This is a genomic window from Bradyrhizobium sp. HKCCYLRH1034 (genome assembly GCF_051168375.1).
In the GTDB taxonomy this organism is placed as follows: Bacteria; Pseudomonadota; Alphaproteobacteria; order Rhizobiales; family Xanthobacteraceae; genus Bradyrhizobium.
The window spans coordinates 113592-343565 of record NZ_JBNPUW010000006.1 but is presented as its reverse complement, the minus strand read 5'-3'; the positions used below and the strand labels follow the sequence as shown (position 1 = coordinate 343565).

Here is a 229974-nt window from a genome sequence, read left to right as displayed (position 1 = left end):
GACAAGGCTGCCGATACCGATCTGCCGCAGGACGAGGCCGACAACGACACGCCTGCGGTCGCGGCACCGGAGAAGGCCGCCCGCTCGCCGGGCGGCCTCTACGAGTTCCGGGACGAGCGCTGGGTCGAGCTGTATACGAAGAAGATCGAGGAGATGATCGCGATCGCCAAGAGCAAGGGCGTGCCCGTGCTCTGGGTCGGCCTGCCCGCGGTTCGCGGTCCCAAGGGGACGGCGGACACGCTGTTCCTCGACTCGCTGTATCGCGATGCCGCCGGCAAGGCCGGCATCACCTATGTCGATGTCTGGGACGGCTTCGTCGACGAGGCCGGCCGCTTCCTGCAGAAAGGCCCGGACTTCGAGGGCCAGATCCGCCAGCTGCGCTCCTATGACGGCGTCTATTTCACCAAGCCGGGCGCGCGCAAGCTCGCCCATTATGCCGAGCGTGAGATCAACCGGCTGCTCGCGGCCCGTTCCGCGCCGCTCGAGCTGCCGAACGAGCCGGCCACGCCGGACGCCAATGCCGTACCGGGCCAGCCGGCGCCGCGGCCGGTCGCCGGCCCGATCCTGCCGCTGGTGGCGTCATCCGTCGGCACCGATCAGTTGCTGGGCGGCCCCGGCTCCCGACCTGCGGCGGTCGACGCGCTGGCGGCCCGAACCCTGGTCAAGGGCGAGGCGCTGAGCCCGCCGGCCGGCCGCGCCGACGATTTCGTCTGGCCTCGCCGCGAGGTCGGCCGTGAGCAGGCCAAGGAGCCGCCGAAGGAGCCGACCCGGCCCGAAGCGCCGATGGCAGCGACTTCGCCGGCGGAAGCGACGCCGGCAGCACCTGGGCCGGTGTCGCCGCAGCCGCGGCAAAGGCGGCTGACCACGCCGGGGGCGCCCACCCAGCAGCCGCCAGCTCAAACGCCGCAGCCGAATCAGGGCGTTCGTGAGTTTTTTGGCTTCGGCGCGCCTCAGCAGCAACAGCAGCCGGCGCGGCCGCCCGCCGCGCGCAATCCGAACGCGCCGCCGCGGCCGCCAGGATTGGTCGGCCGCTCGGCAGCATCGCTGGAGACCCAGGGCCGCTGATCGTGACCACATTTCGGCGCTGAGGGCGATCGACGCGGATCATTCCGGACCAAGGTGCCAATGACAAATCGGCCCGCATTCGAGAGCGAATGCGGGCCGATTGTCATCTGATCGTCAGCGGGTCTTTGCGGGCTCAGTAGCGCCAGCGCTGCGGCGGCTGCGGCCGGCTCGGCGAGCGCATCAGCATCGCCAGTAGGAAGCCGATGCCGCCGGCGACCAGCAGCGCGCCCATCGGATTGTCCTGAACCCGCTTGGTCAGCGCCTGCGTGCCGTCACGCAGCGTCTCGGAGCTGTTGCCGAACGTATCCTTGGCGAAATCCATCGCCGCATCGCCAGCCTCGCGCGCCGCGTCCTTGGCCTGGCCATACATGTTCTGCACGACGCCGGAGGCCTCGCGTGCACGCCCCGACGCCTGCGTGCTCTTGTCGCCCAACATCTCGCCGACGCCGCCTTCGATCTTGCCTGCGACATCCTTGGCCGTACCGGTCAGCCGATCCTGATCCATTGCCGCTCTCCTTCTCTGCATTGTGCGGGATTGCTGGCCTGCTAACCGGCCAGCACGGCGCAGGTTCCGGACGACTACAAAATCAGGCCGCCGTCGACGACGAGGGTCTGGCCGATGATGTAGGACGACAGCGGCGAGGCCAGGAACAGCGCCGCACCGGCCATGTCCTGCGGCGTCCCCAGCCGCCGCAGCGGAATGCGCTGCAGCGCGCCCTCGAGGCGCTTCGGATTGGCGGTCGTCACCTTGGTCATCTTGGTGTCGACGAGCCCGGGCGCGATCCCGTTGACGCGGATGCCGTCTTCCGCCCACGCCTCGGCCAGGGTTCGCGTCAATCCCATCGCGCCGGTTTTCGAGGCGTTGTAGGCCGGATTGCCCATGGTCGAATGATAGGCCGCGGTCGACGAGACGATGATGAGCGCGCCCCTGGCATCGCGCAGCAGGCCGTGAAATTTCGTCGCACAGGCCATCAGGCTGATGAGGTTGACCTCGACCACCTTGCGAAAGCCCTCCATGGCGAATTCGCCGCGCCGGTACAATACCGCGCCCTGCGCCAGCACCAGCACATCGAGCCGATCGAGCCGCGGCGCGAAGCTCTCGATCGCGCCGGGATCGCTCACATCGAGCTGATGGTAGTTCACCCCTGCGAGATCGGAGCCCTCACCTTCGGCATAATCGGCGGCGCTCGCCCGCGTGCCGCTGACGTCGACGCGCGCGCCCTGCGCGCGAAACGCCTGCGCGATGCCGTTGCCGATGCCGCTCGATCCGCCGATCACCAGCACCGAGCGTCCCGTGAAATCGAGCGCGTTCATCTCCCCACTCCTTCTCTTGTTGTTTGTCGGATGGTGTGGGGATCGGCGCAGGCCCTGTCAACGGCATCGCGGGCTGTGGCGACCCCGGCATCGGCGCCTTCGCATCAATGCTGCTGCGCAGCTACTTCATCGGTGTCAGCCGCAGCAGGCGGCCGGGCGAGTCGTCCTCGATGACCCAGACGGCGCCGTCCGGCGCCACGGCGACGTCGCGGATGCGCTCGCCCATGTCCCAGCGCTCGGCCTCGTCAGGCTGACCATCGGTCCGGAAGGCAACGCGGACCAGCGCGTGCACCCGCAAGCCTCCGATCAGCGCCGATCCCTTCCATTGCGGAAACATCGGACCATCATAGAAGACCAGGCCGGCCGGCGCGATCACAGGATCCCAATAGAGCGGCGGCGGCGCGAGGTCGGGCCGCGTCGCATGCCGCGGGATCGGCGTGCCGTTGTAATTGTCGCCGTTCGACACCAGCGGCCAGCCGTAGTTCTTGCCCGGCTCGATCAGGTTCAGTTCGTCGCCGCCGCGTGGTCCCATCTCGTGCAGCCAGAGCTTGCCATCTGATGCGAAGGCGAGCCCGTAGGGATTGCGGTGGCCGGTGGTCCACGTCTGGGCCGGCACGCCCTTGTCCTCGGCCATGGGATTGTCCGACGGAGTCGCGCCGTCGAGATCGAGCCTGAGCACCTTGCCGCGCGCCTGACGTGGATCCTGGGCGCTGTTCGGCTGCATGCGGTCGCCGACCGTCAGGAACAGATGCGTTCCCGACGGATCGAACGCGATGATGCCGCCGGGCTGCCCGCCGCCGCCGGCGGGCGTCTGGCGCCAGATGACGGTGGGGTCGGTCAGCGTGGCGTTGTCATTCGAAACCGACAACACGGCACGGGTCAGGACGAGCCGGCTGCCTTCGCTGCTCGGCTCGGTGTAGGTGAGATAGATCTGCGACGTCGTCGCGAAGCTCGGCGACACCGCAATGTCCAGGAGGCCGTTCTGTCCGCGCGCCGCGACGGCAGGCACGTTGCCGATCTGGATCTTCTGCCCACCTTGCGTGACGAGAAAGATCCGGCCTGGTTTCTCCGTGACCAGCATCCGCCCATCCGGCAGGAAGGCGATGGCCCAGGGCGTATCGAACTCGGCAACGCTCCGCGCTTCGAACGGGCGCACGGCGCTTGCCTTGCGATCGCCGGCATTGATGCTCTCGGCTCGCGCGGCCGTGGTCGCAACGAGTCCCATCACCAATGCCAGGCGCAGGAAGGTCGTGGAGAGCACCATGATCACTCCGGTTTGTTGATCCGTGTCGTCGGCAACGAGAATTCGGCCATGCCGGATCGGTGCCTACCGAATGCGTCCGATCAGTGATAATCCCGACGGCGAGCATGCGATGCGCATTTTTCCGTGAGCCGCAAATATGCACCAGCACAGGCAACTCAGCCGCTCGGTCAAGGGATTGACCGTCCTGATCACCGGCGCCGCGTCGGGGATGGGGCGCGCGACCGCGCGCGTGTTCGCCGATGAAGGCGCCAGGGTCGCAGTCACCGATGTCGATGAGGACGCGGCCCGCGCGGTGGCGGCAGACATCGAGGCCAGCGGCGGAACGGCGCGCGCCTGGCGGCTCGACCTCGTCGACCGCAACGCCATCGCGGCCGTCGTCGGCGATGCTGCGACGCATTTCGGCGGGCTCGACGTCATCGTCAACAATGCCGGCATCTCGGTGCATGTCGCTATCGACGACGAAGCCTACGACGAGGCCTGGGCAAGAGGGCTTGCCATCATGCTGACGGCGCAGCAGCGCGTCATCCGTGCCGCGCTGCCGCATCTGCGCCGCTCGAACAGCCCGCGCATCGTCAACATCGCTTCGACCGAGGCGCTCGGCGCAACCGCGCGGCACAGCGCCTATTCGGCTGCAAAGGCCGGGGTGACCGGATTGACGCGCTCGCTCGCGGTCGAGCTCGGCCGCGATCGCATCACCGTCAACTGCATCTGTCCGGGCCCGATCACCACGGCGATGACCGCGCGCATTCCAGATGAGCAGAAGGCGGTCTATGCACGGCGCCGCACCGCGCTTGGCCGCTACGGCGATCCCGAAGAAGTCGCGCACATGACCTTGAGCCTGTGCCTGCCGGCGGCCTCGTTCCTCACCGGAGCGGTGATCCCCGTGGACGGCGGGCTGATGGCCCGCAATGCATGACGTCTGACGCGCCGGCATGACAGCCGTGCGGTCGGCGATCCGCGCCTTGCGTTGACTTCGCGCATCGCCGGCGTAGCCTCTTCCATCAGAAGAAGCGGACAGGAGTCCGCCCTGATGAGGACGCGAGGAGGAGACCATGGCGATCGCCATCCGGCAGTTGCATCGGCATTTCGTCGGCGAAGTATCCGGTGTCGATCTGCGAAAGCCTCTCGCTCGGGACGAGGTCGCGCAGTTGCAGGCCGCGATCGATCACTACGCCGTTCTCGTATTTCACGATCAGGACGTCACCGACGAGCAGCAGCTCGCCTTCGCGCTCAGCTTCGGCGACCGCGAGCAGGCGCGCGGCGGCACCGTCACCAAGAAGGAGGATTACCGCCTCACCACCGGCCTCAACGACGTCTCCAATCTCGGCAAGGATGGCAAGCCGCTGCCATCAGACCATCGCACGCATCTGTTCAATCTCGGCAACTGCCTGTGGCACTCCGACAGCTCGTTCCGGCCGATCCCGGCGAAATACTCGATCCTCTCGGCGCGGATCGTGAACCCGAAGGGCGGCAACACCGAATTCGCCGACATGCGCGCCGCCTACGACGCGCTCGACCAGGAGATCAAGGCCGAGATCGAGGATCTCGTCTGCGAACATTCGCTGATGTATTCGCGCGGCGCGCTCGGCTTCCTCGACTACACGGACGAGGAGAAGGAGATGTTCAAGCCGGTCAGGCAGCGGCTGGTCCGCACTCATCCTGCCCATGGCCGCAAGTCGCTGTATCTGTCGTCGCATGCCGGCGCCATCATCGGCATGAGCATGCCGGAAGGCCGGCTGCTGCTGCGCGACCTCACCGAGCATGCCACGCAGCCCGAGTTCGTCTACGTCCACAAATGGACGCTGCACGACCTGATCATGTGGGACAACAGGCAGACCATGCATCGCGTGCGCCGCTACGATCAGTCGCAACCGCGCGACATGCGCCGCGCCACGGTGGCCGGCACCGAACCGACGGTCGCGCAGCAGGCGGCGGAGTAGTTCTGCCTTCAGCAGAGATGCGCGCCCTCATCCCTCTCCATGTCGTCATTGCGAGGAGCGAAGCGCAGAGGCAATCCAGACAGCATCCGCGGTGGACATTCGGGATTGCTTCCGCCTACGCTCTCCAAGCTTCGGCGGACAAGTCGCTGCGCTCGCAATGACGGCGGAGAGGCAGAGCGCCCCATTGAGCCTTCTCTGATCCCAGCGAGCACGGGAGCTCCAACCGGACGATAAGGCCTATGCGTGCCCGGCGGCGTTGGACAGCATGCCGGGATCAATGCCGATCTTGCGCAGCGCGAGATCGTATTTGGCGTCGACATTGTCGCCGAAGATCAGCTCCGGATCGGCGTCGCAATGCAGCCAGCCATTGTCCTGGATCTCTTCCTCCAACTGGCCGGCGCGCCAGCCGGCATAGCCGAGCGCGAGGATCGCGTGCTTCGGACCGTCGCCCTTGGCGATCGCCTTGAGGATGTCGATGGTCGTCGTCAGGCAGACGCCGTCGTTGATCTTCAAGGTCGCGTTGGCGATGAAGTAGTCGCTCGAATGCAGCACGAAGCCGCGCCCGGTATCGACCGGGCCGCCGCTCAGCACCTTCATCGTCTCGGCGCTGTCGGGCAGGCTGATCTGATCGCTCTTCTCGATGATATTCAGTTGCATCAGGAGCTGAGGGAAGTCGATGCTGCCCGCCGGCCGGTTCACCATGATACCCATGGCGCCCTCGGCCGAATGCGCGCAGAGATAGATCACCGAGCGCTCGAAACGGGAATCGCCCATCACGGGCATCGCAACCAGCAGCTGACCGTCGAGGTAACCACCGTGAGAGGTGTGATCCCCGATCCCTGTCACTTTGCGGCGAATGTCGCCCAGCCTTTTTGCCTCAGGATTCATCCGCAAGGACTCTCATGATCATCGATATCCTGATATTGGGATGCGCATCTGTCAATCAAGGTTCAGGTCCTCGCGAGGAAATCTGCTCACAAGCATTTCAATGGTTTGCGCCCGAACCGCACTCTAAAGACGTCTCATGTCCGCCTTGGTTCCTCACCACTCTGCCACACTGCTCGTCGCGACCGTCGTATCATCCTGCCTTGCGTTCGGCGCGCAGGCGCAGGATTCCTCGCCCTGGCAGCGCGACAGCCACTCCGCGGTGCGCCTGCTCGCGGGCTCGCGCAGCGGTCCGGTCATGCTGGGCGGCATCGCCTTCGCGCTGCAGCCGGGATGGAAGACCTATTGGCGAACGCCCGGCGATTCCGGCGTGCCGCCGCGGTTCGACTTTTCCAAGTCGGAGAACGTCGAAGCGGTGACGGTTCTGTGGCCTGCGCCGACAAAGTTCGACGACGGCGCCGGCGGGCACTCGCTCGGCTATCATGATCAGGTCGTGCTGCCGCTGCGCATCGTCGCCAAGAACCCCGACAAGCCGATGACCCTGCGCGCCGACGTCAGCTACGCGGTCTGCGAGAAGATCTGCATTCCCGTCGAGGCAAAGGCCGAGCTCGCCTTCACCAGCGTCGCCAGCACCGAGGATACGGCGCTCTCGGCGGCCCTCGACACCGTGCCGAAGCCGGCCACTGTCGGCGACGCCATTCCCTTGACGATCCGCGACGTCAAGCGCGACGGCCCGAAGGACGTCGTCGTCGACGTCGCCGTCGCCGATCCGCGCGGCGTCCAGCTCTATGTCGAGGGGCCGACGCCTGACTGGGCACTGCCGATCCCGACCGTGCGCGACAGCGGCATGCCGGGCATCAAGCGCTTCGCCTTCGAGCTCGACGGCGTTCCGCCGGGCGTGAAGCCGGACGGCGCTGCCCTGAAATTCACGCTGGTCGGCCCCGACAAGTCTTACGAGTTCAACTTCACTCTGCCGTGACGGCTGTAGCGCCGCGCGACCGGCGCGGCGCCGGCCCAACTCAATCTTAACGTTGCGTTGATAGGGAAGCACCATCGCCGCCATCCGCGCGGCCGTGGAGCCGGACCCCGCCGTGGCTGTGATGGATGCCCGCAACGCCCCCGCATCGAGCGGCCTCGCGGCCCGCCTGAAGGCGCGCCTGGCTGTGCTCGGCGGCAGCGGCGAGGCATCGCTGACGCGCCGCCTGGCCGGCACCATCTTCCTGATCCGCGTGCTCAGCGCGGGCCTCGCCTATCTCAGCCAGATCCTGCTCGCGCGCTGGATGGGTGGCTCGGACTACGGCACCTATGTCTATGTCTGGACCTGGGTGCTGCTGCTCGGCAGCATGCTGGATGTCGGCATCGCCTCCTCGGCGCAGAAGATCATTCCGGACTACCGCACCGCGGGCCAGCAGGCGCTGCTGCGCGGCTTCCTCTCCGGCGGACGCTGGCTGACGCTGGCGACGTCCACCGCTGCGGCGCTGCTGCTCGCCGGCCTGATCGCGCTGCTGTCGCCCTGGATCGACGCCGGCGAGCGCATGCCGCTCTACATCGGCTGCCTCACCTTGCCAGCCTTCGTCGTCGCCAACACCCAGGACGGCATCGCCCGCTCGCACGACTGGATGACGCTCGGCCTGATGCCGCAATTCATCATCCGCCAGACGCTGATCATCGGCTTCACGGCGGGCGCCTTCGTGCTCGGTCTCGATCTCGGCGCCACCGCTGCGATGGCCGCGAGCGCGGCCGCGGTGTGGCTTGCGATGCTCGGCCAAATGCTGGTGCTGAACAACCGGCTCCGCGGCCACGTCGAGCCAGGTCCCAAACAATATGATCTCCGCGGCTGGCTCGCGATCTCGCTGCCGATCCTCTTGGTCGAGAGCTTCTATCTGCTGCTGTCCTACACCGACGTGCTGGTGCTGCAGCAATTCCGCTCTTCCGAGGAGGTCGGCATCTATTTCGCGGTGGTGAAGACGCTCGCGCTGGTGTCGTTCATCCACTACGCGATGTCGGCGACGACGGCGCATCGCTTCGCCGAATACCACGCGCTCGGCGACAAGGCGCGGCTGTCGGCCTATGTCGCGCATGCGATCAAGTGGACGTTCTGGCCGTCGCTCGCGGCGACGCTGGTGCTGCTCGCGCTCGGCAAGCCGCTGCTGTTTCTGTTCGGCGCACAGTTCACCGCCGGCTACGACATCATGTTCATCGCCGCAATCGGGCTCGTCGTACGCGCCGCGATCGGACCGGTGGAGCGGCTGCTCAACATGCTGGGCCAGCAGCGCGCCTGCGCCATGGCCTATGCGGCGGCCTTCGTCATGAACCTCGTGCTCTGCATCCTGCTGGTGCCGCAGTTCGGCGGCCACGGCGCCGCGGCGGCGACCTCGCTGTCGCTGGCCTTCGAGACCGTGCTGCTGTTCCGGATCGTCAAGCAGCGGCTCGGGCTGCATGTCCTCGCCTTCGGCAAGGCATCTTGAGGAAACCATATTGACGCATCTGTTGCGTCATCTTGGCCTCGCCTTGGCGGAACTGCGAGCGTCGCGCCGCCACACCTCGTCTCGCCCGGCGATCACGCAAGTGTTGGGTGCAACGCCTTGATATTGGCGCGATCCTCCGGGCACATGATTTGAATGCGCGCTGGGGGAGAATGAGATGTCGAGACTGGGGGTCGCACTATCGCTGGCCGGAACCGTGATGCTGGCCGGCTGCATGGAAGCGACGCTGTCGCCGACGTCAGACGCGGCGTTGACGCCCCGCGACCGTCAGTTGCTGGCGCACGCGCCCTATGCCGAGGCGCAGATCCCGCAACAGTTCCAGCGCCACATGGTCGACTACACCCGGCAGGAACAGCCGGGCACGATCGTCGTCGATACCGATGCGCGCTTCCTGTACTACGTGCTGCCCGACCGCAAGGCGATCCGCTACGGCGTCGCCGTCGGCGAAGAGGCGATGGCCTTCTCCGGCGTCGCCACCGTCGGCAAGCTCGCGGAATGGCCGGACTGGGTTCCCACCGCCGACATCCAGGCGCGCCTCGGGCCGTATCCGAAGCGCGTCGCCGGCGGCCCGGCGAATCCGCTCGGCGCCCGCGCCATCTATCTGTACGAGGGCAACAAGGACACCCTGTACCGCATCCACGGCACCAACCAGCCCGAATATATCGGCCAGGCGATCTCGTCAGGCTGCATCCGCATGACCAATACCGACGTCGCCGACCTCTACAACCACGTCCAGCTCGGATCGACCGTGGTCGTGCTGCCGCCGGGCCAGAGCGTCGCGTCCACCACCGCGAACGTGTTCGCCCGCCGCAGCTGATCGGCTGAGGTTTCCTAGCCGTAGCGCAGCTTCAGGCCGAGGATCGCGGCCACCAGGCCGAGCGTGATCGCGTTGGCGACGACCAGCGGCAGGTCGCTGATCAACGCGCCGTAGAGCAGCCACATCGAGTTGCCGGTGGTCTGCAGAACGAACATGCCCATCGAGATGTCATGGGTCGAGCGCGACCGCCAGGCCTTGACGACCTGCGGCAGGAACGAGCTCGTGGTGCAGATGGCGGCGCCGAGGCCGATGATCGTGGTCAGCAAGGTGGGGGTCCGTGCGCTGGTCGTGGAAACGCACGCTTGTAGAATGGACCGCGCCGAAGCGAAACCCGCCTCGGCGCGAAACTGGTGCCTTGTTCAGCGCTCCTGCGATCGTTACGCCGCCGTCCAACCGCCGTCGATCGAGAGGTTGGTGCCGGTGATCTGCGCCGCATCGTCGCCGCACAGGAACAGCGCCAGCGCCGCGACCTGCTCGGAGGTCACGAACTCCTTGGTCGGCTGCGCCGCGAGCAGCACGTCGTTGATGACCTGTTCCTTGGTGAGGTTGCGCGCCTTCATGGTGTCCGGAATCTGCTTCTCCACCAGCGGCGTCCACACATAGCCCGGCGAGATGCAGTTGCAGGTGATCTTGAAGGTCGCGAGCTCGAGCGCCACGGTCTTGGTGAGGCCGGCGATGCCGTGCTTGGCCGAGACATAGGCCGACTTGAACGGCGAGGCGACCAGCGAATGCGCGGACGCCGTGTTGATGATGCGGCCCCAGCCGCGCTTCTTCATGCCGGGCACCGCGGCGCGGATGCCGTAGAACGCGGACGACAGGTTGATCGCGATGATCTGCTCCCACTTCTCCGGCGGGAAGTCTTCGACCGGCGAGACGAACTGGATGCCGGCATTGTTGACGAGGATGTCGACCGAGCCGAACGTGGTCTCGCCGAGCGCGATCATGCCGGCGATCTCGGCCGGCTTGCTCATGTCGGCCGGCGAGTGCACGGCCTTGACCTTGAAGTCGCTCTCGATCGCCGCACGCTCCTTCTCGATGTCGGCTGGCGCGCCGAAACCGTTGAGCACGATGTTCGCGCCGGCGGACGCGAAGGCGCGCGCATAGGCCAGCCCGATGCCGCTGGTCGAGCCGGTCACGACCGCGGTCTTGCCCTTCAGATTCGTCGTCATTGCTTCACTCCTTCTTGGCGGCAGCGAGACTGCCGTCCTGCGTGAGATCGTAGGTGACCATGGTCTCGCCGGACTGCGGCCGCTCCAGCCAGTCCTTGTGGCGCATCGACTGGTGGACATCGCGCACGCCCGCTTCCCAATGCTCGACCATCGCGACATGGGAAAAATCGTAGTCCTTGGAGGACGTCTCGTAGTTCTTGCTGCGATAGATCAGGTGCACCACCGTGACGGTGTTTTCCTGCGCCGCCTTGCACAGGATCTCGAGCGAGGGATCGTTGCGCAGCTCGTCGGGCAGCTTGGCATAGAGCTCGCGCAGCGCCTTGCGCGTGTTGTGGATCATGCGGTTCTTGTCGGTGTTCATCCGCGTCCGGCTGGAATAGCGGATGTCCTTCTCGCGCTCGGCGGCCTCCAGCAGCGTCCGCGGCAGATCGCCGCGCGCGGAGAACAGATCGACCTGGAAGATCAGGAGATCACGATCGGTCTCGGTATCGAGCACGTAGTCCAGCGGCGTGTTGGAGGCGATGCCGCCGTCCCAATAGTGCTCGCCGTCGATCTCGACCGGCGGGAAGCCGGGCGGCAGCGCGCCCGACGCCATGATGTGCTCGGGCCCGATCCGCTTGCCCTGCTTCCTGAATTCGACATTGTCGAAATAGGTGAAGTTGCCGGTGGTGACGCCGACGGCTCCGACGGAGAGCCGCGTCTTCAGATCGTTGATGCGGTCGAAATCGACCAGCCGTTCCAGGGTCCGCTTGAGCGGCGCGGTGTCGTAATAGCTGACCGATTGCAGCGTGCCTGACGGCCACAGCGGCGCCGGTGGGAAGCGCGGCGTGAAGAAGCCGGGCACGCCGAACGCCGCGATCAGCCCGGCGCTGACTTCGTTGAAGGCCGAGCGGTGATGATCGCCATTGAGCAGCGGCTTCCACGGCACCGGCGACGACACCATCTCCCAAAATTCCTTGAGACGGCCAATGCGTTTCTCCCGGTCGTTGCCGGCGATGATCGCGGCATTGATGGCGCCGATCGAGATACCGGCGACCCATTCCGGTTCGAAATCGAAATGGCACAGTGCCTGATAGGCGCCGGCCTGATAGGAGCCGAGCGCGCCGCCGCCCTGCAGGACGAGCACGCGTTGCGATTCGGCGGGGGTTGCAGGCAGCGGGGGAAATGGATGTTGCGTCATTACCGCGGTCATTAGCAAAGCAAGGCGCCACCGTGGCGTCACTTCGCGGTGACGTCAATCCACCCCAAGGGCTAGGCCGGCCTGACTCGCGCGCGAGCCATGCGCACGCGGCCTGCGCAGGGCGGCGGCAGCCCAGCCTGTCAGGAGGGCTTCTTGCCGTCCGGCGCGGCCAGGATCATGGTCCAGAACACTTTGTACTTGGTGTTCGGAGCATAGCTCGCTGCGATGCCTATTTTTGTGACACCGCTCTTGAGCATGTTGGCGCGATGCGGCGGCGAGTCACGCCAGCCGGAAAACGCTTCCGCCAGCGTGTGATAGCCGGCCGACACGTTCTCGACCGCGACGACAGCGTCATAGCCGGCACCCGTCAGGCGCTTCGCCAGCGGGGCGCGCACGTCATGATCGAGCTTGTTCTTGTCGGCCATCGCCTGCGACTGCGATTCCGCCAGCCGCATCAGCTCGGGGTCGACCTCGACCGTGCCGAGCCCGTTGTTCTGGCGGTATTGCGAGATCATCGTCGCCGCAGCCACCGCATCGAGCTTGGCGCCCGCGACCGCCATATCGGCATACATGGTCGGCGCCTGCACGACCGGCGTCTCGGCCGCACAGCCGGCGAGCAGGAATGCAATGGAGAGAGCGAGAGCCAGACGCTTCAATGAACCAATCCCTATGCCGATGCGAGAGGCGGGTTGTTGCACATCAACCGTGGCTGAAAGGTGAATCGGCGGTAAGTTCCGTCGCGACAATTGCGGCCATTCCTGCCGGCAACCGTTCGTCAACCATAGGAGCAGTTCGGTCAAGCCAGGAACGGAACGACGCCCTCGGTGTCGTCCCGGCCTTGAGCCGGGATCCATACTCCGCAGCGGTCGTGGTGAGACCCGATGCCGCTCCGGCGTGCCTCAAGCAAGCTTCACGGCGCATGGGTCCCGAATCAGCGCCCGCCAACGCTTTCGCGTTGCCGGGCTTGTCCGGGACGACACCGCATGTTTGGCAGAGAGCCGGGACGAGCCCGAGCAGCCCCTACCCGGCCGCGAAAATCCGATAATGCCGCGGCTTCAGGCCGATGCGGTCGCCGATCCGGAGCTCGCGGTCACGGGGGGCGTCGATCTCGATGGTCGAGCCTTCAGTCAGCGCGATCTCGGCGCGCTGCACCGGGCCGAAGCTGCGGACGTGGGTGACGGCGCCGTGCAGCGTGCCGCTGTCCGCGGGGCCGATCAGCATGTCGTGCCGGCGCACGAACAAGGTCGAGGCGCCCGCGGCCACGCCCTCCGCAGCCAGGTCCAGCGGCCGCCCGTTGAGATGTACCGCGCCGCTGGCGATCTCGACCGGCAGCATGATCGACTCGCCGATGAAGCCGTGCACGAACGCGGTCGCCGGGCTGTCATAGACGTCGCTCGGCGAGCCGACCTGCTCGATGCGGCCCTTGTCCATCACCACGACGCGGTGCGCGACCTCGAGTGCCTCCTCCTGATCATGCGTCACGAAGATCGAGGTGACGTTGATCGAGTGATGCAGGGTGCGCAGCCATTGCCGCAGCTCCTTGCGCACCTTGGCGTCGAGCGCGCCGAACGGCTCGTCGAGCAGGAGGATGCGCGGCTGGATGGCGAGCGCGCGCGCCAGCGCGATGCGCTGGCGCTGGCCGCCGGAGAGCTGGCTCGGATAGCGATCGGCGAGCCAGTCGAGCTGGACGAGGTCGAGCAGCTCCTTCACGCGCGCGCGGATCTCAGCCTCGCTCTTGCGGATGCGGCGCGGCTGCACGCGCAGGCCAAAGGCGACGTTCTCGAACACGTTCATGTGCCGGAACAGCGCGTAGTGCTGAAACACGAAGCCGACGTGACGCTCGCGCGCGCCGCGATCGAGCGCGCTCTCGCCGTCGAACAGGATCTCGCCGGAATCGGGCCACTCCAGCCCGGCGATGATCCGCAGCAAGGTCGTCTTGCCCGACCCGGACGGGCCCAGCAGCGCCAGCAATTCGCCGTCGGCGACCTTGAGATCGACGCCGTCGAGGGCCTTGAACGTGCCGAACGTCTTGACGACACCCCTGACTTCAATGGTCACGCGGACCTCCCTCATCGAGTTGCCGTTCGAGGACGGTTTTGACGACCAGCGTGATCAGCGCGAGCATCGCCAAGAGCGAGGCGATCGCGAACGAGGCGACCATCTGGTATTCGTTGTAGAGGATCTCGACCAGCAGCGGCATCGTATTGGTCTCGCCGCGGATATGGCCGGACACGACCGAGACGGCGCCGAACTCGCCCATCGCGCGCGCGTTGCAGAGCAGCACGCCATACAGCACGCCCCATTTGATGTTCGGCAGCGTGACGCGGAAGAACGTCTGCAGGCCGGACGCGCCGAGCGAGATCGCCGCCTCCTCCTCCTGCGTGCCCTGCTCCTGCATCAGCGGGATCAGCGCGCGCGCCACGAACGGGAAGGTCACGAACACGGTCGCCAACGCGATGCCGGGAAAGGCGAACAGGATCTGCAGGCCATGGCTCTGCATCCACGGGCCGAAGAACCCCTGCGCGCCGAACAGCAGCACGAACACGAGGCCCGATATCACCGGGCTCACCGAGAACGGCAGATCGATCAGGGTGATCAGGAACGTCTTGCCCGGAAAGTCGAACTTGGCGATCGCCCAGGCGGCGCACAGGCCGAACACGAGATTGGTTCCGACCGAGACCAGCGCCACCAGCAGCGTCAGGCGGATCGCGGCCCACGCCTCGGCGTCGGCAAGCGCGGTGAAATAGGCCGCGATGCCCTTGCCGAACGCTTCCACGAACACGACGATCAGCGGCAGCACCACGAACACCGACAGGAACGCCAACGCCAGCGTCGTGATGACGATGCGGACCAGGCGCGGCTCGGTGCGCGGATCGGGGCGGCCGGCCTGCGCGACGTGCGGGCTGGCCGCGGACGATGCCACGGATGGCGCCTGCAGGGTCATCTCCACGCTCATGTCGGGTCCTAGTTCAAGGGCGCCCGGCTCTGCGCCCAGCGCTGCAACCGGTTCACGGCAAAGATGATCAGGAACGCCACGACCAGCATCACCACCGCGATCGCGGTGGCATCGGCGTAGCGGAATTCGGACAGCCGGATCACGATCAGCAGCGGCGCGATCTCGGAGACGTTCGGCAGATTGCCCGCGATGAAGATCACCGATCCGTACTCGCCGACCGCGCGCGCAAAAGCGAGTGCGAAGCCGGTGAGCAGCGCCGGCGTCAGGCTCGGCAGGATCACGCGGGCCACGATCTGCCAGCGGCCGGCGCCGAGGCTCGCTGCCGCCTCCTCGATCTCCGGATCGAGATCGATCAGCACCGGCTGCACGGTGCGGACGACAAAGGGGATGCCGATGAAGATCATCGCAACGAAGATGCCGAGCGGCGTGAACGCCACCTTGATGCCCATTGCGGCGAGCGGCGCGCCGAGCCAGCCCTTCTGTGCGAACAGCGCCGTCAACGCCACGCCCGCCACCGCCGTCGGCAGCGCGAACGGCACGTCGACGATGGCGTCGAACAGGCGGCGCCCGGGAAAGCGGTAGCGCACCAGCGCCCAGACGACGATGGTGCCCATCACCAGATTGACGCAGGCGGCGGCGAAGGCGAGCCCGAACGAGATCTTCAGCGCGCTCAAGGTGCGACGGCTGGTGACGATGCCCCAGAACTGCTCCAGGCTGAGATCGGTCGAGCGAACGAACAGTCCCGCCAGTGGAATCAGGACGATCAGCGACAGCCAGGTCAGCGTCAGCCCCATGGTGAGACCAAAGCCTGGCAAGGTGCTGCGACGTGGTGCAAGTACGTTCAAAAAAAGGCCTGGTCCGTTGATGATCGGTGTCGATGGGCTTGAATCGATTGTGGTGTACGCCCGCCGCCCCCAGCCTCGTCTCGGCAATCGAGACCGGGGACCGCGTCTCATGCGCGATATCGCAGATCGCCGCAACGCCAGCTTCTTGCCTTGTTGTCTCGAAGCCGTATCAGATCGGCGGTCACCAACTTGTTCCTTCTGATTCGATCAATTCTTGTAGATTTGATCGAAGATTCCGCCTTCCGCAAAATGGTCCTTCTGGGCCTTGGTCCAGCCGCCGAACACCTCGTCGATGGTGAACAGCTCGACCTTGGCGAAGGCAGCCTCGTACTTCTTGGCCACCTCGGGATCACGCGGACGGTAGGAGTTGCGTGCGGCAATTTCCTGACCTTCCTTTGTATACCAGTATTTCAGGTAGGATTCAGCCACACTTCGCGTGCCCTTTTTGTCGGCCACCGAGTCGACCACCGCAACTGGCGGTTCGGCCAGGATTGACAGCTGCGGCGCGACGATCTCGAACTTGTCCTTGCCGAACTCACGCAGGGCCAGATGCGCCTCGTTCTCCCAGGCGAGCAGGACGTCGCCGACACCGCGCTCCACGAAGGTCACGGTGGCGCCGCGGGCGCCGGTGTCGAGCACAGGGACGTGCTGATAGAGGTCGCCGACGAACTGCTTGGCCTTGTCGGCCGAGCCGAACTTCTTCAGCGCATAGCCCCAGGCGGCCAGATAGTTCCAGCGCGCGCCGCCGGATGTCTTCGGATTGGGCGTGATGACGTCGACGCCCTTCTTGAGCAGGTCGTCCCAGTCCTTGATGCCCTTGGGATTGCCTTTGCGCACCAGGAAAACGATGGTCGAGGTGTAGGGCGAGGCATTCTGCGGCAGTCGCTTTTGCCAATCCTTGTCGAGCAGACCCTTGCCCGCGATCGCGTCGATGTCATAGGCGAGCGCCAGGGTCACGACGTCGGCCTGCAGCCCGTCGATGACGCTGCGGGCCTGCGCGCCGGAGCCGCCATGCGACTGCTTGACCTCGACGCTCTTGCCGGTCTCCTTCTGATACGCGGCTGAAAACGCCTTGTTGAACTCGACGTAGAGCTCGCGGGTCGGGTCATAGGAGACGTTGAGCAGACTGATGTCCGCGGCATGGGCCGATCCTGCCCATGCCAGGCCTGCGACCGCTGCCAGAAGACGTCGCATCTTCATCCAAGCTCTCCGTTCCATTCACCGCCCGCAATGTTGCAGGCGCGCACTGCAGATCGCCAAATGTTCACGTCGGAGTCAACGGAACCGGATTTTCTTGTTTCCGGCCGGACATAGGCATTTTGCTACGAAGCGCTCGGCGTTGGGATAGCTGTTCTTGCCGCGGCACAATGTCGTCATGGGCTGCCAGGTCAGCCGGCCGGTGAGTTTCGAACTACACCGTCGAGGTCGCGACCGTGTGGATGCCGCATTCGGTCTTGTCGCGACCGCGCCAACGGCCGGCCCGCTCGTCCTCGCCGGAGTCGGCGCGGCTTGTGCAGGGCATGCATCCGATCGAACGGAAGCCGGCGGCGACCAGCGGATGCTGCGGCAGATTGGCAGAGCGGTAGATCGCCGCGATCTCCTCGCGGGTCACATTGGCGAACGGATTGAATTTCACCCGCACGCCGTCCTGCTCGACGACCGGGATCGCCGCCCGCAAGCCGCCCTGGAAACGCTTGCGGCCATTGATCCAGGCGGCGAACGGCGCCAGCGCGCGTGCCAGCGGTTCGACTTTGCGGATGCGGCAGCAGGCGTCGGGATCGGAGAACCATAGATCGTTGCCGGCGTCCTCGCGCTCGAGCGTGGCGGCGTCCGGCTTCATCGAGCGCACGTCTTGCAGGCCGAGGATCTCGATGAGCCGGTCGCGATAGGCCAGCGTCTCCGCGAACATGTGCCCGGTGTCGAGGAAGATCACCGGGATCGCCGGATCGACATCGGACGTCACCTTCAGGAGCGCGGCCGACTCCGTTCCAAACGACGACACCACCGCCAGCCGCTCGCGACCGATCGCCGCGAGAGCAGCGGCAATGACCTCATGCGGCGCGGCGGTGCGCAGCGCGGCGTCGAGCGCCGCGACCGGGATCTCCGCAACGGAAGGCGATGCAGCCAGCGTGCTCACAGCCCGGCACTCTCCGAATGGCGCAGTTGCAGGCGCTGATGCAGCGCCGAGATCCGGCCGTCGCCGGTCGGCTGGTAGAACACCGAATAGCGCTTCACGGTCTCGGTGAAGGCCTCGGCATCCGCCTGCTTCTTGACCTCGAAGGCGTCGAAGCCGGCGCGCAGCATGAACACGAACTGGTCACGCAGCACCTGCCCGGTCGCGCGCAGCTCGCCGCGGAAGCCATGGCGCTCGCGCAGCAGGCGCGCCTGGGTGTAGGCGCGGCCGTCGCGAAAACTCGGAAACACCAGCGCGACCAGCGCGAGCCGATCGAGATACGGCACGAGATCGTCGACGTCGCGATTGTTCGGCCAGATCACGCCGAGCTTGCCGGTGGCGTGGCCGACCAGCGCGTCGGGGCCGGCGAGGAAGCGCGTCTCCGAGACGAGGATCGCGCCCTGCGCCGGCGGCTCGACATCGTCGGTGAGGCGGACGAACGTGTCCGCGATGATGTGTCCGCCCTTAACGAGTGGCATAGACCCGCTCCCTGAATGGTTCGACCCCGAGCCGCTTCACCGTGTCGACGAACAGCTCCTCGGGGCTCGCGCGCAGCGCAAGATAGGCTTCGACGATGTCCTCGACGACATCGGCCACTTCGGCATAGGGCACCGCGGGTCCGATCAGGGTGCCGAGCACGGCGCCCTCGTCGGCGCGGCCGCCGATCGTGATCTGATAGAATTCCTCGTTGTTCTTCTCGACGCCGAGGATGCCGATGTGGCCGACATGGTGGTGGCCGCAGGCATTGATGCAGCCGGAGATGTTGATGTGCAGCCGGCCGATCAGGTTCGCCGTGTCGTGATTGGCGAAGCGGCGCGTGATCTCCTGCGCGATCGGGATCGAGCGCGCGTTCGCCAGCGAGCAGTAGTCCAGGCCCGGACAGGCGATGATGTCGGACACGAGGTTGACGTTGGGGATCGCGAGGCCAATGGCCTCGAGCGCCTTCCACACCGCCGGCAGGTCGCGCTTGCGGACGTGCGGCAGCGCCAGGTTCTGCTCATGCCCGACGCGGATCTCGCCGAACGAGTATTTGTCGGCGATGTCGGCCAGCGCATCCATCTGGTCGGCGGTCGCATCGCCAGGCGGCTTGCCTATGGGCTTCAGCGACACGGTCACGATGGCATAGCCCTGCACCTTGTGCGGGAAGACCGAGTTCTTGCGCCATGCCTCGAACTTCGGATCGTGCGCCGCCTGCTTCAGCTCGTCCGGCATGTGCGGCAGCGTCTCGTAGGCCGGATAGAAGAAGCGCGAGCGGATGTCCTCGATGATCCCCTGATCGAGCTTGAGCACGCCGTCGCGGATCTGCTGCCACTCCTCCTCGACCTCGGCGGCGAACTTCTCGATGCCGAGCTCATGCACCAGGATCTTGATGCGCGCCTTGTAGATGTTGTCGCGGCGGCCGTACTGGTTGTAGACGCGCAGGATCGCCTCGACATAGCTGAGGATGTCGTGGCCGTGAACGAACGGCTTGATGGTCTTGGCGATGAACGGCGTGCGGCCGAGGCCGCCGCCGACCAGCACCTCGAAGCCGGTTTCGCCCTGCTCGTTCTTCTTGAGACGCAGGCCGATGTCATGGATCTTGATCGCGGCGCGGTCGTGGTCGGACGCCGTGATCGCGATCTTGAACTTGCGCGGCAGGAACGAGAATTCCGGGTGAAGCGTGGTGAACTGGCGCAGCAGCTCCGCCCAGATCCTGGGATCCTCGACCTCGCCCGGCGCGACGCCCGCCCACTGATCCGAGGTGACGTTGCGCATGTTGTTGCCGGAGGTCTGCATCGACTGGATGCCGACCTCGGCGAGGTCGGCCATCGCATCCGGCAGCTCGGCGAGCTTGATCCAGTTGAACTGGATGTTCTGCCGCGTCGTGAAGTGACCGTAGCCGCGGTCGTAGCGGCGCGCGACATGGGCCAGCCGGCGGAGCTGGTTCGACGCTAGCGTGCCGTAGGGGATGGCGATGCGATACATGTAGGCGTGGAGCTGCAGATAGACGCCGTTCTGCAGCCGCAGCATCTTGAACTCGTCCTCGGACAATTCGCCCGACAGGCGCCGCTTCACCTGGTCGCGGAATTCGGCGACGCGCTCGTTGACCAAGGTACGGTCGATTTCGTCATAAGCGTACATGACAGGCCTTCAGACTTGAGCCGGGAGCGCGATGGAGGCGCCCGTGAGCCGGATGTGTTCGCGCATATTGCCGGGCTTGACCGCACCGTCGGCGCCCACCTCGACCGGCGCGATGTAGGGACCGATCGCACCGAGATCGTCGGCCACCGCTTCCGACAGCAGGGCGCGCGCCTCGTCGGCGGTGCGGACGATCGCCGCATCGGAGAGCTCATCCGACCAGCTCTTGGTGCCGGTGCGGTAGATCACCGCGCCATCCCAGGTCCGGTTCGCGGTGATGATCGAGGGACCGGTGATCTTGATCTTCTGTTGCAGCGGGGAGGTCATTCAGACGGGTTCCAGGAGTTGTGCGATCACGCCACTGATAGTCTGCTGACGCCACGGCGCGGAGTGCGCCACGACGTCACCGATGATGAGGATGGCCGGACCGCCATCGATTTGGCCGACGAGATCCGGCAACTGATCGAGCGTGCCGACCGCCGCCTGCGCATCGGGGCGCGTCACCTTCGCGAACACACCGACCGGCGTCTGCGGCGAGCGGCCCGCCGCGAGGAGCCCTGCGCGCACCGCCGGCGCCGCGGTCATGCCCATGTAGACGACGACGGTCATCTTGGTGTCAGTCAGCACCGACCAGTCGACCGCCTCGGCATCGCGCTCCTTGTGCGCGGTGAGGAAGGTGATGCGCAGCGCCTTGCTGCGGAAGGTCAGCGGCACCTCGAACTGCGCGGCGGCGCCGAGGCCGGCGGTGATGCCGGGCACGATCGTGTAGGACACGCCCGCCTTGCGCAGCGCATCGACCTCCTCGCCGCCACGGCCGAACACGTAGGAGTCGCCGCCTTTCAGCCTGACCGCGCGCTTGCCCTCGCGTGCCGCTTCGATCAGCAGCCTGTTCACAGCGTCCTGGCCAATGCCGGGCTTGCCGACGCGGCGGCCGACCGGCACGCGCGAGGCATCGCGGCGGATGCGGTCGAGAATCTCAGGCGTGACCAGCTCGTCGTAGAACACGACATCCGCGTCCTGCAGCGCGCGCAGCGCCTTGATCGTCAGCAGGTCGGGATCGCCGGGACCGGCGCCGACCAAGGTCACATGGCCGTTGCTGCGGCCGGCATGATCGGCGCCCGCAAACGCCGTGGGATCGGCAATGCCATGCAGCGCCGCCTCCGCTTCCTGCTTGCGGCCCGCCAGCACCAGTGCACCGATCGGGCCGTCGACGATGCGCTCCCAGAAGCGGCGGCGCAGCGTCATCTCGGCGATCTGCGGGTTGATGGTCTTGCGGAAGTCGCCGATGAAGCTCGCGAGCTCGCCGATCCGCGCCGGCAGCAGCGCCTCGATGCGCTCGCGCACGCGGCGTGCCACGACGGGCGAGGAGCCGCCGGTGCCGATCGCCACCACCACGTCGCCGCGATCGACGATCGCCGGAAAGATGAAGCTGGAATGCGCGAGGTCGTCCATCACGTTGACGGGCAGACCAACGCTGCGCGCTCGCGCCGACATCGCAACGCCGATGTCGCCAGCGCCCGCGCACAGCACGGCGATGACGCCAGTGAGATCGGCGCTCAGCGGGTCGCCTTCGGCGCGCTCGATCTGGCCGTGCTGATCGCGCAGACCCGCGAGATCGAAGTCGCCGTCGGTGGCGAACCAGCGGATCCGTGCGCCCGCGGACAGCAACACGCGAAGCTTGGCGCGCACGAGCTCGCCCGCGCCGATCAGCAGCACGGGGCCGGTCTTCAGATCGAGAAACACCGGCAGATATTGCATTGCGTTCTTCAGCTTCGGCACTTGGGGGTTGACTGGAATTATTTTCTATATAAGTGTCCCGCCTACGACGTAAAGAGAAAATTATTCCTTGGCTCCGCCATAGAATTTTCTCCCAGGCAGGCGATGGCTGATAGCATGCACATTCTCACAAACGACGTTTCCAGAGATCGGTTGCCCTCCTCCGAGATCGAGCAAGCATCTTCCATGCCGCGCGTCCTCAACGCCGCACCGACGATGGACCATCTCGACGAGCTGGAGGCGCAGAGCATCTACATCCTTCGCGAGGCCTTTGCACGGCTGAAGAAGCTGGCGCTGCTGTGGTCGCTGGGAAAAGATTCCAACGTGATGATCTGGCTGGCGCGCAAGGCGTTCTTCGGCCGGGTGCCGTTCCCCGCCATGCATGTCGATACGGCCAAGAAGTTTCCCGAGATGTACGCCTTCCGCGACACCTACGCGAAGGAATGGGGCCTCGATCTCAAGGTCGAGCCGTGCCCGCCGATCGATGCCGTCGATCCCACCCTGCCGCCCGCCGCACGCTCGGCTGCGCGCAAGACCGAAGGCTTGAAGATGGCGCTCGCCAAGCATGGCTTCGACGGCCTGATCGCGGGCATCCGCCGCGACGAGGAGGCGACGCGCGCCAAGGAGCGCGTGTTCTCGCCGCGCGGGGCCGAGGGCCATTGGGATGTGCGCGACCAGCCGCCGGAATTCTGGGATCACTTCAACGCCTCGCCGCCGCAGGGCGCTCACTTGCGCATCCATCCGATCCTGCATTGGACCGAGGCCGACATCTGGGCCTACACGGCGCGCGAGAACATTCCGATCATCCCGCTGTATCTGTCCAAGAACGGCAAGCGCTATCGCTCGCTCGGCGATCAGGACATCACCTTCCCGGTCGCGTCGAACGCCTCGAACATCCCCGAGATTCTCGCCGAACTCGAAAGCACCAAGGTGCCCGAGCGTGCCGGCCGCGCGCTCGACCACGAGACCGAAGACGCCTTCGAGCGGCTTCGCGTCGCCGGCTATCTGTGAGGGGGAACGAGGCGATGAACATGCGAGTCCCGTCAGCCGTCCCCGCCACGCCGAACGGCACCACCCGTCCGCAGGTCCGCATCGTGATCGTCGGCCATGTCGACCACGGCAAGTCGACCTTGGTCGGCCGTCTGCTGCATGAGACCGGCAGCCTGCCCGAGGGCAAGCTGGAGATGCTGCAGGCCGTCTCCGCCCGCCGCGGCATGCCGTTCGAATGGTCGTTCCTGCTCGACGCGCTGCAGACCGAGCGCGACCAGGGCATCACCATCGACACCACGCAGATCCGCTTCCGCACCAATGCGCGCGAGGTCGTGCTGATCGACGCGCCCGGCCACGCCGAATTCCTGCGCAACATGATCACCGGCGCCTCGCAGGCCGATGGCGCGGTGCTGATCATCGACGCGCTCGAAGGCGTGCGCGACCAGACCCGCCGCCACGGCTATCTCCTGCATCTGCTCGGCGTGAAGCAGGTCGCGGTCGTCGTCAACAAGATGGACCGCGTCGATTTCGGCGAAGACCGCTTCGACGCGATCAAGGCCGAGATCTCGGCGCATCTCGAAGGCCTCGGCGTCAAGCCGGTCGCCGTCATCCCGATCTCCGCGCGCGACGGCGACGGCGTCGCCGAGCTGACCTCGCGGATCGGCTGGTACGACGGTCCGACCGTGGTCGAGGCGCTCGACGGGCTGGAGCCGGCCAAGCCGCTGTCGAGCCTGCCGCTGCGCCTGCCGGTGCAGGCGATCTACAAGTTCGACGACCGCCGCATCGTCGCCGGCCGCGTCGAGGCCGGCGAGTTGCGCGCCGGCGACGAGATCGTGATCATGCCCGCCGGCAAGATCGCCAAGATCAGGACCGTCGAGGGCTGGCCGCAGACCCCGGTGACCACGGCGCAGGGCGCGGGCCGCTCGGTCGGCATCACGCTCGATCGCGAGCTGTTCATCGAGCGCGGCGACGTCATCGCCCATGTCGGCCGCGAGCCGCAGGCGGCGCGCCGGCTGCATGCGCGCATCTTCTGGCTGCACGACCAGCCGCTGTCGAAAGGCGACAGCATCCTGGTCCGGCTCGGCACCCGCGAGGCGCGCGGCAGCGTCGTCGCGATCGCGAAGGCGGTCGACCCGGGCTCGCTGTCCAACGAAGAGAACGCTTCGATCGCGCGCAACCATGTCGGCGAGATCGAGATCGCACTGACCCAGCCGGTCGCCGTCGATCCCTACACCGAGAATGCGCGCACCGGCCGTCTCGTCATCGAGGTGCAGGGCCGCATCGCCGGCGGCGGGCTGGTGCTGTCGATCGCCGCTGGCAAGCGCGCCGCACCGGTCGACATCATGCCGGTGGAATCGGCGCTGCAGCCGCAGGAGCGCGCCGATCGCTATCGCCACAAGGGCGCCGTCGTGTGGATGACCGGCCTGCCCGGCGCCGGCAAGTCGACCCTGGCGCGCGCGCTGGAGCGGCGGCTGTTCAGCCGCGGCGGCGCCCCGGTGCTGCTCGACGGCGACACCGTCCGCGCCGGCCTCAACAAGGATCTCGGCTTCACGCCGGAGGACCGCGCCGAGAACATCCGTCGCCTCGCTGAGGTCGCGACCCATCTCGCCCGCAACGGCCACATCGCGATCGTCGCCGCGGTATCGCCCGCGCGCGAGGACCGCGCGGCTGCGCGCCGCGTCGCCGGCGACCTGTTCCGTGAGGTCTACGTCGCGACGGCCGCCGAGATCTGCGAGAGCCGCGACCCCAAGGGCCACTACGCCAAGGCCCGCGCCGGCAATCTGCAGAACTTCACCGGCATCGGCACCGACTACGAGCCGCCGCTCGATGCGGAGCTGGTGATCGACACCGCGACGCGCGGGATTGCGGACGCCACCGACGAGCTCGAGGCGCTGCTGTCGCGGACATCCGTGCTGTTCGACGACATCGCCGATCTCGGCGCGAATATCTGACGTCTGCTTCCAGACTTGTCATGCACTCCGTCATTCCGGGGCAAGGCCGCAGGCCTTGAACCCGGAATCTCGACATTGTCTTGCGCTCAATCCCCAATCACTTCGAGATTCCGGGTTCGATCGTCGACGCACAGCCGCTTCACGGCTGCGCATTGCCGATCGCCCCGGCATGACGGTGAAGCGCGACCCAGCTCAGCCGGACGCTACAGCGCGCCGACATAGGCGGTGAGATCGTCGAGCTCGGCCTCGGTCGGCAGTCGCGTCTCCATCTTCTTGGCATAGAACTCCCACATCAGCTTGACGGCGTCGCGCAGCGACGCCGTGCGGCCGTCGTGGAAATACGGCGCGGTCGACGCGGCCGCATGCAGGGTCGGCACCTTGAACTTGCCGCCGGTGCCGATGTCGTCTTTGCTCTTCTTGTCGAAGCTCGGCAATTGATGGCAGGTGCCGCAACCGCCGTCGCCGATATAGAGCTCATAGCCGCGCCTGACGGCCGCGCTGGCATCCTCCCTCGGCGTGCCGTCCCCCTTGACCTGCCAGTTCGCCGGATAGTTCAGCGTGCGCACATAGGCGACCAGCGCCGCCAGGGTCTCCGGCGACGGCTCCGGCCCCTTCATGCGGTTGACGATGATGCCGCGGATGCTGTCCTCCAGGGTCGGCGCCTGGCCGGCCCAGCCGAACACCGCGCGCTCGCCGACGCCCCACAGCGTCGGCGTATTCCGGCCATTGGGATCGCCGTCGGCGACCACGTCGAGGCCGACATAGGTCTTGTTGTTGGTATGCCCGGTCGAGAAGTGGCAGGTCGCGCAGGACGCCTTGCCGCCGCCGGAGAGGCTCGCGTCGTTGAACAGCTCCAGCCCCTTGGCGGCGAGCTCGGCTTCGGAGAGCTGGGCCGGTGGCGCCACGGCGGCGCCGACCGTGGTGGGCTCGGCCACCGGCGCCTCGGTCACGGCAGGTGCTGACGGCGCCTTCGGCTGCTTCCTCACCGCCGCGGTGGCGTGGCGGATTCTCGGCCTGTGCTCGGACGACGCCGCGTGCGCCGATTTCGGCTTCAACGCTGAAGCCAGCATTTGCAGCAAGGTCGGCTTCTGCGGAGCTGCCGCGAGATAGGGCGCTACAGATTTGTCCGCCGCAAGCGCGGGCAGGGCGAGCAGGCCAAGACACAAGACGACCGACCGCAGCCCCGTGAACGACATCGCCCGTCTCCCCCGACATCCCCTTGATGCAAATCGTTATCGATAGCTTTTACGTCCGAAGTGGGACTGTGCGGGGGCAATGAATCGGCGCAGGCGGGATTGAGCGGCGTCAGTGCACGGCCTGACCGCCATCGGCGGACGCGATGCCGGCGTGCGTCGAGAACAGCCGGCGCGGCGAATGTGAGAACCTGTCGCCTCCATCGACGACGGCGCGCCGGCGCGTCAGGCGATGCGCGCATCCTGGCCGGAGAACTACGGAGGAGTGCGCCGGCTCGTGCCTGGACAGCAGTTTGCCCACGGCGCGGCCGCCGCATCGGCAAGCAGAAATTAGCACTTGATCCGCACAGTTCACGCCACCCGCAGCAACGCGGTCGAGGCGCATGATGGAGCATCTGGCGGCCTATTGGTCGACGGCCGAACTGGAGACGAACGGGATTCTGCTGCTGCACCTGATGGGTGCGGCGGCCGTCGGCCTGCTGCTGGGCTACGAGCGCACCTATCACGGACGCGCGGCCGGCATGCGGACCTACGCCCTGGTTTGCGTCGCATCGACCTTGCTGACGGCGATCAACGGCTTTCCCGGCAGTTGGTATGGCGGAATGGCGGTGTCGCCGACCGTCTCCGATCCGACGCGCGTGATCCAGGGCCTGATGACCGGCATCGGCTTCCTCGGCGCCGGCGTCATCATCAAGGACGGCTTCACCATCCGCGGCGTGTCGACGGCCGCCTCGATCTGGATGACGTCGGCGATCGGCATCATCATCGGCATCGGCTTCTACGGCACCGCGCTTTGCGCCACGGCATTGTCGCTGGCCGCGATGACCCTGCTCGGCCAAGTCGAGAAATGGCTGCCGCATCAGACCACGCTGTCGCTGTCGGTCGTCTACCGCCATGGCCTGCAGCCGAGCGAGGCCGAATTGCGCGAATGCATGCGGGCCTATGGCTTCGACGTGCTGGACTGGTGCTACGAATACAGCGAGACGAAGCGGCAATTCCATTTCGAGCTGGTGCTGCAGGCCGCCGGCCGGTTTGAAACCGCCCAGATGGCGCGCGACCTGTCCGGCGCAGAGGACGTCGTCGAATTCCGCCTGGCGCCGTCGCGGACGTGAGGGTAGCGCGTAGCCGCATGAGCCAGGCGACATCCGGGACTGGTCTTGCCGTATCGCGGCACGCTCAAGCAACACGCCTGCGTCACATTCGGCAATGCGGTCCCTCAATGCCGCTTTATGGTCCCATCGGGCCGCCACCTTTTCGGCTTCAATGTTCAGTGCTATGTTCCCATCATGACAACCGCCGAAGAGATCGAAAAGGCCGTCCAACAGCTCAATCCAGACGAACTCGCGCGCTTTCGCGCATGGTTCGAACGGTTCGATGCTGCGTCATTCGATGCTGCGATCGAGCGTGATGCTCATACCGGGAAACTCGACGCCTTGGCGGACGAAGCTCTTGCGGCGCATCGAGCTGGCCGCTCCCGGCCATTGTGACCCATTTCGCATCTCCGAAATTTTGGGCGGCCTACGAGTTGCTGCCTGAAGCCATCAAAAGGCTCGCCGATCAGAATTTCGAGCTTCTGAAACGCGATCCACGTCACCCTTCACTCCAGTTCAAGAAGGTCGGACGGTTCTGGTCCGCTCGGGTCGGACTACGCTACCGAGCCCTCGCGACCGAGGTCGACGACGGCTATTTGTGGTTCTGGATCGGCTCACACGCCGACTACGACAAGCTCGTTGGATAGCCTAGGCGCGGACAAAGGAAAGCGCCATGCGGATTGATGGTTTGCTATTCATTCAGCGACGCGCCTGCGATCTTTTGCGACCATCGGGTGGGCAAAGCGGCGCGGGCAGGCGGCGCGTGCCCCCCATCTCAAACCGGTGAAGCATGGTGAGCACGGCGCTCCGCGCCTTTGCCCGGCCCACGAGCGACCTGCGCTTGCCTGCAGCAGAAGGTGTCGGATAGTTGGATGATGTCACAGACTTCAGACCAACTCCTTCAGAAAATTCTGGACTTCGTCAGGGCCGAGACCGGGATCCGCGAGCAAATCTCTGACGAGTCCGACATCGCCGGAGACCTCGGCGTCGACGGCGATGATGCGCGCGAATTCATGCTTGCATTCCAGCGGGCGTTCGACGTCGACCTGTCCGGCTTCGAATTCGACCGCCATTTCGGACCGGAGGGCCTGTCGCTGACCCGGCTTGTCCTGACCGTTCTTCGCCTGCGCCGCCCCCAGTTGCCGCTGACGATCGCCACACTCGTCGATGCCGCGAGACAAAAGCGCTGGCCCAATGAAGCGACATCGATCGCCGTCTCGCCGGAAGGCCGCACGGCACCGCCGGAGATGTGAGCCTGACCGCCGCGTTCCAAATCCAAGTCTGCCCCTATTGCGGAACGAGGCTATCGACCCTGGTCAAACCGTCGACCCTCAGGGCGTTCCGCGCATTAGCGCAGGATCATGGGCGGACGATTTTTGATAGGATTGAATCACGTCGTGCCAGGCATTGCGCTACATCATCATGGAAGACTGAGGAGTCTTGCGACATCGCTGGACTGACAAAGCGACACCAAAGGCGGCGCGTGACCACAGTGCCAGAGCAAGCAAGCCCTGACGTCCAACAGGGGAGGCCAAATGAGCCAATCATCGCACGTGGCTGCTGATGCCGTGTCATCGCAGGCGAAGACCTTGATGACATTGCTCGCGAGCATCAACCGCGACATGGCGAAGCTGGCACACGATCTTCGCCAGCGTCCATCAGTCGCTGAGGTCAGGCACGGCTGCGATCTCCGCGAGTACAAGGATGCGTTTCGTTATGAGGATCAACCCTTTTGCGCGTTCGAAGTCTATGTTGAAGCCGATCTTGTGGACGGCACTGCACGCTGGTGGCTCCTCGATGTCAACTGCACCCCAACGGGATGGGAACTCAGTCGCTCCATCACCCATGATAGCGCCGCGGGACAAGACACCGAAATGCTGAAGATGCTTTCCTCACCTCACTTCACCGAATTTGCTGCGCGAGCGCCCGTTGCGCTGTTCGAGCTGCTAGAACTCGCGCGGTCGGGTATCCCCGGCTCTGAGCAGGCATAGCACGGACGGCCCGGATCGACGCAGCGACCCGTCTGACGGTCACGAATGGCTTTTTGCATCCGCAAAACCCAACCGTTTCACGAATGCTGGCATTTGGGAGCACGGAGGGGAGTCGCTACCAAGTCAATTCCGGACGCCGCCATCGACCTGAGGAGCGGCCAAGCCCGCTTCCGGACCACGCCTACAGAGCACCCGCGCTCACGAGCGCGGTGCGGAGGTCGATCCGAGCAGCTTCCTCGCCTGTTCAGCGGCGCGATCCAATCTGATCCGGTCCTTGCCCTGGCCGATCTCATGGCGAAATTCCTTTAAGCTCTGAATTCTGACTTCTGTCAGAATCATCGGATCACGCCCGCGCGCCACATCGAAGCTCACGACAGAATGATCATCGACAAGGATGGTATAGACGTCTTCAGCCTGCTCGGGGATATGCCTCAGCACATGATGGATTGATCCTCCCGGACAGAGGCGATCAATCAGTGTCAGGAGCTCCGCACGACGTGCATCTTCCGGCAGCAGCGCATTGAGTTCGTATCGATCTTTCAGGCGAGCCATCGACATGGGCTCCGTTGTGCGAACACTCTGCCGGCGCGGACGTCATATTCGAAGGTTCTCACAAAGCCAACAGGCAAGACCAGATGGAAGCTCGGTCGGCACTAGCTCGCCAGCTTGCCCTGCCCCGAAGTCCGCAAAATCTGCCTGCGCAGAAAAGCCGAATTGCTCAGCCCCATCAACCCGATTTGCCCTGTCCAGTCCCCGCGCCAAAAATATTCTTCTTTCTTTTTTTCAGAAATCATGCTTATCTCTCCGCATCCCGTCCCACACGAGGGACAGTTCGCGACCGTCACGGACGTCGGGTGCGGGATGCGGTGGGCGCTTTGGGCTGCGGCGTGAGCAATCATGTCGACGGACAGTCCCGAGGCGCACGGCCAAGCCGTGGGGTCCTGGCATCCCGACGCTGATGCCACGCAAGCTGCGACGCCGACGCGTCGCGCGGGCAACGGTGACCAGAAAGCCCGGCGCACCGGGGAGACCACGGAGCAACCGTAGAGCCATCGCGCAGGGAAGGCCGGATGTCCGGCTGAACCTGTGGTGACTGCCGCCTGCATTTTTTTCTGCAGGCGGGCCATGGGTGCAGCCTGCACCCGGCCTTCCCTGCGCCTCTCGTGACCGAGAGGCGGCAAGTGTGCAAAGCTCGGACGCGAACAGGCGCCGCGAGGACGAAGTTGCATGAGCCATCACCACCACGAGCGATCACCTTCGTTGAGTTGTCCGCAGCCGTTTGGTGTACGTCGAAACGCCATTTGCGGCACGCTGTGCGTTGTCACCCTACCCTGGAGGGGGAGGGTGGCAGCGTGCCCGATCCGAGGGCTCTGCACGGCTGTGGGCTCGCGGCCGAACTCTGAGGCGGTCCTGCGAAATTACTTGTCATCACTCCGCCCGGAACCAGCCCGCCTGTCCGCTGCCCTCCCCCGACCAACTGCGATACCCCTCCCCCCTTTCGTGGCCCCCGCTTTGGCGCTAAATGCACTGCACACGCCGCCTTCGAGGCGGCCATTTCAGCACGCCCAAGACACGCGCAACGTCGCCCTATTCGAGAGAAACGTCTCATCATGACCCGTATCGACGCCCATGGACTGAAGATCGCCCCCGTTTTGTTCGACTTCATCGCCAAGGAGGCCGCGCCGAAGACCGGGATCGATCCGGACGCGTTCTGGGCCGGCCTTGCCGCGATCCTGCGCGATCTCGGCCCTAAGAACCGCGAGCTGCTCGCCTTCCGCGACGCCCTGCAGGACAAGATCGACGCTTGGCACCTCGCCAACAAGGGCAAGGCCTTCGACCTCGGCGCCTACACCGCATTCCTGAAGGAGATCGGCTACCTGCTGCCCGAGCCGGCCACGCACAAGGTCGAGACCGCCAATATCGACGAAGAGATCGGCAAGATCTGCGGGCCGCAGCTCGTGGTGCCGCTCACCAACGCCCGCTACGCGCTGAACGCGGCGAATGCGCGCTGGGGCTCGCTCTACGACGCGTTCTACGGCACCGACGCCATCCCGCACGATCCGAGCGAAGCGGGCAAGGGCTACAACAAGGCCCGCGGCGACAAGGTGATCGCCAAGGCCAAGGCCTTCCTTGACGCCGCCGTGCCGCTCGCCACCGGCAGCCACACCGACGTCACCGCCTACAGCGTCATTGCCGGCCAGCTCTCGGCCAAGCTGAAGAGCGGCAACGCCACTGCGCTCAAGAACGCCGACCAGTTCGCCGGCTATCAAGGCTCGGCCGACGCGCCCTCCGTGATCCTGCTTGCCAACAACGGGCTGCATGTCGAGGTCGTGATCGACCGCAGCCATGTCATCGGCAAGGACGATCCGGCCGGCGTCTCCGACATGATCCTGGAAGCCGCGGTCTCGACCATCCTCGACATGGAGGACTCGGTCGCCGCCGTCGACGCCGAGGACAAGGTGCTAGTCTACCGCAACACGCTCGGCCTGATGAACGGCACGCTGTCGGCCGACTTCGAGAAGGGCGGCAAGACACTCACCCGCGCGCTGAACAGCGACCGCAGCTACACCACGCCGTCCGGGGGCAGCCTCACGCTGCACGGCCGCAGCCTGCTGCTGATCCGCAATTGCGGGCATCACATGTTCACCGACGCCGTGCTCGACTCCCAGGGCAAGGAGGTGCCGGAGGGCATTCTCGACGCCGCCGTCACCGGCCTGCTCGCGATGCACGACCTCAAGGGTCTCTCCAAGGTCAAGAACAGCCGCACCGGCTCGATCTACATCGTCAAGCCGAAGATGCACGGCCCGGACGAGGTGGCGCTGACGGTCGAGCTGTTCGCGCGCGTCGAGAAGATGCTCGGCCTGCCCGAGAACAGCATGAAGGTCGGCATCATGGACGAGGAGCGCCGCACCACGGTGAACCTCAAGGCGTGCATCCAGGCCGCGTCCAAGCGCATCGTCTTCATCAACACCGGCTTCCTCGACCGCACCGGCGACGAGATCCACACCTCGATGGAAGCCGGTCCGATGATCCGCAAGAACGAGATGAAGGCGCAGCCCTGGATCAAGGCCTACGAGGATTGGAACGTCGACAACGGCCTGACCTGCGGCCTGCCTGGCCATGCCCAGATCGGCAAGGGCATGTGGGCCGCGCCGGACAAGATGGCCGACATGCTGGCGCAGAAGATCGGCCACCCGCAGGCCGGCGCCACCACCGCCTGGGTGCCGTCGCCGACCGCGGCGACGCTGCACGCTTTGCACTATCACCAGGTCAACGTTCACGCCCGCCAGGCGGAACTCGCGAAGGGCGGCCCGCGCGCCAAGCTCGGCGACATCCTCACCATTCCGGTGTCGCAGTCGAACTGGGCGCCCGACGACGTGCGCCAGGAGATCGACAACAACTGCCAGGGCATTCTCGGCTACGTCGTGCGCTGGATCGACCAGGGCGTCGGCTGCTCCAAGGTGCCCGACATCCACGATGTCGGCCTGATGGAGGACCGCGCCACCTTGCGCATCTCGAGCCAGCATCTCGCCAACTGGCTGCACCATGGCGTGGTCAGCAAGGAGCAGGTGATGGATTCGCTGAAGCGCATGGCCGTCGTGGTCGACAAGCAGAATGCCGGCGATGCGCTCTATCAGCCGATGGCGCCGTCGTTCGACGGCGTGGCGTTCAAGGCGGCCTGCGACCTCGTGTTCGAAGGCCGCACCCAGCCAAACGGCTACACCGAATACATCCTCACGGCGCGCCGCCGCGAGGCGAAGGCAAGCGCCTGATGCGAAAAGCCCCGGCCATCCGCCGGGGCTTTTTTTGATCTGCCGGAGGTAACATGATGCCAGATCATATCACCGCGATGAATCGAAGCAGCGAGATCACGCCGAGCACGATGACGATCACGCGGCAGATCTGCTTGGCCCGGCCGTCGATCGGCAGCAGGTTGATCAAATAGAGGATGAGGATGACGACGAGAAAGGTGACGAGAGCACTGACGAGCATGAATGAGCCCCTGAACGAGAGGAGGATGCGCTGGCGGTGATCAGCTAACACGCTCGGCGGCTGGTAGTTCCACTCCCGGAACCTGAGTGCTCAACGACTGTCTCCGTAGTTCAACGGAGCCAGCCCTCATCCAGATTTTTACGGGTCTGCGGTCAAATGCGGTGAATCGGAGATCAACATGCTGAACCGCCTGACCATTTCCACGACGTTGAAGGCCATCATCCTGGTGACGGCATGCCTGTTTGTCGGCCTGTTCGCCTCGCGGGCCTACAATTCGTGGCAGCAGCTCGAGCTCACCGCGCGCATCAGCTCGATCGTCGATGCCTCCGAAAGCATGTTCAAGGCGATGGACAAGCTGCGGGCCGACCGCTCGACCTCGAACCGCATGGTGACCGTGGACGAGAAGGTCGAGCCAGAGACCGAGCGATACGTCCGCGGCCTGCGCGACGTCGCCATGCCCGCCATGGGCCGCGCGCTGGGCACCCTTCCGGGCATCGAGTTTGCTGACAAGGCGGCGCTGCTCTCGCAATTCCAACAACTGCTGACAACGCTGAGCGATCAGCAGAGGGAATTCTGGCAGGAGGTCGCCAAGCCGAAGGCGTCGCGCCGATTGGCGCTCGGCAAGGAATACATGCAGACCGAGGACAGGCTGCTGGAGACGCTGGAGAAGATCCAGGCCATTCTCGCCGCCGAGGTCAACCATGCGGATCCGACCATCGATCAGCTGTTGCAGATCAAGCAGATCGCATGGCTGCTGCGCAACACCGCCGGCGATGCCTCCTTCCTGGTTTCGAACGGCCTCGCCGCAGGCAAGATCACGCCCGAGGCGCGGCTGAACTATACCAAAGCGGTCGGCGGCGCCGAGGCCGCATGGAAGGCGCTCGAACTCGCGACCAGCGGCGCAAAATGGCCGGCCGCGATGACGGCCGCGCTGGAGGCCACGCGCAAGGCCTATTTCGAGACCGAGTACACGGCGCTGCGCGATCGCCTCGTCAACGCGCTCGCGAGCGGCGAGACGCCAGAGATGGTCGCCAACAAATGGAGCCCGTTCACGGTCGGGCGCCTCAATGCGGCGGTTGCGGTCGCCGAGACCGCGCTCGAGACCGCAAGGACCTATATCGAGGAGCAGCATGCGGCGGCCATGCGGACCCTTGGGGTCGAACTCTGCCTCCTGATCGCGGCGACCGTGATCGGCGGCACCGCGCTGATGCTGGTGAGCCGCCGGGTGATCCAGCCCCTCAACAGAATGCGCGATGCCATGCTGGCGGTTGCGGGCGGCGACCTCAGCGTCGAGACGGGCTACATGCAGCGGCAGGACGAGATCGGTGCGCTGGCGGGCGCGCTCGAAACGTTCAAGCAGCAGGCCAAGGACAAGCTCGCGATCGAGGCCCAGGAGCGCCAACGCAACGAAACGACGGTCGCGCGCCAGCGGGCGATCGAAAGCTATGTGAGCGAGTTCGAGGGGCTGGTCCGCGACTCGCTCGAGCAGCTCGGCCGCGCCTCCACCGACATGCAGGCGACGTCCGCCGGACTGACCAACGTCTCGCGGCAGACCAATGCCCGCGCCGAGGAGGCCTCGAAGGCCTCCAGCGATGCGTCGACGAGCGTGCAGACGGTCGCCTCGGCCGCGGAGGAACTGAACGCCTCGATCGCCGACATCAGCAAGCAGGCGTCGCATGCGGCCGGAATCGCCAGCCGCGCAGTGGAGCAGGCCCGCATGACCGACGGCACGGTGCAGGGGCTGGCACAATCGGCCAATCGGATCGGCGAGGTGGTCGGGCTGATCAACAGCATCGCCTCGCAGACCAACCTGCTCGCGCTGAACGCGACCATCGAGGCAGCGCGCGCCGGCGAGGCCGGCAAGGGTTTTGCGGTCGTCGCCTCCGAGGTGAAGACGCTGGCGAGCCAGACCGCGAAGGCGACCGACGAGATTTCCGAGCAGATCGCCGACATCCAGCGCGTCGCCAATGACGCGATCGACGCGATCAAGCGCATCGGCGGCATCATTGGCGAGGTCAACGAGGTGGCGACTGCGATCGCCGCGGCGGTGCAGGAGCAAGGGGCGGCGACGCAGGAGATCTCACGCAGCACCCAGTTCGCCGCCGACGGCACCAAGAACGTTTCCGACAACATCACCGGCGTCAAGTCGGACGCCGATGCCGCTGCGGCGGCGGCCGACAACGTGCGCTCCGCCTCAGAGACGCTGGAGAGCCAGAGCAGGAATCTCGGTCATCAGGTCAGGGACTTCCTCGGCAAGATCCGCGCCGCCTGACGACCTCGCAGGATCAGTCGGACGCCGTCACCGGCGCGCGCTCGTATTTCGCGCGCAACGCCGCGGGCGCCGGCGAGAAGTTCAGCTCGGCGCGCTTGCCGCTGCCGGTCCGGTTGGCGACCTTGAGGCCGTCGTCGCTGGCGACGACGTCGCCCTTGCGCAGGGTCGGATCGTTGTCGATCGACACCTTGGCAAGGCCGAAATGGTCCTTGCCGTTGCAGGTGCAGCCGTCGACGATCTCGGTGCGATACTTGAAGGCGTTGGGCAGCGCCGAATACGGCTTGCCGCCATCGGTCTCGGCACCGTCGATCGAGCTGCCATAGACAATCTCGGTCTTGGCCGCCGGGCAGAAGCTGTTGCAGGCGGCTTCCTTGCTCTGGTCGCCGGTCGCGCCGAGCGGGAAGTAGCGGCCATCACAGGTGCGGACACACCAGGCGACGCTGCTGCTGCCGCCGCGATAGGTGACGTCGCCCCGCGGGGCCGGCCGTGGCGCCGGTGGCACCTCGTCGGCGAACGGCATCCGGATATAGGGCGCCTGACGCTGCGGTGCGTTGAAGCCGCCGAACAGCGCCGAGAAAAAATCCTGCGCGCCCGCTGTGGTCGGCGCTGCCAACGCACCCGCGGTTGCCATGGTTGCCACTGCAATGGCGGCGAGTGCACGTCGACCGTTCATCATTCCGCTCCCATATCAATTGACGGCCGAGACGGGCAGCGACATCGCCTGCCGCCCCGACGGCAGCGACGTCACGCGCGGCGTACGGCCGGCATTGGTGCGCGCCTGCAGCGAGCCGGCCTTCGGCAGCACCACGACCTTCGTCCCCACCTGCACGCGGCTGAACAGGTCGGAAACATCCTCATTGGTCAGGCGGATGCAGCCCGACGACACGAACTTGCCGATCGTCGTGGGGTCGTTGGTGCCATGGATGCGATACTCGCTGGACCCGAGATACATGGCCCGGGCGCCGAGCGGATTGCCCGGGCCGCCGGCCATGAAACGCGGCAGATAGGGCTGGCGCGCGATCATCTGCGCCGGCGGATGCCAGTCCGGCCATTCCGCCTTGCGCGTCACCGTCTGGACACCCGACCAGGTGAAGCCCTGGCGCCCCACGCCGACGCCGTAACGCAGCGCGCGGCCGCCGCCGAGCACGTAGTACAGATAGGTATTGCCGGTATCGATGATGATCGTCCCCGGCGCCTCCCGCGTATCGAGATTGACGATCGTGCGCCGCAACCTGTCGGGCAGCCGGCTGTCCTCGTCCTGCTCCACGGCGGGTGCAGTCGCCTCGTCCGGCGGGAAGGCCTGCTGCTGTTCGACCGACGCATATCCGAGGCTCTGTGCGTGAGACGCGGTGGGACCAGCAACAAGAAGAACCGCGACGCCGGCGATCAGCGAAGCGGTCCGCGCAAAGCTGCGGTGATCGGAAACGAGCTGTGTCATGGAGCGCCCCTGTCAGACGAGCATCGCGGTACGATGCGTGATTGCTTTCCAAACGCCGAACGTCTCGCCGTAGTTCCGGCCCGGTGTGGTCGCCCTGCGCCAGTCAAGCGTATGAGTTCTCACGTTTGCGCGACGGAACCGGATGGCCCCTCGGCTGTTGGATGACGAGAACGTCACCACGCGAGCTGTGCGCGAACGACTCGATCGGGAGATTCATGGTGCGTGTACTTCCCACCGAGCGGCTGCTCGCCAGCGGGAACGACGATTCAGCCCTGAATGAAAGTCGCCAAGAAGTACCGCCCGTGATCAGGCGGGCTGACGTCGTCGCCATCGCTCTCGTCATCCTCACGGCCGTCTGCGTGACGGGTGTCCTCTATGTCGCCCGGGGGTTTTTCCTGCCGATCGTCATGGCCTTCGTGGTCGGCACCATGCTGTCGCCGGCCGCCAACTTCCTCGAACGCCATCACGTGCCGCGCGGCGTCGGCGCCGTGTTGATCGTGATCGCCGTTGCCACCGGGCTCGCCTTCATCATTGGCCTGATTTCGGCGCCTGTACTCGACTGGACCAATCGCCTTCCCGAGCTTGCCACGACGCTCAAGGCCAAGCTGCACGTCTTCGATCGACCGCTCGCGCTGTGGCACGAAATGCAGGCGGCCGTCGGCGGCGGAAGCGCACAAGCCTCGGCCAGTCTGGAGCTCCCCAAATTCGATTGGGTTCAGCCAACGATCGAATTCCTGTCGCCGACCTTCACCGAATTCCTACTGTTCTTCGCCACGCTCGTGCTGTTCATCGCAAGCTGGCGCGATCTACGGCGAGCGCTGATCATGACCTTTGGTGATCACGAGGCACGGCTGCGGACGCTGCGCATCCTCAATGAGCTCGAGCTGCACCTCGGCAACTACCTCCTGACAGTGACGCTCATCAACACCGGTGTCGGTATTGCAGCCGGCCTCGCCTGCGCCCTCGCCGGCATGCCCAATCCCGCCGGCCTCGGGGCGCTTGCGGCAACGCTGAACTTCATCCCCATCATCGGGCCGATCGCGATGTTCGCGGTGCTCGTCCTGGTCGGCGCAATCGCATTCCCGACCTTGAGCGCCGGCATGGTCGCGCCCGCCATCTTCGCCGTGATCACCTTCATGGAAGGCCACTTCGTCACGCCGACCATCATCGGCAGGCGGCTGGCTCTCAACGCACTCGCGGTGTTCATCGCGCTGGCATTCTGGACCTGGCTGTGGGGCCCGATGGGAGCCTTCCTTGCCTCGCCGCTCCTGATCGTCGCCCTCATCGTCAAGGAGCATCTGCTGCCGGACGATTCGCCGCAACTGCCGGCAGACTAATTCGGTTTCCACCGCCGGAACTTCGGCTGAGACCCCGCGTTTGTCGAGCAGACGCAATCACCTTGCTCCGGGAGCTTGCCATGCCACCGACTGACGGTGAGACCGCCCTGAAAGATCTCGTCGACAAAGCGAACTACGAACGCCTGCAGAAGGATGTCCACGCCGTGAAAAACGATATCGCAGCTCTCACCGAACAGATCACCGACGCGCTCAATGCTTTCGCTGGGCAGGCCAGCAAGCAGGCCCGCAGCGGCTATCGTCAGGCACGCGAGAACGTGGACCAGACGTTCGACGACATGTCCGAGCGCGGCACTGCGATGTTTGGTGCAGCCCAGGATGCCGCAAACTCGCTGGAGGAGCGCCTCGAGGACGTGATCTCCCATCGCCCACTCGCCACCGTGGGTCTTGCGCTCGGACTCGGATTTCTCATCGGCGCCGCCTGGAGACGCTGAGGGTTGGCCCCTGAAATCCAGAGGTCGTCTTGTTTCGGCGCCGCGTTTTCGGCGCCGATTTGAGTTTGTTGCGCAGATGAACGAGACGAGGAGGAGAATGACATGCTGCAGCGCCTGATTGCGGACTTCCAGGAATCGACCGGGCATGCCGTTCGGCTCACATCGCTCGCAATCGCTGCAGCGGTCGGACTGTTCGTAACCACGAGCTTTCTGTGCGCCGCAGCTTTTGTCGCCGTCCTGGATCGTTACGGGCTCGTGGCCGCGTGCCTCACAGGTGCCGCCATCTTCTTCGTGGTGACGTTGATGGCCGCAATCAGCTACATGGCGCGCAAGCGCGCAATCGAGAGTCGTGCCGCGCGGACCGCGGAAACGGCGCGGTCGGCAGTCCAATCTGCTTTCGCAGACCCGATGTTGTTGGCTAGCGGCCTGCAGATCGTCCGCATGATTGGCATCAAGCGGCTGATTCCCATTCTGGCTGTGGGCGGTCTGGCGCTCGGATTCATGGTCAGCCGCCCAGCGGCGGAGGAGCAAACTCCCGCAGAGTGAGGACTGCCCCTGACCGTCATTGGACGGCTTCTATCATTGCCAGGCGTTGATCCGCCGCTTAGGCCGCGGGCCCGCTGCAACTAAGTCACACACCGTCCCGGTTGCAGGCGCTTGGCGATCTCCGTCAGCACGGACACCGACGGCTCGCACGCCACCGGATGCTTGACGGCCTGCCGCTCGTTGCCGGTGGTGATGAGCTGCGATCCCTGCGGCGATGGTAACGGGCCCGCGCTTACACCCGTGGGGTTGAACGGAAGCCGCACCAAGAAGGAGGTCTCCGCGAAGGCTGCCAGCTTGATCGACACAGTCTGCGACGGCGCCGCAGTACCGTTTTGTTTGGCGCGGTCAGCCTTGGCGGCCCGGTTCACGTCATTCGCGGTTGCGACGATCGGCTGGGGAGAGGGGCTCTGAACCGGCAGGTTGGCGCCAAGATCATGGCCTGAAGCCAGTTGCATTGCGCCCACGAGCATCGCGGAAGCCGCAAGCGAACCCAAAACGATAACCTTCCTGGTCTGCGACATGTCTCTGCTCCCCTCGCCGTAAGGCGATCGGCATACCAACGTAAGTCGCAGGAACTGGGTTCTCGGTTGGGCAAATCACTTAACCGTGTGTAAACTGCGGCGGTATTCTTCAATTTCATGGCGCCAAAAAATTCGATCTCACGCGGAACGACTTTTCAGGTCGCGCGTCATCTCTGCAGCCGGTTATTCCCCCTGCCCCATTGACCGGCGACGCGGGGCACCGCCGTGGTGATGCCGGCGGTGCCCCGCATTCTTTTCTGATCAGCCCTTCCGGTCAGATCGCGGCCCCGACATTCGCGGCGCTTTATCCCCTTTTCGTCCCGGTTATATGTTGAAGCAGCGCGGCTGCGTTCATGGTCCGCGCGCGTGGGGGCAGGGAGGCTGAGCTCGCTGGATCGCGTCGGCGTATGGAGAGGGTTTGGACTGGCGCTGGTTCTCGTGTGCCTGTTTCCCGGGATTGCAGCGGCCGACGGCGCCAGGGAAACTTGGATCAAGAACCTCGTCGCACAATTGAAGGTTCAGCGTCGCTATCCGCTGCAGGCCTCGGATCAGGGCGGGACGGCCAAGGTCCTGTTTCACATCGACCGCGAAGGCCACCTGATCTCGGCGGTGCTGGCCGAAACGACCGGTGACCCCGCGCTCGACCGGGAAGCGCTCGCGATGGTGGAGCGAGCCCAACCATTTGCGCCACCGCCGCCGGAACTGGCGGACGGCGATCTCACTTTTCTCGTGCCGATCGTGTTCGCGCCTCGACGGACGTCCGCAATCATCCGGCTTGAGGAGACAACGTTGAAGCTCCAAGAGACCAAGCCGAATGACGCGACGCTGAAGGCACGGCTCAACGGCGTGTGCCGCGGCTGCTGATCTCGTCTTCGATGCTGCAACGAAATCCGGCGCGCTCCGTGAGGAACGCGCCGGGGCGACGTTGTGCGCGCGGCTTGATCAGGCCGCCGGCTTGGGCATCCTGTTGCGCGAGTTGCGCTGGAAGAACAGAGCCTGGCTGGCGACTGCCGACACCATGGCCGGCTGGAACGGCTTTGAGATCAGGAACGCCGGTTCGGGCCGCTCACCCGTGAGGAAGCGCTCCGGATAGGCGGTAATGAAGACCACCGGCACTTCGAAGGTGCGCAGCAGCTCGTTGACGGCATCCAGGCCGGACGAACCATCTGCGAGCTGAATATCAGCCAGGATCAGACCGGGCTTCTTGTTCTTGGCCAGAGCCACCGCGTCGGCATGGGTGCGGGCCACGCCGATCACGTTGTGACCGAGATTCTTGACGAGGCTCTCAAGGTCCATCGCGATGAAGGTCTCATCCTCGATGATCAGGACATCGGTGGCGATCTCGGCGGCGAGCTCACGTCCGGCTGCATCCGCCAGCCGGCGGGTTTCCGCGACGTCGATGTCGAGGATGAAGGCCACTTCCTCCTCGGGAAAACCCTCGAGCGAGAGCAGCAGGAAGGCCTGGCGGGGCAAGGGGGTGATGTTGGAGAGGCGCCGCTCCGGCGGCATCGGCAGAGTCGCCACTTCGGCGTCATCGTTGAGCGCCACCGAGTTCCAGATCTGCGTGAACAGCCGGAACAGCGCAGCCCGCGGGCCATAGCGCTCGTCCAGCAGAGCGGGATCCTGAATCAGCGCCTCGAGCATCGCTCCGACATAGGCGTCTCCGGAACCCTGGCTGCCGGTGAGGGCCCTCGCATACCGGCGCAACAGCGGCAAATGTTCAGCAACAAGCTGTGATCGGCTCATCCCCACTCCATTCGGTCATCTGGGCTTCCCGCCCGGGTTCCATGATGGGCTGATTACGCCCGAACCGACGAAAAGTTCCCCAAACGCGTGGAACTTTTATCGCCCCGTCGCATTAGTTCCCGACAGACCCTCTCGGTGGCGAGAATAATTCTTGAAGCTTCAGGGACTTAACTCTCGGGGAAACGTGGAAAAGGTCATGAAAGATGTAAAGTCTCAAGCCAGCAAGAATGCGGCACCGCGCAAGCCCGGCGGACTGAACGCGGAAATTCAATCCAGAATCGGTCATCAACTCCGCGCGATGTACGACGACGTCGTCCGTCAGGGAGTGCCGGACCGCTTCGCGGATCTGGTGCGGAAGCTTGATGCGCCGGCAGCACAGTCCCACGTGGAGAACGGCGGGGGATCCAACGACCAAACCGACGGGAGGGAGTGAATGCCTCTCACTGATTCCTTGCGGGACGATATCCTCGCGGCCGTCCCCAGCCTTCGCGCATTTGCGATTTCCTTGAGTGGTAACAGCGATCGTGCCGACGACCTCGTGCAGGAAACCCTGCTCCGGGCGTTGGCCAACATCGACTCGTTTCAACCAGGATCGAATCTGCCTGCCTGGCTGTTCACGATCCTGCGCAACCTTTTCCGATCCGACTACCGCAAACGCCGGCGCGAAGTGGAGGATGCCGAAGGGAACTACGCCAAGACGCTCAAGACGCATCCCTCGCAGGGCGCGCATCTCGAGTTCGAGGAGTTCCGCGCGGCGCTCGAGAAGCTGCCTCAGGACCAGCGCGAGGCGCTGATCCTGGTCGGTGCATCGGGCTTCTCCTACGAGGATGCGGCAGCGATCTGCGGCTGCGCGGTGGGCACCATCAAGAGCCGCGTGAACCGCGCGCGCTCGAAGCTGGCAGCGCTGCTCTATGTCGAAGGCGCCGAGGATTTCGGCCCGGACGAGACCGTGCGGGCGGTGATCGGCGGCAGCGGCGGCTGATCAGCCAAGCCGTCGCAAACGAACCAGCAAAGAGGCGGCTCGCGAAAGAGCCGTCTCTTCTTGTTGTTGTTGATCACTTGCACTCGGGCATCGTGCGCCCTGGCATCCTGTTTGCCGACGAGCGCTGCGGCTATCGCGCCGGATGCACCGGCGCGGAGAATTGCTCGGTGCGATCGCGCTCGGTCATGTCGATCACCGTCTCCATCGGAGCGGTCAGCTCATACACATAGCTCGCCTCGGTGAAGAAGCGCTTTGACGTGCCGCCGAGCGCCTCCGGTGCCACGCGATCGAGCAGGATCAGTCCGAAATCGCTGTCCGGCCGCCGCGTTGCTTCACTGGTGTTCAATTCCTCCCAACGGAAGTGGAAGACGGCATTCGGCTCCTCGCCGGTCACCTCCCATTTGGCGGTGATGTGCGGGTGCTTTCCCACGAGCGAGAGGCCTTCGTCCGAGTGCGAGGCGAGTTCGAAAAACAGCAGCGACAGGCTCTGCGCGGCACGCGCGCTCACGGTGATGTCGGGTCCATTGACCGCAATCCTGTCCGCATGCGGGATGGCACGAGCTTCGAACAGTCCGCGCAATTGCACGCCTTGCCATTGGCTCTCGCTGAGCAGCGTGACGACGTTCGACATCGCATGGATCCGTCCGATCAGCAGCTCGCGCGCGACGTCCATGTCGCTGCCATGACGCAGCGTGCGCGTCACGATGGATTGGATCACCGCCAGGATGTTCTTGACCCGGTGGTTCAGCTCGTCGATGACCGCCGTCAGTCGGCGCTCAAAGCCGATCCGCACCTGGATTTCGCGGCTCAGGCGCAGATTGTTGTAGGCGACGTAGCCGAACAGGCCGCAGATGATACCGGTCAGCGCCATCCCGATGACGCCGACGATCGCCGCGGTCTGTTGCGCGCGCCGGACCGCATTGCCCTTGGCGTAATAGACCAGCGACCAGTCGTGATTGCCGAAGGCCACGGTGCGGGTCGACGACGGAGCAGGATCGTCCGGCCTGCGGGTCCGGCTCGTCACCGCCCCCTGATCGTTGGCAACCAGCTCATCCGAGGCGTTGCGCGGATCCTTCAACGCCACCGAGAACAACGACAGATCGTCATTGGTGAGCAGCAGTGGCCCGATCTCGTAGGAAAACGTCACGAAGCCCGCCGGCGCAGTGGCACCTTGCGGGACGACCGGGGCTGCCAGCACGATCCCGATCGGACCATCGCTTCGCAGCAGCGGAGTGGGATCGGACGCGACCGGCTTGCCCTCGGCCATGGCACGCGCGAGCATCGGTCCGACGATCGGCTGCCGGTCGAGTGCGATACCAGGAAGCTTCGAGGTCTCAGCATTGCGTGGCTCGAGATCCATCAGAACGTCCAACGGACGATCGACGTTCGACCCGAGCGGCATGTCGTCGAAATTGCGAATGGTTGGATTCGGGAAGCCAGCCTGACGCAGCTCGGCTTGCGCGATGGGGAGCTCATCCGGCCGCAGCCGCGCGATCCACGATGCCACCACGAAGTCGGTCTTGAACGCGTAGATCGACGATCGCAGCGGCTCCAGCATATTGGCCTTGATCACGGAGGGAGCGCGGAACAGCCCGGAGGCCACCCGGGCCAGCAGCTCACGTTCGGTCAGCCGGTCCTGGACGAGGCTGGCATGGACGTCGATGGCACGGGCCAGCGCAATGCGATCGAGCGCCAGCTCCTGGTCGTGTACGCGATAGGCGGCCAAGCCGGACAGCGCCGTCCCGACCAGCGCGATCAAACCGATGATGACACCCAGCCGGAGCACTCGTTCACTCTGAAGTAAAGGGTTGGCGAAGGAGGAGACGAGTCATCCAATAACCGGGCCTGCAACTCAAGGACGCACCTCGGGGCGATCGGAAGTGATCGGAGCGATCAGCGGATAGCGATCCCAGGATACCGGTGCATCGGCGCCGAGACGCCTTGGGCAAGGCGCACCCCGGGTCGAGGCAACACCCGAGGGCTCAAGTTGTTCCGGCCGGATGAGGCTTTTTTGCGTCGGTCATTCCAGCAGACGCATCGAGCAACAAAGAGCCGTGCGACGCAGATCCGTCCCCGCGCTCAGGCCGACGGCTTCAGACCGCCCTTGGCTTCGATGAAGCCGATGATCCGGTCAAGCCCCTGGCTCTTCTTCAGGTTGGTCATGACGAAGGGCCGTGAGCCGCGCATGCGCTTGGCATCCGTCTCCATCTTCTCCAGAGAAGCGCCCACATGGGGTGCCAAGTCAATCTTGTTGATCACCAGAAGGTCGGAGCGGGTGATACCCGGTCCGCCCTTCGACGGGATCTTGTCGCCCGCCGCGACGTCGATGACGTAGATCGTGATATCGGCGAGTTCCGGCGAGAACGTTGCGGCGAGGTTGTCGCCGCCCGACTCGATCAACACCAGGTCGAGTCCGGGAAACTTGGCTCGCATGTCGGCCACGGCGGCGAGGTTCATGGACGCGTCCTCGCGGATCGCAGTATGCGGGCAGCCGCCGGTCTCCACGCCGGCGATACGATCCGGAGTCAGCGATCCCGAGCGAACGAGAAACTCCGCGTCCCACTTGGTGTAGATGTCGTTGGTGATCGCAGCGATGTCGTAGTGCTCCCGCATCGACTTGCAGAGCAGATCCATCAACGCAGTCTTGCCGGACCCGACCGGGCCACCGACGCCAACGCGGAGCGGACCGTGAGACGATGCCATGTCATTTATCCTTCTGTCGTGCGCGCGACCGCGCGGGGCCGTGATCGAGCAGCCGTTGCCCCGCTTCATCACGACCGAAACAGCCTTGTATATTGCGTCTCGTGATGAAGGCTTGCGAGATCGGAGCGGAACGTTGCGCCGCCGATGTGATCGAGCGAGGCGAGCAGAGCGCGGTCCGCCGTCGCGGCGACGACAGGTTCCAACGCGGCGAGCGCGCGCTGGCTGTCGGTCTGCCCCAACGGTACGAGACGACTGCCGGCGGAAATCCAGTTCGACGTCAGGGCGTGCAGAAAGCCGTGCAGCAGGGGTCCCAGAGGAACGCCGTGAAGCGCGCCGACCAGCCCCACGGCGACCGGATAGACGATGGTCTCACAGCGCGCCACCGCCTCGTCGAGGCCTGCGCAGTTCCAGGCGGACCGCGCGATCTCGATGAAGGCCCGGCCCTGCGCGGTGGTTTCGAGCTGACGCTCGCGCGACGGTACGAACGCGGCCGCAAGCTCGGCCACCTCGCGGAGGCTGGCCATATCGTCGAGCTCGACCGCGCGATACGCGTGCGCGAGGAAAGCCGCGTCGCAGAAGCCGGAGCCGTTGGTCAGCATCGTCGCGAGCCAGCCGCGCAGCTCCGCCGCATCGCCGATGTCGCCTGCCTCCACGGCCCATTCGATGCCGCTCGAATAGGAGAAGCCGCCGATCGGAAACGCCGGCGACAGCCATGTCAGCAGCCGATACAGCGCAGCCGAATCCGCGGCCCTGATTGCAGCCGGCCGAGCCCCCTCCTCATTTGTGCTCATGAGCATGGGAATGACCGTGATCGTGATGGTCATGGCCGCAGTGCTCGTCATGCACGTGATGATCATGTGCATGGCCGTCGTCGTGGCCGTGATGCGCGTGATCGTGCCCGGCATGATCGTGATGATGATCGTGACCGTGGTGATCATGATCATCGTGGCCGTGCGCATGGCTGGGCTCGGCGTAGGCGCCACCTTCCGGATCGAACGGTGCCTCGATCTCGATGACGCGGGCGCCAAGACCCTTGACCATGGCCTCGATCACGTGGTCGCGGCGGACGCGCAGGCTCTTGGCCATGATCTGCGTCGGCAGGTGCCGGTTGCCGAGGTGCCAGGCCAGCCGCACCAGATGATGCGGATCGGAAGCCCGGATCTCGAGCAGCGGCTCGGCCGCCGCCACGACCTCGATCAGCCGGCCGTCCTCCAGCACCAGGGCATCGCCACCGCGCAATGCGGTAGCGTGCTCGAGGTCCAGCAGAAACTCCAGCCCACGCGTTCCGGTCATCACCAGCCGCCGCCGGTGCCGGTCATCGAAATCGAGCAGGACGGAATCGGCGGCAGCCTCCTTCCAACGATGCTGCCCGAGCACGCGTGTCGCGCGGATCATGCTGAAACTCTCATTCTCTTATTGCGCTCACTCTTATTCCGCTCAGCGGACATCGACCTTCTCAGGCGTGATGATCTCGATCTTCGGCGGGGCCGACATGCATTTGACCGCGACGCGCCCGAACGTCTTCATGTGCTCGGTCGCGCGGTGCGGCACCAAGGCCTCGGCATTCTCCCACTGCTCGACGAAGACCATCTTGCTCGGGTCGGTGACGCTCTCATGCAAATCATAGGCGATATTGCCGGGTTCTTTGCGGGTCCCCGCAATGCAGGCAGCCGCAGCGGCGATGAATTCCGCACGGGTTTCGGGCTTGATGGTCAAGGTGGCAACGACATAGATCACGAACACGTCCTCCCGGTACTTTTCTGGTTCTGGTACCGGGCAGAAGCTTAGTACATGAAGTAGCGCTGCGCCATGGGCAGCACCTCGGCCGGCTCGCAGGTCAGGAGCTCGCCGTCGGCCCGCACCTCGTATGTCTCCGGATCGACCTCGATATTGGGCGTCGCATCATTGTGGATCATGCTCTTCTTCGAGATCCTGCCGCGGGTGTTCTGCACCGCGTAGAGCTTCTTCGAAAGGCCGAGCTTGCGGGCGAGCCCGCCGGTGATGGCCGCCTTCGAGGTGAAGATCACGGACGAAGCCGTCAACGACTTGCCGAACGCGCCGAACATCGGCTGGTAATGCACCGGCTGCGGGGTCGGGATCGAGGCGTTCGGATCGCCCATGGGCGCGGCGACGATGGTGCCGCCCTTGATGACGCAGTCCGGCTTGACGCCGAAGAAGGCGGGCGACCACAGCACGAGGTCGGCGAGCTTGCCCTTCTCGACCGAGCCGATCAGCTTCGACACGCCATGCGCAATCGCCGGGTTGATCGTGTATTTGGCGATGTAGCGCTTGACGCGGAAATTGTCGTTGTCCTTGCCCTTGTCCTGCGGCAGCGCGCCGCGCTGCTTCTTCATCTTGTCGGCGGTCTGCCAGGTCCGGATGATGACCTCGCCGAGCCGGCCCATCGCCTGCGAATCCGATGACATCATCGAGAGCGCGCCGAGATCGTGCAGGATGTCCTCCGCCGCGATCGTCTCCTTGCGGATGCGGCTCTCGGCGAAGGCGAGATCCTCTGCGATCGACGGGTCGAGATGGTGACACACCATCAGCATGTCCAGATGCTCGTCGATGGTGTTGCGCGTGAACGGCCGCGTCGGGTTGGTCGAGGACGGCAGCACGTTCTTCAGGCCGGCGACCTTGATGATATCAGGCGCATGACCGCCGCCCGCGCCCTCGGTGTGGAAGGCATGAATGGTGCGGCCCTTGAAGGCCTTGATGGTGTCCTCGACGAAGCCGGATTCGTTGAGCGTATCCGAGTGCAGCATCACCTGGATGTCGTGATCGTCCGCGACCGAGAGACAATTGTCGATCGCCGCCGGCGTCGTGCCCCAATCCTCGTGCAGCTTCAGCGCACAGGCGCCGGCCTTGACCATCTCAACCAGCGCGGCCGGGCGCGAGGCGTTGCCCTTGCCGGAGATGCCGAGGTTCACAGGGAAGGCGTCGAACGACTGCATCATCCGCCCGATGTGCCACGGGCCGGGCGTGCAGGTGGTCGCGAAGGTGCCGTGCGACGGGCCGGTGCCGCCGCCGAGCAGGGAGGTGACGCCCGACATCAGCGCGTGCTCGATCTGCTGTGGGCAGATGAAATGGATATGGCTGTCGAAACCGCCGGCGGTGAGGATCTTGCCCTCGCCCGCGATCACGTCGGTCCCGGGGCCGATCACGATGGTGACGCCGGGCTGGATGTCCGGATTGCCGGCCTTGCCGATCGCGCTGATCATGCCCTCTTTGATCGCGACGTCGGCCTTCACGACACCCCAGTGATCCACGATCAACGCATTGGTGATGACCGTGTCCGCGGCGCCCTGCTTGTTGGTCGCCTGCGACTGTCCCATGCCGTCACGGATGACCTTGCCGCCGCCGAACTTCACCTCCTCGCCATAGACAGTGAAGTCCTTCTCGACCTCGATGATCAGGTCGGTGTCGGCGAGCCGGACCTTGTCGCCGGTCGTGGGACCGAACATGTCGGCGTAGACGGAACGCTTGATCTTGACGGACATCGGTGGCCCCCAATTAGCTCTACTTGTCGTGATGTCGAGACGCCGGCGATCCGCTCACAGCGTTCCCCGTGCATTCGCAACCGTCTCATCGAACAGCACATCGAGCCGCGCGTTGACACCGCGGCAGCCGGCGACGACTTGCTCGGCCCAGCCGAGATACTCCATCAGCTCGAGCTGCTGCTCCAGGTCCGGCTCGAAGAAGATGCGGGCGCGGATGTTGCTGATCTTGTCGGCGATCTTGATCTGCTTGGCACCAGCGGACTTGCCGGGCGCGGCGATGACCTGGACCTGGCGCCGCTCGCTCTTCGGCAGGGTCATGTCATCAGTGACTTCCACGACGAGGTCGGCGACACGACGCCCAAAGCGCTCCGCCAGCTCGTCAGCGGCCGTATCGGTGTCCTCGATGGTGTCGTGCAGCCAGCCTGCCGCGACGAGCTCGGCGTCCTCGCCGTCGCAGGTTGCCGACAGGATGTTTGCGACCTCGGCGAGATGATTGATGTAAGGCTCCTCGTCGCGGCCCTTGCGCTGCTGGCCAGCGTGACGGCGCGCCGCCAGCTCGGCGGCTTCGGAGACGAGGCGTAATCCGGTCAGCATCGGCTTACAACTTGCCCATGACGTCGCCGCGGAAGCCGTAGACCATGCGCTTGCCGGCAAGCGCCACCAGTTGCACGTCGCGGGTCTGGCCAGGCTCGAAGCGCACCGCCGTGCCGGCGGCGATGTCGAGCCGCATGCCGCGCGCGCGTCTGCGATCGAACTTCAGCGCCGGATTGGTCTCGAAGAAATGGTAGTGCGAGCCGACCTGGATCGGCCGGTCGCCGGTATTTGCGACCGACAGGGTCACGGTCTTGCGGCCGGCATTGAGCTCGATCTCGCCGTCCTGGATGAAGAGTTCGCCGGGGATCATGAGTTACCTCGCAGGTTTCCACTGCGTCATGGCCGGGCTTGACCCGGCCATCCACGTTTTTCCATTCAGATCGAACAGCGTGGATGCCCGGGTCAAGCCCGGGCATGACGACCGAAAGAGTTGGGCTCGCTTCACCGGATCGGCTCGTGCACCGTGACCAGCTTGGTGCCGTCCGGAAACGTCGCCTCGACCTGGATGTCGTGGATCATCTCGGGGATGCCGGGCATCACCTGGTCACGGGTCAGGACCTGCGCGCCGGCCTGCATCAACTCGGCCACGGTGCGGCCGTCACGCGCGCCTTCCAGGATGAAGTCGGAGATGATCGCGACCGCTTCGGGGTGGTTCAGCTTGACGCCGCGATCGAGCCTGCGGCGGGCCACAATGGCGGCCATCGAGATCAGGAGCTTGTCCTTTTCGCGGGGAGACAGGTTCATGCGGACTCTCTGGTGATGGTCTTCTGGTAGTCATCAGTTGGTAAACGTCTAGTTGAGCCACAGCCGCGGCAGCGGCCCGGTCGAAGCACAGCCGAGCACCGCCATCATGTCGGCGCGCAGGCTGGCGGCATCTTGGGCACAGAAGCGGGCCATTGCAAATCCATTCCAGGCCGACAGCGCGACCTCTCCCCGGAAGGCCGGCAGGCTGTCCCTGATGCGGTCGACCAGCGCGGCGTCGCCCGGCACGATCAGCGCGGTCCCGATCGCCGCGCCGCCCTTGGCGATGGCCGGCCGCGCCAGCTTGTCGCCGATGTCGCCGTCGAGGCGGACCGTCTCGGCGAACACGAGCTTGCCGCCGCGCCGCAGCCGCCAGCGATCGACGAATTCGCCCTCGCGCATGCGCTCGCCCATGGCCGTGCGGCCGAACACGACGATCTCGCACAACAACAGCGAGGCGGTATCGGCAAGGTCGATGTCGATCCGGCGATGGATGCGAGCGCGGTCGAACAGGATGGTCTCCTGCGGCAGCCAGGAGATGTGGGCAGCCGCATGGGCGGTCAGCGCGATATCGAGCTCTGCGGGCTTGCCAGCGGCGCGATAGACCTTTTCGGCCGCGGCGCTCGACAGCGTCATGCGGCTACCTTCGCCGGCCGCGACCTCGATCGCAAAGCGGTCGCCGCCGGCGATGCCGCCGGCCGTGTTGACGAACATCGCCGACAGGCCATCGTCCTCGGGCGAGGGAAAGCGCACCCGCAGCGAGCCGGATTCATGCAGATGATGGCGCCGCGTCACGCCGTCCTGCAGCCGCACGTCGAAGCGCACCGCGCCTCGGGCGCGGTTGGCCTCGAAGATGTCGGCAGCGGCGCTGGCGGGATCTGCCCGCATCGATCCCCTCCCCTGGGACCAGACGCGGGCGAGACCGCGTCGAGAAGTTACGTGATGATCACAGCGCCATCTGGCGGCTGATCTCGGCCTGATCGAGATCGGCGCGGGTGCAGGTGAACTTCACCGCGCCGCGATCCATGACGGCGAAGTTGTCGCCGAGTTCGCAGGCAAAGTCGAGATACTGCTCGACCAGGACGATCGCGATGTTGCCGAGATTGCGCAGATACGAGATCGCCCGGCCGATGTCCTTGATGATCGAGGGCTGGATGCCCTCGGTCGGCTCGTCGAGAAGCAGGAGCTTTGGCCGCATCACCATGGCACGGCCGATCGCAAGCTGCTGCTGCTGGCCGCCGGAAAGATCGCCGCCGCGGCGGCCGAGCATCGATTCCAGCACCGGAAACAGCGAGAACACGTCGTCCGGGATGCTGCGATCGCTGCGCTTCAGCGGTCCGAAGCCGGTCTTGAGGTTCTCCTCCACCGTGAGCAGCGGGAAGATCTCGCGCCCCTGCGGCACGAAGCCGATGCCCTTGCGCGCCCGTTCATAGGGCTTGAGATGGGTGATGTCGGCGCCATCGAAGGTGATGCTGCCGGAGGCCAGCGGATATTGTCCGACCAGCGCCCGCAGCAGCGAGGTCTTGCCGACGCCGTTGCGGCCGAGCACGCAGGTGACCTTGCCGGGCTCCGCCGCGATCGAGACGCCGCGCAGCGCCTGGGCGGCGCCGTAATAGAGGTTGATGTCCTTGACGTCCAACATCGCCTAGCGCCCCAGATACACTTCGATCACCCGATCGTTCGACGACACCTGATCGATGGTGCCCTCGGCCAGCACCGTGCCTTCGTGGAGGCAGGTGACCTTGACGCCGAGCTCGCGCACGAAGGTCATGTCGTGCTCGACGACCATGACGGTATGATCCTTGTTGATTTCCTTGAGCAGCTCAGCCGTCTGATGCGTCTCGACGTCGGTCATGCCGGCGACCGGTTCGTCGACCAGCAGCAGCTTCGGGTCCTGTGCCAGGAGCATGCCGATCTCCAGCCACTGCTTCTGGCCGTGCGACAGGCTGCCGGCGAGCTTGCGTCTGGCATCCTTGAGCCGCACGGTCTCGAGCACCCGGTCGATCTGCTCGGACTCGCTCCTCGAGCCGCGCCAGAACAGCGTGCCCTTGACGCTGTAATCGACATTGAGCGCGAGCAGCAGGTTGTCCTCGACCGACTGGCTCTCGAACACGGTCGGCTTCTGAAACTTGCGGCCGATCCCGAGCTCGGCGATGCGGGTCTCGTCGAGGCGGGTGAGATCCGTCTTGCCGTCGAACAGCACCGTGCCCTCGTCGGGCTTGGTCTTGCCGGTGATGATGTCCATCATCGTGGTCTTGCCGGCCCCGTTCGGGCCGATGATGGCGCGCATCTCGCCGGGCTCGAGCGTCAGCGAGAGATTGTTGATGGCGTGGAAGCCGTCGAACGAGACGTGCACGCCGTCGAGATAGAGCAGCGACGACGTCGCGCGGGTGTCCATCACGTTCATGCGCTCACTCCGCCATCTTGGGTTCGGTGACGCCGTCCTCGCGGGCGGCGCTCTCGGCGCTCAGCCTCCTGCTGCCGAGCTGATCCCACCAGGAATTGAAGGTGCCGATGATGCCTTTGGGCAGCAGCAGAGTGACGAGCACGAACAATGCGCCGAGCATGAACAGCCAGTAGGGCGCCAGCACGCCCGAGGTGAAGAACGTCTTCGCGTAGTTCACGACGACGGCGCCGAGCGCAGCACCTACCAGCGTGCCTCGGCCGCCGACCGCGACCCAGATCACGGCCTCGATCGAATTGCCGGGCGCGAACTCGGATGGGTTGATGATGCCGACCTGAGGAACGTAGAGCGCGCCTGCGACGCCGGCCATGCACGCCGACAGCGTGAACACGAACAGCTTGTAGGACTCGACGCGATAACCGAGGAAACGCGTCCGCGACTCGGCGTCGCGGATCGCGATCAGCACCTTGCCGAGCTTCGACGACACGACGGCCCGGCAGATCAGGAACGCCAGAATGAGCGCGAGACAGCTCAGTGCGAACAGCGCGGCGCGGGTGCCTTCCGCCTGGACGTTGAAGCCGAGGATGTCCTTGAAGTCGGTCAGGCCGTTGTTGCCGCCGAAGCCGAAATCATTGCGGAAGAAGGCAAGCAGCAGCGCGTAGGTCATCGCCTGGGTGATGATCGACAGATACACGCCGGTGACGCGCGAGCGGAAGGCGAGCCAGCCGAAGCAGAAGGCGAGCAGGCCGGGCACCACGAGCACCATCAAAGCTGCGAACCAGAACATGTCGAAGCCGTGCCAGTACCAGGGCAGCTTGGAATAATTCAGGAACACCATGAAGTCCGGCAGAATCGGATTGCCATAGACGCCCCGGGTGCCGATCTGGCGCATCAGATACATGCCCATCGCATAGCCGCCGAGCGCGAAGAACGCGCCGTGACCGAGCGAGAGGATGCCGCAATAACCCCAGATCAGGTCGATGGAGAGCGCCAGGATCGCGTAGCAGACATATTTGCCCCACAGCGCGACCAGATAGGTCGGCACCTGCAGCGCCGCGCCGGCCGGCAGCAGCAGGTTGGACAGCGGGATCAGCACGCCGCAGGCGGCGACCACGAGCACGAAGATGGTCGCAGCGCGGTCCAGCGACCGGGTGAGGACGTGCGGCATCATGCTTCCACCGCCCGGCCCTTGAGCGCGAACAGGCCGCGCGGGCGCTTCTGAATGAACAGGATGATCAGCACCAGAATCGCGATCTTGCCGAGCACGGCGCCGGCGACCGGCTCCAGGAACTTGTTGGCAATGCCGAGCGTGAAGGCGCCGACCAAGGTGCCCCAGAGATTGCCGACGCCGCCGAACACCACGACCATGAAGGAGTCGATGATGTAGCTCTGGCCGAGATTCGGGCTGACATTGTCGATCTGCGACAGCGCCACCCCGGCGATGCCGGCAATACCGGAGCCGAGCCCGAAGGTGAGCGCATCGACCCGCGAGGTCGCGATGCCCATCGACGCCGCCATGCGCCGGTTCTGTGTCACCGCGCGCATCTCCAGGCCGAGCGCGGTGTAGCGCAGCATCGCCAGCAGGATGGCGAACACGGCCATGGTGAAGCAGAGGATCCAGAGCCGGTTGTAGGTGACGGTGATCTGGCCGAGCTCGAACGCACCGCTCATCCAGGAGGGATTGCCGACCTCGCGGTTGGTCGGACCGAAGGCCGAGCGCACCGCCTGCTGCAGGATCAGGGACAGGCCCCAGGTGGCCAGCAGTGTTTCGAGCGGACGCCCGTAGAGGAAGCGGATGATGGTACGCTCGATCAGCACGCCGATCGCGCCGGCCACCAGGAAAGCAAGCGGGACTGCGATCAGCAGCGAGTAGTCGAACAGCGCCGGGTAGCGGGTACGGATCACCTCCTGCACCACGAAGGTGGTGTAGGCCCCCAGCATCACCATCTCGCCATGGGCCATGTTGATGACGCCCATGACGCCGAAGGTGATGGCAAGCCCGATCGCGGCGAGCAGCAACACGGACCCGAGCGACAATCCGTACCAGGCGTTCTGGACGCCGGACCAGACGGCCAGCGAACCCTGGATCGAGGAGATCGCACTCGCCGCAGCCTTGGTCACGGTTGCCGGCTGATCGCCGCCGCTGATTTCCGTCAGCAGCGCCAGCGCCTCCTGGTCGCCGCGTGACCGGATCGTGGCCACGGCGTCGAGCTTGTCGACCTCACTGGCGTCCGACTTGAACAGCAGGATGGCGGCACGCGCCTCGGTGAGCGCCTGCTTCACGGCGCGATTGGTTTCCTTGGCGAGCGCCGACTCCACCGTCGGCAACGTCGCCTCGTCATGCGACTTGAACACCGATCTTGCGGCGGTCAGGCGCGTGTTGGTATCCGGCGACAGCAGCGTCAAACCACCGAGGGCGGCATCGACGCTGCGGCGCAGCCGGTTGTTGAGGCTGACGGCGGCGGCATTGTCGGGCAGTTTGTCGACGGCGGCGCCGGTGGCAGCATCGATGATCTTGCCGTCGGCCTGCTTGATGAAGACCTTCTTGGTGTCGGCATCGAACATCAGCCGCTCGTCCTGGAGCGCGCTGATGATCGGGAAAGCCAGCGGGTTGCCCGACACGGCGATCTCGCCGACGGCCTCGTCCGTGTCCGAGAAATCATCGTTCGCGAACTTCGCGACGGACTCTTCGAAACTGGCTGCGAAGGCGGGAACGGAAACGGCGATCAGGGCGAGCAAAACAAGCAGACGGCGAATGATCGCCAGAAAAAAAGCAGGCACTGGACAACCCCGGCAGGAGTTCAGGAGGTCAGGAGAAGGCGGCAACATCACCGCCTTCTCCTGTCGTCGTGGTCGCGTCAGGTCGAGATCAGGAGCCCGAGCCCAGGCACTTGTTGGTCTTGACGTTGAAATTGCCGCACTTCTTGCCGACCCAGTCGCCGATCAGGTCCTTCGAGCCCTCGAGCTCCTTCGACCAGGCGTCGCCCGGGACGAGGTCCTTGGTCTTGTAGACGACGCTGAACTGGCCATCGCCCTTGATCTCGCCGATGAACACCGGCTTGGTGATGTGGTGGTTCGGCAGCATCTTCGACACGCCGCCGGTCAGGTTCGGGGCCTCGGTGCCAGGGAGGGCGTCGATGACCTTGTCCGCATCGGTCGACTTCACCTTCTCGACCGCCTTCACCCACATGTTGAAGCCGATCACATGCGCTTCCATCGGGTCGTTGGTCACGCGCTTCGGGTTCTTGGTGTAGGCCTGCCAGTCCTTGATGAACTTCTCGTTCGCCGGGGTCTTGATCGACTCGAAGTAGTTCCAGGCGGCGAGATGGCCGACCAGCGGCTTCGTGTCGATGCCGGCGAGCTCTTCCTCACCCACCGAGAATGCGACGACCGGAATATCCTTGGCCTTGATGCCCTGGTTGCCGAGCTCCTTGTAGAACGGAACGTTGGCGTCGCCGTTGATGGTCGAGACCACGGCGGTCTTCTTGCCGGCCGAGCCGAACTTCTTGATGTCGGCGACGATGGTCTGCCAGTCGGAATGACCGAACGGCGTGTAGTTGATCATGATGTCGTCCTGAGCCACGCCCTTGGACTTCAGGTAGGCTTCGAGGATCTTGTTGGTGGTGCGCGGATAGACGTAGTCGGTGCCGGCCAGCACCCAGCGCTTCACCTTCTCTTCCTTCATCAGGTAGTCGACCGCCGGGATCGCCTGCTGGTTCGGCGCCGCACCGGTGTAGAACACGTTGCGCTCGCTCTCCTCGCCTTCGTACTGGACCGGGTAGAACAGGATGCTGTTCAGCTCCTTGAACACCGGCAGCACCGACTTGCGCGACACCGAGGTCCAGCAGCCGAACACGACCGCGACCTTGTCCTTGGTGATCAGCTCACGCGCCTTCTCGGCGAACAGCGGCCAGTTCGAAGCGGGGTCGACCACGACGGCCTCGAGCTTCTTGCCGAGCACGCCGCCCTTCTTGTTCTGTTCGTCGATCAGGAACAGGATCGTATCCTTCAGCGTGGTCTCGCTGATGGCCATGGTGCCGGACAGAGAATGCAGAACGCCAATCTTGATGGTGTCGTCGGCGGCCTTGGCCGGGCCAAAGCCGGCTGCGCCGAGCGCCAGGCCGGCAGCAGCAGCCAGCCAGCGACGGCGGCTGAACGGCGCCGTTAATTCCTGAGTGAGTCGAGTAAGCATGAGGTAATATCTCCCTGACGCAGACGTGCTTCGCAGCCAAGGCGGCCGGCGGTCTGCGCAGGCAGAATCGCAAGAAGTGTGCCATGCCGTGCACATCTGCTAAGGCATTGACACAAAAGTGGAACTGGGCGTTCTCGTAGAGAGGCGCCGCGGCCTTCTGCTTCCGGATTGAGCAAGCTCGATGATTAATCAGATGGCATACAGCGCAGAATTTATGCACTTTGTTTCGAATGGCTAAATTTAAAGCAGCCGAGTACCACCCGGAAAGCCAATCCGTTGCGCACCGGCCTTGAAAGTGCCGTCCATCTGTTCCATATAGCTGGTAGATCAAGGCGAATCGGCCGGATCTTTGCAAGCCGCGTGTTCTTTAGCTCGACCAGAGCTTCTGGCTTCGCATTCTCACCCATCCAATCTAGGCGCTCCAAACACGCGGGTGTCTCTCAACCACCCACCCGCGTCCGGCTGCCTGCCGACACGGGCCTTATCCTCTTATGGAAAGCCCCATCTTTTGACATCCTTCCAGGATTTTAACCTCGCCGACGCGCTGACGCGCGCGCTGAAGGAAGAGAACTACACCACCCCTACCCCGATCCAGGCCCAGACCATCCCGCTCGCGCTCGAAGGCCGCGACGTGATCGGCATCGCCCAGACGGGAACCGGCAAAACGGCCTCGTTTGCGCTGCCGATCCTGCACCGCTTGCTGCTGAACCGGATCAAGCCGCAGCCGAAGACGGCACGCGTGCTGGTGCTGAGCCCGACCCGCGAATTGTCGGGTCAGATCCTCGACAGCTTCAACACCTATGGCCGGCACATCCGGCTGAGCTCGGCGCTCGCGATCGGCGGCGTGCCGATGGGGCGCCAGGTCCGCGCTATCATGCCCGGCCTCGAAGTGCTGGTTGCCACCCCTGGCCGGTTGCTCGATCTGGTTCAGAGCAACGCTTTGAAGCTGACCCATGTCGAGTTCCTGGTGCTCGATGAAGCCGACCGCATGCTCGACATGGGCTTCATCAACGACATCCGGAAGATCGTGGCCAAGCTGCCGATCAAGCGGCAGACGCTGTTCTTCTCGGCCACCATGCCTAAGGACATCGCCGAGCTCGCGGACGCCATGCTGCGCGACCCCGCGCGAGTCGCGGTGACCCCCGTCTCCTCGACGGTCGAGCGCATTGCCCAGCGCGTCATCCACGTTGACCACTCGGCCAAGCCGAACCTTCTGGCTCAGTTGCTCAAGCAGGAGCCGGTCAACCGCGCGCTGGTGTTCACCCGCACCAAGCACGGCGCCGACAAGGTCGTGAAGAGCCTCGAAAGAGCCGGCATCCCCGCCCAGGCGATTCACGGCAACAAGTCGCAGAACCACCGCGAGCGCACCCTGGCGGCGTTCCGCACCGGCGAGATCCGAACCCTGGTCGCAACCGACATCGCGGCCCGCGGCATCGACGTCGACGGCGTCAGCCATGTCGTCAATTTCGACCTGCCGAACGTGCCCGAGACCTACGTCCACCGGATCGGCCGCACGGCGCGCGCCGGCGCCGAGGGCGTTGCGATTTCGCTCGTGGCCGGATCGGACGAGCTGTCCTACCTTCGCGACATCGAACGGCTGATCAAGATCTCGCTGCCGCGCGACGATCGCCGCACGCCCGGCCTCCGCGAGGCCGCTGCACCGGCCAAGCCGCCTCAGCGCGGTGGCCGTCCTGGCATGCAGAATGCGCGGACCAACGACGGTGGCACCGCCGCAAAAGGCCCTCGCCGTCACCGTCGTTCCAATGCTAAGATGGCGTCTCTGCCAGGCAATCGTCAGGAGCCCCAGCGGCCGTCGCAAGGCGGCGGCAAGGCCGGGTCGATTCAAGGCGTTGCTTTCCTGCATCGCGAGGGCAGACCCAAAAACCACGCTCAAAACCGCAACCAACGGCCAAACTAGACGTCTATCGATCTGGAGAAAGACATGGCTAAGGAAGAGCTGATCCAGTTCGAAGGGCTGGTCACCGAAATCCTTCCCGACGCACGCTATCGGGTACAACTCGACGCGGGGCACGAGATCGTCGCCTACACCGCGGGCAAGATGAAAAAGAATCGCATCAAGACGCTCGCGGGAGACCGCGTGACGGTCGAGATGTCGCCCTACGACCTCGAAAAGGGCCGGCTGATCTTCCGCCACAAGGACGAGCGTCCCAGCTCGCCCGGCGGTCCTCCGCGTGGCGCAGCGCAGCGCGGCGGCCAGTTCCGTCGGCGCTAGGGGCATTGGGCGGAGCAATGTTCCGCCCGGCCCGGCGGATTGATCAAGCCTTGCGCAATCAGCGACAATTCAGCGCGTCGGCGTCGAGCCGGCGCGTCAAAAAATCATGCACTCTCGCGCAGCTCAGGATTGTTTTGCGCGGGCATTTCCAATAATATATCCCGCAATCGATTTTCGGCCGGACGAGATTAGCTATTACCGGTACAGCCGGTTCAGACGCTGACGACCCTTCCAAAAATTCGATCTAACCAGCCCAGGAGACTGGGCTACGCATTTGGTATCTGAGAAGGGAACTACCCCGTGAGCATGGGAACCGTGAAGTGGTTTAACGCAACCAAGGGCTATGGCTTCATTCAGCCGGACGACGGCGGCAACGACGTGTTCGTGCACATCAGCGCCGTCGAGCGCGCTGGTCTCGGCACGCTGCGGGAAGGCCAGAAGATCTCCTACGAGATCGTGGCGGACCGCCGTTCGGGCAAGTCGTCGGCCGACAATCTCCGCGCCGCCAATTGAGCGACGCCGGGCGATCGCGCATGCGATTGCCCATCTGGACAACGAAAGGCCGCCTTGCGCGGCCTTTTTTATTGCCTTGATTGTTTGCCGCCGAGTTCTGCTCGTCCAAATGACCGTAGTGTCGATCGCTCCGGTTCGCAGGCGCGTATGCGACTGCGGCCCCGGGGCCGGGCGGGCTCCGTTGCGGCAGCCCTCACCTCAGCAGGAAGTCGCCGGGCTATACATCACACAGGTCGACTGCCGCGGGCGGGTATAGGCGACGTCGCTGAGATTGACGCCCGTCTTGCCCATGACGTAGCCGATCGTCGGAACGTACTGGTAGTTCACCTCGCTGAAGATCAGATAGGTGCCGGACACCAGCAATTCAGCCGGCACGCCGACCGTCATGCCGACGGTTCGCGGCGTCGATCCCTTGCTCCACTTCACCGTCGCCTGCTTGGTGGTGGGATCGACATAGAGCTCGGTGATCGTCGCATTCACCGGCGTCGTGGAATACGGGTACATGATGCCGGTCGAGGCGGCGAAGAAGTTCGACATGTCGCTGTCGCCAACCGAGGTCGATTGCGAGGTCAGATCCGACAGGGTGCGCGCCATCAGGGTGACCTTGCGGTCGACGGCGATGGCCGAGCAGAATTCGACCGTGCCGAAGAACATCACCAGCATCAGCGGCACGATGAATGCGAACTCGGTGGCCGCGACACCGCGACAATCGGCAGCGAAGGCGTCGATGCGACGCCACAGGCGCAGGCTCGAAGACATACCCGGCATTCTTCCCAACGGCATGATGAATTCCTGGTGTCACTCAGAAGAAGCTCGCGAGGTCAGCGTTATGAATACGGCTCGTTCTTGAATGCGGCCGTACCCACCAGCAGGCGCTTACTGCCGCTCAGATTGGCGATGTTGTAGCCGAGCCCCGTTACGAAGATCGGCCATTGATAGAACAGCCTGACGACGACGATGTCTCCGGCCGCGCCCGGGCTGTAGGTCATGTTGTTGACGAAGTTGCCACTGTTGTCGATCTGGTTGCTGATGGAGACGCTCCCGAACGAGGAGTAGCTCTTCACGTCGATATAGATCTTGTTGCAATCGAACAGCGCGGGAACCTGGGTGCAGACGTAGCTCGCGAACTGCGACTGCGTATAGGCGCCCTGTTGCGCCTGTCCGGTCAGGATCATGCGCGCCGAGTCCTGCGTGATCGTCTCGAGCACCTGGCCGGCAAAGAACATCAGCGCCGTTTCGATGATCGCGAACAGCAGCGCAAAGAAGACCGGCGCGACCAGCGCGAATTCGAGCGCGGCCGATGCCCGCCGGTTGCGCCGGAAGCGGCGCAACAGCCGGCGCATCGAAGCGGTCAAGGAGACGGGGGCTTGCATGGGGTCATCCGGACTGGGAAGGCACATCAACCTGGGTGAAACGAATAGCGGAAACTCCTTGGGAAAGAGTTTCCTACAATACGGACAGTATGGCCCGCCGCATCAACGTCCCGCTAACCATGCTTGGGGGGGTCGCTCGCAGCCAGCCCTTCGAGGCAGCGCGCCACCTGCCCGCCCCGATCATCGAAACCAAACGAATCGGGCGATCCAGCCGCAGCACCGGCGGCGAGGCTCACCGCATCGTCGGTGCGGAGGCGCGTGGAGATCCGGTCAGGCGCTGCCATCGACCCGGCCAAGCATGGCCAGGCCAGCGCTCAGTTGGTCTTCGAGGCCGCTGCCGCGTTGCCGCTCGCCGTGCTGGACATCGTTCCAGCCTGGTCGAGCACCGATTTGAAGTAGTTGTCGCCGTCGCCCAAGGTCACCCGGCGCTGGCAGATCGGCATGCAGCTATAGGTCTCGCGATCGACGCCCCGATACACCGTCACGAGCTGGTCGGTGGGTCCGGCGACCTGGATCTGGCGATCGATCAGCACCTGCCCGCCGCGATCCATCGCAATGAAGTTGGTGGCACCGTAGCTCTTGCCGGTGACGACGATGATGCCGCCGCTCTGCAAGGTCACATCGGCGATCATCGGATTGCCGACGACGAGCGTCGCGACCCGGTCGGGCAACTTGACCAGCTTGGCCTGGTCGACATTCACGGCGATGGCGGGATCAGGCTCCGCCAAGGCGGCAGCCGGCCACAGCAACACCGCGGCGACAGCCGCCCGCAATGCGAGGGAAACACTAGGACGACGCGACACACAGAACGACATACTCAACCCCGGGACATTGACGAGCCGTCTCAAGCGATACGCAGCGGTGACGGCGCCCGACGCGGCAAATCTGCGCTCAATTGGTGAATGATCTGCAAACGTCGCGATAAAGCCTCGGGCGGTTGCAGAACACGTCATCTTCGGAACGGAAAGGCGAGCTGACCGCCGAACTCACCGGGCATCGTCGCCTCGTCCTTGCCATAGGCCATGGGCAACTGCCCCTCCGGCATCCGGAACGTGCCGAACAGGATGTCCCAGATCGGGAACGTGCCGGCGAAATTGGTGTTGCCGCCCTGCTCCATCGACGTGTGGTGCCAGCGATGGAAGACGGGTGTGGCGAGGACATATTTCAGCGGGCCCAGCGTCCAGTTGAGATTGGCGTGGACGAAGGCCGAATGGAACGTCGTGAACGGTCCGACCCAGATCATGACATTGGGCGAGATGCCGGCCATCAAGAGGATGACGTCGACCGCGATCGTGCCGAGGATCAGGTTGATCGGATGGAAGCGGGCCGCCGAAATCCACTCGAGATCCTCCGACGAATGGTGAACCGCGTGGTATTTCCAGAACTCGCCGCCATGGAACAGACGATGCGTCCAGTACAGCATGAAGTCGGAGAGCACGAGGAAGAGCACCCCCTGCAGCCATTCGGGAAGCTGCGCCAGCGGGCCGTGCCCGTTTTCATAGAAGGCGATCAACTCGTCGGCGTCGCGGATCTTGAAGACAACGCTGGCGCCGAGCACGAGAAAGCCGATGCGGAGCACCCGCGCGAACACCGGTACGAAGAACCAGTAGACCACGTCGGTGACGAGCTCGCGCTTCTGCCACCACGGCTTTCCGGGATTGCAGGCCCAGAAGTGACTGAGCACCGAGAACACCACTGCCAGCATCAAGGTGATCGGCAACACCTTCTCGATGGTCTGGCCGAGCATCAGCGCGACTTCCCATGGCAGACCGGACATCACATTCCTCATCTCATGAACTGTTCCGAGGGGTACTCCCAGGCGCTTAAGGAGCCGTGAACCTGCGCGCCCGCAGAACCGCCCTGCCGATCGGCCCAGCGCGATCGACATCGAGCCACATGCTCCACCAGCCAGGTCGACACGGCCCCATGCATATAGTGTGGAATGCGGAGCAGGCCCGGCGATGGATGGGGCCGGGCATGACGGCCCAAACCCTGCGCTCGTCTTTTCAGCGAGACCGACTGCGGCGTGGCCATGCGTTATTTCGAATGGTCGTGCCGCGCTTCATCCAATGTTTACTCTGCACAATAACAGCCATTTGTCGCCGTGTTTCGGCGACCGAATTAACTACGCCGAAATTCCTGCCCCCTACGGTGGCCGCATGGTCACGGTGCTGAGAACGCCGCAACGACCAGAGTTTGTTCGACCAGCCACGTGTACATGGAGTTACCTATGAAGAATCTTCTTGCTCGCTTCGTGAAGGATGAATCCGGCGCGACCGCGATCGAATACGGTCTGATCGCCGCCGGCATCTCGCTCGCGATCATTGCCGCGGTGAACGGTCTCGGCTCCAGCCTGAGCTCCAAGTTCGGCGCGATCAACACCTCGCTGAAGTAAGCGGTCGTCACGGCCGAGCAAAAAGGCCCCGGACATCCGGGGCCTTTATCATTTCCACATTCAGCTTCGCGGCGTTCAGTGATGCGTAACCACGTTTTGTCCGCAGCCGCGTCCCGGCCTCCGTCCAGCGGGGCCGACGTCGCCTTGCGTTGGATCTGCGGCGGCCTCGGCCTGTCCATCCTCGCTCTGGCGGCCCGCATCGTCAGCGTCTGGTGAGAACGACAACCAGCCGGCCATTCCGGCTGTTTCCCGATCGTTTATTTCTTGCAGTTAGGCTCTGGCGCAGCGGCGCACCCATGCCCCGCGTCGATGCCATTGAGAGCCCATGACCCTCGATCTCGCGCGCCTTCTGCTGTTTCCGGCCCTGATGGCCTTTGCCGCGGCGAGCGACCTGTTCACGATGACCATTTCGAACCGGGTCTCCCTGGCGCTCGTCGCCGGCTTCCTGGTTCTGGCGCCGCTGAGCGGGATGAGCATGGCTGACATGCTGATGCATCTGGGCGCGGGCGCGACCCTGCTGGTGATTGCTTTCACCTGCTTTGCATTCGGCTGGATCGGCGGCGGTGACGCCAAGGTCGCATCCGCCGCCGCCCTGTGGTTCGGCTTCGCCCACCTGATGAACTACCTGTTGTACGCCTCGATCTTCGGCGGCGTGCTCACCCTCGCCCTCATGCAGTTCCGGCAATGGCCGTTGCCCTACATGCTGGCAGGGCAACCCTGGCTTGCACGCCTGCACGCCAAGGAGAGCGGCGTGCCCTATGGCATTGCGCTCGCCCTGGGCGCTCTGATGGTCTATCCGGAGACCGATTGGGTGAAGGCGATCGACGCTGCGCGCCTTGCATTGCTCTGAACACACCGTGTCAACGCGGTGTTAAGGCGATTTAGATACGCCTCATTAACCATGCTTTGACGAATAACTGCTCAACTCCCATCACGGCGGCGGAAACGTCGCGGCGTCATGTGGAAAGTGAAGCGTATGAATACCGCACGCATTGTGGTTCTGACCATCGCTGTAGGCGCTGGCGGCGTGGCCGCATATCTCGCGAGCGGGTCCGACGACCGGCCGGCTCAAGTCGCCGCGCCCGCGCCGCAGATGCCGACCGTCGACGTTCTCGTCGCCAAGGGCGACATTGCCCTCGGCCAATCCCTCAAGCCCGAAGATCTGCAGTGGCAGAGCTGGCCGGCGGCCACGGCCAGTGCCAGCTTCATCCGCCGCAACGAGCGGCCTGAAGGACAGACGCAGATAACCGGCACGATCGCGCGGGCGCCGTTCATTGCCGGCGAGCCCATCCGCGAACAAAAGCTCGTCAAGGCCGACGGCTCGGGCTTCATGGCCGCGATCCTGCCGGCCGGCATGCGCGCCGTTTCCACCGAGATTTCTCCGGAGACCGGCGCCGGCGGCTTCATCCTGCCGAACGACCGCGTCGACGTGATCCTGTCCAAGCGCGAACGCAATCCGGATCAGCCCAACGCGGGCGACGTCGTCAGCTCCGATATCATCCTGTCGAACATCCGTGTGCTGGCGATCGATCAGGCCCCCAAGGAAAAGGACGGCCAGACCACGGTGGTCGGCAAGACCGTCACGCTGGAGCTGAAGCCGGAGCAGGCCGAGACGCTCGCGCGTGCCCGTCAAACCGGAACGCTGTCCCTGGCGCTCCGCAGCATCGCCGACGTCAACGTGGCCGAGCGCCGCACGGACGAGACCAGCCGCAAGCGCAGCGACAGCGTTGCCGTCGTCCGCTTCGGCATTCCCAGCACGATGACGACGCAGAAGTGAGCAAGAGGACCACCCAGATGACCTGCAGCGAAAATCAGCGGAAGATGCGGACCCTGCTGGTCCGCGCGCTGTCGTTTTCGGCCGCCGCTGCGCTGACCCTCAATCCGGCGATCGCGCCGGTGATCGCGGCAGACTATCGCCCGGCGACTGCAGCCGCCGCCGCGGACGGCCAGATTAATGCGCGTTTCCTTGCGCTCGGCATCGGCAAGTCCGTCGTCATCGATCTGCCGCGCGACATCAAGGACGTTCTTGTCGCCGATCCGAAGATCGCGAATGCCGTCGTGCGCTCCTCTCAGCGCGCCTACATCATTGGTGCGGCGATCGGTCAGACGAATATCGTCTTCTTCGACGCGCAGGGCCAGCAGATCGCGGCCTACGACATCGCGGTCAAGCGCGACCTGAACGGCGCGCGGGCGGCGCTGAAGCAGTTGCTGCCGAATGCCGATATCCAGATCGAGGGCCTCGCCGACAGCATCGTGCTGACCGGCTCGGCGTCGAGCCAGATCGAAGCCCAGCAGGCCGGCGAACTGGCCGCCCGGCTCGCCGGCGGCGCCGACAAGGTCGTCAACTCGATCACCGTGCGCGGCCGGGACCAGGTGATGCTGAAGGTGACGGTCGCCGAGGTGCAGCGCTCGGTCGTCAAGCAGCTCGGCATCGATCTCTCCGGCCAGCTCAACTACGGAACTGCTGTCGTCAAATTCGCGAACTCCAATCCATTCACCGCCTACGGTAGCAATCTCGTCTCCAACAACGCCGTGACCGCAGCGTTGGGCGGGGCGACCCCGACGGTGCAGGCGACACTGCGCGCGATGGAGAACGCGGGCGTGATCCGTACGCTCGCCGAACCCAATCTGACCGCCATCTCGGGCGAGTCCGCGACCTTCATCGCCGGCGGCGAGTTTCCGGTTCCCGCCGGTTACTCCTGCGATCCGACGACCCATGTCTGTACGACGCAGATCAGCTTCAAGAAGTTCGGCATCTCGCTCAACTTCACGCCCGTCGTGCTCAGCGAGGGCCGGATCTCGATGCGGGTGATGACCGAGGTCTCGGAGCTCTCAAACGAGAACTCGATCACGCTGTCGCAAGCCGTCAGCTCGACGACGGTCAACTCGTTGACGGTTCCATCGATCAAGACCCGGCGCGCCGAGACCACGCTCGAAATTCCCTCCGGCGGCGCCATGGCGATGGCCGGCCTGATCCAGCAGCAGACCAAGCAGGCGATCAGCGGCATGCCGGGCCTGATGCAGCTGCCGGTCCTCGGCGCGCTGTTCCGCAGCCGCGACTACGTCAACAACCAGACCGAACTGATGGTTCTGGTGACGCCGTTCGTCGTCCGCGCCGTGGCACAGAAGGATCTCTCCCGCCCAGACGACGGCTTTGCGGCCGCGTCCGACCCCCAGGCCGATCTCCTGGGTAGCATCAACCGCATCTACGGCGTACCCGGCCGGGTCGAACCCGGACGTAACTATCGCGGCACCTATGGCTTCATCACGGACTGAGCCGGGACAAGGACCTGCAACGATGACCACCACATCCAGCCCCGCCCGATACCGACGCCTGCCCCTTGCCGCAGCGCTCGCCGCAGCCGCAGCCCTGCTCGGCGCCTGCAACTACACCAGAGACGCCGCCACCACGGCGAGCATCCCCGACGACTACCGGCTGCGCCACCCGATCGCGATCCAGGAGGCCCCGGACTCCCTGGTGGTCTTCATCGGCCAGGGTCGTGGCGGCCTGACGGCCGAGCAGCGCGCCGACGTGATGGGACTGGCCCAGAGCTGGATTCGCCAAGGCACGGGCGCGATCAGCGCCGACGTACCGAGCGGCACCCCCAACGCACGGGCGGCCGCCGACTCGATGCGGGAGATCCACTCCCTGCTGGCCGCCGCCGGCGTCCCGCCGCACGGCATCACCGTACGCAACTATCAGCCGAAGGACCCGCGCCAGATGGCCGCGATCCGGCTGAGCTATCCAAAAATGTCGGCCACGGTGGGGCCCTGCGGGATCTGGCCGGATGACCTCGGGCCGTCGATCAAGAACAAGAACTGGTTCGACAACAAGCCTGACTGGAACTACGGCTGCGCCTACCAGCGCAACATGGCGGCAATGGTCGCCAACCCGTCGGATCTCGTGCAGCCGCGATCCGAAACGCCGTCCTATACCACCCGGCGCACGGCATTGTTCGACAAATATCGCAAGGGACAATCAACCGCGATCACGTATCCAGAGGCCGACAAGGCCAAACTCAGCGACACAGGCAAATGATCAGCTACGCCCGACAGACCCAAGAGGAGCAGCCTGACGTCGTGCCGCCGCCGGCCGACGATCACATCGCGCCCGCGCCGCGCGTGTCCGTGCAGGCGTTCTGTGAGACGGTGGAAACCGCCGCGACGGTTCAGGCCGCCGGTGAGGACCGGCGCCTCGGCAAGGCCCATCTGAAGGTTCAGATGGGTGGCATGGCGGCGGCGATCGAGGCCTACCGGTCTGCCCCGACCCCGAACGTCATCATCCTGGAGACGGATGCACGCACCGACATCCTGGCCGGCCTGGATCAGCTTGCGACGGTTTGCGACCCGGGCACGCGCGTCGTCGTGATCGGCCGCGTCAACGACGTCACGCTGTATCGCGAGCTGGTTCGGCGCGGCGTCAGCGACTATGTGCTGTCGCCAGTGACGCCGATCGACGTCGTCCGCTCGATCTGCAACCTGTTCTCCGCGCCGGAAGCCAAGGCCGTCGGGCGCATCGTTGCGGTCGTCGGCGCCAAGGGCGGCGTCGGAGCTTCGACCCTCGCCCATAACATCGCCTGGGCGATTGCGCGCGACCTGTCGATGGACTCCGTGGTGGCAGATCTCGATTTGGCGTTCGGCACCGCCGGCCTCGACTACAACCAGGATCCCGCGCAGGGCATCGCGGACGCCGTCTTCTCACCAGACCGGATCGACATCGCCTTCATGGACCGGCTGTTGTCGAAATGCACCGATCATCTGAGCCTGCTGGCCGCGCCTGCGACGCTCGACCGGGTCTACGATTTCGGCGCCGAGGCATTCGATGCGGTCTTCGACACGCTGCGAGCCTCGATGCCATGCATCGTGCTCGATGTTCCGCATCAATGGGCAGGCTGGACCAAGCGGGCGCTGATCTCCGCGGATGACATCCTGATCGTCGCGGCGCCGGATCTCGCCTCGCTGCGCAACACCAAGAACATGTTCGATCTCCTCAAGGCCGCCCGGCCGAACGATCGCATGCCGCTCTACTGCTTGAACCAGGTCGGCGTTCCCAAGCGGCCCGAGATCAATGCGAGCGAGTTCGCCAAGGCGATCGAAAGCCCGCCGATCGCAACGATCCCGTTCGAGCCGCAGATCTTCGGCGCAGCCGCCAACAACGGCCAGATGATTGCGGAGATGTCTCCCAGCCATCGGACGACGGAGATGTTTCTCCAGATCGCGCAGCGGCTCACCGGCCGCAGCGAGACAAAGAAGCCGAAAGGCTCCTTCCTGTCGCCTCTGCTGGACAAGCTGAGGGCGAAGTAAGCACGCGTGGAGTTCTAAGTCGTGTTTGGTAAGCGTAGCGGATTGGACAACGATACCAGGGCCCTCAGGCCGGCCGCGCCGGCGCCCGAGCCGGCGCCGGCTGCACCACGCGCGGCGTCTCCGGCCGTGCCGTCGCCACCTCTAGCTCCGACCCGGCAGGCTCCGCCGCCGCCACCACCGGTTGTCGAGGCCCGGCGTTCGGACAGTTACTATCAGGTCAAGGCGACGATCTTCGGGGCGCTGATCGAGGCGATCGATCTCGCTCAGCTGGCCAAGCTCGACGGCGAATCCGCGCGCGAGGAAATCCGCGACATCGTCAACGAGATCATCGCGATCAAGAATATCGTGATGTCGATCGCCGAGCAGGAAGAGCTGCTCGACGATATCTGCAACGACGTGCTCGGCTATGGCCCGCTGGAGCCGCTGCTGTCGCGTGACGACATCGCTGACATCATGGTCAACGGCGCCGGTACGGTCTTTATCGAAGTCAACGGCAAGATCCAGCGCACGGGCATCCGGTTCCGCGACAACCAGCAGCTCCTGAACATCTGCCAGCGCATCGTCAGCCAGGTCGGCCGCCGCGTCGACGAATCGTCACCGATCTGCGACGCGCGTCTCGCCGATGGCTCGCGCGTCAACGCCATCGTTCCGCCGCTGGCGATCGACGGCCCCGCGCTCACCATTCGTAAGTTCAAGAAGGACAAGCTGACGCTCGATCAGCTCGTCAAGTTCGGCGCGATCTCGCCGGAGGGCGCGGAGATCCTGCAGATCATCGGCCGCGTCCGCTGCAACGTGCTGATCTCCGGCGGTACCGGTTCGGGCAAGACCACGCTGCTGAACTGTCTGACCAATTATATCGATCACGACGAGCGCGTCATCACCTGCGAGGACGCCGCCGAGCTCCAGCTGCAGCAGCCACATGTGGTGCGCCTCGAAACCCGGCCGCCCAACATCGAGGGCGAAGGCCAGGTGACGATGCGCGAGCTGGTGAGAAACTGCCTGCGTATGCGGCCCGAGCGCATCATCGTCGGCGAGGTCCGCGGACCCGAGGCCTTCGACCTGCTGCAGGCCATGAACACCGGTCACGACGGATCGATGGGCACGCTGCACGCCAACAACCCGCGCGAAGCGTTGTCCCGCTGCGAATCCATGATCACGATGGGCGGCTTCTCGCTGCCGTCGCGGACCATCCGTGAGATGATCTGCGCCTCGATCGACGTCATCGTCCAGGCGGCGCGACTGCGCGACGGCTCCCGCCGCATCACGCACATCACCGAGGTGATGGGCATGGAAGGCGACACCATCATCACCCAGGACATCTTCCTCTACGACATGATCGGCGAGGACGCGAACGGCAAGATCATCGGGCGCCACCGCTCGACCGGAATCGGCCGGCCGCGGTTCTGGGAACGTGCGCGCTACTACGGCGAAGAGAAGCGGCTTGCGGCTGCACTCGATGCCGCCGAAGTTGCGAGCAAGGACTGAGGAGAGACCCCATGAAGCTTCAGGCTCTCGCCCTTGCCTTCCTCGCCGCCACCGCGATCGGCGGCATCGCCTGGGTGTTCCTTTATCCCCTGCTGTCGGGTGAGCGGAAGGCCGAGCAGCGGCGCAGCACCGTCGCCAAGTCCGAGCCGGTGGTCCGACAGGCCGAACGCAGCCAACGCTCGCGCCGCGAGCAGGTCGAGTCGTCGCTGAAGGATCTCGAGGCGAAGGCCCAGAAGCAGAGTAAAGTCCCGCTGAACATGCGGATTTCGCAGGCCGGACTCGACTGGACCGTGCAGAAATTCTGGATCGTTTCCGGTGTCCTCGGCTTCGTCGTCTGCGCCGTTGCCTTCTTCGCCGGTGGCGGCCCGCTCGGCGCGCTCGGGCTCGGCTTCGCCGCCGGTCTCGGTCTGCCGCGTTGGATCCTCGGCTACCTCAAGAAGCGGCGCGAGAAGAAATTCCTGGCGGCATTGCCGGACGCCGTCGACGTGATCGTGCGCGGCATCAAGGCAGGCCTGCCGCTGTTCGAATCCATCAAGGTCGTCGCCGCCGACGCGCCGGAGCCTTTGCGCAGCGAGTTCCTCGGGATCATCGAGACCCAGGCGATCGGCATGCCGCTCGGCGAGGCTTGTGCGCGGCTCTATGAACGGATGCCGCTTCCCGAAGCCAACTTCTTCGGCATCGTCATCGCGATCCAGCAGAAGTCGGGCGGCAATCTCTCCGAGGCGCTCGGCAACCTCTCGAAGGTGCTGCGCGACCGCAAGAAGATGAGCGAGAAGATCCAGGCGATGTCGATGGAGGCCAAGGCGTCCGCGGGCATCATCGGATCGCTGCCACCGATCGTGATGCTGCTGGTCTATCTGAGCACGCCCGACTACATCTCGTTGCTCTGGACCCATCCGACCGGCCAGTTGATGCTGGTCGGCTGCGTGATCTGGATGTCGATGGGCATCCTGGTCATGAAGAAGATGATCAATTTCGATTTCTGAGGTGGACCATGGTCGACATTCTGGTCTCCAAGCTGCACGACCCGCACTTCATGACGATGTTCTTCGCCGCCATCGCGGCGACGGCCACCGTCTATACGCTGATCATGCCGCTGTTCGCAGGCGAGAACCTGAACAAGCGCATGAAGGCGGTCGCCAGCGAACGCGAGCGGATCAAGCAGCGCGAGCGCGAGCGGTTGAACGCCGGCGAGAAGGTCTCGCTGCGGCAGACGCCGAAGCAGCTCATCTCTCGTGTGGTGGAGGATTTCAACCTCACCAAATGGCTCGCTCAGGAGGCGGCCCGCGAGAAGCTCATCATGGCGGGCTACCGCGGCCAGGCGCCCTACATCACCTTCCTGTTCGCGCGCCTAGTGACGCCGCTGGTTCTGTTCGTCGGTTCCGTGCTGTACGTCTTCGTGATCGCGCATCTGCAGAAATCGATGCCGGTCAAGATCGGCATCTGCGTCGGCATGGCCTATCTCGGCCTGCAGGCTCCGATGCTGTTCCTCAGCAACGCGATTTCCAAGCGGCAGCTGTCGATCAAGCGCGCGTTTCCCGACGCGCTCGACCTGCTGCTGATCTGCATCGAATCCGGCATGTCGATCGAGGCCGCCTTCCGCCGCGTGGCGATCGAGATCTCGAGCCAGTCGATCGCGCTGTCGGAGGAGTTCACGCTGACCACCGCGGAGCTCTCCTACCTGCAGGACCGCAAGGTGGCCTACGAGAACCTCGCCCGGCGCACCGGCCTCGAAGGCGTGAAGTCGGTCTGCCTCGCGCTCCAGCAATCGGAGCGCTACGGCACCCCGCTCGGGCAATCGCTGCGCGTGATGGCGCAGGAAAATCGCGACATGCGCATGAACGAGGCCGAGAAGAAGGCGGCCGCGCTGCCGCCGAAGCTGACGGTGCCGATGATCCTGTTCTTCCTGCCGGTGCTGTTCGTGGTCATTCTGGGACCGACCGGCATCAAGGTCGCGGCCATGCAGTAGAGGTAGACCGCTCGCGAGAAATTTCGCTTGCGGTCGTGGCTCTACGCTGGAAGCTAGGCGGAGCATGATCGAGGTCTCCGCCTGATGTCCGACAAGCTCCGCCGCGCCGATGGCGCCCGCGTCCTCGCCGATCTGAACGCACTGCGCGCCTTCGGCACCTACAAGACCGGCGTGCACCGGCCGACCTTCTCCGACGCCCATCGTCAATCGCTCGCTTGGCTCGCCGAGCGCCTGCCCGACGCGCAGCTGACGCCTGATATCGACGGCATCGGCAACGTGCTAGGCACCAGCGCCAAGCCAGGCCCCAAGCTGCTGGCCGGATCGCATCTGGAGAGCCAGAACCAGGCCGGCTGGCTCGATGGCCCGCTCGGTGTCGTCTACGCGCTGGAGGCGGCGCGCGTGCTCAATCCCGATCCGTCCATTGTCGGTGCGGTGGAGGTCGCCTCCTGGTGCGACGAGGAGGGCCATTTCGGCAGCATGCTCGGCAGCCGGTCCTATGTCGGCGACGTCAGCGAGGCCGAAATCGATGCTGCCCGCGACCGCAGCAGCCCGCGTACGATGCGGGAGGCGCTTGCCGAGGTGGGCCTCGCCGGACGGCCGCGCCTGCAGGCCGAGCGCGGCCGGCATATCGGCTATCTCGAAGCTCATATCGAGCAGGGCGACACGCTCGAGGCGAGCGGGCTCAAGATCGGTGTCGTCACCTCGATCGTCGGCATCTGGCAATACCGCATCACCTTCACCGGCGAGCAGAACCATGCCGGCACGACGCGGATGGCGGTGCGCAAGGATGCCGGGCTCGCGCTCGCCAAGTTCTGTGTGGCGATCGATGCGCGCTTTCCGGCCGCCTGCGGCCCGCGCACGGTGTGGACCACGGGACGCATCACGCTCGATCCGGGCGCACCGAGCATCATCCCCGGCCAGGCCGAAATGCTGTTCCAGATCCGCGACGACAATGCCGCCGTGGTCGACCGGCTCGAAGAGCTGCTGCGTGAAATGGCTGCGCAGGCGTCAGACGCAGGTCCCTGCCATGTCGCCGTCGAGCGCATCCGGACCGGCGCGCCGGCCATGATGGACGGCACGTTCCAGGATGCGGTCGAGGCCGCCAGCCGCGATCTCGCGGCCGGCAAGTCGCTGCGGATGCCGAGCGGCGCCGGACACGACGCGCAGGTGCTGGCCACCATCATGCCGGCCGGCATGCTGTTCGTGCCGTCGATCGGCGGCATCAGCCATCACTGGACCGAGAACACCTCCGATGCCGACATCGTCACCGGCGCCGACGTGTTCGTCGACACCTGCCGCCGCCTGCTGACAGGCGCGACACGATAGGCAGGTCATCAGCGAGGCACGTCGTCAGTCCGGCTGGTTGAGCGCGGCCATCGGCGGATTGCGCGCCTTGCCCTTGCCCTGGCTCTGCCCCTGAATCATCTGCTTGAGATAGGCGACGTTGGCGGCGGCCTCGTCCGGCGGCAGATCGGCCCGTGCGATCTGCTCGGCCTCCGCGAAGCGCCCCTGCAGGCCAACGACGAGCGCGAGGTTCTGGCGCACCCGCGCGTCCGCCCCCTGCGAGCCGTAGGCCTGCCGCAGCACCTCCTCGGCCTTCGGCAGCTCCCGCGTCAGCATGTAGGACAGGCCGAGATTGGACAGCACCGAGGGCTCGCCGGGCACGATCTTCAGCGCGCTATCGTAATAGCGCCGCGCCTCCTCGTGGCGGCCCATCTGGTCAAGCACCGTGCCCTGCACCGACAGCAGCTTCCAATCGGGATTGTCCGGCGAGTGCGCGCGCGACAGCACGTCGAATGCGAGCTTGAAATTGCCGTTGTCGGCCAGCGCTCGGCCATAGGCCGCGAGCACGGTCTTGTTGCCGGCGTTGGCGAGCGTCGCCTGCTCCAGCACCGCAACCGCCTGCTCGCGCTGGCCGTTGTTGCGCAGCGCCTGGCCATAGGCGACCGCGATGGCCGCATCCTTGGGGTTGGCGCGGTAGCGCTCGCCATACACCTCGACCGCGCGCTGCGGGGTCGCGGGCGGCGGCGGCTCGGCCCGACCGCGCAGCGAGCCCGTGACGTCGGACATGGTCTGGCAGCCGCCGAGGCCCGCAGCGACGAGCGCGGTGAGGACAACGGACGTAAGCAGCCGAGGAATGGAAGGCGATTGACGCATGTCACGTGGACTCGAACGAGCGAATTGAACGCGCCAGCAATAAACTGTTAACGCTAACAGCCGGTTAATGGCGCGGCCACGGCGCCATCGTCACATCCGCGTCGGTTTGCGGGCTAGGCGGCCGGCGTGATTGCAGCGGCCTTCAAACTCTGCGAAGTCTGGCTGCCGCGCGCCAGTTAGGGAACCATTAGGCATGCCGTCGATGTTCGAGACCGCCTCCACAACGTCCGCCATCCCGATCACCTTCGTAACGAAGGCGAGCTGGCCGGGGATCAAGGAGAGCCTGTCGGCTGAAGCACGCAACTTCGCCGAGGCCAACGTCTACGCCGCCAAGCCCGGCAGCTATCTGGCGCTGCCCGCCGCCGACGGCCACATCGCGCAGGTGCTGTTCGGCCTCGAGGACGACGACGCCAAGCACCGTGACCTGTTCCGGCCGGGCGCCCTGCCCGGCCTGCTGCCCGCCGGCACCTACCGCTTCGCCAATGCGCCGCATGATGCACGGCTCGCCGCGCTCGCCTTTGCGCTCGGCAGCTACCGTTTCGGCCGCTACCGCAAGACCGAGACACCGGAGGTCCGCCTCGTTCCGCCCGATGGCGTCGACGCCGCCGAGCTGAATCGCCTGGCGGACGCGGCGACATTGGCGCGCGACCTCGTCAACACGCCGTCCAACGACATGGGACCCGAGGAGCTCGAGGCCGCGGCGAAGCAGGTCGCCGACCGCTTCGGCGCGCGCTTCACCAGCATCGTCGGCGACGATCTGCTGCGCCAGAACCATCCGCTGATCCATGCCGTCGGTCGCGCCTCGACCCGCGCGCCGCGCCTGATCGAGCTCGTCTGGGGCGATCCATCGCATCCCAAGGTGACCCTGGTCGGCAAGGGCGTCTGCTTCGATACCGGCGGGCTCGACCTGAAGCCGTCGAGCAGCATGCTCCTGATGAAGAAGGACATGGGCGGCGCCGCCAACGTGCTGGCGCTGGCGCAGATGGTAATGGATGCCAAGCTCAAGCTACATCTGCGCGTGCTGATTCCAGCGGTCGAGAACGCGGTCGCTGGCAACGCCTTCCGTCCGCTCGACGTGTTTCCCTCGCGAAAGGGCATCACGGTCGAGATCGGCAATACCGATGCCGAGGGCCGGCTGGTCCTGGCTGACGCGCTGGCGCTGGCCGACGAGGACAAGCCGGACCTGCTGATCGACATGGGCACGCTGACCGGCGCCGCGCGCGTCGCACTCGGTCCCGATTTGCCGCCGTTCTACACCCAGGACGAGGCGCTCGCCGCGGACGTCGCGCGCTGCGCTGCCGCCGAGAACGATCCGCTGTGGCGGATGCCGCTATGGGCGCCGTACGACTCGTGGCTCGACTCCAAGGTCGCGACCATCAACAACGCGCCCTCGGGCGGCTTCGCCGGCTCGATCACCTGCGCGCTGTTCCTGCAGCGCTTCGTCGAGCACGCCAAGAGCTGGCTGCATCTCGACATCTTCGCCTGGACGCCATCCGCCAAGCCGGGCCGGCCCGAGGGTGGCGAGTGCCAGGCGGCGCGTGCGCTCTACAAGCTCCTGAGCGAGCGCTATGGCTGATCCGCGCCTCACGCCTGCGCGCGGCGACGTCGCGGCGAAACATCTCCAGGGACAGGTGACGGCTGCGCGCTTCGTCGAGGGCGAGGCGCTGGTGGTCGTCGATTCCATCGCGCCGCTACGCCAGCAGCCGTTCTCCGGCGCCGAGCTGGCGACGCAAGCGCTGAGGGGCGAGCGCGTCATAGTCTACGATCGCAATGGCGAGGGCTGGGCCTGGGGCCAGCTTGCAGCCGATCAGTATGTCGGCTGGCTGCCGGAGGCGGCGCTGGCAACGCCGGCTGCGGCGCCAACGCACAAGATCAGCGCACTGCGCAGCTTCGCGTTCCCGGGTCCGTCGATCAAGCTGCCGCCGGTCGCGACGCTGCCGATGGGGTCCGCTGTCGCGGTGGTCCGCGAGGACGCGAGCTTCGCCGTGACGGCCGAGGGCTGGTTCGTGCCGAAGCCGCACGTGGCGCTGCTCGGTGCCATCGAGCCCGATTATGTCGCGGTCGCCGAGCGCTTCGTCGGCACGCCGTATCTGTGGGGCGGCAAGAGCAGCCTCGGCATCGACTGCTCGGGCCTGGTGCAGGTGTCGTTGAATGCTGCGGGTGTGCCGTGCCCGCGCGACAGCGACATGCAGCTCGCCGCGCTGGGGCGCTTGCTCGACGGGGGAGAGCCGCTTCGCCGCGGCGATCTGATGTTCTGGAAGGGCCACGTCGCCATCGTGCGCGATGCTGACACAATCGTCCACGCCAACGCGTTTCATATGGCCACGCAGATCGAGCCGATCGGCGAAGCGATTGCCCGTATCAAGGCGAGCGGGAGCGATGTGCTCGCGATCAAGCGGCTGGATTGACTCGCCTCATCGCGCTGGCGCGTCCTCCCGATGAGGTTTTGAGACGCAGGCTCCCTCCTCCGTCATTGCGAGCCTAAGCGAAGCAATCCAGAGTCCCGCCCACGACTCTGGATTGCTTCGCTGCGCTCGCAATGACGCGGAGAGAGCGGCGCAAGAGTCCGATATACCTATCAAACAGCAACAGGCCGCGCCAAACAGCAGGGCAAGCATCCGCATTCTCGCGGCCGCATCGGTCCGAGTCCTGCTGCAATCATCCGCCCTCGGCAACATGAGAGGGCGCAGGGAAGGCCGGGTGCCGACCGCACCCGTGGTTGCGTGCAACACAAGCACGCGGTAGTCACCACAGGTACGGGCCGAACATCCGGCCTTCCCTGCGCGATGTTTTGCGACTTACTTCGTGATCTCCCCAGGGACCGGCTTTCTTGCCCCTGTCGGCCGCAGGCCTCATCGGCTCCCGCGACCTTGACGCCAGCATCGGGGCGCCAGGACCACACGACTTCGCCGTCCGCATGACGCCGTTCGTCGGTGCGCACATGCACACTGCAACATCATCGCGGCCATCGCATCCCGCACCCGACGTCCGTGACGACGCGTACGTCCCTCTCGTGGGGCAGGACGGGGCGGAGTATGCACGATTTCCGAAAAAAAGAAAGATGAATATTTTTCGCGAGAGGACTGGACAGGCGTTCGCGGACCGCGCCCGTCGGCCAAATCACCCGCAATCGCGTGGGTTCTCGCCGCAGCCCAAGAGAGCTGAGATTCTGACTGTCGGCGCTTTTGGTAATTCGCCCGATCTCGAGAGTATAGCGACAGATTCGTGGCCCGGCAGACGATTGCCGCTTCTGTGAAGGGTTTCGGATGCCGGCCGCACGATTGACGGCGCGGCATGTTCGGGCGGCCGGCGTCCGAAAGCTTCCAAGGGAGGAAGCCGCGCATGGTGGGCAGAACTGGTGCGGAGGCGCATTCCACCGTGGCCGGTCGATGAGCGGCGGGCACGACGAACAGCTTTGCAGAACGGCGGTTGTGCGGTGATGAGGTGTCGATCCTGATGGCGCTGGTTGGCGCAGTCGGTCGATGGCGCGGCTGCCGTCGCCTCTGTTGATCTAGCGCAAGGCTGGAATTGAGAAGAACGCCCACGTTGATGCGACAGAGGGGCGGACCATGGTGCGCGCAGGACGCTGGCGGGTTCAAGGAGCGGCCGTCGTCGCCGCGATGATTCTGCTGGCATCGCCGGCGCGGGCGGGCTGCAGTCCAGAAGACATCGCGGATGCCTTTATCGGGACGCTGTCCGCCGCATATGTGTGCAAGTCGGTCTATGAGAATGACGCAAGCCGCTACGCAGCGATTGCACTGACCGCAGCACTCAGCGGCGTCGCCTTGTCAGGGTCGGACACGGGGAAAGGGCAAGCCCTGGTCAATCAATTCTGCGCAGAGGCGCAGGGCAACGCCGACCAAGTCGTCAGCAAGCTGAACACGATCTTTGGCAACGCGATCGCAGAAAATGTTCTCGGCGATCTTTCCAAGGAGCTCGCAGCCATTGGCGCGGCCGCAGACGTCGTGAAATGCGCCTGCAAGAGCGAGCAGAGCACCGTTGGATTGGGTTCCGAAATCGGCTCATGTCTTCAGGAGGTGCTGTGCTGGGGGCAGGAAGAGCTTGGCATGCAGTCCTGCGGCGATTGCGAGGTCCTTCCGCCTGTTCAAGCCACATGCGCCGCGATCAACGCGACGTGCGAAAAAGTACCTTACATGGAGTGGTGGAGGTACCCGGAATGTCAAGGCATCGGCGGTCCCGGCTCGATCTTCAGCCCTTCCAGCAAAGGCGTCTATCAGGATCAATACGATCGATATGGCGTGGGCATGGTGGAAACCGGCGACGGGACGCTGGTGGTCACGGATCCCGGCGCCTATGCCTGCCACACAGGGAGCAGCTACTGCACCTGTCCGAAACCGATGGTGCCGCACTGGCAACAGGTCCCCAACCCCGGATCCGGCGATAGCAAGTACGTGTTCTCGTGCGATTGCCCGAAGGACACCCATCCCGGCGCGTTGAAGTCGGACGGGCTCTCCGAGTGCCTGTGCGACGACACCAACCAGGTGGCGGTCTTCGGCTTTGCGCCCTACGGCATGTGTCCGCCCGCGGCCTGCCCGGCCGGACAGACAAGACTCGGCGGCGACAAGAACAGCCCCTGTGTCACGCCCTGCTCCGACAAGAGCCAGGGAATGGCCTTTGACGGGAGCTGCTGCAATCCCGCGCAGATGACCAATTGTGGAGAATGTTGCCCGCCCGACACCGTGCCCAACGTCAAGACCGGCTCCTGCGAGCCGCGGCCCAAGCAGCCGAAATGAGGCGGACCGACATGATTGAGCTTGGCCGACAGACGTCCTTGACAGCCGCCGTCCGTGCGATGCGGCACCTCGCCTGGCTGCTGATCCTGCCTCTCGCACTCGGGGGGCCCGCGTCGGCGCAAACGCCGCCCGGCGTTTACACCCCCGGCGATGCTGCAGTCACCGGATTCTCCGGGGCTATTCGCCCGTTCGAGATCGAGCCCGGTCAGGATCCCGACGTTCGGACCATCATCAATCCTGGAGGGCCGTCGCTGCGCATCGTCGATCTAAGACGCATGGGCGGTCCGCCCCAGGCGCAATTGGTCGGTGCGCCGAAACCGTTCACCGTCAGCGCGAAGTCGATCGGGCAGGTGTTTGGCGTCGCTCTGGACGACAGTTCCCCCGCCAACATTTACGTCGCGGCGACATCCGCCTATGGTCTCTCGATCGTCGCGCCGGGACCTGAAGGTCGACCGCAACATGTCAGGCTCGGGACTAGCGGCGCGACCTTCATGCCGGCACAATGGGGTCCGGGCGGCGGTCCGGGATCGATCTGGAAGATCAATGGCGCCACCGGCGCGGTGACGCTGTTCGCGAATGTCACCACGGGCGACAAGGCCAATTCGGGCGCGGCGCTCGGGGGATTAGCCTATGATCCGGCGACCAAGTCTCTGTTCGTCGCCGACCGTGAGACCGGGCTGATCCATCGCTTCGGCCCGAACGGCGTCGACCTCGGTGTCTATGATCACGGCGTCGCCGGCAGCGCAGCCGCGGAACTTCCAACGGCGCCGGCGCCAGCCGGGCCAGGCGTCGATATTACGAGTCCTCAATTCGACAGCGCGCAGCCCGAGACCTGGGGCTACGCGGCACCGGATCGGCGAGTGTTCGGCCTCGCCATTCGCGACGGCCGGCTCTACTACGCGGTCGCCGAGGGCTTGCGGGTGTGGTCGGTCGGGCTCAACGCGAACGGCTCGTTCGGTGCGGACGCCAGAATCGAAGTCGTCGTACCGTCCGCCGCCGGTCCCACCGAGATCTCCAGGATCACTTTCGACGATGAGGGACGGATGTTTTTGGCCGAGCGGCCGGCGCCGACCGGGGCGCAGGATTTCGAGGCCTTGTCCGCGCCGTCGATCGGCCGCGTGCTGCGCTATACGCTGATCGGTGTCACTGAGATCAAGCAGCCGATCTGGCAGCCCTTGCCGGACGAATATGCGGTGGGATTCCCCGAACGTTTCCGCAATGGCAATGGCGGCGTCGCGATCGGCTACAGCTACGACATGGGCGGGACCATGAATCCGGCCTCCTGCGGCGGCTTCGTCTGGACCACCGGCGAACAATTGCGCAACGCCACCGATCCCAAGCTCGTGGCTCAACTCGGCCAGAACGACGCGCTTGCGATCGACGGACTGCAGGGGAATCCGATCTGGCGCATCCGCCGCGGCGATGAGCCACCGCTGCTCAGTTACTTCATCGACTATGCCGACGCGCCGCCCGATCTATCAGCTCGCGGGCACATGGGAGATATCGCCATCTTGCGCGCGTGTACAAGGGAAGCCGCACGGATACGGCTGGCGCCGCGTCCAGCCGGCGCGCCGCCTCCCGCCGGCATGCCGAGGCCGCCGGGTCTGCAGACCTGCAAGACCCATGTCTGCGGTTCGGACGGATCGGTTTGTCCGCCCAATCAGATCTGGATCATCAAGACCAAGAGCTGCGCGTCGAGCTGCGCCCCGCCCAATGTTCTGGTCAATGGCCAATGCTGCTCGCCCAAAGACCTGCAGCCGGGGGGCATCTGTTCGAACAACAATCCGTCGACTGATATCGCCAAGCCGATGTGCGGCGTCAACCAGACGGCGATCGGCCCGAACAATGAATGCTGCGAGAACAGCCAGATCTATTCCGGCCCGATTGGCCAACAACTTTGCTGCGGGACGACCGTGGTGAACGGCGTGTGCGATCCGTTGAAGCCGAAAATTCCAGACTGGAAATGCCCCAGCTGCTGTGCGCCCGGCTATATGAAGATCGCCGGTAAGTGCTGTCTCAAGAGCCAGGCGACGTCGAAGGGACAGTGCTGCCCGGCCGGCCAGATTGCGAGCCCCGACGGCACGCTATGCATACCGCTGCACTGGCTGCCGAGACTTTCACAGTGTTGCGCCTCGGGCTTCGTGCCGACTGCGAATAGCAAATGCTGCGCGTCCGCGAATCTGACGACGAGCGGCGAGTGCTGCGCGGCCCCGGTCGACCCAAAGGATCGAAGCCAGTGCTCCAAGACGATCGAGAAGAAGTCCACCACGGTCGTCCCCGTGATTCCGAAGCTGCCGACGACGTGCCAACCTGGTGAGCGGCGCAATGCCGACGGCGTGTGCGTGGCCCGCAAGCCGGGGGTGACACGGGACCGGCGGGCGCCGGATGTCGGTCGCCCGATCGTCTGCCCCCCCGGTTGGATTCCGGGGCCGCTTGGCGCGCGCTGCCGGCCGACCGGCCGATTTGCGCCGCGCATGCCGGGGATCAGACCGGTCCCCCCGCCCGGCATGATGATGCCGCGACGATGAAGGAAGCAGCGATGCACGAGGACACGAATTCGCAAATCATTGCTGCACGCCAACTGCGGAAGTCGGCAGCAATATGGAGGATGACCGATGACCAATTTGATCCGTAGCGTTGCCACGGCGGCTGCCGTCTTCACGCTGTCTTTGCTTTGCGTGCAGCCCGGCCGAGCGGAGAGTTCGCGCAGCGACATCGAGGCGATCGTCAAGGACTACATAGCGACCCATCCCGAAGAAATCGAGCAGGTCGTGAAGGACTACCTCGCCAAGCACCCCGAAGCCGTGCAACAGGCCATCTCCGACCTGATCAAGAAGCGGCAAGCCGCGATGCCGGCGGCAGCGCCCGGCTCCGACAAGACTGAACTGGTCAAGCAAAATGCGCCGGCCTTGTTCGCGTCCGCGCACCAGGTCACGCTCGGCAACCCGCTGGGTGATGTCACCCTGGTCGAGTTCTTCGATTACAGCTGCGGCTACTGCAAGCGCGCGCTCGGCGAGATACTCGAATTGTTGAAGAGCGACCCCAAGCTCAAGATCGTGCTCAAGGAATTTCCGATCCTCGGCCCCGGCTCGCTGGAGGCGGCGCGCGTCGCGGTAGCGGTACGCATGCAAGACCCGACGGGCGCGAAATACCTCGACTTTCATCAGCGGCTTCTCCAAAGCAGCGGACCCGCCGACAAGGCGCGCGCGTGGGCCATCGCGCAGACGATCGGTCTCGACGTTGCTCAGCTTGAAAAGGACATGGACAGCCTGGAGGTGCGCCAAAGCCTCGATGAGAGCGGCAATCTTGCGCAGAAATTGGGATTGAGCGGGACGCCGAGCTATGTCATCGGCGGCAATGTCATCGTCGGCGCGGTCGGACTTGCCACGCTGAAGGCCAGAATTCAGCAGGCTCGCCAGTAGTACGCTCCGATCGCGAAGATATGCATCGACGCCCGAGGTCTCGATTTGTGCAGCGCGCGAGTCCGCTGCTGTGAAGGGCTTCGGATGCCGGCAGCATGATTGACGGCGCGGCACATTCGGGCGGCCGGCGTCCGAAAGCCTCCAAGGGAGGACACCACGCATGGTGGGCAGGACTGGTGCGGCGGGCTCTATGGGGATTTGAGCGCCGCAGGCGATCTGGCTGATTGAGCTCGAAATGATGCAGCGAGCTTCGCGACGATGGCGCGGCGGGTGAATGAGCGGTGGATGGCATGGCAAGCGGTCAATTGTCGGCGGATTGACGACGACAGATGGACGTTTGGGCGCATTCCACCGGGCCGGTCGATGAGCGACGGGCACGACGAGCAGCTTTGCAGGATGGCGGTTGTGCGGTCATGAGGTGTCGATCCTGATGGCGCTGGTTGGCGCAGTCGGTTGATGGCGCGGCGTTGCGCCTTGCTCAAAGACCTCGATGACGATCATGCGGCCGCCGCAGCATGGACACGGCGGCTTGCCACTGCACCCGTGCTGCCGGCTGTCGTGCCTTACCGCGCGAGCGGTTTAGTCCTTTGACCCATTGCGGACTTTGCGAAGAACCGGCTGCGCGATGAATGAGGTTTTACATCCTGCATCATACAACCTGTGGTTAAAATGTTACACTGGTTGATATTGACACACACGGCAACTGAACATTGTTGACCCTGGACCCGCGCCCCGAATAGCGTGGTTCAGGTCTCGTGCTGGGAGTGTGACGATGCGTAACGCATCCATGGCAATTATTTCTGCTATCTCAATCCTTCCATTTGCGCAGGCCGCGTCGGCGGCCGATCTGCCGCTGAAGGCCCCGCCCCCTGCGCCGCTTGCCGTGTTTAGTTGGACGGGATGCTACGTCGGCGCAAACCTCGGCGGGGGACAGGTGAAACACAACCTGACGACCGACGCGCCTCCGTTCCCGCCCAATCTCATCAATGGCGCTGCAAGAACGGCAATCAACAATGCCGGTCTGGCGAACCTTAGTCACACCGGCATTACCGGTGGCGGACAGGCTGGATGCAACTGGCAGCCAACAACGGCAGGCTGGTCTCACCTGGTCTTAGGTATCGAGGGCGATTTCAACGGCATTGACGGCAAGGTGTCGCGAAACACCGGCAATGTTGTCGAGCCGGTATCGGGGAGAACGGTTGCATCAGTCGACGACATTGGCATGAATTGGTTCGCCACGGTCCGAGGGCGCATTGGCTGGGCCTTTGACCGGATCATGATCTATGGCACGGGCGGCGCGGCGATCGCCAATGTCGACGCATCAAAGAGATTTGCGTGGGATTTTGCCGACGGCTGCCCGATCGTGAACGGCTTGAATCAATGTCATGTCGGCGGTCGCAGCAGCACCCGTGTCGGCTGGACAGCCGGCGGTGGCGCCGAATGGGCATTCCGAGACCATTGGTCCGCGAAGGTTGAGTATCTCTACGCCGACCTCGGCAACTTCTCCTATTCGACTTTCAACAACGGACCCGGATTTGGCCCCCCTGGACAAGTGGCAAACCATACGGTGAGCACGAAACTCCAGATCGTTCGCGTGGGCGTCAACTATCGCTTCTAGCGAACTACGTTGAATGCGTACTGAACTCGCAGAGCAACAATTGCGCTCCTTGGCGGAGCCGTTTGCCAATTGATTGCACTGTCACTGCCCCCCGCGGGTGGTCCATCAACAGCGCTTACGATCTAGCGACAAGTGGTTGGTCCGAATCTGGCCCAATTCCGGACCTGCCCATCGGGTCGCCGTAAGTCCGGTTACGCGGCCTGACCGGACGTGACCGCCGGGGGGCCCGAGGGATTCCGCTTCATCGGCGATTTCTGCGGCCATTCCGCAACGAACGTCGGACGAGGAGCGCCCGGTCCCTAGCTCGCCGCCGCGCCGTTCCCCGCGGTCTCGTTCCGGAACGCCGCCGCAAACAGCGCGCGGGTGTAGTCGGTCTTCGGCGCCTTGAACAGCTCCACCGCCGGCCCCTCCTCCACCACCTTGCCGTGGCGCATCACGATCAGGTGGCTGGCGAGTGAGGCGACCACGCGCAGATCATGCGAGATGAACATGTAGGTGAGATCGAGCTTGCGCTGCAGGTCGCGCAGCAGCGCGACCATCTGCGCCTGAAACAGCATGTCGAGCGCCGAGGTCGGCTCGTCCAGCACGACGAAGCTCGGCTCGAGCACGACGGCGCGCGCGACCGAGATGCGCTGGCGCTGGCCGCCGGAGAATTCGTGCGGATAGCGGAAGCGCGTCGCCGGATCGAGCCCGACCTCGTTCAGCGCCTTGATGACCTTGGCCTCCCGCTCCTCTTCGCTGAGCCTGGGCTGATGCACGCTGATGCCCTCGGCGATGATGTCGCCGACCGACATGCGCGGGCTGAGCGAGCCGAACGGATCCTGAAACACGATCTGCATGTCGCGGCGGAACGGCCGGACATCCTTGAAGGACAGGCCCTGGATCTCCTTGCCCAGGAACACGATCGGACCGTCGGAGGAGATCAGCCGCAGCAGCGCCAGGCCCAACGTGGTCTTGCCGGAGCCGGACTCGCCGACGACGCCGAGCGTCTCGCCCTTGCGCACGGCGATGCTGACGCCGTCCACGGCCTTGATGTGGCCGACCGTGGAGCGGAACAGGCCGCGCTTGATCGGAAACCAGACCTTGAGGTCCCTGGCCTGCATCACGACCGGCTGATCGGGCCGCGGCGGCGCCGGGTCCGGCTTCGGCTCGGCCGCGAGCAGCGCCTTGGTGTAGGGATGGGAGGGCGCGGTGAACACCTGCTCCACCGGCCCCTGCTCGACGATCTTGCCACCGTTCATGACGCAGACGCGATCGGCGATGCGCCGGACGATGCCGAGATCGTGGGTGATGAAGAGCAGGCTCATGCCGAGCCGCGCGCGGATGTCGGCGAGCAGCGCCAGGATCTGTGCCTGCACGGTGACGTCGAGCGCGGTGGTCGGCTCGTCGGCGATCAGCAGATCCGGCTCGTTGGCGAGCGCCATCGCGATCATCACGCGCTGGCGCTGGCCGCCGGAGAGCTGATGCGGATAGCTGCCGAGCCGGGTTTCCGGCTCGGGGATGCCGACCTGCGTGAGCAGCTCGAGCACGCGCGCCCGCGCCGCGCCGTTCGAGATCGGTCGATGCAGATGCAGGATCTCGCCGATCTGCCGCTCGATCGTGTGCAGCGGATTGAGCGAGGTCATCGGCTCCTGGAAGATGATGGAGATGTCGCTGCCGCGGATGCCGCGCATCTCGCCCTCCGACAGCGGCAGCAGATCGCGGCCGTTGAAGCGGATGCTGCCCGACGGGTGCGAGGCGACCGGATAGGGCAGCAGCTTCAGCACCGACAGCGCGCTGACCGATTTGCCCGAGCCGGATTCGCCGACGAGGGCAACGCACTCGCCGCGCCTGATGTCGAACGAGACGTGGTCGACGGCGGTCGACACGCGGCCCTGCTGGTGGAAGGTCACCGAGAGATCGCTGACCGAGAGCAGCGGCTGGCTGATCGCATCCATGTCGGTCACCTGAACGTCTTGCGCGGATCGAACGCGTCGCGCACGGCCTCGCCGATGAAGATGAGCAGCGACAGCATGATCGCGACCGAGAAGAAGCCGGTCAGGCCGAGCCACGGCGCCTGCACATTGGCTTTGGCCTGCGACAGCATCTCGCCCAGCGACGGCGAGCCGGGCGGCAGGCCGAAGCCGAGGAAGTCGAGCGCGGTCAACGTCATCACCGAGCTCGACACGATGAAGGGCAGGAAGGTCATGGTCGCGACCATCGCGTTCGGCAGGAGATGCCGCCACATGATGACGGCATTGGAGACGCCGAGCGCGCGCGCGGCCTGGATGTATTCGAAATTGCGGCCGCGCAGGAATTCGGCGCGGACCAGGCCGACCAGCGACACCCAGGAGAACAGCAGCATGATCCCGAGCAGCGTGAAGAAGCCGGGCACCAGCACCGCCGACAGGATCAGGAGCAGATAGAGATAGGGGATCGCGTTCCAGATCTCGATGAAGCGCTGGAACAGGAGATCGACCCAGCCGCCGAAATAGCCCTGCACGCCGCCGGCCGCGATGCCGATGATCGAGGAGAAGAACGTCAGGGACAGGCCGAACAGGACGGAGATGCGGAAACCGTAGATCAGCCGCGCGACGACATCGCGACCCTGGTCATCGGTGCCGAGCCAGTTGTATTCGAGATCCCGGCAGCTCTTCAGCCCCTTTCTCTCGACCACCGCCTTGCACTGCGATTCCTTCAGCATCCAGGTCGGCGGCGACGGCGCGGGCGTCGGCAGGTCGAGATTATGCGTGGCGTAGGAATAGCGGATCAAAGGCCAGATCACCGTACCGCCCTTGTCGGCGATCAGCTTCTGCAAATAGGGATCGCGGTAGTCGGCCGCGGTCTCGAAGTCGCCGCCGAATGCCGTTTCCGGATAGGAGACGAACGCCGGGAAGTAAAGGTGGCCGTCGAACTTGATCAGGAACGGCCGATCGTTGGCGATCAGCTCGGCGAACAGCGAGACGACGAACAGAAACAGGAATAGCCACAGCGACCAGTAGCCGCGGCGGTTGGCCTTGAAGTTCTGCCAGCGGCGCTGGTTGAGTGGCGACGGCCGGAAACGATGCCGCGTCGGCGGCACGGCCTCGCCGAGCGGGGCCTGCGCCGTGGTCTCGACCGGAGGGGGGGCTGTGATCGTCATCAGACCTCCCGTGCCTCGAAGTCGATCCGCGGATCGATCCACATGTAGGTCAGATCCGAGACCAGGTTGATGGCGAGGCCGAGCAGCGAAAAGATGAAGAGATTGCCGAACACAACGGGATAATCACGATTCAGAATGCTCTCGAACGAGAGCAGGCCGAGCCCATCCAGCGAGAAGATGGTCTCGATCAGCAGCGAGCCGGAAAAGAACGCGTGGATGAAGGTGCCCGGAAAGCCGGCGATCACGATCAGCATGGCGTTACGGAAGACGTGGCCGTACAGCACCTGGTTCTCGCTGCAGCCCTTGGCGCGCGCGGTCATGACATATTGCTTGCGGATCTCGTCGAGAAACGAGTTCTTGGTCAGCAAGGTCATGGTCGCGAAGGCGCCGAGCGCCATCGACACCAGCGGCAAAGTGAGATGCCAGAAATAGTCGATGATCTTCCAGTACCACGGGAAGTCCGACCAGCCATCCGAGGTCAGCCCGCGCAGCGGGAAGATGTTGAGGAACGAGCCGCCAGCGAGCAGGATGATCAGCAGGATCGCGAACAGGAAGCCCGGAATGGCGTAGCCGACGATGATCACGGCCGAGGTCCAGACGTCGAAGCGCGAGCCATCCTGCACCGCCTTGCGGATCCCCAGCGGAATCGAGATCAAATAGGTCAGCAAGGTCATCCAGATGCCGAGCGACATCGACACCGGCAGCTTCTCCTTGATGAGCTGCAGCACTGACGTGTCGCGGAAATAGCTCTTGCCGAAATCGAAGCGCGCGAAGTTCCAGACCATCAGCGCGAACCGCTCCGGCGCCGGCTTGTCGAAGCCGAACTGCTTTTCGAGCTGCTTGATGAAGGCGGGATCGAGCCCCTGCGCGCCGCGGTATTTCGAGTTCAGCTCGCTGCCGGATCCCACCTGTCCCGGCGGCCGCGCGCCGAAATCCGAACCGCTGCCGCCTGAAATCCGCGAGGTCCCGCCGGTGTCGGCGCCGGTCAATTGCGCGATGACGCGCTCCACCGGACCGCCCGGCGCGAACTGCACCACGACGAAGGAGATGAAGAGAATCCCGAGCAGGGTCGGGAGCATCAGCAAGATGCGACGGGCAATATAGGCAGCCATGAACTACTTCGCCTGCTCCAGCTTTGCGGCCTTGGCGGCATCGTACCACCAGATGTCGGGGGCGCCGACGCCCGAGGCGTATTTCGGCGGCTTCGGCGGATGGTCGAACTGATCCCAATAGGCGATCGGGTGGGTCTGGCGATACCATTGCGGTATCCAGTAGTGGCCGGCGCGGAACACGCGGTCGAGCGCCCGGCAGGCCAAGGTCAGCTCGCTGCGCGTCTCCGCGGCGATGGCCTTGGCGACCAGCGCGTCGAGCGCGGGATTGCTGATCCCGGCGAGATTGTAGGAGCCCTTGGTCTTTGCCGTGTCCGAGGTGAAGTAAGCCCGGAGGCCGTCGCCGGGGGTCGGCGACATCGACATCCGCTGAATGGCGATGTCGAAGTCGAAGTCCTCGACCCGCGCGCGATATTGCACGGCGTCGACGATCCGCAGATCGGCGTCGATGCCGAGCGTCTGCAGGTTCTTGATCAGCGTGCCGTGGTGCGGCTTGAACGAGACCTCGTCGATCAGGAACTCGATCGCGAACACCTCGCCGGACGGCAGCAGCCGCTTGCCGTCCTTGACCGGCAGGCCGGCCTGCTGCAGCAGTTGCGTCGCCTTGCGCAGCAGCGCGCGATCCTGGCCGGAGCCGTCCGAGACCGGCGGCACGAACGGCTCGCCGAACACATCGTCGGGCACCTGGCCGCGGAACGGCTCGAGCAGCTTCAGCTCCTCGGGCGAGGGCGGCCCGACCGCGACCATGTCCGAGTTCTGGAACGGCGACACCGTGCGCGCATAGGCGCCGTACATGATGGTCTTGTTGGTCCACTCGAAGTCGAACGCGTAGGTCAACGCCTGGCGGACGCGGGGATCCTTGAACTTGTCGCGGCGGGTGTTGATGAACCAGCCCTGCCCGCCGGACGGCGTCTCGTCCGGCAAGAGCTCGCGCTTGACGCGGCCGTCCTTGATCGCCGGGAAGTCGTAGCGCGTCGCCCAGATGCGCGCGGTGAACTCCTCGCGGAACAGATAGCTCTTGGCCGTGAAGCCCTCGAAGGCGACGTCGCGGTCACGATAGAACTCGTAGCGCACGATGTCGAAATTATACATGCCGCGGCTGACCGGCAGATCGGCCGCCCACCAGTCCTTGACACGCTCGAACTCGACGTAGCGGTTGATCTCGTATTTGCCGACCTTGTACGGCCCCGAGCCGAGCGGCACGTCGAGCGGACCCTCGTCGAACGCGCGGTTGGCGTACCAGGCCTTGGAGAAGATCGGCAGGGTCACGACATAGAGCGGCACGTCGCGCGCGCGCTTCTCGACGAAGCTCACCACGACGGTCGCATCGTCGATCGCCTCGGCCTTCACGAAGTCGCGCAGCTGAACAACGATCAGTGGATGGCCCTTCTCCTTCAGCGTGTTCAGCGAGAAGGCGACGTCTTGCGCGGTGATCCTGCTGCCGTCATGGAAGCGCGCCTCGGGCCGCAAGGTGAAGCGGTAGGCCAGCTTGTCCGCGGAGATCGCCACGGATTTCGCGACCAGCCCGTACACCGCGTCCGGCTCGTCGCTCGCGCGCACCATCAGGGTCGCGAACGTCATGTCCATGCCCTGCGCGCCCTCACCTTTCAGGACGTAGGCATTGAACGAGTTGAAGGTCTGATAGGACTGGTTATAGGCGCGCACCGAGGGGATCAGCGAGAACATCCCGCCCTTCGGAGCGTCGATATTGACGTAATCGAAATGATGGAAGTCGGCTGGATATTTCAGGTCGCCGAAGGCCGACGTGCCGTGCGACTCGGGGCCGAACTCCGCGGCCACGGCCGGCGTCAGCAGCGGATAGCTGAGCGCGCCGAACCCAAGCCCGAGCACGCCGCGGCGCGACAGATGCGGGAGCCGGCTCAAGAGCGCTTCACCTTGGCGGCCTTGTCGGCATCGTACCACCACAGATTCGGCCAGCCGGACCGCGCATATTTCGGGAACGGCGTGAAATGGCTGAAGCGGTCCCAGCGCGCGCTGCGCGCAAACGGGTAGGTGAACTGGGGGACGACGTAGAAATTCCACAGCAGAACCCGGTCGAGCGCATGCGTCGCCGCTTCGAGGGAGGCACGATCCTTGGCGTAGATGATCTTCTCGATCAGCGCGTCCACAGCGGGGTTCTTGATGCCGATCGTGTTCTTCGAGCCGGACTCGTCGGCGGCCTTGGAACCCCAGAAATCGCGCTGCTCGTTGCCGGGCGACAGCGACTGCCCCCAGACATCGATGATCATGTCGTAGTCGAAGGTGCGCACCCGGTTCTCATACTGGACGTTGTCGACCTGGCGTACCGTGACAGCGACGCCGAGGCGCTCCAGCGACGGCTTGTAGAACAGCACGATACGCTCGGAGGACGGGTCCTGGACCAAGAGTTCGACCGTGACCGGCTTGCCGGCGGGATCGACGAGCTTGCGGTCCTTGATCTCGAAGCCTGCGTCCTTCAGCAGCCTGGTGGCCTCGCGCAGATTGGCGCGAACGTTCTCGGGATTGCCGCCCACCGGGGCCTGGTAGACCGTGGTGAACACGTCCGGCGGCACCTTGTCGCGCAGCTCCTCGAGGATCTGCAGCTCCTGGCCCTGCGGCAGCCCGGAACAGGCCAGATCCGTGCCTTCGAAATAGCTGTTGATCCGCTTATACTGGCCGTAGAACAGCTGCTTGTTCATCTCCTCGAAATCGAAGGCGTAGTTGAAGGCACGCCGCAGCCGCGCGTCCTGGAATTGCGGACGCCGCAGGTTGAAGGCGAAGCCCTGCATGCGGCCGGAATCGCTGATCGGGAATTCGTCCTTGACCACACGCTTGTCGTTGATGGCCGGGAAGTCGTAGGCCGTCGCCCATTGCTTGGCGGAATTCTCGTTGATCCAGTCGGCCTGATCGGCCTTGAAGGCCTCGAGGGCGACGATGTTGTCGCGGAAATATTCGAACTGCAGCTCGTCGAAATTGTTCTGGCCGATCTGGACCGGCAGGTTGGCGCCCCAGTAGTCCTTGACGCGCTCCATCTTGATCGAGCGGCCGGGCACGAACTCCTTGATGCGATACGGGCTCGACCCGAGCGGCGGCTCCAAAGTCGTCGCAGTGACGTCGCGCTTGCGGCCCTGCGCGTCGGTGCCTTCCCACCAGTGCTTGGGCAGAACCAGCAGCTCACCGACGATGTGCGGCAGCTCGCGATTGCCCGGACCATCGAAGGTGAACTTGACCTCGAGGTCGCCGGTCTTCTCGGCCTTCACGACATGGCGGTAGTAGGAGGAGTAGTGCGGGCTGTTCTTCTTGAGCACGTCAAGCGAGAAGATGACGTCCTCGGGCGTCACCGGCTTGCCGTCGTTCCAGCGCGCTTCCTTGCGCAGCCGGTAGATGACCCAGGAGTAGTCGTCCGAATAGGCCGCCGACTCGGCGAGGAGGCCGTATTCGGTCGACACCTCGTCCTGCGAGCGCGTCATCAGGGTCTCGTAGACCAGCCCCGCCGCGGACGCGATGTTGCCCTTCACATACATCACGACGATGTTGAAATTGTCGAAGGTGCCGAGCGAGATCATCCGCGCTGTGCCGCCCTTGGGCGCGTCGGGATGGACGTAGTCGAAGCGCTTGAAGTCCGCCGGGTACTTGATCTCGCCGAACAGCGACAGGCCGTGGCGCCAGACCAGTTGCTCACCTGCCTGCGCCTGCGCGGCGTCGAGCGGGGCAAGGCTGGCGGCGGTGCCGAGCGCCGGGGTCATCGCAGCGAAGACGCTGCTCTGCAGGAGCTGTCGTCGGGTAATCGTCAAATGAGACTTCCTCTGAATAAGACCGCTTGAAGCAGGTGGTCGGCCGTGGCCGCTGCTGCTCCCAGATCCAACGTTCGATCGTAACCCAATTCGCAAGGGCAGGTTTCGCCGGCCTCAGCCAGGGTACTCCGGCCCCGCGAACCCGTTCCATTCAGGGGACCAATATACGGCAAGGTTTCGACCAATAACCTTGCTTTTTCCTCATGATACCGGGTTGTGAACGAGGTGGATGCGACCAAAGGTCCCAAATGCGGCGAATTTCGTCCCGCAAAGCAAAACGGCCGGGCTTGAGGCCCGGCCGTCGGAAATTGGGGGGTTTAGCAGCCGATCACTTGGCTGCGGTCGGCAGCGGCGCCGGATTGTCCGACAGCGAGTTCAGGTAGGCCAGCACGTCGGCGCGCTCCGAGTCCTTCTGGATGCCGGCAAAGCCCATCGCGGTGCCCGGGATGTAGCCCTTCGGATTGGCGATGAAGTGGTTGAGATCCTCGATCGTCCAGGTGCCGCCCTTGGCCTTCATCGCGGCCGAGAAGTTGAAGCCGCGGCCTTCGCCGATCTTGTCGCCGACGATGCCGTAGAGGTTGGGGCCGACGGCATTCTTGCCGCCCTTGTCGAAGGTGTGGCAGGCCGCGCATTTCTTGGCGGCGGCAGCGCCCTTCTCGACCGAGGCGGTCTGCAGCAGCTTCTCGATCGGCTCGGCCGCGGCCGGCGCAGCGGCTTCCTTGCCTGCGCCCTGGGCCTCCTTCACGGCGATCTCGAACCCCGGTTTCTCCGGCATTTTCGGCGCGAAGATCGCGCCAGCGGAGAAGCTCGTGACCAGCACGACCAGACAGGCGGCCAGAACGGCGCCGAGGATTTTGTTCAGTTCGAAGGAGTCCATTTTGGAATCAGGCTCCGAGGGCGGATTTCATTGCTTGGGAGGCCGCGGGGCCGCGACCGTGAATCGCCCCAGGATTCGTCAAGGCATCGAGCGGAATCGAGCCGTCGCGCCTCCCCCTGCGGCAGAAGTGAGATATCGGTTTGCCCGTGCTCTGGCAACCCGTATAAGCGGGCCGCCCCTGCTGTCCCCATCCAGTCCGGCCCGCGCTGTTGCGACCGGCTCCGACCTGCCGTTTCCCGGATGACCAAGTCCAAAATCCTCGTGCTGATCCCTGCCCGCATGGCCTCGACCCGCCTGCCCGGCAAGCCGCTGCTCGATATCGCCGGCCAGCCGATGATCGTGCAGGTGCTCCGGCGCGCGCAGGAGGCCGCGATCGGCCGCGTGGCCGTGGCAACCGACACGCTGGAGATCGCGAACGCCGTGACGGCGGCGGGTGGCGAGGTGGTGATGACCAAGCCCGATCATCCCTCCGGGTCGGACCGCATCTACGAAGCCATGTGCAAGCTCGACCCTGCCCGCGAGGCCGAGATCGTGGTCAATCTGCAGGGCGATTTCCCGACCATCGACCCGCAGAACATCAGCGACGTGCTGCCGCCGCTGGACGATCCCGCCGTCGACATCGCGACCCTTGCCGCGCAGATCCATACCGAGGAGGAGAGCCTCAATCCGAACGTCGTCAAGGCGGTCGGCTCGCCTCTCGGCGGCCGGCGCATGCGCGCGTTGTATTTCACCCGGGCCACGGCGCCGTATGGCGACGGACCGAGGTACCATCACATCGGGCTTTACGCCTACCGCCGGGCGGCGCTGGAGCGCTTCGTCAGCCTGCCGCCGTCGCCGCTGGAGCAACAGGAAAAGCTGGAACAGCTGCGGGCGCTGGAAGCCGGCATGCGCATCGACGTGATAGTCGTCGACGCCGTGCCCCGCGGCGTCGACACCCCCGCCGACCTCGAAACCGCACGCCGGCTGCTGTCCAAGTCTTAAGCTGCTGCTACAAGGCCCCTCATGAGCAAGATCTTGAAAATCGCATTCCAGGGCGAGCCGGGAGCCAATTCCCACATCGCCATTTCCGAGGCCTATCCGACCGCCGAGGCCATGCCGTGCGCGACCTTCGAGGACGCGCTGAGCGCGATCTCCTCCGGCGAGGCTGACCTGGGCATGATCCCGATCGAGAATTCGGTCGCCGGCCGCGTCGCCGACATCCATCACCTGCTGCCGGCCTCCGGCCTCTACATCATTGGCGAGTGGTTCCTGCCGGTCCGCCACCAGCTGATGGCGCTGAAGGGCACCAGGCTCGCCGACATCAAGACGGTCGAGAGCCACGTCCATGCGCTCGGCCAGTGCCGCCGCATCATCCGCCAGCTCGGCGTCCGGCCGATCGTCGCCGGTGACACCGCGGGCAGCGCCCGGGACGTCTCCCAGCGCGGCGACAGGAGCGTCGCGGCGATCGCCTCGCGCCTCGCCGCCGAGATCTACGGCCTCGACATCCTCGCCGAGGACATCGAGGACGAGGCCCACAACACCACCCGCTTCGTCGTGCTGGCGCGCCAGGAGCAATGGGCCGAGCAGAACTCCGGGCCGCTGGTCACGAGCTTCGTGTTCCGCGTCCGCAACCTGCCGGCTGCGCTGTACAAGGCGCTCGGCGGATTCGCGACCAACGGCGTCAACATGACCAAGCTCGAGAGCTACATGGTCGACGGCAATTTCTTCGCCACGCAATTCTACGCCGACGTCGATGGCCATCCCGACGACAAGGGGCTGGCCTTCGCCCTGGAGGAATTGAAGTTCTTCTCGCGCGAACTGCGCATCGTCGGCGTCTATCCGGCGCATCCGTTCCGCGCGACCTTCAGCGAGCGGATGGAATGATCGGACCGTCATCCCGCGGCTCCACATAGGCCGCCAGCTCGGCCGGCGTTCCCACCGGGAATGCCTGCTTCAGATGGTCGAGAAAGGCGGAGACGCGCGCGCTCAACAGCCGCCGCGACGGATACAGCGCCCACAGCGCAACCGCTGGCGCGTCCAAATCGCCCCAATGCGCCAGCCGGCCAGCCGCCAGATCGTGGCTGACGAGCGAGAGCGGCAGGCATGCGGCACCGACGCCGGCACGGACCGCATCGCGCACCATGATCAGCGATGACAACCGCAGGATCGGATCGATCGCGATGCGCGACGATCCCGTTGCAGCCAAGACGTCCCACGCTGCGATCTGCTCGGTGCTACGAACAACCGCAGGAACGAGCGCGCCGTCCGCCGGCCGCGTCAGGCTTGGGCTGGCCACGACCACCAGTCGATCGCGCAGGAAGATGCGGCCGACAAGGCTCTCATCGGGATCGGGATTGACCCGGATCACCAGGTCATAGCCCTCCTCGACCATGTCGACGGCGCGGTCGTCGGTCGTCACCTCGAGCCGGACCTCCGGATATCTGAGCGCGAACGTAGCGGCGAGCTTGCCCATCGCGGTCTGCGAGAACAGCAGCGGCGCGCTGATCCGCAACCGGCCGCGCGGCTGGTCGCCGCCTGAGGCTATCGCACCGACGGTCTCGTCGAGCTCGGTCAGCAGCGCGCCCGTGCGCTCGAACAGCGCCCGCCCTTCCTCGGTCAGCTTCAGTGTGCGCCCGCCGCGCTCGATCAGCCTGATGTCCAGGCTCGCTTCGAGCTCTGCGACGCGGCGGGACAGCGTTGCCTTGGGACGACCGCTGGCGCGGGCGGCCCGGCCGAAGCCGCCATGGCGGGCGACGAGCGTGAAATCGGAGAGCGCAAGCAGATCCATCTGTTCTGCCAATGAGACGACATGTCCAAATATAGCGCCTATTGGCTCGCATGTGGATCGATATCTTCCGGGTGTCTCAACACCAACCCGGAGTGATCCCATGACCATCCTCGTGACCGGTGCCACTGGAACCGTCGGCCGTCGCGTCGTCGAACAACTCGTCAGGCGCGGGGCCGATGTCCGCGCCCTCGTCCGCGATCCTGGCAAGGCCAACCTTCCGGCGGGCGTTCAGATCGCCCAAGGCGACCTGCTCGACGTCGATTCGCTGCGCGGCGCGTTCTCGGGCGTCTCGACCCTGTTCCTGCTCAACGCCGTCACGCCTGATGAATTCACTCAGGCGCTGATCGCGCTCAATCTGGTCCGCGAGGCCGGCATCGAGCGCATCGTCTATCTCTCGGTGATCCACAGCGACGTCTACGTCAACGTGCCGCACTTCGCCGGCAAGTTCGCCGTCGAGCGGATGATCGAGCAGTTGAGCCTGAACGCCACCATCCTGCGCCCCGCCTACTTCATGAACAACGATCTCGCGATCAAGGACGTCGTGCTCGACTACGGCGTCTACCCGATGCCGATCGGAGCCAAGGGCCTCGCGATGATCGACGTCAGCGACATCGGCGAGATCGCAGCGATCGAGCTGATCCGCCGCGAGCAGTCAGCCGTGCCGCTGCCGCTCGATCGCATCAACCTGGTCGGTCCGGACACGCTGACCGGCGCTGATGCCGCTGCGATCTGGTCTGACGTGCTGGGCCGCACGATCGCCTATGGCGGCGACAACACCGCGCAGTTCGAGACCAACCTCCGGCAGGTCATGCCGAGCTGGATGGCGTTCGACATGCGACTGATGGCCGAGCGCTTCCTGACCGACGGCATGGTGCCGGACGAGGGCGACGTCGCGCGCCTCACCACGCTGCTGGGCCGGCCGCTGCGCTCGTACCGCGACTTTGTCGCCGAGATCTCGGCCACGGCCTGAAGCCGAGCCGCTCATCATCCCCCGAAACCGAATTGCGCGGCGCGCTTCCGCGAATGCGCCCCCTCCATGGAGATCATCATGACCAGTCAAGATAGCAATGTCACCACACCCAAGTCTAACATCCTCGTGCTTGGCGCCACCGGCGGCACCGGACGGCTGATCGTGCGCGACGCGCTGGCGCGCGGCCATCACGTCACCGCGCTGGTGCGCTCGCCCGACAAGGCCGGGGACCTGCAAGGCGCGCAACTGATCGTCGGCGATGCGCGCGACGAAGCCACGCTTCGCAAGGCGCTCAAGGGACAGGATGTCGTCATCAGTTCCTTGGGCACCTCGCTCAGCCCGTTTCGCGAGGTCACCACGCTCTCGACATCGACGCGGGCGCTCGTCAAGGCGATGGAGGCCGAGAATGTTGCGCGCCTTGTCGCCATCACCGGGATCGGCGCAGGCGACAGCCGGGGACATGGCGGCTTCGTCTACGACCGGCTGATCCTGCCGCTGCTGCTGCGCAACGTCTATGCCGACAAGAACCGGCAGGAGGCGATCATCCGCGATAGCGGGCTCGACTGGGTCATCGTCCGTCCCGCCATGCTCAACGACAAGCCGGGCGGCCAGACGGTCCGCGCGCTGACGGACCTCACAGGTTTTCACGGCGGCACGATCGCGCGGGCCGATGTCGCGCGCTTCGCGGTGGACCAGGTGAGCGACGACAGCTTCCTGCGCCGCTCTCCGCTGATCACATGGTGAGACCGGCACGGCGCGCTTCGAAGTCCCGATCGCGCCATTGTTCGCCTCAACTCTCTGCACGAACTCCGTTCGTCCAAGTGGGGGCTAGTTCGAGCACACATCTTCGCGGCGACGGGATTTTACCTCGCCCCGCTTGCGGGGAGAGGTCGGATTGCATCGAAAGATGCAATCCGGGTGAGGGGGGCTCTCCGCGAATGCGGTGCTCGAGGAGAGCCCCCCTCACCCCAACCCTCTCCCCGCAAGCGGGGCGAGGGAGCCCACCGTCCGTGCCTTGAAGTGACTGGATCCGACTTCGAGATGCGTGCTCACGCTAGCCCCGTCGGGGAGAGCTGAATCTTGATGCTGCACGATCCAGAACTCATCGGCTGCTGGGTTCGTGCGGGACTACGCCGCCGCCTTCCGCTCCAGGCCGAAGGCGTCGGCAAGCAGGCTGTAGGAGCGCTTGCGGGCGTCGTGGTCGAAGGTCGCCGTGATCACCATCAGCTCGTCGGCCTGGCTTGCCGCGATCATCGGATCGAGCTTGGCCCGCACCGTCGCCGGGCTGCCCACGAACAGCCGCGAGCGGTTGCGTGCGATCGAGGCGCGGTCGGCGTCTGTATACATGTACGCCGCGGCCTCCTCGGGGCTCGGCAGCGGCAGGAACTGGCCGCGGTCGCGCCTGAGGCGGTTGAGGTCCATCGACGACGCCAGCCGCTCCGCCTCGGCGTCGGTCTCGGCCGTCACCACCGCGACCGCCAGGATCGCATGCGGCTGTGTCCGCCAGCGCGACGGCGTGAAATGGGCGCGGTAGGTTCGCATCGCGTCGACGGCGTCGTGGCTGGCGAAATGATGTGCGAAGCCGAACCCCATGCCGAGCTGCGCCGACAGCTCGCTGGAATAGTCGCTGGAGCCGAGCAGCCAGATCGGCGGCAATGGCGCGTCGTCGGGCATGGCGATGACGTTGTTGTAAGGATGATCGGCAGGGAACTCGCGGGTCTCCCACAGCATCAGCTCATGCAGCCGCTCCAGGAAGTCGTCGCCCTCGCGGCGGTCGAGCCGGCTGCGCAGCGCATAGGCCGTGGTGCCGTCGGTGCCCGGCGCGCGGCCCAGGCCGAGATCGATCCGGCCGGGAAACAGTGCCTCCAGCATCTTGAAGCGCTCCGCGACCACCAGCGGCGCATGGTTGGGCAGCATGACGCCGCCGGAGCCGACGCGGATGTGCTGCGTCGCTGCCGCGATCTGCCCAATCATGATGTCGGGCGACGGGCTCGCCACCGACGGCAGGCTGTGGTGCTCAGCCAGCCAATAGCGGACGTAGCCGAGCTGATCGACATGGCGGGCCAGATCGATGCTGTTGCGCAGTGCCGCCGAGGCAGGCGTGGCGGTGGTCGTGACGGAGAGGTCGAGCACTGAAAGCGGGATCATGGCTTCAACCTAATGACTGCGCGGCGTGCCACAATGGGCCAACCGCGGCGGAGCCCTGCTGGAAATGCAGGGATCGACATCATCCCGAGTTGGGACACGGACATTGTATACAACATCGCCATCGAGACGTCCCACACTCGATCTCGATCAAATCCGTTCACCCACAGCCAGCACACATTGAAACATCAACATTTTATCTGCCCATCACACAATCGATGACAGCGGACAAAAGTCATCAAAATACATACAAGTGGGCGAAATCCCATTTAGGGTGGGCTGTCTATTGCGACGCACTTCCCTTATCTTCCCACATCCAAAGAGCGATCCCCTCTTGAGTTGAAATTTACGCGCCACCGGGAACCTGCGCTGCCATGACCGACCTCGCCACCGCCATCGCCGACGGCCACTCCGCAATCATCCGGCCGAAGATCTCGTTCGAGTTCTTCCCGCCGAAGACCGAGGAGATGGACCGGACGCTGTGGGCCTCGATCGAGCGCCTCGCCCCTCTGGAGCCGAGCTTCGTCTCGGTGACCTACGGCGCGGGCGGCTCGACGCGCGAGCGCACCCACGCCACGATCGCGCGCATCCTGAAGGAGACCGCGCTGCTGCCGGCGGCGCATCTCACCTGCGTCGGCGCTTCGCGCCACGAGATCGACGAGGTCGTCGACCGCTATCACGAGGTCGGCGTCCGCCACATCGTGGCGCTTCGCGGCGATCCGCCCGGCGGCATCGGCACGCCCTACTACACCCATGCCGAGGGCTATCAGAGCTCGCCCGAGCTGATCGCCGGCATCAAGAAGCGCCATCCCGATATCGAGGTCTCGGTCTCCGCCTATCCGGAGAAGCACCCCGAGAGCCGCGACTTCGACGCCGACATCGACATGCTCGAGGCCAAGGTCGACGCCGGCGCCACCCGCGCCATCACCCAGGTGTTCTTCGACAACGATCTCTACTTCCGCTACCTCGACCGTGTCCGCGCCCGCGGCATCACGATCCCGATCGTGCCCGGCATCATGCCGATGCACAATTTCAAGCAGGCGCGTGGCTTCGTGACCCGCGCCGGCACGACGGTGCCGGACTGGCTGGCCGAAAAATTCGACGGTCTCGACGACGATCCCGAGACCCGCAAGCTGGTCGCGGCGACCGTCGCCGCAGGCCAGGTGCAAAAGCTCGCCAAGCATGGCGTCGACACCTTCCATTTCTACACCATGAACCGCGCCGACCTCGTGTTCGCGATCAGCCATCTGCTCGGCATCCGTCCGAAGTCCGCCAACAAGGCTGCCGCCTGATGTCCACCCCTGTATCTCCAGCGCGTGCCGCCTTCCTTGCCGCTGCAGCCAAGCGAATCCTGATCCTCGACGGCGCCATGGGCACGATGATCCAGGCGCTGCAGCTCGACGAGGCCGCCTTCCGCAGCGAGCGGTTCAAGGACTTCCATCGCGACCTCCGCGGCAACAACGACCTGCTGATCCTGACGCAGCCCGACGCCATCGAGGACATCCACGCGCAATATCTGCGCGCCGGGGCCGACATCGTCGCCACCAACACCTTCTCGGCAACCTCGATCGCGCAGGCCGATTACGACCTCTCCGACATCATCTACGAGCTGAACCGCGAGGGCGCCCGGCTCGCCCGCAATGCCGCGACCCGCGTTGCGGCCGAGGACGGCAAACAGCGCTTCGTCGCCGGCGCAATGGGCCCGACCAACCGCACCGCCTCGATCTCGCCCGACGTCTCCAACCCCGGCTACCGCGCCGTGACCTTCGACGACCTCCGGCTCGCCTATGGCGAGCAGGCGCGCGGGCTCCTGGACGGCGGCGCCGACATCCTGCTGCTCGAGACCATCTTCGACACGCTCAATGCCAAGGCGGCGCTGTACGCCATCGCCGAGCTCTGCGAGGAGCGCGGCATCGACGTGCCCGTGATGATCTCGGGCACCATCACCGACAAGTCCGGCCGCCTGCTCTCGGGCCAGATGCCGGAGGCGTTCTGGAATTCGGTCCGCCACGCGAAACCGCTGACCATCGGCTTCAACTGTGCGCTCGGCGCCGAGGATCTGCGCGCCCATGTCGCCGACATCGGCCGCGTCGCCGACGCGCTGGTGTGCGCCTATCCCAATGCCGGCCTGCCCAACGAGTTCGGCCAGTATGACGAGACGCCGGCCTACATGGCGCGACTGATCGGCGAATTTGCGCGGGACGGCCTCGTCAACATCGTCGGCGGCTGCTGCGGCACCACGCCCGAACATATCGCGGCGATCGCCGCCGCCGTCGCCCCGCACAAGCCTCGCGCCGTGCCGGAGATCGCGCCGCGGCTGCGGCTGTCGGGCCTCGAGCCGTTCGAACTCACGCCCGCGATTCCGTTCGTCAATGTCGGCGAGCGCACCAACGTCACGGGCTCGGCCAAATTCCGCAAGCTGATCACCGCCGGCGATTACACCGCGGCGCTGCAGGTCGCGCGCGACCAGGTCGAGAACGGCGCCCAGGTCATCGACGTCAACATGGACGAGGGCCTGCTGGATTCGGAAGCCGCGATGCGGACCTTCCTCAACCTCGTCGCCGCCGAGCCGGACATCGCCCGCGTTCCCGTGATGGTCGATTCCTCGAAATTCCACGTCATCGAGGCCGGCCTGAAATGCGTGCAGGGCAAGCCGGTGGTGAACTCGATCTCGCTCAAGGAAGGCGAGGAGAAGTTCATTCACGAAGCGAAGATCGCGCGTCGCCACGGCGCCGCCGTGGTCGTGATGGCGTTCGACGAGACCGGCCAGGCCGACACCTACAAGCGCAAGACCGAGATCTGCGCCCGCGCCTACAAGATCCTGGTCGAGCAGATCGGCTTTCCGCCTGAGGACATCATCTTCGATCCCAACATCTTCGCCATCGCGACCGGACTTGAGGAACACAACAATTACGGCGTCGACTTCATCGACGCGACACGCTGGATCCGGCAGAACCTGCCGCATGCGCATGTCTCGGGCGGCGTCTCCAATCTCTCCTTCTCGTTCCGCGGCAACGAGCCGGTGCGCGAAGCCATGCATTCGGTGTTCCTGTATCACGCCATCAAGGCGGGCATGGACATGGGCATCGTCAATGCCGGTCAGATGATCGTCTATGACGACATCGATCCGGAGCTGCGCCAGGTGTGCGAAGACGTCGTGCTCAACCGCGACCCCGGCGCCTCGGAGCGGCTGCTGGCGCTGGCCGAGAAATTCCGCGGCCAGGGCAAGCAGACCAAGGAGGCCGATCTCGCCTGGCGCGAATGGCCGGTCGACAAGCGGCTGAGCCACGCGCTGGTGCATGGGATCACCGAGTTCATCGAGCAGGACACCGAAGAGGCGCGCGCCGCGTCGACGCGGCCGCTCGACGTCATCGAAGGCCCGCTGATGGCCGGCATGAACGTGGTCGGCGACCTCTTCGGCGACGGCAAGATGTTCCTGCCGCAGGTCGTGAAGTCCGCGCGCGTGATGAAGCAGGCGGTGGCCTATCTGATGCCGTTCATGGAGGCGGAGAAGGCTGCCAACAAGGGCCGGGCCAACGAGCGCTCCAACGCCGGCAAGATCGTGCTCGCCACCGTCAAGGGCGACGTCCACGACATCGGCAAGAACATCGTCGGCATCGTGCTCCAGTGCAACAATTTCGAGGTCATCGACCTCGGTGTCATGGTGCCCGCGGCCAGGATCATCGAGACGGCCAAGGCCGAGAACGCCGACATCATCGGTCTCTCCGGCCTGATCACGCCCTCGCTCGACGAGATGGCGTATCTCGCCTCGGAGATGGAGCGCCAGGGTCTCAACGTGCCGCTCCTGATCGGTGGCGCGACGACGAGCCGTGTCCATACTGCGGTCAAGATCGATCCGAACTACCAGAATGGCCCGGTCGTTCACGTCAACGACGCCAGCCGCGCCGTCGGCGTCGCCTCCTCACTGCTGTCGCCGGAGCGCAAGGATACCTACGCCACGGAGGTTCGCAGCGAGTATCAGAAGATCGCCGCTGCGCATCTGCGCGGCCAGGCCGACAAGAAGCGGCTGAAGCTCGCGGACGCCCGCGCCAACGCGCCGAAGATCGACTTCGCCAAGGCGAAGCCGGTCAAGCCGACCTTCCTCGGCACCAAGACGTTCGTCGACTACGACCTCGCCGAGCTTGTGCCCTATATCGACTGGACGCCGTTCTTCCAGACCTGGGAGCTCGCCGGCCGTTTCCCTGGCATCCTCGACGACGCCAAGGTCGGCGAGGCCGCGCGCGCGCTGTATGACGACGCGCTGAAGATGCTCAAGCGCATCGTCGACGAGAAGTGGTTCACGGCGCGCGCCGCGATCGGCTTCTGGCCGGCAAATGCGGCCGGCGACGACATCGTGCTCTATGCCGACGAGGGCCGCACCAAGCAGATCGCGACGCTGCACACGCTGCGCCAGCAGCTCGAGAAGCGCGAGGGTCGCTTCAACACCGCACTCTCCGACTTCATCGCGCCTGTGGGTTCCGGCGTGCCGGACTATGTCGGCGGCTTCGTCGTCACGACAGGCCTCGGCGAGGATGCCGTCGCCGACCGCTTCAAGAACGCCAATGACGACTATTCCTCGATCCTGGTGAAGGCGCTGGCCGACCGCCTCGCCGAGGCGTTCGCCGAGCGCCTGCATGCCCGCGTCCGCCGCGAGTTCTGGGCCTACGCTCCGGACGAGGCGCTCTCGCCGGACGATCTGATCCTGGAGAAGTATCACGGCATCCGTCCCGCGCCCGGCTATCCGGCGCAGCCCGACCACACCGAGAAGGCGACCTTGTTCGAACTGCTCGACGCCGAGAAGAATGCCGGCGTGCGGCTGACCGAGAGCTTTGCGATGTGGCCGGGCTCGTCGGTGTCGGGCCTCTATTTTGCCTCGCCGGAGAGCTTCTATTTCGGCGTCGGCAAGATCGAGCGCGACCAGGTCGAGGACTACGCCGCGCGCAAGGGCATGACCGTCGCCGAAGTCGAGCGCTGGCTGGCGCCGATCCTGAACTACATTCCGGCAAGGGGCGGCCAGCAGGCGGACGCGGCAGCGCGCGCCGTCGCTTCGCCCGCTCCGGCCAACGACGCCGCCCCCGCCGAGCTCGCGAGCCATCCGGTGGGCTGCACCTGTGCCGTTCATCTCGCCTGGCGCAAGAAGGCGGTCGGCGCGAAGTAGCCGGCGCGGTCGCCCCATCCACAGCTGTCGTCCCCGCGAACGCGGGGACCCATACCGCGTGATCTACCCGTCGTCCGCGGTGGCTGATATCGCGCAAAACGACATCTCCCTGTGGTTATGGGTCCCTGCGCCGCGTGCGCAATTGCGCACTAGGCAGGGACGACAGCGGTTATGACGCCCCCTGCTCGGCTCACACGCTGCACTTGGACGCCCCTCCTCCGTGTCCCCCGCGCCACGGCCGCCGCGAATGACAAAGCGCCACAGCCGGCGCCATGCGATGCAGCGTGGACTTATCCCCGCTAACCGGCTGAAATGCCGCCGGGGCCTCCGGGTGGTTTTTCGTTCATGTCGTTGCAGTTCAGGCTTGCGTCCCGAAACCTGTTCCATGACAGGCTTCGATTCATTGCCACCATCATCGGCATCATCTTCTCGATCGTGCTGGTGACCGTGCAGATGGGCCTCTATGTCGGCTTCCGCCGGATGGTCACGACCATGATCGACCATTCCCCGGCCGAGCTGTGGATCATGCCGGTCGGCACCAAATGTTTCGAGGACCCCTCGCTGCTCGACGAGCGGCAGCGGTTCCGCGCGCTGGCGGTTCCCGGAGTGGCGGAGGCGACGCCGCTGGTGATCGGCTATGCGCAATGGCGGCTGCCGCAGGGCACCACGACGCCGGTCTTCGTGGTCGGCTCGGAACTGCGCGGGCTCGGGCTGCATCCCTGGAACGTGGTGGAGGGACGGCTGGACGACCTGTCCGTGCCGGGCGCGGTCGCCATCGACCAGACCTATTTCGAGCGGCTCGGCATCGGCGGCGCCGGCCAGGCTGCGGAGCTCCGCGACCAGAAGGTGCAGGTGATGGCTGTCACCAAAGGCATCCGCTCGTTCACGACAACGCCTTACGTGTTCACCGACGTCGACCGCGCCCGCGCCTATACCGGCATCGCCTCGAACAAGGCGTCCTATCTGGTGGTCAAGCTGGCGGCCGAGGCCGACCTCTGGACCGTGCAGCGGGCGCTGCGCGACAGCCTGTCCAATGTCGACGTGCTGACCGCAGCCGAGTTCGCGAGCCGCAGCCGCTCGTTCTGGCTGTTCGGCACCGGCGCGGGTGCCGCGCTGTTCGCCGGCGCCCTGCTCGGCCTCATCGTCGGCACCGTGATCGTGGCGCAGACGCTCTATTCCAGCACCAAGGATCACATCAACGAGTTCGCGACCCTGCGCGCGATCGGCTCGTCCAGCCGCTACATCTACACCGTCATCATCTGGCAGGCGCTGCTCAGCGCCATCGTCGGCTTCGCCGGCGCTGCGGCGATCGGCAGGATCGTGGCGGCCGCGACCGCGGAATCGGCGCTGCCGGTCATCATGACCCCGACGCTGACGGTCGCGCTGTTCGTGCTGACGGTGACGATGTGCGTCGGCTCGGCGATCGCGGCGATCCTCAAGGTCATGCGCATTGACCCGACCCTGGTGTTCTCGCGATGACCGACACCGTGCTCGAGGCCACCGATCTCGTGCATCACCTCGGCCAGGGGGCCGGCCGGGTGCAGGCGCTGAAGGGCGTGAGCCTGTCGTTGAAGGGCGGCGAGCTGGCGCTGCTGATGGGCCCCTCAGGCAGCGGCAAGACGACGCTGTTGTCGATCCTGGGCTGCCTGATGACGCCGGATGGCGGTGCCGTGCGGGTTGCCAACCAGCCGGTCGCGGGGCTCGATCCCGAGGCGCTGGCGAAGCTGCGCCGCGAGCGCATCGGCTTCATCTTCCAGTCCTATCATCTGTTTCCGACGTTGAACGCCGAGGACAATGTGCGGCTCGCGCTCGACGTGCGCGGCGAACGCGCGCGGGCCACGAAACTGGCGGCGCGCGAGGTGCTCGAGCGGGTCGGCCTCGGCCCGAAGAAGCGGTCGTTCCCGCGCCAGCTCTCGGGCGGCGAGCAGCAGCGCGTCGCGATCGCCCGCGCCATCGTCGGCAAGGCGCAGGTCATTCTCGCCGACGAGCCGACCGGCGCACTCGATACCGCAAACGGTCAGGCGATCATGACCCTGCTCGCCGATATCGCCAAGGATCCGTCGCGCGCGGTGCTGGTGGTGACGCACGATCCGCGCATCCTGCCGTTTGCCAATCGCGTCATTCACATCGAGGACGGCCGCATCGTCCGCGAGGAGAGCGGCGGCGAGTCCATGAAGAAAGTCTCGCACGCATGATATCGGGAATTCCAGAACGCGCTCACCTGCTCGGGCTCGTCGCCGCGGCTGCATTGGCTATCATCGTCACGCCGACCTCGATTCCACCGACGGCGCGTGCCGCCAATGCCCAGGAGGAACGCTGGCTGGCCGTGGCACCCGGCCGGGTCGAGCCGGCATCCGGCCTGATCAAGCTCGGCGCGCCGGTGGTTGGGCTGATCCAGGAGGTGCTGGTCAGGCCAAACGAGACCGTGTTCGCCGGCCAGGCCCTGGTGCGGCTCAGCGATGGCGAAGCTCGCGCGCAGCTCGCCAGCGCCGAGGCGCAGGTCGCGATGCGCAAGCGCGTGCGCAACAAGGAGTCGACGCCGTCTGGCGCGGGTCCCCGGCGCCGCGCCGAAGACGGCCTCGCCGATGCGCAGGCGGCGGTGTTCGACGCGCGGGCTGCGCTCGACAAGGCCGTGACCGAGCGGCGCGCCGGGCGCGGCGCCGATGCCGATGTCGACACCGCACGCACGCAATTGACAGCCGCGCAGGCGAAGCTGGAGCAGCAGGCCGACGAGCTGCGCAAGGTCACCGCTGATGCGCCACTGCCGATCAGCGCCGAGGGCCAGCTCAACGTCGCCCGCAGCGAACTGCAGGGCGCCCGCGCCACGTTGGAAAAGCTCACCATCCGCGCGCCGCTCGACGGCACGGTGCTACAGGTCAATGCGCGCACCGGCGAGATCGCTTCGCCGCAGACGACGCCACCGCTGGTGCTGCTCGGCGATACGTCCTCGCTGCGCGTGCGCGCCGAGCTCGACCAGCGCGACCTCGACAAGATCAAGGTCGGCCAGCAGGCGGTGGTCCGCTCCGACGCCTTCCGCGGCCGCGACGTCGCCGGCAAGGTCGCCGCCATCGCCCCGCTGGTCGAGAGCAGCCGCACTGCTGCGCTCAGCCAGCGCAACATGACCGACGTCGACGTGGTGGAAGTGCTGGTCGATCTCGCCGAGCCGGGCCCGTTCGCGGTGGGTATGAAGGTGGACGTGTATTTCAAGCCGTGAGGGGCGCGCCGCTCGGCCCACGCCTCTTGCGCTGCTGCCCACCCTCCCCTGGAGGGGGAAGGTCGCTCGCACGCGCAGCGGGCGAGCGGGGTGGGGCGAAGCCACGAGCACTGCTGCTGATGGAGAGATCACCCCACCCCGCCTCACGTTTCGCTTCGCTCATCGTGAGGCGCCCCTCCCCTCCAGGGGAGGGTGAGCACCGAGCAAGCGGCACGGTCTGGCGTCTCGATGGACTCCATCAATCCCCGCTCGGAGGGGCCAGCGGCTGGACGATCTCCTGGAATGGCGGCAGCGCCTCGCACCTTGCGGCGTGGGCCGCCAGCGCCGGATAGCGCGCGGCGTCGAACAGATGCGGATGCGCCTCGCGTGTGAAGCGCAGCGCGCAGGCGACGGCGATGTCGGCGTGGCCGATGTTGTCGCCATACCAATAGGCGCTCGTCGCATCTGCGCGCTCGGCCTCCAGCATTGCCAGCACGCCGGAGATCTGGGCCTCGCAGCGCGCGACCCACAGCGCGAGGCGGTCCTTGCGCAGCACGCGCTCGTAGATCAGGCTGACGGCCTTGTCGCCGAGACCGGTCGCGAGCGCGATCGTATGCAGCTGCCTGCGGCGCAGCGCGCCGCTCCGCGCCAGCATCGCGCGCTCGGGCCCGACGGTCTCGTCGAGATGATCGAGGATCGCCACCGAGTCGATCAGCGCCTCGCCGTCATCCAGCACCAGCACCGGCACGCGCAGCAGCGGATTGTACGGCGCGATCTTGTCGGCATCGCCGAAGGTCGACCAGGGCTTGTGCTCGAACGGCACGCCGTAGAGCTTGAGCGCGATCGCGGTGCGGCGGACGAAAGGCGAGTCGTATTGGCCGATCAGGAACATCGGTTATCCTCCTGTGCGGCGCATTGAAGCGCCGTTCGGCGCCGTTGTCAGCTCCGATGTTCAGGCCAACAGCGGCACATGCGCTGCGACGTCGCGCGGCAGCGTGCCGTCGAGGCGCGGGTCGGGGGCGATCTCGATCTGGCGGCGATAGGGGCGGAAGCCGGAGCGCTGGTAGAAGACGAGCGCGCGGGGATGATCGAAGCTGCAGGTGTGGACCCAGAGCCGCGTCAGCGGCTGCGCCCAGGCGCGGCGCAGCGCGTGGTTCATCAGCAGCCGTCCGGCGCCGGTGCCGATCAGCTTCGACGTGACGCCGAACAGCACCAGCTCGCAATCGGTCTTCTTGCGGAAGTCGAGCTCCAGCAGGGCTTCATCACCGCCGCCATGCGCCAAGGTGTAGATCTCGACTCCGTCAGCGCGAATCGTCTTGGCAAGCTCCGCATCGCTCATCCGCGTGCGCTGCGACCACAGCCACTCCCAGCCGACGCGGGCATAGAGGTCGCGGTACCAAGCGAGATCGGGCTGCGCGACGCGGCGAATGCTCCAGTCGCCGACCGGATCGGGCGGCAGCACTGGCGGTGCCAGCATTTCCAGCGAGGTCACCACGGCCGCGACCTTGCCGGGCGGGACGTCGACATATCCGTCGGGAATGGTCACTCAAGACGACCTGATTGAAGGGTGATCGGCAACCAGCTTACCCCAGACGTAATTGGAACCGCACAGCGGTCCCGGCATGGTCGGCGCATTCAACATCAGGAGCCATGCCCATGCAACGACGAGACGTGCTGCTGACCGCGGCAGCAGCCAGCTTCGCGGCGACGGGACCGAGCCTCGCCGCCGCACCGACCGCGGCGCGCCCCCGTATCCGCTGCAGCGACGGCGTGACGCTCTATCACGAGGAGTGGGGCAGCGGCCGGCCGGTGCTGTTCGTACATGCCTGGGCGCTGACCAGCGCGATGTGGACCTACCAGATCTCCGATCTCAGCCAGCGCGGGCTGCGCTGCATTGCCTTCGACCGCCGCGGCCATGGACGCTCCGACGTGCCGGGCAGCGGCTACGAGCTCGACCGCCTGGCCGACGACATCGCCGAGGTCATCGCGCAGCTCGACCTTGATGATGTCGCGCTGGTCGGCATGTCCATGGGCTGCAACGAGATCCTCAACTACGTCGCGCGGCACGGCACGGGACGCATCTCGCGCATCGCGATGCTCGGACCGACGACGCCGTTTCCGCTGCAGACCGCGGACAATGCGTTCGGCGCGCCCCACGGCTATTTCGAGCAGTGCTGGGCCGCGTGGCAGAGCGACTTTCCGAAATGGATCGAGGACAACAAGCTGCCGTTCTTCACGAAGGACGCCTCGCCGCAGATGATGGAATGGGTCGCGGCGATGATGCGCCAGATGCCCATTCCCGTCGCGGTCGCCACCAACCGCGCGCTGATCGCGACCGACCTGCGGCCGGTGCTTGCGAAGATCGACCGTCCCGTGCTGATCCTGCACGGCGACAAGGACGTCTCAGCGCCGCTCGACATGACGGCACGGCCGACCGCCAAGGGCATCAAGGGCGCCGAGCTGAAGGTCTATCCCGGCGGCCCGCATGGGCTATTCGTGACCCACATGAAGCAGGTCAATGCGGACCTTGCTGCGTTCCTGGCTTAGCTGCTGTGGGAGGCGAGCGCCCTACTCGCCCTCGCCGCTCGCCAGCACCCCCTTCACGGCGCGAGCCCAGCCGGCGAGCTTGCGCTCTCGCGTCGCCGCGCTCATCGCCGGCCGGAAGCGGTGCTCGAGCCGCCAATTGTCGGCGAACTTTTCCGGCTCCGGATAGACGCCCGCGTGGAGGCCGGCGAGATAGGCGGCGCCGAGCGCGGTGGTCTCCTGGATCATGGGACGGTCGACTGGTGCGTCGAGCAGGTCGGCGAGACGCTGCATGGTCCAGTCCGAGGCGGTCATGCCACCGTCGACGCGCAGCACGATCGTGGCGGCGGACGCATCGGGCCAGTCGGCGCGCATCGCGGCCCACAGATCGTAGGTCTGGTAGCACACGCTCTCCAACGTGGCATGCGCGAGCTCGGCCGGGCCGGTATTGCGGGTCAGGCCGAACAGCGCGCCGCGCACGCGCGGATTCCAATACGGTGCGCCGAGGCCGACGAAGGCCGGCACCAGATAGACCGACTGCATCGAGTCGGACTTGTCGGCGAGCGGGCCGGTTTCGGCGGCATGCTTGATGATGCCGAGCCCGTCGCGCAGCCACTGCACGGCCGAGCCGGCGACGAAGATCGAGCCTTCGAGCGCGTAGGTCCTGACGCCGTTGAGCTGATAGGCGATCGTCGTCAGCAGCTTGTTGTTCGATTTCACCGGCGTGGCGCCGGTGTTGAGCAGCGCGAAGCAGCCGGTGCCGTAGGTCGACTTCATCATGCCCGGCGTGAAGCAGGCTTGGCCGATGGTGGCCGCCTGCTGGTCGCCGGCGATCCCCGCGACCTTGATCGGGCCGCCGAACAGATCGGGCGTGGTGGTGCCGAAATCGGCGGAGGAATCCTTCACCTCGGGCAACATCGAGCGCGGCACGCGCAAGAGCTTCAGCAGCGTCTCGTCCCACGCACCGGTGTGGATGTTGAACAGCAGCGTGCGCGAAGCGTTGGTGGCATCGGTGGCATGCACCTTGCCGCCGGTCAGCCGCCACAGCAGGTAGCAATCGACGGTGCCGAACATCAGTTCGCCGCGTTCGGCGCGCTCGCGCGCGCCAGGGACGTGGTCGAGGATCCAGGCGACCTTGGTGCCGGAGAAATAGGGATCGATGATCAGGCCGGTTTTGGCGCTGACATCCGGCTCGTGGCCATCGGCCTTGAGCTTGGCGCAGATGTCGGCGGTGCGGCGGTCCTGCCAGACGATGGCGCGGTGGACGGCCTGGCCGGTGGCGCGGTCCCATACCACGGTGGTCTCGCGCTGGTTGGTGATGCCGATCGCCGCGATGTCCTTGGCCGTCAGTCCCGCCTTCTCAAGCGCATCGCGGCAGGTCATCACCGTCGAGGTCCAGATGTCCTCGGGCTCGTGCTCGACCCAGCCGGAGGCCGGGAAATGCTGCGGGAATTCCTGCTGCGCGACCGCGGCGATCGAGATGTCGGAGCGGAACACCATCGCGCGCGAGGACGTGGTGCCCTGATCGATGGCCAGCACGAAGGACATGGGTTTTCTTCCCGGTAGGTTGACGACGTTGGGCCGACAAGCAAGCGGATCGGGCGGGCGAGGTCAAGGTGGAGCGGCACGTGTCTATCCACCCTCCCCTGGAGGGGGAGGGTCGCCCGCGCAGCGGGCGAGCGGGGTGCGGTGAGCCACGGGCGATGGCGATTGTGGAGAGATCACCCCACCCCGCCTCACGTTTCGCTTCGCTCGTCGTGAGGCGACCCTCCCCCTCCAGGGGAGGGTGAACACCCGCGATCAGCTCCGCCGCTCGGATACGAAGGCTACACCGCGGCCGTTGTCACGCCGCCGTCGACGACGATGGTCTGGCCGGTCATGAAGGTCGACGCATCCGAGGCGAGGTAGGCGACCGCGCCGGCGATCTCGTGCGGCTCGCCGATGCGACGCAGCGGGGTGGTGGCACAGCGCTGCTTCAGGCGGGCTTCGTCCTCCCACAGCGCGCGGGCGAAATCGGTCTTGATCAGGCCGGGCGCGACGCAATTGATGCGCACGCCGTGCGGCCCCCATTCGCCGGCAAGGCTGCGGCACAACGCGAAGTCGGCGGCCTTGGAGATGCCGTAGGCGCCGATCACGGTCGAGCCGCGCAGGCCGCCGATCGAGGAGACAATGATCACCGAGCCCTTGCCCCGCGCGGCCATCGGCGGGATCGCCTTGGCGCAGAGCCAGAGATTGCTCTTCACGTTGGAGGCCATGATCTTGTCGAACGCCTCGTCGGTGATGTCGAGCAGCGGACCGTAATACGGGTTGACCGCAGCATTGCAGACGAGGATGTCGACCTGGCCGTATTGGTTGACGGCACCGTCGATCAGCGCGTCGACCTCGGCCCGCCGGGAGATGTTGCAGGGGATGACGTGGGCCTCGCCACCATTGGCGCGGATGGCGCTCGCGACCTCCTCGCATGCGTCCGGCTTGCGGCTGGAGATCACCACCTTGGCGCCGAGTTGCGCGAGCAGCTCCGCCGACGCCCGGCCGATTCCGCGGCTCGAGCCTGTGATGACGGCGACCTGGCCGGAGAGGTCGAAGGGATTGGGGGTCATGTCTGCTTCCTCCGCGTCATTGCGAGGAGCGAAGCGACGACGCAATCCAGATCAAGCATACCGCCCTGGATTGCTTCGCTTCGCTCGCAATGACGGCTCGATTGATCAAATCACTCCCGAGCCGGTCGACACCGGCAGCGTAGCCCTCTCAAATCCGTCATGCGCGGGCTTGACCCGCCTGCGGGGCCGAAGCCCCTTCGGCGCGGCGAAGGCCCGCGCATCCATCTTCAGAAAGCGATGGGTTGCCGGGTCAAGCCCGGCAACGACAAAGCTTTCTAGATCAACCCGCCCGCCTCGCTGACGCGGCGCATGTGGTAGTCGGTGTCGCCGAAGGTGCTCTCGATCATCGTCAGACGCTTGAAGTAGTGGCCGATCTTGGCCTCCATGGTCATGCCGATGCCGCCATGGAGCTGGATCGCCTGCTGGCCGACGAACTTAGCCGACTTGCCGATCTGCACCTTGGCCGCGGCGATCGAGGTGGCGCGCTCCTTGGCGTCGTCGAACTCGGCGGCCATGGTCGCGAACATCGACATCGAGCGGGCCTGCTCCAGCGCGACGAACATGTCGGACGCCCGGTGCTGCAGCGACTGGAACGAGCCGATCGCGACGCCGAACTGCTTGCGCGTCTTGATGTACTCGACCGTGGTCTTCAGCGACTCGTCCATCAGGCCGACGGCCTCCGCGCACAGCGCGATGCGGGCCTCGTCGACAACGCGCTCGATCAGCGGCAGGGCATTGACCGGATCGCCGATCGCGGCGTCGGCGCCGACTTCCACACCGGTGAAGGTGATGTCGGCGGCATGCAGACCGTCCTGGGTCGGATAGCCCTTGCGGGTGACACCCTTGGCGTCGGCCGGCACGATGAACACGCCGATGCCCGACTTGTCGCGCTGGCCGCCCGAGGTGCGCGCGGTCACGATCAAGGTGTCGGCGTTCTCGCCGTTGAGCACGACGAACTTTTCGCCGTCGATGACCCAGCCATCGCCCTTCTTCTTCGCAGACGTCGCAACGTCGAACAGGTCATAGCGCGACTGCTTCTCGAGCTGGGCAAACGCAAACGTCCTGCTGCCGTCGATGATCCCAGGCAGATGCGCGGCCTTCTGCGCCGCCGAGCCGCCATGACGGAGGAAACCGCCGGCCAGCACCACGGTTGCGAGATACGGCTCGAGCACCAGCGCGCGACCCATCGCCTCCATCACGATCATGGTCTCGACGCCGCCGGCGCCGAAGCCGCCGTCGTCTTCCGAGAACGGCAGACCGAGCAGGCCCTGCTCGGCGAGCTTGGACCACATCGCGCGGCTCCAGCCGCCCTTCTCCTTCATGTACAGCTTGCGCTTGTCGAAATCGTAGGCATCCGCCAGCAGGCCGTCGATGCTGTCCTTGAGGAGACGCTGCTCCTCGGTGAGATCAAAATCCATGCTCTCTATCCTCGTACCCGGAATTCATCATCGGCGTCATTCCGGGACGCGCCGCAAGGCGCGGGCCCGGAATCCATACTCACGATGGTGGTTATGGATTCTCCGACGCGCAACTGCGCGTCGTAGCTCGCCGCTTCGCGGCGCCCCGGAATGACAGCAACTCAGAGCCCCAGCACCGCCTTGGCGATGATGTTGCGCTGGATCTCGTTGGAGCCGCCGTAGATCGAGACCTTGCGGTTGTTGAAGTAGCTCGGCGCGATCTGGGCGGTCCAATCCATGGTTTCGTTGCTGTCGTCGTCGCCATGGACGTCGTAGGGCGCGGCAAACGGGCCGATCACCTCCATCAGCAGCTCGGTCGTGGTCTGCTGGATCTCGGAGCCCTTGATCTTCAGCACCGAGGACGCCGGATTGGGCTTGCCCTTGCCGTGCTTGCCCTCGTCGGCGACGACGCGCAGTTGCGTCAGCTCAAGCGCCTTCAGCTCGACCTCGCAGGCGGTGAGCTTCTCGCGGAACGACGGGTCTTCCAGCACCGGGCGGCCGCCGGATTCGATCTTGCCGGCGAGCTCCTTGATGCGGCGGATACGCTCCTTGGAGACGCCGACACGGGCGATCCCGGTGCGCTCATTGCCAAGCAGGAACTTGGCGTAGTCCCAGCCCTTGTTCTCCTCGCCGATCAGGTTCTCGATGGGCACCTCGACGTCGTCGAAGAACACCTCGTTGACCTCGTGGCCGCCGTCGATGGTCTGGATCGGACGCACCGTGACGCCCTTCGACTTCATGCTGAAGACGATGAAGGAGATGCCCATCTGCTTCTTCGCGGACGGATCGGTGCGGCACAAGCAGAAGATCATGTCGGCGTGCTGCGCGAGCGTGGTCCAGGTCTTCTGGCCGTTGATGATCCACTTGTCGCCGCGGCGCTCGGCCTTGGTCTTCAGCGATGCGAGGTCGGAGCCCGAGCCCGGCTCGGAGAAGCCCTGGCACCACCAGTCGTCGACATTGGCGATGCGCGGCAGATACTTCTTCTTCTGCTCCTCGTTGCCGAAAGTGTAGATGACGGGGCCGACCATGCTGACGCCGAAGGCGAGCGGCTGCGGCGCCGGATAGGCCTGCAACTCCTCGTTGAAGATGTAGTGCTGCACCGAGGTCCAGCCGGTGCCGCCATATTCCTCCGGCCAGTGCGAGACACCCCAGCCCTTCTTGTTGAGGATGCGCCACCAGGTCACCATCTCGTCCTTCGACAGATGGCGGCCTTCGATCATCTTCCGTCGCGTCTCCGCGGGCACGTTGTCCCTGAAGAACGCCCGGACTTCCTCGCGGAACGCCTGCTCTTCCTTCGTGAATGCAAGATCCATCGGATCCTCCCGTGTGTATATATTCGTCGACAAATCGAGCTGTCATTCCGGGGCGCCTCGAAGAGGCGAACCCGGAATCCATAACCACCATCGTGAGTATGGATTCCGGGCTCGCGCTCCGCGCGCCCCGGAATGACGAAGACCTATTGCAGCACCTCGAACAGGCCGGCGGCGCCCATGCCGCCGCCGACGCACATCGTCACCACCGCGTACTTGGCCTTGCGGCGGCGGCCTTCGATCAGCGCGTGGCCCGTGAGCCGCGCGCCCGACATGCCGTAGGGATGGCCGACCGCGATGGCGCCGCCATTGACGTTGATCTTGTCGGGGTCGATGCCGAGCTTGTCGCGGCAGTACAGCACCTGCACGGCGAACGCCTCGTTGAGCTCCCACAGGCCGATGTCGTCGACGGTCAGCCCGTGGCGCTTGAGCAGGCGCGGCACCGCGAACACCGGGCCGATGCCCATCTCGTCGGGCTCGCAGCCATGCGCGACGAAGCCGCGGAAGATGCCGAGCGGCTGCAGGCCGCGCTTCGCCGCGGTGGCGTCGCTCATGATCACGCAGGCAGAGGCGCCGTCGGAGAGCTGGCTGGCATTGCCGGCGGTGATCGAGAAGCCGTCGCCGCGCACGGCCTTGAGGCCGGCGAGGCCTTCGGCCGTCGTCTCGGGACGCGGACCTTCGTCCTGCGACAGGGTGACGTCCTTGAACGAGACGTTGCCGGTGGCCTTGTCGGTGACCGCCATCTTGGTCGAGATCGGCGCCAGCTCATCGTTGAACTTGCCGCCCTGCTGCGCGGCAGCGGTGCGGCGCTGGCTCTCCAGCGCATATTCATCCTGGCGCTCGCGGGAGATGCCGTAGCGCTTGGCGACGATCTCGGCGGTGTCGATCATCGGCATGTAGACGTCGCCCTTGATCTCGAGCAGCGCCGGATCGGTGGCCTGGAACGTGTTCATCTTGTCGTTCTGGACCAGCGAGATCGATTCACCGCCACCGCCGACCGCGATCTCGACGCCGTCGAAGATCACCGAGCGCGCCGCGAGCGCAATCGCCTGCAGGCCGGAGGCGCACTGGCGGTCGATGGTGGTGCCGCCGACCGACACCGGCAGGCCGGCACGCAGCAGCGCCTTGCGCGCGATGTTGCCGCCGGTCGAGCCCTGCTGCAGGGCTGCGCCCATCACGACATCCTCGACCTCGGCCGGATCGACCTTGGCGCGCTTGACGGCCTCGCCGATGGCGTGGCCGAGCAGCGTCGCGCCGCCGGTGGCGTTGAGCGCGCCGCGATAGGCCTTGCCGATCGGCGTGCGGGCGGTGGAAACGATGACGGCATCGGTCATGGGCGACCTCCTGTTGTTGTTACGGATGTTTGCTGTGAGACGTGGGTGATTGCTGCTGGCGCAGTTCGTGACGCGACAGCTTGCCGACCGGCGTGCGCGGCAGTTCGTCGACGAACTCGACCGCCGCCGGCAGCTCGTGCTTGCCGAGCTTGCCGGTGAGGAAGGCGCGGAGATCCTCGACCGGGAACGGCGCGAAGCCGTCGCGCAGCTTGATGAAGGCCTTGGCCGCCTCGCCGCGATAGGCGTCGGGAATGCCGATCACGATAACCTCCTGCACCGCCGGATGGGTGTAGATCGCCTGCTCGATCATCTGCGGATAGACGTTGAAGCCGCCGGAGATGATCATGTCCTTCTTGCGATCGACCAGGAAGTAGAAACCGTCGGCGTCGACATAGCCGATGTCGCCGGTCAGGAAATGATCGCCGACGAACGACTGCGCCGTTTCGTCCGGCCGGTTCCAATAGCCCTTGGTGACGTTCGGCCCCTTGATCCGGATCTCGCCGACCTCGTTCACGCCGAGCACCTTTGCGGGATCCTCGAGCGACACGACGTCCATCTCGATGCCGGGCAGCGTGATCCCGATCGAGCCGGGCTTGTCCGGGCCACCCTTGGGATGGGCGGTGCCGGGCGAGCAGGTCTCGGTCATGCCCCAGCCGCTCTTCAGCTTCATGCCGACGCGGCGCTCCAGGATGCGCGCGACCTCGACTGGCAGCGGCGCGCCACCGGAGCCAACGCTGGTCAGCGACGACAGATCGCGCGTGTCGAGATCGGGCAGGTTGGCGATCGCGATCCACATCGTCGGCACGCCGGGAAAATAGGTCGCGCGCTTGACCTCGATGTCGCGCATCACGGCTTCCAAGTCGAAGCGCTGGTGCAGCGAGATCAGGCTGCCGAGACGCAGCGAGGTCAGCAGCACCACCGTCAGTGCATAGATGTGGAACAGCGGCAGCACGCAGATGACTCGGTCGGAGCCGTTGCCGTTCGCGCGCGTCGCGCGGCCCCAGATTTCGGCGATCGACACTGCCGAGGTGAGATTGCCATGGGTCAGCATCGCGCCCTTGGGCAGGCCGGTGGTGCCGCCGGTATATTGCAGCAGGGCGATGTCGTCGGGCGAGATGGCCGGCCACGCTGCCGGCGCCACGGCGCCCTCGACGAAGGCACGATGGGTGGTCACGGCGGAGCTATCCGGCAACGGCGTCTGTGACGTACCGACCTTGCCCCAATGATCATCCTCGCAGACGATCAGGCGGTCGAGCAGGCCCTTCTCGAGGAACTTCAGCGCCGTCGGCAGCAGCGCCGACAGGTTCGAGGTGACGAGAATGCGTGCGCCGGAATCGCTGAGCTTGTGCGACAGCGCGATCTCGCCATCGAGCGGCGACAGGTGCACGACGCGGGCGCCGGCCTTGAGCGCGCCGAAGAAGTTGATCGGATGATCCGGCGTATTGCCGAGGAACAGCGCGATCGACGCGCCCTTGCCAAAACCGGCTCGCAGGAACGCGGCGGCAGCCTGGTCGACGAGCGCCGCGAGTTGCTTGAAGGTGACGGGGCGGTCGCGGAATTCCAGCGCGTCGCGATCGCCGAAGTCACTGACCGCCCTTGCCAGCAGATCTGGCAAGGTGCCACGCGCGATCGGCGCGTCCCAGCGGACGCCTTCGGGATAGAACTGTTCGCCAGGATGGGTCATGCGGACTCTGTGTTTCTTGCCGTAAGGCGGCCCCGCTCTTCCCGTTCCCTCCCCCCTTGTGGGGGAGGGCCAGGGAGGGGGGTGGCTCCGGGCGAGACTGCCGTTGTGGACCCCCACCCCCAACCCCTCCCCGCAAGGGGGAGGGGGGCGCAGCTGTGCACGGAGCTAGGGCAAAGCCTCAAGCGGCCTTCCCCTGCGCCAACGAGGCGAACGTCTTGCCTTCCTCCGCGAGCTGCTTCAGCAGCGGCGCCGGCTCGAGCGAGGGATCATTGGTCTCCTTGGCATAGAACGCCAGCCGCTCGGCGATGTGCTTCAGGCCGACGCTGTCGGCCCAGTACATCGGGCCGCCGCGATAGATCGGCCAGCCATAGCCGTACAGCCAGACCACATCGATGTCGGACGGACGCGCGGCAATGCCTTCGGCGAGGATCTTCGCGCCCTCGTTGATCATCGGATACATCATGCGCTCGAGGATCTCCTCGTCGCTGACCGCGCGCCGCTTGAGGCCGAGCTTGGCGAGCGTCTCGCCGATCAGCTTCTCGACATCGGGATCCGGCAGCGGCGCGCGCGAGCCCGCCTCATATTTGTAATAGCCCTTGCCGGTCTTCTGGCCGAAGCGGCCGGCCTCGCACAGCGCATCCGCGATCTCGCTCTTGATGCCGCGGTCCTTGCGCGAGCGCCAGCCGATGTCGAGACCGGCGAGATCGCCCATCGCGAACGGGCCCATCGGCATGCCGAACTTGGTGACGACCGCATCGACCTGCTGCGGCAGCGCGCCTTCGAACAACAGCTTCTCGGCCTGCTTGCCGCGCTGCGCCAGCATGCGATTGCCGACGAAGCCGTCGCAGACGCCGACCACGGCCGGCACCTTTGCGATCTTGCGCGCGATCGACACCGCGGTGACGAGCGCATCCGGCGCCGTCTTCTCCGCACGCACGATTTCGCACAGCTTCATGACGTTAGCCGGCGAGAAGAAATGCATGCCGAGCACGTCCTGCGGCCGGCTGGTCTCTGCGGCGATGGCGTCGATGTTCAGATAGGACGTGTTCGAGGCCAGCACCGCGCCCGGCTTTGCATATTGATCGAGCTTGCCGAACACTTCCTTCTTCACCGCCATGGTCTCGAACACCGCCTCGATGACGAGGTCGGCGTCCTTGACGTTCTCGAGACCGACCTTGCCGTCGATCAACGCCATGCGCTTGGCCGGTGCATCCGCCGGGATGCCGCCGCGCGCGGCGGTCGCCTCCCAGTTCTTCTGCATGACGCCCATGCCGCGCTTCAGCTGCTCCTCGGCGGTCTCGATCAGCGTGACCGGAATGCCAGCATTGGCGAACGACATCGCAATGCCGCCGCCCATGGTGCCGGCGCCGATGATCGCGACGCGCTCGACCTTGCGGCCCTTGGTGCCCTCGGGCACGCCGGCGATCTTGGCGGCCTCGCGCTCGGCGAAGAACGCATAGCGCTGCGCCTTGGACTGATCGCTGGTAAGCAGCTTGAGGAAACCTTCGCGCTCCTTCTTCAGGCCCTCGTCGAACGGCAGGTCGATCGCGTAGCCCACCGCGTCGGCCGCCGCGAACGGCGCCTCGAGCCCACGCGACTTCTTGGTGATCGCCGCCACCGCACTGGTGAAGATCGTGCGATCGGCCTTGGCGGCCGCCAGCTTGGAATCGTCATCGCGCAATTTGCGCAGCGGACGGTTCTCCGCCACCACCTTGCGCGCGAAGGCTTCGCCGCCCGATGCCGGCCCCTCGACGATCTCCTCGATCAGGCCCGCCTTCAGCGCTTCCGCTGCGCCGATCGGATCACCGCCGACGATCATCTTGACTGCGAGCTCGGGGCCTACGGCGCGCGGCAGGCGCTGGGTGCCGCCCGCGCCCGGCAGCAGGCCGAGCTTCACCTCGGGCAGTCCGAGCTTCGCCTCCTTGGTGGCGACACGATAATGACAGGCGAGCGCCACTTCGAGACCACCGCCCAGGGCCGTTCCATGAATCGCCGCAATGACCGGCTTGGGGCTGTTCTCGATCGTGCTCAGCACGTCGTTGAGCGCCGGCGGCTTCGGCGGCTTGCCGAACTCGGTGATGTCGGCCCCGGCGATGAAGGTACGGCCGCCGCAGGTCAGCACGATCGCCTTGATCGCGGGATCGGCGATCGCCGCCTTGACGTTGTCCAGGATGCCTCCGCGAACTGCGGCACTCAGCGCATTGACGGGCGGGCTGTCGATGGTGACGATGCCGATGATGTCATGACGGTCAAGCTTTGCCACTTCGCTCACGCGTAAGCTCCTTGGATGTCGTTTCTTTGCGGCCGGTTAACGCACCGGCCAATTCTTGGCTCTTCATTTGCGCAGAGTATCAGCCTTGCTTGCGTCTACCCGCTGCCGAACATCAATTCCGCAGTGCGAAATCTAATTCCACATCTTGACATCCAGGGTTATTTTGAAGCACGAGCGTTGTCAACGAGGCTCATCAATCAACAGCCGATGACATGAAACGCCCAGGGAAGAAACCCGCGACCGATCGGAGCTTCGTCGTCGCGCTGGCGCGCGGCCTCGACGTGCTGCGGGCGTTCCGGCCGAATGACGGCCTGCTGGGCAATCAGGAAATCGCCGCGCGCACCAACCTGCCGAAGGCGACGGTCTCGCGCCTCACTTACACGCTCACCAAGCTCGGCTATCTCACCCCGGTGCCGCGCTTCGAGAAATACCAGCTGGCCCCAGCGGCGCTGGCGCTGGGCTACGCCGCGCTCGCCAATCTGGGCATCCGCCATCTTTCCGAGCCGTTCCGCGAGCAGCTGATGCGCGAGACCGGCGGCGCGGTCGCCATCGGCGGCCGCGACCGGCTGAGCATGATCTATTTCGGCCAGAGCCGTCACGGCGTCATCAACGTTCAACTCGACGTCGGCTCGCGCATTCCGATTGCAACGACCGCGATGGGCCGCGCCTACATCTGGGCGCTGCCGGACGAGGACCGCGCCGCGCTGATGCGGGAGATGCGCGAGCATTACGGCAGCCGTTGGCCGAAGATCCGCGACGGCATCGAGCGCGCCGGCGAGACCGTCGCGAAATATGGCTTCACGATCTCCGCCGGCGAATGGCAGGACGACGTTCATGCGGTCGGCGTCGCGTTGCGGCTGAACGACGGAACCGGTCCCTACGCCGTGAATTGCGGAGCACCGGCATTCCGCTTCACGGAAGAGCGCTTGCGCACCGACATTGGACCTCGTCTCGTCGCGATGGTAAGGAACATCGAAGCGGCGCTCGGCGGCCTCGCGCCGTCAACTAATCAAACAAGCAGCCCATCAAACAAAGAACTCAATAAAAAGCCGAAGCCAGGAGGAAAAGTTGCCCGTGTTGCCGAGGGTATCAGATAGCCTGCATCATCGCGGTCGGCTGGCGCCGCGTCCTGACCTGAACGATTTGGGGAGGGGCGAGACGAGATGACGCAGGCACAACTCGCCCAGACCAACGATCCGCTGCTCGTCGTCCGCGACGTCAGCGTCGTGTTCGGCGGCATCGTGGCGCTGAACGGCGTCTCGTTCGAGATGCGCGAGGGTCAGATCCTCGGCCTCATCGGCCCGAACGGCGCCGGCAAGACCACCCTGTTCAACTGCCTCAGCCGGCTCTACCAGCCGAGTTCCGGCGACATCCTGATGGAAGGCCACAGCATCCTGAAGCGGCCGCCGCACCGCATTGCCGAGATCGGCATCGGCCGCACCTTCCAGAATGTCGCGCTGTTTCCCAATCTCTCCGTGCTCGACAACGTCCGCGTCGGCACCCATGCGCGCACCTCCAGCGACATCATCTCGGATTCGCTGCGTCTGGCCTGGGTCCGGCGCAGCGAGAATTCCGTCAACACCAAGGTTCACGAAATTCTCGCCTATCTCGACCTCGAGGAGGTCGCGCACAAGACCGTGTCCGGGCTGCCGTTCGGCACCCAGAAGCGCGTCGAGCTGGCGCGCGCGCTCGCCGCCGATCCCAAGATCCTGCTGCTCGACGAGCCCGCCGGCGGGCTCAATCATGAGGAAGTCCATGTGCTGGGCGATCTGATCCGGCGCATTCGCGACGACCGCAAGGTGACCGTGCTGCTGGTCGAGCATCACATGGGACTGGTGATGTCGATCGCCGACCACGTCGTGGCGCTGAATTTCGGCCGCAAGCTCGCCGAGGGCACGCCCGCCCAGGTGCAGGCCGATCCCGACGTCATCAAGGCCTATCTCGGGAGCAAGGATCAATGACGCCGCTGCTCAACGTCAAGGACCTGCGCGCCTATTACGGCCAGGTCCAGGCCCTGCACGGCCTCTCCTTCTCCCTCAACGAGGGTTCGCTGACGACCCTGCTCGGCGCCAATGGCGCCGGCAAGACCACCACCCTGCGCGCCATCTGCAACATGGTGCGCTCGACCGGTGCGATCGAGTTCGAGGGGAAGCCGCTCAACAACAAATCGACCGAGAGCATCGTGCGCTTCGGCATCGCGCACGTGCCGCAGGGCCGCGGCACCTTCACCAACATGACGGTGGAAGAAAACCTGCAGCTCGGCGCCATCACGCGCAGCGACAAGGCGGGCATCGTCGCCGACATCGAGCGGATGTACTCCTACTTCCCCAAGCTGAAGGAACGCCACACCCAGCAGGCCGGCACCTTATCCGGCGGCGAGCAGCAGATGCTGGCGGTGGCCCGCGCGCTGATGCTGCGACCCAGGCTGATGCTGCTCGACGAGCCGTCGTTCGGCTTGGCACCGCTGGTGGTCCGCGACCTTTTCGGCATCCTCGGCAAGATCAACCGCGAGGAAAAGGTCTCGATCCTCGTGGTCGAGCAGAATGCGCAGCTCGCGCTCGAGCTCGCCGATCGGGCCTATGTGATCGAGACGGGCCGCATCGTCATGTCGGGCGCGGCCTCGGACATCGCGAAAGACGAGAACGTCCGCAAATCCTATTTGGGCTACTAACGGAGGCGGGACAATGGAGCTCTTCACCAACCAGGTCCTGGCCGGCATTGCGACGGGCGCGATCTACGCCTGCATGGCGCTCGCCGTCGTGATGATCTACCAGGCCATCGACCATCTCAACTTTGCGCAAGGCGAGATGGCGATGTTCTCGACATTCATCTCCTGGCAGCTGATGCAATGGGGCCTGCCCTACTGGGTCGCCTTCGTGGTGACGCTGGCCTTCTCCTTCGCCGGCGGCATCGTGATCGAGCGGGTGCTGTTCAAGCCACTGACCAAGGCGCCGATCCTGACCCAGGTCGCCGGCTTCATCGCGCTGTTCTCGATCATCAACTCCTGCGCCGGGCTGATCTGGGACTTCACCATCAAGCAGTACCCGACGCCGTTCGGCTCCTCGCCGTTCCTGGGCAGCCAGCTGATCTCGACCCATCAGGCCGGCATGATCGGCATCACCCTGCTGCTCCTGATCGGGCTGTACTTCTTCTTCCAGTACACCCGTGTCGGACTTGCGATGCGCGCGGCCGCAGCCTTGCCGGAATCGGCGCGGCTGGTCGGCATCAACACCTCCTGGATGATTGCGCTCGGCTGGGGCATGGCGGCCGCGATCGGCTCGATCGCCGGCATGCTGATCGCGCCGGTGGTGTTCCTCGAGCCCAACATGATGGGCGGCGTGCTGATCTACGGTTTCGCCGCGGCCGTGCTTGGGGGCCTCACCAGCCCCTTCGGTGCGGTGCTCGGCGGCTTCCTGGTCGGCATCTTCGAGAATCTCGCCGGCACCTACATTCCCCACGTGGGCAATGAGATGAAGCTGCCGATCGCACTGGCCCTCATCATCTCCGTCCTAGTCATCAAACCGGCCGGCCTGTTCGGCCGCAACATCGTGAAGCGAGTCTGATCATGAGCGCAGTCGAGGACATCGCATCCCAGGCGCCCGCGGTCGATGCCGTTCCGAAGCGGGCCATGACCTTGAGTTCCGGCACCACCTTCGTCGTCGTGCTTCTGCTTCTCGTGGTTCCGCTGTTCGTCAAGAACTTCATCATCTTCCAGATGACGATGCTCCTGATCTACGGACTCGCCGTGCTGGCGTTGAACATCCTGACCGGCGGCTCCGGACAGTTCTCTCTCGGGCAGAGCGCGTTCTATGCGGTCGGCGCCTATACGTCGGCGATCCTGATGGAGCAGTACAATGTCAACTACGCGCTGACCCTGCCGGTCGCCGGCGTCATCTGCTTCGGCTTCGGCTTCCTGTTCGGCCAACCGGCGCTGCGGCTCTCGGGCGTGTATCTCGCGCTCGCCACCTTCGCGCTCGCCACCGCGATGCCGCAGATCCTCAAGCTCGGCTTCTTCGAGGAATGGACCGGCGGCGTGCAGGGCCTCGTCGTCACCAAGCCGGACGCGCCGTTCGGCCTGCCGATGTCGCAGGACATGTGGCTGTACTACTTCACGCTGGCGATCACGATCGCGATCTACGTGTTCTCGGTGAACCTATTACGCTCGCGTTCGGGGCGGGCTTTCATGGCGATCCGCGACAACGAGATCGCAGCGTCCGCCATGGGCATCGACGTCGCGACCTACAAGACGCTGGCGTTCGGCGTCAGCGCCGGCATCACCGGCGTCGCCGGCGGCCTCGGCGCCATCGCCGTGCAGTTCGTGGCACCCGACAGCTACACGATCGTTCTCGCGATCTCGCTGTTCCTCGGCATGGTCGTCGGCGGCGTCGGCTGGCTGCCCGGATCGTTCGTCGGCGCGGCCTTCATCATCTTCGTTCCCAACATCGCCGAAGGCATTTCGAAGGGCCTGTCCGGCGCGGTGTTCGGCGTGCTGCTGTTCCTCGTCATCTTCCTCGTGCCGCACGGCTCGCGGCAGGTGGCGATGGTGGCGCAGCAGCTGCTCGGCAAACTCAGAAAGAACTAAGGAGGAACTCTTGCAGGTCGTTCAACAACTACGAATCGCCGCGATCGCGACGGCGGTCATCGCCCTCACCTCGGGCGCAGCACTCGCCCAGAAGAAATACGACGCCGGCGCGTCGGATACCGAGATCAAGATCGGCAACATCATGCCCTATAGCGGGCCGGCGTCCGCCTACGGCGTGATCGGAAAGACCGAGGAGGCGTATTTCAAGAAGATCAACGCCGAGGGCGGCATCAACGGCCGAAAGATCAACTTCGTCAGCTATGACGACGCCTATTCGCCGCCCAAGGCGGTCGAGCAGGTGCGCAAGCTGGTCGAAAGCGACGAGGTCCTGTTCGTCTTCAACCCGCTCGGCACGCCCTCGAACTCGGCGATCCAGAAATATCTCAACGGCAAGAAGATCCCGCAACTGTTCGTCGCCACCGGCGCAACCAAGTGGAACGACCCGAAGAACTTCCCCTGGACCATGGGCTGGCAGCCGAGCTACCAGAGCGAGGGCCGCATCTATGCGAAGTACCTGCTCAAGGACAAGCCCGGCGCCAAGGTCGGCGTGCTGTTCCAGAACGACGATTTCGGCAAGGATTATCTGAAGGGCCTCAAGGATGGCCTCGGCGACAAGGCCGCGTCCATGATCGTCATGGAAGAGAGCTACGAGACCTCCGAACCCTCGATCGACGGCCACATCGTCAAGCTGAAGGCCTCCGGCGCCGACGTCTTCTTCAGCGTCACGACGCCCAAGTTCGCGGCGCAGGCGATCAAGAAACTTGCCGAGATCGATTGGCATCCGACGCATCTGGTCGTCAACGTCTCGGCCTCGGTCGGCAGCGTGATCAAGCCGGCCGGCTTCGAGAACTCGCAAGGGATTCTTTCGGCCGCCTATGCCAAGGACGCTGCGGATCCGCAGTGGAACGATGATCCCGGCATGAAGAAGTTCTTCGACTTCCTCGCGCAGTATTATCCCGACGCCAACAAGCTCGACAGCTCGACCGTCTATGGCTACGGCGCCGCACAGACGCTCGTGAAGGTGCTGCAGATGTGCGGCGACGACCTCACCCGCGCCAATGTGATGAAGCAGGCCGCCAGCCTGAAGGACTTCGCGCCCGACACCTTGCTGCCGGGCGTCAAGATCAACACCTCGGCGACCGACTTCGCGCCCATCGAGCAATTGCAGATGATGCGGTTCAAAGGCGAGAAGTGGGAGCTGTTCGGCGAGGCGATCAGCGGCGCCATCGAGTAATCGTGCAATCGAGCATCGCCGCCGAGAGCGGTGCCGATCTCAACCTCGCCCTCCGCGCCATCCGCGCGGAGGGCTTTTTCGTAGGTCGCACCGACGATGCCATGAACGGTGGACAGACACCGTTTAGCTGATCTCAGGCTGTTCTCGCAGAGCAATCACCCGCCCAAATTGTGCGCACTTCTCGCAACTGCGCAGATGTTGCGCGGACGCGGACCGATAAAACACGGACCGTGCCGTGATGTCGCAACCACGCCGCGGCGGCTCTGCTATAGTCCCCCGACACACGAGAGCTTCCGTCAAGGAGGCCACGGCACGTCATCCAGAACCAACACGGGAGAAACGCACCATGATGATCACGCGACGGGCCGCCCTTGCCTCGGCTGCCGCCATCGTCCTCGCCTCGAGTTCCGCGATCGCCGCCAACAAGAAGTACGACACCGGCGCCTCCGACACCGAGATCAAGATCGGCAACATCATGCCCTATAGCGGGCCGGCCTCGGCCTACGGCATCATCGGAAAGACGGAAGCGGCCTACTTCAAGAAGATCAACGCCGAGGGAGGCATCAACGGCCGCAAGATCAACTTCATCTCTTATGACGACGCCTATTCGCCGCCAAAGACGGTCGAACAGGCACGCAAGCTGGTCGAGAGCGATGAGGTGCTGTTCATCTTCAATTCGCTGGGCACGCCGCCGAACTCGGCAATCCACAAATACATGAACTCGAAGAAGGTCCCGCAGCTGTTCGTCGCCACCGGCGCCACCAAGTGGAACGACCCGAAGGATTTCCCCTGGACCATGGGCTGGCAGCCCAACTACCAGAGCGAATCCCGAATCTACGCAAAATATCTGCTGAAGGAAAAGCCGGACGCCAAGATCGCGGTGCTGTATCAGAACGATGATTACGGCAAGGACTATCTGAAAGGGCTGAAGGACGGGCTTGGCGCCAAGGCCGCCTCAATGATCGTGATGGAGGAGAGCTACGAGACCGCCGAACCCTCGATCGACAATCACATTGTCAAACTCAAGTCCACCGGCGCCGACGTATTCGTGAACATCACCACGCCGAAATTTGCGGCGCAGGCAATCAAGAAGGTCAAGGAGATCGACTGGAAGACGCTGCATATCCTCAACAACGTCTCCGCCTCCGTCGGCAGCGTCCTGAAGCCGGCTGGCTATGAGAATTCGCAGGACATCATCTCGGCGGCCTATCTCAAGGACGTCTCCGATCCGCAATGGAAGGATGACGCCGGGATGAAACAGTTCCTCGACTTCATGGCAAAGGATTTCCCCGAGGGCGACAAACTCGATGGCGGCACCGTCGTCGGCTACAGCGTGGCCCAGACGCTGGTGCAGGTGCTGAAGCAATGCGGCGACGACCTCACTCGCGAGAACGTCATGAAGCAGGCCGCATCGCTGCGCAACTTCCGCACCGAGATGCTGCTGCCTGGCATCACGATCAACACCTCGGCGACCGACTTCGCACCCGTCAGCCAGCTGCAACTGATGCGCTTCAAGGGCGAGAAGTGGGAGCTGTTCGGCGACGTGATCTCCGCCGACGTCGGCGGCTAACGACGAGACGCAGTTGAAACCGCCGCCTGCGGCCTCGCGCCGCAGGCGGCGCTCTCTCCAAGCATCTTTGCTGTCTTTGCCAAGAATTTCTTAAGCTAGGAGTTGAAAGAGAGGCGGTCATGCAGCGGCGGCGGTTACGCCGAGCGCGCGGCTGCGCTATGGGGACTCGTCCGGAGTGAAACGAGTCGCCCGCCTTGCGGGCGGATCCAACAACAAGGCCAAGCTCCAAGGCCGAGAAGGAGTCCCCACGTGACCACTGCCCTCACCCGCCGCACGCTCTCCAGCATGCTCGGTCTCGCCTTGGTTGGCGCCGCTGCCGGCAGCGCCCATGCCGACAAGAAATACGACACCGGAGCCAGCGACACCGAGATCAGGATCGGCAACATCGTGCCCTATAGCGGCCCGGCCTCGGCCTATGGCTCGGTCGGCAAGGCGATGTCGGCAGTGTTCAAGAAGGTCAACGACGAGGGCGGCATCAACGGTCGCAAGATCAATTTCATCTCCTACGACGACGCCTATTCGCCGCCAAAGACCGTCGAGCAGGCGCGCAAACTGGTGGAGAGCGACGAGGTGCTCTTCCTGTTCGGTGTGCTCGGGACTGCGCCCAACACGGCGATCCAGAAATACATGAACGCCAAGAAGGTGCCGCAGCTGTTCGTCGCCACCGGCGCCACCAAGTGGAACGAGCCCAAGACCAATCCGTGGACCATGGGATGGCTGCCGAGCTATCAGTCGGAAGCCCGCATCTATGCCAAATATCTCACCGCGCAGCAGCCGACCGGCAAGATCGCAGTGCTCTACCAGAACGACGACATGGGCAAGGACTATCTGAAGGGTCTCAAGGATGGCCTTGGCGACACGTCCCGCGTGGTGCTGGAGGAGAGCTACGAAATCGCCGAACCCACGGTGGAGTCGCACATCGTCAAGATGAAGTCGGCCAATCCGGACATCGTCGTGCTGTTCACCACACCGAAATCCGGCGCACAGGCGATCAAGAAGCTCGGCGAGATGAACTGGAAGCCGCTCACCATCATCTCGAACGTCAGCGCCTCGACCGCGGCGGTGATGCGGCCGGCCGGCGTCGAGAACTCGCAAGGGGTGATCTCGGCCGCCTATGCCAAGGATGCCTCCGACCCGCAATGGGCCAACGACCCCGGTCTTGGCGCGTTCAGGGAGCTGCTCGCCAAATATCTGCCGGAAATCAACCCCGTGGATTCGTCGGCGCTGACCGGTTACAACATCGCCACCACAATGGTCGAGGTGCTGAAGCGATGCGGCGACGAACTGACCCGCGCCAATGTCATGAAGCAGGCGGCAGGCCTGAAGCAGTTTGCGCAGGGCGGGCTGTTGCCCGGCATCACGCTGACCACCGGTCCGGACGACTTCCAGCCGATCGAGCAGCTGCAGCTGATGCAGTTCAAGGGCGAGCGCTGGCAGTTGTTCGGCGAGGTCATGAGCGGCGAGCTGAAATAGGCTCTGCACGGCAGACGGGCGGCGCCGCATGACCAGCCGCCGTCCGTTGTTGCGCTCAATCTTCGATGCCGCCGTCGCCGCGGCGCATCCCGACGTCGTGCTGCCGGCATTCCTGCCGGCGGCTCCCAAAGGACGAATCATCTGCCTCGCCGCCGGCAAGGGCGCGGCCGCGATGGCGCTCGCGGCCGAGCGCCATTACCTGGACACGCTCGGGTTCGATCCCGCGAAGCTGACCGGCATCGCAACCACCCGCCACGGCCATGGTGTGCCGACCCGGCGGGTGAAGGTGATCGAGGCCGGACATCCGATGCCGGACGAGGCTGGGCTGAAGGCCGCCGACGAGACGCTGCAATTGGCGGCAACCGCCGAGCCCGGCGACCTGATGCTGGTGCTGCTCTCCGGTGGTGGGTCCGCCAATTGGGTCGCGCCGGTGAACGGTGTCAGCTTCGCGCAGAAGCAGCAGCTGACCCGCGCGCTGCTCCGCTCGGGCGCACCGATCGGCGAAATGAATACGGTCCGCAAGCATCTGTCGCGCATCAAGGGCGGCCGGCTGGCGCGGGCCGGGCAGAAGGCCGAGATCGTGACGCTGGCGATCTCCGACGTGCCGCATGACGATCCCTCGGCGATCGCATCGGGTCCGACGGTGCCCGATCCGACCACGCTGGCCGATGCCCGCGGCATCGTCGCCAAATACAAGCTCGAGGTCGACCCGGCGATCGGTCGGGCGCTCGATGATGCCGCCAATGAGAGCTGCAAGCCCGGCGATGCCGCCTTCGTCCGCGCCTCGTTCGAGCTGATCGCGCGCCCCGCCAGCTCGCTGGAGGCGGCCGTGGCCAGCGTCAAGGCCGCGGGCTACGACGTGCTCGATCTCGGCGCCGATCTCGAGGGTGAGGCCCGCGAGGTCGCGGCCGATCACGCCAAACTGGCGCGCGAGGCCCGCGCGCTCGGCCGCCGCATGGCGATCATTTCCGGCGGCGAGCTCACCGTGACGGTGCGCGGCCAGGGCCGCGGCGGCCCGAACCAGGAATATGCCCTGGCGCTCGCCGACCTCCTCAAGGACATGGAGGGCGTCGCGGCGCTCGCCGGCGACACCGACGGCGCCGATGGCGGCGGCGGCAGCGCCTCCGATCCGGCCGGTGCGCTTGTCGATGCCGAGGTCATCGCCGCGATGCGGGCGCAGGGGCTGGATCCGCAGGCCTATCTCGCCAACAACGACGCCACCGCGTTTTTCGCCGCGACCGGCGGCCTGCTGCAGACCGGACCGACCCTCACCAATGTGAACGACGTCAGGGTCATCCTGGTCGATTGAGGGGCGCGACTGCGTCCTTCAGAACTCCTCCGCGATCTTGGTGAGCATCGCCAGCAGCGCGTCGCGGCCATCCGGGCCCAGCAGCTCGTTGAGCCGCGCCTCGTGCTTCGACACCACCAGCTTCTTGGCGCGGGCCAGCACGGCGCGGCCCTTCTCGGTCAGCATCAGGATGTGCGAGCGCCGGTCGTTGGCCGAACGCACCCGCGCACACAGGTCGCGGCTCTCGAGGCTGTCCAGCAAGGACACGAAGTTCGGCCGCAGGATGCCCAGGGTGTTGGCGATCTCGGTCTGGTTACGGCCCGGATTGGCGTCGAGCAGCAGCAGCACCGAGAACTGGGCCGGCGTCAGTTGCAGCGGCGCGACGCAGCGCAGGAAGTCCTCGAACACCTTCAACTGCGCCCGTTTCAGCACATAGCCAAGCAGATCCGACAGCTCGCCGAGCTGGACCGCTTGCGTCTCGTCGGCCGCTACGGCAGCTTCCTTGCGGCTTTCCCTCTTGCTGACGGGCTTGGCGCTATCGGCCATCACGGTCCGCCAAATTCATCGCATTTGCTTCCATCCCTGGTCTCGAATGCCGCAGCCGGAACAGCGGCCTTGAGATTATAATCGATAATTGTTATCCACTATATCAAACACGGGCAGCCCAATTCAACTGCCCAAGACCGGCGGACGGCGCAGGGCGCCGGCCGCGCCCGGTCACCACAGAGGGGGAGCGTCCTGTCTTGAACACAACGATCTTGCTGTTCCTGTTGCAGGACGGCATTACCAATGGCGCGATCTACGCGCTGCTCGGGCTGGCGCTCGTGCTGGTGTTTGCCGTCACCCGGGTGATCCTGATCCCGCAGGGCGAATTTGTCACCTACGGCGCCCTCACCTATGCCTCGCTCGCGGCCGGCCAAATGCCGGGCACCGCGAAGCTCGCCGTCGTGATCGGGCTCGCGGCCTTCGCCTTCGACCTCTACGCCATGCGCAAGACGCTGCACGCGCCGAAGATCGCGCGCACCTTCGGCCTCAACGTGGTCCTTCCTGTGGCCATTCTGCTCGCCAGCATGTGGGCGGCGAACCAGCGCATGCCCGCCGGCGTCAGCCTGGTGCTGTCGCTGCTGATCGTGGCCAGCATCGGCCTGTCGCTCTACCGCATCGTGTTCCAGCCGCTCGCGCACACCTCGGTCCTGGTGCTGCTGATCGCCTCGGTCGGCGTTCATCTCGCACTGCAGGGCCTCGGCCTGCTGTTCTTCGGCGCCGAGGGCCAGCGTGGCCCGACCCTGCTCAATGCCACGGCGACGCTCGGCTCGCTGCGCTTCACCGGGCAGGGCATGGCGGTCTACGGCATCACCATCGCCTTCATCGTCGGCCTCTGGCTGTTCTTCGGCCTGACGCTCTACGGCAAGGCGCTGCGCGCCACCGCCGTCAACCGGCTCGGCGCCCGCCTCGTCGGCATCCGCACCACGCTGTCGGGCCAGATCGCGTTCCTGCTGGCCTCCACCATCGGCGCGCTCTCGGGTATCCTGATCGTCCCGATCACGACGCTCTATTACGACACCGGCTTCCTGATCGGCCTCAAAGGCTTCATCGCCGCGATCATCGGCGGCCTGATCAGCTATCCGCTGACTGCGGTCGCCGCGCTCGTCGTCGGCATCGTCGAGGCGTTCTCCTCGTTCTATGCCTCCAACTTCAAGGAGGTGATCGTCTTCACGCTGCTGATCCCGGTTCTGCTGCTGCGTTCGCTCGCCGCGCCCGCGGTCGAAGAAGAGAAGGATTGAGCCGTGCGCGAGCGTTGGCCTCTCATCATCTTTGCCGTCATCGTCGCGGCGATCCCGTTCATCCCGGGCATGCCGCCGTTCTGGATCGTGCTGCTCGACAATATCGGCCTGTCGGCGCTGGTCGCGATGGGGCTGGTGCTGCTGACCGGCGTCGGCGGTCTGACCTCGTTCGGCCAGGCCGCCTTTGTCGGCTTCGGCGCCTACACCACTGCGGTGCTGTCGGCCAATTACGGCGTATCGCCGTGGCTGACCCTGCCGCTGTCGCTGCTGGTGTCCGGCCTCGCCGCCGTTCTGCTCGGCCTCGTCACGGTCAGGCTGTCCGGCCACTATCTGCCGCTCGGCACGCTCGCCTGGGGCCTCGGCCTGTTCTATCTGTTCAGCAAGCTCGCCTTCCTCGGCCGCAACGACGGCATCTCCGGCATCCCGCCGCTGTCGATCGGCAGCCTCAAGATGCTCGATCCCGGCACGATCTATTTCGCGATCTGGGCCGCCGTTCTGATCTCCGCACTGTTGACGATGAACCTGCTGGACTCCCGCACCGGCCGCGCCATTCGCGCGCTGCGCCGCGGCCACATCGCCGCGGAAGCGTTCGGCGTCTATGCACCTCGCGCCAAGCTGCTGGTGTTCATCTATGCCGCCGTGCTCGCCGGCCTCTCGGGCTGGCTCTATGCGCACTTCACCCGCGCCGTGAACCCGACGCCGTTCGGCGCCCAGGCCGGCATCGAATATCTGTTCGTCGCCGTGGTCGGCGGCGCCGGCTATGTCTGGGGCGGCGTGCTCGGCGCGGCGATCGTCGTGGTGCTGAAGGAGGTGCTGCAAAGCTATCTCCCGCTGCTGCTGCATGGCGAGGGCCAGCTCGAGACCATCGTGTTCGGCATTCTCCTCGTCACGCTTCTCCAGCTCGCCCCGACCGGCCTGTGGCCATGGCTGACGGCGCGGCTGCCGTTCAAGCCGGTTGCCAAGCAGCCGGACACGTCGGTCAAACTGCCGGCGCGGGAGCGATCTGCGACGACTCCAAACGTGCTGCTGCAGGTCGACAACGCGCGTAAGCAGTTCGGCGGCGTGGTCGCGGTCAACAACGTCTCGTTCGATGTCCAGGCCCGCGAGATCGTCGCGCTGATCGGCCCGAACGGCGCCGGCAAGAGCACGACCTTCAACCTGATCACCGGCGTGCTGCCGCCGACCTCCGGCAACATCTCGGTGCTCGGCAAGGCCGTCGGCAACGCCCCGCCGCAGGACGTCGTCAAGCTCGGCATTTCCCGTACCTTCCAGCACGTGAAGCTGGTGCCGGACATGACGGTGCTCGAGAACGTCGCGATCGGCGCGCATCTGCGCGGCCATTCCAACGCGCTCACGAGCATGTTCCGGCTCGATCGCGGCGACGAAGCCAAGCTGCTCGCGGAAGCCGCGCGGCAGATCGAGCGCGTCGGGCTCGGCGACCAGATGCACCAGCTTGCCGGCTCGTTGTCTCTCGGCCAGCAGCGCATCGTCGAGATCGCCCGCGCGCTGTGCGTGGATCCGATGCTGCTGCTGCTCGACGAGCCGGCCGCCGGCCTGCGCCACATGGAGAAGCAGCGCCTCGGCGCGCTGCTGCGCGACCTCCGCGCCGGCGGCATGTCGGTGCTGCTGGTCGAACACGACATGGGATTTGTCATGGACCTCGCCGACCGCATCGTGGTGCTCGATTTCGGCACCAAGATCGCCGAGGGCACCCCAGCCGCGATCAAGACCAATCCGGAGGTCATCAAGGCGTATCTCGGAGCCACCGCATGAGCACGCTGCTGGAAGTCACCGACGCCCATGTCTCCTACGGCAAGGTCGAGGCAGTCCGCTCGGTCTCGCTCACCGTGGCCGAGAACGAGATCGTCACCATCATCGGCGCCAACGGCGCCGGCAAGACCACCTTGCTCAGTGCCATCATGGGCGTGTTTCCGCTGAAGGGTCGCGTCTCCTTCCTGGGCGAGGACATGGCCCGGCTGGAGATCGAGGACCGCGTCGCGCGCGGTCTCTGTCTGGTGCCGGAGCATCGCGAGCTGTTCGCCACCATGAACGTCGAGGATAATCTGCAGCTCGGCGCTTTCAGAATGTCGAAGACCCACGCCGCACGCGGCTTCGAGCACGTCTACACGCTGTTTCCGAAGCTCAAGGAGCGGCGCAAGCAGCTCGCCGGCACGCTCTCCGGCGGTGAGCAGCAGATGCTGGCGATGGGGCGCGCGCTGATGGGCGCGCCAAAGATGCTGATGCTGGACGAGCCCAGCCTTGGCCTGGCGCCGATCATCGTCGCCGGCATCTTCGAAATCGTCGCCAAGCTGCGCCAGGAAGGCGTCTCGGTGCTGCTGGTCGAGCAGAACGCCAAGGCCGCGCTCAAGGTCGCCGACCGCGCCTATGTGATGGAGCTCGGCGAGTTCGTGCTCAACGGCAAGGCCAGCGAGATCGCCACCGACGAGCGCGTGGCGGCGAGCTATCTCGGCTTTGCCGAGGCGGCCGCGAGCTGAGCCTGATGTCGATGGGGTGAGGCACTGCTTCAGGAGGGCGCCTCCTTCGACAGCAGGAAATCGACCATCACGCGCTCCAGCGCCCGGTACATGTCGGTGCCGGTCGCCGTGAGGCAGCCGCGCTGGCGCGCAGCGGCGATGAAGGGCGAGACCTCGGGCCGGGTGATGACACAGCCGCAATAGGCCGACGGGCTGACGGTCGTCATGTCGACCGGCAGAGGATCGCCGGACTGCATGCCTGCCGGCGTGGCGTTGGCAACCATGTCGAAGCCTGTTGCGTTCATCGAGCCGACAACGGCGCGGCCTTTGCCCCGCTCGTTGAGGCGCGCGATCAGCACATCGCGGCGTCCGGCATCGCTGTCGTGAATGGCAAGCTCGCGCACGCCGGAATCGATCAGCGCCAAAGCGATTGCCGAGCCCGCACCGCCCGCGCCAATCTGTAGCGCGCGGCAGCCTGCAGGATCGAAGCTTGCCCCCTTCGCAGCGCCGATGAAGCCAAGGCCGTCGACCATGTCGCCATGCCAAAGGCCGTCAGGACCACGCCGCATCAGATTCACGGCGCCGATGAAATGCGCGCGCTCGGTGGCCGTCGCACAGGCGCGGTAGCAGGCGAATTTGTGCGGGATGGTCGCGACGATGCCGTCGAGATTCTTCACCCGTGTCATCGTCGCAAGGAAGTCAGTCAGGTCACCCGGCGCGACTTGGACCGCAACCAGGATCGCATCGCTGCCGCGCTCCGAGAACGCCTGGCTGACGCCGGCCGGCGCGCGCACCTGCGCGACGGGATCGCCGATGATGATGTGGAGCCGCGTGGCTCCGGTGGGGGCGGGAATCATGGTGGGGCTCCCAAAACGACAAAGATCGTCGTCCAAATGGCCGAAAGGCCGGCTCACCGAGCCGGCCTTCCTCACTCGAAGATATCGTCCGTCCGGTTACTTCGCCGGGACGTATTTGCCATCCTTCACCGTCAGGATGATGCGGGCGCGGTCGTCGAGGCCGGAGCGGTCCTTTTCGGTGAAGTTGTAGACGCCCTGCGAGGCCGCCAGATCCTTCTCGGTCAGCAGCGCCTGGCGGATGGCCTCGCGGAACTCCGGCGTGCCGGGCTTGGCGGTCTTCAGCGCCACCGGGATGATGCGCTTGAGGATCTCGAACGCGTCGAACGAATGGCCGGCGAACTGGCTGCGGCTGTTCGGGCCATACTTGCCCTCATACGCCTTGTTCAGCTCCATGCCCGGCTTCTTGGTCAGCGCGCTGTCGTCCTGCGTCTCCGGCGACATCACCGGACCGGACGCCATGATCACCCCCTCCGCCGCCTTGCCGGCGATACGGATGAAGTCCATGCTCGCGGCGCCATGGGTCTGATAGATCAGGCCGGTGTAGCCACGCTCGCGCAGCTCGGTCTGCGGCAGCGCCGCGGCGGTGCCGGAGGCGCCGACCAGGATGGCGTCCGGATTGGCGGCGACCAGCTTCAGCACCTGGCCGGTGACGGAGGTGTCGGGACGCGCAAAGCGTTCCTCGTCGGCGATGGTGATGCCCATCGGCACAGCCTGATTCTTCAGATCGTTGAACCAGAGGTCGCCGTAGGAGTCGGAGTAGCCGATATAGCCGACGGTCTTGATGTTGTGCGCCTTCATGTGCTCGTACAGCACCTTGCCCATGATCGGCACCGGCTGCGGCATCACAACCGACCATTTCATCCGCTCCGGCGTGACCGGGAACGGCGCCAGGCCGAAATGCGGAATGCCGGCTTCGTTGGCGACGTTGGACACCGCGATGGTCGGCGGGGTCAGCGCCGAGCCCATGATGATATCAGCCTTCGATTCCGTCACGAAGCGACGGGCGTTGGTCGTGGCCGTGGTCGGATCGCCGCCGTCGTCGAGCACGATCACCTTGAGCGGCACGCCGCCGATCTCCTTTGGTACGAACTCGAGCGCATTGCGCTCGGGGATGCCGAGCGCCGCGCCCGGCCCCGTCGTCGTCGTGGTGATGCCGATGGTGATCTCGCTGGTCTGCGCCAGCGCCGGCGCTGATGCCAGCATCGCGATGACGCCAGCCGCCGCCAGATAGGCCTTCCTCATAAAATCCTCCCTCAATCTTGTCGGTTCAGCTCGTGATCCGCCGATCCTGTTTGCAGTCCCGCCCCCTGTCTGGGGCATCTTCCAACACGACCGGCCGATATGTGTCCAAACGTGATCATAGCATTGAACACGAGAAGATCACTCCTCACCAGTCGACCAAAGCACGACAGCTGAACATCCTTAAGACGGCCGCATGTCGCACCCATTTCCGCGCCTCATTCCCCGAGAAACTTGGCTCGCATCTCCTCCGGGAAAGGTGCCGATTTCAGCTTGTCCGGGTCGGCCGGATCGCGCCCGACCAGCACCCGGGTCTCGAACCCTTCGATGGCCAGCGCCTCACCCTTGAACACCTTGTGGGTGACGTCGAAGGACGAGCGCTTGATGCTCTCGATCCGGCTCTCGATCGTGATCCAGTCGCCATAGGTCGAGGGGATGTAGAACTTGGCGCGGGTGTCGACCATGGGGATGCCGACCAGGCCGTAGCGGCGGACGATGTCCTGCTTGGAGAACCCGGCCGCCTCGAACATCACCGAGGTCGCATCATCGAACATCGCGAAATAGCGCGGGTAGTAGACGATGTTGGCGGGATCGCAGTCGCCCCACTGGATCTGCACGTCGCGGCGGTGAACGAACATGTCTTGAAAGCCTCACACCATCGCCGATAGCGATCTGGAGAGTGGGCAACGGCGCGCAGCGCCGAGCCCACCATTTTCAGCGGTGGTGGGCACGCTACGCTTTGCCCACCCTCCGTTTCTCTACGTCGTCATTCCGGGGCGCGCGGAGCGCGAGCCCGGAATCCATCTCTCAGCAGTGCTAGACGCCGAATGGATTCCGGGCCCGACGCTGGCGCGTCGTCCCGGAATGACAACCACGTGGACGTCGGCGCGCGGCACTTACTTCGGCGCCATGCGCAGCGAGCCGTCGAGGCGAACGACTTCGCCGTTGAGGTAGGCGTTCTCGACCATGTGCAGCGCCAGCGCGGCGAACTCATCGGCATGACCCAGACGACGGGGGAACGGGATCGCGGCGGCGAGCGAGTCCTGGGCCTCCTGCGGCAGGTTGGCGAGCAGCGGCGTCAGGAACAGGCCGGGCGCAATGGTCAGCACGCGGATGCCGAACTGCGCGAGCTCGCGCGCGATCGGCAGGGTCATGCCGACGATGCCGCCCTTGGAGGCGGAATAGGCCGACTGTCCGATCTGGCCGTCATAGGCGGCGACCGACGCGGTGTTGATGACGACGCCGCGCTCACCGGTCGCCTGCGGCTCCAGCTTGGTCATGCCGTTGGTGACCAGACGCAGCATGTTGAACGAGCCGATCAGGTTGACCTTGATGACCTTCTCGAAATCGGCCAGCGGCATCGGGCCGTCACGTCCGACGACGCGCTTGGCGACGCCGATGCCGGCGCAGTTCACCAGCACGCGCGGCTGCTGGCCGAGCGCCTCGACGGCCTTGGCAACGGCCGCTTCCGCGCCGGCGGCGTCCGAGACGTCGCAGACCACCGGCACGCCCTTGATCTCGGCCGCGACCTCCTCCGCCAGCTTGGCGTTGAGATCGAACACCGCGACCTTGGCGCCCTGCGCAGCGAGCTTGCGGGCGGTGGCGGCCCCGAGGCCGGAAGCGCCGCCGGTGACGATGGCGGCCTGGTCCTTCAACAACATTGTCGTTTCTCCCTTGGATGCGTCGATCAGCCGGCGATGATGATGTCGTCGTCCGGCGTCGCGGCGTAGATGCGTTCGATCAGGTCCTTGCGGTTCTCCAGCACGGCGCGCTGGTTGATCGATCCCTTGTCGGTGACCTCGCCCTTGTCGATCGACAGCGGCACGCCGAGCAGGACGGCGCGCGTGATGCGCGTCGATGAGCCGGTCGCGGTCTGCAGGAATTTTGCGAAGCGCTGACGGAAGGCCTCGATGATCAGCGGATCGGCCGCCGTGGCGGCGAGGTCGTCGAACGGCAAGGTCGCGTTGATCAGGCGGCAACCATCGAGATCGAGCACGACGATTGCGGCGATCTCGTCGCGGTTGATGCCGGCGATGATCACGTCGCGCGCCAGCGGCGCGCACGCAGCCACGAAGCGGGCCCGCAACGGGCCGACGGAAACCCAGGTGCCGCTCGCCAGCTTGAAGTCCTCGGCAACACGGCCGTCAAAGTCGAAGCCGGCATTGAAGTCGTCGGGATCGACGGGCTTCAGCGCGTCGCCCATCTTGTAGTAGCCTTCGTCATCAAAGGCCGCGGCCGAGACCTCCGGCAGGCGCCAATAGCCCGGCGTCACGTTCGGCCCCTTGGCGCGCACTTCCATCTTGCCGTTGTTGGGAACGAGCTTGGCCTCGTTGCCGGAGACGGGCAGGCCGACATGGCCGGAGCGGCTGGTGCGTGGATTGACCGACATGAAGAACGGTGCGGTCTCGGTGGAGCCGAGGCCCGTCAGCATCGGCACACGAGTGCCCGTCTCGGCCACCGAGAGCTCGTCGAGCTCGTTCCAGACATGCGGCGCCAGTGCGGCGCCGGAGAAGAACATCGCGTGCAGCCGCTGGAAGAAGGACTTCCGCAGCGCCGGGTCCTCGCGGAAATAGAGCAGCAGCGACTCGTAGCCCTTGGGGACGTTGAAATAGACCGTCGGCGAGATCTCGCGCAGGTTTCGCACGGTCTCCTCGATGCCGCCGGGCACCGGCTTGCCCTGGTCGAGATACATCGAGCCGCCGTTGAACAGGGTCAGGCCGATGTTGTGGTTGCCGCCGAATGTGTGATTCCAGGGCAGCCAGTCGATGATCACGGGCGGCTCGTCCTTGAGGAAGGCGAGCGTCTCGCGGATCATCACCTGGTTGGCGCAGATCATCCGCTGGGTGTTGATCACGGCCTTCGGATTGCCGGTCGAGCCCGAGGTCAGCAGGAATTTCGCGATCGTGTCCGGGCCGATCTTGTCATGGGCGGCGTCGAGGCCAGGAAACAGCGGCGATGCGATCAGATCGGCGAGCATCGTGATCTTGCGGCCCGGCACCGAGCCGAACGACGCCACGATCTCGGTGCCTTCGGGTACGTTGGCGATGAGCGCGTCGGCGAACTTGTCGGCGTCGTCGACGAAGACGAGGCCCGGCGTCAGCAGCTTCATCAGGTAGGCGAGCTTGCCGTAGTCGCGCGACACCAGCGAATAGGCCGGCGACACCGGACAGAACGGCACGCCGGCATAGAGCGCGCCGAACGCGACCAGCGCATGGTCGATCGAATTGCCCGACAGGATCATGACCGGCTGGTCCGGCGACAGCCCGCGCGCGAGCAGCCCCGAAGCGATGTGCCGGCTCGCCGCCAGCAGCGTGGCATAGCTCAGCTCGCGCCAGCCCTCCGGGCCAACGCGCTCGGCCATGAACACGCGCTCAGGCGTGGCTTTGGCGAAGTGATGCAGCCGGTCGGTGATCCGCGGCGGATAGTCGCCGAGCGGCTGCTTCGGACGGAGATAGATGGTGCCGTCGTCTCGGCGGTCGACCGTGACGGCCGGGTCATTGAACGAGATCGCGCGCAACGGATGAACACTGGCGCTGCGCGCCGTGTCGTCCGTTCCTCCCTGTGTGCTTGTTATTGTTTGTGCGGTCATGTCACGTCGGCTTCACTTTGGCGGTCTTGTGATCGAGGAAGGCGCGGATGCGATTCTTGGCCTCCTTGTCGCTCTGCGCGACGGTGGCCATCAGCGATTCCATCAGCAGGCCGGTCTGCGGATTGGCCTCGGCGATCATCGGCAGCGCCTGCAGCACCGCGAAATTCGTCAGCGGCGCGTTGTTCGCGATCTTCGCCGCCAGCTCCATCGCCTTGGTCATCGAGGCGCCGGCCTCGACCAGATATTGCGCGAAGCCGTAGGACGAGCCTTCGGTCGCCGAATAGACCCGGCCGGTCAGCATCATGTCCATCATGCGGGCGACGCCGATCAGGCGCGGCAGCCGCACCGAGCCGCCGCCACCGACGAAGATGCCGCGCTGGCCCTCGGGCAGCGCGAAGTAAGCCGACGGCTCGGCAACACGGATATGCGCGGCGCAGGCGAGCTCGAGACCGCCGCCGATGACGGCCCCCTTCAATGCGGCGATCACCGGCACGCGGCAATACTGGATGCGGTCGAACACGCGATGCCACATCTGCGAGTGCACCAGGCCTTCGGTGGCGTCACGTTCGCGCAGCTCGGAGAGATCGAGGCCGGAGGAGAAATTGTCGCCAATCCCGTGGATCACGATGCAGCGGACGTCGTCAGGCAGGCTGGTGAAGCACTCGCCGATGGCGAGGATGATGCCGTCATTCAGCGCGTTGCGCTTGGCCGGGCGGTTGAGCCCGATCGTCAGGACGGCGCCCTGCTGTTCGATCTGCAGCAGAGACGAATCCCCCGCAGGCGTGGCGGTGTCGGCGTTTCCCATGGGCTCTATTGTGTCCTGTTCAGAATAGTTATGTTTTATAACGATCTTCGCGGGAGTCAACAAGCGGCGCCCGACATCATGTTGTGCAATGCAAAAGAACAAGCCGCCGAGGGGCTCGGTCGCGCAGCATCGTAAGGCCCGCCTGCGCGCAAAGGCAAATGACATGATCCGGCATTCCCGCGGCGAAATCACGCCCGGGGCTTGCTGATATTCTTCACCCTCCGGTGCGGAGGGCGCAGGGAAGGCCAGGCGCCGGCTGACGCCTGCGGCCCGCCTGCGAGAAAAATGCAGGCGGCAGGTACCACAGGTGCAGCCGAGAACGCCCGGCCTTCCCTGCGCGATGGTCTTCACGCTTATACGCAGTCTCCCTGGTGCACCGGCTTGTTGGCCACCATGATCCGCGCGGCGCGTTGGCGCCATCGCGAACGTAACACCGGCAACGGGGTGTCAGGACGCTGCGACTTCACGTCCGCGTCACGTCGTTCGTCCGCGCGCCCGAAGACACGCTGCGACATGATCGCGGCCACCGCTCCCCGCCCCGCGTGTCGTGACGATCGCGCGCTACGCCCCTCGGCTTGGGACGGGATGGCGAGAGAAGATCACGCCTTCCGATAAAACGCAAGATATTTATTCTTATCAGAATATGCTGGGAGGATGCCGGTTAGGCCGGAGCCCCGGGGCGACTTCCGAGATGAACGGCCAACAACATTGCATTCAGGGTGGCTTCAAAGCCCGCGATGTAGAACGTCCCTACACTTCCCAATGGAGGGGACCATGGTTTCGCTGAAGACATCTCTCGCAGGCGGCATCGCCGCGCTCGCCGTCACCGCCACCCTGCTCGCCGGCGCGGCGCCGGCTCAGGCTCACGACGGGCGCAACGCGGCGCTGTTCGGCGGCCTGGTGGCCGGAGCTCTCATCGGGGGCGCGCTGGCGGCAGCGTCGGAAGCGCAGGCGTATGAGCCTGCGCCGGTCTACCGGTCCCACTATCGCGACGCGGCGTATGGCGGCTACGGCTACGGCTACGAGCGCTACCGCTATGTGCCGGCTCGCCACTATCGCAATTGCGACCACGACGGCTACGGCCGGGCTTCGGGCTGGGACGACGAGGATTAGTCGTAGGTCTACCGAATACGAAGCCGTCGCGACGAACAGCCACTTTCAACCAGTTACTCCGTCATGCCCGGGCTTGTCCCGGGCATCCACGTCGTTCGGAGCATGCAGAACCACGTGGATGGCCGGGACAAGCCCGGCCATGACGATGTGGAGACAGGCAAGCCCTAAACTCCCGACCGCTTTATGCGATCGCCCTTCGCAAGGAGAGCGTAGCCTACAGCACCACATGCACGTCGATGATGACGCGATCCGCGTGCCGCGCGGCGGAGCCTATGAAGACGTGCTCCATCAGCCAGCGATACTTCTCGTGGCCGGTCTCGAAGCGCGGGTGGGTGCGGAAGTAGATCAGCCTGGGGTCCACCGGCTCGCCGCGCTTGAGCTTCTGCAGCAAGTCGACCGGCCCAAAGCGGATGCCGCGGTTCTCGACATAGATGGTCGCGCCGTCGTCGGTCTCGAAGGCGTATTTGGCCTCGAGGTCGATCAGCTCGTTGGGGCGGATGATCTGGAAGTCGGCGCCGAAGTTGCAGATCCTGCCGCTGATGCCCTCACCGGCGCGACCGGGGCCCTTCACCTCTCCGCCATGGATCGGGATGATCCGGCGCACGCCGATGCCGGTCTCGCCGGCACTGGTGACGTCGCCGATCATCACGGTGAGGGTGAAGACGTAGCGAGTCTCGAGGATCGGAGTCGTCATCAGCGGGCCATCATCTGTTGCGGCAGCCAGGTGGCGAGGAGCGGGAAGGCGATCAGGATCACCAGCCGGATCAGGTCGGTCGCGACGAACGGCAGCACGCCCTTGAAGATGGTCGAGAACGACACGTCCTTCACCACGCTCTTGATCACGAACACGTTCATGCCGACGGGGGGATGGATCAGGCCAAGCTCGACGGTCATCACGATGATGACGCCGAACCAGATCGGATCGAAGCCGAGATGCGAGATCACCGGGAAGATGATCGGCACGGTCAGGATGATCATCGCCATCGCGTCCATCAGGCAGCCGAGGACGAGGTACATCACCATGATCAGCGCCAGCACCCCGTAGGGCCCGAGGCCGAGACCGGTGAGGAACTCCGTCACCTTCTGTGGCGTCTGCGTCACCGTCAGGAAGTAGCCGAAGATCAAGGCGCCGATCAGCACAGTGAACACGGCCGCGGCGGTGCGCGTCGCCTGCAGCAGCGAAGCCAGGATCTTCTCCTTGTTCAGCCGGCCGGTGAACACGCCGATCAGGAACGCGCCGGTGGCGCCGACGCCGCCGGCTTCCGTCGGCGTGAAGCGCGGCAGGAAGGGCAGACCGTAGAGGCCGCCGATCACGAACAGGAACAGCAGCACCGGCGCCCAGATGCCCTTCAGGCCGGCGATGCGCTCGGCCCATGGCAGCGCCTCACCCTTGGGCAGGAAGTCCGGCCTGACGCGGCCGATCACCGTGATGGTGATCATGTACATGGTCATCGCCAGGATGCCCGGGATGATGCCGGCGATGAACAGCTTGCCGATGTCCTGCTCGGTGATGATGCCGTAGACCGCGAGCACGGTGGACGGCGGCAGCATCGCCCCCAACGTGCCGCCGGCAGCGATGACGCCGGTGGCGAAGGATTGCGGATAGCCGAAGCGGCGCATCTCCGGATAGGCCACGGCCGAGAAGGTCGCGGCGGTCGCCACCGACGAGCCGCAGATCGCGGCGAAGCCGCCGCAGGCCGCCACCGTGGCGATGCCGAGCCCGCCGCGCAGATGGCCGACGAAGCCGTTGGCGGCGCGGAACAGCTCGCGGCTCATGCCCGAGTTGGACACGAACGTTCCCATCAGCAGGAACATCGGGATCACGCCGAACGTGTAGTCCGTGACCGTGCGCATCGAGGTCTGGCCAACCAGCTTCAGCGCCGCCGTACCGTTGACGAGATAGGCGAAGCCGGACACGCCGACGAGTCCCATCGCCATGCCCACCGGCACGCGCAGCAGCATCAGCGCAAACAGCGCAACGAAGCCGATGACGGCAACCGCATCCGTGCTCATGCGGCACTACTCCGTGGGCTTGACTTGAGGGTCATGAATCTCCTCGGGGTGGAAGATCAGGCGATAGGTCCGGATGGCGATCAGGAGCACCGCCGAAACGTCGCCGATCCAGGCGACGGCGAAGAACGGCCAGGTCGGCATGTGCAGATCGAAGGTGAGGACGTTGTCCTCATAGGTGCCGCGCACCTTGTCGAACAGGGTCCAGGTCTGCACCGTGACGACGAACAGCAGTACCAGCGTTGCGAAGATGTCGATCCAGCGCTGATAGCGCGGGCCGACATTGCCCCAGATGAGATCCACGGTGATGTGGGTGCCGCGGTATGACGTCGCAGCGATGCCCCAGAAGATCAGGATGCCGAGCAGCATGCGCCCGATGTCGAAGGAATCGGGGATCGAATAGTTCAGCGTGTTGCGGAGTAGCACCGACAGGAAGATGTCGAGCGCGACGATGCCGACGAAGAACGCGGCGATCCACTCGATCCCGTCGATGATCCGGTCCATGAAGGCGCGCTGCATGGCGTCCCCGTGTCAGAAAGCTTGGTGGTTATGGTGGATGCGAAGCGAGCTGCTGCGTAGCGGGCGGTTCTTAGCCTCTCCCCGCTCCCGGGGAGAGGCCGGATTGCATCGTAGATGCAATCCGGGTGAGGGGCTCTCCGCACGGTCGGTGCGTGCGGCTGCCCCTCACCCCAACCCTCTCCCCGTAAGGAACGGGGAGAGGGAGCGCACCGTCCGCCGCGCAAGAGCTTGGGTATGAAAAGAAGCTACTGTGCCAGCGCCTTGTACTTGGCGAGCGAGGCCTTCAGCTCGGTCATGGCGGCCTCGGCATCGACGCCGGTCTTCTTGACGCCATCGGCCCAGGTCTTGAACAGCGGCTCGGAGGCCTTTTTCCACAACGCGGTCTGCTCCGGCGTCAGCTTGTAGACCTCCTGGCCGGACTCGGCCTTGATCTTGTCGACGCCGGCGTCCTCGAACTTGCCCCAGGGCTCACCGACCTTGCCGGCGGCCTCCGTGTTGCAATTGTCGTCGATCGCCTTCTTCTGCATCGCCGACATCTGGTTGTACTTGTCCTTGTTCATGACGAACACGAAGGTCGTCACGTAGAACGGCGCATCCATGTGGTACTTCGTGACCTTGTCGACTCCGAACAGCACCAGCGAGCCCGCCGGAAACGTGACGCCGTCGGCGACGCCGCGCTCGATGATGTCGCGCACTTCCGGCGCCGACGACTGCACATTGGTGCCGCCGAGCAGGGTGACGAAATTGGCGATCGTCGCATCGGCGGGACGGATCTTCATGCCCTTGACGTCCTCGGGCACGACGACCTTCTTGGTGCGGGTGTGGAAAGCCGACGGCGTGTGAACGAAGGCGAGGCAGTACTTGACGTCCTTCATCTCCTTCTCGGCATATTTGCGATACCACGCGTCCAAACCTTCCGAGCCGCCCTTGGCGTCGGAAATCAGGAACGGCAGCTCGCCGGCGCCGATGATCGGGAAACGGCCAGGCTGATAGCCGGGATTCACATAAGTGACATCGGCGATGCCGTCGCGCGCCATGTCATAATGGTCGAACGCCTTGCCGAGCTGCTGGGCCGGGAACACCTTGCCCTTGATGGTGCCGCCCGAGGCCTTTTCGACCGACGCGGCCCAATCCTCCAGCGCCTTCTGCAGCGGATGGCTCGCCGGCACCCAGTGCGAGATCTTCAATTCGAATGTCTTGTCCTGCGCGAGCGCGGGGGTCACACCGGCGGCCAGAGCCAACGCCAGAAGCGTCTTCCTCATCGGGATCGTCTCCTCCATCAGTGGGCCTTCGAGGGCCCTTTGCTTCATTGTTATAGCATATAAGCATCATTGCAAGCGCGGCGGCAGGTTGGCCACCAGTGCACGCGCCAAGCGGAGCCTAGCGCGCCCGCCAGCGCAAGTCTGGCAGACGAAAGTTGCAGGCCCATGGCCATTTCATTAACACGTTAAGGATCTCGCCTGCACCCGAAATTGCACGGCGGGAGCATCGCACCACGAAATTGCCGCAGGGCCGCACCGGACGCCCGGCGACATCGCGCGCGACCCATCCGCGTGCATCCGATGCGCAACGTGTCAAACGCCCGCGCAAAAGACGTTTGAAACTTTGTAGGCGGTGCAAAATCCGCGCTGATGTCGTTGACTGCGGACATCGCCAGCAACGATCGAGACACGCATGAGCAGCGTCCCCGCCGGATTCGAACCGCATTTCCGCAAGAGCCCGTTCACCGATCCCTGGGAGCCGCTCTACGCCAAGAAAACCGACAAGGCCGTCATCCTCGGCCTGCGGCTCGCCACGCCGCACACCAATTCGCGCGGGCTGATCCATGGCGGGCTGATCGCATCGCTGGCCGACAATGCGATGGGCTATAGCTGCGCCCAGGCGCTTGGCTGGGAGGCGTCGCTGGTGACGATCAACCTCGCGGTGGACTACATCGGCAGCGCCGGGACCGGACAGTGGCTCAGCGTCGAGAGCGACGTCATCAAGAGCGGACGCACCGTCTGCTTCGTCCAGAGCCTGGTGCTGGCCGACGACGCCGTGATCGCGCGTGCGAACGCGACCTTCCGGGTGGTGCCGAAGAAAGGGTGATCGAAACCGCCGATCTTTCGCATCAAGACCAGCGTCGCACCAAGGCCGGCGCAATCGCATCCACTCGTCATTCCGGGTTCAAGGCCTTCGGCCTTGCCCCGGAATGACGGGGTGTGGCGTCGTAGTCGCTTTCAGTCGAAACGCCAGTCGCAGGTTGCGGTGATCAGGTCGATGAAGGCGCGCACTTTGGCGGAGAGCAGGCGGGAGCTCGGAAATACGATGTGGATCGGGAGCGGCGGAGGCTCGTATTTCGCCAGCACCCGCTTGAGACGGCCGCCGCGCAGCGTGTCCGCGGCCTGATAGGCCATCACCCGTGTCACGCCGCCGCCCGCCTCGGCATACTGGATCGCGGCGTCGGCATTGTTGGTGACGAGCCGCGGGCTGACCGCCATCCGCAGTTCCCTGCCGTCCTTGACGAAGCGCCATTCGTCGGACGGACCGAACTGGATGGTCTGGTGCTTCGTCAGCGCCTCGGGCGTCCGCGGCTCACCATGGACCTTGAAGTAGGCGGGAGCTCCGACCACGATCCGGCGCATGCTGCCGACCTGGCGGGCCACGAGCGACGAATCGCCGAGATGCCCGATACGAACGGCACAGTCGACGCCGTCCTCCACCAGATTGATCTGGCGGTCCTCGAGGCGCAGCTCGGCCGCGACCTCGGCATAGCGGCTCAGATACGCGGCCATGACCGGACCGACATGGAGCCGGCCGAAGCCGACGGGCGCCGAGACCACCAGCCGCCCGACCGGCTGCAGGCGCTCGCTCTCCGCGGCGCGCTCCGCCTCCGCCAGATCGGCCAGGATGCGGCTGGCGCGGTCGAGATAGCGTCGTCCGGAATCGGTCAGCGTCACTGAGCGCGTCGTCCGCTGCAGCAGGCGGACGCCAAGATGCGATTCGAGCGCGGCGACCAAACGGGTGACCGCCGATGGCGACAGCTTGAGCCGGCGCGCCGCCGGTGCGAAGCCGTTCAGCTCGGCGACGGTGACGAAAGCCTGCATGGCATCGATGCGGTCCATGGGATTATTGCAGCATCCGCAACGATCCAATGTCAACTGGCCAGATTATTTCCGAACGGGATTGGGACCATATTGGCTCCACGGCGGCAGTCACTGCCGCAGCGACAAGGAGTCATTGCGATGACCCAGACAACCATCCAGGCACCCGGCGACGTCATGTTCTCACCCGCCGCCAAGGCGATCCAGGCGCGCAAGGGGTCGCGCGAGAGCTACGCGCATGTGGAGCAGAGCCGCGGCTTTCGCCACGAGGTCGACGCCGATCTCGCCGGCCGCCTCGCCGAGGCCACGAGCTTCTATCTCGCGACCGCCTCGGCCGACGGTCAGCCCTATATCCAGCACCGCGGCGGACCGAAGGGCTTTCTCAAGGTGCTCGACAGCCACACGCTGGCCTTCGCCGACTTCAGCGGCAACCGGCAATATATCACCCAGGGCAATCTGTCGGAGAACCCGCACGCCTACATCTTCATCATGGACTACGCGCATCGCCGCCGGGTGAAGATCTGGGGGACGGCGCGGGTGGTGGAGGATGATGCCGCGCTGACGGCCACGCTGATGCCGAGAGGCTACAAGGCGCGGCCCGAGCACGTCATCCTGTTCACGATCAGCGCGTGGGACACCAACTGCCCGCAGCACATCCCGCAGAAGTTCGACGCGGCCGACGTCGCGGAAGCGCTGGCCGTTCGCGATGCTCGCATCGCGGAGCTCGAGGCCGAACTGGCGCGGTTGAAGGGCGAGAGCAAGCCCTCCGCCTAGGTCCTGCGCGCTGCGGGCCGCGCCTTTGGCTTGTTAGTCATTCCGGGGCAATCGCCAGTGCGCAGCGGCGCACTGGCGATTGAACCCGGAATGACGGTGAGTGGGACTCGACTGATCAGCTCACGCCGCCTCGGCCGCCCTGCCCCATTCGAACTCCGGAAAATATTGCGCCATCATGCGCTCGGCATAGGCGACCAGATTGCCGAAGCTTTCGGTGCGGCGGCGCAGCTCGGACTCGAAGAACGGCGTGAGGATGCCGGCGACGACGGCGAACGCCGTCGCGTCGGTGCCGCAAGGACGATCGCCCATCAGATAGGGCCGGTCGCCGAGCTGCACCGACAGCGCGCGCAGCGAGCGTGCGGCGAGATCGACGTCCTCGTCCGGCGCGTGGCGGCCGAGCCCGGAGATCAGATAGTTCTCGGCGACGCGAAACTGCGCGTCCTCGCGCAGCTTCTCGCGCTTGTCGGCCGGCACGCCGTCGAAGAAGTGCGCCGGCCCCTTGGCGAAGTTGACCGGATCGACCCAGCGCGCCCCGACCAGCGCGAAATACAGGTGATGCTCGATCATACGCTCGAACCCCCAGGCCTGCGCCCGCGCGCGCACGTCGAGCCCATGATCGAAGTCGAAGCCATATTTGCGCTCGACATGGGCGCGGATGAAGGTCGAATCGGCGATCAGCTCGCCGCTGTCGTCGATGAAGGGCAGTTGCCCCTTCGGTGATGCCGGCGGCATCGCCCGCTGCTTCCGAAAAGCGAGGCCCGCCATCTTCAATTGCACCTCCGTCTTGGTGACGAAGGGGCTGATCTCCGGCAGGCCGAAGCCCGCGCCCAAACCGAACAATGTGATCATGACAGCACTCCCGACTTCCTGAGCAGACGCCGGACGCTACGAGCATGCTGCTGCCACCATGGTGTCAGCAGCGGCAGTAGCGTGGTGGCAAGGCCAAGGCCATAAAACATCATCATCGACATCACCCCTTCAATCTCGTTGTTGGCCCGGTATAAGGACAGGCTGCTGCCAGCATCCTGTCAGCATCGGCGGGGGTGCTCGCCCATGCAGGACACACCATGAGACGCGCCGACCGGCTATTCCAGATCATCCAGGTGCTGAGACGCACGCGCCGCCCATTGACGGCGGATGCGATCGCGGCCGAGCTCGAGACCTCGAAGCGCACGATCTATCGCGACATCGCCACCCTGATCGGCCAGCGCGTGCCGATCCGCGGCGAGGCCGGCATGGGCTACATCCTGGAGAAAGGTTTCGATCTGCCGCCCTTGATGCTGACGCCGGACGAGATCGAGGCGGCGGTGCTTGGCGCGCAATGGGTCGCGGTCAACGCCGACCCGGTGCTGGCGCGCGCGGCGGAGGACCTGATGGCCAAGATCGCCGACACCGTGCCGGAGCGGCTGCGGCCATTCGTGCTGGAACCGGCGAGCCGAGCGCCGCGGCCGTGGATGCGCGAGCCGGACCGCATCGACATGTCGCGCACGCGCTCGCAGATCCACGAGGGACGCAAGATCAGGCTGCGCTATCGCGACGAGCAGGGCCGCGACAGCGAGCGCGTGATCTGGCCGATCGCGATCGGCTATCATGACGCGGTGCGCATCCTCGCCGCCTGGTGCGAGCTGCGCCGCGACTTCCGCAGCTTCAGGACCGACCGTGTCGTCGAGGCGGATTATCTCGACGACAAATATCCCGAAAGGCGCGAGGCGCTGCGCGCCAAATGGCGGCGCAGCCTGGTGTGGGAGGTTCCCAAGGATGTCTGAACCGATGTCTGGCGAGACTGACAGCAGCCCCTGTCAGAGCTGCGGCGCGTGCTGCGCCTATTCGTCGAACTGGCCGCGCTTCACGATCGAGGAGGATGCCGCGCTCGACCTGATCCCGGCCGAGCTGGTCAACGAGCGGCTGTCGGGCATGCGCTGCGACGGCAACCGCTGCTGTGCGCTCGATGGCGAGATCGCGCGCGCCGTGGCGTGCCGGATCTACGCGATCCGCCCCGAGGTGTGCCGCATTTGCATGCCGGGTGACGCCGAATGCGCGATGGCCCGGCGCAAGTTCGGGCTGCCCGTGCTCGCCTGAACAAAGGCAAGGAAGACGGGCAGTCAGGCCGTGACCGGCTCGGGGCTGTCGTCGAGATCGTCCTCGAACGGCTTCATCACCGAGAGTGGCTTGGTCGACAGCGAGATCGGCTTGCGGCTCGAGGTCGCGCCGGCCGGACCCGCCCGACCACCGCGGGACTGCGCATACAGCACCGATCCGACCCGGCCACCGAACTGCGACAGGACCTGCTCGCTGCACGTGGATGCAATCGCAAGCGCCAGCGGGTGAAGATGCGTGCGCCGGTAACAGAATAGCGCCAGCATGGCCCTCACATCGGCGGAGACGCTCTCGACCAGCGCGGGTAGCCCGTTGGCGTCGGCACGGTAGAGTTCACCGAGAAGCTCGTCGCCGACCGGGCACGAATCGCTGTCGAACGCATCGCGGCTTTGAAGCATCGGTTTGATTGCCATGACGCGACGATGCAGCGCGAATCGCTAATGACCGGTTAACCAAACCGAACGGTCGTCCCACCCCCGGCTTGACACGGGACTGCCGCGGTCGGTGCGGCTTCGCCGCGACGCACCGTGGCCGAACGCTCAGCCATTTGCGGCCATGAAGATCGAGAGCCCGAATCCGGTGAGGTGATGCAGCGCCTGGTCGACGCCGATCAGGGTCCAGAACCAGGGGTGCTCGGTATTCATGCCGAACCGCGACGAGCAGATGCCCTTGAGGCGATCGATCGTGATGTGAATGGCGAAGTCGATCACGGCGACGAACCAGAATCTCGGCGCGACGATCAAGATCAGGACCATGGCGACGGCGAGATGGATCAGGCAGTGCACCAACAGCGGCAGCGCCCAGCCCTTCCGCTGGTCCTTGCCATAGGCCATCCAGGCGTTCTGCAGCACGAAGTCGCCAATGATGTGCTTGAAGGTCAGCAGCAGCATCCAGCCGACCAGCGCACCAACCGGAACCTGCGACGACAAAGAGGGAAAAGACAAAGCTGACGCTCTCGCTACGACTAACCCTTGGAACCAACCCTTGGACGCACGGGGAACTGGAGGCGTTCAGCGCAATCTGATGAGAATACCCGGCCAATTCGACGCGTATGCGACGCTTATGACATCTCCGGTAGCGAATTGCACGCGAAAGGGAACTTCAAATCGCACCTTGCTACCCTTCGCGGCAATCCCGCCGGGGGTAATGTTACCTACGCCGCGGCGCATCCGGCGGCAACCGTCGCCGCGGCGACGTCATTCCGCGGCGTTGGTCTTCGGCACTGAGAGCGCCCTCGCCCGGATCTGCGCGATGGTCCGCATCAGCGCCCCCTGTCCCGGCTCTCCCAGCGCAACGGCGCGCGCCTCGGCGATGGCGGAGGCGAGATCCGAGATCGGCAGGACGCCATCGAAGGTGGGCTTGGCCAGGCCATCGATGATGGCATGCCAATCGGCGAGACCCTGCCGGTAGCCGTCGCCCTGCCCCTGGATCATGGTCGCCGTCGCGATCACGGCGGGTGCCGCCGCAGGCTGCTTGTCCAGCGCGCGCGCGATCATGTGCAGCCACCGCTCGGCCCAGGCGCGCTCCTCGCCATAGCGCACCGACTGCAGCCGCCAGCGCCGCAGGCCGGCCATCAGCTTGAGGCGGCGAATGGCCAACCGCGATCGGACCGAAAAGCGGACCTTGACCCGGCGCCGACCTAACCAGCCGATCTGCTCGAAGGCTGCCAGCAACGATTCCGCCACGGCTTGCGGCAGCGCACCGATCAGCTCGTCGAGGCGAAACCTCCTGACGTCGTCGCTCTCGCGTCCCCCCGGGCGCTTCCCCATGTCGAGGCTGATCAATCTGAGCTGGGCGATCCGGATCGGATCCTCGTAGGCCATGCGGGCGGCCAGCAGCTGCGCGATCTGAGACAGCATGCCGGCATCGACGTTCGATCTGCGCACGAACCGCTTGATGCGATCGACATAGAGCTGCGCGTAGCTCGCGCCCTGATACTCCATCAGCAGATGGATGCCATCGCTCACCGCCGGCACGGCGGCGTCAGGAAGGCCCTGAGGCAGAAAAGGCGGCTCGCCATCGTCGACGCCGATGACGTCGGCGAACAGATATCGCAGCGAGGACCGGACGCTTTCCACTGGGCTTCAGGCTCCCCGGATCACGCCGGCTTGGCGACGGGCGCCGGCGCGGTGGTCTGTTGCGCCAGCCGCCGCTCGAGCGTTTCGATGTTCTGGAACAGCCGGGCGCTGGCGAGGCGCAGGAAGTAGAAGGCGAAGGCGGGGTTCTGGACGTAGAGCTGCTCGACCTGGTCGTAGGAGACCGACAGGATCAGACCGCCCTCGACGCATTCCAGCGTCTGTGTGCGCGTATTGGACGGCGAGATCATGCCGAACTCGCCGACGATCGCACCGACCGGCAGCTCGATACCGGATTCGACCAGGCGGAAGCGGCCACTGACGATGTAGTACATGCTGTCGGCCTTCTCGTCCTTGTAGAACAGCACCTCGCCTGGACCGCATTTGCGCTCGGTCATGAACGGCTTCAGCCATTCCATGGAGAGGTCGCTGTTGACCGACTGCTTCACGTCGCGGACCAGCTGCAGCATCTGGTGGAGCCGGTAGCTGTTGAGCGGCAGCAGCACCCCGTGCAGGATCAGGACCGGGTAGTTGTGCATCGGCACCGCGGTCGCGATCAGGACGATATTGGTGAGGATGGCGAATACCCGCAGCGGAATCATCGTCCGCATCGACAGCGTGGCGACCACGAAGATCGAGGCGAAGAGGCTGCCGGCGGCGCCCGCATGTTCGACCAGGTGTGAGGTATCCATCGGGATCAACCAGACTCTTGGGACGCAGGAGGGCGGAGGCTCGGTTCCGAGCCTCCTTTTGCCTAATTTAGCGTGTCCATGCCGACCTCTGATATACGGCGAACAGACGACGTTTGAACCGGTATTTGAGCCGGTACGGAAAAATTCCCCGCTCGAAGTAGAACGGCTGGACCTGCCGGATGACGCTGCAAAACCGATCCACCCGCATCGTTGACGGGATTCCCCCGATCGGGGCACCTTGACGCCGCCGCGATCTCCTGCGGCTCTGAGATCAGCGACTGACGCCCGCCCGCAATGACCAAACCGCAGCACCCTGCCCTGGCGGCATTCGTCACCGCGCTGACCGGACGCAACATGACCAGAGCGGCCTATGTGGCCGTGGCGCTCGGCATGAGCGCCATGGTGTTGTTGACGATGGACCCCGCCTACGAGGCCGGGGGGCGCTGGATCATCGCCCTGCTGTGGGGATGCCTTGTCTTTTTCGTCGTCGAATGGGCCGCTCGGGTTCAGCAGGCCGTGCGGGCGCATCGCGCCGCCGCCTACCTGATGTCGGGCCGGGGACTGCTGGACACGCTCTCCGCCCTCGCCGTGCCGGTTGCGCTGGTCTCGGGCATGGAGTCACGTACCGCGTGGCTGCTGGCGGTCATCTGGGTGCTCAAGGTGATCCCCGGCGTGCCTGGCCTGCGCCAGCTCCGCCGGGTGCTCGTGGTCGAAGCACGCCCGCTGCTGTCGGTGCTGGTGCTGTTCCTGCTGGTGCTGTTTCTCGGATCGGTCGCCGAATACGCGCTCGAACATGACGAGCAGCCGGCCACCTTCGGCACCATCCCCTCCGCGCTATGGTGGGCCGTCGTGACCCTCACCACCACGGGCTATGGCGACGTGGTGCCGATCACGCCGCTCGGGCGGGTGGTTGCCGCCACGGTGATGATCTCCGGCCTCGGCGTGTTCGGCCTATGGACCGGCATCCTGGCGACCGGCTTCGCCGCGGAAACCCGGCGCGACAACTTTCTGAAGACCTGGGAATCGGTCAGCAGGGTACCGTTCTTCGCCAGCCTCGGGCCCGCCACGATCGCCGACGTCGCGCAGATGCTGCGCACCATCGACCTGCCGCCGCGCGCCACCGTGATCCGCAAGGGCGAGCCGGGGGACTGCATGTATTTCATCGCCGCCGGCGAGGTCGAGGTCGACCTTCCCGGCAAGAAGGTCCGGCTCGGCGAGGGCGCGTTCTTCGGCGAGATGGCGCTGCTCGGGAACAACCTGCGTTCGGCCGACATCAGCACGACCGGACTGTCGAAGCTGCTGGTCCTCGACCTCGTCGATTTCCGCGTGCTGATGGCACGCCACCCCGATCTGGCGCAGAGCATCGATGCCGAGGCCAGGCGCCGAACCATGGAGAACAGGACATGACGACAGGACGGACCAGCCAGGCCGATGACGCACCGAGCATGCCGCTCCTGACCATCGACGGCGCACGCGCCACCATTCGGCTCAATCGTCCGCAGCATCTCAACCGGCTCCAGCCGGAGGATCTCGGCGAGCTGCTGGCGCTGTTCGACCGGGTCGAGGCCAACGCCGCCTTGCGCGTGCTGGTCCTGACCGGCACCGGGCGGGCGTTCAGCGCCGGCTTCGACCTTGGCGCCATCGGCGCAACGCCGGCGGATACGGCCGAGGCTTCCAGCCCGGCATTCGAGGAGGTCGTCGACCGGCTGGAGGACCTCGCGCTGCCGACGATCTGCCGGCTCAACGGCGGGGTCTATGGCGGCTCGACCGATCTGGCGCTGGCCTGCGATTTCCGGATCGGGGTCGATACCAGCGAGATGTTCATGCCGGCAGCGCGGCTCGGGCTGCACTACTACCCGAATGGCATCAAGCGCTACGTGTCCCGCCTTGGTATCGACAATGCCAAGCGTCTGTTCCTGACGGCGGAGAAGATCGACGCGGCCGAGATGCTGCGCATCGGCTATCTCACCGGCGTGGCGACGGCCGATGCGCTCGACGCGGAGGTCGACCGGTTGGCGGCCATTCTGGCCGGCAACGCCCCGCAGGCCATGCGCGGCATGAAGCGCGCCATCAACGAGTTTGCACGCGGAGCCCTCGACGATGCGGCGGCTCGTCGCAGGCATCGGGACAGCATGAGCGGCGCCGAAATCCAGGAAGGCATGAAATCGTTTGCAGAGAAGAGAACGCCGAAATTCTGAGCGCAGCCGCGCCCCGAACTGATAAATTTTGCATGCAAACGTCTGTATCCAGCCGGTGTTCTGACACACGCTCAACGAACTATCGACCTGAATCTCCAATTTGCGGTTGACAGCCTTTTGTCCGTGGCTAGCTTGAACCACGGGCGGAGACTTTCACATGCAAGTGATGGACGCGTATTGGGGACGACGAGCTCTGGAGTACGTCGATGCGATCGAAGCGTCGAAGACCAGCGCGAGCGTGCTCTCCCAGTTCGAGAAGATGATCAGCAACCTGGGCTTTCACGCCTACATCATGGCCGGCGTGCCGACCTCGGGCCAATCGCTGCAGCAAACCATTCTCGCCAACGGCTGGCCGCGGGAATGGTTCGACATGTATGCGCGCGAGCAGTTTCACCGCTGCGATCCGATTCCGCGGCACTGCATCTCGACATTGAATCCATTTGCGTGGTCGGAGGCTCCCTATGACCGCGAGGACGAGCCCGGCGCGCACGAGGTGATGACGCGCGCGAAGGACTTCCGATTGAACGAAGGCTTCTGCGTTCCCATCCACTACGACGATGCCGTGGGCGCCGTCAGCATTGCAGGCGAAAATCCGAATCTCGCTCCCGATGCGCGGGGCGCGCTGCACCTGATCAGCATCTTCACGCACAGCAGGCTTCGCGCACTGGCGCGCTCCGCCGCGAGCAACCAGAGCCGACGCCTGTCGCGAATCGAGGCCGAGGTGCTGGGCTGGGCGGCGCGCGGCAAGACCGCGTGGGAGACGGCGCGCATCCTCGGTGTCTCCGAACGCAACGTCCGGTGGCATCTGGAAGAAGCACAACGCAAGCTAGCAACCAAGAACAAGACGGCGACGGTTGCGACCGCTCTTGTCAACGGCGAGATCTCGATCTGATCTGTCGTTTCTCCCACTGGATCAATTCGAGCGCATCGGCAATCTGCAAACCCCAATTTGATTCAGACGACCGGGGGTTTCGATGCCTGAGATTCATGTCGTTCGAAAAGATAATCGCGCTCTGTACGAGAAATATTTCGATCCGTATTACCGGCTGCGCCACGAGATCTACGTCAAGCAACGCAAGTGGATGGCGCTCGATCGTCCCGACGGGCGCGAGATCGATCAGTTCGACACCGAGGATTCGGTCTATCTGTTCTGCATCGACAACGGCCAGTTGATCGGCTCGATGCGCGCGGTGCCGACGCAGTTGCCGACGCTGATGAGCGACATCTTCCCGTATCTGAATCTGCGCGGCCCGATCCAGCGCCCCGACGTCTACGAACTGTCGCGCATCTTCGTGATCCCGGAGCGCCGCGGCGAGCATGCCGGCCCGCGGATCGACATGCTGCTGCTCACCGCAATCATGGAGTACGGCATCTCGATCGGGTTGACCGGCTTTTCGATCGTGCTCGAAACCTGGTGGCTGCCGCGGTTCGAGAAGTGCGGCTGGAAGGCGCGGCCGCTCGGCGTACCTCACATGATGGACGGGATGTCGGTGATGGCCGTGCTCGTCGACTGCGATGAAACGACATGGAAGTCACTCTGCGAGCAGATCGGCCTGACGCGGCCAACCCTCACGTGGCAGGGGCTCGAAGACGTCAGCCGCCAGGCCCTGCCGGATATCTTTCTTCATCTTCCACCAGCCGCTCAGCCAGCGCAATGATCTGTTCCCTGTGCCGCTTCAGCCTGAGCTTATGGAAAGCCTTCAAGAGGCGGTGACCAAGGAGCGTCGCCTCGTCCACCTCGAGGGCATAAAGGTTGGACGGCGTGTTCATGGAATCCATCGCTGACACTTCAGGTTTTGAGCCGTGACTGAACCTTCAATCGAGAAGATCATCGAGCGTCTGCAATTTTGCATCGTTGACGCTCGGGCGATGCAACTCAAAATGTTAGAGAGAATTTTGTCAATATCATTGCTTGAAGCCCACGAGCTGAAGGAAAAGTGCGCGCCCAATTCGACCAACAGCAGCCATTAGCGCTCCTGCACCGACTCTCGCAACACGTCCGGTCCCTGCAGCGGCGCGTCTCGATTGGTGCATCGCAGACACAAACTGTTGATTTCAGGGCGGCTTTCGATGTGAAGGTCGGACAGGAGGGCACGAGCATCGTTGCCGAAACACGCTCGCCGAACGTGGACGACACCTCGGCAAAATCATGGCGCCGCCGCCGGAGCTGCTCCCTGTTCAGCAAACTCGGTTTACAAAAATGGACTCGTGGGGCGTCTCGCCCCCTCCGGAGTCCCGGATAACGGAACTCCGCCGGCAACAAATACGCGCGTGCGACCTACGGACAGGAAGTTATTCGTCGTGAAAGCGGACCGTTTCGGCGACCGTGGCGCGGCTGGTGCGGTAGGAGTTGGCCTTGTCACCGAGATCGGGACAACCGAACGAGATGCCGCAGACCACCTTGCGGTCGGCGCCAAGCCCGAAGTGCTGCCGCACCACGTCGGAGTGAAACGCGAGCGCCGCCTGCGGCACGGTGGCAATGCCGAGTGCCTGCGCCGCCAGCATGAAGCTCGTGACGTAGCCGCCGCAATCGATCGCGCCATAGGTGCCGAGCGCCTCGTCGCTGTGGATGACCGCCACATGCGGCGCGCCGAAGAAATTGTAGTTCTCCAGCGCCTGCCGGGCATAAGCCGCCTTGTCGCCGCGCGGGATGTCGAGCGCGTTGTAGAGCTGGAAACCGCTCTCGCGCCGCCGTTCCAGATAGACGCCGGTGTATTCGCGCGGGAAAGGAAAGTCGCCCGACGCCGCCTTGCCGCTGGAGGCCGCCGCATACATCACCTTCCGGAAAGCCTCGGTCGCCGCACCAGAGGTGATCTCGACACGCCACGGCTGGCTGTTGCACCAGGACGCAGTTTTCTGCGCCGCCGTCAGGATGCGCTCGATGGTGGCGCGCGGCACGGGCTCGGGCTGGAATCTGCGGCAGGAGAAGCGCGCGGCCATCAGCTCTTCGAGAATGGTGATGGGATCCTGCTCAGACCTTGGCGCCGCAGATGACATGACAACCTTCCGTACAGTTCGACCGGCGACGCTCGCTTTGTGCTCGCCCTCCACCCCCCGTCTTTCCGGACCGGTCGCAGCGACCGACCCCGGAAGACGGCCGTCGTGATGCCGTCGGATCAGCTGCGCCCCTTGGTCGGCACCTTGTTGAACGGCACGTCCTTGTCGACCCGGATGTCACCGGGCAGACCGAGCACGCGCTCGGCGATGATGTTGCGCAGGATCTCGTCGGTGCCGCCGGCGATGCGCATCGAGGGCGAGGTCAGCAGCATCTGCTGAAACTGGCCCTGCGTCACCGCCTCGTCCGCGCCGGTCAGCACGCCAGCGCCGCCCTCGAGATCCATCGCGTAGGTCGCGATATCCTGCAGCATGACGCCGGCGACCAGCTTGCCGATGGAATTCTCAGGTCCGGGCCGCTCGCCCTTGGACAGCGCCGAGATCGCGCGGTAGCTCGTGTATTTCAGCCCGCTGGCCTTGACCGCCCACGACGCCAGTTTCGAGCGCGTGGCGCGATCGTCGATGGCGAGTCCGCTCTCGGTCATCAGATTGGCGCAGAACTCGAACATCTCCGGGAAGCCGGTGGCGAGCCGCGCGCCGATCGACATGCGCTCGTTCATCAAGGTGGTCAGCGACACGTTCCAGCCGTCGCCGACCGCGCCAAGGCGCTGCGAGTCCGGGATCACGACGTCGGTGAAATAGACCTCGTTGAACTCCTGCATACCGTTGGCCTGCTTGATCGGGCGGACCTCGACGCCCGGGCTCTTCATGTCCAGGAAGAACATCGTCAGGCCCTTGTGCTTGGGCACATTGGGATCGGTGCGCGTGATCAGCAGGCCGTAATCCGAGTAGTGCGCCCCCGACGTCCAGATCTTCTGGCCGTTGATGAGCCAGTCGTCGCCGCGCTTCTCGGCGCGGGTGCGCAGGCCAGCGACATCGGAGCCGCCGGCGGGCTCGGAGAACAGCTGGCACCAGATCTCCTCGCCGGAAGCGAGCTTCGGCAGATAGCGCCGCTTGTGCTCTTCGCTGCCATAGGCCATCACGGTCGGGCCGCACATGCCCTCGCCGATCTGGAACGGCTGCGTCAGCTTGCCATAGACGCCCTCCTCCTGCTGCCAGATCACCCGCTCGATCGGCGTCGCGCCGCGGCCGCCATACTCCTTCGGCCAGTGCAGGCAGGCCCAGCCGGCATCGGATTTCTTCTTCTGCCAGGCCTTGCCGACCTCGACGATGTCGGCGTGCTTGAGCCGGATGCGGCCGAGCGAGGAGCTCGCGAGCTCCTCCTCCAGCTCCCTCGGCGCGTTGGCCGCGATCCAAGCGCGCGCGGTGTCGCGAAAAGCGGCTTCCTGCGGGGTGTCGTCAAAGTTCATGCCTGACCCTCACTTGATATGCGTAGGGCGGGGGTTGGCCGAAGGCGTAACCCGCCACTTGATCAGCGTTGTACGAGCTAGCGGCGGGTTACGCTGCGCTAACCCGCCCTACGACTGCACTTGTTAGCTTCGTCCCTTGGTCGGAACCTGGTTGAACGGAAGGTCCTTGTCGACGCGGATGTCGCCAGGAAGACCCAGCACGCGCTCCGCGATGATGTTGCGCATGATCTCGTCGGTGCCGCCTTCGACGCGGGTGCCGGGCGCGCGCAGCAGCATCGCCTGGAATTTTCCGGCGAGCTCGGCCTCGGGACCGCTGAGCACGCCGGCGGCGCCCTGCAGGTCGAGCGCGTAGGTCGCGACGTCCTGGATCATCGGTCCTGCGACCAGTTTACCGATCGAGTTCTCAGGTCCCGGCCGCTCGCCCTTCGACAGCGCCGAGATGGCGCGGATGCTGGTGTATTTCAGCCCGCTCGCCTTCACCGCCCAACTCGCGAGCTTCGAGCGCACATTGCGGTCCTCGATCGCGGGACGATCGTCCAGCATCAGGTTGGAGCAGAAGTCGAACAGCTCCGGGAAGCCGGTGGCGACGCCGGCGCCGATCGACATGCGTTCGTTCATCAAGGTGGTCAGCGCGACGTTCCAGCCGTCATTGACCGCGCCGAGACGCTGCGAGTCCGGGATCACGACGTCGGTGAAATAGACCTCGTTGAAATCCGAGTGCCCGCTCGCCTGCTTGATCGGCCGGACCTCGACACCCGGGCTCTTCATGTCCAGGAAGAACATGGTGAGACCCTTATGCTTGGGCACTGTTGGATCCGTGCGCGTCAGCAGGATGCCGTAGTCGGAGTAGTGCGCGCCCGAGGTCCAGATCTTCTGGCCGTTGATCACCCAGTCGTCGCCGCGCTTCTCGGCGCGGGTGCGCAGGCCGGCGACGTCGGAGCCGCCGGCCGGCTCGGAGAACAGCTGGCACCAGACCTTCTCGCCCGAGGCCAGCGGCGGCAGATACTGCCGCTTATGCGCCTCCGAGGCGTAGGCCATCATGGTCGGCCCGCACATGCCATGACCGATGATGAACATGCCGGACAGCTTGCCGTAGGGCCCCTCCTCCTGCTGCCAGATCACGCGCTCGATGGGTGAGGACCCGCGACCGCCATATTCCTTTGGCCAGTGCAAGCAGGCCCAGCCGGCCTCGGCCTTCTTCTTCTGCCAGGCCTTGGCGACGTCGAGAATGCTGGCGTTCTTCAGCGCGGTGCGGCCAAGCGAGGACGCGCGCAGTTCGTCCTCGTACTGCTTCGGCGCATTGGCGGCGATCCACGCGCGCGCCTCGGCGCGAAACGCGGCCTCCTGCGGAGTGTCATCGAAGTTCATGAGAATTCCTTTCAGATCGTCATTCCGGACGACCCGCAACGCGGGTCGATCCGGAATCCAGAGGTGAGTCATCTCGAGATTCCGGGTTCGCTCACTCCGCGCAAAATGGCATGGTCATTTTGTCGCGCGCGAGCGCCCCGGAATGACGGGCTTGGGTCACGCCGCATTGCGCTTGCGCATGCGGTCGATCAGTTGGTCTTCCCAGTAAGAGAGGCTGCCGAGGCCGAGCGCGAGCGCGTTGGCGCGTCGGTAGTACATGTGACAGTCGAACTCCCAGGTGAAGCCCATGCCGCCATGGACCTGGATGTTGTTCTTGGCGCAGTGTTGAAAGGCTTGCGTCGCGCTGATGCGCGCTGAGGCCGCGGCCTCCGGCAATTCCGGCGCATTAGTCGAGAGCGCCCAGGCGCCATAATAGGAGTTGGAGCGCGCCAAGGTCGCCGAGACGTACATGTCGGCCAGCATGTGCTTGACCGCCTGGAACGAGCCGATCGGACGGCCAAAGGCGATCCGGTCGAGCGCGTAGTCGCGGCCCATCTCCAGCGCGCGGTCGGAGCCGCCAACCTGCTCGAACGCCGTCAGCACCGCGGCGCGATCGAGCACCTGGGTGATGATGCTCCAACCCTCGCCGGCGGCGCCGAGCGGCTCCGCCTTGCAGTTCTTGAAGGTGAGCTCGGCCTGGCCGCGCGTCGGATCGAGATTGGTCAGCGCCTTGGCTTCGACGCCGCCCGCCTTGGGGTCGACCAGGAACAGCGAGATGTCGCCGTCGCGGCCGGTCGAGCCGGTACGCGCGGCAACGATGATGAGATCGGCGATGGCGCCGTCGGCGACCGGCTTCTTGGTGCCGTTGAGCACGCCGTTGGCGGCCTCACACTTGATCGCTTTGGGCGACGGATTGCCGGTGCCCTCGAACAACGCCAAGGTGCCGATCGCCTCGCCATTGGCGATCTTCGGCAGCCAGGCCTGCTTCTGCGCATCGCTGCCGGCCAGCATCAGGGCCTCCGCGGCAAGATACACGGTCGACGAGAACGGCACCGGCGCCAGCGCGCGGCCGACCTCTTCGGCGATCACGCAGAGCTCGAGATGACCGGCGCCCGCGCCGCCGTACTCCTCAGGAATGGCGACGCCGAGGAAGCCCATCTCGGCGAAGCCTTTCCACAGCGCTCGGTCATACGGCTCCTTGCCATCGAGCACGACACGCACCGCCTTGGGCGGACACTTCTCGGCGAGGAATTTCCGCGCCTGGTCCCGCAACTGCTTCTGGTCGTCGGAGAAATCGAAGTTCATGGCCTCACCTGCTTCCTGATCGTCATTCCGGGGCGATGCGCAGCATCGAACCCGGAATCTCGATCTGATTTATCTCTGGATTCCGGGTTCACTCGCTTCGCGAGTGCCCCGGAATGACGGTTTCAAAATGCGTCGTCACAGCACGATCACGTCGCTGTCGGGCTCGGCCGCGTAGAGCCGCTCGACCAGCGCGGCGCGGCGTTCGAGACCGGCGCGCTGGTTGATGTAGCCCTTGTCGGTCAGCTCATGACCGTCGATCGAGGGCGGCTCGACCATCAGCATGGCGCGGCCGATGCGCCGGCTGGTCGCGCCCTCGCACTCTTTATTATGGGCTTCGAGACCACGACGGACGCAGTCGATGACGGCCGGATGCTTCACCACGTCCTCGAACGTCGCGTTGGGATCGCCGACCAACTGGCGGCAGGCGTGCAGATTGGGCCAGGCCAGGAGACCGACATATTCGCGGTCCTGCCCGGTCACCAGTGCATCGTGGATCGCCGGCGTTGCGGCTGCGATCGCATCGGTGCGAAGCGAGCCGACATGGACGAAGGTGCCTGTCGTGAGCTTGAAATCCTCGACCACGCGGCCGGCGAAGATGATGCCCTGCGCCGGATCGGCGGGATCGACGAACACGCCGGCATCGCCGATGCAGTAGAAGCCTTCCTCGTCGAACGCCTTCTTCGTCAGCTCGGGCTGGCCGAAATAGCCGGGCATCACGTTGATGCCGCGCAGGCGCAGCTCGTATTTGTCGCCGGTCGGCACCATCTTCAGCTCGACGCCGGGGAACGGCAGGCCGATGAGCCCGACCCGCTCCGTGTTCCAATAGGTGCCGGTCGAGGTCGGCGCGGTCTCGGTCGAGCCCCATCCGGTGTAGAACACGATGCGCTCGCCGGTGGTCTTGACCGCCAGCGCCTGCATGCGCTCGTACAGATCGTCCGGCAGCCGCGCGCCGCCATAGGCCATGATGCCCAGATCCTTGAAGAAGGAGCGGCACAGCGCATCGTCCTTCTCCATCGCCGCCGCCAGCGCCGCATAGCCGGCGGGCACATTGGCGTAATAGGTCGGCGACACCTCGCGCAGGTTCCGGATGGTTTCGTCGAACATGCCGGGCATCGGCCGGCCGTCGTCGATGTAGAGCGTGCCGCCCTCGATCAAGAGCGGATTGAACAGCGCATTGCCGCCCATGGTGTGATTCCATGGCATCCAGTCGAGCACCGTCGAGATCGGCGCATCAGGCCCGCGCGGCCGCGTCTGCATCATCATCGCCGCATTGGCGCACATCATGCGCTGGGTGTTGATGACCGCCTTGGGCATGCCGGTCGAGCCGGAGGTGAACAGCAGCTTGCCGACCGTGTCCGGTGTGATCTGCGCAATCGACGCGTCGACCGCGCCGGTGACCGGCGTCGCGGCGAGATCAGCGAAGCTGATGCTCGCAATGCCCTCGCACGGACGCGCGACATGAACGACGGTGACGCCGTCGAGATCGAGCGCCTTCAGCGCCTTCTCGAAGGTCGGGCCGTCCTGCACCATGACCACGCCCGGCTTCACGAGGCCGAACAGATATTTCAACTTGAGATGATCGTGGCTCATCAGTGAATAGGCGGGCGACACCGGAGCGGCCGGCGAACGGGCCTGCATCGCGGCCATGGTGATGAGCGCATGCTCGATCGAATTGCCGGAGAGGATGGCGACGGGGCGGCCGTCCAGCTTCAAATCGAGCAGGCCCTGCGTCAGCCCATCGACGGTGCGCTTGGCCTCGGCATAGGACAGCTTGCGCCATTGCCGCTCGGCTCCGCTGCGTTGCGCGAGCCAGGTCCGCGTCGGCGCCTCCTTAGCCCAGCGGGCGAGCGGCGCCGCCAAATGCGGCTCATAGGCCTGCAGCGGAATGCGCGATTTGATGACGATGACGCCGTCACCGCGTCTCTCGATATCGATGTCGCGCGCCAGCCAGTTGACCTTGCGGAATGCCGGCTTCTCCAACACCTTCGCTGCCGTCCCGTCCATTTTGCGTCTCCCGAAATATCGTCCTTTGCGGATCTTGATATCTAGCGGTTGGTATAGACCGGCTTGCGCTTCTCGAGGAAGGCTTGAATGCCCTCCTTGAAATCCTCCGAGCGGCTGCACAGCACCTGGTTGCGATCTTCCATCGCGATGACGGCTTCGATCGACGACGCATCGACGCTCATGTTGAGACATTCCTTTGAGAGTCGAAGTCCGACCGGCGAGGCCGTCATCATCGCATCGACGAAGGGCGCAGCCGCGCCCTCGAGCATATCGTCCTCGACGATTTCCGACACCAGCCCGACCATGAGCGCGCGCTCGGCTCCGATGAAGCGGCCGGTGAGGATCAGCTCCGATGCGACGGAGACGCCGACGAGGCGCGGCAGGAAATAGCTGGTGCCGATGTCGCAGCCCCCTAAGCCAAGCTTGATGAAGGCACAGTTCATCCGCGCCGAGCGGCTGGCGATGCGGATATCGGCCGCGAGCGCCAACGCAAAGCCGCCGCCGGCGGCTGCGCCCTGCACCAGCGCAATGATCGGCTGCGGGCAACGCCGCATCAGCATCACGATGTCGGCGATGCGGCGCTGCGAGTCCAGCGACTCGGTCACGCTGGGCGGCTCATTGACGCCGCCGCGCCGCTGCATCGCGGCCTTCAGATCGAGCCCCGCGCAGAAGTTCTTGCCGGCACCCTTGAGCACGACGACTCGCGTGGTGCGATTGCGCTGCAGGCTTTCGAAATAAGCGTTGAGCGCGTCGATTAGCGCCGGGTCGAGCGCGTTCAGGCTCTCGGGGCGATTGAGCGTCACACGGTCGACGCCATTGTCGTGTTCGATCAGCAGCGGTTGGGACATGGCGCGCGCTCCACCCTCAGTGTCATCCCGGCGAACGCCGGGATCCATAGCCACCGGCTTGATTGGTAAGAGTGCGGCGTCTGCCAGTCTGCCTATCACAGACGCCGCGGAGTATGGGTCCCCGCATTCGCGGGGACGACGGCAGAGTTTGCCGTCAGCGCGGGGCCATGCGGATGGCGCCGTCGAGGCGGATGGTTTCGCCGTTCAGCATCGGGTTCTCGACGATGTGGACGGCGAGGTTACCGTACTCGGAGGCGTCGCCGAGCCGGGCCGGATGCGGCACCTGGGCGCCCAGGCTCTTGCGCGCTTCTTCGTTCAGTCCCATCAGCAGCGGTGTCAGGAACAGGCCGGGCGCGATGGTGTTGACGCGGATTTTCTGGCTGGCGAGATCGCGCGCAGCGGGCAGGGTCAGGCCGACGACGCCGCCCTTCGAGGCCGAATAGGCGATCTGGCCGATCTGGCCTTCATAGGCCGCGACGCTGGCGGTGTTGATGATGACGCCACGCTCCTCGCCGACCGGCTCGGCGGTGACGAGGCGCTCGGCAAACAGCCGCAGCACGTTGAAGGTGCCGATCAGGTTGACGTTGATGATGCGCGCGAACTTGGCGAGCGGATAGACGCCGTCCTTGCCGACGATGCGCTGCGAGCCGCCAATGCCGGCGCAGTTCACCAGCACGCGGGCGATGCCGTGGGCCGCCTCGGCCTTGGCGAGGCCGGCCTTGACCTGATCCTCATTGGTGACGTCGGCATGCAGCGCGACGCCCTTGATCTCGGCGGCGATCTTCTCGGCGTTTTCCAGGCTCTGATCGAGCACGGCCACCTTGGCCCCCTTGGCCGCCATGGCGCGCGCCGTAGCTGCGCCGAGACCCGAGCCACCGCCGGTGATGAGAACGGCAACGTTGTTCAACTGCATGTCAGGTTTCCTCCCTAGACGTTTTTGCTTGCGAATAGCGAATAGGGAGTAGCGAATAGAGGCTTCCCCCATTCGCTACTCCCTATTCGCCACTCGCCCGTTTCAATATTCCACCGCAGATCAGCGCCTCCATATGGGCGATGTACTGACGGCAGACATCATCGGTGACCGGGCCGACGCCGATCGCGCGCGACATCGCGTGGCGGCCGAAGAACAGGTGATCGCAGGCGCCGATCAGGCTGGTGTAGAACAGCACCGGATCGACGGCGCGAAACTCGTCCCTGGCGACGCCCTCCTCGATGAGCCGGCGATGGAAATCGAGCAGCGGCGCCACGAAGAACTTCGACACTTCGTCGGCCGCCTCCGCGCTGCTCTCATGCAGCAGATAATGGATCAGCCGGTTCATGTAGGGAAACCGGTGATAGGCGCGGATGATGCCGCTGATGTGCAGCTTCAGCTTCGCCGTCGGCGGCAGCGGCTGCGCCAGGAGATATTCGAGATTGGCCACCTCGGTCGCCGCGTCGCGGGCGAGCAGCGCCAGCAGCAGGCCGTCCTTGTTGCCGAAATGATATTTCACCAGCGCTGCATTAGAGCCGGACTTCTGCGCGATGTCGCTGAGCGAGATTTCGATCGAGGACCTCGCGATCATCAGCTCGCTGGCGGCGTCCAGCAGCTTCTCCGCCGTCGCATTCCGCCCCGCGGGAAGTTTCTCTGGCACGCTGTTGTGAAGCTGAGGTCCCAAGACATGTCTCGCGCTTGATCGAGGCAGATAAGCCGAAGCCGGAGTTGATCTCAAGAGTTAATTGATCGATTGACTAACGCTCGATCGGGCATTTAAATCGCGGCCAATCACGAACACCAAGTCTAGGGAGGATACGTCATGGCGGAAGCCTACATCGTCGCGGCCGCACGCACGGCCGGCGGCCGCAAGGGAGGACGGCTGGCTGGCTGGCATCCGGCCGACCTCGCGGCGAAGGTGCTGGACGCGCTGGTCGATCGCTCCGGCGCCGCGCCGGACCAGGTCGAGGACGTGATCATGGGCTGCGTGATGCAGACCGGCGAGCAATCGAACAACATCGCGCGCAATGCGGTGATGGCCTCGAAGCTGCCGGAGAGCGTGCCGGGCACCTCAATCGACCGGCAGTGCGGCTCGTCGCAGCAGGCGCTGCATTTCGCCGCGCAGGCAGTGATGTCGGGCGCGATGGATGTCGTGATCGCCGCCGGCGTGGAGTCGATGACCCGGGTGCCGATGGGTCTCTCCTCCACGCTTCCGGCGAAGAACGGCTTCGGGCACTACAAGAGCCCTGGCATCGAGAGCCGCTATCCGAACATCCAGTTCAGCCAGTTCACCGGCGCGGAAATGATGGCGGAGAAGTACGGTCTCTCCAAGGATGAACTCGACGAATATGCCTATAACAGCCATCAGCGCGCGATTGCCGCCACGCAGGCAGGCCACTTCAAGGACGAGATCATCCCGCTCGCGATCACCCGTGCCGACGGCTCGACCGACACCCACCACATCGACGAGGGCATCCGCTTCGACGTCAGCCTCGACGGCATCAAGAGCGTCAAGCTGATCGCCGAAAACGGCAAGCTGACGGCGGCCACGGCCAGCCAGATCTGCGACGGCGCGTCCGGCGTCATGGTCGTCAACGAGCGCGGCCTGAAGTCGCTCGGCGTCAAGCCGCTGGCCCGCGTCCATCACATGACCATGATGGGCGGCGACCCCGTCATCATGCTGGAGGCGCCGCTCCCGGCGACGCAGCGCGCGCTGCAGAAGGCCGGCATGTCGATCGACGAGATCGATCTCTATGAGGTCAACGAGGCGTTCGCTTCCGTGCCGACCGCGTGGCTGAAGACCATCGGCGCCGATCCGAACCGCCTCAACGTCAATGGCGGCGCGATCGCGCTCGGCCATCCGCTCGGCGGCTCCGGCACCAAGCTGATGACCACGCTGCTGCATGCGCTGAAGGCCCGCAACAAGCGCTATGGGTTACAGACGATGTGCGAAGGCGGCGGCATGGCCAACGTGACGATCGTGGAAAGGCTGTAGGAGGCGAATAACGAATGGCGAGTGGCGAATAGGGAGAGCGATCCGCTCCGCTCGCCCAGACGCTCCGCTATTCGCCATTCCCTATTCGCTACTCGCCATTCGTTACTCGCGCCTCCCCGCCGGAGTCTTTCATGACCCACCCTTCCATTCACGCCCGCAGCCATCCCGACAAGATCGCCTATCAGATGGCCGGCACCGGCAAGGCCATCACCTATCGCGAGCTCGACGAGCTCTCGAACCAGGGCGCTCATCTATTCCGTGCGCTGGGGCTCAAGGCCGGCGACCATATCGCCTTCCTGATGGAGAATCGGCTGGCGTTCATGGAAATCGTCTGGGCGGCGCAGCGCTCCGGCCTGTACTACACCGCGATCAGCCGCTATCTCACCAAGGACGAGATCGCCTACATCATCAGGGATTGCGGCGCCAAGGTCTTCATTACCTCGCCGAAATGCGCCGAGCAGGTGCGCGATCTCGTGAGCGCCACGGACGGCCCGCTGTTCTTCATGGTCGACGAGCCCGAGCCCGGTTTCCGCTCCTGGGACAAGGAGGCCGGCGCCCAGCCCAAGACGCCGATTGCCGACCAGGTCGCCGGCTACGACATGCTGTATTCGTCGGGCACCACCGGACGGCCGAAGGGCATCAAGAAGGATTTCGAAGGCAATCCGATCGATCAGCCGAACCAGTTCCTGCGCGTGCTGTGCGCCGACATGTGCGGCATGAATGCCGAGAGCACCTATCTGTCGCCGGCGCCGCTCTATCATGCAGCTCCCTTGCGCTTCAACATGATGGTCTCAGTGCTCGGCGGCACCTCTATCATCATGGAGCATTTCGACGCCGAAGACTTCCTGAAGCTGGTCGAAAAGTACAAGGTCACGCAGTCGCAGCTTGTGCCGACCATGTTCGTGCGCATGCTGAAACTGCCGGAGGACGTGCGCAAGCGCTACGACGTGTCGACCCTGAAGGGCGCGATCCATGCCGCTGCGCCCTGCCCGGTCGACGTCAAGGCCAGGATGATCGAGTGGTGGGGTCCGATCCTGATCGAGTATTATGCCGGCTCCGAAGGCAACGGCGTCACCGTCTGCACCTCGAAGCAGTGGCTGGAGCATCGTGGCAGCGTCGGACGCGCCGTTGTCGGCAAGATCAAGATCCTCGGCGAGAATGACGAGGAGCTGCCGACCGGCGAGATCGGCACGGTGTATTTCGCCGACGCGCCGGTGTTCTCCTATCACAACGATCCGGAGAAGACGAAGCGGGCCTACAACGACAAGGGCTGGTCGACGCTCGGCGACGTCGGCTATCTCGACGCCGACGGCTTCCTCTATCTGACCGACCGCAAGTCCTACATGATCATCTCCGGCGGCGTGAACATCTACCCGCAGGAGACCGAGGACGTCCTCATCACGCATCCCGACGTCGCCGATGTCGCCGTGTTCGGGGTGCCGAACGAGGAGATGGGCGAGGAGGTCAAGGCGGTGGTGCAGCCGCACGACATGGCGCGCGCCGGCAAGGCGTTTGAGGAGCAATTGATCCTGTTCTGCCGCCAGCATCTGTCGCCGATCAAGTGCCCACGCTCGATCGATTTCGAGCCGGAGCTTCCGCGTACGCCGACCGGCAAGCTGGTCAAGCGCCACCTGCGCGAACGCTACTGGCCGAAGAAGGGCGCGGCCTAGCTCCAATAACGGTAGCTGTCGTCCCGGCCTTGCGCCGGGACCCATAGCCACCGCAGCCGATGATGCGAAGGGTATAAGCTCCAGCTTGGCGCCACATGAGCGCCTGTGGTTATGGATCCCGGCTCGCGCTCGCTTCGCTCGCTTGGCCGGGACGACGCGAGGAGAGTGCACGCCATGTCCCAGTCCTTTCCCCCGCTTCCCCTCCCACCCACGATCCGGTCCCGCTTCGTCGACGGCATCAACGGCCTGCGCATGCACGTGCTCGAAGCTGGCTTCGAGACGCCCGGCCGTCCCTGTGTGCTGCTGCTACACGGCTTTCCCGAGCTGGCCTATAGCTGGCGCAAGGTGATGCCGGCGCTGGCCGCCGCCGGCTACCACGTGCTGGCGCCGGACCAGCGCGGCTATGGCCGCACCACAGGGTGGAGCGCCGACTATGACGGTGATCTCGCGCCGTTTCGCTTCACCAATCTGGTGCGCGATGCGCTCGGCGTGGTCTATGCATTCGGCCATCGCCATGTCGCGTCTGTCGTCGGCCACGACTTCGGCAGCCCCGTCGCGGCGTGGTGCGCGGTGATCCGCCCCGATGTCTTTCGATCGGTCGTGATGATGAGCGCACCGTTCCCGGGGCCACCCGCAGCACCGTTCGACATCGCCAGCCATCCCCTCGCGGCGCAGGAGGATCCCGTGCATCGCGAACTGGCTGCGCTGCCGCGTCCGCGCAAGCACTATCAATGGTACTACGCGACGCGGCAGGCCAATGCGGACATGCATCATCCCCCGCAGGGGCTGCATGAATTCCTGCGCGCCTATTACCATCACAAGAGCGCAGACTGGGCGGCCAACGCCCCTTCTCCTCTGCAGGCCTGGGACGCGGCCGAACTCGCCAAGCTACCGACCTACTACGTCATGGACCTCGACAAGACGATGGCCGAGACCGTCGCCGAGGAGATGCCGGATGCGGCGGCGATCGCGGCGAATCGCTGGCTGCCGGACCATGAGCTCGCGGTCTATACCGCCGAATATGAACGAAACGGCTTCCAGGGCGGGCTGCAATGGTACCGCTGCGGCACGTCTGGTCTATTCGACGCTGAATTGCAGACCTGGTCGGATCTCACGATCGACGTTCCGTCCGCATTCATCTCCGGCCTGCAAGACTGGGGCATCTACCAACGGCCCGGTGTGTTCGAAGCGATGCAGTCCCGAGTGTGCACCAACATGATCCTGTGCGAGCTGATCGATCGCGCCGGACATTGGGTGCAGCAGGAGCAACATGAACGAGTCAATGAGCTCCTGTTCACGTTCCTGAACAAATCGACAGCCTGATTTCGGACGCCGTTCCGACGTATTAGGCGAATCGAGGAACGAACATTCGGGGTTGACGTTTTTGCATCCGGGCAATGCGCATCAGGAGAAGATTTATGGATAAGAAGATCGCAGGCTTGTTGGGCGCGGTCGCCGCTGTCGGCGCGCTCGGCACGGCGCAGGCGTCAGCGGCTCCGGCCCCGAGCGACGTGCTGAAGGCCAACTCCTACGCCGATCTGCTCGAGCCGATCCCGAATGCGGCCAAGGTGCTGCAGGCGCTCGACGAGCAGGCGCCGCCGGAGGCCGAACCGAAGGTGCAGCTGGCGCAGTGGTACCATCACCACCACCATCATCACCACCATCACCATGGCTACTGGCGCGGCTATGGCTACGGTCCTGGCTATGGGTACGGCTACGGCCCCCGGGTCTATGTGGTGCCGCGCCGGTACTACCATCACCACCACCATCATCACCATCACCACTGGTACTACGATCGCTACTGATCGTTGAGAGGTGAAAGCTCAGGGGGCGCCGACCGTGAGGTCGGCGCTCTTTCGTTTGAGGAAGACGGAAGCGTCAGGACTTGCGCGCCTTGTCCTTCGCCGCGCGATGCAGGTGGCGGTAGGTGCCGTCGAACACCGTGTCGGTGCTCGACACCCATTCGGTCTCCTTGGCGAGCACCGGACGGCTGGCGTGGATGCGGCGCGACTGCAACTCGCGCTCGGCCGCCTCGTCCGGAGTCATGGGCTCGACCGTGAAGTTTGCCTCCTCCGGAATCACGATCACCTGAGCGAACGGCTCGCCCGGACGGAAGATATGCGTCCGCCCTTCCGCGGGCGCCTTGAACACGCAGAAGAACAGCATCGGCCAGAAATTGCGCACCAACGCCGGCACCGCGATCGGGCAGGTATCGCTGCGGTCGGTATAGAAGCGCGGATGCGGCTCGGTCCGGATCGCGAAGCCGTTGGGCACCTTGAGATCGAGCAGGATCTGGTAGGTGTAGAAGGCATCGCCAAAATTGCGGAACGGCGGCCATTGCAGGCTCGGGCTCGGCGGCTCGCCCCAGTCGCCGGAGAGCTCCAGCTTGCCGTCGCGCGTGGTGACGTGCAGCTCGAAGTCGTACGGATAAAATAGCTCGATGCCATATTGCGCACCTTCCGAGAATGGTACGCAATGCCAGACCTGCTCATGCGAGCCATTCGCTCGTGGCTGGCGTTCGCCTGCCCAGCCCGGGATATCCATCCGGGTGCGGCGCGGCGCCAACCCTGGATCGTTGAGCCGATATTTGACGCTATCCATGAGAACTCCTTAGGTGGCTGAGCGGAACGCGAACGACGGACTATCCTCGCAGTTCCATGACTGGAGCTTGAATGCGCTGTCACCAAAGGGTTTCGCGACCAATCAGCGGCCGGAGTTTGACCGCGGTGCGGCAAATCCATATAGACTTTAGAAACGTTCTAAACACTCGAATGTTGAGAGCGAGAGATCCGGGGACCTTGGAATGAAGAACTTCGCCGACCTCACCGAGCGCGAGATCCTGGCAATCGCGATCTCGGCCGAAGAGGAAGACGGCCGTATCTATATGAGCTTCGCGGAGGATCTGGCGGAACGTTATCCGGATTCAGCCAAGCTGTTCGAGCAGATGGCCGAGGAGGAGAAGGGCCACCGCCACATGCTGCTCGAACTCTATGAGGAGCGCTTCGGCAAGAACCTGCCGCCGATCCGGCGCGAGAACGTCAAGGGCTTCATGCAGCGCCGGCCGATCTGGCTGACCAAGAACCTGTCGCTCGACGCCATCCGCCGCGAGGTCGGCACGATGGAGTTCGAGGCCGAGCGCTTCTACGCCAAGGCGGCCGAGCAGGCCAAGGACGTCGGCGTGCGCCGGCTGCTCGGCGATCTCGCCGAGGCCGAGAAGGGCCACGAGAAGGTTGCGGCGAAACTGACCGACAAGATCCTCAGTCCGGATGTCCGGCACAAGGAGGACGAGACGCGGCGGCGCGTGTTCGTGCTGCAATATGTCCAGCCCGGTCTCGCCGGCCTGATGGACGGCTCGGTCTCGACGCTGGCGCCGCTGTTCGCCGCCGCCTTCGCCACGCATCAGAACTTCCAGACCTTCCTGGTGGGCCTTGCCGCCTCGATCGGCGCCGGCATCAGCATGGGCTTTGCCGAGGCGCTGTCCGACGACGGCTCGCTGACGGGCCGCGGCTCGCCGTGGCTGCGCGGCGCCGTCTGCGGCGCGATGACGACGCTCGGCGGACTGGGGCACACGATGCCCTATCTCGTCCCGGACTCCTGGACCAACGCGTTCTGGATCGCGACCGCGATCGCGAGCCTCGTCGTGTTCTTCGAGCTGTGGGCGATCGCCTATATCCGCGCGCGCTACATGGATACGCCGTTCCTGCAGGCGGTGTTCCAGATCGTGCTCGGCGGCATCATCGTGCTCGGCGTCGGAATATTGATAGGAGCGGCCTAGCATCCGCACCCCCGCGTCTTGCCAAACGCTCAGCCGCGAGGCTGATGGCGCCGGACCGATCACAACGGAAAACTCGTCATGACGCCACGCCTGCATTACGGCACGCCCGCGAAGATCCTGCACTGGCTGGTGGTGGCGCTGCTCGCCATCCAGTATCCGATCGGCTGGCTGATGCCGGACCTGCATGCCAATACACCCCCCGGCGCGCCGATGATCCTGCACATTTCATTCGGCCTCACCATTCTGGCATTGATCGCCGTGCGCTTCGTCTGGCGGCTCACCCATCCGGTCGCACCGGAGAGCTCGCTGCCGCCCTGGCAGCGGCTGAGCTCGGAGGTCGTGCACTGGATGCTCTATGTGATGGTGCTGGCGAGCACCATCACCGGCTGGCTGTTCGCCTCCTTCCGCGGCTGGAGCGTATCGTTCTTCTACCTGTTTCCATTGCCGATGCTGGCCGCGCGCAACCCGGCCGGTAACCGCGCCATCGACGGGCTGCACCAGGCCTCCGAATGGCTGCTGCTGATCCTGATCGTCGTTCACGTCGCCGCCGCGCTCGCGCACGTCTTCATCTATCGCGACCGTGTCATGCAGCGGATGCTGCCGGGCTAGAATCCGCAATTTTGGTCAAGCGATCGCCATCCGCATCGGTTAGGACTCCCGGCAAACATCTCACCGGGAGGATCGACCTTGGCCGCACCGCAATGGACGTTCGCAACCGCCGTCGACACGGCGAAGGCGTTGGCAGATCGTCAGATCTCGTCGGTCGAGCTGACCAAGCTCGCCATCGACCGCATCGAACGTCATGACTCCGAGATCAACGCCGTCTGCGTGCGCGATTTCGAGCGCGCGCTCGCTGCCGCCGACGCCGCCGACGCGGCGCTGGCGCGCGGCGAACGGCGGCCCCTGCTCGGCCTTCCGCTCACGGTGAAGGAATCCTACAACGTTGCCGGCCTGCCGACGACCTGGGGTTTTCCGCAGCACAGGGATTTCATCGCGGCCGAGGATGCGCTGACGGTGACGCGCGTGAAGGATGCCGGCGGCATCGTGCTCGGCAAGACCAACGTGCCGCTCGGGCTCGGCGACTGGCAGAGCTACAACGACATCTACGGCACCACCAACAATCCCTACGATCTCGGCCGCACGCCGGGCGGTTCGTCAGGCGGATCGGCCGCGGCCCTGGCGGCCGGCTACGGCTCGCTGTCGCTCGGCTCCGATATCGGCGGCTCGCTCCGGGTGCCGGCGTTTCATTGCGGCGTCACCGCGCACAAGCCGAGCTACGGCCTGGCGGCCTCGCGCGGCCATACGCCGCCGCCGTTTCAGCCGCTGCCGGGCGAGGCCGACCTCGCCGTCGTCGGCCCGATGGCGCGCTCGGCCGCCGATCTGTCGCTGCTGCTCGATGTGATCGCAGGCCCCGACCCGCTCGAGGCCGGCAAGGCATATCGCCTCGACCTGCCGCCGCCGCGCCACGGTCGCCTGCCGGATTTCCGCGTGCTGGTGGTCGCGAGCGATCCGCTGCTGCCGACCGACAGCGCCGTGCGCGGCGCGATCGAGCGGCTGACGGCCGACCTCGCACGGGCCGGCGTGAGCGTCACGACGGACAGCCCGCTGCTGCCGGACTTCGCCGCATCGAGCCGGCTCTACATGCGCATGCTGCTCGGCTTCATCGGCGCCACCATGCCGGCGGAGGTCCACGCCGGCGCCAGTCACGCGGCCGCGCAATTGCCGAAGGAGGCAGCGAGCCTCGCGGCCGAGCGGCTGCGCGGCATCGCGCTCAGCCATCGCGACTGGGTGCAGGCCGGCGGGGCGCGGGCGCGGCTGCGCGCGCAATGGCGAACGCTGTTCGAGCAATTCGATGCCGTGATCTGCCCGATCATGCCAACGCCGGCCTATCCGCACGACCATTCGCCCGACCAGGAGCAGCGCCGCATCAGCATCGACGGCGTCGAGCATTGCTACACCGATCAGCTCGCCTGGCCGGGCATCGCCACCTTGCCCGGACTGCCCGCCACCGCGATTCCGCTTGGACTCGCCGACGGCCTGCCGGTCGGGGTGCAGATCGTCGGCCCGTTCCTCGAGGACCGCACGCCGCTCAAGCTCGCCGACCTGATCGAGCGCGAATTCGGCGGCTTCGTCCCGCCGCCGCGGTTCGCGAACTAGTTCGCGATCGGGCTTATTCAACAACGCCTCGCCAAATTCCGCCGTCGTCCTACATCGTCATGGCCGGGCTTGACCCGGCCATCCATCTTCCAGAGAGGCTGGATGCCCGGGTCAGGCCCGGGCATGACGGGTAACTAATAGGCAGACCCGCCGAACCTCATCACCTGCCTCACACCCGACCACCCACCTCACGCATCGAACATGATCACGCTGCGCAGCGTCTTGCCTGCCTTCATGTTGGCAAAGCCCTCGTTGATCTCCGACAGCTTCAGCTTGGCGGAGATCCAGTCCTCCAGATGCAGCTTGCCGCGCAGATAGAACTCGACGAGGCGGGGCATGTCGACGCGGAAGTGGTTCGAGCCCATCGACGAGCCCTGGATGCGGCGCTCGCGCAGGAAGTCGAAGCCGTGCAGCTCGATCTTCTGGCCGAACGGGATCATGCCGACGATGGTCGCGGTGCCGCCCGGCGCCAGCATCGCGAACGCCTGCTCGGCGGTCTCCTTGCGCCCGAGCACCTCGAAGGCGTGGTGCACGCCGCCCTTGGTGAGCTCGCGCACCTGGGCCACGACGTCGCCCTCAGTGGGATTGATGATGTCAGTCGCGCCCAGTTTCGTCGCAAGCTGCAGCTTGGCCGGATTGGTGTCGATGGCGATGATGCGGCCCGCGCCCGCGATCTCGGCGCCGTTGATCGCAGCCATGCCGACGCCGCCGCAGCCGATCACGGCCACCGTCTCGCCGGCCTGCACCCGCGCCGTGTTGACGACCGCGCCATAGCCGGTGATGACGCCGCAGCCGATCAGCGCCGCGAGATCGAGCGGCATGTCCGGGCGGATCTTCACGATCGCGTTCTCGTGCACCAGCATCTGCTCGGCGAAGGACGAGAGGTTGAGGAACTGGTGCAGCTTCTCGCTTCGTCCCCATGACAGCCGGTTGGAGGCGCCGGGCGGCATCTTCACCGTCGTATCGGTGCACAACACCGGGCGGCCCGTGGTGCAGTTGTCGCAGGTGCCGCAGAACACGGACAAGCACGTGACGACGTGATCGCCCGGCTTCACATAGGTCACGTCGGCGCCGACCTGCTCGACGATCCCAGCCGATTCATGGCCGAGCACGGCGGGCAGCGGATGCGGATACAGGCCTTCGATGAAGTGCAGGTCGGAATGGCAGAGACCGGCAACCGCCGTGCGGATCAGCACTTCCCGCGGCCCCGGCTTGGGCACACTGATGTCCTCGATCACCAGCGGCTTGTTGGCCTCCATCAGCACGGCGGCTTTCATTGGCGTTCTCCCGATCTTGTTTGTTGTTGGTCGCGGCAAGCCTACGCCGCTGACAGCAGTTCGCCAACCTCCTCCATGTCAGCGGTACGTTCGCCGAGCAGCAGTGTCGCGATGGCATCATCCATCCTATTTTCCGCGAGCCGGAACGGATCGGACGACGTCAGCCGGTGCGCGACGACGAGCTTTGCCAGCAACAGCCTGCGCGCGTCGCCGCGCATCGCGTGGATGCGCCCGCTTTCCCAAGTCGTCGAGACGGCGCTCGCCACGTGATACAGCAGGCTGGTGGCGCGGCGCGCTTCGGACTCATTGTCGGCGCGTCCCGCGACCTCGCGCGCAAAGCCCACGGCACGATCCACGAGTCGATGCAGCTGATCGCGCCAGGCCTGCGGCACGACGGCGCTGTCGTCGAGCCGCGCATGCAGGTCGGCTGCCAGCGCGGCCTCCGCACCGTGCCGGCCCACGGCGCGCTTCAGCGCATCGAGCGCGACGATGTTGCCGGTGCCTTCCCAGATCGAGCCGAGATGGGCGTCGCGCAGCAGCCGCGCGGTCACGAACTCCTCGACATAGCCGATCCCGCCGCGCATCTCCAACGCATCGCCGCAGACCTTGCGCGCGTCGCGCGTGGCGCGGAATTTCAATGTCGGCGTCAGAATGCGCAGCAGCGCCGCGGCATCCTGGCTGCCGGCCTCGGCACGGTCGAGCGCGTCGGCGGTGAGGAAGCTCAGCGACAGCGCCTGCTCGGTCGCGAGCAGGATCTTCAGCAGTTGCCGCCGCCCGAGCGGCAGGTCGACGATGCGTTTTCCGAACACCACGCGGTTGCGCGCGACCGTAATTGCGTCGTGCCAGGCCCGCCGCATCAGCGCCGTCGACTTGACGCCGTTGGAGAGACGCGACGAGTTGACCATCTCGGCCATCTGCACGAAGCCGCGATCGAGCCTCCCGACCGCATAGGCGACGGCACCCTCCAGCTTGATCTCGCCCGAGGCCATCGAGCGCGTTCCGAGCTTGTCCTTCAGGCGCACGATCCGATAGTGATTCTGGCTGCCGTCATCGAGGAAGCGCGGCATCAGGAACAGGCCGACGCCGCGCGTTCCCGCTTCGGCACCTTGCGGCCGCGCCAGCAGCATCACGACTTTCGCATCGGCATTGGAGCAGAACCATTTCTCGCCATGCAGGCGCCAATGGTCGCCCTCCGGGACGGCGACCGTCGTCAACGTGCCGACATCGGAGCCACCCTCCTTCTCGGTCATGAACTGGCCGCCCTGGGTCAGCTTTCTCATGTCGGTCTGCGTCAGGCCATCGAGGTACTTGGCCTTGAGCCCGTCGCTGCCGAAGCTCGCCAGCAGCTTGGCGCATCCGTCGGTGACGTTGATCGGACAGCCCAGCCCGAACTCCGCCTGGTTGAACAGGAAGGTGAAGGCGTGCTTGGCCGTGACCGGATACTTGGTCGGCCAGCCGAGAATGCCCTTGCGGATCGACATCGCGTGAATGCCGAACTCGCCAAAGGCGGCGCGCTCGAGCTCGCGATAGGCCGGATGGTACTCGACCCACTGCACGTCGCGGCCGAAGCGGTCGCGCTGGTGCAGCACAGGGCCATGGCGGTCAGCCAAGCGGGCGCATTCGTCGAGATAGGAGCCGGCGAGCTCGCCGAGACGGTCGAGATGCGGCACGAGGTGCCGAAACAGCGCCTCGGGCAGATGAATGCGCAGGAGATCGGCGAGCGCGGGGTCGGCGCGATAGAAGTTCAGCCCGGTGGTATCGGGCGCCAGCAGCTCCGGCCTTGCGCCGCCGGTCATCACGTCATCGCGCCTCAGGAACTGATGCATGATCGTTAAGCCCTCGTTCGTTTCCGCAAGTCTCTGATGGACTCTTCGACAGGTTGCGCCTGATCGGATACACAACAGGCAGCGGCGTGCGCCGAACCGGGAGCAGATCCATGACCAATCAGCCGACGGAGGTTTATCGCATCTTCGGGGCGGAGATGTCGCCCTATTCGGTCAAGGTGCGATCGTATCTGCGTTACAAGGGCATCCCGCATCACTGGATATTGCGCAATGCGGAAAGCGAGGCGGAGTTCGCGCGGCACGCCAAGCTGCCGATCATTCCGCTGGTGGTCGCCCCCGACGAGGTGCCGATGCAGGACTCGACGCCGATCATCGACGCACTGGAGCTCGACTTTCCGCAACCCACGATTCATCCCGGCGACGCGCTGACGAGCTTCATCTCGGCCTTGATCGAGGAGTTCGGCGACGAGTGGGGCAACAAGTGGATGTTCCATTATCGCTGGGCGCGCGATCTCGACCAGCGCGCCTCGGCCGGACGCATCGCCCGCATCCGCGCCCCCAGGGCGGACGAGGCCGAGTTGGGCGAGCTGGCCGAGAAGATCCGCGCGCGCATGGTCGAGCGGCTGTGGTATGTCGGCTCCAACGAGATCAACGCGCCGCAGATCGAGCAGGGCTTTGCCGAAATGCTCGACCTGCTCGAACGGCATCTCTCGGTCAGGCCATATCTGTTCGGCCACCGTCCGGCCTACGGCGATTTCGGACTGTGGGGCCAGCTCTACGAGCTGTGGACCGATCCGACGGCCGGCGCCCTGATCGAAGGCCGCGCGCCGCATGTGCTGGCCTGGATCCACCGCATGCTATGGCCGCGCGCCGAAGGCGAGTTCGAGCTGTGGCCGGAACTATCACTGACCTTGATGCCGATCCTGACCCGCCAGGTCGGCGCGCTGTTCATGCCATGGACGCTCGCCAACGAGCAGGCACTGGCCGAGAACCGCAGCGTCTTTCGCGTCCAGTTCGGCGACTTCACATGGATGCAGAAGCCGCAGAAGTATCACGCACGCTCGCTGGCGATGCTCCGCGGCAAATACGCCTTCCTGCACGATCGCAGCCGGCTCGATGTCGTGCTTGAGGAGATCGGCTGCCTCGCCGGATTGCAGCCGCGTCCCACCTGAGGACGCGCGGCAAAAATGTGGGGACGAGCCGTAGGAAGTCGGCCGCCGGTGCACTAGCTTGATGTCTGCGGACGCTTTGGCCCAAGGACATGCCCATGGACATCCCTGCCTACAAGATCGCCCTCATCGTCGGTGCCGGCGAGGGGCTCTCGGCCTCGTTGGCGAGGCTGTTCGCGCGCGAGAAGATCCGCGTGGCGCTTGCCGCCCGCAAGATCGAGAAGCTCGGCGCGCTCTGCAACGAAACCGGCGCCCGCGCCTACCCCTGCGATGCGACCAATCCGGAGGAAGTCGAGCGGCTGTTCGGCATCGTCGAGCGTGAGATCGGCGCGCCTGATCTCGTGGTCTACAATGCCAGCGCGCGGGCGCGCGGAGCGCTCACCGATCTCGTGCCGGCCGACGTGCAGCAGTCGATTGCCGTCAGCGCCTTCGGCGGCTTCCTGGTGGCGCAGCAGGCGGCACAGCGCATGCTGCCGAACAAGCACGGCGCCATCCTGTTCACCGGCGCCTCCGCCAGCGTGAAGGGCTACGCCCAGTCGGCGCCGTTCGCGATGGGCAAGTTCGCGCTGCGCGGCCTCGCCCAGAGCATGGCGCGCGAACTGTCGCCGCAGGGCATCCACGTCGCGCATTTCGTCATCGACGGCGCGATCAAGAGCGCAGAGCGTCAGGAAGCCGCGGAGCGCCCGAATTCGATGCTCGATCCGGATGCCATCGCCGCAAGTTATTGGAGCGTGCTGCAGCAGCCACGGAGTGCCTGGAGCTGGGAGATGGAGCTGCGGCCGTGGGTGGAGACGTTTTGAGAAGTTGATGTTCCGTATGACGTGGGCAAAGACGCACCACGATCACCGTCATTGCGAGCGAAGCGAAGAATCCAGGGCGGAGCAAGGACTCTGGATTGCTTCGCTTGCGCTCGCAATGACGCGGATCGGTGGTCGCCTCATAGCAACTGTGATCGCCCGGCTCGACCGGGCGATCCAGTACACGCAACCGACAGCTGGTGACACGGTGAGGCCGCGGCGTACGGGATGCCCCGCCTTCGCAGGCATGACGTCATTTGATCTCGGACGTGGCGACTTGCGGCGCGCGACCGACCACGCGCAAATCTGGCCCCACTGAATGAGCCACCACTCCGGTTAGACCCTTCTCGAACCGCACCAGGGTCCAATCGTCCGCATGCGGCTTGATCGTGAAACCGGCCTTGCGGGCCACTGCAATCATCACGTCGTTGGTACGCAGCGCATCGCCGGACAGGATCACGCCACCCAACGCGAGCGCGCGTCCTTCCAGATTCGCGATGAGCGCCGGACCGATGCCGTGGCCTTGCCAGCGGTCATGGACCGACAGGCCAAACTCGACACGACCGACGCCGCGATCGAATGCGTAGCGCGCCTCGGCCACGATGGCTTCGACACCTTCATGGTCCATCGTCGCGATCAGGCTGTAGCGGTCGTTGCGGCCGAGCGCGACGAAATCCTCGAGCACCGCCTTTGGCAGCTCGTTGAGTGCGCCGAGGAAACGCTTGTGGCGCGAGCGTTGGCTCAAGGACCGGACATAGCTCTGCAGCGCCTCGGCGTCGTCAGATGTGACGAAGCGCAGGCGCACCTCCTCGCCACGCCGCGTGTGAATGATGTTGGAGCCGGCAGCGAGATCGGCAATGGCGGGCGTCGGCATGCGCGGCTCCAACCGGGAAGCTTGCCGGCGCCCTCCTTTGCGGTGCGGCACCGGCGCGGCGGGATGAGTAAGGGGGATCAACCCCGCCAGAACGGCTTGTCGATCTCGGCGGCGATATCGCTGCGGGACAGACCGAGGTCGTGCAGGTCGCGCTCCGACCATTGCGCCAGCTCGTGCCGCGTGCGGTAGCGGAAGCGCCAGGCGGCGAGCAGCTCCACGACGCCGGACCAGAACCCCGGGCCATGATGTTTCGTCATTGACGAGGAGACGTAGATGGACATGAAGGCCTCCTGAAAATTCCTTGAGGCTGCAATATCGAGCGCTTGCGCTTCATCCACAAACGACATTTACTACCGTTTCGGATGAAATAACGTCATGAACCGGGGAGGCCGTGAATGGCCCGACTGCCGTCGCTGAATGGATTGCGGGCGTTCGAGGCTGCGGCGCGGCATCTGAGCTTCACCCGCGCGGCCTCCGAGCTGAACGTGACGCAGACCGCAATCAGCCATCAGATCAAGCGCTTGGAGGACGAGCTCGGGCTGCGCCTCTTCGTCCGCCAGAACCGTAGCCTGGCGCTGACGCCGCAGGCCCGCGACTATCTCCCGCTGGTGCGCGCCGCGTTCGACGATCTCCGGCTGGCAACGGAACGGCTGGTCCGCAAGGACAACGCCAAGGTGCTGACGGTTTCCACCATCGCCTCGCTGGCCGCCAAATGGCTGCTGCCGCGGCTGACGGCCTTTCAGGAGGCCCATCCCGGCATCGACGTGCGGATCACGACGTCGACCGGCCTAGTCGATTTTCGCAAGGACGACGTCGACGCCGCGATCCGCTATGGCCGTGGCCATTGGCCGGGCGTGCGGGCGGAGTGGCTGATGGCCGACGAGCTGTTTCCGGTGTGCAGCCCGGCGCTGCTGCAGGGCGACAAGCCACTACGCTGTCCGGAGGACCTCGCACATCACACGCTGCTGCAGGTCAGCGGCGGCTATGACGACGACTGGCGGCTATGGCTGACCGCGGCGGGTCTGCCGGTGGAGATGTCGAGGCAGGGTCGGCTGAGCTTCGACCTGTCGCTGATGACCGTTCAGGCCGCGATCGACGGGCTCGGCGTCGCGATCGGGCGTACGGCCTACGTCCAGGACGACATCGCCAAGGGCCGGCTGGTGGTGCCGTTCAAGATGACGCTGCCGAGCGATGCCGGGTTCTATCTGGTGACGCCGGAGGGCCGGACCGATCCGCCGAAGCTGAAGGCGTTCCGGCAATGGCTGAAGGGTGCAATGCAGCAGAAATCGGCCGCCGCCAATTCTGTTCAGGCCTAGGGCACCTTGAGCGCAAAGCTATTGGCCGCCAGGGCTTGGCGTGGCAGATTGTCGCACCTTTCCCCTCGGCCGGCGTAGAAATCCTCCGCACGAGCCTCTCGACGGTAGGAGTTTCCCCGCGTGTCCTCAACGTCAATCCCGCAGCCGGCTACGATCCATTCGCGCATCGGCGCGATCCTGCGCGCCACCAGCGGCAATTTCCTCGAGCAGTTCGACTTCTTCCTGTTCGGCTTCTACGCCCCGATCATCGCCAAGGCGTTCTTCCCATCGGAGAACGAGACTGCATCTCTGCTCAATGCCTATGGCGTGTTCTGGCTCGGCGCCCTGATGCGACCGGTCGGCGCCATCGTGCTCGGCGCCTATGTCGACAAGATCGGCCGGCGCCAGGGCCTGATCGTGACGCTCGGCATCATGGCGATCGGCACGATCGTCATCGCATTCTGCCCGACCTATGCGACGATCGGCATCGCGGCCCCGATCATCGTGCTGCTCGGCCGGCTGTTGCAGGGCTTCTCGGCCGGTGTCGAGCTCGGCGGCGTGTCGGTCTATCTGTCCGAGATCTCCACGCCCGGCAATCGCGGCCTCTACACCTCGTTCCAGTCGTCCAGCCAGCAGGTCGCGATCTTCGTCGCGTCGGTCATCGGCTACGTGCTCAACCAGGCCATGCCGGCGGACATGGTGGCCGCCTGGGGCTGGCGCATTCCCTTCTTCATCGGCTGCCTGATCATTCCGCTGATCTTCTTCCTGCGCCGCACGCTGGAGGAGACGCCAGCCTTCCTCGCGATGAAGAAGCACCCGACCGCGCGCGAAGTATTCGCCTCGGCGCTGGAGAACTGGCGCATCGTGATCCTCGGCATGATGATCGCGGTGCTGACCACGACGACGTTCTACTTCATCACCGTCTACGGTCCCGGCTTCGGCAAGCAGCTGAAGCTGTCGGCGGCGGATTCACTGCTCGTCACTTTGCTGGTCGCCGTGACCAACTTTCTCTGGAATCCGGTCGGCGGCGCGGTGTCGGATCGGATCGGACGCAAGCCGGTGCTTGTGACCATCGCGACGCTGGCGTTCCTCACCGCCTATCCCGCCTTGCACTGGCTCGCGGCGGCGCCGAGCTTCGGCAAGCTGCTCGCGGTCGAAATGCTGTTCTCGTTCTATTTCGGCGTCTACAGCGGCACCATGCTGGGCTGCCTGGTCGAGATCGTGCCTGCGCATGTCCGCACCACCTGCTTCTCGATCGCCTTTGCGCTGGCGGCTGGGCTGTTCGGCACCGCGACGCCGGCGGTCTCGACCTGGCTCATCAACAAGACCGGCGACAAGGCCTCGCCCGGCTACTGGCTGATGTGCGCCGCCGTGCTCGGTATCATCGCAGCGATGACCGTCTATCGCGGCGGCCGCCAGGCCGTCGCGGCGCGCGAGCCGATCATTGCGTGATCGCTGCGAGGGGCAGCGCCTTCCTTGGCGCGCGCTTTCGGCGCATGATGGTGGGGAATGAACAGCAGCCGGCAGCGGCGGGTGTCGACGCTGCCGAAGGATGAACGCCATGCAGCACCTCATCGCTGTCGCCGAGAAGGTCGCGGCGCGGCTGACCGCCAAAAAGCAGACCATTGCCGTTGCGGAATCCTCCGCCGGCGGCCTGATCGCGGCGGCGCTGCTCGCGGTGCCCGGCGCATCCGCCTATTTCCTCGGCGGCGCCGTGGTCTATACGCGCGACGCCCGCCGCGTGCTGATGGACATTCCGGACGAGGCGATGAAGGGCATCCGCTCGGCGTCGGAGCCTTATGCGGAGCTGCTGGCGCGGCAGATCAGGACGCGCTTTGCGACTGATTGGGGAGTGTCGGAGACCGGTGCCGCGGGTCCTGCCGGCAATCGCTACGGCGACGCGGCGGGACATGCGTGCTTCGCGGTTGCGGGGCCCGCGACCGCAGTCGTCACTCTGGAGAGCGGCCACAGCGACCGTTTTGCCAACATGCAGCTGTTCGCGAAGAGCGCGCTGGAGCTGTTACTCAAGAAACTCGACGAATAAACCGCTGTCGTCCCGGGCAAGCCCGATGACGCGCAGCGTCGGCGGGCGCCGACCCAGGACCCATACTCCCCAGCAGAAATGGGGCGCGACGCGAGACGTCACGAGCATCTCGCGCCACGACTGCTCCCTGTGGTTATGGATCCCCGCGTTCGCGGGGATGACAGCGAGATTGGAGCGCTGCCCGCCGTCTCTGCAGGGACGGCAGCCGGGCCCCTCACTTCTCCCGGAACGCACGCATCAGCTGGTCGTGCAGCGGCTTCATCAGGTAGGAAATGACAGTGCGGTCGCCGGTCTGCACGAATGCCTCGACCGGCATGCCCGGGATCAGCTTGACGTCGCCGAGCCTTGCGATCTCCTCGGGCGGCATCGAGACGCGGATGGTGTAATAGCTCTGGCCGGTGCGCTGGTCGGTGGTGACGTCGGGCGAGACGCGGCTGACGACGCCGTTCAGCTCCGGCGTGGTGCGCTGGTTGAAGGCGGACAGCCGCAGCAACGTCTTCTGGCCGACCTGCAGCTTGTCGATGTCCTGCGGATTGACCTTGGCCTCGACCTGGAGATCGTCGCTCTGCGGCACGATCAGCATGATGGTGTCGCCGGCGGTGATGACGCCGCCGACGGTATGGACGCTCGACTGCAGCACCATGCCGTCCTGCGGCGCGCGGATGTCGACGCGGCGAAGCTGGTCCTCGGCGGTGACCTTGCGCTCGACGAACTCGCCGATCTTGTCGGTGGTCTCGCGCAGATCCTTGGACACCTCGCTGACCATGTCCTTGTCGACCTGGATGATCTGCAGCTCGGTCTCGCTGATCTTGCCCTTGGCCTGGGCACGCGCGGCGATGAATTGCGCGCGCTCGCCGTTGAGGCGGGCAGCGTCGCGCTCCAAGGTGGTCAAGCGCGACAGCTGCACCAGATGCTGCTCATAGAGCTGGCGCACGCCGTCGAGCTCCTTCTGGACCAGCGCGATCTCCTGGTCCTTGGCGCTGACCTGCGCGGAGAGTCCCTCGATCTCCTCGTTCAGCTGGGTGACGCGCTCGCGCAGCTGCGCCTTCTGACCAATGCGGCCGTTGACGCGGACCTCGAACAGCTTGGTCTCGCTCGCCGTCAGGCTCTTGACCTCGGGATCGCTCATGCGCTGCAGCAACTGCGGCGGAAACAGGATCTTGGCCCAGCCGCGCTGCTCGGCCTCCAGCCGGGCGGCGCGCGCCTGCAGCGCATCGAGGTTCTTGGTGACGATGGCGAGACTTGCCTTGGTCACGGTGTCGTCGAGCCGCACCACGATGTCGCCGGACTTGACGACGTCGCCGTCGCGCGCCCGAAGCTCGCCGACCACGCCGCCGGTCGGATGCTGCACCTTCTTGACGTTGGATTCGACCACGATCTGGCCGGGCGCGATCAACGCGCCGGAAATCTGCTGCGTCGCGGCCCAGCCGCCAAGCCCGCCGGCGACCGCAACGACGACGCCCATGCCGATCAGCAGGTGGCGGCGGATCGACTCGCGCACGCTCTCCGTCTTGCGGCCGCCAGGAAGTGGACCGGCAACGACCTGACTGCTCATGGCTTTGCCACTCCGGCTTCCGAGACGATCTTGATCGGCGACGGCGCACGCGGCTGCAGCACCTGCGCCAGCACCGTCTCCTTCGGACCGAACGCCTGGGCACGGCCGTCCTTCATGACCAGCACCTGGTCGACCGCCTCGATGCCGATCGGCCGGTGCGCGACGACGACCACGATCGCGCCGCGCGCCCGCGCTGAGCGCACCGCGCGTGACAGCGCCTCGTCGCCTTCGGTATCGAGATTGGAGTTGGGCTCGTCGAGCACGATCAGGAACGGATTGCCATAGAGCGCGCGCGCCAGCGCCACGCGCTGCGCCTGGCCTGCCGACAGCGCGGCACCCTGCTCGCCGATCTCTGTGTCATAGCCGTCGCGCATCTTGATGATCATGTCGTGCACGCCGGCTTCCTTGGCGGCGGCGATGATGCCGTCGGCGGAGGCCTGCGGATCGAAACGGCAGATGTTCTGCGCGACGGAGCCTGCGAACAATTCGACATCCTGCGGCAGATAGCCGATGTGACGGCCGAGCTCGTCCGTCGACCATTGGTCGAGCGCCGCACCATCGAGCCGGACATGGCCGCGCACCGGACGCCACACACCGACCAGCGCCCGCACCAGCGACGACTTGCCCGACGCGCTCGGACCGATGATGCCGAGGCCGTTGCCGGCCGACAACGCGAAGCTCACGTCCTGCACGATCGCCTTCTGGTCCCCCGGCGCGACGATCGAGATGGCCTCGACCGAGAGCTTGCCGACCGGCGGCTGCAGCAGGGTCGGCGCCGGTCGCTGCGGCATCGTCTGCAACAGATGGCTGAGACGGCGCCAGCTCTGGCGCGCGGCAACGAAGCTCTTCCAATGTGCGATCGCGAGATCGACGGGCGCCAGCGCCCGCGCGCTCAGGATCGAGCCGGCGATGATGATGCCCGCGGTCGCCTCCTGATGGATCACGAGATAGGCGCCGACCGCGAGCACCGTGGACTGCAGCATCATGCGCAGCACCTTGGCGATGGCGCCGAGGCCGCCGGCGACGTCGCTGGCGCGCTGGTTGCCGGCGAGATATTTTTCGTTGGTCTCGCTCCAGCGCGACAGCATGCGCCCGGTCATGCCCATCGCGACCAGGACCTCGGCGTTGCGGCGACTTGAGGTGGCGAGATCGTTGCGGCGGGCGGCGAGCCCCATCGCCTCCTTGGCGGGCGTGCGGGTGAGGAATTCGGTGATCAGCGTCAGGGCGACGAGGATGATGGCGCCGGCCAGCGCGGTAACGCCGAGCATCACGTGAAAAGCGAAGCAGATCGCCAGATACAGCGGTAGCCACGGCAGATCGAAGAACGCGCCCGGCCCCTGGCTGCCGAGGAAGCTCCTGATGTTATCGAGGTCGCGCAGCGGCTGCAGGCCCTCGTTGCGGCCGCCGGCGGACAGCGGCAGCCGCACCACGGTGTCGAACACCCGCGCGTTCAGGCTCTCGTCCAGCGCGGTGCCGATCCGCCCGAGAATGCGGCTGCGGATCATGTCGAGCGCGCCCTGGGCGGCGTAAAGCCCCGCGGCGATGATGATCAGGCCGATTAGGGTCGGCACGGACCGGCTGGGCAGCACCCGGTCGTAGACCTCGAGCATGAAGATCGAGCCGGTGAGATACAGCAGGTTGATGATGCAGCTCATCACCCCAACGCCGATGAAGGCGCTGCGGCAACCGCGCAAGGCATCGCTGAGCTCGGATTGCCTCACGTGAGGTGCAGCCGCCATCACCACCATCTCTTCAATTGATCAAATGAGCTGCGTGACCGCCGATCAAAAGCACGGAACTGGCGGCAAACAAGGCGAAATATACTGATTCCCGCGGAGAGCGTCCAACGATGCTCACTTTAGCGTAAATTAGCTATGTGCTGGGGTATGTCGCGTGGCGCAGTGCAAACGTTCAGCCACGCCGGATCGCAAGCCCTAGAGCCGCCCGCCGGTCCGCACCAGCCGCACCACCAGCAGGAGAATGATGGCGCCGAGCGCGGAATAGACGATTTCCGACACGAGGCCGGTGCCGATCCGGACGCCAAGCCGCGGGAAGATCAAGCTTGCGACCAAGGCGCCGAGCACGCCGATCACGATGTCGCCGACCAGCCCGAAGCCGGTGCCGCGGACGATCTTGCCGGCCAGCCAGCCGGCAACCAGGCCAACGAACAGAATGACCAGGATACCTTCGTTCGATACGTGCATGGCGTGTCCTCATCCAGCGCGGACGATCGGTCCCACGCGTGGCAGCACCTTAGCGAGGCCGTTGCGACGCTTCGACACGCGATGGACGGTTTCGGCCGGAGACGAGCGCGTTTCGGGCGAACCGTTACGTGGCCGCCACACTTGCCGGCGCCTCGGCCAGGACGCAGCGCGCCAGCCGCTGGGGTCCGAGCGCAATGTTCGGCGGCATCGCCTCCGAGCAGCGCGGCTGCGCCAGGCCGCAGCGCGGTGCGAACGAGCAGCTCCGCGGCGCCCGGTCGAGCGAGGGTGGCGTACCGGGAATGGTCTGCAGCCGCTCGCCGCGCCTGGCACCATGGATCGTCGAAGCCAGCAGGCCGCGCGCATAGGGGTGAATGGGTTGGCGCACGATCTCGCGCAAGCTGCCCTGCTCCACGATCTCTCCGGCATACATCACGGCGAGGCGGTCGCAGATCTCGATCGCGACGCCGATGTCGTGGGTGACGAAGATGACGGACATGCCGAACTCGCGCTGCAGTTCGCGCAGCAGCAGCAGGATCTGGATCTGGACGGTGGCGTCGAGTGCGGTGGTCGGCTCGTCGGCCAGCAGCACTTTCGGCCGGCACGCCAGCGCCAGCGCGATCATCGCGCGCTGGCGCATGCCGCCGGACATCTCGTGCGGATAGGACTCCAGGCGACGCTTCGCCGAGGGAATCCTGACGACGTCGAGCATCTCCAGCGCCCGCGCCTGCGCTTCCGCAAAACTCTTGCCCTCGTGCCGCATGACGGTCTCGGCGATCTGCCGGCCGATGGTGTAGACCGGATCGAGTGCAAGCCCCGGCTCCTGGAAGATCATCGACACGGAGCGGCCGCGAAACTGCGACAGCTCCTCGTCGTTCATCGCCAGCACGTCGCGGCCCAGCACCTTGACACTGCCGGAGATCTGCGTCCGCTTGTTCGGCAACAGCCGCATCAGCGCCCGCATGGTCACGCTCTTGCCCGAGCCGGACTCGCCGAGCAGGCCGAGCACCTCGCCGTCGCCGAGCGACAGGCTGACGTCGTTCACCGCATGCACGGTACGCTCGCCGGTGAAGCGGATGGTGAGATTGTCGATCTCGACGAGGTTGGTCATGGGGAGGCTATCTCACCTTGCCGTCAGGAACACCGTGGCCAATTGCGAAGTGAGCTGCGACCCTCCCCTGGAGGGGGAGGGTCGGCTCGCATGAAGCGCAGCGGAATGCGAGACGGGGTGGGGTGACAGCCCCTCCATGGACTTGCTTCCAAGGGGAGAGACCGTCACCCCACCCCGATTGCGCATGAGATGCGCAATCGACCCTCCCCCTCCAGGGGAGGGTGAGACCGTCGGACGGTATGCACAGGTCTCCCTCATGGCAGCGTCGGCACCCTGGCGTGGAAATCAGTCGCGCGCTGGAAGGCGGCGCCGATGGTCAGAATCGTAGCCTCATCGAAGGAGCGGCCGATCAGTTGCATGCCGACAGGAAGCCCCGTCGACGTGAAGCCGGTCGGGATCGCCAGCGACGGCAGGCCGAGATAGTTCACCGGGCGGGTGAAGCGGGTGATGCGCTGGATCACAGCTTCCGCACCCGGCGCGCCGCCGACATCGCTCTCGGCGATCGAGGGCGTCACCAGCGGCGACACCGGCGCGATCACGGCATCGACGCCAGAGGTTGCCGCGACATGCGCCGCCAGCGCCGCACCGCGCCAACGCAGCGCTTCGAGATAGGCGACGCCGGAGACGGCCAGAGCGTTCTGCAGCCGCATCAGCACCTGCGGGCCATAGTCCTGCGGACGCTCGATCATCCAGCGCTTGTGGAAGGCGGCCGCCTCGACCGCTAGCACGAGCTGGCAGGCTGCGGTGAGCTGGCGCTGATCCGGCAGCTCGACCTGAACCACATCGGCGCCCTCGGTCTTCAGCACCGCGATCGTCGCATCGAGACAGCGCGCCACCTCAGGATCGAGGTCGTCGACATAGAACGCCTTGGGCACGCCGATCCTGAGACCCTTGATCGAGGCCTGGGTGGCGGCGACATAGTCCGGCACGGGCGCCGCGCTGGCGGTGGGATCCTCGGGATCGGGACCAGCCATCAGCCCAAGGATCAGCGCACAATCCTCCGCGGTCTGCGCCAGCGGCCCGACCGTGTCGAGCGACTGCGACAGCGGCATCGCACCGGCGCGGCTGACGCGGCCCCAGGTCACCTTCAGGCCGGTGACGCCGCAGAAATTCGCGGGCATGCGGATCGAGCCGCCGGTATCGGAGCCGAGTGCCGCGAAGGTCAGGCGCGCGCCGACCGCCGAGCCGGAGCCGGACGACGAGCCACCGGTGACGTAGCCGAGCTTCCAGGGATTGTGCACCGGACCGTAATGCGCGTTGTGTCCCGTCGGGCCATAGGCGAATTCGGCCATCTGCAGGGTGCCGAGCCGGATCGAACCGGCATCCTTCAGCCGCTGCAGCGCGGTCGAGGTCGTCGTTGCGACGAAGTCGCGCCGAATCAGCGAGCCGCAGGTCGAGATGTGGCCGGCCTCGTAATACATGTCCTTGTGCGCAAGCGGAACGCCGTGCAGCGGGCCCTTGGGGCCGTCCTTGGCGAGCGCTGCATCGGCTTCGGCGGCGGCCTTCAGCGCCGGCTCGGATTCGATCGCCATGAAGGCGTTCAGCTTCGGCTGCCACTGCGCGATGCGATGCAGGCAGGAGCGCGTCACCTCGACCGAAGAGAGCTTCCTGTCCGCAATCGCCTTCGCGACGTCGGTCAGGGTCATCAAGGCAGGTTCGGTGCTCATCGGCCCACCTTCAGCGTCTGCGCCAGGACGTAGCTCGCCGGCTCCAGGTCGAATGGGAGTGTACCGGCAACCGCGGCGAAGTTGTCGAAGGCCGGTCCGATCGAGTCGGCGATGCGGGTGGCAACCTCCTTGTCGACCGGCAGGCCGGAGGCCTCCGCGATGGCACTGACTTGCTGGGGCGTGGGTCTGGTCATTCCGCTTCTCACTGCTGGTGTCTGCCCGTCAGGCGGCCGGCGCCCGGCTGTGTCCCGAGCCTGGGATCGCCATGTGGCAGGCGGCCTGATGGCCCATTGTATCCAGCTCCGTCAATCTTGGCGCGACATTCGCGCATGGCGCCTCGGCAAATGGACAGCGGGTGTGGAAGCGGCAGCCGGCGGGCGGATCGATCGGGTTGGGTGGATCCCCAGACAGCGGCGGCTCCTCCGTGCGCCTGTCGGGATCGGAGGACGGCATCGCCGCCAGCAGCGCCCGTGTATAGGGATGCGCCGGCCTGGCCCAGACCTGCTCGACCGGACCGAGCTCGACGACCTCGCCGAGATACATCACCAGCACGCGGTCGGAAATGTAGTTGATGACGTTGAGGTCGTGGCTGATGAACAGATAGGTCAGGCCGAACTCGCGCTTCAGGTCCATCAGCAGGTTCAGCACCTGCGCCTCGACCGACTTGTCGAGCGCCGACACCGCCTCGTCGAGGATCACCAGTCGCGGCGACAAAGCGAGTGCACGGGCGATGTTGACGCGCTGGCGCTGGCCGCCGGAGATCTCGTGCGGATAACGGTTGGCGAAGGTCTCGGGCCTCAGGCCGACCTTGCCGAGCAGCTCGCGCGCCAGCGCACGCGCCGCAGTGTCGGTCATGCCGTGCACCTTCGGCCCGAATGCAATCGACTCCTCGATCGTCAGCCGCGGATTGAGCGAGGCATAGGAGTCCTGGAACACCATCTGCATGCCGCGCCTGAGCTCGCGCAACGACATCTCGTGGCCGACCTGCCGGCCGTCGAAGATGATCTCGCCGGCATCGCGGTCCATCAGATGCATCAGGAGCCGCGCCGTGGTGGACTTGCCGCAGCCGGACTCGCCGACGATGCCGACCGTCTCGCCCTTGCCGATGACGAACGAGACGTCGTCGACGGCGCGCACCGTCTTGCGCGCGCCGAACAGGCCGCCACGGACCGGGAAGTGTTTCGTCAGGCCATCGACCCGCAGCAGCGGCTGCGCCTTGCCGCCGAGGTCCTCGATCGGCTGCAGTCCGGTGACTTCCGATGCTTCATTCATGCCTCTCAGCTCCGGATGTCCATCGCGCTACGCAGGCCGTCGCTGAGCAGGTTGAAGCAGATGGAGACAGCGAAGATCATCACGCCCGGCAGCGCCGCCACCCAGGGATTGACGTAGATCGCCGTACGCAAGGTGTTCAGCATCAAGCCCCATTCCGGCTCCGGCGGCTTGGTGCCGAGACCAAGGAACGAAAGACCGGCCGCGAGGATCATCGACACCGAGATCAGCCCCGTCGCATAGACGAAGATCGGTCCGAGCACGTTGCCAAGCATGTGCGCGCGCATGATCGTGAACGCGTTCGCGCCCGAGGCGCGCGCGGCCTCGACGAAATCGCGATTGCGCACACCCGTGGTGACGCTCTCGGCGACGCGGGTGATCTGCGGCACGAACACGATGGTCAGCGACACGATGGAGTTGGTGATCCCGGCGCCGAGCGCGCCCGAGATCGCGATCGCCAGAAGCACCGAGGGGAAGGCGTAGAACACGTCGATGGTGCGCATGATCGCGGTGTTGACCCAGCCGCCGACATAGCCGGCGACGAGGCCGAGCATCGTGCCGATGCCGAAGGCGAGGATCACGGGCGAGATGCCGATCAGCAGCGACAGCCGGCCGCCATAGATCAGCCGCGCCAGCATGTCGCGTCCCAGCTCGTCGGTGCCGAGCGGATAGTTCGGCGTGCCGATGTGGCGCAGGCGCCGAATCATCGAGCCCTGATAGGGATCCGCGAGATGCAGATAGGGCGCGAGCAGCGCGGAGAGAAAGATCAGCAGCAGAATCGCGACGCAGACCATGCTGAGCTTGTCGCGGACGATCCGGCGACCGACGGTCGCCCAATAGCCGCGTGCGTTCGCGATCGGCGCGGCCTGCAGCGAGGCGTCGTTGAGGGCGCCGGGGGTACTGACGCTCATCGTTAGCCTCGCTTGATGCGCGGATCGATCGCGGCCTGCGCGATGTCGACCACGAGATTGAGGATGACGAAGAACATCGCCAGCACCAGGATCGTGCCCTGCAAGAGCGGCAGGTCGCGCTGGAAGATCGCCGAGTTCAACAGCAGACCCGAGCCGGGCCACGAGAACACAGTCTCGATCAGGATCGAGCCGCCCAGCATGTAGCCGAGCTGCAGGCCCATGACCGCCAGGGCGGTCGGCGCGGCATTCTTCAGCACGTGGCGGAACACCTGGGTTTCGCGCAGGCCCTTCGCGCGCAGCGCCTCGACGAAATCCTGGCTGAGGATGTCGCCGGTCAGCGCACGCACGGTGCGCGTGATGATGCCCATCGGAATCACCGAGGTGGTGATCGCGGGCAGGACCAGGAAGCGGATATGGGCCCAGTCCCACGACCATGCGCCCGAGCCGGACGGACCGGCGCCGACCGCAGGCAGCCAGTTCAGCTCGACCGAGAAGATGATGACGAGCACCATGCCGAGCCAGTAGTGCGGCAGCGATACGCCGGCGATCGCAATGGACGTCGCCACCTTGTCGATCCAGCTGTCGCGGAAATAGCCGGCGACGAGGCCGAAGAACAGGCCGAGCGAGAAACCGATGATGGCGGCGGCGATCGCCAGCGTCACGGTGTTGGACACGGCGCGCAGCACCTCGGCGAGCACGGGACGGCCGGTGGCGATCGAGCTGCCGAGATCGCCATTGACGGCGCGCCACAACCACAGCCCGAACTGCACCGGCAGCGGCTTGTCGAAGCCATAGGCCACGCGCAGCTGCTGTGCCAGCTCCTGCGACGCGTCGGCCGGCAGCACCGCAACGAGCGGATCACCCGGCGTGATGTGAACGAGCATGAAGCAGACGAGCGCGACGCCGATGATGATCGGGATCGCATAGACCATCCGCCTGGCAGCATAAGAGAGCACGAGTCACCTTCATAAGCCTCTCCTCATCGGCGGAGAGTCGCGAGATACAAGCGGCACCAAGAAAGCTCCCCTCCCCCTTGCGGGGAGGGGTGGGGGGTGGGGGTCCACACAAAAACTGCCGCCGGAGTACCCCCCTCCCCAACCCTCGCCCACAAGGGGGGAGGGAGCGCAGCGGGGCAAGCGGCGAGATCAGCCTGCGAACGTGGACAAATACTCCACCACGCGAACGGCTACTCCACCGAGATCGGCGAGAAGTCGATGAACCAGCTCTTCGGCTGCACCACGCCCTTCACCTTCGGGCTCATCGCGCGCGGGCCGACGTCGTGCGCCACGTAGAGGAACGCCGCGTCATCGACCGACGCCGCATGCAGCTCCGCCAGCGCCTTGTCGCGCTCGGCCGGATCGAAAGTCTGGCGCGCCTTCTTCACCAGCTCATCGAACTTCGGGTTGTTGATGAAACCCCAGTTGTTGGAGACCGGCGGCGCCATCGAGGACTGCAGGAAGCGCACCAGCGCAAAGAAGGGGTCCATCGCCGCGTAGGTGACGTTGGTGGCGCTGGCGCCGTTGGCGGACGGATCCTTGGCGCCGCGGCGCCAGTTGGTGAACAGCGTGTTCCACTCGATGACGTCGAGCTTGACGTCGAAATAGCACTCGGCCAGTGCCTGCTGCAGATATTCGTTCATCGGCAGCGGCTGCATCTGGCCCGAGCCCGACGCCGACGTCTGCGTCTTGACCTCGAGCTTCTTGTTCGGGCCGTAGCCAGCCTCCTGCATCAGCTTCTGCGCGGCCGCCTTGTCGTACTTGATCTCGAAGGTGACGTTGCCGCGCCAGGGATGGCCCTTCTCGAAGGTTCCGGTCGCCGGCACCATCAGTCCGGCAAGCAGGCCGTCGCGCAGGCCCTCGCGATCGATGCAGAGGTTGGCGGCCTTGCGAACGCGGATGTCGTTCCACGGCGAGCCTTCGACGCGCGAGAACTGCCAGGGCCAGACATGCGGCTGCTCGTTGGCGTAGAGCTTGAAGCCGCGCTGCTTGATCTCCGGCAGCGCATCTGGCGCCGGCGCCTCGACCCAGTCGACCTGTCCGGACAGCAGCGCCGCGGTGCGCGCGTTCGCCTCGGGCATCGGCAGCAGGATCATCTTGTCGGCCTTGGGCACACGCGCCTTGTCCCAATAGGCATCGTTCTTGACCAGCTCCAGCCGCTCGCGCGGCGTGAACTTCGCCATCTTCCACGGACCGGTGCCCGAGGCATCCTTGGCGAAGGCGGCCCAGGCGGCTTGCGACTTCGCCTTGTCGTCGGCGCCGGTCGCGGACTCATAGAGTTTCTGCCACTTCGTCGGGCTCGCCATGAACAGATTGGTGAGGTTGATCGGCAGGAAGCTGTCCGGCTCCTTCGTCGTCAGTTCGACGGTGAGATCGTCGATCTTGCGCGCCGATGCCAGCGTCGGCATGCGCGAGGCGGTGACGCCGACCTGGCTCGGATCGAACTGCGGCGCGTCCTGCTTCAGCACCTTCTCGACGTTCCACACCACGGCGTCGGCATTGAACGGCGCGCCGTCATGGAAGGTGACGCCGGGACGCAGCTTGAACGTCCACTTGGTCTTGTCGGCATCGTCGACCTTCCACTCGGTGGCGAGGCCGGGAATGACGACGCTCGGCTTGTCCGCCGACGACAGGTCCCACATCGTCAGCGCGTCGTACATCGTGAGGCCGGTGAAGCGGTTGCCCTCGAAGCCCTGATCGGGCTGGCCGAGCGTGCGCGGAATGTCTGCGGCAGTCATGCCGATGCGCAATACGGTTTCCGCGCCCGCCTGCGCCGGCAGCACGAGGATGGCAGCGCTGGTCATCATGGCGGCCGCAACGGCCACGCGCGTCGTCATTGACGTAGCAATACGCAAAAGCACGATCAAGGTCTCCGATCCGCTGGCTAAATTCTGGGCAGCATTATGCAACGCCTATGCCAGCGGTGCTCCCGATCTCGTGCCTGCGACGCGAGGTCACAACCGTTTGTGCTCGAACGATCCGGTCAGAGGCTTGGCACCCCGATTGCAGGTCTTGCGCGTCGAATTTGATCCGGTTTCAACGGAGCTTCATCTTCATGCGTATCCGATTCTCATTACTCGCCACTGCGCTCGCGCTCAGTCTTTCCGCGGTCGCGGCGCGGGCCGAAACGGTTCTGCGCTACGGCATCTCGATGGCGGACATTCCGCTGACGACGGGCCAGCCCGATCGCGGCGCCGGCGCCTATCAGTTTACCGGCTACACGATCTATGATCCGCTGGTGGCCTGGGACATGAGCATCGCCGACAGACCGGGCAAGCTCATTCCCGGCCTCGCCACCGAATGGAAGATCGACGAGGCCGACAAGACCAAATGGCGCTTCACCCTGCGCAAGGGGGTCAAGTTCCACGATGGCAGCGACTTCAATGCCGATGCGGTGATCTGGAATCTGGACAAGGTGCTCAACGATAAGGCACCGCAGTTCGACAAGCGGCAGAGCGCGCAGGTCAAAACACGCCTTCCCTCAGTCGCGAGCTACGCCAAGATCGACGACTCCACGATCGAGATCACCACCAAGACGGTCGACTCCTTCTTCCCCTATCAGATGCTGTGGTTCCTGATTTCGAGCCCGGCGCAGTACGAGAAGCTCGGCAAGGATTGGGACAAGTTCGCCAGTCAGCCCTCCGGCACGGGACCATTCAAGCTGACCAGACTGGTGCCGCGCGAGCTCGCGGAGCTCACCAAGAATTCCGAATATTGGAACAAGGACCGGCTGCCGAAGACGGACAAGCTCGTGCTCGTGCCGATGCCGGAAGCGCTGACCCGCACCAACGCGCTGCTCGCCGGCCAGGTCGATCTGATCGAGACGCCGGCGCCGGACGCCGTGCCGCAGCTCAAGGCGGCCGGCATGAAGCTCGTCGACAACGTCACACCGCATGTCTGGAACTATCATCTCAGCGTGCTGCCGGGCTCGCCCTGGACCGACATCCGCCTGCGCAAGGCGCTCAATCTCGCGATCAATCGCGACGAAGTGGTCGGGCTGATGAACGGCCTCGCCAAGCCCGCCAAGGGCCAGGTCGACCCGTCGAGCCCGTGGTTCGGCAAGCCGAGCTTCGAGCTGAAATACGATCTCGCCACCGCCAAGAAGCTGGTCGAGGAAGCCGGCTATTCGCCAGCCAAGCCGCTGAAGACGACCTTCATCATCGCGCAGGGCGGCACCGGCCAGATGCTGTCGCTGCCGATGAACGAATATCTGCAGCAGAGCTTCAAGGAGATCGGCATCGACATCGACTTCAAGGTCGTCGAGTTGGAGACGCTGTACACGCATTGGCGCAAGGGCGCCGCCGACGAGATGAACGCCGGCATCACCGCCAACAACATCGCCTATGTCACATCGGACCCGCTCTACGCGATCGTCCGCTTCTTCGCCTCCGACCAGATCGCGCCCGTTGGCGTCAACTGGGGCGGCTACAAGAATCCCAAGGTCGATGCGCTGATTGCTGAAGCCAAGCAGACGTTCGATCCGGCCAAGCAGGACGAGTTGATCGCGCAGGCGCATGCGGCTGTGGTCGACGATGCGGTGCTGGTCTGGGTCGTGCACGACACCAACCCGCACGCGCTATCGCCGAAGGTCAAGAAGTTCGTGCAGGCGCAACACTGGTTCCAGGACCTGACGACGATCGGGGCGGAATAACTGACCGGGCCGGCTGCCGTCGCGCTCGCAAAGAAAGAAGCCCGGCGTTTTGCCGGGCTTCCTCCTCAGCACGATAGCCAGTATTTCATTTCCCGAAGGCGCCCGAGTCAAACTTGTAGGAGGCCTGGAGAAAGCCGCCGTACCGCTCGTAGCTGAAGGTCGTGGGCGACCCCGGGACTCCAGGAAATTGGGTGGTCCCACTGGTCGTCCGGGCGTACCAATAGCGGCCACCGACGCCGACGCTGAAATTTCTCGTCACGTCGTATGACACAATGCCCTCGAGCTGGTAGCCCCAGCCATTTCCAGATTGCGGAAGCGGATTGATGTCGGGCCGCAGCCAGTGATTGTCGAATCCGCTCAGCCGGACATAGGGCAGAACGGCGCCATCGAGGGTGACGTTCCAGTTCTGGCCGAGCTTGAAGACGCCGTTCAACCCCACGCGGAGCGAATCCCAGTTCTCGGTCTTGCTGAGCACCAGCACGCCCCCCGCAACAGGATCGAGACCACAGATAAACGGATTGGTCGCGACCTGGGTACATCCGTATGCGTTCACGGTTTCGTAGAAATGATTGTAGCCGACGAAGCCGCCGACCTTGAACGCCGGCCCCCTCCAGAAATTGTAGCCGGCGTCGATCGTGCCGTACCAAAGCCTGCCGCTGTTCACGCTGCTGTCCGTATTCGAGTACGGAATGACGGCCGGCGGGAAGTCTTCGTCGTTGAGCCTGCCGCTGAAGATGTTGCCACCGCCCGCAAAGCCCTTGGCGAAGAAACCCAAACTGTGATCGGCCCTGGCGAACCCCTCGCCGGCCTGGCTGTTGAGATTCTTGTAGGTCAGCAGAGAATTGGTTTGGCCAGCGACGAAAGGATCGCCCAACGTGTAGCGGGTGCGGCCCGAACTGTAGAAATAGCGGGCGCCGACCTCGAACTCCCACAACGAGACCGGCGGAGGCGGCGCCTTGACCGGGAGATCCGCGGCCGACACCGCGCCCGCCCCGAGCACACAAGCCACAGCAGCAATGAGGCTGCCCGCAACTGGTAGAGTGAAACGCTTGATCGCACCCCGTGCCGGCCTGCCCTGCGTCAAACCGGCCGCACTCCCGTCCTCAGAAGACTGCATCGATGCCCCCCATCTGCATGCACTTTCTATCTTGAGTAGAAAAATGCTACAAGCACGCGCAGATTCATGCAATCGACGTCACATGACACAAGTTGCTTCTTATCCCGCTGTTGCAACCTCGCAACAAACGCGATGCGCTCGACGCCTGCTCGATTGCGCTATCCTTGTACCCGTCCCGCAGACTGGAGCGCGCTATCGTTCGGTCAAGCTCGTCATCCTGTCGCTCGCATTCATCGGCAAGCTCGCGGCGGTGGACGCCCAGACATCATCCAATGGGCCTGTAAACCCCTTCGTCCCATCGTCATCGAAGCAGGATGCGGGCAAGCTGCCGCGTGCCAAGCGAAGTCTCCCGCCACGGCATTCCACCCGCCCCGTCCCCGGCACGGATGAGCGCAGCAAGCGTTGCCCGCCCTATTCGGCTTATGTGGTCTGCAAATGATGAGCATACTCATCGCGCGGGCACCGGACCAGGCCAACGAGGCCGCCGCGACATGATGCGAACTCGGGAACGGACCACCGGCTACTTCGTCAGCAGTGCGTACGCCCCGTTCCAATCCTCGGGCGGCGGATTGACCTGGTAGTTGCGGATGCGTGCGTCATAGAGATCATAAAGCTTGGCCAAGTCTTGTCCCTGGTCGCTCTTGCGGCCGCGCTCGATCGCGGCCAGCGCCCCTTCCCAATCGCGGCTGCGATAGCTCGCCAGCATCTCGATGGTGAGGTTGCGGAGCAACTGGAAGCGCTCGGAGTACATCACGTCCTCGCGGCCGGCGATGGCGTAGATCACCTCCGGTTCGGTCTTACCCTTGACCATGATGAAGTCGAGCTCGAGAATCGCGAGCCGGTCCTTCACGGCCATCGCAGTCGCCGAGCCGACGATGATCGGAAAGCCGTACTCCTTGGTCTGGCCCTCCAGGCGCGACGCGAGGTTGACGCTGTCGCCAAGCGCCGAATAGTTGAACTTCAGGTCGGAGCCCATGTTGCCGACCACGCCGATGCCGGTGTTGAGGCCGATGCCGACCTTGAGCGGAATGTAGACGTGGCCGCCATGCTCGGCCTCCTGCTCGCGTTCGCCGTTCACCTGATCGATCCGCTCGAGCATGTCGAGCGCCGCCTCGCAGGCATTGATCTGATGATCCTTGTCGGCGAGCGGCGCGTTCCAGAACGCCATGATGGCGTCGCCCATGTATTTGTCGACATAGCCCTTGCGGGCGATGATGGCGTTGGTCAGCGGCGTGAGGAAGCGGTTCATCAGCTGCGTCAAGCCCTGCGGATCGTGCTTGTAGCTCTCCGAGATCGTGGTGAAGCCGCGCACGTCCGAGAACATCACCGTGATCTCGCGCTCCTCGCCGCCCAGCGTCGGCGGCGATTGGGCAAGCTGCTCGACCAGCACCGGCGACAGATATTGCCCGAACACCGAGCGCATCTGCCGGCGCTGATTCTGCTCGCGGACGAAATTGGCGAAGATCAGCGTCAGATAGATCGCCGTCGTCGACAGCATCGGATAGGTGAAGTCGATCAGGAGCCGGTGCTGGGTGTAGAAGTACCAAGACAGGCCAAGCAGCGCGCTCGCGAACACCGCTCCCACGATCACCAGCGTAATGGCGCCGAGCTGCGGAGCGAAGACGATGACGAGCAGCCCTAGCAGGAGCGCGCCAAAGAACTCGACCACGACGCCCCAATAAGGCCGCGCCAGGATCGACCCGGTGAGCACCGACTCCAGCACCTGGGCGTGCACCTCGACGCCCGGCATCGCCGAATAGACAGGTGTTGTCTTGATGTCATTCAGGCCAATCGCGGATGGCCCGATCAGGATCAGCTTCCTCGCGATCTTCTCCGGTGGTACGCGGCCCTCGAGCACGTCGATGGCGGAGACATAGATGGATGGGTCATGATTGGCGTAATGGACCCAGATCTTGCCGTTGCCGTCAGTCGGAATGTGAACGCTGCCCAGCCCGATGCTGGTGATACCGCCTGGATCGGCCTTGACCAGAACAGTGCCGGACCCGGTCAGGACCCGCAGCATTTCGAAGCTCAGCGCCAGCATCTTGATGTCCTGGGCTCGCATGACCATGGGCACCCGGCGGACGATGCCGTCACGCTCCGGCTCGATCGTGAACAGGCCCCGGCCGGCCGCCGCATGCTCGATCAGCGGCACGTTGCGCAACAGCCCCGGGAACGGCTCCATGAAGGGGATGGGCTCCCCTACCATCGCAAATCCGGTCTCCGGCAGCGTCTTGTCGGGTTCGGCCCGCACGTCGCGGCTCGCCGTCTCGCCGAGGACGACGCGCGACCGGCGCAGGGAATCGGCGAGCACCTGATCGTTCGACGGCAGCGCCCTCAGCTTTTCGCGCGTCGCTTCGTCGAGGCTGGGAAAGGTCTCAGCTGCAATCGCGGGATTCAGCCGGTCCGGCTCGGCGAACACGACGTCGAAGGCGATGACAAGCGCGCCGAGCTGCGTCAGTTTGTCGACGATCTCGGCGATCCGCGTCCGCGGCCATGGCCACTGACCGAGCTTGGGGTCGGCGACACTCTTCTCATCGATGTCGACGATGGTGACCGGGCGCATCGTCTTGACCCGGGGGCTGAACGCCTGGAAGTTGTCGAAGGCGCGGAGGCGTAGCTCCTGCATCGGCGCGGGATCGGCAGCGCGCAGCGCCGCGAAGGCGACCAGCAGCACCAGGCACATCAGGCGCGCAAAGCCGAACTTGCGTGCGAACCATCGAGGAACTGCTCTCAATCGCTTCATGCAGCATCCGATATCACGCCGAGGCGGGCGATCCGAGGCGTCTGATCGTCTCCAAAGAGCGCTCGGCTTGGCAACGCCGGCGCCCGCATCGCAGACGGACGTGCGGGCTCAGACGAGGTGGAAACCGTCGTGATGCGCCTTGAATTGATCCAACGTCACCCCCTTGAGCGTGAGCGTATCATGCACCGCATCGGTGATGACGGTGTCGTGGCCGCCATTGGCCGACTGCGCGGCAGCGACCATCGCTTCGACGCTGGCAAACAGCGAATGATCGAGCTCGACGATGTCCTTGTTGAGATCGAAATCGCCGATCGTGGCGCTGCCGAAATGCGGGTTGAAGACGAAGGTGTCGTTGCCGTCCTTGCCGAAGATCGTCACGCCGCCGCCGACATTGACGAAATTGTCGTTCTGGTCCGTGCCGTTGATCGTCGATGCGCCGTTGCCGGCCAACGTGACGGTCAGCGCCTTGGTCGCAGTTCCGCCTCGGCCGTCGCTGACGTCCGCCTGATAGGTCACGGTCAGCGTGTCACCGGGATTGAGAAAATCCAGGTTCACATCGGCCGGATGATATGTCCAGTGCAGCACCTCGGAGCCGCCATCGGATATCGCGCTGTCGAAGGTGATCGCGTGGGCATCGGCCAGCGCCTGGACATGCGCGTTCGAGGGCAGGCTCGGCAAGCCATTGTATTTGATCACGCCGTTCTGGACCACCGAAGCGGTCAGCGTGTCGCCGACATCCCTGTCGAGCACCGTCAAGGTGCCGGACATGCCGCTCGTCAATTTCACCGGCTGATCGGCGATGAAGCCGGCCGAAACACTGTCGAGCTCGAACGCATTCTGGCTGCTGGCGAGCACCACCTTGTTGAACGGCGACAGGCCGAGAAACTCGACATAGCCGTTCGAGGCCAGCGACGCCTGCCCGCCATTGGCGAGCAGCGGCGCGACGTCGCTGCCCGTGTAGGACGCCACCAGCTTGTTGCCGTTGTAGAAGGAGATGCTGTTGTAGCTGTCGACCGAGCCCCAATACAGCCCGAAGCTGTTCTTGACGCTGTCGAAGGTGATGGTCTCCTGGGCGTGGCTGCCGACGCTGAGATAGTTGGTCTTGTCGGCGCCGTCGGCCATGTAGGGCGCCGCCGACACCGGGGAGGAGCCGTGCACGATTCCCGCATTGCCGCTGGCCGTGAAGGTTGCGTGCAGCGCCTCGCTGTAGAAGCTGCCGTGACCGCGCCCGTTGTCGGAGATCGAGCCCTCCGACACGCGATCGAACGTCTCGGTCGGCATGCCCTCGGCATTGGTCTTGGCGGTGCTCGCCAGCACGGTCGCCCGCTCGGCCAGGACGACGGTCTGCACGGTCGGATCGGTCTCGCCGGCGATGACGGGCGCGTCCTCGGCGCCATTGACCGTGATGGTCACGGGCACGTTCTGAACGCCGCCGTGGCCGTCGGCGATCTCGATTGTGTAGGTCAGCGTCACGTGCTGGCCGGCTCCGAGATAGTCGAACGCCTTGTCGCTGGCAGCGAAGCTCCAGGCCTGCGATCCCGCACCGTTGCCGGACTCGGTGAGCGCACCGAGTGACAGCCAGCTCTTGAGCACGGTCATGTCCGACGGCAAGCCGCCGTCGTTGCCCGAGGTCGCGACGTCGCCGATCACCTTCAGGACATGCGTGTCGGTGACATCCGCGTCCGTGAAGGTGATGGTGCCGCTCGCGGTGTCGGGCAGATCCGAGCCGGACTTGGCCGCACGCTCGGCGACGTCGGCCGCCTGCGCATCGCTCGTCACGACCGGCAGATCGTTGGTGCCAGTGATGGTGATCACAATGTCCGAGGCCACCATACGGCCCTGGTGATCATCGACCTGAACCGTGGTGGTCACCATAACGGTCTGGCCGGCGCCGAGAAAATCCAGCTTCCCGTCCGCAATGGCATAGGTCCAGTCGATCTTGCCATTGTTGGCGTTGCCGCCCTGGCTGAGCCGCAGGGCGTGTTCGAGCGCAGCGATCTGATCCGAGTTCAGCTGATTCGACAGATCGGTCTGCTGGTCAGACGCAGTCCAGGTCACGCTTTGCGTACCGATCGATGCGGTCGGCCGATCGGTCAGGTCGACATCGGCGAAATGAATGCTTCCGCTGGCTCTCTGCGGATCGGACGCGCCCGTCTGCGCTGCCGCTTCCGTGATCGCACCCGGCCGGCCGGCATCTGTGATCACCGGCGCAGTGTCATCAGCGATCAGGGTGATCAGAGTGCCACCATTCGCGTCTTTGCTACCGGCGAAATGCAAGTCGCTGAAATCGCCGACAAGTGTGAGGGCGATGCTGTGCCCTTGGCCATCGACGACGGTAAGTACGCCCGTGTCCGCATCGTAAGACGCCGTCGTGGCCTCCGTCCATTTGATCGTCTGTAGATCGATCTTGTCGCCTACTCCGAGGCCGGCGAGTTTGGCGGAGAAGCTGGCGTCGTCGATGACGATCTCGCTGCTTCCCTTGCTGCTGAAGTCGATCGTCTGTTCGATATGGCCGTCGATCTTCAGGATGGCGTCGGCATCGACCTTGATCTGGCCGGAGCCTTGGACATCGCCAGTGATCTCGAACGTACCGCCCGTGATCTCGATCGTGCCGTCGTTGTAGATCGTTCCACTGAGGCCGCTCGTGCCGCTCGCCGTGATCGTGCCATGGACATGCAGCTCACCATCGCCGCTCACCTTGGTGTCGGCGAGATCGAGGTAAGCGCCGAGATCGACGGTGAAGACGTGGAGATTCTCGACGTCTACCCCGCTCAGCGTCACGTGACCGGCGATCTCCAGCGTGCCCGCGATCTGGATCTTCAAGGTGCCGCCCGTGAGCGTCGTGCTCCCGTCGAGCACCAGCGTCGACGGGACCGGCATCTCACCATCCTCATCGATGATGATCTGACCGTCCGTGTTATCGATGGTGACATTGTCGAACGTGGTCGCCACCGCAGTCTCGACATGCACGATGCCGTGGTTGACGAGATCGCCGCCGGTGATCGTGCTGCTCTCGATCACTAGCACCGCGCCGTCGTCCACCTGGACTGTGCCGGAATTGTCGACGGTGACACCGGCCAGGGTCGCGGTCTCGTCTGCAGCGACCTCGAGCGTCGAGCCGTCGCCGATCGTGATGCCGACGTCGGTCAACGACGCGCCGCCCTGAACGGTCAGGATCGCCGTCATTTCCGCAAGCGGACCGGTCTCGCCGATCAGCAGTTCTCCGCCAGCGACGGCGCTGCCGTCGATCGTGCTGTCGCCGTCGACGGAGATCGTCCCATGGCTGGTGATAGCGCCGCCGGCGATGCTCGTGCCGCTCAGAGAGAGAGCACCAGCCAGCGCAATGGTGATCGCGGCGGCGTTCGCATTGGTGATCGTCTCGTCCTCGAACGCATTGCCGCTGCCGGACACGGCGATCGTGTCGAAATTGTCGAGCGTCCCGCCGATCAGCGCGGCGTGGCCGATCAGGGCCACCGCTCCGCCGGACTCGTTGATCAGCGTGCCGCCGCTGACGCGCGCCTGTGACAGGGTCAGCGTTCCGGCGTCTTCGACCGTGATCGTACCATCGGTATTGTCGATGCTGGTGTCGTTGGCGAGCGCGAGCGCGCCACCCGCCTTGATGTCGATCAGGCCGACGTTCGTGACGATCTCGTTCGAGATGGCATTTCCGGCGCCAGACACATCGACCGCGCCGAAATTGGTCAGCTGGCCATTGCTGATGTCGGCTCCGCCTTTCAGGACGAGCAGACCGTTGGCTTGCGGCGGCGTTTGCCCGTCGTTCTCCAGCGTGCCAAAATTCTGAACGATCGGCATTCCCTGGATCAGAATGGTGCCGCCATCGATGCTGCCACCCTCCAGGGTCAGCGTCGCGCCCTGGTCGACCTGGATGAGGCCGGAGGAGTCCTCACCGCCGTTGGTGACGTCGCCGTGCACGGTCAGCGTACCGCCGGACAGCTCGATCGTTCCGGTGTTGAAGATGCCGGCGCTCGCCCCGAACACGCCGCCACCAGCCAGCAGCACGGTGCCGGCATTGTGAAACTCGCTTTGCTCGAGGATCTGCACCGAGCCGCCGACGGTGATCGTCGCACCCGAGAAGTTGTAGATGAGCGAGTCGGCCTTGGCCGTCAGCGCGCCGCTGATCGTCAGCGTGCCGTTATTGTCGAGCTCCGGAACGGCGCCGCCGCCGAAATCATTCAGCGTGACCGATTTGGCATAGGCGTAGGCGTCGTCATCGATCGTCACCGGAAAGGCCGGCGTCAGGCCGTGCAGCTGATCGGTGATGATGATGACGTCATCATCGGCGGTCGGAGCCAGACCGGTTGCCCAGTTCGCGCCGTCGCTCCACAGATGAACCTGCCCCCCGCTGCTCTCGCCAGGCTGCGTCGTGGCGATCCAGACCACCGCCGGATCGTCGGTGCCGGTGATCGTCACCGTGACCGTCTGCGTCGATGTCGCGCCTTGCGAGTCCGTCACGGTCACGGTGTAGGTGAGCGTCAGCGTCTGGCCTGCGGGAATGAAATCCGCGACATAGACCGGCAGGTTGGCGAAGCTCCAATTGATCTTGCCGGTGCCGCTTCCGGTGCTGTCGGAGGCCAGAGACGCAGTCAGGGCCTGTTCGAACAGCGCGAACGGGGCCGGCGGAATGCTGCCGCCGCCCTCCAAAACCGCGCTGGTCAGCTTCGCCGAGACGGTATGGCTGTCCGTGAGATCAACGTCCGTGAAGGTCAGCGTGCCTGAGGTCGGATCGTCCGATGTCAGCGGGCCGCCGGGCACGCTGGTGCCGCCCTCGAACGCGATGGTCTGGACGCTCGCGACGATCTCGGGCTTGTCGTTGGTCCCCGTCACGGTGATCGTGATCGGGACCAGAGCGAATTCGTTGGACGGCGCAAAGTTGTTGTCGACGCGGACGATGTAAGTCAGCGTCAGCGTTTCACCTGCCGCCAAAAAATCGAAATACTTGTCGGGAACGCTGTAGGTCAGCGTCGCCGTGCCGAAATTCTTGTTGTTCGGATCGGGCGTGACCGTGATCTTCACCGCGGTCGCCAGGACGTCCTGCAATTGTAGGGCATTCAACGAGGCCGTGACGTCGGCCTGCTGCGCGCTCTTATAGGCGTAGGAACTGAAACTGACGGACACCGTCGGCCGGTCGATGCCATTGACGTCGACGAAATTGACGCGACTGAGCACGGCGTCGAGATCGGCGCCGTTCCCGGTCTGACCGGCGCGCTCCATAATTCCGAAAGCCGTCGTCAGCCGGCCGCCGGTATCGAGAATCCTGACTTCCGGCGGACCCGGGATGTGCGACAGCTGCTCGCCGGTCTGGCCAGTCCCGGTCGTCGCGCCGGTGTCGTCGACCACGCGGATGATCGGCGTCGCGCTGGTGCCATTGGGCAAGGTCAGCGGCGTCAGCGTCTGCGGCACCCCGATGTCGGTGAAATGGGTCGTCGACTTCGGATTGCTGTTGTCGGTGAACTTCAGCGTGAAGACGTCATTGATGAGCTTCTGGATGTCCGGCGTGAGCGGGACAGCGCTCTGATTCACGATTCCGTTGCTGATCTGGATCTGCTGTCCGGCCTGATTCACCACAGCGATCGGCTGCAGCGTCGTCTTGTCGAACAGAACGTAGGAGCCGGTGTGGCCATCGGGCTCGACCAGCACCTGGAACTTGGCATCGGGCAGACTGCCCTGCCCCGGCACCGTGAAGTCGATCTCGACCAGCACGGCCGTGCCGCGAATGCCCATGGTCGCCACGGGCGTGTCGACCTTCATGTCGCCATGCTTGGCGGTCTCGCCGGCCACGAACGAGATCGTGCCGGCGACGAGGCTGATCAGCGAGGAATTGTTCGACCCGTTGGGGTCGTACACCATTTCATTCAGCACCATCCGCGCATTCGACGACAGGCCGAACACGGTGCCGTCGATGAAGGTGATGCCGAGCGTCGAATCCGAGCCGGACTGGACGACGTCGCCCTTCTCGACGTTGTCGCCGTTGTGAAGGAGGATCGAAACGCCGTTGCGGATGACCGTCGCGGTGCCCTGCAGCTTGGTCACATGGCCGATGACCTTGCTCACGCTCGCGGCCGCCCCGGCCTGGCTGACCTGCACCGCGCCGGAGAGCGCGTTGACGAGGTCGCCGTTCAGATGCGCGCCGTCCGGCGAGGCCAGCGGCGCGCGTTTCTCGCCCTTGAAATAGTCCGGCAGCACCATCTCGCGTCCGTCGGACGACAGGATCAGGTCGAGACCAGACCGCTTGAAATCGGCATTGAACAGAAAATGCGCGTCCGGAACGACGATCGCGTCGGTCGGCGCATGGGCATGCGGCGTCTCCAGCCGCACGTGACCGTGCGAAGAGGCGCCCCGGCCTTCGGAGAAAAGCGCGGCGTCAAAATTGCCAGCGTAATTCAAGGGGCCACCGACTATGGTTAATGAATACATAAGAATGAGTGTTCAAGGCGTGCATATCACTGGCAAGTGTCTGGCGGAACCACCTTCAGCTTGTGCTTCAGGTGGCCAAAAACGGCGGCTTCCGCGGGATCGCTACGATGTTGTCGAGTTTCTGCCCTCTTTAAAGCTGACCCCGGCCGAGACCTGCCAAGTCAAAATTCACGTCGCTTCAGAAAATCAAAGTAATTCCAAGTATTCATAGGCCATCCAATACCTTTGCCGACATCAACATCCGCACCGGCTTACCCCTGACAACGGATTTCAAGTGGAGGACTGCGGGTGGGAGAACAAGAATCGACGAATTGCATCAATTTGGCAGGAGCTGCGGATGGGTTCGAAGCACAACTTCACCGCGAACCCTCCAGACCTTCGCGACCATCGTTCAGCTTTCGCTAGGATTTGTCGCATCGGAGCAACACAACGTTCAGCGTAAATCCTGCGATTTGGTCGCCGGATTGCCGGTTTTAAGCAGAGGCCAAGCCTTCGCACCCATGCTGACCCCCAACAAGCATCCGGTTCCGTCAGGCGCTGCGTCGCGCCGGCCGAGATCCGGGCACGGGGCGTCACATGAATTTTCTCGCGCTGATGCGCGCATCGCTGGCGGTCGCGGCCGCCAGCGCCGCCATATGGATCGGCAGCCCAGCGGGCGCCGGTCCTGTCGCGCAGCCATTGGGGTTCGCAACCGCCATCGAGGATACGGCCGAGCCATTCGGCCTGCCGCGGGTCGGCCTGGAAGCAGGCCCGTTGCGCGACAAATGGTTGGCGCTCGCGCGCAAGCTCGAAGACGAGCGCGTGCAGCTTGCGCTGTGCGATGGCGACCGCGAGCGCTGCGTCTCCCCTGCCGCCCTCAGCCTGCTGGCGATCATCGATCAGGGCCGTCTCCGGGCGGGACGGGCAAGGCTCGGCGAGATCAATCGGGCGGTCAATCTGGCCATCCGGCCGGCCAGTGATCTCGCTCAATATGGCCAGGTGGACGTGTGGGCCTCCCCTCTCGCTACCTTCGAACGCCGTGCCGGCGATTGTGAGGACTACGCGATCGCCAAGCTCGTCGCGCTTCGGATGGCCGGCGTTGCCATCGACGATCTGCGGATCGTGATCCTGCACGATGTCGTCCGGGACGAGGATCACGCCGTCGCGGCGGCGCGCCTCGACGGGCATTGGCTGATGCTCGACAATCAGCGGATGGCGATGATCCAGGACAGCGATGCGCGGCAGGTGCGGCCGTTGTTCGTGATCGACGAGACCGGCATCTCCCGGTATCAGGCCTTGCCCCTGATGGCGGAGGTCCGGGCGCTGTCGCCTGAGGGGACGGCTTCCGTGAACTATTGACGATCGCGCATCGTTGCCGCGTGCCCACAACTTGAGACGTGGCCGGGAGTTCACGGGACGAGGACGGCAGGAATGCGGCCAGTGCGCCGACGGAACCGGCCGGCACCGAAGGACACGATGCGGCGGCTCGTTCACCGCGCCGCAACGAGTTGCATCCACATTGCAGACGCGAACCGAACGAGGCGATAGTGCCGTCATGACCCCAGGCAGCCCCGCCCTCGCCGTGCGAGGACTGACGAAATGTTTCGAGCGGCCGGCGGTCGATGCGCTCGACCTCGTGGTGCGCTCGGGTGAATTCTATGCACTGGTCGGCCCGAACGGCGCCGGCAAGACGACGACGCTGCGCATGGTCGCGGGCCTGCTGCGGCCGGATGCCGGGCGGATCGAGATCTTCGGCATCGATGCACTGCGCGACCCGATCGCCGCCAAGCAGGTGATGGCCTGGGTCTCCGACGAGCCCATGATCTACGACAAGCTCACGCCGCTCGAATATCTCGAGTTCGTCGCCGGACTGTGGGGCATCGATCCGGCGGCCTCGAGTAACGCGGCAACCGAACTTCTGGTCTCGCTCGGGCTGGAGCCGCATCTGCACGAGCGCTGCGAAGGCTTTTCCAAGGGCATGCGCCAGAAGGTCGCGCTCGCCGGCGCGCTGATCCACGACCCGCGGCTGATCATCCTGGACGAGCCGCTGACGGGCCTGGACGCGGTGTCGGCGCGGCACGTCAAGGGCCTGCTCGCCGAGCGCGTCCGCCGCGGCGGCACGGTGATCATGACCACGCACATTCTCGAAGTCGCCGAGCGCATGGCCGACCGGATCGGCGTGATCGCCGCCGGGCGCGTCGTCGCCGAAGGCACTCTGGCCGAGCTGCGCCAGCAGAACGGACGCACCGACACCAGCCTGGAGGAGTTGTTCATCGCACTGGTCGACGTCGAGTCCGCGGCATGACGCGGGCGGCGACGCTCGCCTGGTTCGCCCGTCACGAGCTCCGGCTCGCCTGGCGGGAATGGCTCGGCATGATCACGGCCGGCAGGCGCCGCCGCACGCGGGCCGCCATCATCGGTCTCGTGCTGTTCGGCGCCCTCATGCATCTGCCGGCCTGGGTCGTGGTCGGTCGCTACGCCGATCTCGAGCTGCCGCTCGACAAGACCGCGCTGATCGTCATCACCGCGACCATCATGCTGTCCTGGGCGCTGATGCTGTCGCAGGCGATCGAATCCGTCACACGCGTGTTCTACGCCCGTGCCGACCTCGATCTCATCATGTCGTCGCCGGTGCGGCTGGCCGAGATCTTCTCCGTCCGGATCGCGGCGATCGCGCTCTCCGTGACCAGCATGGCGCTGCTGCTCGCGACCCCCTTCGTCGACGTGCTGCTGATCGAGGGTGGCACGCGCTGGCTCGCGGCGTTCGTCGTGGTCGCGGCCGTCGGCCTGTCGGCGGCCGCGGTCGCCATTGCCATCACGATCGTCCTGTTCCGCCTCATTGGTCCGGCGCGAACGCGGCTGGTCGCCCAGATCCTGGCGGCCGTGATCGGCGCCGGCTTCGTCATCGTGCTGCAGATCGCGGCGATCGTGTCCTATGGCACGCTGTCGCGCTTCGCCATCCTCACCTCGGATGCCGCGGCCGCCATCGCGCCCGATCCCGACAGTCTTGTTTGGCTGCCGGCTCGAGCGGCGCTCGGCGACGGCCAGGCGCTGCTGATTCTGCTGGCAGCCGGACTGTTGTTGCTCGGCGTCGTCATGATGGTGTTCTCGCCGCGCTTCGCCGACACCGCGATCAGCGCCGCGGCCCAGGGCATCTCCAGCCGCGCCGGCGCACGCCTCAGGTCGTTTCGGGGCGGCTCGCGGCAGCAGTCGCTGCGGCGCAAGGAGTTCATGCTGCTGCGGCGCGATCCCTGGCTGATCTCGCAGACGCTGATGCAATTGCTCTATCTGGTGCCTCCGGCGCTGCTGCTGTGGCGCAGCTACTCCGACAGCTCGCAGGCGGTGTTCCTGATCACGCCGGTCGTCGTGATGGCGGCGGGCCAGCTCGCGGGCGGCCTCGCCTGGCTCACCATCTCCGGCGAGGACGCGCCCGAGCTGGTGGCGACGGCGCCGCTGCCGGCGACGCGCATCGTGCGCGCCAAGGTCGAGGTCGTGCTGATCACGATCGCGATGATCTTCGCTCCGCTCGTGCTTGCGCTCGGTTGGGGCGCACCGGCGCAGGCGGTGGTCACAGCCGTTGCCGTTCTGGTCGCGACCGTCTCCTCCACGGCCATCCAGCTCTGGTTCCGGATCCAGGCGCGTCGCAGCCAGTTTCGCCGCCGCCAGACCTCGTCGCGGCTGGCGACCTTTGCCGAGGCGTTCTCCTCGATCGGCTGGGCGGCGACCGCGGCGCTGGCGCTCGCGCTGCCCGAGGCCGCCATCGTCTGCGGCCTGATGACCGCGGGCCTGTTGCTCGCGGCCTGGAAGCTGAGCCCGGCGCGGGCCTGAAGCGTTCAGCGCAGCAGCTCCGTCACGGCGGCGGCGAACGCCTCCGGCTCTTCCTGCGGCAAATTGTGGCCGGCCCGCGCGATCACGCGATGGCCGATCCGGTTGCCGAACTTCGCAGCATGCGCCTGGCCGTCCGTCGCCGGGATCACGCCGTCGGCGTCGCCATCGAGCGTGATCGTAGGCACGGTGATGACGGGCAGGGTCGCCAATCGCCGCTCCAGCTCCTGATAGCGCGGATCCCCATCGGCCAGCCCGTAGCGATGCCGATAGCTGTGGATCACGACATCGACGTGATCGGGATTGTCGAACGCCTCCGCCGCGCGCGCGAAGGTCGCATCGTCGAAGCGCCAGTGCGGCGACCATTGCCGCCACAGCAGCCGTGCGATGTCGGCGCGGTGGGCGGCGAGCCCGGCGCGGCCGCGCTCGGTCTGGAAGTACCACTGATACCAGAACGCGAACTCGCGCGGCACCGGCGCCGGCTCCAATGCCCGCGCGATGTCCTGGATCAGATAGCCGTTCACGGAGACCAGGCCCGTGCAGCGCTCGGGCCACAGCGTCGCGCCGACGCAGGCGGCCCTGCCACCCCAATCATAGCCGGCGAACACGGCGCGCGGGATCGCCAGCGCATCCATCAGCGCGACCAGATCGGCGCCGACCGCGGCCTGCTGGCCCGAGCGCGGCGTCGATGCGTTGCGGAAACGAGTGGGTCCATAGCCGCGCAGATAGGGCACGATGACGCGGCAGCCCTGCGCGGCGAGGCGCGGCGCGACCTCGACATAGGAGTGGATATCGTAGGGATAGCCGTGCAGCAGGATGACGACGGGGCCATCGGCCGGCCCGCTCTCGACATAGGCAATGCGGAGCACGCCTGCGTCGATCTCCCGCAACGGCTGCAACACCCGATCCGTCATGCCATCTCTCCACGTCGTCGCGCCGCGCTCTCGAGCCGGGCGTTGCGCCGAGGATAGTTCTGATCCGGATTCCCCGCTACACTCACACGCGCTGTCGAAGGGGAACTGCCATGCTGCGCTCGCTGGTCTCGCTGCTTGCCGTCCTGGTCGCGTTCGCATCGCCCGCTCTGGCGCAATCGGGGCCGCGCACCAGCGAGTGCCTGGCGATGGCCGGCGACCAACCGCGCGCGATGCCGGTCAGCCTGCGCCGGACGGCGTCTGCCGGCAACGAGGTGACGATCACCTATGCCGGCCACTCGACCTACTTCATCGACACGCCGATGGGCATCCGCATCGCGACCGACTACAGCGGCGCCTATCAGGTCGGACGGCTGCCCGACGTGATCACCATGAACCGCGCGCATTCGACGCACTACACGCTGGCCCCCGATCCGCGCATCCCGCATGTGCTGCGCGGCTGGGGCGACGACGGCAAGCCGGCCCAGATCTTCGAGCGAATCGGCGACGTGCTGATCCGCAACATCACCACCGACATCCGCCGCTATTTCGGAGATTCCGTCGGCATCGACATGATCAAGGACGGCAACTCGATCTTCATCTTCGAGGTCGCCGGCCTGTGCATCGGCCATCTCGGCCACCTGCACGTCAAGCTCGACGAGACGCATTTCGCCGCGATCGGCCGGCTCGACGTGGTGATGGTGCCGATCGACGGCACCTACACGATGTCGCTCGACGGCATCTCGGAGATCACCAAGCGTCTGCGCGCCTCGGTGGTGCTGCCGATGCACCGCTTCGCGACGCCGCTCGACGAGTTCATGCGCAAGATCGGCCAGCAGTTCGAGATCGACCGCCGCGCCGAGCGCACCTTGAAGATGTCGCGCGAGCTGCTGCCACAGGTCCCGACCGTGATCATCCTCGACGGCGTCTAGGCGCCCGCAAGGCTGGTGCCGCGGCGGCCTTCCGGCGTCAGGAACATGCGCTTGAGCTTGTTGATGATCCGCACCGCGAGGCCGAGCACGTAGGGCTGCGTCTTCAGGCAGAAAGCGAGCTTCTTGACGTGGCCCTCGACATGCCATTTGGCATGCGCGCCGTCGCGGAAGAAGATCACGTCGCCCGGCCCATAGCGCTTCGCCGGCATGCCCTCGCTCTCGAGCGTGATCGCGCCTTCGAGGATCAGGATGGTCTCGTCGAAATCGTAGTACCAGTTGAACTTGCCCTCGGTGCAATGCCAGACGATGGTCGAGCCCAGCCCGTCGCTGCTGCGCGCGATGGTGCAGGAGGTCGCGGTCGGATTGCCCTCGATGATCCAGGACGGCTCGATCGGAGCGGGCGCCAGGTCGACGGTGAGATTGGCGGTTTCGATCAAGGACGGAGACATCTTGGACCTCAAATGCATGGGACTGAAATGACCGGGCGAACGCCGGCATGAGCCTGCGACCGTAGCCGATTGCACCTAATGGCTGCTTTCCGCAGTCGTTAAGATTTGAACCAACCGCCGCGACCAGCCGTCGCATCACAAACACGCAAGCGCTATAAACTTCACGCGAACGCCGCAATTTGTTCGCGGCCTCGCCAAACCTGCTGATCTACTGTTTGCTCGCACTGCAAGATGCGGACAGGCGCCCCTCCGGTCGCCCTGCCCATCCTGCGCCGTGCCGTCACCTTTAAAGATTTGCCGCCTTCGCAGAGATAAGGATTTCCCAGGATGCGCCGACTGAGCCTCGCACTCGCCCTCACGCTGTCCGCCGCCGCCCTTGCAACCAGCAGTCTCGTCATGGCGGGCGAAACGCCCGCCCCCGAAAACGCCAAGGCCTACTTCATCAACCTGAAGGACGGCGACACCGTCTCCTCGCCGGTCCTGATCCGCTTCGGCCTGTCCGGCATGGGCGTCGCGCCGTCCGGCACCGAGGCTCCCAACACCGGGCACCACCATCTGCTGATCGACGCGCCCGCGCTCGAGGGCGACGCACTCAACGAGGCGATCCCGGTCGATGCCGGCCACGTGCATTTCGGCAAGGGCCAGACTGAAGCCTCGGTCAATCTCACGCCGGGCAAGCACACCTTGCAGCTCGTGCTCGGCGACTGGAGCCACATCCCCCACAACAAGCCGGTGATGTCGGAGCGGATCACGATCGACGTGCAGGCCACCACCGGCAGCGCCAAGCAGTAGGCAGGTTCGATCGACGACGACACCGCCGCGAGCATCGCTCGCGGCTCGCTTCGGGCCGGTGCACGCGTGGCGCCGGCCCGTCATGCGTCAGGCCCACTCGCCCTTCAAGCCCACTCGCCCTTGCGGAACACCGGGACGCGGCGGCCGTCTTCATGGAGACCGTCGATGTCGGTGTCGGCCGCGCCGATCATCCAGTCGATGTGGATCAGGCTCTGGTTGCCGCCCTGGGCTGCGATCTGCTGCGGCGACAGCGACGTGCCGTTGACGAAGCATTTGGAGTAGCACTGGCCGAGCGCGATGTGCGAGGCCGCGTTCTCGTCGAACAGCGTGTTGTAGAACAACAGGCCGCTCTTGGAGATCGGCGAGGAGTGCGGCACCAGCGCGACTTCGCCGAGCCGGCGCGCGCCCTCGTCGGTGTCGAGCACCTTGTTCAGCACCTCCTCGCCCTTCGAAGCCCTCGCCTCGACGATGCGGCCCTCCTCGAATCTGACCTGGATGTTGTCGATCAGCGTGCCCTGATAGGACAGCGGCTTGGAGCTGACGACGTGACCCGACACACGGCGGCAATGCGGCGTCGTGAACACTTCCTCGGTCGGAATGTTGGCGTTGCAGGTGATGCCGTTCTTGGCAGTCGAGGCGCCGCCCTCCCATTCATGGCCGTCGGCGAGACCGATCGTCAGGTCCATGCCGGGTCCGGTGTAATGCAGCGCGCTGAAGCGCTGGCCGTTGAGCCACTCGGTGCGCTCGCGCAGCACTGCGTTGTGGCGCTCCCAGGCGGACACGGCATCCTCGCGGTCGACACGCGACGCTGCGAAGATCGCGTCCGCGAGTTTCGCCACCGCGACCTCCTCCGGCACGTCCGGGAAAACCAGCTTGGCCCAGGACGGGCTCGGATAGGCGATGATGTTCCAGTTGGTCTCGAAATTGGTGATCTTTTCCAGCGCCGGCTGATAGGCCTTGGAGTTGGCCTTGCTGGCGCGCGCCACCTTGGCCGGATCCTGGCCGGACAGCAGCATCGGATTGTCGCCGACGATCGCGAGCCGCGCGGTGTTCTCCGAGAACGCCTTGGCCATGCCCTGGTAGAGCCAGTCGGCGGCGCGATCGAAGCTGTTGTCACGGCCAAAACGGTAGCGCGCCAGCGTCAGTTCCTCGTCGGAGAAGAACGAGGTCACGATCCCGGCGCCGGCCTTGTAGGCGTGCTCGGCGACCTTGCGCACCAGCGGCAGCGCCATCGAGGGCGCGGTCAGCAGCAGATCCTGACCCGGCTGCAATTGCAGGCCCACCTTCACCGCCACCTCGGCCAGGCGGTCGAGCTTCACGGGATCGATGGCAGTATCGAAGCTGCTGAAATGTGCGGTCATCAGGGGATCCAGTTCCGTTTCTTTGCGGTGTTGAAGAGATAGGCCAATCGATGGGGCGGTCAATGGCGAAGGGGAGACGGCTCCTGCATCGCCTCTCCGCCCTCGTCGCCGTGCAGGGCATGGCCCGGACAACTGCCGTGAAGGTGTTCGGAGACATAGCCGACACCTCAAAACGGGCCCTATGGATCCGCATCAGTCGCTCTCCAAAGCTAAGCCACGAGCTCGGTGCCCACCCTCCCCTGGAGGGGGAGGGTCGCCTCGCGGTGAGCGAAGCGAAACGTGAGGCGGGGTGGGGTGATCTCTCCACGTGCACAAGCGCTCGCGGAGAGATCACCCCACCCCGCTCGCCCGCTTCGCGTGCGACCGACCCTCCCCCTCCAGGGGAGGGTGGGCACCGAGCCATTGGCGCCGTCGTGATCAACAATTTTGAGGCATATGGGATGTGCATATGGGGATGTGCGTCCGTAGCCTCGCGGCGCCCCGGGCGTCCGAGTGATACAGTGATCTCACCCTCTTCAAACGAGAGGGTGCAGGGAAGGCCGGACCTCGACTGAGGCCCGTGGCCCGCCTGCTCAAAAAATGCAGGCGGCAGGTACCACAGGTCCAGCCGGACGATCCGGCCCTCCCTGCGCGATGGCGCTACGGCTGCTTCGCGTTCTCCCCGGTGCGCCGGGCTTTTTGGTCACCGTCACCCACGCGGCGCCATTGGCGCCAGCGCAGGCTTGATACTGGCATCGGAGTATCAGGACCACGCGACTTGACCGTGCGAGCCGATGTTGTTCGTCCGCGCGAATGACCACGCTGCAAACCGGCCCGCCCATCACATCCCGCACTCCACGCTTCGTGACGACCGCGCAGCGCCCCTCGTCGATGAGGCGGGACAGCGACAAACAATCATGATTTTCCGAAATCGCCAAGCAGGATATTTTTTCTGCCGGGACTGGACAGCCCAAATCAGCCTGAACTTGCTCGTGAAATCGGATTCCGGACGCCGCGGCGGTCGGGCGGATATGAAGCCTCGACAGGCTTGTCCGATCTCGGCGTGAGGGGCATGAGTCGCCCGACGAGCGGCATTCTGATTGCGTCAGTCCTCGACGCGCAGCCCGTCACCATCAACGTACCAGTCGGCACGTGACGCCCAATGCACGTGTCGATCGGGAGCGGCGCCGAGCGGCTCGTCGAAGCTCCCGGCGGGAATGATCACCTCGCGGCCGCTGCGCGTCAGATGCGGCATCGGGCTGCCACATGTGCTGCAGAAGGCGGTGGCGAAGCTGCGCGCCTGCGGCAGGTCGAACCGTGTGACGTTCGCCTTGCCCCGCATCCACCGCAGCGCCGACGCCTTGACGATGACCTCACAGGAGTGCGCCGTGCCGCTGGCCTTGCGACAGCGCGAGCAATGGCAATTGAGGAAGTTGTCGAACGGCCCATCGACCTCGAAGCCGACCCGGCCGCAGAGGCAACTGCCGCGGAACGTGGTCATGACGATCTCCTGTCGTGGTCTGGAACGGAATGCCCAAGAGCGCGGCACGCGTGGAGGATGTTATTTATCCTCATTACATCTTTGTGGCTATTAGGACGACTGAAGGCCGGCCGCGGTCGCCGCGCTGTTAGTAGGTAGTCTGATCTTCCCAAGGCGGAACATTCATTTGTTGTGAGTCATTCTCGACGTCGAGAGTCAATCACTTCGAATGATTTGGAACCAGCCCGAGCGGGCAGCGCCTTCCCGCATTTGCATGGCTCAGGGGTGATTCGGTCACTTTGAGGACATGTTTGGACGTTGATTGGCGCGCGGCAGGGGGATTTCACAGTGTACAGGAGTCCTCCGAATGTACCGCGTTGTAATTGTCGTCGCCGCATTGCTGGCTCTCTCCGTTCAAGCCGAGGCCCGTCCTCGTCACCATCATCATCACTACTCGTACCGACACCATCACTCCTTCATGAACGCCATGGCCTCGATCCCCGGCGAGGGCCGCGTCGTCGGTGGCCGGCCGTCGGGATGCCCGCATGCCTTCTGCGGCTGCGAAGCGTCGCTCTACACGTTCGGCCGGGTCATTCCCGAGTTGAATCTCGCATCCAACTGGCGTCGCTTTCCACGCGCGGCTCCCGCACCGGGCATGGCGGCGGTCCGCTCCGGCCACGTCATGATCCTGCAGCAGCAGGTCGCCGGCAATGTCTGGTATGTGCATGACGGCAATTCCGGCGGTCACGTCACCCGCGAGCATCCGCGGTCGATCGCCGGCTACGCGATCGTGAACCCGAACGGCGGTTCCACGATGTTCGGCGCAGCGGCTCGTGTCACGCGCGAGGCCCGTGCGCCGAGATATCAGCGGTTCGCCCGCAATGCACGCTCCGACGGCTGGATGGCCAGCGCGGCGCCGATGGCCTTCAACTAGGTCCCGACGCCGTCGCGGGCGGGCGGCATGCAGCTATCAAGTCGGGAACTGCATGCCGCTTATGCCGACGCGGACCGCGCCTCGCGTCTGAACAGCACGTAGAGCGCCGGCAGCACCAGCAGCGTCAGCATCGTCGACGAGATGATGCCGCCGATGACGACGGTGGCGAGCGGGCGCTGGACCTCGGCGCCGGCGCCGGTCGCGATCGCCATCGGCACGAAGCCGAGCGAGGCGACCAGCGCCGTCATCAGCACCGGCCGCAATCGCGCCAGCGCGCCCTCCTCCACCGCGGCCCGCACCGAGCGTCCCTCCCGGCGTAGCCGTTCGATGAAAGCGATGATGACCAGGCCGTTGAGCACGGCGACGCCTGACAGCGCGATGAAGCCGACGCCGGCCGAGATCGACAGCGGCAGGCCGCGCAGCAGCAGCGCCGCGATGCCGCCGGTCAGCGCCAACGGCACGCCGGAGAACACCAGCGCGGCATCGGCGAACGAACCCATGCTCATGAACAGCAGCAGGAACACCAGCGCGAGCGCGATCGGCACCACGATCGTGAGACGCTTGGTCGCCGACACCAGTTGCTCGAACTGTCCGCCCCAGCCGATCCAATAGCCTGGCGGCAGCTTGACCTTCTCCGCGACGGCGGCCTGCGCCTCGGTCACGAACGAGCCGAGGTCGCGGGCGCGAACATTGGCTGACACGACGATCCGCCGCTTGCCGTTCTCGCGGCTGACCTGGTTCGGCCCCGGCGCCGAAGCCACGGCCGCGACCGACGACAGCGGCACGTAGCGCGGCTGTGCGGCCGAGGAGAAGGCGGTGCGCAGCGGCGCGGCATTCGCCTCCTCACCCGCCGGCAGTGGAATCGGGATCGCGCGGATCGCATCGAGATTGCCGCGCAGACGCTCGGGGAGGCGGACGACGATGTCGAAGCGGCGGTCGCCGTCGAACAGCTTTCCGGCCGCCTTGCCGCCGATCGCGATTTCGACCACGCTCTGCACCTCGGCCACGCTGAGGCCGTAGCGCGACAGCGCCTGGCGGTCGATCCTGACCGTCAGGATCGGCAGCCCCGCGACCTGCTCGGTCTTGACGTCGGTCGCGCCATTGACGCCGCGGATCGCGGCTTCGACCTGGCGCGCCGCGCCCTGCAGGATATCGAGATCGTCGCCAAAGATCTTGATACCGACGTCGCTGCGCACGCCGGAGATCAGCTCGTTGAAGCGCAACTGGATCGGCTGCGAGATCTCGTAGTTGCTGCCGGGGATCTCGTCGGCCGCCGCCTCGATCTCGGCGACGAGCTGCGCCTTCGGCTTCGCCGGGTCGGGCCACGCCTGGCGCGGCTTCAGCATGATGTAGCCGTCACCCTGCGACGGCGCCATCGGATCGGTCGCGACCTCGGCCGTGCCGATGCGGGTGAACACGTCCTTCACCTCCGGGATGCGTCGCAGCCGCGCGTCCAGCGCCTTCTGCAGGTCGACCGAGAGGGTGAGGCTCGTTCCGGGGATGCGCAGGGCCGCGAGCGCGACGTCGCCCTCGTCAAGGCTCGGAATGAACTCGCCGCCCATGCGCGTCGCGGCAAAGCCGCTCGCCGCGACGATCACCACGGCCAGGGCTACGACCATCAGGCGGTGCGCGATCACGCCGCGCAGCAGCGGCGCGTAGACCCGCCGCGCGCCGCGCATGATGAGGTTCTCCCGCTCGGATACCTTGCCGGTGACGAAGATCGCGACCGCTGCCGGCACGAAGGTGATCGAGAACAGCACGGCGGCACCGAGCGCCATCAGCACCGTCAGCGCCATCGGCGTGAACATCTTGCCCTCGACGCCGGTCAGCGTCAGCACCGGAAGATAGACCACGGCGATGATGCCGGTGCCGAACAGGCTCGGCCCGATCACCTCGCGCGCGCCGCTGATGATGGTCTGCAACCGCTCGGCGGTCGTGAGCAGTCCGCCCTTGCGATGCTGCGCCTGGGCCAGCAGCCGCAGGCAGTTCTCGACGATGATGACGGCGCCGTCGACGATGATGCCGAAATCGATCGCGCCGAGGCTCATCAGGTTGGCGCTCACCCTGCTCTCGACCATGCCGGTTATGGTCATCGCCATCGACAGCGGGATGATGCAGGCCGTGACCAGTGCGGCCCGGATGTTGCCGAGCAGGAGGAACAGCACGACGACGACCAGCGCGGCGCCTTCGAGCAGGTTCTTCTCCACGGTGCGGATCGTCGCTTCGACCAGATGGGTGCGGTCATAGAGCGTGCGCGTGACCACGCCCTCGGGCAGCGACTTCGCGATATCGTCGAGCCGGGCGGCGACGCGGCGCGCAACGGCGCGACTGTTCTCGCCGATCAGGAGCATCGCCGTGCCCAGGATCGTCTCCTCGCCGTTGAGCGTCGCCGCCCCCGTGCGCAGGTCGCGTCCTTCGGTCACCTCGGCGACGTCTCCGATGCGCACCGGCGTGCCGCCGCGGGCGCCGATCACGATGTCCTTCAGCTCGGCTGCGCTGCCGACCTGGCCGGGCGCGCGCACCAGATATTGCTCGCCATTGCGCTCGATATAGCCGGCGCCGACATTGGCATTGTTGGACGCCAGCGCCGCGATCACGTCACGGAAACTGATGCGATAGGCCATCAGACGGCCGGGATCGGGCAGCACGTGGAATTGGCGCTCGAAGCCGCCGATCGTGTTCACCTCGATCACGCCCGGCACGCCGCGCAGTTGCGGTCGGATGATCCAGTCCTGGATGGTGCGCAGATCGGTCGGCGAGTAGTCGGTGCCATCAGGCGTCTTGGCGCCGGGCTTGGCTTCGACCGCATACATGAAGATCTCGCCGAGCCCGGTCGAGAGCGGTCCCATCGCGACCTCGACGCCCGGGGGCAGCTGATCCTTGATCTGCTGGATGCGCTCGTTGACGAGCTGGCGCGCGAAATAGATGTCGGTGCCGTCCTGGAACACGACGGTGACCTGGCTCAACCCATATCGCGACAGCGAGCGCGTGTAGTCCAGCTTCGGCAGGCCGCCCATCGCGGTCTCGACCGGGAAGGTGATGCGCTGTTCGGTCTCGAGCGGTGAGTAGCCGGGCGCCTTGGTGTTGATCTGCACCTGCACGTTGGTGATATCGGGCACGGCGTCGATCGGCAGCCGGGTGAAATTCCAGGCGCCGAATCCGGCGGCGGCGAGCGCAACGATCAGCACCAGCCAGCGCTGGCGCACGGCAAATCCGAGGACCGCGTCAATCATGCTCGGCCTCCCCCTTGCCCATCTCCGCCTTCACCACAAAGCTGTTCTCGGCAACGTAGTGTTCGCCGGCGGCGAGGCCATCGCGGATTTCGACATAGGTCGGGTCGGACTCGCCAGTGACCACGGGGCGCGCCTCGATCTTGTCGCCCTCCTCGCGCACGAACACGACGGTCTTGTTCTCCAGGGTCTGGATCGCGCTCGCGCGGACCGCCACGGCGACGCTGCGCTTGGCGAGAACCAGCCGCGCGGTGACGAACAGGCCCGGGCGCAGCCGGCCGTCGGGATTGGCCAGCACGACGCGGGCAAGCGCGGTCTGCGTCTCGCTGGCGCCGACGGGGGCGATGTAGGACACGTGGCCGCGGATCGCGCCGCGTCCGTCATCTGGATCGATCAGCACCTCGTCGTCGAGCCGGACGCGCCGGAGATCCTGGCGATAAATCGACAGGTCGACCCAGATCGTGGAGAGATCCGCGACCACGAAGGCCGGCTTCTGCTCGGAGGCGTATTCGCCGAGCGAGATCTGGCGGTCGATGATGGTGCCGCCGATCGGCGCCTTGAGATCATACGAGGTCAGGCTCTGATTGCTCTCGATCGCGGCGAGCAGTTCGTCCTTGGCGACGGTGTCACCGATGCGCTTTTTGATGGCACGGACGATGCCCGGAAAGCGCGGCGTCACCTGCACCAGCGCTTCCTGATTGGCGCGCAGCACGCCGTTGAACGCCAGCGTATCGGACAAGGTCGCAGGGCCGGCTTCGGCGAGCGCGACGCCGGCCGCGGCGAGCTTCACGTCGCTGATGCGGATGCGGTCGGCGCCATGCTCGTCCTGCTCGACATGGTCCTTCGGTGCCTTCTCGGCATGATCGGCATGGCCGACGGTTGCCTGGGCCTGCGGCTCCGCCTCGACCAGCAGGCGCGATGCGCCGGCGCCGGCGGCGGCCGCCAGGATGACAATGAGGATGACGGTGGATGGTCTCATCGCGCAGTCTCCCGTTCCAGGGTGAAGGGACGGCCGACCAGGCCTTCGATCGTCGCCACGGCGACATGGATGTTCTGCAGCGCCTCCTGCTCGCGCAGCCGCGCCTGCGCCACGCTCGCCTGTGCGTCCAGCACCTCGAGCAACGAGAAGCGGCCGGCGCTGTAGCCCTGCGCGATCTCGTCGGCCGCCTCCTGCGCCTTCGGAATTGCGATCTCGCGCAGCACGGACAATTCCCGCAGCGAGCCCTGCAGCGAGTCGTAGGCGCGGCCGGCGATCACCAGCAGCGCGTTGCGGTTGGCCTTGCGCTCGGCTTCGGTCTTGGCGAGGCTTTCCTGCGCCGAGAGGATGTTGCCCTGGTTCTGGTCGAACACCGGGATCGGCACGGAGACGCTGAGCCTGACGGCGTCGTCCTGCGTGTCGTTGAAATGCCGCCAGCCGGCACCGATGCGGACGTCGGGGTACGGCTTCAGCCGCGCCAGCAGCAGCTCGGCATTGCGCTGCGCGTAGACCGCGGTCCAGCGGACGAGCTGCGGATTGGCATCGATCGCCGCGATCACGGTCTGGAACGCCGGCGGCTGGCCGGTCGCATCGAACCGGCCGGTGACGGCCGGGAGCTTCGCCGAGCTGTCGCCGATCAGCACGGCGAGCTCGCGGCGTGCGCTCGAAAGCGTCGCCTTGACGCGCTCGCGATCGGCTCGCACCAGCGCCGAGGCGACCTCGGCGCGGCCGGTCTCCGCCGGCGACGACGCGCCCGCCTCGACGCGACGGCGCAGCAGCGGCGTCAGGCGATCGAGCGCTGCGACCTGATCGTCGAGGATCTGGATGCGCCGCTGCGTGGCGAGCACCGTCACGAAGGCGATCGCGGTCTCCGACAAAATCTCCAGCCGCACCGCCTGGCGCTGGATCTCGGCGACGCGCACACCGGCCTGTCCGGCGGCGATGCGGGCGTCGCGCTTGCCGAACCATTCGAACGCCTGGCTGATCTGCAAGGTCGTCTCGGCCGATCGCGTGCCGCGATATTGACCCGTGCCGAATGAATTGTCCTGCTCGTAGGACAGCTCCGGATTGAGCAGCGCGCCGGCCTGGAGCCGCTGGCCGGAGGCGATGCCGATGTCGCGGTCGGCGGCGGATAGCCGTGGATTGGCGGCGAGGGCGCGGGAGAGCGCCGCGCGGAGGGTCAGCGTCTGCGCCGCGGAGGCGTGCACGGACAGAGCGAGCAGGGCTGCGGCGCCGATGGCACGCGCAGCCATCCCGGGGAATGGCATGAGATGAACCTGTCTGGACGGGCAAGGATGGACGGCGTCGGCCGTCCGGCACGTTGCGTCAGCTCAGGTGTTTTGGCGGCGGAGACTCGGACTCGGGGAGGACGCCTGCACTGAGCAGGGGAACGGCCCAGCCGGTTGCGGCCACGACCTCGGCCGGGACGGCGGCGAACTGCGGCTGCGGCACGGCCACCGAGAAGCAGCCATGGCAATGATGGTCGGCGATGCCGCGCTGATCGGTGTGGCCCGCTCGGTCGAGCAGCGACGCGATCTCCGGCTTGCCCGCGGAGGGATGGGCGACGTCGATGTCACAAGCGCCGTGCAGCGCGCCCGCGAGGACATAGGCGAGCATCAGGCAGGCAGCCACGATCCGGCGCAGCATGCGCGAACGGCTCGTGATGTCTCGTTTGCCAATGCTGCGCACCGCGCCCCCTGTTCGGCGAGCGGATAGCACGTGGCCGGCGCGGTTGTCGATCAGCAACAATGTAACAAGCGGAACCGCTCATGGCGCGCCAAGGGCGGGCGCCAGGATCACGCAGGCGAGCAGCGCCAGGGCCGCAGCGCTGCAGCGATAGCCGAGCCACGCCGGCACGACATGTCCGAGACCGCAGCGCAGCGTCGCGCCGAGCACGATCCAGGCTCCTCCGATCGTCGCGGTCGAGAGCCCGAGCACGACCAGGAACGGCCATAGGCTCGCCGCATCGCCTTCCGGCGGCAGCAAGGTGAAGGCGAAGATGATGGCCTTTGGATTGAACAGCGTCGTGATGAACACGCCGCGCAGGGTGACCGGCGCCGCATCGCTTGCGCCGCTGCTGCTGCCATGGCGCCAGAGCGCGGCCGCGAGGTGCAGCAGATAGAGGACGACCACGACACGGAGAGCATGTCCGACCAGCGGCGCGGTCGCAACGAGCGGACCGAGCGTGATGCGCAGCGTCGCGATCGCGAGCAGATAGCCGGCAAGCTCGGCGAGCAGCAGATGAACGGAGGCGCGCACGCCACGACTCGCACCGGCAGTGGCGAGCAGCGTGTTGGTTGGGCCGGGCGTGACGAGCAGCGCGGCGCCCGCCGCGCCGAAGGTCAGGATATCCATGACCGCATCAAGCACGCGCGCCATGCGCCGGCCTTGACGAGCGTCAACGTCCGGCGCCGCGGGCCGCAGTCCCGTTTTCCGGAACGGCTCGTATGTCGGCTTCATTGCGGACGATGGTCGGCCGCGCCGCATGATAGGATCGTATGGCAGCATGCAGGGCGATTGATTGACTTGGCTCTCGTGCAAACTAAGGTTCGCGGCGCCGGAAGTGGAACAGCGCCTGATCATCGCACCGTTCGGACGCGTAGCATCGATGGTCGGCGCGCAAGGATCGGAAGACAGATGACGTTGGCGATGAGCTGGGACGAGTGGGCCCGGCATGATGGCATGGCGCTGGCGGCGCGCGTTCGCAGCGGCGAGCTGACGGCGGCGGAGCTGGCGCGGCAGGCGGCTGAAGGCATTGCCCAGGTGGATCCCGCGCTATCGGGCGTGGTCGAAGTCTTCGCCGACGCCGTCGAAGATCCCATCAAGGCGGGCGCCAATGCCGACGGCGCCTTCGCCGGCCTGCCGTTCCTGATGAAGGATCTCGGGCCGACCATGGCCGGGCGCCTGCAGGAGCAGGGCTCGCTGTTCATGCGCGGCAACCGTCCCGCCGCCGACACGCACCTGACGGCGAAGATGCGCAAGGCCGGCCTCAACCTGATGGGCCGCACCACCACGCCGGAGTTCGGCGTCTGCAGCTCGGCCGAGAACCCGGCCGTCTATGTCACGCGCAATCCGTGGAATACCGACTACACGACCTGCGGCTCGTCGGCCGGCAGTGCCGCCATGGTCGCGGCGGGCGTGGTGCCGATCGCGCATGCCACCGATGGCGGCGGCTCGATCCGGATTCCCGCGGGCGTCAACGGCAATATCGGGCTGAAGGTCTCGCGCGGCGTGTTCTCGATCGCGCCGCATCTGTCGGATCTAAGCGGCCTGGTCTCGATCCAGGGCTGCCAGTCGCGCAGCGTGCGCGACACCGCGGCGTTCGTCGACCATTGCCGCGGCGGCGCGCCGGGCGAGTTCATGCCGTACTGGACCACGCCGGAGCCTTACGTCGAGCTGATCAAGCGCGATCCCGGCAAGCTCAGGATCGCGCTGTCGCATCAATGGGGCGACTATCGCGCCGCGCCGCACATCGCTTCAGAGCTGGCGCGTGTCGGCAAGTTCCTCGAGGGCCTCGGCCACCACGTCGACTACGCGCTGCCCGACCTGGATTATCGCGCCGCATTCGCGGCGCAGACCACCTGCTACATCTCCAACTTCGCGATCGTCATCAACAACCTGCTCGCGTCGCGCAAGCTCGAGCGGCCGCCGGCCGAGCTGATCGAGCCGATCAACATCCGGATCTGGGAGGCCGGCCGCGATACCAGCTTCGCCGAGCGCGCGGCGATGCAGGCGGTGTTCAACACCACCTCGCGCGCCTTCGGCGCCTTCTTCGAGGACTGGGATATCATCCTGACCCCGATCACCGCGCTGCCGACCCCGAAGATCGGCACCACCGAATATCTGACGATCAGCGACAATCCGGACGTGCTCGACTGGTTCGAGAATCTCTGGCGCAACTTCGCGTTCACGCCGCTCGCCAACCTCTGCGGCATTCCGGCGATCTCGCTGCCGCTCGCGACCAACGAGCACGGCCTGCCGCTCGGCATCCAGGCGATCGGCAAGCAGGCCGACGACGGCCTGCTGCTGCAGTTGGCCGCCCAGATCGAGCGCGCGATCGAGGGCAAGTGGAACGGCGGTACCACGCCCGCCGTCCACGTGACCAAAGCCTGAGCCGCAACCACGAGCGCCCCGCGGGCCACTGATCCGGCGGCGCTCATCGATCGTTGTTCAGCGTGGACGGTGCCGGCCGGAGCCGGCGCGTCGCACTGATCGGCGAGGGCGAACGTGACGGACGAGCGGATTGCGACGCGTTCCGGCAGGGAGGCGGCAGATGCCGCCCTGCCCCGGCGCGGCATCTGGGTCGCGTGGTGACGCCATGCCGAAGATGCGGCGCAAGGCCGACTTGCCGACCAGGATATGCGCTGCGTGCGGCCGCCCGTTTGCGTGGCGGCGCAAATGGGCACGCGACTGGAACGAGGTGAGATACTGCTCGGACCGCTGCCGATCCGACCGCGGCCGGACGCCCACTGCGATCGCCAGGAGCCGCGGAGGCTAGCGTCATGATGTCCGGCGTCCCCGCTTCGATGCGCATTCTCGGCCTCGCCGGGCTGATTCCGTTCGCGGGCCTCGCGGTCTTGGCGATCGCAGGTGACGATCCGATCCGGCTGGCCGCGCTGCGCGCGCAGATCGGCTATGGCGCGGTCATCGTGAGCTTTCTCGGCGCGATCCATTGGGGCGTCGCCGTGCAGACGCCGGCGCTGGCAGGCTGGCCGCGCATGAGCTGGGGGGTGATGCCGTCCCTGCTCGGCTGGGTCGCGCTGTTGCTGCCGGCGCTGCCCGCGTTGGTGCTGCTCGCAGCCGCGCTGCTGACCGCGTTGGTCTACGATGAGTTCAGCTTCGGCGGCGACGATCGACAGGCCTGGTTCCTGAAGCTGCGGCGGCTGCTCAGCCTTGGTGCAATACTGTCTCTGCTCGCCACGCTGATAGGCATCGTGGTCAAGGGCGCGCTCTGACGGCCACCGTTGTGGACAATGCGGCAATCCCTCGGGCAAGCTCGCATATCCACTCGCGAGGCGCCATGAACATCCTGCTGCTCAATCCCAACATCCGCACCGACATCACCGACCTGATGCTGCAGGTCGGCCGGGAGGCTGCTGCGCCCGGCACCACCCTGATCCCCTGCACCGCGCCGCGCGGCGTGCCCTACATCGCCACCCGCGCCGAGGCGCAGATCGGCGGCGCCGTCGCACTGGAGATGCTGGCGGAGCGTCACGGCACCTTCGACGCTGCGATCATCGCCGCGTTCGGCGATCCCGGCCTGTTCGCGGCGCGCGAGCTGTTCGACGTGCCGGTGATCGGGCTTGCGGAGGCCGCGATGCTGACGGCCTGCATGGCCGGACGGCGCTTCGCGATCGTCACCTTCGCGCAGGCGCTCGGCCCCTGGTACGAGGAGTGCGTGCGCATGCACGGGCTGATGGAGCGCTGCGCCGGCATCCGCATGCTCGACGGCAGCTTCAAGCAGATCTCCGACGTGCAGCATGAAAAGGAGGAGCTGCTGGTCGAGCTGGCGCTGCGCGCGGTCGAGGAGAATGACGCCGATGTCCTGATCTTCGCCGGCGCGCCACTGTCGGGGCTCGCCGCTCGGGTCGCGCATCGCATTCCCGTCCCCGTGGTCGATCAGGTGATCGCCGCGGTGAAGCAGGCCGAAGCACTGCTCGCCTTGAAGATGCGCAAAGCCACCGCCGGCACCTTCCGCCGCCCCGCCGCGAAGCCGACGACAGGCTTGCCCGAGGCGCTGGCCGCACGGCTGGAGCATCGCGACGGTTAGCTGGACGGCACTGTTAGTGGGCTTGCTCGATCCGTGCCTCTCCCCGCAAGCGGGGCGAGGGAGCGCATCGCCGTCGGCGCACGCCCGTGCCTCCTAGCTGGAATGGCATCTTAATACTGGCGTACCTGTCATATCCTCTTTTGTACACAAGCAGCCGCCACTGCCTGAAAAGGCGGCACGCTTCTTGCTTTTTCAAACGAATAGAGCAGGAAGCCCATGGCCAGCGTATCGGAAGCCAAGTCGCTCGTTCTGGATCGGATCACGCACCGCTTCGCCAGCGGCACGATGGCCGTCTCCGACATCAATCTCGATGTGAAAGGCGGCGAGATCATCGCCCTGCTTGGGCCCTCGGGCTGCGGCAAGACCACGCTGCTTCGCATCATCGCCGGCTTCATCGGCCAGAGCGAGGGGCGCGTCATCATC

At 65.4% G+C, this 229974-nt stretch carries 210 protein-coding genes (2 of these 210 running past the window's edge); 96 read left to right on the top strand and 114 right to left on the bottom strand.

From position 1 onward, the window contains the following. Positions 1-1065, top strand: partial view of an SGNH/GDSL hydrolase family protein gene (locus tag ACQR0W_RS17040; RefSeq protein WP_316169486.1) — the 3' portion only. It extends 675 nt beyond the left edge of the window; 1065 of the gene's 1740 nt are visible here — the last part of the coding sequence; its start codon lies beyond the left edge, outside the window; it ends in the stop codon at positions 1063-1065. 133 nt (positions 1066-1198) lie between these two features. Here the strand turns inward: ACQR0W_RS17040 and ACQR0W_RS17035 are convergent, their stop codons facing one another. From ACQR0W_RS17035 to ACQR0W_RS17025, 3 genes are all read right to left on the bottom strand, one after another. Next, positions 1199-1570 (bottom strand): CsbD family protein, encoded by a 372-nt coding sequence (locus ACQR0W_RS17035; protein ID WP_315826013.1) that lies wholly within the window; start codon positions 1568-1570, stop codon positions 1199-1201. Between the two features lie 74 nt (positions 1571-1644). Beyond that, a complete protein-coding gene (locus tag ACQR0W_RS17030; protein ID WP_315713874.1) occupies positions 1645-2379 on the bottom strand; it encodes an SDR family NAD(P)-dependent oxidoreductase in 735 nt (244 codons plus the stop codon). Positions 2380-2500: 121 nt separating this feature from the next. Then, a complete protein-coding gene (locus ACQR0W_RS17025) occupies positions 2501-3643 on the bottom strand; it encodes a PQQ-dependent sugar dehydrogenase (protein ID WP_315713873.1) in 1143 nt (380 codons plus the stop codon). A gap of 136 nt (positions 3644-3779) precedes the next feature. Here ACQR0W_RS17025 and ACQR0W_RS17020 point away from each other — a divergent pair, with 136 nt between their 5' ends. Next, positions 3780-4559, top strand: a complete 780-nt coding sequence (locus tag ACQR0W_RS17020; protein WP_315713872.1) for an SDR family NAD(P)-dependent oxidoreductase — start codon at positions 3780-3782, stop codon at positions 4557-4559. A 136-nt stretch (positions 4560-4695) separates the two neighbouring features. Beyond that, positions 4696-5583: a TauD/TfdA dioxygenase family protein gene (locus ACQR0W_RS17015; RefSeq protein WP_316169487.1), complete on the top strand. Its 888-nt coding sequence runs from the start codon at positions 4696-4698 to the stop codon at positions 5581-5583. A gap of 237 nt (positions 5584-5820) precedes the next feature. Here ACQR0W_RS17015 and ACQR0W_RS17010 read toward each other — a convergent pair whose 3' ends face one another. Further along, on the bottom strand, positions 5821-6471 hold the full coding sequence (locus ACQR0W_RS17010; RefSeq protein WP_315713870.1) for a YqgE/AlgH family protein: 651 nt from the start codon (positions 6469-6471) through the stop codon (positions 5821-5823). Between the two features lie 136 nt (positions 6472-6607). Here ACQR0W_RS17010 and ACQR0W_RS17005 point away from each other — a divergent pair, with 136 nt between their 5' ends. The 3 genes from ACQR0W_RS17005 (at position 6608) to ACQR0W_RS16995 (ending at position 9771) form a co-directional block, all read left to right on the top strand. Then, a complete protein-coding gene (locus tag ACQR0W_RS17005) occupies positions 6608-7447 on the top strand; it encodes a protein-disulfide reductase DsbD domain-containing protein (RefSeq protein WP_315713869.1) in 840 nt (279 codons plus the stop codon). Between the two features lie 112 nt (positions 7448-7559). Beyond that, the gene (locus ACQR0W_RS17000; RefSeq protein WP_316169488.1) at positions 7560-8936 is read left to right on the top strand and encodes a lipopolysaccharide biosynthesis protein; all 1377 of its coding nucleotides are present in this window, start codon (positions 7560-7562) and stop codon (positions 8934-8936) included. Positions 8937-9111: 175 nt separating this feature from the next. Beyond that, positions 9112-9771, top strand: coding sequence for a L,D-transpeptidase (locus ACQR0W_RS16995; RefSeq protein WP_315713867.1), 660 nt, complete (start codon positions 9112-9114; stop codon positions 9769-9771). Positions 9772-9785: 14 nt separating this feature from the next. On the opposite strand, the gene ACQR0W_RS16990 is transcribed toward ACQR0W_RS16995, so the two are convergent. The 13 genes from ACQR0W_RS16990 to cysG form a co-directional block, all read right to left on the bottom strand. After that, complete coding sequence (locus ACQR0W_RS16990; RefSeq protein WP_316169489.1) at positions 9786-10037, bottom strand: SemiSWEET transporter; 252 nt, start codon at positions 10035-10037, stop codon at positions 9786-9788. Between the two features lie 111 nt (positions 10038-10148). After that, complete coding sequence (locus ACQR0W_RS16985) at positions 10149-10940, bottom strand: 3-hydroxybutyrate dehydrogenase (protein ID WP_172134430.1); 792 nt, start codon at positions 10938-10940, stop codon at positions 10149-10151. 4 nt (positions 10941-10944) lie between these two features. Then, positions 10945-12120: a patatin-like phospholipase family protein gene (locus ACQR0W_RS16980; RefSeq protein ID WP_316159343.1), complete on the bottom strand. Its 1176-nt coding sequence runs from the start codon at positions 12118-12120 to the stop codon at positions 10945-10947. A gap of 140 nt (positions 12121-12260) precedes the next feature. Next, the gene (locus ACQR0W_RS16975) at positions 12261-12776 is read right to left on the bottom strand and encodes a CAP domain-containing protein (RefSeq protein ID WP_315714371.1); all 516 of its coding nucleotides are present in this window, start codon (positions 12774-12776) and stop codon (positions 12261-12263) included. Between the two features lie 364 nt (positions 12777-13140). After that, on the bottom strand, positions 13141-14178 hold the full coding sequence (locus tag ACQR0W_RS16970) for a sulfate/molybdate ABC transporter ATP-binding protein (RefSeq protein ID WP_316169490.1): 1038 nt from the start codon (positions 14176-14178) through the stop codon (positions 13141-13143). Next, positions 14168-15076, bottom strand: coding sequence for a sulfate ABC transporter permease subunit CysW (gene cysW / locus ACQR0W_RS16965; RefSeq protein ID WP_316165794.1), 909 nt, complete (start codon positions 15074-15076; stop codon positions 14168-14170). Before cysW ends, ACQR0W_RS16970 begins: the two co-directional genes overlap by 11 nt. 8 nt (positions 15077-15084) lie before the next feature. Further along, positions 15085-15921: a sulfate ABC transporter permease subunit CysT gene (gene cysT, locus ACQR0W_RS16960; protein ID WP_315713861.1), complete on the bottom strand. Its 837-nt coding sequence runs from the start codon at positions 15919-15921 to the stop codon at positions 15085-15087. A 207-nt stretch (positions 15922-16128) separates the two neighbouring features. Further along, positions 16129-17121: a sulfate ABC transporter substrate-binding protein gene (locus ACQR0W_RS16955; protein WP_316165795.1), complete on the bottom strand. Its 993-nt coding sequence runs from the start codon at positions 17119-17121 to the stop codon at positions 16129-16131. A 211-nt stretch (positions 17122-17332) separates the two neighbouring features. After that, positions 17333-18058: a phosphoadenylyl-sulfate reductase gene (locus ACQR0W_RS16950; RefSeq protein ID WP_316169491.1), complete on the bottom strand. Its 726-nt coding sequence runs from the start codon at positions 18056-18058 to the stop codon at positions 17333-17335. Then, positions 18055-18573, bottom strand: coding sequence for a DUF934 domain-containing protein (locus ACQR0W_RS16945; protein WP_316169492.1), 519 nt, complete (start codon positions 18571-18573; stop codon positions 18055-18057). The genes ACQR0W_RS16950 and ACQR0W_RS16945 overlap by 4 nt, the downstream gene beginning before the upstream one ends. Continuing rightward, positions 18560-20215 carry a nitrite/sulfite reductase gene (locus ACQR0W_RS16940; protein ID WP_316165798.1) on the bottom strand — a complete coding sequence of 552 codons (1656 nt, stop codon included), beginning with the start codon at positions 20213-20215 and terminating at the stop codon, positions 18560-18562. Before ACQR0W_RS16940 ends, ACQR0W_RS16945 begins: the two co-directional genes overlap by 14 nt. A gap of 9 nt (positions 20216-20224) precedes the next feature. Beyond that, a complete protein-coding gene (locus ACQR0W_RS16935) occupies positions 20225-20539 on the bottom strand; it encodes a DUF2849 domain-containing protein (protein WP_315713857.1) in 315 nt (104 codons plus the stop codon). Continuing rightward, positions 20540-21970 (bottom strand): siroheme synthase CysG, encoded by a 1431-nt coding sequence (gene cysG, locus ACQR0W_RS16930; RefSeq protein WP_316169493.1) that lies wholly within the window; start codon positions 21968-21970, stop codon positions 20540-20542. It lies immediately after the preceding gene. A gap of 204 nt (positions 21971-22174) precedes the next feature. Between cysG and cysD the strand changes: the two genes are divergently transcribed. Together cysD and cysC are read left to right on the top strand one after the other, a co-directional pair. Next, positions 22175-22999: a sulfate adenylyltransferase subunit CysD gene (gene cysD / locus ACQR0W_RS16925; protein WP_315713855.1), complete on the top strand. Its 825-nt coding sequence runs from the start codon at positions 22175-22177 to the stop codon at positions 22997-22999. Positions 23000-23013: 14 nt separating this feature from the next. Then, positions 23014-24930 carry an adenylyl-sulfate kinase gene (cysC, locus tag ACQR0W_RS16920; protein WP_316169494.1) on the top strand — a complete coding sequence of 639 codons (1917 nt, stop codon included), beginning with the start codon at positions 23014-23016 and terminating at the stop codon, positions 24928-24930. A 203-nt stretch (positions 24931-25133) separates the two neighbouring features. Here the strand turns inward: cysC and ACQR0W_RS16915 are convergent, their stop codons facing one another. Next, positions 25134-26126: a cytochrome-c peroxidase gene (locus tag ACQR0W_RS16915; RefSeq protein ID WP_316169495.1), complete on the bottom strand. Its 993-nt coding sequence runs from the start codon at positions 26124-26126 to the stop codon at positions 25134-25136. A 380-nt stretch (positions 26127-26506) separates the two neighbouring features. On the opposite strand from ACQR0W_RS16915, the gene ACQR0W_RS16910 reads away from it, so the two are divergent. The 5 genes from ACQR0W_RS16910 (at position 26507) to ACQR0W_RS16890 (ending at position 29205) form a co-directional block, all read left to right on the top strand. Then, positions 26507-27235, top strand: a complete 729-nt coding sequence (locus ACQR0W_RS16910) for an MgtC/SapB family protein (RefSeq protein ID WP_316169496.1) — start codon at positions 26507-26509, stop codon at positions 27233-27235. A gap of 45 nt (positions 27236-27280) precedes the next feature. Continuing rightward, positions 27281-27610 carry a hypothetical protein gene (locus ACQR0W_RS16905; protein ID WP_316169497.1) on the top strand — a complete coding sequence of 110 codons (330 nt, stop codon included), beginning with the start codon at positions 27281-27283 and terminating at the stop codon, positions 27608-27610. Then, positions 27607-27861 carry a ParE family toxin-like protein gene (locus ACQR0W_RS16900; RefSeq protein ID WP_316169498.1) on the top strand — a complete coding sequence of 85 codons (255 nt, stop codon included), beginning with the start codon at positions 27607-27609 and terminating at the stop codon, positions 27859-27861. The genes ACQR0W_RS16905 and ACQR0W_RS16900 overlap by 4 nt, the downstream gene beginning before the upstream one ends. 225 nt (positions 27862-28086) lie before the next feature. Then, positions 28087-28467 carry a DUF1493 family protein gene (locus ACQR0W_RS16895; protein ID WP_315813925.1) on the top strand — a complete coding sequence of 127 codons (381 nt, stop codon included), beginning with the start codon at positions 28087-28089 and terminating at the stop codon, positions 28465-28467. Positions 28468-28749: 282 nt separating this feature from the next. Then, positions 28750-29205 carry a hypothetical protein gene (locus ACQR0W_RS16890; protein WP_316169499.1) on the top strand — a complete coding sequence of 152 codons (456 nt, stop codon included), beginning with the start codon at positions 28750-28752 and terminating at the stop codon, positions 29203-29205. Between the two features lie 198 nt (positions 29206-29403). Here the strand turns inward: ACQR0W_RS16890 and ACQR0W_RS16885 are convergent, their stop codons facing one another. Continuing rightward, positions 29404-29757 (bottom strand): hypothetical protein, encoded by a 354-nt coding sequence (locus ACQR0W_RS16885; RefSeq protein WP_316169500.1) that lies wholly within the window; start codon positions 29755-29757, stop codon positions 29404-29406. 101 nt (positions 29758-29858) lie between these two features. Next, positions 29859-29999, bottom strand: coding sequence for a hypothetical protein (locus tag ACQR0W_RS16880; RefSeq protein ID WP_316169501.1), 141 nt, complete (start codon positions 29997-29999; stop codon positions 29859-29861). Between the two features lie 816 nt (positions 30000-30815). Here ACQR0W_RS16880 and ACQR0W_RS16875 point away from each other — a divergent pair. Then, entirely contained in the window at positions 30816-32978 is a 2163-nt protein-coding gene (locus ACQR0W_RS16875; RefSeq protein WP_316169502.1) for a malate synthase G, read from the top strand. Between the two features lie 64 nt (positions 32979-33042). Here the strand turns inward: ACQR0W_RS16875 and ACQR0W_RS16870 are convergent, their stop codons facing one another. After that, positions 33043-33198 carry a Thivi_2564 family membrane protein gene (locus ACQR0W_RS16870; protein ID WP_315713847.1) on the bottom strand — a complete coding sequence of 52 codons (156 nt, stop codon included), beginning with the start codon at positions 33196-33198 and terminating at the stop codon, positions 33043-33045. A 178-nt stretch (positions 33199-33376) separates the two neighbouring features. Here ACQR0W_RS16870 and ACQR0W_RS16865 point away from each other — a divergent pair, with 178 nt between their 5' ends. Then, entirely contained in the window at positions 33377-35470 is a 2094-nt protein-coding gene (locus ACQR0W_RS16865) for a methyl-accepting chemotaxis protein (protein ID WP_315713846.1), read from the top strand. 13 nt (positions 35471-35483) lie between these two features. Here ACQR0W_RS16865 and ACQR0W_RS16860 read toward each other — a convergent pair whose 3' ends face one another. Continuing rightward, the gene (locus tag ACQR0W_RS16860; protein WP_316169503.1) at positions 35484-36143 is read right to left on the bottom strand and encodes a DUF2865 domain-containing protein; all 660 of its coding nucleotides are present in this window, start codon (positions 36141-36143) and stop codon (positions 35484-35486) included. Between the two features lie 15 nt (positions 36144-36158). After that, a complete protein-coding gene (locus tag ACQR0W_RS16855) occupies positions 36159-36908 on the bottom strand; it encodes a L,D-transpeptidase (RefSeq protein WP_316169504.1) in 750 nt (249 codons plus the stop codon). A gap of 218 nt (positions 36909-37126) precedes the next feature. Here ACQR0W_RS16855 and ACQR0W_RS16850 point away from each other — a divergent pair, with 218 nt between their 5' ends. The 3 genes from ACQR0W_RS16850 (at position 37127) to ACQR0W_RS16840 (ending at position 39243) form a co-directional block, all read left to right on the top strand. Continuing rightward, positions 37127-38245 carry an AI-2E family transporter gene (locus ACQR0W_RS16850; protein WP_315825993.1) on the top strand — a complete coding sequence of 373 codons (1119 nt, stop codon included), beginning with the start codon at positions 37127-37129 and terminating at the stop codon, positions 38243-38245. An 80-nt stretch (positions 38246-38325) separates the two neighbouring features. Further along, positions 38326-38697 carry a DUF883 family protein gene (locus tag ACQR0W_RS16845; RefSeq protein ID WP_315713842.1) on the top strand — a complete coding sequence of 124 codons (372 nt, stop codon included), beginning with the start codon at positions 38326-38328 and terminating at the stop codon, positions 38695-38697. A gap of 102 nt (positions 38698-38799) precedes the next feature. Further along, positions 38800-39243 carry a hypothetical protein gene (locus tag ACQR0W_RS16840; RefSeq protein WP_316169505.1) on the top strand — a complete coding sequence of 148 codons (444 nt, stop codon included), beginning with the start codon at positions 38800-38802 and terminating at the stop codon, positions 39241-39243. A gap of 80 nt (positions 39244-39323) precedes the next feature. On the opposite strand, the gene ACQR0W_RS16835 is transcribed toward ACQR0W_RS16840, so the two are convergent. Then, on the bottom strand, positions 39324-39764 hold the full coding sequence (locus tag ACQR0W_RS16835) for a hypothetical protein (RefSeq protein ID WP_316169506.1): 441 nt from the start codon (positions 39762-39764) through the stop codon (positions 39324-39326). Between the two features lie 438 nt (positions 39765-40202). Between ACQR0W_RS16835 and ACQR0W_RS16830 the strand changes: the two genes are divergently transcribed. Further along, positions 40203-40628 (top strand): energy transducer TonB family protein, encoded by a 426-nt coding sequence (locus ACQR0W_RS16830; RefSeq protein WP_316169507.1) that lies wholly within the window; start codon positions 40203-40205, stop codon positions 40626-40628. A gap of 78 nt (positions 40629-40706) precedes the next feature. Here the strand turns inward: ACQR0W_RS16830 and ACQR0W_RS16825 are convergent, their stop codons facing one another. Next, the gene (locus tag ACQR0W_RS16825) at positions 40707-41510 is read right to left on the bottom strand and encodes a response regulator (RefSeq protein ID WP_315713838.1); all 804 of its coding nucleotides are present in this window, start codon (positions 41508-41510) and stop codon (positions 40707-40709) included. A gap of 196 nt (positions 41511-41706) precedes the next feature. Here ACQR0W_RS16825 and ACQR0W_RS16820 point away from each other — a divergent pair, with 196 nt between their 5' ends. Both ACQR0W_RS16820 and ACQR0W_RS16815 read left to right on the top strand, forming a co-directional pair. Then, a complete protein-coding gene (locus tag ACQR0W_RS16820) occupies positions 41707-41943 on the top strand; it encodes a NepR family anti-sigma factor (RefSeq protein WP_315713837.1) in 237 nt (78 codons plus the stop codon). Beyond that, the gene (locus ACQR0W_RS16815) at positions 41944-42492 is read left to right on the top strand and encodes a sigma-70 family RNA polymerase sigma factor (RefSeq protein ID WP_006612137.1); all 549 of its coding nucleotides are present in this window, start codon (positions 41944-41946) and stop codon (positions 42490-42492) included. It abuts the gene before it with no gap. Between the two features lie 130 nt (positions 42493-42622). Here the strand turns inward: ACQR0W_RS16815 and ACQR0W_RS16810 are convergent, their stop codons facing one another. The 15 genes from ACQR0W_RS16810 to urtA all read right to left on the bottom strand — a co-directional run bounded on the left by ACQR0W_RS16810 (position 42623) and on the right by urtA (position 56626). Then, a complete protein-coding gene (locus tag ACQR0W_RS16810) occupies positions 42623-44278 on the bottom strand; it encodes a CHASE domain-containing protein (RefSeq protein WP_316169508.1) in 1656 nt (551 codons plus the stop codon). Positions 44279-44571: 293 nt separating this feature from the next. Further along, on the bottom strand, positions 44572-45195 hold the full coding sequence (gene ureG, locus ACQR0W_RS16805; RefSeq protein WP_315713835.1) for an urease accessory protein UreG: 624 nt from the start codon (positions 45193-45195) through the stop codon (positions 44572-44574). A 68-nt stretch (positions 45196-45263) separates the two neighbouring features. After that, a complete protein-coding gene (locus ACQR0W_RS16800; protein ID WP_316169634.1) occupies positions 45264-45986 on the bottom strand; it encodes an urease accessory protein UreF in 723 nt (240 codons plus the stop codon). After that, the gene (gene ureE / locus ACQR0W_RS16795) at positions 45973-46590 is read right to left on the bottom strand and encodes an urease accessory protein UreE (protein ID WP_316169509.1); all 618 of its coding nucleotides are present in this window, start codon (positions 46588-46590) and stop codon (positions 45973-45975) included. Before ureE ends, ACQR0W_RS16800 begins: the two co-directional genes overlap by 14 nt. Before the next feature lie 42 nt (positions 46591-46632). Next, entirely contained in the window at positions 46633-46932 is a 300-nt protein-coding gene (locus tag ACQR0W_RS16790) for a putative quinol monooxygenase (RefSeq protein ID WP_315713833.1), read from the bottom strand. Between the two features lie 47 nt (positions 46933-46979). Continuing rightward, positions 46980-48695 (bottom strand): urease subunit alpha, encoded by a 1716-nt coding sequence (gene ureC / locus ACQR0W_RS16785; RefSeq protein WP_316169510.1) that lies wholly within the window; start codon positions 48693-48695, stop codon positions 46980-46982. A 54-nt stretch (positions 48696-48749) separates the two neighbouring features. Continuing rightward, positions 48750-49289: an HD domain-containing protein gene (locus tag ACQR0W_RS16780; RefSeq protein WP_315825987.1), complete on the bottom strand. Its 540-nt coding sequence runs from the start codon at positions 49287-49289 to the stop codon at positions 48750-48752. A 4-nt stretch (positions 49290-49293) separates the two neighbouring features. Continuing rightward, a complete protein-coding gene (locus ACQR0W_RS16775) occupies positions 49294-49599 on the bottom strand; it encodes an urease subunit beta (RefSeq protein WP_315713829.1) in 306 nt (101 codons plus the stop codon). A gap of 131 nt (positions 49600-49730) precedes the next feature. Beyond that, on the bottom strand, positions 49731-50033 hold the full coding sequence (locus tag ACQR0W_RS16770; RefSeq protein ID WP_315713828.1) for an urease subunit gamma: 303 nt from the start codon (positions 50031-50033) through the stop codon (positions 49731-49733). Positions 50034-50081: 48 nt separating this feature from the next. Then, positions 50082-50918: an urease accessory protein UreD gene (locus ACQR0W_RS16765; RefSeq protein ID WP_316169511.1), complete on the bottom strand. Its 837-nt coding sequence runs from the start codon at positions 50916-50918 to the stop codon at positions 50082-50084. Between the two features lie 58 nt (positions 50919-50976). Next, positions 50977-51672, bottom strand: coding sequence for an urea ABC transporter ATP-binding subunit UrtE (gene urtE / locus ACQR0W_RS16760; RefSeq protein ID WP_316169512.1), 696 nt, complete (start codon positions 51670-51672; stop codon positions 50977-50979). Positions 51673-51675: 3 nt separating this feature from the next. Next, positions 51676-52437: an urea ABC transporter ATP-binding protein UrtD gene (urtD, locus tag ACQR0W_RS16755; RefSeq protein ID WP_316169513.1), complete on the bottom strand. Its 762-nt coding sequence runs from the start codon at positions 52435-52437 to the stop codon at positions 51676-51678. Positions 52438-52441: 4 nt separating this feature from the next. Then, positions 52442-53605, bottom strand: a complete 1164-nt coding sequence (gene urtC, locus ACQR0W_RS16750) for an urea ABC transporter permease subunit UrtC (RefSeq protein WP_316169514.1) — start codon at positions 53603-53605, stop codon at positions 52442-52444. Then, complete coding sequence (urtB, locus tag ACQR0W_RS16745) at positions 53602-55215, bottom strand: urea ABC transporter permease subunit UrtB (RefSeq protein ID WP_410051224.1); 1614 nt, start codon at positions 55213-55215, stop codon at positions 53602-53604. The genes urtC and urtB overlap by 4 nt, the downstream gene beginning before the upstream one ends. Before the next feature lie 88 nt (positions 55216-55303). Beyond that, positions 55304-56626: an urea ABC transporter substrate-binding protein gene (gene urtA, locus ACQR0W_RS16740; RefSeq protein ID WP_316169515.1), complete on the bottom strand. Its 1323-nt coding sequence runs from the start codon at positions 56624-56626 to the stop codon at positions 55304-55306. Positions 56627-57134: 508 nt separating this feature from the next. On the opposite strand from urtA, the gene ACQR0W_RS16735 reads away from it, so the two are divergent. The 3 genes from ACQR0W_RS16735 to ACQR0W_RS16725 all read left to right on the top strand — a co-directional run bounded on the left by ACQR0W_RS16735 (position 57135) and on the right by ACQR0W_RS16725 (position 59372). Beyond that, positions 57135-58544 (top strand): DEAD/DEAH box helicase, encoded by a 1410-nt coding sequence (locus tag ACQR0W_RS16735; protein WP_316172753.1) that lies wholly within the window; start codon positions 57135-57137, stop codon positions 58542-58544. A 24-nt stretch (positions 58545-58568) separates the two neighbouring features. Next, the gene (infA, locus tag ACQR0W_RS16730; protein WP_315804701.1) at positions 58569-58859 is read left to right on the top strand and encodes a translation initiation factor IF-1; all 291 of its coding nucleotides are present in this window, start codon (positions 58569-58571) and stop codon (positions 58857-58859) included. Positions 58860-59159: 300 nt separating this feature from the next. Next, positions 59160-59372 (top strand): cold-shock protein, encoded by a 213-nt coding sequence (locus tag ACQR0W_RS16725; protein ID WP_006612155.1) that lies wholly within the window; start codon positions 59160-59162, stop codon positions 59370-59372. A gap of 198 nt (positions 59373-59570) precedes the next feature. On the opposite strand, the gene ACQR0W_RS16720 is transcribed toward ACQR0W_RS16725, so the two are convergent. The 4 genes from ACQR0W_RS16720 to ACQR0W_RS16705 form a co-directional block, all read right to left on the bottom strand. Continuing rightward, a complete protein-coding gene (locus ACQR0W_RS16720) occupies positions 59571-60131 on the bottom strand; it encodes a TadE/TadG family type IV pilus assembly protein (protein ID WP_315713820.1) in 561 nt (186 codons plus the stop codon). A 68-nt stretch (positions 60132-60199) separates the two neighbouring features. Next, the gene (locus ACQR0W_RS16715) at positions 60200-60745 is read right to left on the bottom strand and encodes a TadE/TadG family type IV pilus assembly protein (RefSeq protein ID WP_315713819.1); all 546 of its coding nucleotides are present in this window, start codon (positions 60743-60745) and stop codon (positions 60200-60202) included. Positions 60746-61059: 314 nt separating this feature from the next. Beyond that, positions 61060-61560 carry a pilus assembly protein N-terminal domain-containing protein gene (locus tag ACQR0W_RS16710; RefSeq protein WP_316169516.1) on the bottom strand — a complete coding sequence of 167 codons (501 nt, stop codon included), beginning with the start codon at positions 61558-61560 and terminating at the stop codon, positions 61060-61062. 134 nt (positions 61561-61694) lie between these two features. After that, the gene (locus ACQR0W_RS16705; RefSeq protein ID WP_316169517.1) at positions 61695-62522 is read right to left on the bottom strand and encodes a sterol desaturase family protein; all 828 of its coding nucleotides are present in this window, start codon (positions 62520-62522) and stop codon (positions 61695-61697) included. A gap of 453 nt (positions 62523-62975) precedes the next feature. On the opposite strand from ACQR0W_RS16705, the gene ACQR0W_RS16700 reads away from it, so the two are divergent. The 10 genes from ACQR0W_RS16700 to ACQR0W_RS16655 all read left to right on the top strand — a co-directional run bounded on the left by ACQR0W_RS16700 (position 62976) and on the right by ACQR0W_RS16655 (position 73224). Continuing rightward, the gene (locus ACQR0W_RS16700) at positions 62976-63140 is read left to right on the top strand and encodes a Flp family type IVb pilin (RefSeq protein ID WP_231317342.1); all 165 of its coding nucleotides are present in this window, start codon (positions 62976-62978) and stop codon (positions 63138-63140) included. Between the two features lie 325 nt (positions 63141-63465). After that, a complete protein-coding gene (locus ACQR0W_RS16695; RefSeq protein ID WP_315734617.1) occupies positions 63466-63990 on the top strand; it encodes an A24 family peptidase in 525 nt (174 codons plus the stop codon). Between the two features lie 126 nt (positions 63991-64116). Then, positions 64117-64917, top strand: a complete 801-nt coding sequence (gene cpaB, locus ACQR0W_RS16690) for a Flp pilus assembly protein CpaB (RefSeq protein WP_315713815.1) — start codon at positions 64117-64119, stop codon at positions 64915-64917. A gap of 17 nt (positions 64918-64934) precedes the next feature. Next, positions 64935-66416, top strand: coding sequence for a type II and III secretion system protein family protein (locus ACQR0W_RS16685; protein ID WP_315714366.1), 1482 nt, complete (start codon positions 64935-64937; stop codon positions 66414-66416). Positions 66417-66438: 22 nt separating this feature from the next. Further along, positions 66439-67179 (top strand): CpaD family pilus assembly protein, encoded by a 741-nt coding sequence (locus ACQR0W_RS16680; RefSeq protein WP_315797066.1) that lies wholly within the window; start codon positions 66439-66441, stop codon positions 67177-67179. After that, entirely contained in the window at positions 67176-68444 is a 1269-nt protein-coding gene (locus ACQR0W_RS16675; RefSeq protein ID WP_315713813.1) for an AAA family ATPase, read from the top strand. Before ACQR0W_RS16680 ends, ACQR0W_RS16675 begins: the two co-directional genes overlap by 4 nt. Before the next feature lie 21 nt (positions 68445-68465). Next, on the top strand, positions 68466-69929 hold the full coding sequence (locus ACQR0W_RS16670) for a CpaF family protein (RefSeq protein WP_315713812.1): 1464 nt from the start codon (positions 68466-68468) through the stop codon (positions 69927-69929). Positions 69930-69940: 11 nt separating this feature from the next. Continuing rightward, positions 69941-70915 carry a type II secretion system F family protein gene (locus ACQR0W_RS16665; protein WP_315713811.1) on the top strand — a complete coding sequence of 325 codons (975 nt, stop codon included), beginning with the start codon at positions 69941-69943 and terminating at the stop codon, positions 70913-70915. An 8-nt stretch (positions 70916-70923) separates the two neighbouring features. Beyond that, a complete protein-coding gene (locus ACQR0W_RS16660; RefSeq protein WP_315753445.1) occupies positions 70924-71898 on the top strand; it encodes a type II secretion system F family protein in 975 nt (324 codons plus the stop codon). An 84-nt stretch (positions 71899-71982) separates the two neighbouring features. Beyond that, positions 71983-73224: a Zn-dependent hydrolase gene (locus ACQR0W_RS16655; RefSeq protein WP_316186661.1), complete on the top strand. Its 1242-nt coding sequence runs from the start codon at positions 71983-71985 to the stop codon at positions 73222-73224. A 24-nt stretch (positions 73225-73248) separates the two neighbouring features. On the opposite strand, the gene ACQR0W_RS16650 is transcribed toward ACQR0W_RS16655, so the two are convergent. After that, positions 73249-74055: a tetratricopeptide repeat protein gene (locus ACQR0W_RS16650; RefSeq protein ID WP_316186660.1), complete on the bottom strand. Its 807-nt coding sequence runs from the start codon at positions 74053-74055 to the stop codon at positions 73249-73251. Between the two features lie 193 nt (positions 74056-74248). Between ACQR0W_RS16650 and ACQR0W_RS16645 the strand changes: the two genes are divergently transcribed. The 6 genes from ACQR0W_RS16645 (at position 74249) to ACQR0W_RS16620 (ending at position 83849) form a co-directional block, all read left to right on the top strand. Further along, entirely contained in the window at positions 74249-75631 is a 1383-nt protein-coding gene (locus ACQR0W_RS16645) for a leucyl aminopeptidase family protein (protein WP_315825978.1), read from the top strand. Further along, positions 75624-76463: an NlpC/P60 family protein gene (locus ACQR0W_RS16640; protein ID WP_316186659.1), complete on the top strand. Its 840-nt coding sequence runs from the start codon at positions 75624-75626 to the stop codon at positions 76461-76463. The genes ACQR0W_RS16645 and ACQR0W_RS16640 overlap by 8 nt, the downstream gene beginning before the upstream one ends. A gap of 1161 nt (positions 76464-77624) precedes the next feature. Then, complete coding sequence (locus tag ACQR0W_RS16635) at positions 77625-78809, top strand: hypothetical protein (protein WP_316169522.1); 1185 nt, start codon at positions 77625-77627, stop codon at positions 78807-78809. A gap of 38 nt (positions 78810-78847) precedes the next feature. Then, positions 78848-81337 carry a hypothetical protein gene (locus ACQR0W_RS16630; RefSeq protein WP_316169523.1) on the top strand — a complete coding sequence of 830 codons (2490 nt, stop codon included), beginning with the start codon at positions 78848-78850 and terminating at the stop codon, positions 81335-81337. Positions 81338-81424: 87 nt separating this feature from the next. Next, the gene (locus ACQR0W_RS16625; protein ID WP_316167386.1) at positions 81425-82231 is read left to right on the top strand and encodes a DsbA family protein; all 807 of its coding nucleotides are present in this window, start codon (positions 81425-81427) and stop codon (positions 82229-82231) included. A 772-nt stretch (positions 82232-83003) separates the two neighbouring features. After that, positions 83004-83849 (top strand): outer membrane protein, encoded by an 846-nt coding sequence (locus ACQR0W_RS16620; RefSeq protein WP_316169524.1) that lies wholly within the window; start codon positions 83004-83006, stop codon positions 83847-83849. A gap of 299 nt (positions 83850-84148) precedes the next feature. Here the strand turns inward: ACQR0W_RS16620 and ACQR0W_RS16615 are convergent, their stop codons facing one another. From ACQR0W_RS16615 to ACQR0W_RS16590, 6 genes are all read right to left on the bottom strand, one after another. Next, entirely contained in the window at positions 84149-85786 is a 1638-nt protein-coding gene (locus ACQR0W_RS16615) for an ABC transporter ATP-binding protein (RefSeq protein ID WP_316169637.1), read from the bottom strand. 5 nt (positions 85787-85791) lie between these two features. Further along, a complete protein-coding gene (locus ACQR0W_RS16610) occupies positions 85792-86970 on the bottom strand; it encodes an ABC transporter permease (RefSeq protein WP_316169525.1) in 1179 nt (392 codons plus the stop codon). Further along, a complete protein-coding gene (locus ACQR0W_RS16605) occupies positions 86970-88082 on the bottom strand; it encodes a microcin C ABC transporter permease YejB (RefSeq protein WP_315713801.1) in 1113 nt (370 codons plus the stop codon). Before ACQR0W_RS16605 ends, ACQR0W_RS16610 begins: the two co-directional genes overlap by 1 nt. 3 nt (positions 88083-88085) lie before the next feature. Further along, positions 88086-89963, bottom strand: coding sequence for an extracellular solute-binding protein (locus ACQR0W_RS16600; RefSeq protein WP_316186657.1), 1878 nt, complete (start codon positions 89961-89963; stop codon positions 88086-88088). Then, positions 89960-91804 carry an extracellular solute-binding protein gene (locus ACQR0W_RS16595; RefSeq protein ID WP_316169638.1) on the bottom strand — a complete coding sequence of 615 codons (1845 nt, stop codon included), beginning with the start codon at positions 91802-91804 and terminating at the stop codon, positions 89960-89962. The genes ACQR0W_RS16600 and ACQR0W_RS16595 overlap by 4 nt, the downstream gene beginning before the upstream one ends. Before the next feature lie 376 nt (positions 91805-92180). Then, positions 92181-92729, bottom strand: coding sequence for a c-type cytochrome (locus ACQR0W_RS16590; RefSeq protein WP_315825971.1), 549 nt, complete (start codon positions 92727-92729; stop codon positions 92181-92183). Positions 92730-92969: 240 nt separating this feature from the next. Here ACQR0W_RS16590 and ACQR0W_RS16585 point away from each other — a divergent pair, with 240 nt between their 5' ends. Together ACQR0W_RS16585 and ACQR0W_RS16580 are read left to right on the top strand one after the other, a co-directional pair. Next, positions 92970-93710, top strand: a complete 741-nt coding sequence (locus ACQR0W_RS16585) for a 3-deoxy-manno-octulosonate cytidylyltransferase (RefSeq protein WP_316169527.1) — start codon at positions 92970-92972, stop codon at positions 93708-93710. Between the two features lie 21 nt (positions 93711-93731). After that, positions 93732-94592: a prephenate dehydratase gene (locus ACQR0W_RS16580; protein ID WP_316169528.1), complete on the top strand. Its 861-nt coding sequence runs from the start codon at positions 93732-93734 to the stop codon at positions 94590-94592. On the opposite strand, the gene ACQR0W_RS16575 is transcribed toward ACQR0W_RS16580, so the two are convergent. Beyond that, on the bottom strand, positions 94573-95496 hold the full coding sequence (locus ACQR0W_RS16575) for a LysR family transcriptional regulator (protein ID WP_316186656.1): 924 nt from the start codon (positions 95494-95496) through the stop codon (positions 94573-94575). The two genes, ACQR0W_RS16580 and ACQR0W_RS16575, sit on opposite strands and share 20 nt — an antisense overlap. 100 nt (positions 95497-95596) lie before the next feature. On the opposite strand from ACQR0W_RS16575, the gene ACQR0W_RS16570 reads away from it, so the two are divergent. Beyond that, complete coding sequence (locus tag ACQR0W_RS16570; protein ID WP_316169530.1) at positions 95597-96466, top strand: SDR family oxidoreductase; 870 nt, start codon at positions 95597-95599, stop codon at positions 96464-96466. Positions 96467-96544: 78 nt separating this feature from the next. Next, positions 96545-97210 (top strand): NAD(P)-dependent oxidoreductase, encoded by a 666-nt coding sequence (locus ACQR0W_RS16565; RefSeq protein WP_316169531.1) that lies wholly within the window; start codon positions 96545-96547, stop codon positions 97208-97210. Positions 97211-97594: 384 nt separating this feature from the next. Here ACQR0W_RS16565 and ACQR0W_RS16560 read toward each other — a convergent pair whose 3' ends face one another. Beyond that, a complete protein-coding gene (locus tag ACQR0W_RS16560; protein WP_316169532.1) occupies positions 97595-98614 on the bottom strand; it encodes an LLM class flavin-dependent oxidoreductase in 1020 nt (339 codons plus the stop codon). Between the two features lie 371 nt (positions 98615-98985). Between ACQR0W_RS16560 and metF the strand changes: the two genes are divergently transcribed. From metF to ACQR0W_RS16535, 5 genes are all read left to right on the top strand, one after another. Next, the gene (metF, locus tag ACQR0W_RS16555; protein WP_315713792.1) at positions 98986-99903 is read left to right on the top strand and encodes a methylenetetrahydrofolate reductase [NAD(P)H]; all 918 of its coding nucleotides are present in this window, start codon (positions 98986-98988) and stop codon (positions 99901-99903) included. After that, a complete protein-coding gene (gene metH / locus ACQR0W_RS16550; RefSeq protein WP_316169533.1) occupies positions 99903-103769 on the top strand; it encodes a methionine synthase in 3867 nt (1288 codons plus the stop codon). The genes metF and metH overlap by 1 nt, the downstream gene beginning before the upstream one ends. A gap of 345 nt (positions 103770-104114) precedes the next feature. Further along, entirely contained in the window at positions 104115-105248 is a 1134-nt protein-coding gene (locus ACQR0W_RS16545; protein WP_316169534.1) for an ABC transporter permease, read from the top strand. Further along, complete coding sequence (locus ACQR0W_RS16540) at positions 105245-105964, top strand: ABC transporter ATP-binding protein (RefSeq protein ID WP_316167376.1); 720 nt, start codon at positions 105245-105247, stop codon at positions 105962-105964. The genes ACQR0W_RS16545 and ACQR0W_RS16540 overlap by 4 nt, the downstream gene beginning before the upstream one ends. Then, entirely contained in the window at positions 105961-106983 is a 1023-nt protein-coding gene (locus ACQR0W_RS16535; RefSeq protein WP_316169535.1) for an HlyD family secretion protein, read from the top strand. Before ACQR0W_RS16540 ends, ACQR0W_RS16535 begins: the two co-directional genes overlap by 4 nt. Before the next feature lie 238 nt (positions 106984-107221). Here the strand turns inward: ACQR0W_RS16535 and ACQR0W_RS16530 are convergent, their stop codons facing one another. Together ACQR0W_RS16530 and ACQR0W_RS16525 are read right to left on the bottom strand one after the other, a co-directional pair. Then, a complete protein-coding gene (locus ACQR0W_RS16530; protein ID WP_316169536.1) occupies positions 107222-107854 on the bottom strand; it encodes a glutathione S-transferase family protein in 633 nt (210 codons plus the stop codon). A gap of 60 nt (positions 107855-107914) precedes the next feature. Beyond that, the gene (locus tag ACQR0W_RS16525; RefSeq protein ID WP_316169537.1) at positions 107915-108508 is read right to left on the bottom strand and encodes a GNAT family N-acetyltransferase; all 594 of its coding nucleotides are present in this window, start codon (positions 108506-108508) and stop codon (positions 107915-107917) included. 110 nt (positions 108509-108618) lie between these two features. On the opposite strand from ACQR0W_RS16525, the gene ACQR0W_RS16520 reads away from it, so the two are divergent. Next, positions 108619-109509 carry an alpha/beta fold hydrolase gene (locus tag ACQR0W_RS16520; RefSeq protein ID WP_316169538.1) on the top strand — a complete coding sequence of 297 codons (891 nt, stop codon included), beginning with the start codon at positions 108619-108621 and terminating at the stop codon, positions 109507-109509. Positions 109510-109530: 21 nt separating this feature from the next. On the opposite strand, the gene glpK is transcribed toward ACQR0W_RS16520, so the two are convergent. From glpK to ACQR0W_RS16485, 7 genes are all read right to left on the bottom strand, one after another. Beyond that, positions 109531-111033 carry a glycerol kinase GlpK gene (gene glpK / locus ACQR0W_RS16515; RefSeq protein ID WP_316169539.1) on the bottom strand — a complete coding sequence of 501 codons (1503 nt, stop codon included), beginning with the start codon at positions 111031-111033 and terminating at the stop codon, positions 109531-109533. A 278-nt stretch (positions 111034-111311) separates the two neighbouring features. Beyond that, positions 111312-112085, bottom strand: coding sequence for an SDR family NAD(P)-dependent oxidoreductase (locus ACQR0W_RS16510; protein ID WP_316186655.1), 774 nt, complete (start codon positions 112083-112085; stop codon positions 111312-111314). A gap of 275 nt (positions 112086-112360) precedes the next feature. Further along, on the bottom strand, positions 112361-113503 hold the full coding sequence (pimD, locus tag ACQR0W_RS16505; protein ID WP_315713781.1) for a pimeloyl-CoA dehydrogenase small subunit: 1143 nt from the start codon (positions 113501-113503) through the stop codon (positions 112361-112363). A 161-nt stretch (positions 113504-113664) separates the two neighbouring features. Continuing rightward, positions 113665-114855, bottom strand: coding sequence for a pimeloyl-CoA dehydrogenase large subunit (gene pimC, locus ACQR0W_RS16500; protein ID WP_316186654.1), 1191 nt, complete (start codon positions 114853-114855; stop codon positions 113665-113667). Positions 114856-114998: 143 nt separating this feature from the next. Further along, positions 114999-116186, bottom strand: coding sequence for an acetyl-CoA C-acyltransferase (locus tag ACQR0W_RS16495; protein WP_315825956.1), 1188 nt, complete (start codon positions 116184-116186; stop codon positions 114999-115001). 19 nt (positions 116187-116205) lie between these two features. After that, entirely contained in the window at positions 116206-117870 is a 1665-nt protein-coding gene (gene pimA / locus ACQR0W_RS16490; RefSeq protein ID WP_316186653.1) for a dicarboxylate--CoA ligase PimA, read from the bottom strand. Between the two features lie 178 nt (positions 117871-118048). Next, a complete protein-coding gene (locus ACQR0W_RS16485) occupies positions 118049-120142 on the bottom strand; it encodes a 3-hydroxyacyl-CoA dehydrogenase NAD-binding domain-containing protein (RefSeq protein WP_316186652.1) in 2094 nt (697 codons plus the stop codon). Positions 120143-120354: 212 nt separating this feature from the next. On the opposite strand from ACQR0W_RS16485, the gene ACQR0W_RS16480 reads away from it, so the two are divergent. The 10 genes from ACQR0W_RS16480 to ACQR0W_RS16435 all read left to right on the top strand — a co-directional run bounded on the left by ACQR0W_RS16480 (position 120355) and on the right by ACQR0W_RS16435 (position 130310). Next, positions 120355-121239 (top strand): IclR family transcriptional regulator, encoded by an 885-nt coding sequence (locus ACQR0W_RS16480; protein WP_315713776.1) that lies wholly within the window; start codon positions 120355-120357, stop codon positions 121237-121239. A gap of 66 nt (positions 121240-121305) precedes the next feature. Then, the gene (locus tag ACQR0W_RS16475) at positions 121306-122103 is read left to right on the top strand and encodes an ABC transporter ATP-binding protein (RefSeq protein ID WP_315713775.1); all 798 of its coding nucleotides are present in this window, start codon (positions 121306-121308) and stop codon (positions 122101-122103) included. Next, positions 122100-122813 (top strand): ABC transporter ATP-binding protein, encoded by a 714-nt coding sequence (locus ACQR0W_RS16470; protein ID WP_315713774.1) that lies wholly within the window; start codon positions 122100-122102, stop codon positions 122811-122813. The genes ACQR0W_RS16475 and ACQR0W_RS16470 overlap by 4 nt, the downstream gene beginning before the upstream one ends. Positions 122814-122826: 13 nt before the next feature. Then, positions 122827-123705 carry a branched-chain amino acid ABC transporter permease gene (locus ACQR0W_RS16465; RefSeq protein ID WP_315713773.1) on the top strand — a complete coding sequence of 293 codons (879 nt, stop codon included), beginning with the start codon at positions 122827-122829 and terminating at the stop codon, positions 123703-123705. A 2-nt stretch (positions 123706-123707) separates the two neighbouring features. Further along, positions 123708-124724 carry a branched-chain amino acid ABC transporter permease gene (locus tag ACQR0W_RS16460; protein ID WP_315713772.1) on the top strand — a complete coding sequence of 339 codons (1017 nt, stop codon included), beginning with the start codon at positions 123708-123710 and terminating at the stop codon, positions 124722-124724. Positions 124725-124734: 10 nt separating this feature from the next. After that, positions 124735-125958, top strand: a complete 1224-nt coding sequence (locus ACQR0W_RS16455; RefSeq protein WP_315713771.1) for an ABC transporter substrate-binding protein — start codon at positions 124735-124737, stop codon at positions 125956-125958. Between the two features lie 2 nt (positions 125959-125960). After that, positions 125961-126089, top strand: coding sequence for a hypothetical protein (locus ACQR0W_RS16450; protein ID WP_315713770.1), 129 nt, complete (start codon positions 125961-125963; stop codon positions 126087-126089). A gap of 215 nt (positions 126090-126304) precedes the next feature. Then, complete coding sequence (locus ACQR0W_RS16445) at positions 126305-127528, top strand: ABC transporter substrate-binding protein (protein WP_316169545.1); 1224 nt, start codon at positions 126305-126307, stop codon at positions 127526-127528. 249 nt (positions 127529-127777) lie between these two features. Further along, entirely contained in the window at positions 127778-129001 is a 1224-nt protein-coding gene (locus ACQR0W_RS16440) for an ABC transporter substrate-binding protein (protein ID WP_316186651.1), read from the top strand. 28 nt (positions 129002-129029) lie between these two features. After that, positions 129030-130310 carry a glycerate kinase type-2 family protein gene (locus tag ACQR0W_RS16435; RefSeq protein ID WP_316169547.1) on the top strand — a complete coding sequence of 427 codons (1281 nt, stop codon included), beginning with the start codon at positions 129030-129032 and terminating at the stop codon, positions 130308-130310. Between the two features lie 18 nt (positions 130311-130328). On the opposite strand, the gene ACQR0W_RS16430 is transcribed toward ACQR0W_RS16435, so the two are convergent. Continuing rightward, positions 130329-130835, bottom strand: coding sequence for a MarR family winged helix-turn-helix transcriptional regulator (locus tag ACQR0W_RS16430; protein WP_315713766.1), 507 nt, complete (start codon positions 130833-130835; stop codon positions 130329-130331). Positions 130836-131032: 197 nt separating this feature from the next. On the opposite strand from ACQR0W_RS16430, the gene ACQR0W_RS16425 reads away from it, so the two are divergent. From ACQR0W_RS16425 to ACQR0W_RS16415, 3 genes are read left to right on the top strand one after another with little or no spacing between them, the layout of a single operon-like run. Next, positions 131033-132073: a branched-chain amino acid ABC transporter permease gene (locus ACQR0W_RS16425; protein ID WP_316169548.1), complete on the top strand. Its 1041-nt coding sequence runs from the start codon at positions 131033-131035 to the stop codon at positions 132071-132073. A 3-nt stretch (positions 132074-132076) separates the two neighbouring features. Beyond that, entirely contained in the window at positions 132077-133846 is a 1770-nt protein-coding gene (locus tag ACQR0W_RS16420; RefSeq protein WP_316186650.1) for a branched-chain amino acid ABC transporter ATP-binding protein/permease, read from the top strand. Beyond that, positions 133843-134568, top strand: a complete 726-nt coding sequence (locus ACQR0W_RS16415; RefSeq protein WP_316186649.1) for an ABC transporter ATP-binding protein — start codon at positions 133843-133845, stop codon at positions 134566-134568. Before ACQR0W_RS16420 ends, ACQR0W_RS16415 begins: the two co-directional genes overlap by 4 nt. 29 nt (positions 134569-134597) lie before the next feature. Here ACQR0W_RS16415 and ACQR0W_RS16410 read toward each other — a convergent pair whose 3' ends face one another. From ACQR0W_RS16410 to ACQR0W_RS16385, 6 genes are all read right to left on the bottom strand, one after another. After that, complete coding sequence (locus ACQR0W_RS16410) at positions 134598-135404, bottom strand: shikimate dehydrogenase family protein (RefSeq protein ID WP_316186648.1); 807 nt, start codon at positions 135402-135404, stop codon at positions 134598-134600. A gap of 96 nt (positions 135405-135500) precedes the next feature. Beyond that, positions 135501-136646, bottom strand: a complete 1146-nt coding sequence (locus ACQR0W_RS16405) for an ABC transporter substrate-binding protein (RefSeq protein ID WP_315713761.1) — start codon at positions 136644-136646, stop codon at positions 135501-135503. 215 nt (positions 136647-136861) lie between these two features. Continuing rightward, positions 136862-137281 carry an acyl-CoA thioesterase gene (locus tag ACQR0W_RS16400; protein ID WP_315825945.1) on the bottom strand — a complete coding sequence of 140 codons (420 nt, stop codon included), beginning with the start codon at positions 137279-137281 and terminating at the stop codon, positions 136862-136864. A 258-nt stretch (positions 137282-137539) separates the two neighbouring features. Beyond that, positions 137540-138304 (bottom strand): SDR family NAD(P)-dependent oxidoreductase, encoded by a 765-nt coding sequence (locus tag ACQR0W_RS16395; protein ID WP_315825944.1) that lies wholly within the window; start codon positions 138302-138304, stop codon positions 137540-137542. Positions 138305-138330: 26 nt separating this feature from the next. After that, complete coding sequence (locus tag ACQR0W_RS16390) at positions 138331-140232, bottom strand: feruloyl-CoA synthase (protein ID WP_434840715.1); 1902 nt, start codon at positions 140230-140232, stop codon at positions 138331-138333. Position 140233: 1 nt separating this feature from the next. After that, positions 140234-141037: a crotonase/enoyl-CoA hydratase family protein gene (locus tag ACQR0W_RS16385; protein ID WP_315714363.1), complete on the bottom strand. Its 804-nt coding sequence runs from the start codon at positions 141035-141037 to the stop codon at positions 140234-140236. 774 nt (positions 141038-141811) lie between these two features. On the opposite strand from ACQR0W_RS16385, the gene ACQR0W_RS16380 reads away from it, so the two are divergent. Further along, the gene (locus ACQR0W_RS16380) at positions 141812-142150 is read left to right on the top strand and encodes a hypothetical protein (RefSeq protein ID WP_315713757.1); all 339 of its coding nucleotides are present in this window, start codon (positions 141812-141814) and stop codon (positions 142148-142150) included. 214 nt (positions 142151-142364) lie between these two features. On the opposite strand, the gene ACQR0W_RS16375 is transcribed toward ACQR0W_RS16380, so the two are convergent. The 4 genes from ACQR0W_RS16375 to ACQR0W_RS16360 all read right to left on the bottom strand — a co-directional run bounded on the left by ACQR0W_RS16375 (position 142365) and on the right by ACQR0W_RS16360 (position 145941). Next, entirely contained in the window at positions 142365-142844 is a 480-nt protein-coding gene (locus tag ACQR0W_RS16375; protein WP_315825941.1) for a DUF3237 domain-containing protein, read from the bottom strand. Next, the gene (locus ACQR0W_RS16370) at positions 142844-144163 is read right to left on the bottom strand and encodes a TRAP transporter large permease (RefSeq protein ID WP_434840714.1); all 1320 of its coding nucleotides are present in this window, start codon (positions 144161-144163) and stop codon (positions 142844-142846) included. The genes ACQR0W_RS16375 and ACQR0W_RS16370 overlap by 1 nt, the downstream gene beginning before the upstream one ends. A 6-nt stretch (positions 144164-144169) precedes the next feature. Further along, positions 144170-144679, bottom strand: a complete 510-nt coding sequence (locus ACQR0W_RS16365) for a TRAP transporter small permease (RefSeq protein ID WP_315713754.1) — start codon at positions 144677-144679, stop codon at positions 144170-144172. Between the two features lie 245 nt (positions 144680-144924). After that, positions 144925-145941: a TRAP transporter substrate-binding protein gene (locus ACQR0W_RS16360; protein WP_315713753.1), complete on the bottom strand. Its 1017-nt coding sequence runs from the start codon at positions 145939-145941 to the stop codon at positions 144925-144927. Between the two features lie 412 nt (positions 145942-146353). Here ACQR0W_RS16360 and ACQR0W_RS16355 point away from each other — a divergent pair, with 412 nt between their 5' ends. Next, positions 146354-146767, top strand: coding sequence for a PaaI family thioesterase (locus tag ACQR0W_RS16355; protein ID WP_316172689.1), 414 nt, complete (start codon positions 146354-146356; stop codon positions 146765-146767). Positions 146768-146898: 131 nt separating this feature from the next. Here the strand turns inward: ACQR0W_RS16355 and ACQR0W_RS16350 are convergent, their stop codons facing one another. Further along, positions 146899-147783 (bottom strand): LysR family transcriptional regulator, encoded by an 885-nt coding sequence (locus ACQR0W_RS16350; protein ID WP_315713751.1) that lies wholly within the window; start codon positions 147781-147783, stop codon positions 146899-146901. A gap of 120 nt (positions 147784-147903) precedes the next feature. On the opposite strand from ACQR0W_RS16350, the gene ACQR0W_RS16345 reads away from it, so the two are divergent. Beyond that, the gene (locus ACQR0W_RS16345; RefSeq protein ID WP_434840713.1) at positions 147904-148536 is read left to right on the top strand and encodes a pyridoxamine 5'-phosphate oxidase family protein; all 633 of its coding nucleotides are present in this window, start codon (positions 147904-147906) and stop codon (positions 148534-148536) included. A 120-nt stretch (positions 148537-148656) separates the two neighbouring features. On the opposite strand, the gene ACQR0W_RS16340 is transcribed toward ACQR0W_RS16345, so the two are convergent. Next, complete coding sequence (locus tag ACQR0W_RS16340; protein WP_315713749.1) at positions 148657-149385, bottom strand: glutathione S-transferase family protein; 729 nt, start codon at positions 149383-149385, stop codon at positions 148657-148659. Positions 149386-149603: 218 nt separating this feature from the next. On the opposite strand from ACQR0W_RS16340, the gene ACQR0W_RS16335 reads away from it, so the two are divergent. Both ACQR0W_RS16335 and ACQR0W_RS16330 read left to right on the top strand, forming a co-directional pair. Beyond that, positions 149604-150302: a helix-turn-helix transcriptional regulator gene (locus ACQR0W_RS16335; RefSeq protein ID WP_315713748.1), complete on the top strand. Its 699-nt coding sequence runs from the start codon at positions 149604-149606 to the stop codon at positions 150300-150302. Then, on the top strand, positions 150295-150615 hold the full coding sequence (locus tag ACQR0W_RS16330) for a YkgJ family cysteine cluster protein (protein WP_315713747.1): 321 nt from the start codon (positions 150295-150297) through the stop codon (positions 150613-150615). The genes ACQR0W_RS16335 and ACQR0W_RS16330 overlap by 8 nt, the downstream gene beginning before the upstream one ends. 23 nt (positions 150616-150638) lie before the next feature. On the opposite strand, the gene ACQR0W_RS16325 is transcribed toward ACQR0W_RS16330, so the two are convergent. The 4 genes from ACQR0W_RS16325 to ACQR0W_RS16310 all read right to left on the bottom strand — a co-directional run bounded on the left by ACQR0W_RS16325 (position 150639) and on the right by ACQR0W_RS16310 (position 153400). Continuing rightward, positions 150639-151031 carry a hypothetical protein gene (locus tag ACQR0W_RS16325; protein ID WP_316204347.1) on the bottom strand — a complete coding sequence of 131 codons (393 nt, stop codon included), beginning with the start codon at positions 151029-151031 and terminating at the stop codon, positions 150639-150641. Between the two features lie 141 nt (positions 151032-151172). Beyond that, positions 151173-151523: a DUF3307 domain-containing protein gene (locus ACQR0W_RS16320; protein WP_315735691.1), complete on the bottom strand. Its 351-nt coding sequence runs from the start codon at positions 151521-151523 to the stop codon at positions 151173-151175. Between the two features lie 306 nt (positions 151524-151829). Continuing rightward, positions 151830-152711: a DUF6537 domain-containing protein gene (locus ACQR0W_RS16315; protein ID WP_434840712.1), complete on the bottom strand. Its 882-nt coding sequence runs from the start codon at positions 152709-152711 to the stop codon at positions 151830-151832. A gap of 20 nt (positions 152712-152731) precedes the next feature. Beyond that, entirely contained in the window at positions 152732-153400 is a 669-nt protein-coding gene (locus tag ACQR0W_RS16310) for a Crp/Fnr family transcriptional regulator (protein ID WP_315713745.1), read from the bottom strand. Positions 153401-153694: 294 nt separating this feature from the next. On the opposite strand from ACQR0W_RS16310, the gene ACQR0W_RS16305 reads away from it, so the two are divergent. The 4 genes from ACQR0W_RS16305 to ACQR0W_RS16290 all read left to right on the top strand — a co-directional run bounded on the left by ACQR0W_RS16305 (position 153695) and on the right by ACQR0W_RS16290 (position 157256). Further along, positions 153695-154807: a cyclic nucleotide-gated ion channel gene (locus ACQR0W_RS16305; protein ID WP_315825938.1), complete on the top strand. Its 1113-nt coding sequence runs from the start codon at positions 153695-153697 to the stop codon at positions 154805-154807. Continuing rightward, a complete protein-coding gene (locus tag ACQR0W_RS16300) occupies positions 154804-155598 on the top strand; it encodes an enoyl-CoA hydratase/isomerase family protein (RefSeq protein WP_316169557.1) in 795 nt (264 codons plus the stop codon). Before ACQR0W_RS16305 ends, ACQR0W_RS16300 begins: the two co-directional genes overlap by 4 nt. 157 nt (positions 155599-155755) lie before the next feature. Beyond that, entirely contained in the window at positions 155756-156490 is a 735-nt protein-coding gene (locus ACQR0W_RS16295) for a LuxR family transcriptional regulator (protein WP_315713742.1), read from the top strand. A gap of 82 nt (positions 156491-156572) precedes the next feature. Further along, positions 156573-157256: an acyl-homoserine-lactone synthase gene (locus tag ACQR0W_RS16290; protein ID WP_315713741.1), complete on the top strand. Its 684-nt coding sequence runs from the start codon at positions 156573-156575 to the stop codon at positions 157254-157256. 634 nt (positions 157257-157890) lie between these two features. On the opposite strand, the gene ACQR0W_RS16285 is transcribed toward ACQR0W_RS16290, so the two are convergent. The 8 genes from ACQR0W_RS16285 to ACQR0W_RS16250 form a co-directional block, all read right to left on the bottom strand. After that, complete coding sequence (locus ACQR0W_RS16285; RefSeq protein ID WP_316169639.1) at positions 157891-158538, bottom strand: nitroreductase; 648 nt, start codon at positions 158536-158538, stop codon at positions 157891-157893. Between the two features lie 176 nt (positions 158539-158714). Then, entirely contained in the window at positions 158715-159962 is a 1248-nt protein-coding gene (locus tag ACQR0W_RS16280; RefSeq protein ID WP_315825936.1) for an acyl-CoA dehydrogenase, read from the bottom strand. A gap of 123 nt (positions 159963-160085) precedes the next feature. Then, positions 160086-161330: an acyl-CoA dehydrogenase gene (locus ACQR0W_RS16275; RefSeq protein ID WP_316169558.1), complete on the bottom strand. Its 1245-nt coding sequence runs from the start codon at positions 161328-161330 to the stop codon at positions 160086-160088. 156 nt (positions 161331-161486) lie between these two features. Continuing rightward, complete coding sequence (locus ACQR0W_RS16270) at positions 161487-162614, bottom strand: acyl-CoA dehydrogenase family protein (protein ID WP_315825934.1); 1128 nt, start codon at positions 162612-162614, stop codon at positions 161487-161489. Positions 162615-162749: 135 nt separating this feature from the next. Continuing rightward, on the bottom strand, positions 162750-164618 hold the full coding sequence (locus ACQR0W_RS16265; RefSeq protein ID WP_316169559.1) for an AMP-binding protein: 1869 nt from the start codon (positions 164616-164618) through the stop codon (positions 162750-162752). A gap of 41 nt (positions 164619-164659) precedes the next feature. Further along, entirely contained in the window at positions 164660-165466 is an 807-nt protein-coding gene (locus ACQR0W_RS16260; RefSeq protein ID WP_316169560.1) for an enoyl-CoA hydratase/isomerase family protein, read from the bottom strand. 154 nt (positions 165467-165620) lie between these two features. Beyond that, positions 165621-166379 (bottom strand): SDR family NAD(P)-dependent oxidoreductase, encoded by a 759-nt coding sequence (locus ACQR0W_RS16255; protein ID WP_315825931.1) that lies wholly within the window; start codon positions 166377-166379, stop codon positions 165621-165623. 82 nt (positions 166380-166461) lie between these two features. Then, positions 166462-167121: a TetR family transcriptional regulator gene (locus tag ACQR0W_RS16250; RefSeq protein WP_316167343.1), complete on the bottom strand. Its 660-nt coding sequence runs from the start codon at positions 167119-167121 to the stop codon at positions 166462-166464. A gap of 138 nt (positions 167122-167259) precedes the next feature. Here ACQR0W_RS16250 and ACQR0W_RS16245 point away from each other — a divergent pair, with 138 nt between their 5' ends. From ACQR0W_RS16245 to ACQR0W_RS16230, 4 genes are all read left to right on the top strand, one after another. After that, positions 167260-168432 (top strand): acetyl-CoA C-acetyltransferase, encoded by a 1173-nt coding sequence (locus tag ACQR0W_RS16245; RefSeq protein WP_316167342.1) that lies wholly within the window; start codon positions 167260-167262, stop codon positions 168430-168432. A gap of 131 nt (positions 168433-168563) precedes the next feature. Further along, the gene (locus ACQR0W_RS16240; RefSeq protein ID WP_316167341.1) at positions 168564-170102 is read left to right on the top strand and encodes an acyl-CoA synthetase; all 1539 of its coding nucleotides are present in this window, start codon (positions 168564-168566) and stop codon (positions 170100-170102) included. Positions 170103-170354: 252 nt separating this feature from the next. Further along, positions 170355-171425: an alpha/beta fold hydrolase gene (locus ACQR0W_RS16235; protein ID WP_315714359.1), complete on the top strand. Its 1071-nt coding sequence runs from the start codon at positions 170355-170357 to the stop codon at positions 171423-171425. Positions 171426-171520: 95 nt separating this feature from the next. Then, positions 171521-171907 carry a hypothetical protein gene (locus tag ACQR0W_RS16230; RefSeq protein ID WP_315713731.1) on the top strand — a complete coding sequence of 129 codons (387 nt, stop codon included), beginning with the start codon at positions 171521-171523 and terminating at the stop codon, positions 171905-171907. Between the two features lie 73 nt (positions 171908-171980). Here the strand turns inward: ACQR0W_RS16230 and ACQR0W_RS16225 are convergent, their stop codons facing one another. Then, complete coding sequence (locus ACQR0W_RS16225) at positions 171981-172703, bottom strand: hypothetical protein (protein ID WP_315713730.1); 723 nt, start codon at positions 172701-172703, stop codon at positions 171981-171983. A gap of 202 nt (positions 172704-172905) precedes the next feature. Here ACQR0W_RS16225 and mbfA point away from each other — a divergent pair, with 202 nt between their 5' ends. From mbfA to ACQR0W_RS16210, 3 genes are all read left to right on the top strand, one after another. Continuing rightward, the gene (gene mbfA / locus ACQR0W_RS16220; protein ID WP_315713729.1) at positions 172906-173877 is read left to right on the top strand and encodes an iron exporter MbfA; all 972 of its coding nucleotides are present in this window, start codon (positions 172906-172908) and stop codon (positions 173875-173877) included. Between the two features lie 78 nt (positions 173878-173955). After that, positions 173956-174486, top strand: a complete 531-nt coding sequence (locus ACQR0W_RS16215) for a cytochrome b (RefSeq protein ID WP_316167340.1) — start codon at positions 173956-173958, stop codon at positions 174484-174486. Between the two features lie 78 nt (positions 174487-174564). After that, positions 174565-176034, top strand: a complete 1470-nt coding sequence (locus ACQR0W_RS16210; protein WP_316169561.1) for an amidase — start codon at positions 174565-174567, stop codon at positions 176032-176034. A gap of 188 nt (positions 176035-176222) precedes the next feature. Here ACQR0W_RS16210 and ACQR0W_RS16205 read toward each other — a convergent pair whose 3' ends face one another. Beyond that, complete coding sequence (locus ACQR0W_RS16205) at positions 176223-177311, bottom strand: Zn-dependent alcohol dehydrogenase (protein WP_316169562.1); 1089 nt, start codon at positions 177309-177311, stop codon at positions 176223-176225. A 41-nt stretch (positions 177312-177352) separates the two neighbouring features. After that, the gene (locus ACQR0W_RS16200; RefSeq protein ID WP_316169563.1) at positions 177353-179137 is read right to left on the bottom strand and encodes an acyl-CoA dehydrogenase family protein; all 1785 of its coding nucleotides are present in this window, start codon (positions 179135-179137) and stop codon (positions 177353-177355) included. Between the two features lie 110 nt (positions 179138-179247). On the opposite strand from ACQR0W_RS16200, the gene ACQR0W_RS16195 reads away from it, so the two are divergent. Continuing rightward, entirely contained in the window at positions 179248-180267 is a 1020-nt protein-coding gene (locus ACQR0W_RS16195) for a glutathione S-transferase family protein (RefSeq protein WP_315825924.1), read from the top strand. A gap of 95 nt (positions 180268-180362) precedes the next feature. After that, a complete protein-coding gene (locus ACQR0W_RS16190; RefSeq protein ID WP_315713724.1) occupies positions 180363-181064 on the top strand; it encodes an SDR family NAD(P)-dependent oxidoreductase in 702 nt (233 codons plus the stop codon). A 250-nt stretch (positions 181065-181314) separates the two neighbouring features. On the opposite strand, the gene ACQR0W_RS16185 is transcribed toward ACQR0W_RS16190, so the two are convergent. Both ACQR0W_RS16185 and ACQR0W_RS16180 read right to left on the bottom strand, forming a co-directional pair. Next, positions 181315-181935 carry a GNAT family N-acetyltransferase gene (locus ACQR0W_RS16185; protein ID WP_316169564.1) on the bottom strand — a complete coding sequence of 207 codons (621 nt, stop codon included), beginning with the start codon at positions 181933-181935 and terminating at the stop codon, positions 181315-181317. A 77-nt stretch (positions 181936-182012) separates the two neighbouring features. Beyond that, positions 182013-182216, bottom strand: coding sequence for a DUF1127 domain-containing protein (locus ACQR0W_RS16180; RefSeq protein ID WP_315713722.1), 204 nt, complete (start codon positions 182214-182216; stop codon positions 182013-182015). A gap of 114 nt (positions 182217-182330) precedes the next feature. Here ACQR0W_RS16180 and ACQR0W_RS16175 point away from each other — a divergent pair, with 114 nt between their 5' ends. The 3 genes from ACQR0W_RS16175 to ACQR0W_RS16165 all read left to right on the top strand — a co-directional run bounded on the left by ACQR0W_RS16175 (position 182331) and on the right by ACQR0W_RS16165 (position 185274). Beyond that, positions 182331-183251 (top strand): transcriptional regulator GcvA, encoded by a 921-nt coding sequence (locus ACQR0W_RS16175; RefSeq protein ID WP_315713721.1) that lies wholly within the window; start codon positions 182331-182333, stop codon positions 183249-183251. 120 nt (positions 183252-183371) lie between these two features. Next, positions 183372-184682, top strand: coding sequence for an MFS transporter (locus tag ACQR0W_RS16170; protein ID WP_316169565.1), 1311 nt, complete (start codon positions 183372-183374; stop codon positions 184680-184682). 109 nt (positions 184683-184791) lie between these two features. Continuing rightward, positions 184792-185274: a CinA family protein gene (locus tag ACQR0W_RS16165; RefSeq protein ID WP_316169566.1), complete on the top strand. Its 483-nt coding sequence runs from the start codon at positions 184792-184794 to the stop codon at positions 185272-185274. 214 nt (positions 185275-185488) lie between these two features. Here the strand turns inward: ACQR0W_RS16165 and ACQR0W_RS16160 are convergent, their stop codons facing one another. From ACQR0W_RS16160 to ACQR0W_RS16115, 10 genes are all read right to left on the bottom strand, one after another. Then, the gene (locus tag ACQR0W_RS16160) at positions 185489-186829 is read right to left on the bottom strand and encodes an HlyD family type I secretion periplasmic adaptor subunit (RefSeq protein ID WP_315713718.1); all 1341 of its coding nucleotides are present in this window, start codon (positions 186827-186829) and stop codon (positions 185489-185491) included. Continuing rightward, complete coding sequence (locus ACQR0W_RS16155) at positions 186826-188568, bottom strand: type I secretion system permease/ATPase (protein WP_316169567.1); 1743 nt, start codon at positions 188566-188568, stop codon at positions 186826-186828. Before ACQR0W_RS16155 ends, ACQR0W_RS16160 begins: the two co-directional genes overlap by 4 nt. Before the next feature lie 195 nt (positions 188569-188763). After that, on the bottom strand, positions 188764-189033 hold the full coding sequence (locus ACQR0W_RS16150; RefSeq protein ID WP_315713716.1) for a GlsB/YeaQ/YmgE family stress response membrane protein: 270 nt from the start codon (positions 189031-189033) through the stop codon (positions 188764-188766). Positions 189034-189157: 124 nt separating this feature from the next. Continuing rightward, on the bottom strand, positions 189158-190141 hold the full coding sequence (locus tag ACQR0W_RS16145) for an ABC transporter ATP-binding protein (protein ID WP_316169568.1): 984 nt from the start codon (positions 190139-190141) through the stop codon (positions 189158-189160). A 254-nt stretch (positions 190142-190395) separates the two neighbouring features. Beyond that, positions 190396-191808 carry an amidase gene (locus ACQR0W_RS16140; protein WP_315713714.1) on the bottom strand — a complete coding sequence of 471 codons (1413 nt, stop codon included), beginning with the start codon at positions 191806-191808 and terminating at the stop codon, positions 190396-190398. Further along, entirely contained in the window at positions 191805-192002 is a 198-nt protein-coding gene (locus tag ACQR0W_RS16135) for a hypothetical protein (RefSeq protein ID WP_009026147.1), read from the bottom strand. The genes ACQR0W_RS16140 and ACQR0W_RS16135 overlap by 4 nt, the downstream gene beginning before the upstream one ends. Before the next feature lie 28 nt (positions 192003-192030). Then, a complete protein-coding gene (locus ACQR0W_RS16130; RefSeq protein ID WP_315713713.1) occupies positions 192031-193080 on the bottom strand; it encodes an ABC transporter ATP-binding protein in 1050 nt (349 codons plus the stop codon). A gap of 5 nt (positions 193081-193085) precedes the next feature. Then, a complete protein-coding gene (locus ACQR0W_RS16125) occupies positions 193086-193988 on the bottom strand; it encodes an ABC transporter permease (RefSeq protein ID WP_315713712.1) in 903 nt (300 codons plus the stop codon). 2 nt (positions 193989-193990) lie between these two features. Further along, positions 193991-194944 carry an ABC transporter permease gene (locus ACQR0W_RS16120; protein ID WP_315713711.1) on the bottom strand — a complete coding sequence of 318 codons (954 nt, stop codon included), beginning with the start codon at positions 194942-194944 and terminating at the stop codon, positions 193991-193993. Between the two features lie 230 nt (positions 194945-195174). Continuing rightward, on the bottom strand, positions 195175-196821 hold the full coding sequence (locus ACQR0W_RS16115) for an ABC transporter substrate-binding protein (protein ID WP_410051225.1): 1647 nt from the start codon (positions 196819-196821) through the stop codon (positions 195175-195177). 218 nt (positions 196822-197039) lie between these two features. Here ACQR0W_RS16115 and ACQR0W_RS16110 point away from each other — a divergent pair, with 218 nt between their 5' ends. Next, on the top strand, positions 197040-198635 hold the full coding sequence (locus ACQR0W_RS16110) for an ABC transporter substrate-binding protein (protein WP_315713710.1): 1596 nt from the start codon (positions 197040-197042) through the stop codon (positions 198633-198635). Between the two features lie 85 nt (positions 198636-198720). On the opposite strand, the gene ACQR0W_RS16105 is transcribed toward ACQR0W_RS16110, so the two are convergent. From ACQR0W_RS16105 to ACQR0W_RS16095, 3 genes are all read right to left on the bottom strand, one after another. Continuing rightward, on the bottom strand, positions 198721-199752 hold the full coding sequence (locus tag ACQR0W_RS16105; protein ID WP_316169569.1) for a hypothetical protein: 1032 nt from the start codon (positions 199750-199752) through the stop codon (positions 198721-198723). Positions 199753-200272: 520 nt separating this feature from the next. Then, a complete protein-coding gene (locus tag ACQR0W_RS16100) occupies positions 200273-202498 on the bottom strand; it encodes a CHASE2 domain-containing protein (RefSeq protein ID WP_316169570.1) in 2226 nt (741 codons plus the stop codon). A gap of 108 nt (positions 202499-202606) precedes the next feature. Then, positions 202607-208903 carry an Npun_F0296 family exosortase-dependent surface protein gene (locus ACQR0W_RS16095; protein ID WP_316169571.1) on the bottom strand — a complete coding sequence of 2099 codons (6297 nt, stop codon included), beginning with the start codon at positions 208901-208903 and terminating at the stop codon, positions 202607-202609. A 606-nt stretch (positions 208904-209509) separates the two neighbouring features. Between ACQR0W_RS16095 and ACQR0W_RS16090 the strand changes: the two genes are divergently transcribed. The 3 genes from ACQR0W_RS16090 (at position 209510) to ACQR0W_RS16080 (ending at position 212740) form a co-directional block, all read left to right on the top strand. Then, positions 209510-210271, top strand: coding sequence for a transglutaminase-like cysteine peptidase (locus ACQR0W_RS16090; protein WP_315825911.1), 762 nt, complete (start codon positions 209510-209512; stop codon positions 210269-210271). 196 nt (positions 210272-210467) lie between these two features. After that, positions 210468-211217 carry an ABC transporter ATP-binding protein gene (locus ACQR0W_RS16085; RefSeq protein ID WP_315825910.1) on the top strand — a complete coding sequence of 250 codons (750 nt, stop codon included), beginning with the start codon at positions 210468-210470 and terminating at the stop codon, positions 211215-211217. Next, positions 211214-212740: a permease gene (locus ACQR0W_RS16080; protein WP_316169572.1), complete on the top strand. Its 1527-nt coding sequence runs from the start codon at positions 211214-211216 to the stop codon at positions 212738-212740. The genes ACQR0W_RS16085 and ACQR0W_RS16080 overlap by 4 nt, the downstream gene beginning before the upstream one ends. Before the next feature lie 5 nt (positions 212741-212745). Here ACQR0W_RS16080 and ACQR0W_RS16075 read toward each other — a convergent pair whose 3' ends face one another. Further along, a complete protein-coding gene (locus ACQR0W_RS16075) occupies positions 212746-213651 on the bottom strand; it encodes an alpha/beta fold hydrolase (RefSeq protein WP_316169573.1) in 906 nt (301 codons plus the stop codon). Positions 213652-213761: 110 nt separating this feature from the next. Between ACQR0W_RS16075 and ACQR0W_RS16070 the strand changes: the two genes are divergently transcribed. Then, on the top strand, positions 213762-214580 hold the full coding sequence (locus ACQR0W_RS16070; RefSeq protein WP_316167319.1) for an MBL fold metallo-hydrolase: 819 nt from the start codon (positions 213762-213764) through the stop codon (positions 214578-214580). Here ACQR0W_RS16070 and ACQR0W_RS16065 read toward each other — a convergent pair. Then, positions 214577-215029 carry a cupin domain-containing protein gene (locus tag ACQR0W_RS16065; protein WP_315825906.1) on the bottom strand — a complete coding sequence of 151 codons (453 nt, stop codon included), beginning with the start codon at positions 215027-215029 and terminating at the stop codon, positions 214577-214579. The two genes, ACQR0W_RS16070 and ACQR0W_RS16065, sit on opposite strands and share 4 nt — an antisense overlap. 327 nt (positions 215030-215356) lie before the next feature. Between ACQR0W_RS16065 and ACQR0W_RS16060 the strand changes: the two genes are divergently transcribed. Next, complete coding sequence (locus tag ACQR0W_RS16060; RefSeq protein WP_315754975.1) at positions 215357-215821, top strand: DUF4399 domain-containing protein; 465 nt, start codon at positions 215357-215359, stop codon at positions 215819-215821. Between the two features lie 104 nt (positions 215822-215925). Here the strand turns inward: ACQR0W_RS16060 and ACQR0W_RS16055 are convergent, their stop codons facing one another. Both ACQR0W_RS16055 and ACQR0W_RS16050 read right to left on the bottom strand, forming a co-directional pair. Continuing rightward, positions 215926-217182 carry an aminopeptidase gene (locus tag ACQR0W_RS16055; protein WP_315825905.1) on the bottom strand — a complete coding sequence of 419 codons (1257 nt, stop codon included), beginning with the start codon at positions 217180-217182 and terminating at the stop codon, positions 215926-215928. 1084 nt (positions 217183-218266) lie between these two features. Beyond that, entirely contained in the window at positions 218267-218662 is a 396-nt protein-coding gene (locus ACQR0W_RS16050; protein WP_315825904.1) for a GFA family protein, read from the bottom strand. Between the two features lie 346 nt (positions 218663-219008). Here ACQR0W_RS16050 and ACQR0W_RS16045 point away from each other — a divergent pair, with 346 nt between their 5' ends. After that, entirely contained in the window at positions 219009-219575 is a 567-nt protein-coding gene (locus ACQR0W_RS16045) for a hypothetical protein (RefSeq protein ID WP_315825903.1), read from the top strand. Between the two features lie 59 nt (positions 219576-219634). On the opposite strand, the gene ACQR0W_RS16040 is transcribed toward ACQR0W_RS16045, so the two are convergent. The 5 genes from ACQR0W_RS16040 to ACQR0W_RS16020 are packed head-to-tail and all read right to left on the bottom strand — an operon-like array spanning position 219635 to position 226160. Continuing rightward, positions 219635-222808, bottom strand: coding sequence for an efflux RND transporter permease subunit (locus ACQR0W_RS16040; protein ID WP_315825902.1), 3174 nt, complete (start codon positions 222806-222808; stop codon positions 219635-219637). Then, entirely contained in the window at positions 222801-223784 is a 984-nt protein-coding gene (gene ihpB / locus ACQR0W_RS16035) for a divalent metal ion exporter adaptor subunit IhpB (protein WP_315713695.1), read from the bottom strand. The genes ACQR0W_RS16040 and ihpB overlap by 8 nt, the downstream gene beginning before the upstream one ends. After that, complete coding sequence (gene ihpA / locus ACQR0W_RS16030; RefSeq protein WP_316186642.1) at positions 223781-225049, bottom strand: divalent metal ion exporter subunit IhpA; 1269 nt, start codon at positions 225047-225049, stop codon at positions 223781-223783. The genes ihpB and ihpA overlap by 4 nt, the downstream gene beginning before the upstream one ends. Positions 225050-225107: 58 nt before the next feature. After that, positions 225108-225527 carry a hypothetical protein gene (locus ACQR0W_RS16025; RefSeq protein WP_316169575.1) on the bottom strand — a complete coding sequence of 140 codons (420 nt, stop codon included), beginning with the start codon at positions 225525-225527 and terminating at the stop codon, positions 225108-225110. A gap of 21 nt (positions 225528-225548) precedes the next feature. Then, on the bottom strand, positions 225549-226160 hold the full coding sequence (locus tag ACQR0W_RS16020; RefSeq protein ID WP_316186641.1) for a LysE family transporter: 612 nt from the start codon (positions 226158-226160) through the stop codon (positions 225549-225551). A gap of 258 nt (positions 226161-226418) precedes the next feature. Between ACQR0W_RS16020 and ACQR0W_RS16015 the strand changes: the two genes are divergently transcribed. The 5 genes from ACQR0W_RS16015 to ACQR0W_RS15995 all read left to right on the top strand — a co-directional run. Further along, entirely contained in the window at positions 226419-227894 is a 1476-nt protein-coding gene (locus ACQR0W_RS16015; RefSeq protein WP_316169576.1) for an amidase, read from the top strand. A 205-nt stretch (positions 227895-228099) separates the two neighbouring features. After that, positions 228100-228279: a DUF2256 domain-containing protein gene (locus tag ACQR0W_RS16010; protein WP_315713691.1), complete on the top strand. Its 180-nt coding sequence runs from the start codon at positions 228100-228102 to the stop codon at positions 228277-228279. Positions 228280-228283: 4 nt separating this feature from the next. Next, positions 228284-228736: a DUF3429 domain-containing protein gene (locus tag ACQR0W_RS16005; protein WP_316186640.1), complete on the top strand. Its 453-nt coding sequence runs from the start codon at positions 228284-228286 to the stop codon at positions 228734-228736. A 65-nt stretch (positions 228737-228801) separates the two neighbouring features. Beyond that, a complete protein-coding gene (locus ACQR0W_RS16000; RefSeq protein ID WP_315825896.1) occupies positions 228802-229551 on the top strand; it encodes an aspartate/glutamate racemase family protein in 750 nt (249 codons plus the stop codon). Between the two features lie 216 nt (positions 229552-229767). Beyond that, on the top strand, positions 229768-229974 hold the beginning of the coding sequence (locus tag ACQR0W_RS15995; RefSeq protein WP_316169578.1) for an ABC transporter ATP-binding protein. It continues 879 nt past the right edge of the window; 207 of the gene's 1086 nt are visible here — the first part of the coding sequence; its start codon is at positions 229768-229770; its stop codon lies off the right edge, out of view.

Coding starts and splice junctions, on each gene's coding strand:
- mbfA (WP_315713729.1), top strand. CDS start 172,906: ATGAAGAACTTCGCCGACCTCACCGAGCGCGAGATCCTGGCAATCGCG.
- ACQR0W_RS16615 (WP_316169637.1), bottom strand. CDS start 85,786: ATGGATGCGATCAGCCAGCCGCTGCTCTCGGTCAGCGATCTCTCGGTG.
- ACQR0W_RS16860 (WP_316169503.1), bottom strand. CDS start 36,143: ATGAACGGTCGACGTGCACTCGCCGCCATTGCAGTGGCAACCATGGCA.
- ACQR0W_RS16290 (WP_315713741.1), top strand. CDS start 156,573: ATGCCTGAGATTCATGTCGTTCGAAAAGATAATCGCGCTCTGTACGAG.
- ACQR0W_RS16195 (WP_315825924.1), top strand. CDS start 179,248: ATGACCAATCAGCCGACGGAGGTTTATCGCATCTTCGGGGCGGAGATG.
- cysG (WP_316169493.1), bottom strand. CDS start 21,970: ATGCAATATCTGCCGGTGTTTCTCGATCTGAAGACCGGCCCCGTGCTG.
- ACQR0W_RS16660 (WP_315753445.1), top strand. CDS start 70,924: ATGGTCGACATTCTGGTCTCCAAGCTGCACGACCCGCACTTCATGACG.
- ACQR0W_RS16190 (WP_315713724.1), top strand. CDS start 180,363: ATGGACATCCCTGCCTACAAGATCGCCCTCATCGTCGGTGCCGGCGAG.
- ACQR0W_RS16260 (WP_316169560.1), bottom strand. CDS start 165,466: ATGTCCCAACCGCTGCTGATCGAACACGACAATGGCGTCGACCGTGTG.
- ACQR0W_RS16585 (WP_316169527.1), top strand. CDS start 92,970: ATGACCAAGTCCAAAATCCTCGTGCTGATCCCTGCCCGCATGGCCTCG.
- ACQR0W_RS16395 (WP_315825944.1), bottom strand. CDS start 138,304: ATGTTGTTGAAGGACCAGGCCGCCATCGTCACCGGCGGCGCTTCCGGC.
- ihpB (WP_315713695.1), bottom strand. CDS start 223,784: ATGAGACCATCCACCGTCATCCTCATTGTCATCCTGGCGGCCGCCGCC.
- ACQR0W_RS16215 (WP_316167340.1), top strand. CDS start 173,956: ATGACGCCACGCCTGCATTACGGCACGCCCGCGAAGATCCTGCACTGG.
- ACQR0W_RS16300 (WP_316169557.1), top strand. CDS start 154,804: ATGACGACAGGACGGACCAGCCAGGCCGATGACGCACCGAGCATGCCG.
- ACQR0W_RS16050 (WP_315825904.1), bottom strand. CDS start 218,662: ATGACCACGTTCCGCGGCAGTTGCCTCTGCGGCCGGGTCGGCTTCGAG.
- ACQR0W_RS16415 (WP_316186649.1), top strand. CDS start 133,843: ATGAGCACGCTGCTGGAAGTCACCGACGCCCATGTCTCCTACGGCAAG.
- pimC (WP_316186654.1), bottom strand. CDS start 114,855: ATGGATCTTGCATTCACGAAGGAAGAGCAGGCGTTCCGCGAGGAAGTC.
- ACQR0W_RS16225 (WP_315713730.1), bottom strand. CDS start 172,703: ATGGATAGCGTCAAATATCGGCTCAACGATCCAGGGTTGGCGCCGCGC.
- ACQR0W_RS16645 (WP_315825978.1), top strand. CDS start 74,249: ATGCCGTCGATGTTCGAGACCGCCTCCACAACGTCCGCCATCCCGATC.
- ACQR0W_RS16985 (WP_172134430.1), bottom strand. CDS start 10,940: ATGACGACGAATCTGAAGGGCAAGACCGCGGTCGTGACCGGCTCGACC.
- ACQR0W_RS16915 (WP_316169495.1), bottom strand. CDS start 26,126: ATGTCGTTCACGGGGCTGCGGTCGGTCGTCTTGTGTCTTGGCCTGCTC.
- ACQR0W_RS17035 (WP_315826013.1), bottom strand. CDS start 1,570: ATGGATCAGGATCGGCTGACCGGTACGGCCAAGGATGTCGCAGGCAAG.
- ACQR0W_RS16590 (WP_315825971.1), bottom strand. CDS start 92,729: ATGGACTCCTTCGAACTGAACAAAATCCTCGGCGCCGTTCTGGCCGCC.
- ACQR0W_RS16875 (WP_316169502.1), top strand. CDS start 30,816: ATGACCCGTATCGACGCCCATGGACTGAAGATCGCCCCCGTTTTGTTC.
- ACQR0W_RS16480 (WP_315713776.1), top strand. CDS start 120,355: ATGAAACGCCCAGGGAAGAAACCCGCGACCGATCGGAGCTTCGTCGTC.
- ACQR0W_RS16940 (WP_316165798.1), bottom strand. CDS start 20,215: ATGTACGCTTATGACGAAATCGACCGTACCTTGGTCAACGAGCGCGTC.
- ACQR0W_RS16075 (WP_316169573.1), bottom strand. CDS start 213,651: ATGACGGATCGGGTGTTGCAGCCGTTGCGGGAGATCGACGCAGGCGTG.
- ACQR0W_RS16350 (WP_315713751.1), bottom strand. CDS start 147,783: ATGGACCGCATCGATGCCATGCAGGCTTTCGTCACCGTCGCCGAGCTG.
- cysC (WP_316169494.1), top strand. CDS start 23,014: ATGAACATGCGAGTCCCGTCAGCCGTCCCCGCCACGCCGAACGGCACC.
- ACQR0W_RS16680 (WP_315797066.1), top strand. CDS start 66,439: ATGACCACCACATCCAGCCCCGCCCGATACCGACGCCTGCCCCTTGCC.
- ACQR0W_RS16665 (WP_315713811.1), top strand. CDS start 69,941: ATGAAGCTTCAGGCTCTCGCCCTTGCCTTCCTCGCCGCCACCGCGATC.
- ACQR0W_RS16465 (WP_315713773.1), top strand. CDS start 122,827: ATGGAGCTCTTCACCAACCAGGTCCTGGCCGGCATTGCGACGGGCGCG.
- cysW (WP_316165794.1), bottom strand. CDS start 15,076: ATGAGCGTGGAGATGACCCTGCAGGCGCCATCCGTGGCATCGTCCGCG.
- ACQR0W_RS16715 (WP_315713819.1), bottom strand. CDS start 60,745: ATGCAAGCCCCCGTCTCCTTGACCGCTTCGATGCGCCGGCTGTTGCGC.
- ACQR0W_RS16015 (WP_316169576.1), top strand. CDS start 226,419: ATGACGTTGGCGATGAGCTGGGACGAGTGGGCCCGGCATGATGGCATG.
- ACQR0W_RS16130 (WP_315713713.1), bottom strand. CDS start 193,080: ATGAATGAAGCATCGGAAGTCACCGGACTGCAGCCGATCGAGGACCTC.
- ACQR0W_RS16400 (WP_315825945.1), bottom strand. CDS start 137,281: ATGTTCGTTCACCGCCGCGACGTGCAGATCCAGTGGGGCGACTGCGAT.
- ACQR0W_RS16825 (WP_315713838.1), bottom strand. CDS start 41,510: ATGAGCCGATCACAGCTTGTTGCTGAACATTTGCCGCTGTTGCGCCGG.
- ACQR0W_RS16040 (WP_315825902.1), bottom strand. CDS start 222,808: ATGATTGACGCGGTCCTCGGATTTGCCGTGCGCCAGCGCTGGCTGGTG.
- ACQR0W_RS17010 (WP_315713870.1), bottom strand. CDS start 6,471: ATGAATCCTGAGGCAAAAAGGCTGGGCGACATTCGCCGCAAAGTGACA.
- ACQR0W_RS17015 (WP_316169487.1), top strand. CDS start 4,696: ATGGCGATCGCCATCCGGCAGTTGCATCGGCATTTCGTCGGCGAAGTA.
- ACQR0W_RS16720 (WP_315713820.1), bottom strand. CDS start 60,131: ATGTCTTCGAGCCTGCGCCTGTGGCGTCGCATCGACGCCTTCGCTGCC.
- ACQR0W_RS16045 (WP_315825903.1), top strand. CDS start 219,009: ATGTACCGCGTTGTAATTGTCGTCGCCGCATTGCTGGCTCTCTCCGTT.
- ACQR0W_RS16595 (WP_316169638.1), bottom strand. CDS start 91,804: ATGACCCCGGCGCTCGGCACCGCCGCCAGCCTTGCCCCGCTCGACGCC.
- ACQR0W_RS16105 (WP_316169569.1), bottom strand. CDS start 199,752: ATGCAGTCTTCTGAGGACGGGAGTGCGGCCGGTTTGACGCAGGGCAGG.
- ACQR0W_RS16605 (WP_315713801.1), bottom strand. CDS start 88,082: ATGGCTGCCTATATTGCCCGTCGCATCTTGCTGATGCTCCCGACCCTG.
- ACQR0W_RS16080 (WP_316169572.1), top strand. CDS start 211,214: ATGACGCGGGCGGCGACGCTCGCCTGGTTCGCCCGTCACGAGCTCCGG.
- ACQR0W_RS16890 (WP_316169499.1), top strand. CDS start 28,750: ATGAGCCAATCATCGCACGTGGCTGCTGATGCCGTGTCATCGCAGGCG.
- ACQR0W_RS16280 (WP_315825936.1), bottom strand. CDS start 159,962: ATGAACTTTGACGACACCCCGCAGGAAGCCGCTTTTCGCGACACCGCG.
- ACQR0W_RS16675 (WP_315713813.1), top strand. CDS start 67,176: ATGATCAGCTACGCCCGACAGACCCAAGAGGAGCAGCCTGACGTCGTG.
- ACQR0W_RS16770 (WP_315713828.1), bottom strand. CDS start 50,033: ATGAACCTGTCTCCCCGCGAAAAGGACAAGCTCCTGATCTCGATGGCC.
- urtC (WP_316169514.1), bottom strand. CDS start 53,605: ATGATGCCGCACGTCCTCACCCGGTCGCTGGACCGCGCTGCGACCATC.
- ACQR0W_RS16100 (WP_316169570.1), bottom strand. CDS start 202,498: ATGAAGCGATTGAGAGCAGTTCCTCGATGGTTCGCACGCAAGTTCGGC.
- ACQR0W_RS16995 (WP_315713867.1), top strand. CDS start 9,112: ATGTCGAGACTGGGGGTCGCACTATCGCTGGCCGGAACCGTGATGCTG.
- ACQR0W_RS16545 (WP_316169534.1), top strand. CDS start 104,115: ATGTCGTTGCAGTTCAGGCTTGCGTCCCGAAACCTGTTCCATGACAGG.
- ACQR0W_RS16460 (WP_315713772.1), top strand. CDS start 123,708: ATGAGCGCAGTCGAGGACATCGCATCCCAGGCGCCCGCGGTCGATGCC.
- ACQR0W_RS16780 (WP_315825987.1), bottom strand. CDS start 49,289: ATGCTGACCGGATTACGCCTCGTCTCCGAAGCCGCCGAGCTGGCGGCG.
- ACQR0W_RS16520 (WP_316169538.1), top strand. CDS start 108,619: ATGCAACGACGAGACGTGCTGCTGACCGCGGCAGCAGCCAGCTTCGCG.
- ACQR0W_RS16800 (WP_316169634.1), bottom strand. CDS start 45,986: ATGAGCACAAATGAGGAGGGGGCTCGGCCGGCTGCAATCAGGGCCGCG.
- ACQR0W_RS16230 (WP_315713731.1), top strand. CDS start 171,521: ATGGATAAGAAGATCGCAGGCTTGTTGGGCGCGGTCGCCGCTGTCGGC.
- ACQR0W_RS16070 (WP_316167319.1), top strand. CDS start 213,762: ATGCTGCGCTCGCTGGTCTCGCTGCTTGCCGTCCTGGTCGCGTTCGCA.
- ACQR0W_RS16305 (WP_315825938.1), top strand. CDS start 153,695: ATGACCAAACCGCAGCACCCTGCCCTGGCGGCATTCGTCACCGCGCTG.
- infA (WP_315804701.1), top strand. CDS start 58,569: ATGGCTAAGGAAGAGCTGATCCAGTTCGAAGGGCTGGTCACCGAAATC.
- ACQR0W_RS16835 (WP_316169506.1), bottom strand. CDS start 39,764: ATGTCGCAGACCAGGAAGGTTATCGTTTTGGGTTCGCTTGCGGCTTCC.
- ACQR0W_RS16200 (WP_316169563.1), bottom strand. CDS start 179,137: ATGCATCAGTTCCTGAGGCGCGATGACGTGATGACCGGCGGCGCAAGG.
- ACQR0W_RS16560 (WP_316169532.1), bottom strand. CDS start 98,614: ATGATCCCGCTTTCAGTGCTCGACCTCTCCGTCACGACCACCGCCACG.
- ACQR0W_RS16820 (WP_315713837.1), top strand. CDS start 41,707: ATGAAAGATGTAAAGTCTCAAGCCAGCAAGAATGCGGCACCGCGCAAG.
- ACQR0W_RS16155 (WP_316169567.1), bottom strand. CDS start 188,568: ATGGCGGCTGCACCTCACGTGAGGCAATCCGAGCTCAGCGATGCCTTG.
- ACQR0W_RS16370 (WP_434840714.1), bottom strand. CDS start 144,163: ATGAGCACGGATGCGGTTGCCGTCATCGGCTTCGTTGCGCTGTTTGCG.
- ACQR0W_RS16240 (WP_316167341.1), top strand. CDS start 168,564: ATGACCCACCCTTCCATTCACGCCCGCAGCCATCCCGACAAGATCGCC.
- ACQR0W_RS16365 (WP_315713754.1), bottom strand. CDS start 144,679: ATGCAGCGCGCCTTCATGGACCGGATCATCGACGGGATCGAGTGGATC.
- ACQR0W_RS16020 (WP_316186641.1), bottom strand. CDS start 226,160: ATGGCGCGCGTGCTTGATGCGGTCATGGATATCCTGACCTTCGGCGCG.
- ACQR0W_RS16235 (WP_315714359.1), top strand. CDS start 170,355: ATGCACGTGCTCGAAGCTGGCTTCGAGACGCCCGGCCGTCCCTGTGTG.
- ACQR0W_RS16945 (WP_316169492.1), bottom strand. CDS start 18,573: ATGCCACTCGTTAAGGGCGGACACATCATCGCGGACACGTTCGTCCGC.
- ACQR0W_RS16055 (WP_315825905.1), bottom strand. CDS start 217,182: ATGACCGCACATTTCAGCAGCTTCGATACTGCCATCGATCCCGTGAAG.
- ACQR0W_RS16855 (WP_316169504.1), bottom strand. CDS start 36,908: ATGACACAGCTCGTTTCCGATCACCGCAGCTTTGCGCGGACCGCTTCG.
- ACQR0W_RS16510 (WP_316186655.1), bottom strand. CDS start 112,085: ATGACCCCCAATCCCTTCGACCTCTCCGGCCAGGTCGCCGTCATCACA.
- ihpA (WP_316186642.1), bottom strand. CDS start 225,049: ATGCCATTCCCCGGGATGGCTGCGCGTGCCATCGGCGCCGCAGCCCTG.
- ACQR0W_RS16150 (WP_315713716.1), bottom strand. CDS start 189,033: ATGCACGTATCGAACGAAGGTATCCTGGTCATTCTGTTCGTTGGCCTG.
- ACQR0W_RS16275 (WP_316169558.1), bottom strand. CDS start 161,330: ATGAACTTCGATGACACTCCGCAGGAGGCCGCGTTTCGCGCCGAGGCG.
- urtE (WP_316169512.1), bottom strand. CDS start 51,672: ATGTTGGACGTCAAGGACATCAACCTCTATTACGGCGCCGCCCAGGCG.
- pimA (WP_316186653.1), bottom strand. CDS start 117,870: ATGACCCATCCTGGCGAACAGTTCTATCCCGAAGGCGTCCGCTGGGAC.
- ACQR0W_RS16205 (WP_316169562.1), bottom strand. CDS start 177,311: ATGAAAGCCGCCGTGCTGATGGAGGCCAACAAGCCGCTGGTGATCGAG.
- ACQR0W_RS16330 (WP_315713747.1), top strand. CDS start 150,295: ATGTCTGAACCGATGTCTGGCGAGACTGACAGCAGCCCCTGTCAGAGC.
- ACQR0W_RS16535 (WP_316169535.1), top strand. CDS start 105,961: ATGATATCGGGAATTCCAGAACGCGCTCACCTGCTCGGGCTCGTCGCC.
- ACQR0W_RS16845 (WP_315713842.1), top strand. CDS start 38,326: ATGCCACCGACTGACGGTGAGACCGCCCTGAAAGATCTCGTCGACAAA.
- ACQR0W_RS16530 (WP_316169536.1), bottom strand. CDS start 107,854: ATGTTCCTGATCGGCCAATACGACTCGCCTTTCGTCCGCCGCACCGCG.
- ACQR0W_RS16375 (WP_315825941.1), bottom strand. CDS start 142,844: ATGACGACTCCGATCCTCGAGACTCGCTACGTCTTCACCCTCACCGTG.
- ACQR0W_RS16405 (WP_315713761.1), bottom strand. CDS start 136,646: ATGAGGAAGGCCTATCTGGCGGCGGCTGGCGTCATCGCGATGCTGGCA.
- ACQR0W_RS17020 (WP_315713872.1), top strand. CDS start 3,780: ATGCACCAGCACAGGCAACTCAGCCGCTCGGTCAAGGGATTGACCGTC.
- urtD (WP_316169513.1), bottom strand. CDS start 52,437: ATGAACGTGATGGACACCCGCGCGACGTCGTCGCTGCTCTATCTCGAC.
- ACQR0W_RS16640 (WP_316186659.1), top strand. CDS start 75,624: ATGGCTGATCCGCGCCTCACGCCTGCGCGCGGCGACGTCGCGGCGAAA.
- ACQR0W_RS16935 (WP_315713857.1), bottom strand. CDS start 20,539: ATGACCTCCCCGCTGCAACAGAAGATCAAGATCACCGGTCCCTCGATC.
- ACQR0W_RS16840 (WP_316169505.1), top strand. CDS start 38,800: ATGCTGCAGCGCCTGATTGCGGACTTCCAGGAATCGACCGGGCATGCC.
- ACQR0W_RS16610 (WP_316169525.1), bottom strand. CDS start 86,970: ATGACGATCACAGCCCCCCCTCCGGTCGAGACCACGGCGCAGGCCCCG.
- ACQR0W_RS16880 (WP_316169501.1), bottom strand. CDS start 29,999: ATGATTTCTGAAAAAAAGAAAGAAGAATATTTTTGGCGCGGGGACTGG.
- ACQR0W_RS16635 (WP_316169522.1), top strand. CDS start 77,625: ATGGTGCGCGCAGGACGCTGGCGGGTTCAAGGAGCGGCCGTCGTCGCC.
- ACQR0W_RS16695 (WP_315734617.1), top strand. CDS start 63,466: ATGACCCTCGATCTCGCGCGCCTTCTGCTGTTTCCGGCCCTGATGGCC.
- ACQR0W_RS16435 (WP_316169547.1), top strand. CDS start 129,030: ATGACCAGCCGCCGTCCGTTGTTGCGCTCAATCTTCGATGCCGCCGTC.
- ACQR0W_RS16685 (WP_315714366.1), top strand. CDS start 64,935: ATGACCTGCAGCGAAAATCAGCGGAAGATGCGGACCCTGCTGGTCCGC.
- ACQR0W_RS16320 (WP_315735691.1), bottom strand. CDS start 151,523: ATGCTGCTGCTGACCTTCAAGCACATCATTGGCGACTTCGTGCTGCAG.
- ACQR0W_RS16570 (WP_316169530.1), top strand. CDS start 95,597: ATGACCATCCTCGTGACCGGTGCCACTGGAACCGTCGGCCGTCGCGTC.
- ACQR0W_RS16245 (WP_316167342.1), top strand. CDS start 167,260: ATGGCGGAAGCCTACATCGTCGCGGCCGCACGCACGGCCGGCGGCCGC.
- ACQR0W_RS16445 (WP_316169545.1), top strand. CDS start 126,305: ATGATGATCACGCGACGGGCCGCCCTTGCCTCGGCTGCCGCCATCGTC.
- ACQR0W_RS16655 (WP_316186661.1), top strand. CDS start 71,983: ATGTCCGACAAGCTCCGCCGCGCCGATGGCGCCCGCGTCCTCGCCGAT.
- ACQR0W_RS16390 (WP_434840715.1), bottom strand. CDS start 140,232: ATGACCGCACAAACAATAACAAGCACACAGGGAGGAACGGACGACACG.
- ACQR0W_RS17030 (WP_315713874.1), bottom strand. CDS start 2,379: ATGAACGCGCTCGATTTCACGGGACGCTCGGTGCTGGTGATCGGCGGA.
- ACQR0W_RS16255 (WP_315825931.1), bottom strand. CDS start 166,379: ATGCAGTTGAACAACGTTGCCGTTCTCATCACCGGCGGTGGCTCGGGT.
- ACQR0W_RS16700 (WP_231317342.1), top strand. CDS start 62,976: ATGAAGAATCTTCTTGCTCGCTTCGTGAAGGATGAATCCGGCGCGACC.
- urtA (WP_316169515.1), bottom strand. CDS start 56,626: ATGCTTACTCGACTCACTCAGGAATTAACGGCGCCGTTCAGCCGCCGT.
- ACQR0W_RS16065 (WP_315825906.1), bottom strand. CDS start 215,029: ATGTCTCCGTCCTTGATCGAAACCGCCAATCTCACCGTCGACCTGGCG.
- ureC (WP_316169510.1), bottom strand. CDS start 48,695: ATGTCCGTCAAGATCAAGCGTTCCGTCTACGCCGACATGTTCGGTCCC.
- ACQR0W_RS16775 (WP_315713829.1), bottom strand. CDS start 49,599: ATGATCCCCGGCGAACTCTTCATCCAGGACGGCGAGATCGAGCTCAAT.
- ACQR0W_RS16265 (WP_316169559.1), bottom strand. CDS start 164,618: ATGGACGGGACGGCAGCGAAGGTGTTGGAGAAGCCGGCATTCCGCAAG.
- ACQR0W_RS16125 (WP_315713712.1), bottom strand. CDS start 193,988: ATGAGCGTCAGTACCCCCGGCGCCCTCAACGACGCCTCGCTGCAGGCC.
- ACQR0W_RS16815 (WP_006612137.1), top strand. CDS start 41,944: ATGCCTCTCACTGATTCCTTGCGGGACGATATCCTCGCGGCCGTCCCC.
- cysD (WP_315713855.1), top strand. CDS start 22,175: ATGCCGCGCGTCCTCAACGCCGCACCGACGATGGACCATCTCGACGAG.
- ACQR0W_RS16620 (WP_316169524.1), top strand. CDS start 83,004: ATGCGTAACGCATCCATGGCAATTATTTCTGCTATCTCAATCCTTCCA.
- ACQR0W_RS16410 (WP_316186648.1), bottom strand. CDS start 135,404: ATGATTCCCGCCCCCACCGGAGCCACGCGGCTCCACATCATCATCGGC.
- ACQR0W_RS16010 (WP_315713691.1), top strand. CDS start 228,100: ATGCCGAAGATGCGGCGCAAGGCCGACTTGCCGACCAGGATATGCGCT.
- ACQR0W_RS16295 (WP_315713742.1), top strand. CDS start 155,756: ATGCAAGTGATGGACGCGTATTGGGGACGACGAGCTCTGGAGTACGTC.
- ACQR0W_RS16565 (WP_316169531.1), top strand. CDS start 96,545: ATGACCAGTCAAGATAGCAATGTCACCACACCCAAGTCTAACATCCTC.
- ACQR0W_RS16980 (WP_316159343.1), bottom strand. CDS start 12,120: ATGACGCAACATCCATTTCCCCCGCTGCCTGCAACCCCCGCCGAATCG.
- ACQR0W_RS16955 (WP_316165795.1), bottom strand. CDS start 17,121: ATGAAGATGCGACGTCTTCTGGCAGCGGTCGCAGGCCTGGCATGGGCA.
- ACQR0W_RS16870 (WP_315713847.1), bottom strand. CDS start 33,198: ATGCTCGTCAGTGCTCTCGTCACCTTTCTCGTCGTCATCCTCATCCTC.
- ACQR0W_RS16580 (WP_316169528.1), top strand. CDS start 93,732: ATGAGCAAGATCTTGAAAATCGCATTCCAGGGCGAGCCGGGAGCCAAT.
- ACQR0W_RS16625 (WP_316167386.1), top strand. CDS start 81,425: ATGACCAATTTGATCCGTAGCGTTGCCACGGCGGCTGCCGTCTTCACG.
- ACQR0W_RS16270 (WP_315825934.1), bottom strand. CDS start 162,614: ATGAACTTCGATTTCTCCGACGACCAGAAGCAGTTGCGGGACCAGGCG.
- ACQR0W_RS16910 (WP_316169496.1), top strand. CDS start 26,507: ATGATGGAGCATCTGGCGGCCTATTGGTCGACGGCCGAACTGGAGACG.
- ureE (WP_316169509.1), bottom strand. CDS start 46,590: ATGATCCGCGCGACACGCGTGCTCGGGCAGCATCGTTGGAAGGAGGCT.
- ACQR0W_RS16310 (WP_315713745.1), bottom strand. CDS start 153,400: ATGGATACCTCACACCTGGTCGAACATGCGGGCGCCGCCGGCAGCCTC.
- ACQR0W_RS16765 (WP_316169511.1), bottom strand. CDS start 50,918: ATGCGGGCAGATCCCGCCAGCGCCGCTGCCGACATCTTCGAGGCCAAC.
- cpaB (WP_315713815.1), top strand. CDS start 64,117: ATGAATACCGCACGCATTGTGGTTCTGACCATCGCTGTAGGCGCTGGC.
- ACQR0W_RS16705 (WP_316169517.1), bottom strand. CDS start 62,522: ATGTCCGGTCTGCCATGGGAAGTCGCGCTGATGCTCGGCCAGACCATC.
- metF (WP_315713792.1), top strand. CDS start 98,986: ATGACCGACCTCGCCACCGCCATCGCCGACGGCCACTCCGCAATCATC.
- ureG (WP_315713835.1), bottom strand. CDS start 45,195: ATGGCATCGTCTCACGGTCCGCTCCGCGTTGGCGTCGGTGGCCCGGTC.
- ACQR0W_RS16430 (WP_315713766.1), bottom strand. CDS start 130,835: ATGGCCGATAGCGCCAAGCCCGTCAGCAAGAGGGAAAGCCGCAAGGAA.
- ACQR0W_RS16160 (WP_315713718.1), bottom strand. CDS start 186,829: ATGAGCAGTCAGGTCGTTGCCGGTCCACTTCCTGGCGGCCGCAAGACG.
- ACQR0W_RS16135 (WP_009026147.1), bottom strand. CDS start 192,002: ATGACCAGACCCACGCCCCAGCAAGTCAGTGCCATCGCGGAGGCCTCC.
- ACQR0W_RS17025 (WP_315713873.1), bottom strand. CDS start 3,643: ATGGTGCTCTCCACGACCTTCCTGCGCCTGGCATTGGTGATGGGACTC.
- ACQR0W_RS16145 (WP_316169568.1), bottom strand. CDS start 190,141: ATGACCAACCTCGTCGAGATCGACAATCTCACCATCCGCTTCACCGGC.
- ACQR0W_RS16090 (WP_315825911.1), top strand. CDS start 209,510: ATGAATTTTCTCGCGCTGATGCGCGCATCGCTGGCGGTCGCGGCCGCC.
- ACQR0W_RS16140 (WP_315713714.1), bottom strand. CDS start 191,808: ATGAGCACCGAACCTGCCTTGATGACCCTGACCGACGTCGCGAAGGCG.
- ACQR0W_RS16885 (WP_316169500.1), bottom strand. CDS start 29,757: ATGGCTCGCCTGAAAGATCGATACGAACTCAATGCGCTGCTGCCGGAA.
- ACQR0W_RS16000 (WP_315825896.1), top strand. CDS start 228,802: ATGAACATCCTGCTGCTCAATCCCAACATCCGCACCGACATCACCGAC.
- ACQR0W_RS16185 (WP_316169564.1), bottom strand. CDS start 181,935: ATGCCGACGCCCGCCATTGCCGATCTCGCTGCCGGCTCCAACATCATT.
- ACQR0W_RS17005 (WP_315713869.1), top strand. CDS start 6,608: ATGTCCGCCTTGGTTCCTCACCACTCTGCCACACTGCTCGTCGCGACC.
- ACQR0W_RS16355 (WP_316172689.1), top strand. CDS start 146,354: ATGAGCAGCGTCCCCGCCGGATTCGAACCGCATTTCCGCAAGAGCCCG.
- ACQR0W_RS16865 (WP_315713846.1), top strand. CDS start 33,377: ATGCTGAACCGCCTGACCATTTCCACGACGTTGAAGGCCATCATCCTG.
- ACQR0W_RS16470 (WP_315713774.1), top strand. CDS start 122,100: ATGACGCCGCTGCTCAACGTCAAGGACCTGCGCGCCTATTACGGCCAG.
- pimD (WP_315713781.1), bottom strand. CDS start 113,503: ATGGATTTTGATCTCACCGAGGAGCAGCGTCTCCTCAAGGACAGCATC.
- glpK (WP_316169539.1), bottom strand. CDS start 111,033: ATGTCCTTCGTGCTGGCCATCGATCAGGGCACCACGTCCTCGCGCGCG.
- ACQR0W_RS16085 (WP_315825910.1), top strand. CDS start 210,468: ATGACCCCAGGCAGCCCCGCCCTCGCCGTGCGAGGACTGACGAAATGT.
- ACQR0W_RS16650 (WP_316186660.1), bottom strand. CDS start 74,055: ATGCGTCAATCGCCTTCCATTCCTCGGCTGCTTACGTCCGTTGTCCTC.
- ACQR0W_RS16385 (WP_315714363.1), bottom strand. CDS start 141,037: ATGGGAAACGCCGACACCGCCACGCCTGCGGGGGATTCGTCTCTGCTG.
- ACQR0W_RS16110 (WP_315713710.1), top strand. CDS start 197,040: ATGCGTATCCGATTCTCATTACTCGCCACTGCGCTCGCGCTCAGTCTT.
- ACQR0W_RS16115 (WP_410051225.1), bottom strand. CDS start 196,821: ATGACGACGCGCGTGGCCGTTGCGGCCGCCATGATGACCAGCGCTGCC.
- ACQR0W_RS16180 (WP_315713722.1), bottom strand. CDS start 182,216: ATGTCCATCTACGTCTCCTCGTCAATGACGAAACATCATGGCCCGGGG.
- ACQR0W_RS16325 (WP_316204347.1), bottom strand. CDS start 151,031: ATGCTTCAAAGCCGCGATGCGTTCGACAGCGATTCGTGCCCGGTCGGC.
- ACQR0W_RS16495 (WP_315825956.1), bottom strand. CDS start 116,186: ATGACCGATGCCGTCATCGTTTCCACCGCCCGCACGCCGATCGGCAAG.
- ACQR0W_RS16380 (WP_315713757.1), top strand. CDS start 141,812: ATGGTTTCGCTGAAGACATCTCTCGCAGGCGGCATCGCCGCGCTCGCC.
- ACQR0W_RS16175 (WP_315713721.1), top strand. CDS start 182,331: ATGGCCCGACTGCCGTCGCTGAATGGATTGCGGGCGTTCGAGGCTGCG.
- ACQR0W_RS16575 (WP_316186656.1), bottom strand. CDS start 95,496: ATGGATCTGCTTGCGCTCTCCGATTTCACGCTCGTCGCCCGCCATGGC.
- ACQR0W_RS16710 (WP_316169516.1), bottom strand. CDS start 61,560: ATGTCGTTCTGTGTGTCGCGTCGTCCTAGTGTTTCCCTCGCATTGCGG.
- metH (WP_316169533.1), top strand. CDS start 99,903: ATGTCCACCCCTGTATCTCCAGCGCGTGCCGCCTTCCTTGCCGCTGCA.
- ACQR0W_RS16345 (WP_434840713.1), top strand. CDS start 147,904: ATGACCCAGACAACCATCCAGGCACCCGGCGACGTCATGTTCTCACCC.
- ACQR0W_RS16285 (WP_316169639.1), bottom strand. CDS start 158,538: ATGGCCGCGCGCTTCTCCTGCCGCAGATTCCAGCCCGAGCCCGTGCCG.
- ACQR0W_RS16060 (WP_315754975.1), top strand. CDS start 215,357: ATGCGCCGACTGAGCCTCGCACTCGCCCTCACGCTGTCCGCCGCCGCC.
- ACQR0W_RS16005 (WP_316186640.1), top strand. CDS start 228,284: ATGATGTCCGGCGTCCCCGCTTCGATGCGCATTCTCGGCCTCGCCGGG.
- ACQR0W_RS16895 (WP_315813925.1), top strand. CDS start 28,087: ATGATGTCACAGACTTCAGACCAACTCCTTCAGAAAATTCTGGACTTC.
- ACQR0W_RS16360 (WP_315713753.1), bottom strand. CDS start 145,941: ATGAGGAAGACGCTTCTGGCGTTGGCTCTGGCCGCCGGTGTGACCCCC.
- ACQR0W_RS16165 (WP_316169566.1), top strand. CDS start 184,792: ATGCAGCACCTCATCGCTGTCGCCGAGAAGGTCGCGGCGCGGCTGACC.
- ACQR0W_RS16335 (WP_315713748.1), top strand. CDS start 149,604: ATGAGACGCGCCGACCGGCTATTCCAGATCATCCAGGTGCTGAGACGC.
- ACQR0W_RS16340 (WP_315713749.1), bottom strand. CDS start 149,385: ATGATCACATTGTTCGGTTTGGGCGCGGGCTTCGGCCTGCCGGAGATC.
- ACQR0W_RS16475 (WP_315713775.1), top strand. CDS start 121,306: ATGACGCAGGCACAACTCGCCCAGACCAACGATCCGCTGCTCGTCGTC.
- ACQR0W_RS16540 (WP_316167376.1), top strand. CDS start 105,245: ATGACCGACACCGTGCTCGAGGCCACCGATCTCGTGCATCACCTCGGC.